Below are 207644 nucleotides of genomic sequence, written 5' to 3'. Positions count from 1 at the left end.
GAGCGGCACCTGAACCGGGCCTACCTGGAGACCTGGCGCTACATACAGGTGCGCATCGGCTACTGGAAAGAGAAGATATACCAGGCACGCAGCCGCCGGGAAATCATCGACGGGGCCTTCGGCCGCTGGCGCAGTGCCGGAAGACTGGATTATTAACGAAAAAAGGGAAAGGACATGAACATGAAACGGACAATTTTACTCATGGCGATAGCGGTCACGGCCGTCCATACGGCACAAGCCCAGTATGCGACCTACAACCACGACTCGCCGAAACAGAACCAGATTACGGTGATGGAGACCGGCACCGGGGCATTCACCCCGGAAATCTACTACACGCTGCTGCACAACAAGTACAAGAAGACGGCGGCGGCGAAGAACAAGCTGTCGTTCCGGACGCTGGCCGGGGTGAACCTCTACAACCAGACCGACGAGGCGGAAGCCATCGACTCGGCACTGGTCAAACGGGCCGCTGTCGAGGCATTGAACGTGGCCGACAGGCAGGTGGATCTGGCCTGGCTCGCCGAGGGCGACAAGGTGGACGGGCAGATGGAACGCTTCCGGCGCAACATCGACCGCATCCTCCAGTGCGGCGGCACGCCGGACGAACGGGAACGCTGGGAGGAATACTACCAGGTGTACCGCTGCGCCGTCAGCGCCACCCGGGACGCCTACATGCCCAACGCCCAGCGGAAAAAGGAATACCTGCGCATCAGCGAGGATGTGGCCCGGCAGAACGAGACGCTTGTCCTCTTTCTCGCCCGGAAGCAGAACGCCGCCCTGACTGCGGCCCTGCTGGACGCGGAGGGGGCACAGCCCGTTGACAAAGGAAGCATCCTGCGCGGCGCTATGGAGCGGTGGAACGAATCCCGGTATGCCGTGCGGGGGTCGCAGACGGACGGCGGCAGCGGCGGAGACGACGGAGACGGAGAAGAAACAGTAGAGAGAAACTAAAAAGGAAACGGCATGGCAGACGGAAACATACTGTCGAATTTCGGCATAGACCTACTGGAAGAGGAAATAGACGACGTCATCTTCCAGACCAACGAGTTCCTGACCGACGCCACCTTCACGGGGGCGCAGGGGCCGTTCTGGTGGTTAGCGCATTTCTGCACTTTTCTTCGTTTACAACTTTCTATAAACCAGCTACTTACAAAATCTTGCTCCGTGAGACAAATCCCAGACGGGACAAAAACGGGACAAAACCACAGGAAAATAAAATCAAGAACGCTTCAAGCCCTACATCCCTTGTCGTGGACTTCTTTTTTCTGTGCAAAGGTACGATTTTGTCCCGTGAAAAACAAACAAAATCCAACAAATATATTATCAATCAACCATTTATACCGTATGGGCATTTTCAGGAAGATACTGCAAGTGCTTCATGCACAGACTTGTGTTGCTTATTCCAAAAGCCTGTTAAAATCCGTTTTATGCCATTTGTACACTACGGTATTGCCGCCGATGCGCATTGTCTTGGAACAGTGTACAACCCATCTGCCATTATCTGCAATGCGGAATGTGTGTTCCATCAGCAAATTGGTAAAAAATTCCACATGGCACAATGACCGGACAAAGCGACATATTCAGCGTTGTACAATGTAGCAAAACTGTTGATTTTCAATATGATAAATGAGTATAAATCAAATGCTTGACTTACACTTTTACAAATCAAACCATATACATTTGCAGCCAAATTCGATTAACAAACCAATAATATACAACATCATTATGACTGAAAACAGAACATCAAAATTGAATCTCGAACAGGAGCGCAAGATTGCGGAGCTTCAGGAACGGGTGAACAGACTGGAAAACCTTTGCTATGCGGCCAAGGAAGTGTTGAACTTGGAGGAAGCGGCGAACTTTCTCGGTGTAGCCAAAAGTACCCTGTACAAGATGACGCACTTGAACCAGTTGCCGTACTTCAAGCCTGCCGGGAAACTCATCTTCTTTGAGAAGCAAAAACTGATTGATTGGGTACGTGGCGCAAAATCGAAGTCCGTTGACGAAATCAAGGAGGAAGCTGCCGCCAAGATTCAGGAAATGAACGAAAGACAATAACCTTTTTTATTCACATCAAAAACAAATTGTATTATGGAACAGATTAAGAACATGGAACAGGCCGGAGCAGCTTCAACTGTTCCAACCGAAAAGAAGAACGAGAGCCGCAAACGCGAGGTAAGCGGCAAGGATGTACAGGCTATCCGCACATTCTTGGAGAGTGTGGGCATCTACGAAGCGGACGCACTGCGTGTGAGCATAGCCATCGCTGACGGCAAGGCTACGGCAGAGGGCATTTCAGCGGATGACCGCCTTGCGCTCAACCGTTATCTCAACAGCGGCACGGACAACGAGCGGCTGACAGCGGACAATGCGCAGGAACATCGGTTGAACCGTGTATTCAAGTTATTGGAGCGTGTAACGGAGTTTTGCGACAAGCGGCAGTTGGTGACGGTCAACAAGGCGTTACTTTCCATTGCGGTGAACGCCACGGACATCAGCCGTGCCGTATTGAGCCTTGACAAGCGTCTTGCACCCGGACAACCGTTTTCGGGCAGCACTAATGGCAACGGTGCAAACAAGTGACCGAATGCAAAAGGTGGAAAGGTGTATGCTTCGTGGTAACACAGCCTGTTTTTCTTCCCTTTTTTCGGGATGATACGTATTGGCTGACTGGAGCAAGTAGTGGCGAGCCTATCACTTTTCATGCGCCGTCCAAAACAGTGAAGCCGTACAGGGTACAACAAAAAAGCAAGTCGGCATTTCCACACCGACAACTGCACGGCTTCATTCCATTCAAACAAAAGTAATATCACATTTATAAAGTCAAAGATTTTATGGACAAGGAAACATACAGTTTCATGTACCCGACAAGGATTGCATCATTCTCTTTCCGGTTTTCCGACCATGCAATGCAATGGCTGTGCGGAACAACGACCGATGACAAAGGCAGGGAAACAGGCAACTTCACATTGTTTGGCGACCTGTTGGCAAGGATGGCATTAACAGACGGCGCAGCAAATGGCTTCCACAGACCGCTCATGCTTTCCGCAGGTCAGGCGCAGTATTCCGAGGAACAGCTTTCTTCGCAATGGAACATGGGCAGGAAGCGCATACGCAACCTGCTTGCCATGCTTACGGAGATGGGGCTTATCGACACTTGCCGTTCAAGAGTTGCATCCGTGATGACCTTTCCGTGCCTAATCGGGTGGAAAACAGCGGACGGAGGTATTACATCAAACCCTTTTACCCACGAACAGAGGGAAGAATAAGAGCCGTCAGAAGCCGAGCCGACAACGGAACAGTGCAAAAATACGCTTTCCGTTGTTCCATTCTCCGGCACTCCACTGGCACCATTCTGTTTTGGCTGTGGCAAACGGACTGGCGTATTGGCATGGAGCGGTAGCGTTCAGTTGCGAGGTATGCCGGGGTATTACATCCTTCGGACAGTAACACCCCGACGCCCTCGCAACAGTCCGGCAGACTGTTGTCCTTGCCGCTCGCAGGCTCGCACCATCCCTCTTTTAGAAACCGTTTCACGACCATTTTATTCTATTGGTATATGACACAAGAAAAAGATACTTCCAATCAGGAACATGGGCAAAAGAAGCCTGTTATAAGGCGTGACAAGGTGGTTGTCACCAAGGTCACGGAACAGGAGCTTTCACAAATCAAAGACACCGCCGACCTGTGCGGCATGACACGCAGCGATTTCATACGTGCAAGAGCACTCGGCTACAAGCCACGGCAAAGGCTTTCCAACAGGGAACTGGACGGTTTGCGGCAGCTTGCTGCTTGCCGCACGGACATGGTGAATTTCGCCAACGCCCTGCACGGATTGAGCGACAACGAAAAGGTAAAGCTATTCCGTCATCAGCCGACCATGCTTGAATGGTACGAGAAAGTGGCTCATGTCACGAACCATGTCGCCGACTTCTTGCAGTCCGCACAGACGGCGAATAGCTATCCGGCAGAAACAACAAACCAAGAAGCTAAGGAGGACGGCGCATGATAGCAAATGCAAAGGCGGTAGCACATGGCATAAGGGCGATGCTCTATGTGTCAGGCGAATCGAGGAACAAGAAACATCCCGAAAAGATAACACGCATCTGCGACAACTTCATGCCGCAAGGCATGGATGCAACAGGCATTTTTACGGAAATGAAGTTTGCCACCATGAACCACCCCAACATTAAGAACAATGTCATCCGCATGGAGATAAGTCCGGCGACGGAACATACCGAAAATTTCACGGTGGACGACTGGCGGCAACTGTGGAATGACTTTGCGGCTGCTTTCGATAGCCAAGAGATACGTGACAAGGACGGCTATGTCGTTTCCGCACGAACAAACATATCGCACAGCAAGTCCTCCGTATGGTTGCACGAGGAATCCAAGAGCGGCATACCGCACCTCCATGCCATCGTCTGCCGTGTGGACGAGGACGGGAACATCAACAACGACCACGCCATCCACCTGCGGGCACAACGGGCGGCTGAAAAGGTCGCACGACAAAGGGGCTGGACTACAGCCATGCGCATACACGAGAGGAACATCCCACAGGTCAGTGCCGACTGCATGGAAGCCCTACGTGAGCTTGATAAATGGTCATGGGTCGGCTACAAGGAACGGCTTGCCGCAAAAGGTTACGAACTGCACCTACGCAAGGACAAGAAAGACGTGATACGCGGCTATGTGCTTATCAGGGGCAACACAAGGTTCAAGGCATCGGAACTCGGAAAGGGGCGCAACTTGACGGCATCACGCATCAGGCAGACATGGGAGAAACTGCATCTTGAACAGGATAAACAAAAGGCCAAACAAGCAGGTGCAACATCCAAACCGACCGCCATACCTACGCCGAAGCCATCTGTTTCCAATGTTGCAATGCAAAAGCAACAGCCCCTTATACGGCAGAGCAACCTTGTTTACGAGGACTACACGGAGTATAAATCAAACCGCTTGCCCACGGAATTTGAGCATGACGGAAAGACCTACAAACGCTATCTGCCCGACAAGGTGATTGACTTCTTCAATGATGAGTTCGACTACCGGGAACTTGCCAACTGGCAGGACTTGCAGAACCTGGCGATGGCCTATTTTACACTGCTCACTTCTCCTTACGGGGAGGTTTCAAGTGGCGGTGGAGGCGGCTCGCAGTCCGACCTCAAATGGGGGCGCGACCCGGAGGAAGACGAGGTTGAATTTGCCCGCCTTTGTGCGCGTGAGGCTTCGCACAGGCTCGGCATACAGAAGAAGTCAGGAATAAAACGTAAATGATAACGAACTAAAAAAATCAACGGATATGAAACAACCCGATACTGCCGCACTGCGTGAGCGGCTTGCCAATTATACGCCCGAAGAAGAATTGAAACAGAATATGCAGGAGCTTGATGGACTGCTTCAGGAAGTCAACTGCCAAATGGTTGAACTTCGCAATCTACTGAAAGAGATCCATGCCCTGAAAGAAGAACTGCACGGCATACACGGCTGTTTGAAGCATACCGTCCAACGGGAACGGATTGCTTTCAAGGCATTGGAAGCAGCCAAGGAGAGCGCAGACAACATAGTGGACGGCATCAGCAATGCCATTGTCAAGGCAGAGCGGAATACCATTATCCATGCTAAGGTTGATGACAGTGAACTGGCAAAGGTAAACCAATGTTCAGCCCAACACATCAAGGCCGAGAAAAAACTTTTGGAAGAACATAGTAAAGAGTTAGCCAAACACCTTCAAAAGAATGAAGGCATTTGGCTGTCGAGCGGATGGCTAAGGTTTACGATAGTAATACTGACGATTTGTTGCATTGCCGTAGTCCTATGGGCGTGCCTTAAGAATTGAAAGAAATATTATTGTTGCGTTATTACCACGTGGCACTATTTGCTTACATCCATTTGTGACATAATATATTCACTGTTCATCAAATACTCAAAGAAATATACTATTTCACAACAAATAGAAGTATTATGCTTATAATAATTCCAATCATAATTGTAATGCAAAAATATCTATTGCTTTTAGCTTCTTTATAAACTGTTTGTTGTAGTCTTTCGGATTCCTTTTTTAGAAAGTCTATAGACGTTTGAATATTATTGTAATATAATTTAACAGAATCTTGAATATTACCACATAAAACATTGAGTTTTGTAATGTCATTTACAATAGTATTGCAGCTTATAGATAAGGATTCCAATATACCCCCTTGCTGTTCCAATATGGTTTCCTGTTTTGAAAAAGAAGCGACTATACCCTTTAATGTTCCATTTGCTGTTTGCAATTGGCCTGACAGTGAACTTTGAATCCGATTGATGTTATCGTTTTGCACGGTTTGTGATGATGAAAAGTCCTTTTGCAGTACCGTTATCAATGAAACCAGTTTTTTAGTTTCTGTTGAAATCAGTTCCACTCGGCTTGTAAGTTGACCTGCATTCTCTATTATATGATTAAACTTCTCTATCTGTTTACCCATGAAGTCAATATTAGCAGTGGTATCTTCTGCAAACTTATGCGAAACCGCTGTAAGTCCATCCTTTGTTTTGCTTAAGATTGTGTCACAGGACTTTTTTAAATTTGAAATGACAGATGAAGATTGTTGTTCTATTGTCACTTCATTATTTTGCAGCAAACTTATAAGTTTAGATAATACATTCTCTATCTCCATAAGATGTTTCGTATAAGAATGTATTTCTGTTTGTGTCTGTGCATAGGCAGAAACCGTATCACTAACCTGTTGGCGAGCTGATGAAATTTCAGCCAAGGTTTCTTTCAGTTGCTCTATTGTTTTAAACAGTTCATTATTTTCCATCGTAAAACATTAATTTGCTATATATTGATTTTTAAAATTGTTCAACCAATCTAATTGATATTCTATCTCACTAATTTGTTGCCACTCTTCCAATTCGGGTATTTTCTCCTCCGTAATGGCATTTTTGTCTTTGAGCGTTTTTATGAATAAAGCCATATTTTTATAGAACTCGTCATAGTTTGTGGCTCTTGACTTGAACTCTTTATATCCATTTACAAAACTATCTCTAAGTTCACGATATAAATTTCTATTATCTTGCATATTAAGATATAACAGACAAAATACATTTAGAAAATCCAATGCAGGGTTGCTATCTGTCAAGGCACGGCGTATAAGGCGGACTGCACCTTGTAAATGTCTAATGTTATCCTTTGGAGAGCCTGACGAACCGACAATTTTATCATCGACTACATTCATATATTTGAATAACAAATCATACGAAGAAAGCTTACCGTATTCCGAATCCTTAGTCAAACTGTATGGTTCACCTAATTCTGTAACATAATCCTCACGGGCAAACTTTGAGTTAAAATAGAAATAGATGAAATCCTTTAAGTCCTCATTAGTTGCTATCCAATCCGTTCCAGAGGATATTGCCTGTTCGCAAAATGTTTCCATGTCACGTATGGCTCTTTCACGTTTTGTAGCAATCTTGTTATAAACGAATTCCGTTATATAGCCAAGACACTTTTGCATCGCATTTTGTCCTTTATATGTAAAAGCCTTTCTCATTTCTATATCAGACCTTTCATCCGTATAATACCGCATCAAAAAGAGTTTTAAATGGCGGAAATATTCTTCATCACTTTTTCGTTGCGTAACTATACGAAATTGTTGATTCTGATAATCGCGGGTATAATCATCTATTATACCAACACAGCACATACGATAAATAGCTTTCTCTATGGTTGCAACAAATTCAACTTCGCCCTGTTTTATGTCCCTTGAATCTTTGAAAACAAGTACAGGGTAGTTCCTTTTTGATAACCATATATTGATTTTTGAAACAGACTCTTGGTTGACTTCAGGTGAATATGAAATGTATGAAACGAGTCTGTCCCCAATCTTCGTGGACAATAATTCTTCCATAAACCCTGACACTTGCTTGTGTCGTATATCAGAGGTTTCTGAACATTCTTCGTCTGTTACATCCATTACCGTTTGAGTCAAAAGATAGTACATTATCATTTTCTCAAAATCTTCACCGATAAAGTTATTGTCGAAAAAGAACTTATGTACGCCGTAATCCACTGGGATATTTTCCATAAGACGAGTGCGTGGATTCTGCTCCATAAATTGTTTTGGGCAATATAATATAGTTGCAAGAGCCATCTTTCTGTCTCGACCAGCACGACCAGCTTCTTGTACAAATGCCTCTAATGAACCTGAAAAACTAACATTATATGTAAAACGGACATTCGGCTTATCTATTCCCATACCAAATGCTTTGGTTGCAACCATAATTGAAGTTTCACCGGAAAGGAATCTTTCTTGTTCTGTAAGGACATCACCTCCAATGTATCTACTTACATACTTATTACCAAAACTTGAACTAAGTGAAGAAGCTATACCTACATTACTTAGCGTGTCATTTACGCCAATACTTCCACGGCGATGTGGACAAAATACAATAGCTGCCGCCGTATTCGGCTTTTCTTCATACCAGTTTTCATTTACCGTTACGTGCAAATCGGCTTGTTCAATTTCGCGTAACATTTTTTCGTCTGTAATAGCTTCTCTTGCAATAAATCGTTCCTTTATTCGTAAGATATTGTCGGGTTCATACAATTCATTTAAGTATTCAACACCTTTTGCCATTATGTCTGAGAGCTTATCGTTTTTGGTTCTGTAAACATCCCATTTACTATAGCAAGATGCACCGTCAATATTTATTACGTGATATTGTAATTCTAGACGGTTTGTATTTTCATATCGTACAATAGCATCGCTATCTATTGGGAACGCCCCATTCCCTGAAAGTTCCCGTTCAACATCGGCTAAAACATCAAACGAAGCTGTTGCAGTAAGACCGAACAAGGACAAATTTTGTAATCCTTCCTTTCTCTGTTTTGGCAAAACATAGTTATATAAATTCCTTCCTAAATGTAGATACGTGAATCTAAAATCATGTCCCCATTCTGATACACAATGCACTTCATCTATCACTCCATATGCGAAATAGACGTGAAGGTCTTGCATATTACGCAAACGATTCCTAAATCCTCTAATACATAATCGTTCAGGAGATAAAAAAAGGAATTGCACCATTGACCGCTCCATCATTTCTTCACGCTTTCCCTTATTTGCCACAGTTGAGTTTATGAAAGTGCAACTATCTATGCCATTATGGATTAAACCATCATATTGGTCTTTCATCAAAGAAATAAGTGGGTCAATAACAATGGTTATACCTGGTTGCAACATTGCAGCAAGCTGATAGGTAAGAGACTTACCACTACCTGTTGGAAGAAGCCCTATAACGGGTAAATTGCTCAAAGCTCTTGTCAATATGGGCAACTGTCCATTGCGGAATTTTTCTTTACGAAAGAGAAGATTCAGAAAGAAGGTCAGCTTCTCTACTTGGCTTGAATTTTCCTCGTAAATTCCCTGCGCATTTTTAACGGTAAACGGTTTGTAGCTTATTCTATCTGTAGTGTAAACATATCTTTCAGCTTTCAGATTATCCTCTGCAGACGAGGATACAGCGAAATAACAATCATTCTTAACTTTATATGAACAGAAGTCATATTCACCTTTCAAAGGAACAGATGAATAATGTATAACCAAGTCATATTCTACATTCTTTATCTCATCTGTTGCATATTCAACATGGTTCTCTGCCAAGTGCAATGGAGAATTATTATATTCCTTATTTGATATAATCGTTAAATTGATTTTGGGTAATCTCATTGCTTCATATTCAACACTCATACTGGTTAGAGTATTAAACATTTGTCTAAAATCCTCAAAAGCCAAAGCGCCACAAGGAACATCCATTTCCTCAACAAGTACATTCCATTCCGGCAAATCCAGACTAAGTTTTCCTGATATAAGTACTTCAACAAGGAGCTTCTGAATACGCGCTATGGCCAAAGGAGAGTAAGCCATCTCGTTTTGTGGTATAAACTCTTCAAATTTAAGCTCCTCCCTTTTTTCTAAGGCATAAATAAGATTGTCTATTGCGCACTGGCATTTGTGATAGCAACTACCATATTCTACATTAAAGTCGATGACTCCGTTATCTGACGTTTCCACCATTAAGTCATTGGCAGCACAAAATTGTCGTTCCACAAAAGGTGACGGATGTGTTGGTAAACCTCTTGTAATCATATTGTTCAAAACAGCAAGTATCGGATGTGGGTCATCACTGATGCTTGCCCCTAAGTCAAATGGAGCATATACTTCAAAATATGTGAGTTTCTGTGGAAATTTAACTAAATCACGTACAGCTGAGAGTTCATATGCAACCCTGAATTGGACGGCTGGATAGAATTTGTACTTTATAATCTGTTGGACTGTGTTAGGCTTTAATTTGATGACTCCTATATTGTAAGTATAGCCAACTTGCAACTTATCAGATTGTAGCTCATGCTTTTCAAATGCAAGCGGACGTTGAAAATAACTAAAAAAAGAGTTTATACGAACATTGCCACTGTAATAAAATGGACTGACGCAAACCAATGTGTTAAAGCATGAACTATTTGCATATAGAATATTGGTTAGATGCTTCAAGTTAATTCCGCTTATGTCAAGTATATTGGAGAATATCTGAAAAACGGATAGACTACTTGTAAAATTCAATTCATCTGCAGTTACTTCATCGATTTTCTTATTAAGAGTCCTAATCTTAATGTGGCTGTCGGTTAGCCTAATCAAAAATTCTGCACGTTGCAGGGCTATTTTAGATGGCTCTATCAGGATGACTTCTTTTATTGTGCAATGTAAATTCTTCTGTCTTATATAGTTAAGCATAAACAATGTACCAATGCCTTGTCCGCAGGCCCAATCTATAACATTGATTAAGCGAGGCATAGGTTCTTGCAATAGTGCAAAAGCTTTTAACAGCTTGCCCTTGTGCCAATCGATATAAGAAGCAAGGTAAGCATCCAACTGCAGTTCTTGGGAATATATCGTATTATCCGCATCAGAACCACCTTTTGACGTTAACAGCCAAGGTTTATTCCGATATTGAAATGGCAATGCTTGCCGTGCTGCGTCCCTAATGGCTTCCAATGACAAATCATTACAGCGTTTGACTATTTCCCTAAAATCAGACATCTTATTTTCCAGTTATAGTTTCAGCAAACGGGTGCTCTTTATGAGCTTGTAAATTCTTAAAAGCCAGTTCTTTGCTTGCATTGGCATAACAATATTCACAGCCATGAACGCAAGTGTTATATTCGCCAATGTCTTTACTTTTTATACAACCACAGAACATTCGTTGCCCCTTGTCTCGGTTATCACCGTGAACTGCATACTTCCCATTCGGTAGCATTATAGCACCTTCAGGTAAAGGTTCTAATTCTCCAAAAAGATTATTTTGTGGCAACGGATGTTGTGTCACGTTGAGATAATCCATCAGGATTTTGTCATCGTATGCCAAACGGATTATAAGTTCATCATCAACACAGCGGTTCTTTTTTACTCCAAAATCGGATAAGTTAATTTTTTCTCCGCAAGTTGCCAATTCATAATTCCACTTTTTATTAAGCTCTGATAATCTTTCTGCAAACTCAAACATTTGTTGTTCATTCCAATCAATGTAATGGATATCCGCTTTTTGTAAGTTTGACTGAACCTTTCGATAAGAAAGGATGTCGGCAAAGCTAAATACTAATTTTTCCGTGTAACCTAAAAGTTGGTTTCCAATATTTTCTATTTTTGACAGCAAAACATCGATACTTATCTTATCTGTAAGAACAAGTGGGTCGAAACGCCATATTACATGTCCATATCCCAGCTTTTCTACAAGCAATTTAAACGTATTTATGCGTTCAGAAACGGACGGAACATTTTTTTCAAATTTCTCTTTCTCATAATCGTTTAGAGAATACTGAATATAGCAACCTATCTTATGTTTTTCAAGAATCGGAAGGTATTCAAGTAATGGCTTTGGATTTTTTGACCAAAACACAATGAACCGGGTATTCTTGTATGATACATAACTCTTCACTCCGTTAAAAGGATTTGTCCATGCCGAATACCCGGCTTTATCAAGACGGTAGAAAAACCAATCTGCATAGAACGCAGGAATATCTGTACTGCGACTTGCAGATACAAGAATGGGAACTTGCATATCTACGAGTTCCCCATTCTCACGTGGAAATTTCTGTTTATTCCAAGTAGCCATATTTAGAAGTCAAAATCCAGTGCTTTAATTTTCTTATCTAGATATTCAAATATTTGAGCATGGTATTCTTTGCCCAATTTTATAATTTGTTCTGATGGAGTAGAACTGTAACGTGTGTATATTTCATTAAAGATATTACCTAATGCTGGGTCTAAATTGGCAATACGAGGTTCAACTAGCATGTCAGCCATTTGCATACCTTGTAAATGATGGTCATACGCCATTAGCATTGACTGCTCGATTGGATTATACAGACTATTAATAAGTTGTTTGTTCTCTGAATGGGCAAATAAATGGTAAAAAACTTTATTATATTCCCATGTCACAGAAAATCGATATGCATATAGATATGGATTGTCATTTCCACCAGCAATGGCCTTACTCAAAAAATAGTAACTTAAACCAACTGCTTTTTTGATTGAATCATTATCAGAAAAGTAGTCTCCTTCCATCAGCTTGCCTAATGCCAAAGCTACGGATTGAATATCTGACACCTTTCTAAGTTGTATAGGCTCTCTTATTATAGAATCGTAAACTTTCATTCCATACTGATGAGCTCTAGAAGTATTACCTATATTGGCAGCATTTTGTGCCTGTTGAGCGAACTGCTCACATTCACTTATACTGCTATTTATGTTCGCCGTCATCAGAGGGGTTTTATCTACATATCTGTATTCAATAAAAGTATTTCTATCATACATGTGTAAGACACACTTTGACACTTTGCCGTGCTCATAATAAACGATAAAGCCATACACACTATAATCCACTTCTTGCCAACCAAAAGGAGAAACCGCTTCAATAGGAAACCCACGTAGCTCAACTGAGTTTTCCGTTTTACGAACGACCTTCATGGGTTTGTCAGACATATTTGGTTTGCCCAAATCATCGTTGAAAACTTTAACGATGTAACCAATTCCAGGTTCTAGTTTGTAACCCTTACAGCCATCAATATTCTTCTCAACGCATACAGTTCTAAAACACTCTTGTAATCCCATTTTAGGCAATCCATTCTCATACCGTTGATGGCAATTTGATTTGAAGACAAAAGGCTCAATCGTATTATCAGACTTTTGCGCATTCTGTTCTTTAACTCTGTCATCATCAGATTTCGTATTTGTTTTTAAATCCGATTGCTGAGTATTCCTGCCAAATAGAAAATCAAGTAATCCCATATTGCAAAAATTTACACCGTAAGCTCCTTTATGACATATTGTATTTTTAATTGACTACCATACAAAAAGCACGTGGAGCTGTATCTTGTCGCTCGCTTCACTGTGTAAAGGCTCTCGCATTGCCCGATTAGTCGAAACGAGCAACGCGAAAACCCCACGTGGATGCATTTATATAATATCCTTTTGAAAGGACAAAATATAACACACCTAAGGGGCATTCATCGTTGCTTTGTTTTTGACTAATCGTTTGAACGTGCGAGATTCTTACACAGTCAAAGCCAAAGCGTTAGATAAACGCCTTTTATGTATGTAGATTCCTAATACGTGAACTGATTGACAATCACATAAAGGAACAATGCAAAGTTAATGTTTTTTATGTGAATCTGCTAATGAAAGCCATAAAAAGCAGTTTGTTCCTCAGATTTTTAACATAATGATATTAAGTTGCAAAGCGAATAAGATGATTATTCAAGAATTTGAATTACTTTTGTACACTAAAACGGCAGTGCCATGTGATTTTATAAAAATAGCGCAAATGGGAAAGAAATCTATGATAGTGAACAGCCATGACATGACTTGGGATACAGAATATACCTTGTGGGTTGAAGATTTGAAGCAATCTTACCGTACCGCACAAGCTAATGCCATATTGAAGACCAACTTTGAGAAATTGAAATGGTATTGGAATACAGGCGGAGAACTTGTAACGCGCAAGGCTGAAGAACGCTGGGGAGCTGGTGTTGTGGAACAGGTCAGTCTTGATTTGCAGGCAGAATTTCCAAACAGCAAAGGGCTTAGTGCTGATAACTTATGGGCAATGAAACGATGGTATTCTTTCTATGCAAACAAAATCCGCGATGAAAAACTTGTACGCAGCGTACAAGAATTGTATAATGCTGGAATACAAACGGAAAAAGTCGATATTGCACCTTTCCCTGATATATTTGGACTCGTTCCGTGGGGACACCATTTAGACATTATCAGACTGACAGACACACTGCCTGAAGCAATCTTCTATATCAAGCAAACTATTCAGGAAGGATGGAAACGCCCAGTGCTGCAACGTTACTTGAAAGCACGACTATATGACAAACAAGGCGGTGCGATAAGCAACTTCAAAGAGCAATTACCTGCAAAACAGGCAGAACTTGTACAGGAAATAACGAAGGAAAATTATGACTTTGGCTTCGTGGAACTTCCGGTAGATTATACCGAACTGAATCTTGAGTTGGCTTTGGAAAAGCACATATCTCGTTTTTTAATGGAACTTGGCAACGGGTTTGCTTTTATTGGCAGACAAAAGGAAATTATAGTGGACGGAGTAAGCAGAAGAATAGATATGCTGTTCTATCATGTACGTTTGCATTGTTATATTGTCGTTGAACTGAAAGCTGTCCGATTTGAACCTGAATTTGCAGGGAAGCTAAATTTCTATGTTAATGCGGTAAACGATATTTTGCGTGGCGAGGGTGACAATCCAACGATTGGGCTTTTAATATGTAGTGACATGAAACAGACGGAAGTGCGTTACAGTTTCAAAGGGCTGTCAACGCCCATAGGTGTTGCAACTTATGACAATGTACAGATAGCGAACATTGAGCGTGAACTGCCAAGTGTTGAACAGCTACAACAGAAAATAAAACAGTTGGAAATGCAGTTGAATGAACGAAAAACGAATGATTGGCAAAAACAAGAATAATAAGGGAAAGATATAACCTTAATATCACAAGAGGGGGTCGATGATTTGGCGACCCCCTTGTTATTTGTAAATTCATTCATTAAATTAAAACACCCCATCCGTCAGGCTCATTGCCTCCATTTTCTTCTCCATGTTCACCTTTGCGTAAACCTGTGTGGACGCAATGCTGCCATGCCCCAAAATCTTGCAGACCGAATAGAGTTCCGCACCTGCCGTTATCGCCAATGTTGCCGCCGAATGTCGGCTGCTATGATAGGTGAAGTCCTTTTCTATCCCTGCCTTGTTTTTTATGCGGCACACGTACTTTGCCACATTGTCGGGCTTCTTCACTAACGGGAAAATAATGCCATCCTTACCGTTCTCAGGTCTTGGTGGAAGCAGCGAGATGGCTAAAGCGTTAAGCGGCACGGCGACAGGCCGCTTGGTCTTGTGTTGGATAAGGGAAACCGTCAGCACGCCGTTCACGTCCTTTATGTTGCTCCACCGTAAACGTTGCATATCACCGAGCCGAAGCCCCGTCATGCAGGAAAAGCCGAAAGCCCTCTGCACGACTTCTTCCATAAAGGTTTGCGGTTCTACCGAGAGAAAACGTTTCAGTTCGTCAGCCGTCAGGTATTCACGGTGCTTGTCCGGCGCATGGAAGCGTTCTTCTTTGGATAGGTCTTGAATAGGATTATACGCAATTAGACCGTCACGCACCGCCTTGTTGAAAATGGCCTTTATTGTTTCCTCGAACAGCACGAGGGTATAAGCGGCCAGCCTGCCGCCATTCGTCTTTATCTGTTTTCGGTTGCGGTAATTGCGCATATACCCGAACAAGCCGCTTACCAAATCCCTATCCACGTCTTTTAGCAAGACATCCGTTTTCTTTGCACGTTTCAAATAGGCTTCAATCCGTCTGCGCACGACATCCTTGTGTTGTATCATCTTTTTGCAGTTTCCATCTGTCATGGCACAACGCACATAGTCATCGCACCACCCAAGCCAAGTCATAGTCTTGGTCTGTTCGTTTTCTCCCCTCTTCTCCTTCTTCTCGAAAGACGGAGGTGTAAGGATGCGCTGTGCCTGTATCTCCTGTGCCTTTCGTAAGGTCTGTTCGTTGAGTTTTCTCGCATTGGGAGCGTCATCGGGGATAAGATACAGGTGCAGGTTCTCCCTCTTGCGAAAGCCGGTTTCGTAATACTCCAAGTAAAGGCTACGGTTTCCGGCTGTCAACATTCTTGCTTTGATTTCTACTTTCATAAAATTCTTCCTTTCTATTTTTAAGTTATACAAACATATTGTTCACGAGGTTCATCGTCTCGATTTTCTTCTTATCCACTATCTTGGCATAGACTTCCGTCATCCTTATGCTCCGGTGTCCGAGAATCTTGCTCACCGTATAGAGGTCTGCGCCGAGGGTCAGCAACAGGGTTGCCGCCGTATGCCGTGAGCAATGGTAGGTGATGTGCTTCCGTATTCCGGCCTCCTGCATCCATTCGCCCAACACCACTTCAACCGTGGTAGAGGTGATACGGAGTTGGTGGAACACTCTTTCGTCCCCTTTCGACTTTCTTGGCATCCATTTCAAGGCCTCGTTGGAAAGCGGTATCGTCACCATGTTCTTGGTCTTTACCTGCTCATGCTCGATGTAGAGCGTCTTACCGTCAGCCGCCTTGTGTATCTCGTTCCACTTCAATGCCATCATGTCGCTGTACCGCAAGCCTGTAAAACAAGAAAATAGGAAAGCCTTTTTTACAATCTCATAACGGCACGGCGTGGCAATCAGCGTCCGCAATTCCTCAATGGTCAGAAACTCGCGCATGGCGCTTTTCTTTTGCGGCTTCTCTTTCGCGTCCAACAACTTGAACGGGTTGTTGTCAATCAGCCCCTCACGGACAGCCATGTTCAAGGCGGCAGCTAAACGGTTCATGAAGATTCGGCAGGTGGTGCTGCCCAATGTCTTTTTTCCGTTATTGAACGTACAGGTTTTCAGAAAGGCAATGAAGCCCTTACAGAAATCCTTGTCCACCTCTTTCAGGGCAAGGTTGGGCTTCCCTATATATAATAGGTATTGTTCCACCCTTGCCTGTGCGTTCCGCTTCGACCTCATGCTCGCCGGAGTAAGTCCGTTTTCCTCCGCCGCGTACTTCTCTACCCATGCGGAAAGCGTCATCCGCCCCTTTTTCACGTTCTCCCAGTTTACAAGTCCGTGCTGCTGGATGTCGAGAATGCGCTCAGCCTTGATTTGCTCGGCAAGCTTGAGCGTATTCCGGTTCTGTAACTTGGCGGCAGCGTTCACTTCCGGCACGAGATAGAGCTTCAGCCCCTCCTTTTTCCTTGCGCCCATGTAATACATGTCGAGATACAGACTTACATTGCCGTCGTTGAGCCTCTTCTCGCGTATGCGGACAGGCTCCTTCATTTTGATTTCTTTCTTCTTTCGTCCCATTTTCTTTTCTGTGTTATCCGATTCTTGGATTTGTTACTATATTGTTTATCAGTCACTTACACACTTCGCAAAGATAAATCCAAAAGGGACAAAAACGAGACAAAAAGCGCACGAAAATATCTCAATTTAGGCAAATATAACGGTCTAATCAAAAATCGGACTTTATTCATAACTAACTATAAATCAGTGGCATTTGACTGTTTTCGTTATATTTGGTTTCCTATGTTTTTACCCATTTGCAATAATTGGTGGTTACTGGTGGATACTGCAGATGTGCATGGCGCTCGCCGCCCTGTTCGCCATCATCATGACGGCGGGCATGACCTACAAGATGATGGTCAAGCACGAGCCGCTGGACGTGATGAAGCTGTTCAGGCCGCTGGCCGTGTCGCTTGTGCTGTGCTGGTGGTACCCTCCGGCAGACACGGGCATGGCAGGCAGCGGCAGCAACTGGTGCTTCCTGGACTTCCTGTCCTACATCCCCAACTGCATCGGCTCGTACACCCACGACCTCTACCAAGCGGAAGCCGCGCAGATCAGCGACAAGTTCGAGGAAGCGCAGGAACTCATCTTCGTGCGCGACACGATGTACACCAGCCTGCAGGCGCAGGCTGACGTGGCCCATACCGGCACGTCCGACCCGAACCTGATAGAAGCCACGATGGAACAGACCGGCGTGGACGAAGTGACCGGCATGGAGAAGGACGCGGCCAAGCTGTGGTTCACCTCGCTGACCTCCGGCATCGTCGTGGGCATCGACAAAATCATCATGCTCATCGCCCTCGTGGTATTCCGTATCGGGTGGTGGGCTACGATATACTGCCAGCAGATCCTGCTGGGGATGCTGACGATATTCGGGCCGATACAGTGGGCCTTCTCGCTGCTTCCCAAATGGGAAGGCGCGTGGGCGAAGTGGCTCACGAGGTATCTGACGGTACATTTCTACGGGGCGATGCTCTACTTCGTGGGCTTCTATGTGCTGCTCCTGTTCGACATCGTGCTGTGCATCCAGGTGGAGAACCTGACGGCGATAACCGCCAGCGAGCAGACGATGGCCGCCTATCTGCAGAACTCGTTCTTCTCCGCCGGCTACCTGATGGCGGCGAGCATCGTGGCGTTAAAGTGCCTGAACCTCGTTCCCGACCTTGCGGCATGGATGATACCGGAAGGCGACACCGCCTTCTCGACCCGAAACTTCGGCGAGGGCGTGGCACAACAGGCGAAGATGACGGCCACGGGCGCCATCGGAACCATGACACGATAAGGAAAGACTGACACATAAAAAACAATCATCAATCATAAAACAAAAGGATATGAAAACCAAGAAAAGAATCGAGAAATGGCTGGCGGACGAGCGTTTCCGCCGGTATGCCGAGAGACGGATGCAGGAAGAGATTACGGAAGTGCCGGAGAACCACACGCTTGACCGGAGGTATGAGGAGCTCGACGAGGGATTTGAATGGGACGACCGTTACATCTCGCCCCTTGTGGAATACCTCGCCTACCGCCTGCATCTGGCAAGGCTATGCAGGAACCCTCACAAGCGCAGACGCGGCATCTGGTGGGTGTTCGTGCAGGTGTTCATGCAGGGGCATTACACCCATGTCTTCTCCGAGCACTTCGACCCGCTGCTGGACGAACTGCAGGACTGCATCATCCCCATGCTGCATGAGGAATATGTACGCAAGTCGGACACGGAAAAAGGGGACGGGCAATGGTCATAAAGAATCTGGAGAACAAGATCAGGCTGACGGGCATCGTGTGCACCGCCTTCCTCGCGGGGTGCATCATCATCAGCGTGTCGAGCATCTGGACGGCCCGGACGATGGTCGCGGACGCGCACAGGAAGGTCTATGTGCTGGACGGCAACGTGCCGATACTGGTCCGCCAGACCACGATGGAGGAAACGCTCGACGTGGAGGCCAAATCCCATGTCGAAATGTTCCACCATTATCTTTATATTAGTTTTCCATCAGAATGGATAAGAATTGAAAAGAACTTATTATAGCTATATATCAATACTTTATGTGATTTATCCAAAAAGACAATGAGTTCTTATTTACACTAAATCAGGTTAATTTTGTTACTTTGTTTGCGACTATTTTGTTACTTTGAAAAATAGTTTGTAGTTTTGTATCTGTAAAATGACCGTATAGTAACAAAATAGAGTTTTATGACTACGCAGAAATCACATATCACGCTTAAATACAAGGATATAGATAACGGAAAGAAGTCTGCCTACCTTGACTATTACAAGGACGGCAAGCGCATCCGCGAAGCCCTCCATCTCTATTTGTTACCCGAAACTTCCAAGAGGAATATCGCTACGAACAAGCGGACGATGAAAGAAGCCGAAGCTGCCCGTGCCGAAAAAGAAAACGAATTGCTTGCCGTGCGTTTCGGTATAGAAACCAAAGAGCCGTCAGCCATGCGCATAGGCGAGGCCATTGACGAATATGAGAAAATCACCCTTGATAAAGGTGACACTTCTTCAGCCTGTAATATAAGAAGTATGAAAAAGGCTGTAGATGCTTACCGGGGATTGGAAACGAAAGTAGTTGATGTTGACGAAAGCTATTGTGACGGCTTTGTTGATTTCCTGCATAAGTCCTATGCTGCACAATTCGGAAAAATCAGCATGACATCAGCAAGGACATACATCTATCTTTTCAGCAGCACTCTCAATAAGGCTGTAGCCGATGGCGTGATAGGCGTAAACCCTCTCCGTTTCGTAAACATCCACGGTCGTATAACCAGGGAACGCCCATTGAAAAAGTTTCTGACCGTTGATGAAATACGCTCTTTGATGAATACCCCATGCCCTGTAATGGCAAGACCGCAAGTCAAACAGGCGTTTATGTTGAGCATCTTCACATACTTGTCTTTTGCCGATGTCCTCGCCCTCAAATGGAAAGATATAAAAACGGATAATGGAAGAACTACCATCGAAGTACATTCAAGAAAGTCTTCCATACCGCTTACTTCCGTATCAATGCGCTGGCTACCCGAAACTACGAACCATCGCGGACTTGTATTCAAAGGCCTGCCGAAAGATACTGAAATCAGAAACATACTGTTGCAATGGGGAAAGAACGCCGGAATAGTACAGCCGTTGAATTTCAGGCTTGCGCAAAACACCTTTATATATCTGTTGCTCATCACTGGCACCGACATCGGAACTGTCAGTTGTATGCTCGGCCTTACGCCCAAGACGATGAAAGGATATATGAAAATGGTTGCCGCGAGTCATATTGAGGATAAGAAAGAAACAGTGGAAATCGAATAATCAACAAAAATATAACACCATGCCCAGACCGAAGAAAGTTATCAAGGCGAAAGAGCCTGTCCGCATCCGCTTCAAGGAATTGCAGAACGGAAACAAGTCCATCTATCTGGATATTTACCGCAACGGGAAACGGACGTATGAGTTCCTTAAACTTTATATCGTGCCGGAGATTGACCCGGCAAGCCGCGCCATGAACCAACACAACATGGCTTTGGCGAACAAGATTAAGGCAGACCGTATCATAGAACTAACCAACAACGAAAAGGGAGTTTCAAACGCCACATTGCGTGGCCGTATCAAGTTGTCGGAATTGCTCGACCTCTATACAAGATGGCTGGAGGACAACGGCAAAAAATCTTCCATCCGTGGTGTCAATTCCATTCGGAAAGCGACATTCCAGTTCCGTGGCGATATTCCCATCAGGATGCTTGACAAGAATTATTGCATGGCTTTTATGAATTTCCTGCGGAACGATTACAAGGCACGGACGAACCGTCCGATTTCCATGACCACAGCCACCGGGTATGTCACTGTGCTTAGTGCCATGCTGAATTGGGCAGTGCGGAATGATTATCTTTCCGAAAATCCGTTCACGCATATTGCAGCCGCAGACCGCATCCACCGTCCCGAAAGCAAACGCGAGTTCCTGCAAATTGACGAGCTGAAAAAGCTGATTGCAACGGAATGTCCTACCCGTCCTGCCGTGAAGCAGGCTTTTCTATTCTCCTGTTATTGCGCCTTGCGCATCAGCGATGTTGTCAGTCTGACCTGGGGCGACATCCACAAGGACGGCGACCAGTGGAGGGTGTTCACCGTAATGGAAAAGACCAACGACCCTATATATCTTCCATTATCCAAGCAAGCAATGAAGTGGTTGCCGGAACGAGGCGATGCAAAGGACGAGGACAAGGTTTTCGACCTACCGTCCGAAAGCCGCATCTGTATCATCCTCGACAAATGGGCGAAGGCGGCCGGCATAAACAAGCACGTGACCTACCATGTCAGCAGACACACTTTCGCGACCATGATGCTGACTTTGGATGTTGATATTTATACCACGAGCAAGCTGCTCGGACATAAGAACATTTCCACCACGCAGATTTACGCGAAGATTATAGACCAGAAGAAAGACGAGGCAGTCAACCGCGTCAATGACATTTTCAAAGACTAAACCCTGTTGTATGCGATGAAACGATTGTCCGATAACTTTCTTACGATGCTATTGCCGCTTACGGTGGTAGCCGCAACCGCATTCGGGTTGGTAGCCGCCGTTGCTTTCCGTATGGAAGCAACCACGGCTGCATTTGTATTTACCGCCTTGTCAATAGTCGGCTGGATTGGGCTGGTTGTGGAATTTTTCCTTTTGTACGACATCATCATAGACAAGTGGCTTTCAAAAGACCGCTCTGTTTTAACGGCCTCTTGGTTTGTAGTTTCGTTGTTGCTCGCCTTTATCCTCACGTCTGACAAGCATTTGGACTGGAGTACGTTCATTGTCATGGCATCACTCTTTGCCGTGCTTTTCCTGTTGCCTTGCATCATCGGTATGGCTTATGGGGAACGGATAAAGTCGTGGTTTTGCCAACGGTGGAACAGGCTTGTTCCCGGCAAGCGACAGGCTGTTGACAAGCAAGTTGAGAAGCAAATCGAGGCTATGCTTTCAACACCTACGCCGCCAGTTGCGATGAAGCAGGAGGATGAAATCCGGCACTACGACAATCTTATTTCACAGGTTCAGCCGGAACAGATAAAGAAGCTGCCCGAAGCGTTGCAGACCAACGATGCGCTGTTCTTGCTCGTGCTGTTCCGGGAGGACGGTTATTTGGATGCGGACTTCCAGCCGCTGATGAAAAAGGAAGATGACGAAATCAACCGGACGCTCTATGCCTATATCGCCAATGCCCTATGCGCTGCCCTCAAAATCAGGAAAGGCAAATGGGTAATCTTTGAAAAGTTCTGGCCGCTCAACAATGGCGCACAGTTGGTGAGCAACCTCAAAGCCGCATCCAAAGACAACCCGTCCGAACACCAGAGACATATTGCCAAGCTGTTGCGCAAGGCCACGCGACTGCGTCCGAGACTTGACACATACGACCTTGAAGAGTTCAAGAAACTCTGACCAAACACTTTTATAAGCCACTTTTCTTGTTCCCGTCATTGCAAACCGATGGCGGGATTTTTATGTCCGTCCGTGAACGTCCGTATTTCTTTCCGCACTGATAGATTGCCATGTATGGATGATATGGGATTATGGAGTGTTTAGAGTTCCTTTATACATCGTTTTAGCCTTATTTATACTCGCATTTATAATCCGCAAAATGCCATTATAGTGTCATTTACATTGATTGCTATTGGAATTTGCCGCCATACCTTTGCATTGTCGCCACGACAAGGGCGCAGTCGATTATCCATTAAAAATATACGCACATGACAGAGCAACGAAAACTTTTAAGCACAAAGGAAGCGGCCGAGTATTGCGGCTTCAAGCTGTCCTACTTCCGCAAGCTAATGATGCGCCGGGTTATCCCGATGTACAAGCCGTGCGGCAAGTTGTGTTTTTTCAAGAAAGAAGACTTGGACGCTTTTCTCACGGGAGTACGCATCTCATCACAAGAGGAAATCAACGAGGAAGCCGACCGCTATCTTGCAGGACGGAAGTAAACAACATTTTTAATTCACATCAAAAACAAATTGTATTATGGAACAACAGAACAGGGACATGGAACAGGCTGGCACAGTTACAGCTGTTCCGACCGTAAAGAAGAACGAGAGCCGTAAGCGTGAAGTAAGCGGCAAGGACGTACAGGCCATCCGCACATTCTTGGAGAGTGTGGGTATCTACGAAGCGGACGCACTGCGCGTGAGCATAGCCATCGCTGACAGCAAGGCGACAGCAGAAGGCATTTCAGCGGACGACCGCCTTGCGCTCAACCGGTATCTCAACAGCGGAAAGGACAACGAGCGTATGACGGCGGACAATGCGCAGGAACATCGGCTGAACCGTGCGTTTCAATTATTGGAGCGAGTGGCGGAGTTTTGCGACAAGCGGCAGTTGGTAACGATAAACAGGTCGTTGCTATCCATCGCCGTGAACGCGGCGGACATCAGCCGTGCCGTTTCCTCACTTGACAAGCGGCCTGTACCCGGACAATCATTTTCGGGCAGCACTAACGGTAACGGAGCAAACAAGTGACCGTATGCAAAAGGCGGAAAGATATAAGTCCGATGCGTGGTCTGTCTTTTTTCTTCCCTTATTTCGGGTTGATACACATCGACAGACTGAAACAAATTGTCGGCAAATATATTCACCTTTCATGCGTCATTCAAAACAGAGAAACCGTGCAGGGCACAACAAAAAACAAGTCGGCGTTTCCATACCGATACCTGCACGGCTTCATTTCATTCAGGGAAATTTAGTATCACATTTATAAAGTCAAAGATTTTATGGACAAGGAAACATACAGTTTCATGTACCCGACAGAGATTGCATCATTCTTTTTCAGCTTTTCCGACAGTGCGATGCAATGGCTGTGCGGAACAACGACCGATGACAATGGCAGGGAAATAGGCAACTTCGCATTGTTCGGCGACCTGTTGGCGAGGATGGCTTTAACGGACGGTGTTGCCAATGGCTTCCACAGACCGCTCATGCTTTCCGCAGGTCAGGCGCAGTATTCCGAGGAACAGCTTTCATCGCAATGGAACATGGGCAGGAAACGCATACGCAACCTGCTTGCCACGCTTACGGGCATGGGGCTTATCGACACCTGCCGTTCAAGGGTAGCGTCCGTGATGAGCTTTCCGTGCCTACTGCAATGGGAAATAGCGGAGAATGGCCGCATAGCCGCCCCATTCATCCACGAACAGAGGGAAGAATAAGAGCCGTCAGAAGCCGAGCCGACAACGGTATAGTGCAAACAAACGCTTTCTGTTGTTCCATTCTCCGGCACTCCTACTGGCACCAGTCTGTACTGGCTGTGGCAAGCGGAGGGTTGGATTGGCATGGAGCGGTAGCGTTCAGTTGCGAGATATGCCGAGGTATTACCGCCTTCGGACAGTAATACCCCGACGCCCTCGCAACAGTCCGGAAGACCGTTGTCCTTGCCGCTCGCAGGCTCGCACCATCCCTTTTGTAGAAACCGTATTATTCCATTTTAAGAACTTTCGTTTATGACACATGAAGAAGATACTTCCAAGCAGCAATCTGGGCGGGAGAAGCCTGTTATAAGGCGTGACAAGGTGGTGGTCACCAAAGTCACCGCCCAAGAACTTTCTATGATAAAAAGTAGTGCGGAACAATGCGGCATGACACGCAGCGACTTCATCCGTGCGAGGGCACTCGGCTACAAGCCAAGACAGCGGCTTTCTGATACGGAACTTGACGGATTACGCCAGCTTGCGGCTTGCAGGACGGACATGGTGAACTTCGCCAATGCCCTGCACGGATTAAGCGATAACGAGAAGGTAAAGCTATTCCGTCATCAGCCGACCATGCTCGAATGGTACGAGAAAGTGGCTTATGTCACAAACCATGTCGCCGACTTCTTGCAGTCCGCACAGACGGCGAACAGCTATCCGGCAGGGACAACAAACCAAGAAACAAAGGAGGACGGCGCATGATAGCCAAGGCAAAGGCCGTAGCACACGGCATAAGGGCGATGCTATATGTGTCGGGGGAATCGAGGAACAAGAAGCATCCCGAAAGGATTACCCGTATCTGTGACAACTTCATGCCGCAGGGCATAGATGCAACAGGCATTTTTACGGAAATGAAGTTTGCCACAATGAACCACCCGAACATCAAGAACAATGTCATCCGCATGGAGATAAGCCCGGCGATGGAACATTCCGAAAATTTCACTTTGGACGATTGGCGGAAACTGTGGCAGGACTTCGCAGCCGCTTTCGACATTCAAGAAATCCGCGACAAGGACGGCAAGGTGGTTTCTGCGCAGACGAACATATCGGGCAGCAAGTCCTCCGTATGGCTGCATGAGGAATCCGACAGCGGCATACCACACCTACATGCCATCGTCAGCCGTGTGGACGAGGACGGGAACATCAACAACGACCATGCCATACACCTCCGCGCACAACGGGCGGCTGAAATGATTGCCCGGCAAAGGGGATGGACTACGGCACAGCACATACACGAAACAAATATCCCGAAAGTCAGTGCCGACTGCATGGATGTGTTGCGCGAGCTTGACAAGTGGTCATGGGACGGCTACCAAGAAAGGCTTGCCGCCAAAGGCTATGACTTATATTTGCGCAAGGATAAGAAAGATGTCATTCGTGGTTATGTGCTTCTCAAAGGCAATACAAAATTCAAGGCATCGGAACTTGGTAAGGGGCGCAATCTGACCGCATCACGTATCAAACAGACATGGGAGAAACTGCATCAAGACAAGGCGCAACAAGTCCGCACTGCTACCAAGCAGTCTGTTTTACCGACGCCGTCCGTTCCCAATGGTACGCAGCAAAAGTCACAGTCTGTTATACGGCAGAGCAATCCGATATTCGAGGACTATACCACTTATAAGCTGAACAGCCAGCCCACAGTGTTTGAGCATGACGGAAAGACCTACAAACGTTATCTCCCGGACAAGGTGCTTGACTATTTCAATGACGAGTTCGACTACCGGGAACTGGCCAACTGGCAGGACTTGCAGAACTTGGCGATGGCTTACTTCACTTTGATAGCATCACCCTACGAGGTGACATCAGGCGGTGGTGGAGGCGGCTCGCAGTCTGACCTTAAATGGGGACGTGACCTGGACGAAGACGAGATTGAATTTGCTCGCCGTTGTGCGCGTGAGGCTTCGCACAGGCTCGGCATACAAAGGAAATCAGGAATTAAACGCAAATGACAAACCTAAAAACAACAATGCAATGAAACAACCTGATACGGCAGCTCTCCGTGAGCGGCTTGCCAATTATAAACCCGAAGACGAGTTGGAGCAGGACAACCGGGAACTTGACGGACTGCTTCAGAAAGTCAACTGCCAGCTAATCGAACTCCGAAATTTACTTGATGGAATCAATGCGCTAAAGGAAGAATTGCACGGCATACACGGCAACTTGAAACATACCGTCCAACGGGAACGGACGGCTTTCAAGGCTTTGGAAGCGGCCAAGGACAGTGCCGACAACATCGTGGACGGCATCAGTAACGCCATTGTCAAGGCAGAATGGAACACCGTTATCCATGCTAAGGTTGATGAAAGTGAACTTGCTAAGGTGAGCCAATGTTCAGCCAATCATATCAAGGCAGAAAAGAAGTTATTGGAAGAACACAGAAAAGAGTTAGCCAAACACCTCCAACGCAACGAAGGCATTTGGCTATCTTCCTGCTGGTTCACTATTATTTTAATCGTACAAAGCTTTAATTATTTGATGATGTTCTTATGGTTTATCTTGAATTAATGATAACATCAGATTATTATCTAATTTGAGCTTAACAAAGTCATCATATTTGTATATACATTTTCGAGACAAGCTCTTTTTAAGAGCCCTTGTTTTTCATAGATAGATATATTGGGACAAATCGTTGCAAAAAGGCAGTCATTACATGCTGAATATTTATCGCGGGTCATCATCCAAGAATTTTGTGACTTTTGCAGCCATTTATTTAGTATTGGATAAATCGATTCTTGTGTTATATCGCCTATAAACTCATCTGCGACATACAATAATCCATTCTTTTTTATAATAACACTACCCCAAAAATTACTGTTTATTTTCCCCTTTATTAAAGAATCTTCGATAGATGTAGAACAACTCAGAATATCATTAAAATTAAGTTGCATTTGTTCTATCAAATCAGATTGCAATTTAATATCATATATAAGTGGTACATATTGTATCTGAAGATTAAGAGTATCTAAAGACTTGAAATCATCAAGAGAAAGCAAAGGCATTATGAATGCTATATTATTAAATGTCGCATCACTTGTTTCTAACAACCTGTCAAGTTCTGTAATATTGCTAACGATAAGTTCAATTTTTAGATTTGAGTATTCGCACAAAAGTTTTTTTACTTTTTCATATTCACAAATTGCAGTTCGTATCACCACCCGGTTATGATACATTTGTCCTATTTTATAAAGTGTATCTAATAACAATTCATCTATATCGCCACATAATATTATTATCTCAATAGGAGAATTACTTAGTACAGTAAAAACTTCTCTCCACAATTGCTTATCCATTTTATATGAATTTACTCCCTGTTTTGGATATTCTAATTGATCATAAAGATTATTTTGAGGCAAATACAAATGTATGTTGTTAAAATGAATTGATAGGAACTTGATAAACGATGGAACATACCATCCTGTATTATATCCTAAAGCTTTCTTTTCTTTACTCATTGAAGAAACAAAAGAAATCTTTGGATTTGGATTATAAGGAGGAAATTCAGATACTATTATATAGCCTAATTCCTTAGATATTGCATCAACATAAAATTTATTCTTTTCGTCAAATATACAATAAGAATAGCTATCCTTATTTTTGACAAAACTTTCAACGATTGTTGATGACGCACTATACACATATTGCTTTGTTTGTGGGTTTATGATTAAAACACTATCCCCATTCGTTTTAACGCAACAATGTGGAAAGACACAAAAGTATTTCATTTTATTACGACATTTTCTTCTAACAAATTGACAATATCCGGATGTTTCTCAATATAAGAATATATTTGTGAAAGCATTTTTCTAAATTGTTCTTTAGATTTTTTATTATCACAATTAAAGTCGGTTGATTGGAAAGCGCATTTTATACAACATTGTTGCAAATAACAAGTGGAACAAATTCGTTCATATTTATCAAGCATAGAGTTAAACCGTTCAACTATATCAGAAGCGTTTATAATCATTTTTCCAGATGAATCTACATATCCCCATGGTATATCACGATTTATCTTTTCACAAGGAAACAAATTTCCATCGAATGTGACAAATATGCGTTTAGAAAAAGGTACGCATGTTCCTGTTGGGTAATTCAAAATGGATATATCATTATTAGATAATTCTCCCTCATTATGATAAGTATGTCTTGAAAGTTTCATACAAAATTCAAATATACGCTTATGTATTGGACTTTCCAATATCAAATCCTTATGCATAGATAATTCATATGGTATTTCAATTTCTTTATACATGGATTTGATTTTATTAAATTCCTTAGCGCTTAAATCTGGTTTGTGCAGTTGACTAAATTGTGGAAATTTACCAAATTCCGTCATAAAGAAATTAAGAATATCCACAGCCTCGCTTTTGTCCGTATAAACGGCATTAAAGCGAATTTTAGAGAATAAGGCTGGGTAATACTTTTGAACAAATTTAAGATTCTTATATACTATATCAAAAGAATTTTTTCCTGAAACTGTTTTTCTATAAGAATCATGTTTCTTATTACCATCCAAACTAACCAATATTCGGAATTTATGCTTAGATAAGAAATCTGCATATTTATCTATCAATACTGCGTTAGTAGTCATTGTGAATACAATTTCTTTCCCTTCAAAATTAAGCAGTTCTGCATATTCCACTATTTCTTTGATAATTGGAAAATTCATCAAAGGCTCACCACCGTAGAAACTTATTGCAAATGGTTCAGAGCATAACCCAGTCTGTATTTTTGATTTAAAAATTCTGGCTAAATAGTCCAATACGACTTTCGCAGTTGAAAACTCCAACCTCCCATTTTGCCTTTTTTGAAAAATTGTATATCCATCGCTATAACAACAATATTCGCACTGAAGGTTGCAGGCAGTTGTCATTTCAAAAACAACTTGTGATACATCCCTTATAGAAGTTTCTATATTTTTTTCAGAGATTCTTCCCGAATAATCACTATTAAAGTTATCAAGGTATCCTCCTTTTTTTAGTATTGACAGAAAATTATTATTGTTGAGATTACCAGATAACAAATCTTCGTGAACGTACAGCGGTATTGGTATTACGACCTTACGTGCAGGACTATACAAATAAGAGTTTCCTAATTCTGTTTTAAACGTAATAGTTTCCATCATGATTTTTATAATAAGTTGGGAGATGTCATATGAAAATACGGCATCTCCCAAATGCTAAAGAACAGATTAGTCTATATTCCAACTGGCAGAAACCTCTATGTCATCCATACGAATTTCGCCTTCTTTAATGAAGCATTCACATGGACATCCACAGTTAGACACATGATAAGGCTTGCCATCTTTTGAAACAATCCTCATCTTCTTTTTTAACTCTTTGTTCTGCTCTTCAAGCACGGAAAGTTTTAAGACTCCCATAAGATTGTAAATTTAGCCCCTTTTTACTTTTCCTATTGATTGCAGGGGCGTTGCAATTCAATATTTTTATGTACTGAAAATAGATACTCATCCATTTTCTTATATATATTATCATTTGAATAAAGCAAATTAGTAAATGTTTTGGGAAGAGAAGCATATCCAATGGCACACCCCCAAAGCATAAAACCGTATTGTTTGTAATTGATGCCCCTATTTTGCATAAATCTCTCCATTTGATCAAATCCAAAAGGCTTTACAAAAAATGCCATTATTGAAGAAAACACAGGTAGGTTACATGGTATTTCAAATCCTGAAACTTTATTGTTTTTATATTTCCAATACGTTTGCAATGTACTTATCATAAGTTGTCCTTCCTTTGTAGTTGCAGCAGGGAATGATTTAAAATCCGTAGCCGCTGCAACAATCAAATTCAATATATATGCCTCTGATATATTAGAATTTCCCAATAGGAATATTTCTCTTAAAGTAACATTTAAGAAATCAAGTTCTGCCTGCGAACAGTTTGGAATAGTCACATTTAGAAATGGAATCTCAGACATACTCAAAACTGAATAATCTATTTCTGATGTGGGCTCAATGTTAGATTTAATATTGCGCAAGACATCATTGATGATGTCACTTATTCGCACAAACAACGCGCTAATAGCTGCGTCGTATGTCGTAGGAACATTTGTCAAGTTAGATAATTGCTGCCTTATGTCAGCAATACGATTCTTTAGACTACGATATTCTTCATGACTTTCTTCAAATCTTTTTATTTCAAATTGGAGAAACTTTTTCCGATTATATTTTTCTGTTCCTTTTTCATAGTATTTACGAGATTTACCACACAATTTTCCTCTTTCTTTTTCTTCAGCTTTAATAAGCCCAAGTTCTTCGTTTAATTTAGCAAGTTCTGTTTCCGATTCAATGCTAAAAAGTTTGTTTTCAAGATCTTCTTTTTCACGTAACAAGGAGTTTTCACGTTCCTTTTTATCAAGACTGTAAAAGCTTGATATTTCTGCTTCTCGTTTTGATGCAAGTTTTACAATTTCACAAAACTGCTGTTCGATAATATCAAAAAGATTAGTTTGTTTCTTTATCGTTCTTAAATATAAATCCTTGCATTCCCTAATTAAATGGATGAAATTGCTCGTATTTGATACGGAACATTCATTTACCATAATTGATGTATTAAGTCCTGCAAAATCATTCTTTAAATCCGTAGTTTTGATGGTTAAAATTTGCATATCCCCCTTTACCGAAGAAGATGCTCCACGAACATAAGAGACTATTGCTCCTTTGATTTTATTATATATATTGTCCTGCTCTATAAATTCATCTTGTTGGAATGAAAAAGGATTATCCCCATTTCTTTTCGACTGCTCTTTGGTGTCCACTTGTTTTACAAATTCAACAAAGAAGTCTGAAGAATATTTCTCAATACATTTTACTTCAGACAATATTTGTGATTCAGCTATAAGTGAATCTCGTAAATCTTCAGATGAAAATCTGAACATAACACTCCCTTTTTTATAAAAGATTGTTTTGCTGTAAATAAACAAAGTTTTACTTTTTCGTATGGGAAATATACAGGAAGTATCTAACAGATTTTCATCTATCTTGATTACATAATCACCTCCTTGATCTTTTGTTGATAAAATCAAATAATTAGTTTTTTCATTAGCCTTATCTAAGTACCGACTCAAATTATTACCAAAATTACGTTTTTGATAAAATGCGAATGGTGACAGACTTTCAGTTACGAATGATTCTAAAAGGTTCCACGATGTTACATTTATATAGTACTGCATAATAACTATTGTATTTCGTTTTCTACGACAAAATCAGGAGAAACATTGTTTAGATATGAGATGCGCTTACCCGCATAGGATATATATAAACTACGCGAGGATCTTGTACAAGCAACATAAAAAGAATTGCGTGTGCATCCATTGGCTTCATTTGCAAATGGTACAAACACATTGTCAAACTCAGAACCTTTCGCCGCATAATATGTTAAGATGCATGGTAAGTCATTGTTTGAAAAATCCAATGTATTTATTGTACGAAATGGCACAACTTTTCCAGTTCTGTAATGTACTTGCGTTTTTATACCACGGTCATTTAAATATTTGTTAACTTCACGAACATCTTCTTCATTTGGGAGAAGTATTGCTACATCGTCTAAATCTTCCATTTTTATTCGATTTACAATACCTTCAAGTTCTTTTTCCTTCGATGAATATTTTGTTATTGTAGGTTTGGGATAATTAGGATAATCACTGTTTCCTCCGTCTTTTAGATTATTTGTTAGTAAATCTATTTTGATATCTTGAAGTTGTTGAGCTACCTTAGCTATAGACTTAGGTAAACGATAATTATATTCTAAAGTAAACCTTTTATAATTTAATACACTTGCAATTTCATCTATTGAACTTCCTTTATAATTCATCTGTTGTACAGAATCACCAAACAACGAAAGACTTTTCCCTTTATGAGGGATAATTTTGCTATTGTAATCTAAAATATTGAAGTCTTGTGCCTCATCTATGATTAAATAATCAATCACATCTTCCGACTGTTTATACATTGTTCCACTGGGTATCAATTCAAACTTTTCTATATTTGTTACATCAAAGCCTGATGTATATGTTGTTTCTTCGAACCAACTAACACGTCTACCAAAAGCATTATAAAATCTATAATCGACCCAATCCGCAAAATCAATCCCATATGAAGTCGGTGATTTTTCAGAGCGAACAAATTTCCTAATATCCAAATCATTTACTAAGTATAAAATATTTCTATTCCCTCTTTCCCAGTAAACATCGCCGGTCAAATCAAAGCCCCTATTAGTCCAAGCCCATTCATAAGCTATACGTTCTTTATCTAATCCAAGAGCTTGCATGCCATAAGCTATCATACGTTTTAGAGCAACAGTAAAGATCACTATTGCATAGCTACCTTTCCCTTTTGCTTGCAAAGCACGATGTATTGCCAAATTTGTTTTTCCACTTCCAGCCGCACCTTGTACAATTATATCATCATTGATACTTTGGACTATGATCTTTCTTTGGGAATCGTCCAAATTAGAAATGAACCATTTTTCAAGTCGCATAATTCTCTGTTTTCAAAAAACAGCGACTCCCAACTGTTCTGATGTTTTAATTTTTTCGCTCCATATACACACAAAACGTGGAGCCAGTCCTGTTGCTCGTTCCACAATGTAAAGGCTCTCGCATTGCCCTGTTCGTCGAAACGAGCAACGTCGAAAGCCCCACGCCGATGCTTATAATATAATTCTCCCTTTCCGCACTTTAACAGAAAGCGCAGTTAGGGCATATATAAACATCCCCAGGGGCGTTCACGTTGCTTTGTTTTTGACGAACAGTTTGAACGTGCGAGATTCTTACATTGTCAAAACCAAAGCGTTCAGTAAACGCCTGTATGTGTATGGTGTCCCACCCATCCGCACCATTATAAAATGGTGCTGGCGTGAGGGACAATTGCAAAGTTAGTAATTTTACTCTGAATAAAGCATTTATATTCTACTTTTTTGAGGAAATGAGCTGTCATAAGTATAAACTTATCGATATTTTTAGAATTTGCCACAACATCCATACCTCTGAATTAGCAAAGCAACCACATTTTCTCTCACTCTTCTACCTAATAAAAGAAGCAAAATTCTTTTGAGTTCTTATAAATCACCTCCAATGTGTCTTATTTGTTACTCTTATATTTTGCAATTTACATAACTAACTGTATTACAATTATTTGTACTGCTTTATAAAGAAAGTCCACCATTACTTCTTCACGCTGGCGCCGGACGACAAATACATCCGCTACACGATGGAGAAGGCCATGTACTTAGTGGACGAGACCGGACTTGCGCAGTACAATACGCTGAAGGAAAAAGGTTTCTACTCGAATATCATGGGCACGAGTGCGGTGTTCAGCATCTTCTGCGACAGCATCCGCTTCGACCGTGAGAAAATGGAGTTCACCTACTACGGACGGCAGCGCATCGAGCGCCGGAGCAACATCCTGATGCGCGAGCTGGTCACTGCCGGACAGCTCAAGCGCGTGCCGCGCACGGAGAACAACCCCCACGGGCTGCTCATCGTGAACTGGCGCACGCTGCTGAACAGGGACATCGAGCAGAAGACAAAGAACAGCTATTAAAGGAGGCACGACCATGAACATCAAAGGATTCAGACGCATGCTGCTCGGCGAGAAGATGCCGGACAAGCATGACCCGCAATACAAGGAACGCTACGAACGGGAGGTGGATGCCGGGCGGAGGTTCGCCAAGGCGACGCGGATAGACAAGGCCGCCGCCAAGGTGCAGGGCTTCGCCAACGTGCACCGCACCCTCTTTCTGGTCATCGTCTTTGCCTTCCTCGCCACAGGTCTGGCATGGAACATCTACCGGCTGACCGCCGTGTACCACCGCCAGCCCGCGAAGCGGACAGCCACCGAGATGCAGGACAGCATCCTGCGGGAAAGGCACCGGCCGTCCGGACCGTATGTACAACCACCTAAAGAACAATGACGATGAGCATACTGGAGAAAATCAATTTCAGGCAGCCGAAGTACATGCTTCCGGCCATCCTCTACCTGCCGCTGCTCGGCACGTCGTACTTCGTCTTCGACCTGTTCCGCACCGGAAAGGCCGAGGTGCAGGACACCGCGCTGCAGACCACCGAGTTCCTGAACCCGGAACTGCCGGAGGCCACCATCAGGGACGAGGGCATAGGCAGCAAATACGAGAACATGACGAAATCATGGGGCCGGATACAGGACTACACGGCCGTGGACAACATTGAAAGGGACGAACCCGATGAAAACAAGGAAGAATATGAATCGAAATACACCGAAGACGACATCGCCCTGCTCGGAGAACTCGAACAGGAAAAGAGTATGGCGGAGGAAGCAGCCGACGCCAAGACACGGGAGGAAGAAGCCCTCGCGGAACTGGAGAAAGCCCTTGCCGAAGCAAGGCTGCGCGGGCGGCAGGAAGTGACCCCGCCTGCGGAAACGGACACGGCCCAAGCCGCGCCGCCACCGGCGGAACCGCAGGCAGAGGGCATCATAGACGAGGACAGCCGGGCCGTGAAAGCCCCCGGCGAGGACGACAGGGCCAGCGAGGTAGTGAAGAAAGCCAAGGCATCCTCGGACTACTTCCACACGCTCGACCGGAGCAGCCAAGAGCCCAGGCTCATCCAGGCCATCATCGACGAGGACATCAAGGCCGTGGACGGCTCGCGTGTGCGTCTGCGCCTGCTGGACGATGTGGAGATAGACGGAAGCACCGTCCGGAAAGGCACCTACCTGTACGCCACGGTCAGCGGCTTCTCGTCCGGGCGTGTGAAAGGCAGCATCAGCAGCATCCTCGTGGATGACGAGCTGGTCAAGGTCAGCCTCTCGCTGTACGACACCGACGGCCTGGAAGGGCTGTATGTGCCGGAGAGCAGCTTCCGCGAGACGGGCAAGGACGTGGCCAGCAGCGCGATGTCGGGCAACCTGAGCATGAACACCGGCGGCTACGGCAACAGCCTCGCCCAATGGGGCATGCAGGCCGTGCAGAACGCCTACCAGAAGACGAGCAACGCCATCAGCAAGGCCATCAGGAAAAACAAGGTGAAGCTGAAATACGGCACCTTCGTGTATTTGGTGAACGGAAACCGGAAACAATGACAGCCATTATACAGCATCATGGAAAGAGACCTATCGAAACTCCACAAAGGGACGGACGGCTTTTATTACGATGACTATGTGCAGCCGGACAAGCCGGAGGTCTTCATCGGGAGGCTCGTCAGCACCGGGTGGTGGAACAAAAGGAAGCGCAACGCCCTGATCTGCAACTTTGAGACGGAAGACGGCCGGAAGATCGCCCTGTTCGCCTTTCAAAAGGAGACAGGCCTTTACGGGCCGAGGTGCGGCAACGTGAATTTCAAGCAGGCGGAAACGGACACGCTTTGGAAATGCGAGATAAAGATGACCCGGACAGGACACTGTACCTGGGCAAGTGCGGAACCCATAGAAAAAGAAGCAAAATGATAGAGACGAACCACATCTACAACATGGACTGCCTGGAGGGGATGAAGCGGATGGCGGACCGCAGCGTCGATGCCGTGATAGCGGATTTGCCCTACGGCGTGCTGAACCGCCAGAACAGCGCGGCCCGGTGGGACCAGAAAATCCCGCTCGCCCCCTTGTGGGAGCAGTACCTGAGAATCACCAAGCCGGACAGCCCCATCATCCTGTTCGCGCAGGGGATGTTCACGGCGGAGCTGGTGCTGTCGCAGCCGAAGCTCTGGCGGTACAACCTCGTCTGGCACAAGGACAGGGTGAGCGGCCACCTGAACGCCAACCGGATGCCCCTGCGCCAGCACGAGGACATCCTGGTGTTCTACCGTAAACTGCCGGTGTACCACCCCCAGATGACGCCGTGCCCGCCGGAGAAGCGGAACCACGGCCGCCGCAAGACGGAAGGCTTCACCAACCGGTGCTACGGCGGCATGGAGCTCACGCCGGTGCGCATCGCCGACGACAAATACCCGACCTCGGTGGTGTCCGTGCCCAAGGAACACCGCACGGGAGCCTTCTACCATCCCACGCAGAAGCCCGTGGCCCTGATAGAGTACCTGATACGGACCTACACGGACGAGGGCGACCTCGTGCTGGACAACTGCATCGGCTCCGGGACGACCGCCATCGCCGCCCTGCGGACGGGGCGGCAGTATGTCGGCTTCGAGATAGACAGGGAGTATTGCGACATCACGGAGCGGCGGATACGGGAAGAAATCGAACAGAGGGAAAGAATGAACAACGAGAAAAACCAATAAAAAGGCAAAGACATGAACAGACATCTGACGGGCCTGTTCCTCCTTGCGGCCGGACTGTGCGCCGCATACGAGGCGAAAGCCCAGAAAACCTACGAGGAAATGGAACTGCTCACCGTGAACGAGCAGGTGACGACCGTCATCACGGCATCGGAACCGGTGCGTCTGGTGGACATCTCCACAGACAAGGTGGCTGGCGACCAGCCGCTTGACAACATCATCCGCCTGAAGCCCAAGGAGGCCGGGCATGAGGACGGCGAGGTGCTCGCCATCGTGACCATCGTGACGGAACGTTACCGCACGCAGTACGCGCTGCTCTACACCACCCGGATGAAAGAGGCCGTGACCGACAAGGAGATACTGCCTGCGGAGCGGGAGGGCTACCACAACCCCGCCGTCTCCATGTCCACGGCGGAGATGACCGGACTGGCCAGACGCATATGGAACTCCCCGGCCAAGATACGGAACGTGGCGAGCAAGGCGCACCGCATGACCATGCGGCTGAACAACATCTATGCGGCCGGCGACTACTTCTTCATTGACTTCTCCATCGAGAACCGCACCAACATCCGTTTCGACATCGACGAGATACGGGTGAAGCTCGCCGACAAGAAAGTGTCGAAAGCGACCAACTCGCAGGTCATCGAACTGCAACCGGCGATGGTGCTGGAACCGGCCCAATCGTTCAAGCGGGGCTACCGCAACGTGATTGTCGTGCGGAAGATGACCTTCCCCAACGACAAGGTGCTGACCGTCGAGATGACCGAGAAGCAGATCAGCGGGCGCAACATCAGCCTGCACATCGACTACGAGGACGTGCTTGCCGCCGATTCGTTTGACAATTCACTTTTGGAGGAGGAATGAGCATGAAAAAGACAATAATCCTTGCGATAACATGCCTCTGCATGGCGGCGGGCGCACAGGCACAGCGGAACACCGGGCGGCTCTCGCTCGGGGCCGGGCTGCTGTACCGGAACGGCATGGACCTGACCCTTGCCTACGAGCACGAGATGAACTACCACAACGCCTGGGAGTTCTTTGCCAACGGCTACCTGCAGTGGAAAGACTGTGAGACATGCGGGCATGTCTGCCCGGACTCGTTCTGGCGGAACTACCGCACCTACGGCTTCGGCGCGGCCTACAAGCCCTGCGTGGTGCGCGGCAGGAACCACTACGGCAACCTGCGCATCGGGGCATCGGCCGGCAGCGACACGAGAAAATTCCTCGGCGGCATCCACCTCGGCTACGAACACAACTATGTGCTGCGGTCGGGCTGGGTGTTCTTCTGGCAGGCGAAGGGCGACATCATGATAAAGGGGGCCGACCTGCTGCGGGCGGGTGTCGTGCTCGGCGTGAAGCTGCCGACAAGATAGACAGTAAAAAATGAGGGAAAATAAAAAATACGGACAGATGAGAACAGACAAGATACATCTAATCATTGCGGTGGCGGCAGGCATGGCACTGGCCGCCTGCGACGCGCACATCGAGACCCCGGACAAGACGGTACGTCCCGGGCATGTCCTCTGCGACGACGGCGAGGCCCGGACCTATGAAAAGTACAAGGCATCCGGCAGGCAGGCCGTGGCCGTCGTATTCGACACCGGGCGGCACGGAGAGACGGAAGGGAACGGCTACGCCGTCTATCTGTGGGACATCGTTCCCACGGCTTTTGCGGACAGCCTCGGCGTGGAACAGGGAACCTCCGCCGACACGGAGGCCTACGACGGGAACATGAACACCTTCGCCCTGTACGACACACGGGAAACGTCTGCGCCGATGGCGGAAGCGGTCATTGACCGATGGCCTTACGGACAGAGCGCGTTCATCCCCTCGGTGGCGGAGATGCGGCTGCTGTACGCGGCACGGGAGGTCGTGAATCCCGTCATCGAGCAATGCGGCGGCGATCCTCTGCCGAATCCGGATACCGAAGACTGCTGGTACTGGACCTCGACAGAAGTGGAAGGACAGCAGACCGCCAAGGCATGGCTCTACTCGCTGGGCAGCGGAGCCATGCAGGAGACACCGAAAACACAGGCGCACCGGGTGCGCCCCATCATCACATTAAACAAATGACATTATGGAAACATTGGATATTACCATGCTTATCGGACTGGTGCTGATGGTATCGGCGCTGGTCATCCTGTACAGATGCGTGCGTCGCAAATCACGCCGCCAGCGAATGAACGGGCTTGCGGACACGCTCCTTTCAACCAACGACAGCCTTGAGCTTCAGGTCAGCAAACTCGAAAACCTGTTAGGCACGTTGTCCGACGACAACGAAAGATGCTCCGCCCTGCAATACCGTGCGGGGCAACTGCAGGATACCGTCGATTCGCTGGAATACAGACGGGACGAGCTTGAGCGGGAGAACCTGTCCCTGGAGAGGACCCACGACGAACTGATGCGGAGCAACGCCGCCCTCGTGGAGAAAGCTGACGGCCTGCGGGACGCCATCGAAAAAAACGGACAGGCCGTCGTCGGGCTGGAGCAGCGCATCGACACCCTGAGAAGAATCAGGGAAGGGCTGGAAGCCGCCGTGGAGAACCTGCCGGCGGAAGAGGTGCCTTACCTCTCGCAGCCGCTGTTCAGCCTGGGCATCCAGCCGTCGGCGCAGAACCACCTTACCGCATACGGGTTAAGGTATGTGGGCGACCTGGTGCCTCATGACGAAGAGTACCTCATGGAGATCTGGGGTGTCGGCCCAGCGACCGTGGAGCGGATCAAGAGCAAACTGGGCGAGAACGGCGCAAGTCTCGGCATGGACGTCATCCGGATAGACAATCGCTGGTATCGCAGAAAAACGGACTAAAAGACAGACAGGCTTATGGAAGAAAGCAAGGAGTTACAGGGATTTTACAGGATATTCCGCGCGGTGGTCTATGTATCGGTGCTGCTGGAGTTTTTCGAGTACGCCTTTGACCCCGCCTTTTTCGGGGACTGGGGCGGCATCCTCGCCGACATTCACGGACGCATCAAGCGTTGGTCGATATACAGCGACGGGAACCTTGTGTACAGCAAGCTGGCGACCATCCTGCTGATCTGCATCACCTGCCTGGGCACGAGGAACAAGAAACATCTGGAGTTCAACGCCAGGCGGCAGGTCATCCTGCCCCTGACGGCGGGCCTTGCGCTGCTTGTCCTCTCCGTATGGCTGTTCAACCGTCCGATGGGAATGCAGCTGTACACGCTGCCCGTGCACATCATCCTCTACATGGCCGCCTCCCTCGCCGGCGTGATACTCGTGCATGTCGCCCTGGACAACATCTCGAAATTCCTGAAGGAAGGTCTGCTGAAAGACCGCTTCAACCTTGAGAACGAGAGTTTCGAGCAATGTACGGAACTGGTGGAAAATAAATATAGCGTGAACATCCCCATGCGCTACTATTACAAGGGCAAGTTCCGCAAGGGCTGGGTGAACATCAGCAACCCTTTCAGGGGAACGTGGGTGGTCGGCACTCCGGGAAGCGGAAAGACCTTCTCCATCATCGAGCCGTTCATCCGCCAGCACTCCGCAAAGGGCTTCGCGCTGGTCGTTTACGACTACAAATTCCCCACACTGGCCACCAAGCTGTATTACCATTACAGGAAGAACCAGAAGCTGGGAAAGCTGCCGCAGGGGTGCAAGTTCAACATCATCAATTTTGTCAATGTGGAGTACAGCCGGAGGGTGAACCCCATCCAGTCGAAGTACATCAACAACCTCGCTGCGGCCAGCGAGACGGCGGAGACCCTGCTGGAATCGCTGCAAAAGGGCAAGAAAGAGGGAGGCGGCGGCAGCGACCAGTTCTTCCAGACCTCGGCGGTGAACTTCCTCGCCGCCTGCATCTACTTCTTCGTGAACTACGAGAAAGAGCCCTACGACAAGGACGGCAACCGGCTGTACGCCGAAAAGCGTCAGGACCCGGAAACGAAGTTCTGGAAGCCGACGGGCGTGGTGCGTGACCGCAAGGGCGGGGACATCGTGGAGCCCGCCTACTGGCTGGGCAAATACTCGGACATGCCCCATATCCTGTCGTTCCTGAACGAGAGCTACCAGACCATCTTCGAGGTATTAGAGACCGACAACGAGGTGGCTCCGCTGCTCGGCCCGTTCCAGACCGCGTTCAAGAACAAGGCGATGGAGCAGCTGGAAGGCATGATAGGCACGCTGCGTGTCTATACCTCGCGTCTGGCGACCAAGGAATCTTACTGGATATTCCACAAGGACGGAGACGACTTCGACCTGAAGGTCAGCGACCCGAAGAATCCGAGCTACCTGCTCATCGCCAACGACCCGGAGATGGAAAGCATCATCGGCGCCCTGAACGCCCTTATCCTGAACCGCCTTGTGACCCGTGTGAACACCGGTCAGGGCAAGAACATCCCCGTGAGCATCATCGTGGACGAGCTGCCGACCCTGTACTTCCACAAGATAGACCGCCTGATAGGAACGGCGCGAAGCAACAAGGTGAGCGTGGCGTTGGGCTTCCAGGAGCTGCCGCAGCTGGAAGCCGACTACGGCAAGGTCGGCATGGAGAAAATCATCACCACCGTAGGCAACGTGGTGAGCGGCTCCGCCCGCTCGAAAGAGACCCTGGAATGGCTGAGCAACGACATCTTCGGCAAGGTGGTGCAGATAAAGAAAGGCGTGACCATCGACAGGGACAAGACCAGCATCAACCTGAACGAGAACATGGACAGCCTGGTGCCCGCCTCGAAAATCTCCGACATGGCGACCGGCTGGATCTGCGGCCAGACGGCGAGGGACTTCACCAAGACCCGGACCGGCGCGGGCGGCTCGATGAACATCCAGGAAGCGGAAGAGTTCAAGACCACGAAATTCTTCTGCAAGACCGACTTCGACATGAGGGAGATAAAGAATGAGGAAGCCGGGTATGTGCCGCTGCCGAAGTTCTACACCTTCCCGTCGAGGGAGGAACGGGAGCGCATCCTGTACAAGAACTTCGTGCAGGTAGGCCAGGACGTAAAGGAGATGATAAAGGACGTATTGAACAAACGGGGGGCGAAATGAGACATGCAAGAATGACAACGGCCGTCCTGCTGCTCCTGTGCGCAGCGGCGGCCCTGTACGGGCAGGGAAAGCACGGAGGAGGAACACCGTCCGCCGGCCTGTCCCTGTACCGGCTTCCTCCGCTGGAGAGGGCCATCCTATGCACGAAATACCATGAAGGCTGGCATGGAGAGAAAAAGCACTGGCCCTATGTGGGCTGGGGGCACCGTGTGCTCCCCGGCGAGCGGTTTACCAACGGCATCACCCGGGCGCAGGGCGACTCCATCCTGCGTGCGGACCTGATGAAGCTGTGCCGCCTGTTCCGCCGGTTCGGGCGTGATTCGACGCTGCTTTCGTGCCTTGCCTACCAGGTGGGCCCGTACCGGCTTTTAGGCAGCAAGTCCATACCCAAAAGCAGGCTCATACAAAAGCTGGAGGCCGGCGACCGGGACATCTATGAGGAATACATTTCCTTCCGGTGCTACAAAGGCAGGGTAATTCCGAGCATTGAGAAAAGAAGGAAGGTGGAATACATGCTGCTCTTTGAGGAATAAGCGCGTCGCTGAAACCTTTCTCCGGCAAGGGCACCGGGAGTCATATCCGCCAAAGTGCCTTTATTTCTTTTTCAAGTCAAAATACAGCAGGCGGGTTTTCAGATGCCCGTCTTGCGGAATATCATAGTATTGCTTTTCTATCTCCTCTGTCTTGTACAGGAGGACAAAGCCATTTTTCTCATAACAGCGAAGCACCTTGTCCCCGTTGCAGGCGTCCACCACGATGAAGCGGCATTGTGAAAGAGATGATAAAGGGCGTGCAGAACGAGCGCGGGACGAAATAAAAACAGATACAGTGGTATTATATTGCCATTTATTTGTATATTTGCAGGTGAATAGCAATATATGACTATATGGACAATCTTTCATACACCACCAACCAGGACATCATCGCCCTCCTTTGCCAGCGGCTGAAGGAGTACCGTCTTGCCGCCCGTATCAGCCAAAGGGAGATGGCGGAGAAGTCCGGGGTAAGCCTGACCACCATCAGCCATCTCGAACAGGGGATGAGCCGGAACATCACGCTCAACAACTTCATCTCGCTCCTGCGCGTGCTGGGGCTGGAACAGCGTTTGTCCGACCTGTTGCCCGAACTGCCCGTGCCTCCGATGGCACTGAAACAGATGAACAAGTACATACCCAAACGAGTAAGGAGGAGCAGCCATGATACGGAATCTTGACGTTTTCCTTTGGGGCCGGAAAGTGGGTTCGCTGGTGGCCTACAAGGAGAGGTACACGGAAAAACACTGTTTCTATTTTGACCGTGACTTTCTCGGCAGCGGATATGACATCGCCCCCCTGCGGGCCTCCATCCACAGCGTTTCCGTGAGGAACGGTCTGCCCGTGTACGGTGAGGACGGCAAACTCTTCGGCGGGCTTCCGTCGTTCATCGCGGATTCACTGCCGGACCACTGGGGTAACAAGGTGTTCAACGAATGGGCGAAGACGCGCGGTATCAGCGCAAGGAACCTGTCCGTCCTCGACCGTCTGGCCTATATCGGCAGAAGGGGCATGGGTGCGCTGGAGTTCCTTCCTCCGGCAGCCGAGGATATGGAGGAGCCCTTCAAAGTGGAGATAGCCGACCTTTACAGGCTGGCGCAGTCCGCATTGGACGAGGCAAGGAACTTCAGGGCCGAGATACAGCCCGACTTCCTGATAGAGAGCCTGTTCAAAGTGGGCACATCCGCCGGAGGACGCAGGCCCAAGGCCATCATCAACCTGAACCCGGAGACAGGCGAATGCTATTCCGGCCAGGTCGCCGCGCCCGCACCCGGATATGTCCCCATGATTATCAAGTTCGACGAACATTCGGATATTCCCACCACACGCATCGAGTACAGCTATTACCTCATGGCGAAAGATGCCGGACTGAACATGATGCCGTCGCGCCTCATGGAAGGAGGGCAGGCCGCCCATTTCCTGACGGAGCGGTTCGACCGCAGGGAAGGGAAAAAGGTGCATGTGCAGACCCTGGCCGCCATGAACCCTGACGCGGACAGTTACGAAAGCCTGTTCGACACGGCGTGTCGGATCGGCATCCTGCCGGCTGAGCTCAAGCAGCTGTTTCTCCTGACTGTGATGAACGTAATAGGAGGAAACGTGGACGACCATAACAAGAACTTCAGTTTCCTGATGGAAGACGACGGCGTGTGGCATACCGCCCCGGCCTACGATTTCACCTTCTCTGTGGATCCGTCCGCTCCGGGCTATGTAAACCGGCACAGCATGACCGTATGCAACAGGAACTGCGACATCGGGCGCGGCGACCTGCTCGAACTGGCCAAACGCTACAACATCAAGGGGGCCGATGCCCTCATAGAAAAAGCCGTCGGCGTTGTCTCCCGCTATGAAGACTATGCACGGCAGGCAGGGATAGACGGATACTGGCTGCAGAAAATAAAAGAGGAAACAGCCTACCGGATAGAAAACATGCGTGAAACGACACGGAACTGAGACACGGACAAATAGCGATGTCATGCGCATCATGTCAAACATTAACGGTTAAATAAAATGGAAAAGGAATTTGTAATAGGAGCCTGGATTTATGGATTAGCCATTATTTCCAACGCAAACTTTATAAGAATAAAGAAACTGCATAAAATAAGGGCCAAAAAGATGCTGACTTACTTTGCAAAGCATAACGAAACGGGAATGGATTTTATACGTCAAGGGGCCATAATTCCTATTGGGAATATCAATAATTACAACTATACCATATTTTGTGGAAACAAGGGCGACAACAGATATTCGGATAACTGGAATGCAGTCAAGCGACTCGGAAGTTTCAATCTGTCCATAGACGAGGATAATTGTTTCTGGGTTATGCAGATAAATGAATTGGAGGATTGGAGCGACGACAAACTTATCGACCATGACTTTCTTACTAAGGAAGTTTACGTCAGTAACAAATTGACAGAAGTCTATAGGGCTGTAAAAGTACCTTTTAGTAAAGGCATGTATTCCATAACCATATATGGCTTAAAAAGGAAAAATCCGAGTCCGGGCAATATTGGAGAAAAAAACAATTATGGTTTTTATTTTGAATTAGAGCCTACGGATACTTTAAGCTCGATGGAAGACCCGACAGAAACAGATTTTAAGTGTTATGATTGAATATAAATGAAGCATAACTGGCGGCTGAACATTCCTATGGAGGTCGGTTGGCCGTTGAACATTATCAATAAATTAGTCTACAACATATAGTCAGGTTTTAATGAATTGCAATATGGGAGCCTTTTTAAGTATAACTTATGAATCAAGATATGCAGGTGATTTTGAGAATAATGTAAAACAAAATAAAGTCTTGGATTATATAATTGACAATCTTAATGATATGATATGGCAAGAGGAAATATATGCTAAATTACGCAAGGTAGAAAAGCAACCTGATGCATTATTCATAATTTTAAGATTGTTTTCTTATAATGATATTGAGAAAGGCAACTTAAAGTCATACACAAGATATAAAAGATCAGAAGAAAAACTTGTTATTGACCAAATGTTTACCATAGAAGAATACATAGATTTTCCAGAAGATGAAATGAGACAAAAATTATGTGACGATATATTTGATTATATCAGCATGGTGTTGGAAAAATACAAAGATCGTTTCCATGATTTTGATGCAATGGCTTTTATTCCATTGCTCAAAGAACGAATATCGCAGATTAAAAATAAGGTATTTGAAGATAATTTTTACGAAACAGATTCTTTTGTGATGCTGAAGCAAGCCGAGGAAATAAAGAAACAAGCTATACGGTAAAAGTACATTGACAACAAGCGGCTGATCATTCCAATGGAGGTCGGTTGGCTGCCATACATTAGCTGTAATTAATATGACAGAAATTTATAACATAAATGATCTTGATGAACTATCCATTTTTTTAAGAGGGATGGATAAGGAGCAAGCACGAATTTGGCTTTTGAACCAATTTGATAATCTCTATCATTATAGGAATATAAAAGAATGGAATGAGCTTGTTAGGATTTGTGAAGCTCTAAGGATTATCGGATGGGGAGACAGAGAGCCGTTGGAAGCTAAAGTTGAACGCTGGATAAACGGTAGTTTCTATACTTCGTTAATGAACAAGTATTTTGAAGTAAAATCAGAACAAGGTTGGAGAAAACTGAAAGATTCATATGTTCTGGAAAATGGTGATGATATGACTTACTATAGTGGTTATAAATTTCAATCACAGCGTAACCTATTGCCTAAATCTCCATTCAGGTGGATTAAATCAGCTAATTATCAGAAGTCAGTACAACCTTTATATGATAGTCTTGATTCCTTAAAAGAAATGATGATACATGAACTTCAACCTGAGAAATATGGAGAAAAGTTTTCTTACATAGGCATCTATATGTCATTCAGTAACCATGATGATGAATATGTAACCGTAAGGTCTGAATACTTCCATTCAGAAGATGATGTTCCCAAAGGATTTGAAGGTAAATACTATATCCGCCCCCAATATAAATTTGGACGCATAGTAAATAAGAACGGAACATATCACATAAAGGTTGAACGGTATTTCAGCCGTAAATTTGGAGAATTGCCATTGTGTGAACAAAAGAAAATTGTCTCCACTGATTTTTTATATTATATGCAATATGTTTCTGATAAACTTCGAAAAAAGAAAATTGAATATAATTCTAATTTATTGAAAAGTGATTTAGAAAGAATTTTAACTAAATGGATGAATAGCTGACAGGAAAGAAAAGGTTTTTGATGCCTTGTTTTTCATCAAATTCGAATTGCCTAATCCAATAATCAAGACATACGGGAATACGCTGACAGTGTTCCCAATAATGAAGACGAGGAAGATTTGAAAGAATCGTCATTAGCTCTTTTGGACTGGTATAACAAAAAGGATATTCAGAAGAAATGGCATTACATCTATGTAGGCACAGTATTAGCAACTAATATATGGCTTAACCTCCCCTGAAAGGGCGGTTAGGCAACAAACATAATCAGTACAGAGATGAATGAATTTATAAATAAAATAGAGGATATATTAACGCAGCTTTCTGAGCTTGAAGGAAAGTACGACTTTTCTTTGGCGGATAAATATCAGGGAGATGTTTTTCCTGCCCAAATGACGTTGGCTGTGAAGATGGAAAACCTGGTGCATCAAATAACACATGAGATGTGTTCAACAATCGCTTTCCTAAAAGAAGATATTATAGAGTTGCACCGATATATTGAGTTTAGGAAGAAATATGCAATACTATCTGAATGTGAACTGCTGTTCCTGATTGATGATATTGGTGGAAATATGAATATCAAAAAACGTATTAATGATAAAGCTATTGCGTCGAATTGGCTGGATATGAGGAAAACAATATTGAAAGACTGGAAAAGCGATTTTGGCAATGTGTCATTTGAAAAAATAAATTCTAAACTTAATGTATCCTCAATCGTCTCCAATGGGGATTGACTGCCAAACATACCTCGCCTGTAAAAGAAGCGGATAAAAGTATGGTTAAGCGGCATTCTCATGTCTGTTCGGGTCAGCGGATCGTCAGAGTGGGATTAAGACAAGTACCAGCTTATTCACATTGCAATACAGCGACAGTGCAAAGAATGCAACAGCCGACATGATATACAGCAGCGAGAGTATGCCCCAGAGCATCTTACGGGGTTCTGCTTCGACTTCTTTCCTTATGCGCTCGAACGCACCGCCTTTGCACAGGGTACGGTTGTGGACTCTCTCAATGATTACAGCTCCGCCAAGAAAGAGAACCGTATGCAGAATTTCGTGTCCGGGAAGCAAATGATAGCCGGTAAAGGAATCGGCAAAAGTTATCACTCCCCAATAAAACAGGCAGTCAAGCAATGCCACGAACAACATGGCCGCATAATCGTCCGCACCATCCTTTCCGATTACCCTGCGGCGTTTTTTGAAGAACTGTATATAGGTATATTTCCAGACATTCATATCATCCGGCATTGAAGGTTATTGTAAAGAGTCCATCCACATCTGCCGGGATGTCGGCCATACAAAAAGACAGCAAATCCCCTATATCAACCAAGACCGGCAGCATCTTTTTGCCCCACAAATACACCGACAGGAGGAAGAATGCGAAAGCCGACAGGATATACAGCAGCGAGAGTATGCCCCAGAGCATCTTCCGGGGTTCCGCTTCTACCTCCTTCCATATACGATTGAAAGCACCGCCCTTGCACATGGAACGGTTACGGATGCCCCCGATAATGAACGCCCCGCCGAGAAAAAGAATTACTTCCAGTAGTTTGTGTTCGGGAAGCAAATGATAGCCGGTAAAGGCATCGGCAAGAACTACGATTCCCAAATAAAACAGACAGTCAAGCAACACTACAAACAGCATGGCTGCAAAATCGTCCGCACCGCATTCCCCGATTACCCTGCGGCGAATCTTGAAGAACTGTATATAGGTATATTTCCAGACGTTCATATCAATTCACCAACAATACCGACTTTAAAAATGCCGTCCAGGTCAGAATGAAATAGCAAAATGCCCATAAACTTCCCCAACTTCGTCGTCTCCTGGATTTTGCCGCATACTCCTGAATCATATTTGAGAACTTTTCCTTGGCGAAATATCTCTTATATACAAAAGCAATGAATGGAGCCATTATGATGATTATACAAATCCAGGAAGTCAGCTCGTATCTTGTCGTTACCGGTATATATGCGAGCACATCAATGGACGTGTAATAATTGAGAAAATTCAGCAAAGTAAGTACATTCGCAAACAGGCATACTGAAACAACCATCACTGAATCCATCTTCCCGTTATTATCTTTTCTTTTTTGAGCGCGTCTCAGTTTGTAGAAAAAACGATATGTCCAATATACTATTTCTTTCAACATAAGCTCTAAGTTTTAGTGTCTTTCTGTTTGTTCCTTATACTTCGGAGAATCGACGGTTAAAGACTCCAATATCTTCCTTACCTTTTGCACTGCCTCTTTTCCGTCATGGAACAGGCTGCACCACACGATGACCAGTTTCCTTTCCTCTGTGAACACAAGGCATTGTTCCGGAGATTCCGGCGCCCATTTCAAGGCGTAGTATTCTTTCTTCCCAATGGCATTCAAGCAGCGATTGAAATCCGGGTTATCGGACGACAGGATGTCCACCGTTATCGGGGTATTTCCTCCCTGCAGGGAATCCGTTCCGGGCACTTCGAGGTAATGGCGGACATCGCAGTATCCGGCTCGGTCGGCCATGCGCTCCGCTTCTCCGCATCCGTTCAGGGAGGATGCCAGCTCTGCCAGGACAGGCCGTATCATGTTTTCGTGGACGTCTGCGCATTGCTCTTTGTCCGCACCGTCTGTCACCATGATGGAATCACCCGTATAAGCGTACCGTATGCTCCACAGCAGCCGGTAATCCGGCAGCCTGTTTCCGTTCCGGTCGATATAATACCATCCGTCGCTTTCCCAATAATGGTACTCTCCGCCGGAACCGGGCACCTCTTTCCGTTGGCCGGAGTCCGTCACCTTTGCCCTGCCTCCCTCAAAGGGATAGCCGAAAGCAAAACGGGGGCGGATGACCGCCTTTCCCTCTTTGTCGGCATAGCCGATGCGTCCTTTCCTGTCCACGATACGGTACAGCCCCTCACTGGGATAATCGTCGCCGTTGTCGTATTGGAAGGCCGTGTAATGCCGTGCGCAGCCGCACAGAATCATGGCGACACACAGGAATATTATGTTTCCCTTTGTTTTCAGCCCGTATTTCCGTTGTCCCTTCTCCATATACGTCAGTATAAGTTATCGGTCAGTTGTCATGCTCCAACCGGATGTACCAGTCTCCCTTAATCTGTTTGTACAGCGTGGTGTCGTTGTATGTCCTGCGGTATATCCCGTTCAAATCCCCGTGTTCCGTAACTTGATACGCGGGGTTGTTTTTCAGCCCCGGATCATACACGAAGTCCTTGCTTGTTCCGCCTATCGAGTAACCGTGCGAGAAGTACGGTATGGTGAAACTTGTGTATGTCGTGTCGTATCCGTTCCAGCCGGATTCTTTCATTGCTTCCTTCCCGAAGTAGAACACCCGCTCACAAGAGATTGCCTCCAGCAGTGAGTCCAGTGTATGCCGGTCTTCCATAGAGATGCCTCTTAGACAGGCGGTGTCCTGCATGTCGTATGGCGGATAGTAATCCCCATAGGGACAGCGGGCGATGACCTCCCGGATTCCGTCGAACGCCGTTTCGTGTGCGAGGAAGTGCCGTGTCATCTCTGCATCGGACGGCGGCATGGGAGGATTACCGCACCCTGCCATAAGTAGTACCGCCGACAACATAAAAACCGATATGTTTTTTCGTATTCTACTTTTCATCTGCATACAAAATTATAAAAACGCTTCTCATTCCTGCCGTAAAAGCCGAAAAAACTGTAATTTTACCGTCGGTGTACTATTAATGAGCATCCACTTCCACAACTATCGTGATATGACTGTCCGCTAACAACATGGCAAGCTATGTTGAGACTAATTAATTTTCAACCCTTAACTTTTCAGGAGCTTTTATTGGTATAATTAGCTTAAATCCTTTTGTTGAAGAAGCAATAACCTCCTCACAAACATAATCAATTCTACTAAAAGGATTACTGTTATTTAGATAAATGCCCCATAGTAATTTATGTTTTGCGATGTCTACAACATAAATTATTCCATCCGAGCCGTAGCTACCTTCTCCACATGCTATACAATATCCATTACAGTTTTTTGTACATATAATATCAAAATTAGAGATGTCATCTATCTCATTAAATGAAAAAAAGCTATTGATACTGCTTTCGCACAAAATACGTAGCTCAAACTTTTCTCCCACATAGTAAGAATCAATTACTAATATTTTCCCATCATCGTAAAATATTGCATTAATCAATGGGATTTGATATGTCGAAATAAAATCATTCAATGTCTTCATTGTAGTTAAATATTTTTATTTGCAAGCTAATGTAGGCTTACTCTTAAATCCTGTAGGAGAAACTACACCGCCAGCTTCTATGTTCCTTTTATCATTAAAGCGTTCTATAAACTTTTCTTTCCAAGTTTTTCCTTTTTCGGACTTAGGGAAAGGATCTGATGGATTGACTTTTATTATATCTAATCCGAATACATCCAGCCAAGTATTTACGTCTGGAACGTATCCATGCAGTGTAGGATTATTCCCTTCCTGTCCAATAGGGTCAGAAGAAATGTACATACCCATCTGCGATGAGTAGTACCTGAATTGGGTGTAGCACAGTTCTTTTTCAATATCTTCATACTGTCTCTGATGGCGGAACAGTACAAACGTGCGGTCTCCGTGGCATTTCTTCGCCTCTCCGTACCCCGCCGCGAGCAGCAGCGCCGACAGCACAAAAACCGATATGTATTTTTGTATTCTACGTTTCATCTGCATACAAAATTATAAAAACGCTTTTCATTCCTGCCGTTAAAGCCGGAAAAACTGTACAAATACAGCCGTTTTTTACCATCACTTTGCGGATATGCCGTGTCTGTCCGGCTCTGCATGGCCTGTGGTGGGTGAAACCTTTTGCAGCGGCCACCGGCCGTCGTGCCGTCGTCCGGACATGCGCTACTGTCACGCTGAAAAAAAGGACATTCCGTCCGTAGGGAAGGACTGTCTCTCAAAAAATATTTGAAACCACAAAATAAAATCGGGGTTTTTATCGTTATTAAGAAATTAAATCCATACTTTTGTATGGGATTGACTATAATAAAATGGACTATGATGGCACCAAATGGAATTGCAGGCAGTTATTTCTTATAGACGATACGGCCTGCGCTGCCATTCCTAAACGGAATGACGGAAAGGGTTTCATGCGTCCCTACATCCTGTCCCAGTCCGGTTATCCCCGACCACCGATTACCCATCATCAAAGAAACAACATTCCTCCTTGTCCGTGTGAGCAAAGCGGAAAGAAAGCCATGTCCGGCGGTATTCATTCAACGGGTTTCCCGTGTCCGAATGCCGCCGGATTTTGTTTGTACCCTGACAGAAAGGGAAGCGTGACGGAAGTAGCCGGGTATTGTCCAACGAAAAAAACAGGAAGGATATGAAAACAAAAATCATACTGGCAGGCATCCTTTTCCTGCTGAGCGGCAGCAGCTTCGCACAGCGGATTGTAGAGTACGGCGACTTGCGTACCCTTACGGATGCGGAACATGGAACGGTCGTCCATTACCTGAAAGACGGCAAGCGTCCGCTATCGGGCGAATACCGCATCCTGCGGGGACAGGACGAGGAAAGCGTACACTTCTCCAAGGGGGTCAAGCAGGGCGAGTACAGGCGTTACCGTGACGGCGTGCTGCGGGAAAAGGGCGCGTATGCCGACGGCAAGCGGCACGGCCTGTTTGTCACCTACTACCAGGACGGGAAGACCCCGCAGCGCGAGGCTCCCATGTGGCACGGGAAAATAGAGGGTACGGTACGGACTTGGTTCGCCGACGGCAAGCCCGACATGATACAGGAATACAGGGAAGGCAAGAAAAACGGCAAGGAACAGCGCTTCGCCCCCAAAACCGGCCGACTGATTTATGAAGCCGGCTATACCGATGATAAAAAAGAGGGAAAGCAATGGGAGCTTAACGAGGACACCTCCAGAGGATGGCTCAGCGAAACCGTCAGCCACTATAAGAACGGCGAGCTTGACGGTCCCTATGAATACACGGCCCACAAGCACGGCAAGCTGTATCTCCATGAGTCGGGCGCATATAAGGCGGGCTACAAGCACGGCGTGTGGAAAAAGACCGACGATGACGGCATCGTCACACAAGGTGAATACACGGACGGACGCGAGACGGGACATTGGGTGCGCTACGATAGCACGAACGGTGAAATCCTGAACGAGTGGGACAAATAGAACGGAAACATGGAAATATATCAAGCTAAACCGAGAATCAGACTCTTGCCAGCCGTCAGATACGGCAGGGAGTTCATCGAAGTCACCTTCGACCACGACGGCCTGCGCCTGCCTTTGTCGAAAGAGGAGGGCGTGCAGCTTGTCGGCGGCAAGGCTTATCTGCCCAAAGAGAGCTTCGTGCTTGCGGAGTTCTTCGACCGCTATGTGAAGATGGCGTTCATCGACTATTCCGCTATAAAGGATTGCACGGACCGGAAAGAAAAGGAGGACAATCGGCCGCCTCTGCCGGCCGGCTATCAGGAGAAGCTCCAGCAGGTGCGATACAGCAAGCATACGGTGAGGGTATATACCAGTTACTTCCGGGATTTCCAGGAACATTTCAGGGACCGGGATGTAAAGACTATCACGTCCGATGAGATAAACGGCTACCTGCTGCATCTTATCCACGAGAAGGACATATCCTCCTGCCAGCAGAACCAGCGCATCAACGCCATCAAGTTCTACTACGAGAAAGTGCTCGGTCAGGAGCGTCGGTGCTACAAGGTGAACCGTGCCAAGCGAGAGAAGACCCTGCCCGATGTGCTGAGCAAAGAAGAAATCAAGCGGATACTGGACGTGGCGGCGAAAGACCTGCGCTTCTTCTGCATCTTCTCCATCCTCTACTCCGCCGGGCTGCGCATCAGCGAACTGCTGGAACTGAAGCCGGGAGACATCAACGAGTCCCGGAATCTGATACGGGTACGGCAGGGAAAGGGCAAGAAAGACCGCTACACGCTGCTGTCGAGGCCGCTGATGAAGAAGCTGGTGGAATACAACCGGCTGTACAAGCCGAAGGTGTGGCTTTTTGAACACAGGCCGGGCGAACCCTTTACGGAAAGCATCGTGTCGAAACGGCTGAAGGCTGCCGCACGGGAGGCGGGCATCACGAAACGGATTTATCCGCACCTGCTGCGCCACACCTTTGCCACGCATCTGCTGGAACAGGGGACGGACATCAAAATCGTAAAGGAACTGATGGGTCATAAGAACATCAAGACGACGGAAGTGTATGTCCACATCGCCGACACCTATAAGAGCAGAATCAAAAGCCCGTTGGACGACCTGTTGATGGAGGAAGACGAGGTTTGATACTTAAAGAAAATAACAGCGGATTTCGCTGATAGTATAATGTTAGCAGTTTAGAATTAAATATTATGGATAAAGAGCAATTCAAATCAATAGTTCATCCAATAATGAAAGCGAATAGCTTTCGTAGGAAAGGAAATTCGTGGTATAAGACTACTGCCGAATGTATAGTCGTATTCAATCTCCAACACTCTTTGTATGGAAAGATGTTTTATATAAACTTGGCGGCTTTATTACGTAAGGGAGATGATTTATTATTTCCTAAAGAATATCAATGTGATATTAGAATGCGCTTCCCAATAATGGAAATTGAAGGATATTCCACACAAATGATATTAGATTTAGAATCGACTATTGATGAACAGTTGCGTTCACGGTTAATTGAAAATATCATAAATATTTCAATACCCATTTTGCAAAAATTAGAATCAATAGATGGAATAATTGAGCTATATGGAGAAAAACCGGAACTTAATAATACTTATCCCTTTAGTTCAATTCTGTATAGAAAAGAAATGAATAATAAGTTAAAGACTATTTAGAAAATAAACTGCTAACAACAGCAAACCGACTAAAAGCGGAACGCTGCCAAACATTAGCCACTCAAAAAAAAGAATAAGTATGTATTCAGCAGAATGGAATCAAGTCGTAAAGGATTATGAGGCATATAAAGAAAGCCTTTCAGTATTTAGAAAACATAATAACAAGACAAAAGACCTTTCAAAAGCTTTGCATAGTGGTAACATTAATTGCTATTATGCTTTAGAAGTTCTGAGGTATATGCCGAATGAAACATGTATTTTACTTTTAGAAGATTTGTTTTACGTCTTAATAAATAGTAATGATAGCTACTCATTTTATGCTAAATCTATAATTCTTAGGCTTATTGATGAAAAACTGGTGGAAACAATTGCAGATTTAGCCAATAAATATTCACAAAATACGACAGATAGTGAAGATATAAAGAATATTGCCCAGCTATTATTTGAGTGCAAAAATAAAAACAGATTATATAAAGAAACTTATGTTATTTTTTCAAAAAAACATCTTCCTTTTTTGATGACAGAAGATTTCTTTGATGATGAAGAATATAAGTATTTATAAATACATAACTTAGTGGCTAACAAGTGGCTTAACCTCCCCTGAAAAGGTCGGTTAGCCGCCAAACATTAGTCGCAATTAATTAAAAACAAAAGAATATGAGCAAGAAGAATATTACTTATTTCGGTGAAGTAGATAATGAAGTAGATAATAAGGAAGAGGACTATTTTGAAGGTCATGTAATGATTTGTAACAAGGATGTCGAATTGTATTTGGACTTCTGTGCTTATGAAGGCAATCCCAATGATTGGTCGGCAGAGCTGGAAGGCTATCTTTCCAACCTTTTTAAATACAAGACAGAAATAGATAAATCCATATTAAAGGATTATGAAGATGGTGGCACAACGAATGAATATGTCCGTTGGCATCTTGATGAATGGGAAGCTATTGATGACTTGTTACCAAATGCCGATTCGACAAAAACAAAGGAAGAACAGTTTCTATCCTTGCTGATTCAGAGAGTAGAAACTATTACTTTTTATCCCGGTGATAATCACTATGCTGTTTGGGATTACATGATTGATAGTGAAAATTCAGATGAAATAGTCGTAGTACATACTGACAATAAAGGAAAAATATTAGATATTACTTGGGAAAGTTAAATATGCGACTAACAAGCACCTGTGCCACCTAACGGCGGCAAGCTGCAACCCATTATGCGCCCAAGATATAATATTAAAAATAATAAGAACATGAAAGAAGAAAATTATCCAATTGGAGCTTTTGTAGCCTTTGTGCTATTATCACAAGATGAATGGGATGTTAAAAAACTCATCAACGACTGTAAGGCAGATTGGGACATAGAAATTCCATATGACGACAATGAAGAAGCATTGGTAGCTGTTATGGGTGATATTACACTTGCGGTAGCCATTATGCATGGACCTGTTCCTAATCAGGAGGCAGAACATTATGCAAGAGCAAATTACCTGTGGAAAGATGCAGTGAAAGTGACTAAAGGCCACAAGGCACATCTTATGGTTTCTGTATTAGGAAAAGATGCCAATCTATTGGAACGAGGGAAACTATTTACAAAAGTCGTTTCTTCATGCCTTAAACAAGAAAGAGCTATTGCTGTCTATACCGATGGAGCCGTGTTCCATCCCCAGTTTTATTGTGATATTGCATCTGTCATGCAGCAAGATGATGAAGCGTTGCCTATATTGGATTGGGTGTGGTTTGGCATATATCGCACCGAAGAATGTGCAGGTATATATACCTACGGAATGAGAAAATTTGGTAAAGAAGAAATGGAGGTCTATGCTGCCAATGCCGACCTGAATGATGTCCGCGATTTTCTGCTTGATATAGTTACATATGTTTTAGACTGCGATGTAACTTTGAATGATGGCGAAACCATCGGGTTTTCAGAAGAACAAAAGCTCAGGATTACCCTTAGTGATGCGGTTGCATTGGATGGCAAGAGCTTGAAAATTGAATATCCACAAGATGAAGGCGCATAACAAACGGCTAAATCGCCCTTGAAATGGCGATTATCCGTCAAACATTAGCTACCTATAAATAAAATAAATATGAAAGAGTTAGATAAGAGAATTTGTTCAGCATGTGGACAAGAATATAAATTGACTGATAAACAAAAAAATGAAGTTATAGCTGCTGCAAAGCGACACACGCCTAATTTCATTTTGAACTGCCCGTTATGCCATAGTCTTGATTTTGTTCATCCAGCAGAAATGTTAGGCATCGAAGAGCCACATCAAGAAATAGAACAAACGGACAGTCGCCTTTTTTGTTGCCCCGTAGAAGGCTGTATAGGTTTCGTAGAAGAAGATGAAGATGTGAAAGGACTTTATGGGTGTAGTGAATGTGGAACAGAATGGAAAAGTATAAATGCCATTTATAGGGATATAGAGAAGATAATATCGAAATATCCTTACAGAGAAGAGGTATATAAAAAGTCTGGTAATGCTTTTAAGTCTGTTCCATTTGATAAAATCCCTAAAGGTTATTATTCAAAAGTACAGAAAGAAGATGAATAGGTAGCTAACATACACCTTAATCGCCCATAAAGGTTGATTAGCTGCCAAACATTATTCACTCTAAAAGCAAAAAATATGGATAAGCAGGAACTATATATATGGTTTTATACACCAGCAAGAATTGAAGAGTTTAAGTTGCTTCCTTTATATGAGGATTATTGGCTTTCAGATAAGTACTGTCCTAAAAAACAAGTACCTATTTTAGGGGATTGGGTAATGTATTATCCTCCTAAAGATGGATTTCCATCATATGATGAACGATTTAAAATGCCTGAAATCTTGTATTTGCATATCAAATCAAAAGTGCAGCCATCGTTTGATTGGTTTCCACAAAATTATAACTTAAAAATAGTGTCTGAAAGTTTTTTAAACTTTATGATTAGCAATCAACTTTATGACCGATTTGAAGCAACTGAATTAAGAGTATTCGGGACAGATGGGAAAGAATTTATTGAAAAAAAATATTTTGTAATAAGGATTTGTGAGTTTGATGATAATAAATTCGATTTTCATATAGAAAATAAAAAAAGAGCAATAGGATGTAATAAGTACAACAATTTTCTTTATCCTGATATGCAATTAAAGAATTATAATGGCAAACAAAATATATTTTTTCTTGACGAATTTTGTTATCAAAATAGTATAATATTAACAGCAGATGGGAAAGACTATGTGATGCAAAATTTCAATCTTCCTGAATTATATAAATTAGAGGATTACAGATTTGTTTGGAACAATCGATACAATATAGAACAACTACCGGATATGGTAAAATGAGTGAATAACAAGCGGCTTAACCTCCCCTAAAAGGGTCGGTTAGCCACCGAGCATTAGCAACCGAGAAATAAAAATGAAAAAGGAACTTATAGAACGATTGAGAGAATTTCTAACGGCACATGATATGATTGGGACACCAGCATCTGATGACCAGATATTATGCGCGGAACAAGAATTAGGTGTAAAATTTAGTTCTGACTATATAGACTTTATCAAGAGTTTCGGAACAGCCTACGCAGGAATGATGATTAATGCTTTAGACGGCAATGAAAATGTGGTCGATGAAACTAAATCATTAAGAGAAGTTCATCCTGAAGTTACAGACACTTATGTGATTTCAGATGATGGTTCCGGCAATCCCATAATGATAAATTCTAAAGGGGAGATTGAAATATACTATCATGATAGTGACGCCGAAAGAGAAATCATCGCTTTATCGTTAGAACAATATATAGAAGATAATTTTCATGAATGGTAAAAGCGGTTGCTAACAAGCAGATGAAACTTTTAAGGTAAGGTGGTTTATCCGCCGAACATTACCTGCTAATAATTAAAATAAGGATGAAAGATATTATTGAATTGTTACAAAAAGAACGAATAAAAACTGTTGATGCTTTGAAACATGGCAATCAACAGGAACTTCCCTATCTTCAGCAAATAGATAAGGCTTTAGGTTGGTTGAAACTGATTGAAGAAAAAGGGCTGGAAAACGTAGGATACTATAACATACACAGTCTGCCGAATTTACCACCAGAAAGTGCTGGAATTTATAATTATTATCACTTGATGATGGATTATGAAGACCCAAGCGTTGAAAATTGGAGGGAATATAAACCGGACGGTCAGCCGTTACTATTAACGTTTGACGATATTGTAATAACTCGGAAAAGCAGGTAACACGCACCTCAATCGTCACAAATGGCGATTAGTAGCTAAACATTATTGACAAAAAGAAATTCAAATGAAGAAAATAATAGAAATAGAAGGACTTGAGGTTCAAACTATAGCCGACTGTTACAGGATATTCAGAGACATACTCAAATTTCCTGATTACTTTTCAAACAATCTAAATTCATTTGAGGAATGTATCAGTGATTTGTCTTGGTTTACCGAGATGCCTGATTTTGAATTAGTGATTTATCATTCTAATTGCTTTATGCAAAAAGAACCTTTGGAAAGAAAGGAGGTTTTGGATATTTTGCAAAAGGTAGATTTGAATTATTATGACAGGAATGCTAAACAAAAGTTTGTCGTGATATTAAAATAACAATTTATCAATGTCGATAACATGCACCTCAATCGCCTCTAATGGCGATTAGCTGCCAAACATTAGTTTGATTTTTAATATGAAAGCAGAAGAATTACGAATAGCAATAAGAAATGTATTAGAACAAGGGTTTATTTCAACTTTATCCAAATATGGATACAGATGGAACAAATCTAAGATGTGTTTTCATCGTAAAGTAGGAGATTTCAAGCAAACGATTCTTATCAATTCCTCCGTTAATCCTCGATTCACTAATGGCATAGGCTATATAAGTATTCATTTATTCTATAATTCGCCAAAAATTGAAAAGATGGCTTCTGTTCTGATAGATGCCAAAACAGATTTTGAGAAGGTTGGAATTGTTCTCAATATTAATTCAGGTTTTATTTCTGGAAAAGGGGCTGTATCGTTTGACTTGTTATCATTAGATGATCTTTTAAATGTATTTAATCTTGACAATATGCCATTCAAGGAAATATTAAGTTTCCTTAATGAAAGAACAACAATCCAGGATATACTTATGGATTTTGAGAATAATAAAGATTATATTTGGTGGAATTCTAAAGATCATTCTATCCTTATGATAATTACGATGTATTATATCACTGGTAATGAGAAAAAAGCTAAAGAACTTGCTATATCTTATTATCAAAATGATAAATGTGGAAGATGGTATAAGAATGTATTACGATATTTCGAAGAATCAAATAAATTTTCAAACTAACAAACAGCAAACCGACTGAAGCTGAACGCTGTCAAACATTAGTAGTGCAATAGTGAGAAGATGGAATTATTAAATGAAAAGATAAGAAATGACGGATTTTATTCAGTTGGATTTAATCCTGTAGTTAAACAATACATAATGATAGTCACTATCTGTCATTGGTTTTGGTTTGAACGATATTATCTTATCAGTAAAGAAGAATATGAATGGTTTGATAGTGCGATTCAAAAACTGGATGATTTAGCCAATGAATGCTATAGACAAGGAATTGAACATCCTCGATTCTATTGCTCTGAATTAAAATGCGAGAACACACTAAAACAAGAGATGAATCTAAGAAGCGCGACTAACAAACAGCAAACCGACTGAGTAAGCGGAACGCTGCCAAACATTATAATTAGAAAAAATGAAGAAAAAAAGAAATATAGTAATTGTAGATTACCAGCACGAAGGTTTTCCTGCTGGTAAAGATGTGTTTTATTTATGTTTAAATTGTAGGTCGATTATACAATCAGTTCCTGACACATATTCTACTTGTAAATGTGGAAATGTCTTCGTGGATGTAGATTCGAGTAGAGGTGGGGCAAATGATGTTTCTAACCTATTAATATTAAAGATAGAATGAATGTTGGTAACATGCACCTCATTCGCCAGAAATGGTGATTAGCTGCCAAACATTATCTGCTATATAGTCTAAAAAAGAATGTATTAGAATGAAAATCGTACTGACAATATTGATGAGTATGTTTCTTTTTTCTGTCCCTTTTATATCTTCGCATATTGAGACAAATAACAATCTGCATTTAAGTATCGTTTGTGGCTCAAACAAGAATGGTTATATTGATATTGACAGAGGCAATCAAAAGGTAAAATATTATTTCCCTTATAGATTTGGCAAGGGCGGTAAGGGAATGACCGACTTAAGTAATGTTGTGTTTAGTTACAGGAAAGAAACTTTAATGATGGTTTATAAAACAACCTCAGAAACTATTTTCAAGATTAAATGTAATAGAGGTGAATTTGAGGTAATTAATTCATTTTTGAGAACTATAAATAAGCAGATAATAGACAGCAAACCGACTGAATAAGCGGAACGCTGCCGAACATAACCCTTTAAAATTATACGAATATGGCACTTTTCAAGAATGCAGCTACCGAATGGGAGAAAACCATGACGGAGAAAGACCTTGACCAGATGGAGGCCCAGGGTCTTGACGTGAGTAAATACCGCGAGAAACTTGCGGCCCGACGCGCAAGGGAGGCCGAAGAAGCCAAGCGCGACAGGGAACTGTACAAGAATCCGACACAGCTTGACAGGCTGAAACCATACATGCCGACACCGCGCAGTACGGAAACCGAGCTCTTCAAGAAACTGGCAGGCAAGGCCCCGTGGCTGGGCAAAGGCAAATGGCTGAGAAAGTTCACGGAAGGACAGATTGTATATGCCGGAATCATCAGCGCACCGGCAGAGGCATGGAAAGGCGTGAAGCATGAAAACGATTCTTTCTATGCCGTAGGCATCTACGCTTTGGACAAGGCGCACATGTACGATACGGAATGGCTGCAAAGAGTGATGAAAAACCTGCGCAACATGTGCGAAGGACGGCAGCCTGTGGCACCGGGATGCGAAGGCGTGGTGGATTTAGCGAAGTATGAGGACTGCTGGTCCACCGTAACCCTGAACGGAGAACCGGTGGAGGGTGCGGACGTTCAAGTACAGAAACTCGTACTGGACTATAAACGCCTGCCTAAAGGCTATCTGCCATCCGACGGCATTGTGCCTCATTTTTATTGGGAAGGAACCATCCGACTGATACCGGCTGAATTGTATAACTAAAACCGTCTGATGTATGATTATAGCCGTTATATCCGTCATCGTGGTTCTGTTCATCATCATCTTATGGGCAGTATTCACCAACAACAGCCTTATTGCGAAGAAGAACCGTGTCAAGCAATGCAAGAGCGGCATCTGCGTGGCCCTGAAGCAAAGGAACGACCTGATTCCCAATCTTGTCGCCTCCGTCAAGGCATATATGGGGCATGAGAACGAGATACTTACCCGCATCGCTGAATTGCGTTCCAAGGTTTCCAACGCGTCCGAATCGGAACAGATCAAGGGAGGAACGGAGATTTCTTCCCTGCTGGGGAAGCTGAACGTGGCGGTGGAGAACTACCCGGAGCTGAAAGCCAACGAACAGTTCCACCACCTCCAGTGCCAGATTGCGGAAATGGAGAACGAGATCCAGGCCATCCGCCGCACCTACAATGCGGCCGTGACCGACTACAACAACGCCATCGAAATGTTTCCGTCCTCGATAATCGCATCGTGGCGCAGGCATGAGCAACAGGAACTTGTCGAGTTTCCGGAAACCGAGATGGCTGCGGTGAATGTAAAGGAACTGTTTAAATAGCGGAAAGTATGGAACAGAACCCCATAGACTTCAAGGCCCTGTCGCGGCATTTGCGGAAAGGGCTGTCCCGTGTCCGCCGGTTGCGGCGGGTGGTGCGGTGTCTGACCGTCATTGTCTATACCGCCACCCTGTGCTGGTTTGCCTTCTGTCTTTTCGGGAGCCTGCTGTTCAACTACGAGACGGCAGACTACGAAACCTCAATGAACAACTGGAAGTACATCATGTTCGGCTTCATCGCGTTCTACATCTTCCATTACGCTTTTATGAAAAGCTTCAACGCCCTGAACCGCCAGGAAAACGGACTGATGGCCGGCATCCTTGCCGCCCTGTTCCCCTCGGCCCGGTACGCGCCGACCGCGAGGCTGGACCTGAAAGCCTTGGAAAACAGCCGGCTGTTCGCCACTCCGGGTTCGGACGTTCCGATCAGCTCGACCTGCTACGGCTATGTGGAAGTCCCGTCGGGCGACCGTTGCATTACCGTGGCCGATGTGGGCATCACGTCCTCGAACAAGAAGGACTTCTCCTTCTTCAACTTCCTTGAGGTGCCGTACCAGTATTTCATCCGCCCCATCTTCGGCAGCCGGATCGAGAGCACCATGCACAGCTTCCGGGGCATGTTCGGGTGCTGTGCGCTCCGCCGCACCTTCCGGGGGTATGTGATGCTGCTGCCCGACCATCTGGAGGGCAAAGTCGGGTATCTCGCCCAGACGGTGCAGGGCTTCAAGGACAAATACAGCGCGAAGTTCGTGCATCTGGAAGACCCGGAATTTGAAAGGCTGTTCGTGGTCTATGCGGATGACGAGGTGGAAGCCCGCATGATACTCACCCCGGCGATGATGAGGAAACTGACGGAACTGCGGAAGTCGTTCGACCGCGACCTGATGCTCTCGTTCAACGGCAACATGCTCTATTACGCCTCGGAAACGCCGGACGGATTCCTGCGTCCCGGACGGAAGTCACTGGACGACGAGCGCCTGCTGGAGCAGCTGTATAAAGAGATAGATTTTTGTCGTACAGTAGAAGAAGAAATAAACGACAATCACATTGGCAACAAATAAAAGGAATTCTGACAGTATCGCTGGCAAACGGTTCCACCATCAGGTTCGACCTGGACTTCTTTGACGGACTGCCCCAACTCAAAGAGTCTGTCGCCCTGTTGAAGAAACAAACAGATGGCAGGATATGGAACGGCTTGACAGGATGATGGGATTATCCGAACAAATATCAATTACTTAAAATAGGGATTATGAAGAAAATGAAAAATGAAGCTCTCAAACGAAGGGAGAAAACACTAAAAGTGGTCAATGCCCTTGGTATCGACCACTGCGAGGGATTGCCCTTGATTGGTGAGGAGCGGCTATGCAAGACACAAGAGCAGGTATGCAAGCGTTTTCTCGCCAGCTTTTTCAGCGCCATGCTTGCCTGTGACTACAACAGCGACCGGGAATTTTTTGAAAACGAAGGAAGGAAAATGATCTGTTCCTTTCTTGAACAGTTCGATGTCAAGAACGAACTGTATCCTGACGAATTGAAAATCATAACGGGCGATTGCGACGAACGGTTGAGTGTCAATGTGAGCTGGAATGCAGAATCCTGTTATGCCCTGATGTGGGCACTCGGTCTTATTTCTTCCGAAGAGATGGAGAAGCCGAGCAACGGATGCGACACACGCATAATGGTCAAGTTCACCAAACAGTACGGGACCTTTGATGAAATCATGTCGGCCTGTAAGATGCGCTCTGAGACGGAAGTTCTGGACATGTTCGACCTATACTACAATTATCACTGGGCTTGTGTCGATCACCGTATTAATCCCGAAACCGAATGTGGGGAACTGGACGAGGAAGTTGTCATGGAACGCAGAAAGGCACTGGAATGGCTTGTCTCCGAAGAAGAGGACTGGAACGAAATCTCACTTGACACCTGACGGACGGATGAAACCATCAGGTTGGAGTCCACCTTTCTGGGGCAATCATTAGGCAATTCGGAAGGACTGGCACATGACATGCACATCATCCTCTCAAGGCCGATTATCCACCAAACATGCCCTAAAATATCAGAGATATGGGACTTTGATTCAACATTCGCACTGAATTGAGGAAAAATGCCGTTACGCAGCCATCTTTTAACCTTCATTTCTGCTGCCGAGCGGAAAAATTCTATACCTTTGTATTGGGACAGTTATATCATAATGGACTATGACGGCACAAAATGGAACAGCAGGCAGTTATTTCTTATAGATAGCACAGCCTGTGCTGCCATTCCTGAAGGGGATGACGGAAAGGGGTTCATGCGTTCCTACATCCTGTTCCAGTCCGGTTATCCCCGACCTCCGATTGCTCATTATCAAAGACACAGCATCCCTCCTTGTTCACTTGGACAAAGCGGAAAGAAAGCCATGTCCGGCGGTATTCACTCAACGGGTTTCCCGTGTCCGAATGCCGCCGTTTTTTGTACCTTCTATCAAAGGCACATCATTCATTCCGATAATTGTATCATCTTAAAATACTGGTTACTATGACAAAGACGATTATTCTGCTCATTATCGCATTCGTAGCATTGATGGTGTTCAACTTTCTGGTGAAAGCGTTGTGGCGCGTCAGGAAAGACGGCTGGGGCGCATTCTGGGGCAAGCTGAAAAGTGCCGGTCAAGGGCCGCGCGTGGATGCGGACGCGCATTATACAGAGGAGGAACTGAGAAAGTTCAGCCTTGGCAACCTCTATGTGTACCAGCAGCAAGGAACGCTCAACACGACCTTTGCCACAGGCGTATTGAACAATGTGCGTGAGACCATCCTGTACAGCTATTTCAGCATCAAGGACCATACGAGTGCAGTGGAAACCCTGCAATGGCTGGCGTCCGCTCCCTCTCAAACGGCTTTCCACTATGTTTATGAAGCTTTCCTGCAAGGCAAGGAAGGAAAGAAATGGCTACGGGCACATGAGGAACTGAAAGACCATTCGGATTTTGTGGCCGACTGCGTGGAAAAGCTGGAGAACCTGCAAAACAATTTCGAATACCTCGTTTCCGAGGGCATCGTCGCCTCACAGGAGGACATGGGCCGTATCGGTGTACTGGCGTGGGACGCCGGCCGTCTGAACTTCATTGCCCGCCTTTGCCATGAACAAGGCTTTATCGACAAGGACCTGTGCCTGCAGTGCGTGGATGTGGCGTATGAAATGACAAAGGATGCCTATACAGGCTGGAAAGACTACGCGTACAGCTATGTGCTGGGACGTACCCTTTCTATGGGCAGCGCGAACATGTCGGGTCTGGCGAAAGAACTGCTTGAAAAGCCTGAAAGCCCGTGGAGCTATGTGAAATGGTAGCCTCCTTTTCTTGAACCATAAAACAGAATGTGTATGAAAACCATTTCTATCCTGATACTGTTCCTGGCCGCCGGTCTTCATGCAGGGGCGCAGCTTAACATCGTCCCCAAGAACGACGAGCTAAAGGAATACACCGTGCAGAACGCGCAGCCCTACGACAGCCTGACGAACGTGGACGAGCGAAGTTTTGCCGCCCTGCCCGGACAGACCCTCTACATGCACGGGGCAAGGAATGACAGCCAGGGCTATTACGACACTTTCTTCACGGGCAACTTCCTTGCCGGGAGCGAGAGACAGATATACAAGGATGACGGACGGGGCAATACCCCTGCCGAAGCGGTGGTGGGAAAGTATTACGAGGTGTTGAAGGTCTGGACAAGGAGGGATTATCTCACAGCCGGCTGTTGCCTGCTGCTGCGTGAAAAGGAAAGCGGCGACGAGGTATATTTCAACCCCTATTTGCAGCCCCGGAGCATGACCTGCCTGGGTTACTACGAAAAGCTGAAACGCTATATCGGGCAAGTGTTCTTCTCGCTTGCCAAGCGCGTTGAGACCGAGGACGGGCAAATCATCACGCCCCCCGAAGGGGCAGAATACCGCTGCGTGGATGTCGGCCTGAAGATGAACAGCGACGGCGCATTCCTTCTCATGGAGGGCAAGGACGGGGTTCGCGTGGAAGCCTTTTCCATAGGTGGCGACGAGGTATATGAGTTTGTGAGTGCCGCCCGTATCGCCTCACTGACGGAACGTTACGGCGAGAAATACGGTAGGCAGGTGGCATTCCGCAAGGTGGACACGGGCATGACACGCGAGATGGTCATTGCCGCATGGGGCGAACCCTACCACAAGTCAGAAAATAAGATGGAAGGCAAAACGCTCGAAAGCTGGTTCTTTTCCGATGACCGCTATGTGGGATTGCTTGACGGCAAGGTGTATGACGTGCGAATTTATTAGGACATGGAAATATACCAGGCAAAAACCGGATGGAATTTTGAAGGCGGGTTAGCTGCCGAACATTATAAACTTAAATAGCAAAGATTATGGACAATAAAGATATTTTGAATCAATTTGGAGAAATGCTAATGAGTGATGTTAGAACTCAAACAATAAAGCAGTTAGATAAGATTTTCTCTGGGGAGCTTAAATCAGAAAAGGCTCAAAAGTTACATGCAAAATTAAGTCATTTCTCTCCACAAGATATGGAAGTAATAAGAGAAATAACTACTGAAGCCATTGATAGATCACTATTCAAAGTGATGTTTATGTTTGAGTCTTCTGGGGATTTCATCATAGGTGCAGTAAATGAAGATGAAATAGTTGATTTGAACGATATAAGTGATGGTTTAGGTGGAGAGTATTTTGAATGGGTCGAAAAATATAGTAAGCCAAATGGCAATGATGATGAATGAAGTTTATAACAAGCGGCTGAACATCCCTGAAAAGGTCGGTTAGCCACCGAACATTGATTAGGACAAAAAATGATAATAGGAAATCCATATAAAATTGTTTTTTGATTGACATCATTCCAACATAAACTTGAAAATCATGATTGAAAAATTGAATAAAAACAGAATAACAACCGATTGGCTAAATTTATTTCCCAATTTCGTCAAGTATAAGCCAATGCACTTAATACGCAGAAATGGTGCTTTTCTATGTGGTATATACTTGCAGACACATTCAGGAAATTGGGATTATGAGATGATTTTTCATATTCATAATTTAATGGTTGATTTTCCTGTTATTTCATTAGGTTCAAATACATTTCTGTTGAATCACAAAGGGGCAAGAGATGGTGTAACTTCTTTGCAGCATAAAGAAGGTTTTAGGAATTATGCGGAGCGATTGAAGCAGCAGATTCCTTTACTCCAAAAAGATGTTATCAGTTGCAATGAACTTGTTGCTTATATAAAAAGAACAGTTGATAACTCAATCGGTTATCCTGCAGAGTCATTGCGTGATATTGTACTTGCTCTATTCAAGTGTGGAAAGGACACAGAAGCAGAACAAGAAATTGCAAATGCAAAAAGAATCATATCTCAGTGGGATGATGCTGCCACACAACGTTTTGGTGGTGTGATTGGTTGGGAAAAACAAGTTAGGGAATTAATGAACATGGATGTGTTAAATGCTACATTAGAAAATCAATTACAGAAATTCAAATTGGATAAATTAACTGATTTTCAACTTGTATCTTGAATTTGTTGGTTCCTATTATCAAAGAATAATCAATAACAAACAGCAAACCGTCTGAATAAGCGGAACGCTATAAAACATTATGTGTAACTAAAAAGCAATGTAAATATGAAAACAGAAAAAATAAGTGATGTCCTGCAAGGAATGGATGTCAATACAGAGGATGCGATTGTAGCTTTATCAGATAAGGTTTGGGAGATAGGCGAATTGAGTGAAATTAAAAAACAAGTGTCTGACACTGTATTTACATTTCACATAGTAGCCAATGTTATAGGTATCTGTAAAGGTGATGGGTGGCAAGCAATCATAGAAGAAAATACAAAATTGCTACCTTACATATCTCATGCAATGTATGAAATTGGACTGGACAAAATTGGCGAAGCGACAGAGAATATCGAACAAATTTTCCCTCTCAATATAGATGTCTTTGCTCTTGACGAAGACCGACTATGTGAAGTTGTAAATTTCGTGCGTGGAAGCAGAGAAGGTAAGTATTTTACCATAACAATGGAAGAACTAAAAGGTTACACTTCAGAAGAAAGGAAACAAATAACAGCAAAATATTCAGAAGTATGTGAAAAATTAGAAGATGCTACTGAAAATATGTGGGGGTATAATAGTCCTGACAATGCTGGCTGGGGAGTAGTAAGTCGATATTTGGAAAAGCACATGCAGGACAACTTTTGGAAGTAAATGCCCATAACACGCACCTTCAAACGGAGATTAGATGTCAAACATTAGTCACTAAATAAAAAAATAATATGAATAGTGATTTATTATTTTACTTATTCAATGATTTTATTGGCGGGGCTGATGATGATAATCTGTCAATGAAGTATCTGAATTTGGATTTGAATGATAGTTGTTCATTACGAAAATTTATTTGTGATGAAATTAAACCATTTTTTGAGGCGCATTTCTCTTTAGCTCAAAAAGAAGAACTGTATGCGTTTTTGTTAAAATTAGAAAGTGGTGAAATTAAATTGGACGTAAATGAATTTGAAAACCAATTATTTCCATTTAACACACCAAATAATCTACATGGTTTTTATAAAATCATTAGGAATGTTTTGTATGAATAAAATTAGATAACTAACACACGGCTAAATCGTCCTTGAAATGGCGATTATCTGCCGAACATTAGTCACCTCAAATTAAAAGGAAATGAACAAATTAAAAATAATAGGTAATCCTACAATTTTTGGAGATTTGGATTTCTTGGAAAATTTCAGATTCCCCAATAAGCGCAAATTTCCGATCTCATATAAGAAATTTGTTAAAGAATATGGATATGGGAGAGCATTAGGAGGATGGTTTATCTATATTCCAATGGGGAATTATGGTGATTCTTGGTTAGAACAAAATCCACTCTTCAAAGAAAGATTTGAATATGTTTTGGATTGGGATGAAGAAATTGTGGATATGATACTTGAACCTGATGGCTCTCGAGAATTAATGCAAAAATGTGAACCTTTTGCCAAAAGTGAGGATGGTTCATATCTGTTTTGGGATATTGAAAGCCAGCCTATTGAAGAAGAATTTGATATATATCTGACTGATTTTTCAGGTTTAGGAGTTCGTAAGGTTGCTACATCCATAGATGAATTATTTGACAAGATGACTGATAAAAATCTATTCAAAGAGGTGGAACCCTTATATCGCCAAGAGCCATATCCTGCAATTTTTGAATGTATAGAGGAACTTTATTATGAAAAATAGGTGACTAACAAGCGGCAGAGCATTCCTGTAAAGGCCCGTTAGTCGCCCAACATTAGCTGTAGAGGAAGAACACATGAAAAGATGGAGTAAACTGCAAAAGGAACTATATCTGATAATTGATCCTAAGATTGATTTCCAGATACATTGTGCTGTATATCCTATGAGGAGCGACAGGGCAACAAGTTTCTGCCCTCGATATTGGATAACCATAGGGAAAGAAATCATATTTGATTATCCAAAAGACTTTGTTGATAAGGATGGTCATGTATCGCATCATCATGCACATATACCTCAAATAGCAGATTACCCATATTATTGTGATATATCTTTTATTTCAAACTTGATAAGGGAATACATAGATACCCCAGTTTCAGATATATTAACTCGCAGATTTGAAGACGATTATTGGGGATTGACAGATATATTTCGGGCGGCAGACAAACGCATAGGGCAACGGAGACTGGAAATATTGCGAGACAGTATTAAAAACCAAGCCGCTCAAAAAATATTAGAATTAAGAGTAAACAAACAGAAAACCAGCTGAATAAAGCGGCAAGCTGCCGAACACATCAGTTACGAACGAAAAATTAGAGTCATGGAAAAGGAAATTGTAAATCGGATTAAACAATTAGGCGATAATGTTGTCAATGTAAAAGGAGCGTCTTCACAAGAAGACTTGCGTACCATGTACTGACAAATTTCAAATAAGTTATAACAAGCGGCCGAACATCCCCATAAAGGATTGCCAGCCACCAAAATAAGTCATTAATAGCATAACTAACAATATAACGAATATGGGACTTGGATTCAACATTCGCACAAGGATCAGGAATATCGGAGCATTCAAGCGCACCGTGGAAAAACTGGCCGCTGAATCCGGCTATCATGCAGAGCATGACGAATCAGCAACGAGGGTAAGTTTTTGCAAACTGGGCGACCTGTTCCTGAACTATCAACATGAGGGAAAAGAAAATACGGAAGACACTGTTTCCGTAACCGGAGAATGCCAGACCAACCTGCTTGGTCCCGGCTTCCACAAGGCAGCCATAGCGTTCATTGACCGGCTTCAACAGGCTGCAGACACCCGCTTCGAGGTGGAAGATGAAACGGAGTATTACACGGAAAGGGACTTTGAGGCCATGAAAAAGAACCATTTCCACAAGTGGCTGGCCAAACTGTTTGAAGTCATCCATGAGCAGGAAACAAAAGGCGACAAGTCATTATGCATGTGCTGGGACCTCTATAATAGCTATTATCCTGCATCGGAGGATGGTGTCGTCATCTCTCCATTCGGCTCTTTCCGTCTTGACGATGTAATCAGCCGTATAGAGAAAGAAGGTATCGAACCTTTTGCCAATGAGCTTTTCATCTGGAACAATCCGGAGCAGGACGCACATTTCCACCGGGGACTGGCACTCAACGCGCTATGGGAGGACTGCTATTTCATGCCCTCGGAGAGAAGCGAAGAAGACGCCCGGATAAACGGATACATCATCAGCGAACTGGAAACGGCGGCCTCGCTCGACCCGTCTCTCCCTTTCCCAAAAAAGGAATACGAGGAACTGTGCCGACTTCATGGATGCACGCCCATTCCAACGGAGGGAATGCCGGCCTACGAAACCGAGTTTGCCATCGGCTACAGGCGCGGGACTGTCAAATACAAGGTCGGAAGCATCAGTTTCAGTCTGCCGGGCAGCTATCTCAGAGATACGGACGAAGGCACCCTTGTCTATTATGACGGGCTCGAAGAAAACTGGCACACGGTCAGATGCACGGGATATTCGGCGAAGAAAGAACCTAAGTTTCTCGACATGGACGAGGAAATAATTGAAGAAGGGACATTTGACGGCGGGAAATACCGTCTCTATGACATGGGTGAAGACCGGGATTCGGAAGAGGAAGAACCTTATTATGGCTACAGCTGCCACGCGCTTTGCCAGGACCAGTACACCCTCTTCACATTCTGCGCTCCCCGGGCGGAGGAAGTGAAAAGACTGGCGCAGGAAGTCATTTCAAGCCTGGCTGCGGAACAGCCTGTTGAACCTGAAAGAAAGAAAATCATCTATAACAACGAGACCATGAACGACGAACTGACCAAACAAATTGCTGAATGGCATGAAGCCGACAAGCATCAGGAAATTATCGACGCGCTGGAACAGATTCCGGCAGCCGAAAGGGATTATGAGACAACAGGTATTCTTGCAAGGGCATACAACAACATCGGGAAATATGCCAAGGCCGCAGAACTGCTTGAGTCCGTCAGGGAGGAAGGTGAAGAGGACGAGCGGTGGAATTTCAGAATGGGATATGCCCAGTATGGTCTGGACAATTACCGGGACGCACTGCGCTACTTCACCAAAGCCAGGGAGCTTGACCCGGAGGATGAAGACACGCAGACTCTCATCCGCCAGTGCAATATCTCCATGCCATTGTCCCGACGGGTGGAAGAGTTCTGGGACTGGTTCGTAGAAAACGAAGAAAAACTGTCGGACATGATGCACCCGAAATCCAAGGAGGAAGCGGACGCCTTCACGAAGTTTGTCAACGAGGGCACCGGCCTTCTATCGGAAAACACACATTTCAATGTAGGGGGCGACCATGAGTTCACGTTCTCGGTGGAAGGATGGCCGGACCTCTTCATCCTCTATCCCTACATCATATCCCGTATGCCCGAAAGTCTGAAAGGAAAATGGAAGTTCTTCCCGTTCAACCAAGGCATGAAAGGGTCGTCGCTCGCCTTCAGGATGTATGATACCGATATTAATATGGCCAAGATAAAAGTAAACGCATCCTATCTGGAAGAAAGCAACGATTTCAATATCCGGTATTACGACGAGAACCTGTGCGCTTTGCCCGAAGAAAAGAGTAACGGCATCTTCCATATCATTCTGGAACTGACGCTGGGCGAAGGCGTTTCATTCAAATATATCCGTGAGATAGAAAGGGTATCAGGCTCCGAAGACGGCATGATTACACTGTCCGAGTTGAGACGGCACATAGAGGAAACCCTGAAATCCCATAACCAGGAGTTCTTCGAGAACCCGAAGGACATTTATACCGGCTATCAGCTGACCCCGAAGGACAGCGACGAACTGCGCTCCGACGTGATTGTCGGTTCTACCTGCCTGTACTCCCTCGTGGCCGACTACTATAACGATTCGACCGATGTATTTGACCATGCCAACAGTTTCGGTGCGCAGGCCATGTTCCTGGTCTTCCCCAACGGCACTGACGGTGACGATCATCAGATTCTGGATTTCCGCCATGACCTTGAAGACAGGATAACGGAGGAGCTGCTTGAACCGGAACACCTCGGCCTGATAACAGGCGGCGCGACGGGAACGACTTACAGCTATATCGACCTGCTTGTCTATGACCTTCCTGCCTTCATCCGGAAGATAAGACCTCTTCTGGAGGAATATCCCGCATACTGCTTCTACATTTCAGACTTCATCCGCAACGGGAATGTCCACCGCCTGACAGAAGCGGACAGCGGTTCCATACCGTACACCAAGGAAAATGCGGAGGCTTTCTTCAAGCAGATAGAGGACTGGAACGACAACGACAAATACACGAAGTGCATAAAGGCCCTCGAAACGATACCGGCCGATGAAAGGGACTATGAATCGACCATGCTCCTTGTAAGAGCCTACGAGAACTATGCCGTCCTTGGCAACAACAACGAGGAGCCCGAAACGGAAGAATGCGACAGGGCACTGAACAAGGCCTTGGAACTGCTGGAGTCGGTCCGCGAAGCCGGAGAAAGCAAGGCCGGATGGAACATGCGCATGGCCTACGCCTACCAGTATCTTACAGGCCAGAAAGAGAAGGCTGTCGCCTATGCGGAAAAATGGGCGGAGCTTGATCCGGAAGACGAAGATGCCAAGCTCGTGATAGAGGAATGCCGCCAAACAGAAAAAGCAGAGGAACCGGCAGAGGAACCGGCAGAAAAACAGGACAAGGAACCGGGCACGTTTGTGGGATTTGCCCTGCTGTCTGACCAAAGCTGGAACAAGGAAAAGTACATCAAAGACCTGGAAGAGCAATGGAAAATAGAAGCTGACGAGGGTGACGGCGAGAACATCAATGCCGATTCTCTGGTGTTCAATGTAGGAGACATGATGGCGGCCGTAAGCCTGATGCCAGGTCCCGTACCGAACGGCGAGGCCGAAGAATGCGCGAAGAACAACTACATGTGGCCGGAGGCCGAGAAGGTGGCCAAGGCTCACAAGGCAAACATCATGGTTGCCGTACTCGGCAAGGAAGAATCGCTTCTTGAAAGAGGCAAGTTGTATGTGAAACTGATGTCGGTCTGCTGCCTGCAAAAGAACGTAACCGGCATCTATACCAGCGGCGTGGTGTTCCAGCCCCGTTTCTATGAAGGCTTTTCCGGAATGTTGAAAGAGGGTTCGCTGCCTATATACAACTGGATATGGTTCGGGCTTTACCGCACGGAAAAGGGAGTCAGCGGCTATACCTATGGCATGGAATGTTTCGGCAAGGACGAAATGGAAGTGCTCGACGTGAATGCCGAACCGTCAGAGGTGAGGGACTTCCTGGCAAGCATGGCAGGATATGTCCTGGAATACGATGCGGTGCTCAAGGACGGTGAGACCATCGGTTTCTCGCTGACAGACAAGCATCAGATCACACGCGGCAAGGGAGTGGCCCTGCCAGACATGACGACCCTGAAAATCTCATACGACAGCGAAGACGGTTCAGAGGGCTTCTCCGGAGTTTCGGACGACAGCGATCAGGTGATGGACGACGCTGAATACCACCTGAAGAAATTCGAGGAGAAGGATTTGGCAGCAGAGCCTATCACAGCCTATAACCATCTGGCGATATATCTCCGCTGGTGCATGGAAAACGACCTTATGAGCGAGGACTTTCTGGAACGGTTCGGAGATGTGGTGTCCAACGTCAAAAATGATTCCACGGACGAAGACCTGAGACTGTTCATCCGGGACAAACTGGACGGCCGGCTCACCAGAAGCCTGTTCAACAAAACGGGACGGGCGTTTGCCGACTACTACTATGGGGCTTATTACGGGGCCAACGAGAATCCATTTTATCCTGGTGATATTGATATTCATGCTTTGGGTTACTTCGGTCCTGACAGGTACTATTCCAATGAGTTCAAGGATGAAGCGTACCTGTATATCCCGTATGACGAGGACTATTACCAGGCGATGTCGCAGGTCATCGGCAGACGCTTCACCAACTGGCAAGGGCAGCACATAGATAAAGATACCGCCGAACCGTCCGACCTTGCCCGTGCGCTTATGGACTATCTGGATTGTGAATGCACCTACTTCCCGTCCATGAGTGACGATGACCCCATCATGTCGGCCTATACTTACGCCAAACACCTCGGCGTGCAGGAAGGATTCATACCCGTTCTGGTCAAGGTGGATGAAGGCTTGTGGGAGAACCTTATCGGAAATTCGGACCCGGACAGCGAAAGCGCAGATGATTACGTCTTCAACCGTAAGAAGGTCAGGGAATACCGCAACAGGATGCTTGAAAGCGGCGTAGCGGACGGAAAAGACTTCCTTGACCATCTGACCGGAGAGAATTACGACATCGGGGAAGAAATGGAAGACGGATATGACAACTGCCGTTTCGCAAGTTACTGGGATACCGACGCCGAGGTGACATATCCCCTGATTCTCGCCAAGATTCCTGTCAGGGAGCCTTGGAAAATCTTTGCGTACCTGCCTTTCGGAAGCTGGAACGACTGTCCGGGAACTCCCGAACTGATGGCCGTCTCGAAATACTGGTACGAGGAATACGGTGCCGTCCCGAGTGCCTTTACCAACGACGAGCTGGAGTATGAACTCCCTGCTCCCGTACCGGAGGACAGGGCAATGGAAACCGCGATACAGCAATATGTTTTCTGTCCGGACATGGATCAGGTCTGCGACGGCGTAGGCAGTCTTGCCGACACGTTGCGCCAATCCAAAATATGGTATTTCTGGTGGGATTAACCGATATGTTTCACAGTCAAAAAAACATTTCAATATGAGCAAAGTATTCAAACAGGACCGAAAGAGCAAGGAGCAGCAGCCCGGAGGCCCTTTCCTTATCACCATGCTGTTCAAGGAGCCGGTGGAATTGCCGGACAAAGAGAAGGTGGCTGAAGTCTGCCGGAAGCATCTCGGCCATGTAGAATGTCATGGAAAAGATGACCAGTCTTTGCACATCTTCGCCCTGGATCATATTGTGGAATTTGAGGACGGGAAAGCTCCCGTACAATTCCTGCTGACCTCATGTATGGACTTTGACGGAAAGACGGTGGATGATTTCACCCGAAGCCAGATGTGGGACTGCCAGGAAAGCAGAGACCGGATTCTTGAGGAATGCCGGTACAGTATGCTCGCGACTGACTTCCTTGCCCGCGGCCTGTCTCCGCTGGAACGTGCCGATATGGAAATGGACTACCTTGAAGCACTCGCCGAGCTGTTACCGTCGTGTGAGGCGTTTTTCTTCAACGGCAGCGGAAAACTGTTTGAGGCGGAGGAAATTCGCGGCAATCAGATAGAAGGGCCAGACCGCTTCATCCGTTATGCCGTCAATGTCCGTTTCTTTACGATCCAAGATTCCGAAGACATGCTGGTTGATACGCTTGGAATGAACACCCTGTTCCTTCCTGACCTGCAGTACCACTTCCACGGCCTTGATCCGAACTGGGTGGTGAACCATGCCTATAACGTGGCTTCCTATCTGCTTACGAGCGGAAATGAAATAGAATCCGGGGAGACCGTTGACGGAATCAAGAATGGGGAGATGGACCAGAGCGTCCAGTGGAAATGCCAATACGAAGACGCGTTGATCCAGCCGAACCGTCCTGTTCTTGACATCAACACGGGAAAATACGCATCCGGAAATCGGAAATAACAGGAACCGACAGTTTGGTGAGACGATGAAGACATGATTTTGCCTGACATCCATCTGATGAAACAAGAAACTCAACATGCAGGTAGCGTTTCGAAAGAGGCGCTATCTGTAACTTATAACAATAAAAGTAAGAACAATGATAAAGTATATTGAGAAAGGCGACATATTCCGCATTGAGGGCGTGAGCAACTATGCGCACGGGTGTAACTGCGCCGGTGCGATGGGTAAAGGCATTGCATTGCAGTTCAGAGAAAGATACCCGGCCATGTATCTTGAATATAAGCAGCTGTGCAAGGAGCATAAGTTTTGCCCCGGCGATGTCTTTGATTATGATTATGGCCACGGGCATATCTATAATCTCGGCACTCAGGCAACATGGCGGACACGAGCCAAAATAGAATATATCGAGAAGGCATTGAAGCAGATGCTTGAACTTGCCGAACATGATAATGTGACGGCCATAGCTCTACCGGCCATCGGTGCCGGGTTAGGCGGTTTGAGATGGGATGATGTCAAAGCTATTTTGGATAAGGTTTCAAACGATTATCCCAAGATTGACTTGTATGTAGTTGAGACTTATCAAAGTGAATAGAGGCAGATAACAAACGCATTAATCTCCCTTGAAAGGTCGGTTGGCCAGTAAACATTATCAAATTGAGAAATGAAAAAATATTATTCATATAGGGTTAATAAATATATATCACCGTTACCTGGTAACAACGAATGGATTAGTTTTTATGATATTGGTTCTTTGGTGACGGAAGAGGATTATTTATACACCGAAAATGAATTTATCAAGTTGTTCAAGGATGTTTCTGCGTTATTTGATATTCGGGATTACAAAATAACTGATTTGGAAAACTATAAGAAATTGGATTATCATAATGGCGATAAGATTCAATGTATATATATAGAACCTTTGCTTCGTGATATATTGCGTGAGAGATTATGGTGCAAACTACGTTCAAATAAATTGGAATTTCATTTTGGATATGATTACTATATGTATATCGTTTCTTATGATTTTCCAATCTCAATGAGCGACATAAATACGCATCTTATAATTGAAGAATTTGATTCACCCTATATGAACTGACAAACATTTGATAACAAACAGCAGACCGACTGAATAAGCGGAACGCTGCCGGACATTGGCTATACAATAGAAAAAGACATGAATGCTTTAGATAATATATTAGAGAAAATACCCTACTTGTCAGCAGATGACATAATTCAAACATTAGGGGAAGAAATGTATAAAGGAAAAGATAAGGATTTTCCAGAACTCGACAAGTTGGGTAATTATCCTAACTTCATTCAAGATGCAATCTATATAATAGAGTTTGATACAGAACTTGCAATGAATGGGATAGGTGGAGTCCTTGATAATAGAACTGCCTGCCTTATCCCTAAAATAATTAAAGCATTCCAAAATATAGGATCGAATCAGGAAGCGGACATATTATCCCAAATATATGTAATTAACCAAACATCTCCTTGGAGTAATGAAATAGAGACTTTGGGAAAGTCGTTTTACTTATATACAGATTTTGATATTTGGTCTTTACTTGAAACATACGTTGAACAAGAAAAAAATAAATATATCGCTAACACGCACCTCAATCGGCCATAAAGGTCGGTTAGCTGCCAAACATTATTAACAATTCATTAAAGAAGTATGGAAGCGATTAAAAAATTAAATTGTCATTCAGCTGCTGAGAGCGAAAAAAACAACTGTCATTTTTGGACGGATGGTAAATTCGTGTATTATGAACGAAATAATGTGCCCTTAAAGAATGCACATCCAGAACAGATGCGTTGTTGGAAAAATTTCGCTTATGATGACAAGCGAGTATTTCTTCAAAATATGCTGATGCGTGGTGTGTCTCCCGCCGGGTTTATGATATTAAACGATGCTTTTGTCAAAACAGACAGTCATGTAATCACGGAAAGTGGGCGCGTGAGAATCAATAGCGATTCAATAATACAGACTTTGGATGACGGGGCTTGGTATGGAGATTTTGACTTGTTTCCACGGGGGTATATTAGAATTGATAATTCTATATGGTATCATGCACATTATAAGGGTTTGATAAAATTGACAAGCGTGAACATAAATCATTTTATTTCTTTACAAGATGGAGTTTTAGGAATTGATGACAAGAGAGTTTATGCCTTTGGTAAAATTGTAGCTGGAGCATCAGCAAAAGACTTTAGGAAGATTGTTGATAGCATATATTGTGGCTATTATATAAGCAATGGCAAGCTGTTTCATGAGCGTACAATGATACGGGAGGCTTCTATTGATATGATTCATATACCCGACGTAGTACTCAAAGCCCGAAAGGGAATCCGTCATTTGGTATGCGATAACAGATATTATTCAGGAGAAATTGAAGTTTCGTATGAGGTATTTGAAAAATGGTTGGATGATTATAAATAAATCGCTAACAAACGGCACTATCGCTTAAAGCTGAAGGCTGCCGGATATTATAAACTCAAGACAAATGAATAAATCGTTTCTGCAAGACATATTAAAGAGAATAAACGAGCACAATGAAGGTTCAATAACCGAGGATTTGTGTTTTCATTTTTCACAGACGCCCGACAATGAGCAATGTGGAGAAACAGTCAGTATCATGGGGTATAAAAATCCATTTACTCGTAAAAATGTATATGGATTAAGAACAAAAAATTATCCTTTGACGGATATAGCTTATGCTTTGGAAAATGAGGAATCAGATGTGTATAAGGCTATGAAGCAAGCACTGCCACGATTGACACAGAAAGAATGGTATGCCTTTACTCGCCTAATTACTCTAATATGATGTGATTTAGAAAAAGAAACTGATTAAATCGAGATTATAACAAGCGGCAGAGCATCCCCTAAGAGGTCGGTTATTCGGTTATCCGTAAACATTTGCCACCAGAAAAAAGAATTGTAACATTGCATCAAGATAAAAAGAATAATTTATGAATAGTAGTTACGATAACTCTTTGACTAAATACGCTGATGGTATGGCAATCAGTTATAAGCTGATTTCAGACCTGTCTTATTGTATGGAAAATATAAATACGCATTTCTCATTTGTAGGAGGGCGCATTAATTTTAGTCTGTTAAATGACACCAAATTTGTAGATTCGGATCATGAGAATATTTCTTTTGATGCTACCAATTTTATCAAAAGCTTATTAGATAATAGGATATGTCGTAACGATGATGTTGTGATTTATATGGGCGATAGTTTAACGAATAATGGTTACGAGTTTTGTTTGAATGATTTGTTAAAGATTATTCCATTTATAGTAAGAGAAATCCCCCAGCATCATTATGTATTGTTTAAGGATTTCAAGAAGATTATATATATATCATTTGAGAACGAAATCAAATTTGGTGTAATAAATTAGGTGGTTATCAAGCGGTTGTGCTTCCCCTGAAAAGGTCGGACGGCTGCTAAACATTATCATCAATGAATTATGAATAAAAGAATAGACAGTTGGTTTGAGTATTGGCAAAAGTATAATAGCCTATGTGATATTATAAGGTCTGAAAACAATCAGTTGGCGGAGCAACTTGTAGATGCAAAATTATATGTTAATGGCCTGACTGATGGTTGGCATGACTTCCTAAATGTGGTTAAGGAGTTAATATTCAAGAATGCAGAGACTTTAAGTTTAGATTGTAAAGTGCAAGCAGATATTCTCATTACTCAATTAGAAAAAGCTCCCATGTTACAAACAGGATATGGTGGTATGACTGTCAATGAACGTCTTGTCATTGCTAACAAAATGGATGAATTTGATAACGCAATAGACAACAAAGACACTTTGAGAATCATAGAAATTCTAAAAAGTGTGGAATTGACAGATGACAACATCAATGCTATTCTTAAAAGTTTCAAAATGCCGGCTATTAAATAAGGGAAAATATGATGCTAACAAACGACAGTACCGACTGAATGAGCGGAACGCTGCCGGACAATAGCAACTTTAAAAGTCAATAAATATGGAACGAATAAGCATAACATCAGATTCTCCCGGATATGTTAAGGTTTCTGAAATAGGAAGAGACTTAATTGCCTTTTCGGAAATTCTTGAAAAAAAGTATAATCAAATAGATTTTGAATTAGCTTTTTGTTTCAGAGCATTGTACACTACACGGGGAATAAATTCAAAGGTGCGGTTTTACAAAGATGAGAACTGGTTAGGAATGGATTTAATAATGCCATTGGCTGAATTTAATCCATATAAGTATAATGTATCTATGCAACGAAGAATAATGGGGAAATACTTCTTTCCATTCTTTTCTAAAAATATCCATAAGTACATATATAAACTTCCTATACTTAAATCAATAGAAAAAGATTTGGTGGAAGATATGCGGTTGTTCCTTATTGAAAACTTATGGTTGCCGGATGAAAACGGGCAATTTAAGTTGTCTGTAATTGAAACAGTATCATTTGAACGTGCAATGAGTTTATTCGGTAATCCGAAAGAAAAAAGTTCACAGACAATGCTCAAGGAATAAAAAATCAAGATTTGACTTGGATAATAGACGAAGAAGAAAATGAATTGTTTGCAACTTATTCGTTGAATGATAAAAAATGGCAATTACAAAAATATGAAGTGAGAATTAAATAACTTGCTTACTTCAAGATAAATATAACAAATCGTTCAATCGTCACTAAGAAGGTCGGTTAGCAGCCGAGTATTATTTCTTCGAGAACTGGATATGAAAGATAGAACAAACGACATAGAGGATTATTTCTGCAGGCAATTTATCAGGCGTGCATATCAGGAGCGCCTTTATTTTGAGTTGTCATCAAATAACAAAAGAGTGAAAGCTATTAGTCGATTTTGTAATAATCTAATGGATATTATAAATACTGATAGAGTTGTTGAGCACTGTGATTCAACCGATGTTACCTATCTGACAGATAGACTTCAGGAGAGGTCATCACATAAGAAAGGATATTGTATCGGCTTTTTTAATTTGGATCAAAAGTGGGCGGATATATCTGATGCTATAAGCACAGGGATATGCTCAGGTTTGGGCTTTGCCGTAGTACTACCAGATGGAATCGCCTATATGTGTGAAGAAGCTGAGTTCAAGATGAAAAGGAAGTCAGTAATATTACACTCTACAGCCAGTTTTGAAGAATAACAAGATTAAAAAGTTCGGTTATACCAAATACAAAAATTGTCTATGCGTAGGATTGAAAATGAGGAGTTTAACAGTATTAGAAATACATTGTTAGCATTATACAAGGACAAGAAATGTCCAGTCAACAAATACTTTTATTATTGCAGAAGTGCTACACCTTCTAAGGAATATATGGCATCAAAACTGTTTGATGATTTTCCTTTAGGACTAAACGAAAAGATTTTGTTATGGTCTTATGGGGACAAATATATACTGGAGACAGAAGTCTGTTATTTTATTGAATTTATGAAGTTGCTAAAAATATGGGAAATTGATGCTATCAATATGAACGTACTGTTGGGTTTTCCAAAGAGTTATGAATGGCTCATAGTTTTTGGTGATGATGAACTGGAATACAAGATATTAGAGTTCCGTCCATTAAAACAGGAGAATAGTATTGGTTAAAATGCTTTTATTAAGCTTAGAGGATATAGAGAACTTAATATCTTTGGAGATATGTAGCTAACAAACAGCATTTTTGCTTAAAGTGGAACGCTGCCGAACATTTCAAACAAGAAAATAACGATGAGTGCTTTAGATGATTTATTATTTCAAGATTTAGCTTATGAACTTGATGACTACATTTCATCAAGTCCTAATCCAAAAGAGGAATATAAGAATAACGTAATTCCTTTTTTCATCACGGGCTTCAAGTATTTCAATGACATATTGAATACTCAGGAGAAAACGATTTTGTCTAACATTGAAGCGGTATGGAATACTCCCGGTTCTATAGATATTCATAGTTTAGAAGAAATAAGGGAAGAAGTGTATCGTTATAAAAATTCGCTTCCAATGGATAATATTAAACATCAATATTTTGCATTATGCTTAAAATTTCTTACTTATGATTTTATTAGTGAAGGCAAACTTGAGGTTTCGTTAATTTGGTTATATATTAGTGGACTTTTAGGTGCTTCTATATCACGCAGTTGGTTATATAACAACTTAATCGAGAGGTATTCCCAGCACTTATCAGATAAGTTCAAGGAAATCCATGATTAGATAACAAACAACGAAATGGGTGAATAATAATAGAATAATGTTATGTTACATGATAGTAATATAAAAAACTATTCAGAAATTGCCAAAGTAATTAATAGTTCAAGACGTAATAAATAGTCAACACATGGAAACATATATTTTTGAAAAAGAAATCTTTGAAAGGAGTTATACATTCATTCAAGTAGATGATGGACAAAGTTTTGATATAGAATACATTAGGGATAATAAAATTGATGGATTTGTAGTAACAGCAAATGATATAAAAACAAAGATTAAAGACATAAAAAGAATTGCTACATGCAAATTTCTAAGAGCTTTAAATTTGAATACTTTATTATATGAAAATATCTCTGAGTTATCTAACTTAAATAATTTAGAGTATATCAGTTTATATGGGAAAGTAGATTATAAAATACCATTTTCCTCATTAAATAATTTGTGGTGCATATATCTTAATTATGATAAGAAAACATGTGAATCCATTTTTGATTGTACCAATATAGAAAATCTATTTTTTGATAATTATCTATGTAAATCATCTTTTGAATTTAATTCGCTAACAAAACTTAGAAGAATTGGATTAATGAAAACAAACTTAACAGAGTTTGATGTCATTCATAATATGCCTTATATAGAACATATTGGTATAGGTTATGATTCAAATCTTACTAATCTTGACTGGTTGTATGGAAACGAATCTCTTACTTCTATTTCTTTGAAAAATTGCAAGAATATTAATAATTGGGAAATAATTGGAAGTGTAAATAATGTAAAACAAATAACTATTGATAACTGTGGTGTATTACCTTCTTTGGGCTTTCTTAATAAATTAACTAATTTACAAGAGATTAGAATCCTTGGCTCAACATACATAAAAGACAATAAAATAAGGGAATTACTTGAAATGCCACAATTAGAATATATATCTATTCCTGTGAAAAAGGAATATGATTTAACTCTATTAGACCTTAATAACTTTAATCTTCAGAAAACAAATGGCAGATGCTGTACAGATGATAAACAAGACTGAAAATAATTGTATGCGCTTGTTACAGGAGATTAAAAGCGAGTTTATAACACACTGATAAATCATTTGCTGTCAAACATTAGTCAATAATTTAATTACAAAATAATGGAAACTGCTTTACTTAAAGAGAAAATAAAGGACTCCATAATAAAAATGCACAATTATTTGAGGGCGCAAGATTATTATGAAGATATAAGTTCCTATGCGTTATATACAGATGACAGCTATATGTCAATTACTATGATTTTTAATACAAATTCTTATCTTGATAAGAAAAGGGATGATAAGTATTACTTGACATACAAGTTTAGCCCAGCAGAATGGTATAGTGAGAACATAAAAAATGATTATTCGATATATAGAAATATATTTTTCAATGAAATATCGTTTATATTGAAGAGATGTGCTTTGTCAGGCAAAGATTATGAAGAGATTTTGGTAAACAACTGCATAGAGGTTTTAAAAGATTTTAGAAATAGTGGTGTAATACCTAATGATAAACTCTTGTTGTTTATGGTTAGTGATTATTATGATGCAGATACAATAATAAAATGGAACTCAAAATTCAATAATCCTAATATTATCAGTGAGATTAAAGAGTGGCTTTCTGATTAATGTCTTATCTAAAAAGGAAGGCGACTGACAAACATCATCATTATAAAATGAAGAAAAGAAGAGGGCTGAAAAGATATTATAGGAGGTTACGCCAATGTATCGAATTGGATAATTGGCGTGACATATTGTTGGATAAATCAAGATGGAGTTATTTTGACCACTTACACTTCGACCGGAACGGTTATGGAAATGTATGTTGGAAGGAGCGTAAAGAACATTTGGATGTATTATTCGGGCACTTTTTAATGATTGAACAATTTGTTGAGAATATGGATCGTCCTTTCCAGATATTTGCCATACTTGTTTTGGAAGATAGCAGGTATGACGCTCTTTTTCTTCATACCCCCAATTACCATACTCCTGAAGAATATCCGTATATAATTCCAGCTGGATATAAAAAGGAATATCCATTGCGAAACCCTTCGTTAAGGAACTATTTGGTGATGTTGGCCAAGCAAGGATATACGGTATTCAGTTCTGAAGAGAAGAAAGCTTGTATAGTGTTCAAGGAACATGTAGGAGATTCTTTATATGAGAACCATGATAACAAGCGTCTGAATCTCCCTTGTACGAGTGATTAGCTGTCAAACATTACAATAAGTGAATAAAATGGCACAAGACATATACAATAGCATTCGAGAAATATTACTGTGTGATGAAGATATTGAATTTTGTTGCAATCTTTTGTTGAAGATAACCTTTGATTGCGATGAATGGAAATGGATTCAAGATGTTTGCATTGATATTATCAACAGCAATAGAGAAAGGAACATCTGTGGATTAGCGGTTACATGTATCGGGCATCTGGCTCGAATACACGGAAAAATAGAAAAAGAGAGAATCTTTGAATTGTTTACTCAACAAAAAGATAATCCTTATATCCGTGACAGAATTGAAGATGCCATTGATGATATAAATATGTTTGTGCATGAATAATAGGTTACACACATCTTAGTCGATTCAAATGGCGGTTAGCTGCCAAACATTATTGATTATAACAAAGAAACAACAATAAGCAAGATTGAAAATCATGGTTGAAAAATTGAATAAAAATGGAATAACAACTGACTGGCTAAAATTATTTCCTGATTTTGTCAAGTATAAAACAATGCACATCATAAAACGTAATGGCTGTTTTTTGTTGGGGCTACATTTTGCCAGTTTATCAAGCCAACGCTATCGAGTATGCTTTCATTTGTATAACTTAATGGTTGATTTAAATATTCCAACCATACCTTTAATTTCAGCTACCCATTTAAAGAATAAAAAGGGAGTCATAAACAGCTTTTCTATGCAAGAGCATGATAACGATTTAGATATAATTGTAAACGAACTATATAATCAGGTTCCTATTTTAACAATAAAGCGACTGAAATATAGCGACTTGATTACATATATGAAGGGTGCCCAAAATATTTTCTACGACAAGACTACATTAACAGATATTGTGTTATTAAATTATTATTGTGGTAATGATGAGCAGGCAGAAAACGAAATTGAAAAAGGGAAGAGAATTATATCGGATTGGCCAGAAAGAGTTATCAACAATTATGGAGGTGCCAAAGGATGGGAAAGCGAAGTCAGGGAATTAATGAATATGGATGTGTTAAATGCTACAATAGAAAATCAATTACAGAAATTCAAATTGGATAAATTAATTGATTATCAAATTGTTTCTTGATTAGCTTCTATACAAATAAAAAACTATTACCTTTGTAGGCAGACATAAAAAACGGATTCATCACCAGCAACTGAAAGCTGGCAGAGGAACGCCCCGGGACTGCATCGCAAAAGTACATACAATATGGAACATGAAAAAGATTTCCTGGAATCTGTACCAGACAGGATCAGGCATTATTTTGGGAACAATCCGGATGTAGCTTACCTTGCTGTCATAGGAGTAATAGCCCTGTTCTTAATAGGGGTGATAATGAATTGGCAGTGGGTGTGCCGTCCAAGGACATGGCTGGGCAATTATTTCGTGGAGCTTTTTGGCCCTGCCACCTTTCGTTTCTGGTATGCTGTATTTTTAATATTGGCAATCATTGTACTGCTGTTTTTTTACTTTAAAGTGTATAAATAGGACATAATTTCATTCTTGGCTGCCCAAAAACAGGTGAAAAACTAAAGGCGACTCGGCTGACAAACATTATCTTTGTGGAATGAAACATTTAGTGTACATCATGGCCCTACTGACATTGTTCGGGTGCAATTCTTTCTCCGAGTATGCTCCTGAAAAGTACTTTGCGGAGGGAGACGAACTGATGTTTGCCAATGCCATCTATCATGGCAACTCTAAAAAGATAAAACGTCTTCTTTCTGACAATGCGATTGATGTAAACGCACCCGGGAAGTATGGCTTTACCTACCTCATGTATGCCATATATATACAGCAATATGGTGCGGCAAGGCTCTTGCTGGAAAACGGTGCAGACCCAAATCTTTTGTCTTATGTGAATCATCCTATGAAGGGAAATAATCCCGATTATATTAAACGGGAAGGGGGCACATTTAGGTTAATGCCACTTTCTTTTGTTTGTGGTCATCCTGATTGGGACATAAAATACATAAAGTTGTTAATAGAATACGGTGCTGATGTAAACGCGACTATCCCATTTTCACCGATTCACGAACTCATTGTTGGTGGAGCAAGCGACATGAAGCGAATTAAGTATCTGATGGAACATGGTCTGGACTTGAATGTCCCCGATAATTCAGGAGATACACCTGTCATTACAGCCGCTATTGTCAGAGAGCTTGACTTGGTAGAGTATTTTTTGGATAATGGAGCAAGCCCCAGGCAGATAAATAAAGATGGAGTTAGTTTGGGGTATGAATTGCAGCAGCAAATTGAACGTAATTTGGGTACTCCAGAATATATAGCTCATGCCCGAGCAATCATAGAACGATTGAAGGGAATGGGAGTCAAATTTCCGGTAACAAAAAAACAAAGAATTGATGAAGACAGTACATCCATTTCAAATAATACCAACGTTAGTCAAAGCGAAACAAATTAAGTATAGATGAAAATGGAAAAATATTTTTTATTAAAAAGTTTCAATTCTGATATTACAGATGAAGATTTAATTATAGAATTGGAAGATGATTATGGCTGGCTGATAAATTCTGGCTGTAACTTAGATAACATGCAGTTTATAGCAAAGGCATACGGTGATGATAACTTGGTTCTGCAACAAAGTCTATTATGTATAAATTTTAATATTTATATCTTGAGTCCAGAATTTCGGGATTTTGTTGAGCAGATAATCACAGTTGATCATCAATGGCTGGATGTAGATATTTTTAATTCTTCGGATAAGTTAATCACATGTGAGTATAAAATACTCAATATCATCAATCCTACAAAATGCATTAACTTAGAAGAATCGAGCTATAAGATTTTAGAAGAAACAAAAGAATATCTTTTTTATCAGCTTGTCGTAGAAAAAGAAAAATTGGATGTAGAATTTGGTTGCCTTGATCTGTCTAAAGAATTATTTGTATCAGAAAGAATCAAACACCTAATTGACGGAAATAAATTTGTAAGCGTGGCGTTTAAAGAAATTTGAGTTATAGATTTTAAACAACGATATGAGCATGGACGAACTGATAAATAAATTTTCTGAAAAGATAGCTGAGAATCCCCGTTACGGCTACCTGATAGCCGGCGGCATCCTGCTGCTGTGGCTTATCGGGGTGATATGCGGATGGAAGTGGACTTACCAGGGGGGCACACGGGGCTGGAACTTGGTGCGTGAAATCTTCGGCGAGAGGGCGGTGCGTTTCTGGCATGGTGTATTGCTGTTCCTCCTTCTGGTATTATGGATTATGGGGTTCTTCTCCATGAAGTGAGTAGCCTGAAAAACGGAGAGCTTTATGAGGAAACAGGAATATAAAGAGCAAGAGCAGCCACGGCACTACTATTTCTTCGACTATCTGTTCTGGTTGGGAGAAATGGCACAGCAGCATTACAAAGGCGAACCGAATCGACCCGACGGGGATAGTATGCTGATGCTTTGCATCATGGTTGTTGTCCTTGGGCCGATGCTGACCATCGTTTTCTGTTTCGACCCTCCTGTACGCGATTTCCTTACAATCGCCATGATTGTCTGTAGCGCGGTAATAGTCTATCTGCCCGGCAGGATATATCCGTCCTCCCGGCGGAAGGCGGTCATGCAGCACTATGCAGGACGCAAGTTCAGCCCTGCCCGGTGTTACTTTTTCCTGTTCTCTCTTGCCTTTTTGCTTATCGCCAATATACCCTTATGGGGAACAGTGCTAAAATGGATAAACAAAACAGTCGAATGACATATAGTCGAAACGTGTTTTGCTGTTTTTTCTACATGTTAGTGATGCTGCATATCCAACCTAAAACGCAACACCGCCCGCACGGTGATGCAGGCGGTGTCCGATGCGGCCTTTTTGTCCGGTTACTCGAACCAGTCCGGGTTGCTTTCCTTCAGGACTTCAACCAGCTCCTTGTCCGGCAGCTTCAAGTTGCCCCGGTCGGTAAAGTAGAACACCTCGTCATAGAGGTATTCCGCCTCTTCACCGGCAAAGCCTTCGTTGGCATCTTCAAAACTGCCCGGCTGCAATGCGTCAAGCAGTTCGGTGGAGCCAATCAGCAATTCTTCCCCGTCGATTGATTCAACGATGCGGCAGATGTATTTTTTGCCGTCAAACTGGATTTCCTTTGTCTTCATATTGCCCTCCTTATTTTAATGGTATGTTACGTCCGTGTTCGTTGAGATATTCCATGATGCACTTCGCCTCCTCGTGTGACGCCCTGTTGCGGTCATCATAACGGCGGCTGTCGTCCGCCATGACCTTGATGCACTCCCGGATAAGCCGGTAAAGGCTCTGCTGAAGCGTGGGGTGCATGTCAGGAATTGCCGCAGCAAATCGTTTCGGATTGAAACCAAAGTCGTTTACCGCCATTTCCCACTCCTTTGCGAGCCTGTACTCTTTAGATTCCTTAATGTTGTCCATAATCTGAATTTTTAATGATTAATAATTTTTTTCTTCCCTCTGTTCGGCATCCTGCAACCGGAGCCGCTTCGGGTTTTTCGGTGCAGGGAGAGGCCGCCGGAGAAGCCATTCCCGATGTTTTTTCCTGCCAATTACTCTTGCCCCGGCAAGGAAGAATTTGCAGGAAATCCACTTCAAAACGGAGGGAACAGGCGCGGCAGCCTACATTCGCACCGTAGAAAACCCGTGCGGTGACGGCATGGAGGCTGAAACATGGGAATCCAAAACGGTATAAAGGGAATGAGCCTTGGGATACAAGGCTTTGAAAAAGGGATGGCAGACGGTTATAAACGGATGGCGGCGTTATGCCGCCGTTCCCTGCTATAAAAGGCATTGCCGGCACACGCCAGTATGCAGGACGGATTGCTCCGCCCTGCTTCTGAACTGAATTATGAAAGTCAAGCCGCTACATCTTCAGCTTGTGGCGTTTCATCGGGTTGCGGTTCTTCCTGCTGCTCCGTTTCCTGCTTCGCCTTATCCTGCACGGCAAGGACAGCTTTCTTTTCCTCGATGCGCTGGTGGCGTTTCTCGTACACTTCATCATAGCCCTTTCGGATTTCGGCAAGCGTTTCGGGCATGTGCTTTTCCGCAAATTGGAGCAAGAGGGTGGCTACTGCATTGCCTCCGAATGCTTCTTGGAACTTCGCAATCAGAAAATCCCTGCGGATGACGGCTTTCGCCTTGCCGTTAAGATTTTCAATGATATTGAACTTATCCTCGTCAGAAAGGTAATACACATTTTCGCTGTCGATGCCCACCGCTGCGTAATGCTCCTTGCGAAGCGATGAAAGGAGGAAGAAATAAATCATCTTGTCCTCGTCCGCACCAAACTTGGTTTCGGTGGCATCCACCTCCAAAATCCGCTTCTTGGTGTCTGCAACGGTCTTTTCAAGGGCGATTTCCTTGTTCCGCTTGTCCTGCTTCTCCAACTTTTCAAGCGGTGAAAGTGGCTTCTCGTCTGCCGATGCACCATTTCCAGCCGTATTCATTGCAGAAGTTTCCATGTAACCGAGAGAAATGTCATCACGCCCGACAATGACATAGAGCGATATATCCCCCTCTGTGCTTCCTCGCAGTATGTCCTCGCATTCAGCCTTGTAGTCCTCCTGCTCCTGCTCGTAATCCTTTCGGGCTTCCTCATATTCCGCCGTGGTTTCGTAATCGACCGCTTCGGGTTCTTCGGGCATTTCGGGATAATCCGTATAATATGGTAGCGTTTCCAACTCATAGCCGAGTTCAACAAGACGCTTTGCAGCCATATCGTTGGAATTGTAGGTACTACGGGCTAACATGGCAGTGGGATGTTCGCCCAACATCTGCACGGCTCGTTCCACAAGGTAGGCCGTGTTCATATCCTCAAGGCACTTCCTGTTGGCGCACTTTCCACAACCGCCCTCACAGAACAGCGTCATGTTGTTGGTGTTGTGCGGACAAGACATGCAGAGGGTCTTGTCAAAGGAATAGTATTCAAGGTCGGTCGTAAAATTCCTTTCGATAAGTCTCGCCACATCTGCGGCTTTCATGCCACGCCAACTGTTATACACGATACCCTCTTTCAGATGCCTGTCGTACACCTCGCTCTGTATCTCCTTACCGTAGCGGCAGATTTCGCTTGCCACGCTGATAGTGATTTCGTCCGTTTCCAAAAGGGCTGCGATTTCGGGTATCAGGTTCGTAAACTTGAGCCGTGTGCGGATATAGTCTTCCGACTTGCCGAACTGGACTGCCAGTGAATGTACATCGTGTCGTCCGCTCTCCATCAGTTTCTGATAGGCGTTGGCTTCCTCAATGGGTGTCACATCCTTGCGCTGCAGGTTCTCCGTGACCGCCATTTCTTCGGCTATCTCGTCCGACACTTCGTAAATGACTGCAGGAATAGTTTCCAACCCTGCCATGAGCGATGCACGGTATCTGCGCTCTCCAAAGATAATCTCGAAGCGGTTTTCCGCAATGGGGCGCACACCTATGGGCTGTAGGACACCCTGCTGCCGTATGCTGTCGGCAAGTTCGGCAAGGCTCGCCTCGTCAAAGGTCTTGCGTGGGTTGTAATTACTCGGCTGAATGTCCGCCAATGCTACTGATACGATGTTCTTTTCTACTGACTTCATGTCTGTTGCTTTCATAATTCTAAAAATTTAATTTGTTAATAACTCGTTTTTTTATTTTCCCTCTTGTCGGTCCTTTTCTGCCGAACCGCCTTTGGGGTTTTATGGATGCAGGTTCCGGCTGTCGGTACAGCTTCATACGGCGGTTTTTCCTGCCAATTACTCTTTCTCCGAAAGGAAGAATTTGCAGGAAATACACTTCAAACCGACGGATCAAGCGCGACTGCCGACCTTTGCATCTGATAAAACCAATGGCCGGTGACAGCAGGAATGACCAGGAGAGGATAAAGGCCCGGCCGTATAGAAAAGGGAAGACGGGCTTGCCGGTCATAGAAACGGTGTGGATGAACGCTATAAATGGGTATAAAAGAATGTGATATTTGACAAATACAAAAGGTGAATTTCCCACAAATCGTATAAAAGGATTGGCGGAACAGGCAGCATATCGGGCAACTCCGATATGCCACCTGAAGAAAATCACAGCGGCGACAGTTCCGCCGGGAACACTTCCGCCTCCGAATAGTCCGAGGCTATCAAAATGATACTGTCCTCTTCGATTACCTCCGGGACATCCACCACCTGATACACACCGTCCGACAAACCGCCGTCCGGGTCATGCCAGAAAACCTTGCTTCCAGCCTTTATAAAATCGTAATTACACATATCTCTAACATTATTCTTATTTCTGTCCGGAGTGTAAACCGAAACCGGCATACACCATACCGGCAGTGATTCTGACTGCCGGATACGGCATATACCATAGTCCATACCGCCACCGGTATGCCCTTGTCAGAACGGCAGATCGTCCTTGTCGTCCTGCGGCATATCGGCAGGGGGTACGGGTGTGCTGTCCGTTGTGGTCGCCATGTTGTCCGGGCTGCCAGTCGAGCTGTCCTTCTTGCCTGTATTGATGAATGCGATGCTCTCCGCCGTAATGGAAAGCTGAATCTGGCTCTCCCCGTTTTTGTCCGTCCACAGGGAAGATGACAGCGTGCCTTCAACAAGTACCAGCCGTCCTTTTGTGAGGTATTCAGCCAACCGGATGTGGTTCTCCTTGTTGCTTCTTACCTTTACCCATGTGGTGACGTTCTGTCCCTTTGCATAATCGTCAACGGCTATGTTCATAGCCATGAATGAGCCGTGTGCTCCTGCAATCACCTGGCAGTCTTTGCCGATGCGTCCGATAGTGTGTACATGTAACATAATAAAAAATGTTTTGTGGCAAGGTGGTTGGTCCTGCCGTTACCTTTTTTTATTTTCCCTCTTTTCGGTTCCTTTCTGTCTGAACCGCTGTCGGGATTTTATGCTGCAACCAAAGGCTGTCGGCAAAGCCGCACACGTCGTTTTTTCTTGCCAATTACTCTTGGCAGCCCCGGCTGTCAAGGAAGAATTTGCAAGAAATGCACTTCAAAACGTAAGGGACAGGCGCGACGGCCTATATTTGCAGCGGTAAAATCAGACCGGTGACTGCCAGAAAGCATCCGGAGAAAGCATAAAGTCGCACCGATTATAACTGTACGGACGGCCTGCCGGATATAAAAGCAGAGGGAAAGGATGATATAAGGGGAGCAACGGCTCGGGCGGGTAGAGAACAGCGGTCTGCCGGGCAAACAGAAAGGGGACTCTTTCCGCCTTGAGATCTGCCGGAATATATGGAGGCCGGCGCAAAGCGGGATGTGTCACCGTTTGTCCATGACACTGCCGGCCCGGAAAGGAAAGATACGGATTAAAGGCGGAATGTGCCAGAGCAAGATCCGGCAGGAAGTCTTGCATAGCGGAATACCGTGTTGTTTCGACATCCGTCGAAGCTCCGGCATGGAGCGGCAAGAATCGGACTGGCGGTGCTCCGGCACAGCCTCCGTACCTTGGATTGAAGAGCGGACAGCGGCACAGACCTCCTACCTTGCTTCATGGGCGGGAAAAGCCGGATAGAAAAGGGATGAAATGCCGGGACGGTATGCCATAAAAAGGGAATTGCCGGCAATGAAGGCAGCCCAATATGACTGCCTTCCCCTGCCTGTCAGCCGACGAAGTTGAAATGCCTGTCGCAAAATTCTTTCTGCCGCATGAAACGCTCGCTCCGGTAGAAGTCCACTTCGGGATACATGCAATGGCCGGAGGCGGCATATCTGCCGGTCGGTACACCCAACTCATAAAGCACGAGCCAGTCCAGCACCGCTTCTCCGTTGTTGTTCGTGTCGATGAACTGGCAGCCGGCATTACGCTCCACACCCGGAAGATTGACGGTTATGACTGCCTCCGGCTCGAAACCGTTGCTGTCTTCTTTATATTCAAGCAATTCCAGACAGATTGGGCTGCCCAGTCCGTGCTGGTAGTAGGTAACAAACGGGAAGACCCATTTTTCATCCTTACGCAGAAGTTTTAACGTCAAACCGTCAACGACCACTTTTTTCTCACTGATTTTCTTTTCCATACTTCAAATTTTTTATTTCGTTTTTTTTCTTTTCCCTGCGTTCGGTCCTTTCAGACCTTCGCCGGAATTATTTTTCCGCATCTGAAAGTGATGACGGCAAGCGTACAAATCTGGCGACAGAAATACGCTTCTCCACGAGAAGGAAGATTTCCGTCGGACACCGCAGGCTTGCAGGATTTGTAGGGAGCAGCCGTAATCCGTTACTTTCGCGGAACAATAAGCCGGGAAGGTAGGACTGGCTGCGAAGACAAAGATAAGGAAAGATATAAAAGGATGGACAGGCAGGTATAAAGGGGAACGGTAAAAAAGGGAAAGAGGATAAAAAAGGGAGGATGCCGGCCTATAAAGGCAGGGCGGCCGCACAGGGCGTACCATACAGAAAAACCTGCCCGGCCATACGACCGGACAGGGAGTAAAGGTTAAAATATGAATTACGGTCAGGCGGCTTTGTCGATGTCCTCCTGTGCCGGATGCGGTTTCTGTTCCGCTTCCTTGAGGGCCTCGTCTATCCGCCGCTGCAAGTCCCTGCATTCCTGCCGGAGCCTTGCCAGTTCGTCCGCCTTGCTCCACCTGCGGCTGACGATTTCCTGCAAGGTGGGAAGTTCGCTTTGCAGTTTCGCGATTTTCTTGCGCTGATTGTCGATGATGCCCGGCAGTTTTTCCAGTGCATTCTTCGGGTATTGCGCCGACTCGACAAATCCCAGCGGCAACGCTCCCGACATGCCGCAACGGTATTTCAATCCGCTTCTGCCCTCGACATAGAACGTGTTGCGGTCGAATGTCCCGGAAAAGTCATATTCGCTGCGCACCAGCAGGTTCAGCCCCATATAGCTGCCTATGGTGGCGTATGCTTCGCTGCGGTATGTTTTCGCTATGCGGTGCAGTTCACGCCCGGTCTCTTCCGCCGTGGCTTGCGGCAGGTTCAGCAGCAGGGTTGTCCGCTCTCCTGCGTATGCCTCGATGTATTCCCTGTCGGACTTGACCTGTCCGATGAACCGTTCCGCCTTTTCGATGTCCTGCCTGTTGGCTGACATCTTGTGCTCGGCACGGATGCGCCCTTTCTTGAAAATGGCCTGTTCCTTTTCCAACTGCATAATCCTGTTGTCAAGTTTCGCCTTGTTCAAGAGGTCGGTATTCCCGGAGAGAATGGCTACGAACTCGGCGAAGTTCATGCCGTTGTCCTCGTCCATGCTGTCCTCGTCGATACGGCGCACGGCTATCGTGCCGTTGTTAATCTGGTTGATGAACATCTGTTTGTTACGCAAAAGGTTGAACTTGTAGGCATCCAACGTCTTCTCCGTGCCATAGATGACTATATCCACCACATTGCCGCCCCAGAGCTTGACGGTATTGCCCTTGCGCACCGCACGACCGTTGCGCTGCTCCATGTCCGCAGGCCTCCAAGGTATCTCGAGATGATGCACCGCCACCGCCCGCTGCTGGGCGTTCACCCCTGTACCGAGCATGGTAGTCGAGCCGAACAGCACACGCACCCTGCCGCTGTTCATGTCGGCAAAGAGCTTCTTTCTCGCCCTCTCCGTGGTGGCACACTGGATAAACTGGATTTCATCAGCCGGGATGCCGAGCCGCACCAGCTTGTCCTTGATGTCGGTGTAGATATTCCACACGTTAGGCTTGTAGGTGGAAAGGTCGCTGAATATGAACTGCGTACCCCGGTTGGCATTGGAGCGCACATAATAGTCATAGACCGTCCTTGCGCAGATTGAAGCCTTGTTTCCTGCGTCGTCGCTGAACCTGTCACCCAAAAGGCGCATGTCAAGCGACATCTTCCGTGCCACGTTGGTAGCGATGAGCATCTTCGCCTTGTCGAGATTGTCCGGTTCGGGAATATCGAGGCCGAGGTCTTCCCACTCTCCGCTGCGCGCAAAGGAAACCAACCGTCCAATCATTTCCTCCTGTTCGATGGTCGGGGCATGGGAAAGGAAACGCACGTTTTTCTCCGGCACATCGAGGTTTATCATGTCGGCGGTACGGTAATCGGTAATCTCACGCAGGAACATCGCCAGTTCCGGCACCTTGATATAAGAACGGAAACGCTCTTTCCGCCGGATTGAGCCTGTCACGTTCAGTTCGTAGTCGGCAGACTTCTTCGTGAATATCGCCGCCCACGCATCAAAGCAGCTGATGGACTGCCTGCGGAGTTCCCTCGGGCGCAGGTATTTGAACATCACATACAGTTCGGTAAGCGCATTGACAACCACCGTGCCGGAAAGTAGTGTCGCCCCCAAATCCCGGCCTGTGCGGTGCTGTATGTCACGGATGGCAAACAGCATGTTCATCGCCCTTTGCGAGCCTTTGGTGTTGCCGATGCCCGCCACCCTTGTATGGCGTGTCTGGAACATCAGGTTTTTTATAACCTGACATTCGTCCACAAAAATGTGGTCTATGCCCATCGAATGAAAGTCCACTGTATCGTCTTTCCGAGCCTTGATTTTCTCCTGCAATTCGGCGAGTTTCGCTTTCAGGTTCTCCTGTCGCTTCTCCAGCCCTTTCTGCATCTGTCTGCTGCGGTAGCGCATGGTGGAGTTCTCCAGCACCTCGAGGCAACGCTCCACATCGGCCAGTTCCTCCGTGAAAATCTCCATCATGGTTATTTCCGACTGCGGTATCTTCGCGAACTGGTCGTGTGTCAGGATGATGCAGTCCCAGTTGTTGTTCTGTATCTTGGCAAACACCTCTTTCCGGTTGGCAGGCGTGAAGTCCTCCTTGCCCGGATAGAGCAGTTTGGCAGACGGATAAGCCTTGCGGAACGTGTCGGCAATCTCGTGCACGTTGGCTTTCAGGCCGACAATCAGAGGTTTCTGTACCAATCCCAAGCGTTTCATCTCATAAGCCGCCACGCACATTATCATCGTCTTACCAGTACCCACCTCGTGCCAACAGATACCTCCGCCGTTCTGCTTAAGCATCCAGACGGCATCTTTCTGCGAGGGATAAAGCTCCTTGTAGGGGAAGTGCTCGAATGACAGCCCCGGAAAGGTCTGCGCCGAACCGTCATAGTGCGGCCTCACAAAACAGTTGAACCGCTCGTTATAGACCCTAACCAGTTCATCCCTGACCTCCAGCGGCTGGCTGTCGAGCCATGCGTTGAACCGCTCCCTAATCTCCTGTATCTTGGTGGATGCCTCCTGTATGGCTTCCTCGTCCGGCACACGCACCCTGTCGCCGTTGCGTTCAATCTCCTTTGTTATTTCCGGCACTGTATCATGCAGGGCATGGACGAACAGGTCTTCGCCGTTGCAGTTGCGCACCGTGTAGGTGTTGTAAGCCGCCGGAGAATAGCCGTTCAGCCGCACAAGATAGGTGTCATTCACATCAAAGTACATCACCTCGGTTTCCACACCGAACAGCTCCGCCGCAAAATCGGCGTATATCTTCGTGTCAATCCACCGTTCGCCCATGTTGATGTCGAGTTCCTCGTAAGGTATCGGTTCGGGGGTTACGCTCTCCAGTGCCCTTGCAGAGATTTCCGTCCAATCCCTTTCCCTGCCGGACAGGTCGTCAAGGCATGACATGAGTTCCTTATGCTTGGCAATGACATTGCCTGCGAGAAACTTGCCTTTATGTTCCCATTCTCCGGCTATGGGGTTGTAGAAAACCTCGCCTTTGAGGGCTTCCGTGACCTCTTCCACTTCCGTGCCTGTGGACTGCACGATGTAGTCCATCTTCACCTTGCCGTAGAAATTGAGGCTGCTTGCCAACGCCTCGAGCGGCGCCAGCGTTACATTGGTGTCTATCTTCTTGAATGCCACCGGCTCACGCATGATGTCGGACTTGAAGATGTTGTCGCCGACCTGCATTTCAATGGTATAGACCTCCATTCCCAAACTGTCCTGAATGACAAACTCCCTGTTGTCGTTCTCGTGGAAGCACCCCCACTTGGCGACAAATGCGTCATACAGGGCGTTCAGCCGTTCACGCAAGGCTGTCTGTTCCTTTTCTTCCTCCCGCTCTTTCGTTGAGAGTTCAAAATACGCCTCCCGGAGCGGCAGGTAATCGGACGCCCTCTCCAGATTGACCTTTCCCTCGTCCAGCGGCACGAAATCCACCGCCGTTCCCTCGTAGAAGCTCGACTTGCGGAAGCGGAGCGTGCCAACCTGTCCCTCGAAGAGCACCATCGCACCCTCCTTTATCCATTCGGGCATATCCCCGGTGTATGCCCTCCGGCCTTTCTCCGGCATGACGGCAGCCGTTCCCCCGAAGAGTGACATCTGCACAGGCGCATCGTCCTGTCCGATGAAAAGGCTCTTGTGGAAATACCGGGCGAGGTCATACTGCAGCAGGGCGGACAGGTATCGGGACATGGAGCATTCGTCCCCAGACCACCTGTATTTACGGACATACTTACCGTGTTGGTTCCTGACAATGCCGCTGTCGGTCGCCAGTACGGTCTTCGGCAGGGAAAACAGTTTGTTGGCGTATTCCGTCATCGTTCCGTCCGCATTTGCCTTTTCCCTTGTGACTTGCAGGAAAGCTTTCTCCCGGAGCGAGAGGGATGCCTTGTTCGTATGCTTCTGGAATATGAGCAGGTCGCTGCCCACCTCGATGCCGCTCGTCTGCATGAAAAGCGTATCGGGAAGCCTTACCGCACTGATAAGGTCGGCATGGCTCACGAGGTACTCACGCACGAACTTGTTGCCCGGCGTGTCGGCTACGCCCCTTGAAGTGACAAAGGCAAGCAAACCGCCCTCTGACAGCAACTCCATAACCTTGAAAAAAAAGTAATTGTGAATGGTCTTGGCTGCCTGTTCGTAGATGCCGCCCATTTTCCAAAATTCCGCATCGAACACACGGAAATTGCCGAACGGAATGTTGGATGCAATGACATCGAATTTCCGATGCTCCAGCTCCTGCCTGTCTATCGTTTCAAACCCACCTGTCACGGTGGTTGCATCATCATGCAAAAGAGAAAGTACAAGTCCGGTAATAATGTCGTTTTCAATGGCATAGCTGCATGTGCCGTCCATAGCGACAGGCAGGAAACCGCCGATGCCTGCACTCGGTTCGAGGAAGCTGCGCATCTGCAGTCCGTTCTCCCTGAATGTGGCGTGTATCTGACTTGCCACGGTATCAATGATGAATTTCGGCGTATAGAACGCTGTCAGCACGGAAGACTTAATGCTGTCCAGAAAGAGATTGTAATCCGCTTTGCTTCCTTGAACAAAGGCATTCAAAGCCTCCTGCAGACGGTTCATCTGCTCCGCCAGTTCCTCGGGTATGGGAACTTGCGTCCCGATGGCCAGCACTTCCTTGACGCCTCCGAAACCCGAATACTGCGCCAACACCTGTTTTTCCTCCTGTGTGGCTTTCCTGTGCTCTCCGTAAACAGTCACCGCTGTTTCTATGGCAGCCACATTTGCCGCCAGTGATTTCAATTTGTTGTAACTCATAGCTTAACCTTTAAATTAATTTTCTTCCCTTTGTTCGGTCCGTTTGCGACCGCAGGGATTATTTTTCTGCTTTGAAAGGTGGCGGTAGCCATACGCCAAGGGCGGTAAGGAAAAATACGCTCGACAGCCGGAGAGGAAGATTTTTCCGAGACCCTACGGGCAGAATGCCGGCATTGGCAGGAATGGAAAGCGCCGGTTACCTTTGCTGAAAAATCCAATCCCCCGAGGTCGCACGGCTGAACAGGCGGAAACGCCGTGGAATAGAAAGGGAGGATGCCGGGCAGGTAGAAAAGGGAATGGAAAGGTATAAAGGTAATTGCCGTCGGCAGACCGGAAACATAAAAAGCCGTATCGGGTCATTTGCCCGACACGGCTCTGCCTTGTTCCGAAACGGATTAATCAATATCGTAGCCAATCACATATTCATCGTTGATAAGCAGGTAATAGTAACCGTTTCCACAATCTCTGTATTCCTTGCTGAATCCGGCAATCATGTCGCCGTTGTCACGCGGCTCGCACCAGAGCGTACCATCATATCCGCAAAAGTCAAAACGACTGGTAGAGTAACTCTTTCCATCTTTCAGTGCTTTTCTGAAAAGCTCCATGCGCACGCTGCCGCAATACTTCTCAATCCTTGCCAGGCTGATACACATTCCGTCAATACTTGTTCCTGTTGTTATGTTGTTTTCGTAGAGGGATTTCTCCGGGTCGGCTGCGGCAATATCCCGAAGCCAAGCGTTAGTATGCGTGGCAAGAGCGGCGAGTCTTTTGTATTTCAAGACCAGTTTTCTCTCCCTGTCCGTTTCAACATTGGCGGACGGATAATATATTTTCTCAATGGACTTCCAGTCTGAAAAGACATAGCCCATTTTGCGCTTTCCCGGTGCGACAATTCCGATGATGTTTTCGTCACGGTTGATGAACAGCCGTCTGCGTTTCCCGTTAATTCTCACATACAGTGATGGGGGATTTTCCGCGTTGCGGAGATATGCTTCCGCCGGATGAATGTTAGTCGGTTCCATATTTTTCAATTTAGAGTGTTTATACTTCAGTTCAAAGTTTGGGTATGTCGCCGCATTTCAGCAGCCGGCCGTCCCTATAAAGCTCGATACGTCCGGGTCTGAAGCCCATTTCGGGGGCAACATTTCGGATATAGTCCCGATATTCCTTGCCTGAAAAGTTCTTTCCGCAAAGGTTGTTGAAAATCATTGGGATTGCGTGTTCGCTGGTGCTTGACAGTATTGTGCTACCGTCTTGTCTGATTTCTTCCGTCATAACTTCAATTTTTTAATTGTTCGACATTGTTTGCTGTTTTTATTTTCCCTCCGTTCGCCCTATGTACGAACTCCAGGATTATTTTTCTGCATTGAAAAGGCGGCAAGGAACAACCATACAAGGCTGGACGGGAAAATACGCTCGACGGCGGAGAGGAAGATTTTTCCGGCTCACCCCTGCGGCGGCCTGCCGGCATTGTCTGGATTGTGACGGCCAAGTATTTTCGCAGCAAAATAAGTGCTGGAGGTCGCAGGGCCGGATGGTAGTGGAACACAGGGTAAAAGAGGCCGAGAAGCAACATACAGGGGATGTGCGATAATAAAAAAGGGAAAGAATATCTGATGGAAATTTTGTCGGACAGGTGGAATCTGTTACCTTTGTTAAACGGTTAAAGGTCAACGCTGAACGCTATCGAACAGCATTGGTCGCTTAAAAAATAAAAAGTAAATATGGAAGTGTTTACGGAGATAATGAAATACATTCAGACTTTTGGAAAGTACGGATGTAAGGAATACGAAAACGGGACAAAATTATATGGTCATGCGCCTTTTATTGCTCCCATAGCGTATAATTTTCGTGTCTTTTCGGTATTAAGTAAACAGGAAATTATAGAGTTGGAACAGGATATGCACCGGGAAATTCCTATTGCATATCGTTCATTTCTCATGCGAAATGCGAACGGACTAAATCTTTTTAATACTACTCTATGCTTTTATGGACTGAGAAAATCATATTGCAGGAGTTTAGAAGCTATTCCTGAACCGTTCTCTTTATCCGAGCTTAATAGGTTTGAGAGGCCTAAAAATGCAGAGGAATCCTATTTTTTCATAGGAGGATATGATTATGATTTATCCAAACTCTATATAAATACAGACGATGGAACAGTTCATTTTTGTAAACGCCGGGATGCGACCTCTTTATTAGGTTGGAGTTCTTTTGAAGAAATGATTTTATCTGAGACAAGAAGGCTTTCAACCCTTTATAATGATAGAGGGGAAGGACTTGTACCGCATGAGAAAACACTGCCAATATAAAGATAAGGTGGCTAACAAACAAATAAATTGCCTCGGAAATCAATTATTTGCCCAACGTTATTGACGATGATGAAAGAACAAAAAAATATTTTCGGGAATAAATCCAAGTTCGCAATAGAAGCTATCCTATGGCAAATAGATGAGGAGCCAATATTCATCAATTATTGTCTATGGATAAGGAATAATATGGTTGGCGACATCGGGCAATGTGCCTTATTGTCAGCAGAAATGGAGCCTATATTAAAAGTAGTTCAACTGAAAGGACAACGACAAATGCCATTCGAGAATTTAACAGCACCCGTATTAACGGATAAACTGATTGAAAATATTTGGGGCTATGCTTCTGATTACAGCCATAATGTACCTTTAAGCAATATCGACATACTTTCCTATCATGGAGAGTGCTTTCAGGGATATTATGTATTCCTTATTGAGCAACAGGGTTACGAATGGCTGCTGACAAAAGACAATGTAGACAATAAATATTATGATATGAAGATACCTTCAGGTATAATATATTCAACATTTAAAAAATTTTCAAAGTGGATTGAGGATTCGACGATGTTAGTTTTGCGAACAAATAATGCGTCAATAACAAACGGATAAATCACCCTTAAAGGTTGATAGTTCGCTGAACATTATCGGTAAAGTACAGAAGAATGGAAATAAAAGATATAACAACAAGCATAGGCTTTATTGGTGGACGAGATGCCATAATAATTGAGTATATCAATATTATAAATCCTCAAACTATTGAAGTGTATGTAAATGTCTCCCATAATAGCCTATGCAATTTTGTAGATAACACTGTGAGTGATTTTAATCTGAGATTTGTATTCAATGGAGTAATGAAATTCCAGTTGTACGATTACGAAATGTTTGAAAGCAATATAAAGGGTAAAGGGCAGACCGTGTCATCTATACGAGAGATTGTCAATCCTACCTTTTCTAAGAAGGGACTACATCATATATTGATAATTGCATACGATAATGTGATGGAATTTTTATGTACTGAATTTCATGATGAATTGATTACCGCTAATAAACAGCAAACCGACTGAAGCTGAACGCTGCCAGACATTACAGATAAGAATGAACACGAAAGAATTTATTATTAGACGATTGGAGCAAATGACAGAGCTGTCGGAAAGCAGGAATGAGTATTATAAGAGACTAATACATTCCTTCCAGAGTGATGCTGATCAGCATGTTTATGATAAGATATATTCTAATCTTAGCGGATTGTTAGCGCATGGAGATTTAAATAATAAAGAATATGACTTACTGAAAGAGGTTATACTTGAATTAGAAAAAAGGATATAAGAATTAAAAGTATGGAGATATATGATATAAATACAATTTACAGTCAGTATAAGGAATTTATCAATTCTAACTGTACAGATTTGAAAGATGAAGTAGAGGTGATAGTTAGACGGAGAGGGCTATCTTCTATAATGAATGATTCCAAGTGGCTAAAATTACAAACCGCTATTCTTTCTATTCCGAAATTTGAACCCATATATGGTGTTCAACTTTTGACTGATGAGATTGAACATTCTTCTGTATTTGAAGTACCGACGCTTCCGATTTATGGAGGTTGGGAACTTATATATGAAGATTGGGAATACGCCCCGCCACCATTCTTTAATATTGAATGGATGGCAATACAGCCTTTGGATAAAATGTACAAAGGAAGATTAGTAAATCCTGAAATCATAGATAAATCAAATATATTGGTAGAAATTCTTCATAAGTATCATATACCATTTGAGAAGGAAGATGAACATACGTTTGTAATCTACGGGTATAAATGATGAATAAACCGATAATAAACAGCAGACCGACTGAATAAGTGGAGCAACGTCGTACATTAATAACTACATAAATGATGAATAAAATAATTATCAATCTCAATAAGGTATGGGGGAAAAGTAGCTTTTTCAACTTGTTAAAAGATGAATTGGCGTTTCCTGATTATTTTGGGAACAACTGGGATGCAGCGGATGAATGTATTAGAGATTTATGCTGGCTGGATAATGATACTACCATTTGTTTTCGTAATGCTGAGAAACTCAGAGGCCGGAATAACCTGCTATATGACGAAATTATATTATTCATTAAAGAGAACCAAGAATATTGGGAAACGGGAACAGCAAATAAAAAAATAAGAATAGTAGTAGAATAGTTGTTGATACGCACCTCAATCGCCCATAAGGGCGATTAGCTGTCAGACATTAATTTGATAAAAATGGAAACATTAAAAAATAAAGAATATGAATGAAGAAGAATAGATACATAACAAGCGGCTGAACCTCTCATAAGGGGTAAGTTGGCCAGCAAACATCATTCACTTTAAGAGTAAAGATTATGGATAAGCAGGAACTATATATATGGTTTTATACACCAGCAAGAATTGAAGAGTTTAAGTTGCTTCCTTTATATGAGGATTATTGGCTTTCGGATAAGTACTGTCCTAAAAAACAAGTATCTATTTTAGGGGATTGGGTAATGTATTATCCTCCTAAAGATGGATTTCCAACATATGATACACGATTTAAAATGCCTGAAATTTTGTATCTGCATATCAAATCAAAAGTGCAGCCATCATTTGATTGGTTTCCCCAAAATTATAACTTAAAAATCGTATCTGAAAGTTTTTTAAACTTTATGATTAGCAATCAACTTTATGGCCGATTTGAGGCAACTGAATTGAAAGTATTTGGAAAAGATGGGAAAGAATTTATTGATAAAAAATTTTTCGTAATAAGGATTTGCGAGTTTGATGATAATAAATTCGATTTCCATATAGAAAATAAAAAAAGAGCAATAGGATGTAATAAATATAACTATTTCCTTTATCCTGATATGCAATTAAAGAATTGCAATGACAAGCAAAATATTTTTTTTCTTGACGAATTTTGTTATCAAGATAGTATAATATTAACTACAGATGGGAAAGATTATGTGATGCAAAATTTTAATCGTCCTGAATTATATAACTTAGAAGATTATAGATTTGTTTGGAACAATCAATACAATATTGAACAACTACCGGATATGGTAAAATGAGTGAATAACAAGCGGCTGAACCTCCCATAAGGGATATTTAGTCAGAAAACATACAATATAGAAATAACGGATTTATGTACAAAATAGGTTATATGGGAACTTTTGAGGTAGTCCCCAAGGTTGTAGAAAATATCATAAATAGTGATATTGACAATTTAGAAAAAGAATATAAGAACGGTTGGGATATAGACCAAAAAATAGTCTTGAGCGAATATACAGATATTACTCCCATAGAGATAGCAATCCAGTGTAACAATGAACAGGCAATAAGGTGGCTTTTAGAAAAGGGAGCAAATGTGAGAGCAAAAGAGGGAGATTGGGGAACACCGATTTCGGCTGCAGCCCGTTTTTGTACAACTGAAATATGTGAGCTATTTATACGACACGGAGCCTTGGAAAAACTGACCAAAAGACAATGTAAAAGAATATATGATGATATTTTCTTTGGAAAGAATTTCAAGAACATTGATGTGTTTGAAAAACATGGCATAACAGTAAAAAAATATGGAAGTAATTGCCTGAGATCTGCAATTTATGAAAAAGACAAGAAATTAGCCCAGATGTTTTTGGATTATGGGGCAGATTTGAATTACCATGAATATGATATGATGTTTACCCAACAGGAAACTCCTGTTATGGTAGCGGCACAACGCAATTCTATTGACTTGGTAAAATGGCTTGTGGAGAAAGGTGCTGATTTGACTATTAAAAGCAAGTACGGTGAGAGACCATATACAATCGCATTACTAAACAAGAATCAAGAAATGATTGAATATATCAAGAATCTGGAACCTGAGAATTTTCATAATGAAGAAGCCTTGAAAGCGATAGTAAAGTGTTACAGGCTGCCTAAAGAAATGGTAGATTTCTTCAAAAATGAGAATCTCAGGATCGAATTTTCTGGGGAAATTGATAGCAAGTACATTGAATTTTATAAATTAGAGGATGCAGTAGAATTGACTTGGAAAAGGAAGAAATATCTTTCATTGGTAAAGTATTCGGATAATTACTGGGTACAGCTTTTATGGCATTCGAAAGACAAAAAGCTCTATGCCTTTGATGGAGAACATGAAGAGATTTTTGAGGTTGGTGATTGGAATTACTTCATCAATAATTGTGAGACAATTGTTGGAAAATTCATAAATGGAGAGCTTTAGGAAAAATGGAATGAGTATTATAAGAGACTAATACATTCCTTTCAGAGTGATGCTGATCAGCATGTTTCTGATAAGATATATTCTAATCTTTGCGGATTGTTAGCGCATGGAGATTTAAATAATAAAGAATATGACTTACTGAAAGAGGTTATATTTGAATTAGAAAAAGGATATAAGAATTAAAAGAATGTATCGCTAACATGCACTTCAAACGCTCCAAATAGCAATTTGTTGTCAGACATTGATTAATACATAAAAGAATGATAATAGGAGATCCATATAAATTCGCTTTCTGGATTGACATTGTTCCTGAATGGAATGATGATGATTCTACATGGATTAACGGGATATTTTGTTTGTGTATAAATGGTAAAATATACCCATGTGTTGCAACATCAACATTAAATAGCGAGATACCCATACTGTTAGATGGATGGTATCGCTACTCGATGCCTTGTGAGAATGAAGTCTTGTTTCAAGCATCCAAGATGGATGCCGTGAAAAACTTGTTGGAAATAACTTTCCCGGCTAATGGCAGTGAAGATTATAGATATAAACTCTCCACGCCGACAATAGAAGATAATGATGTTTATTCATTTGTTTTGGATCATAATGACGAGGTGAGGATACTTGTTGTAACAGCATCGTATGATAACAATTCTCTTGAAATTGATGAAACTAAAATAGATGAAATAACAATAAGAAAATCAGAGATGCGTTCTATGATTAGCGAATTGGATTCCTTTTACCAAAGAATGATCAGTAACAAACAGCAGTGCGACTGAATAAATGAAACGCTGTCAAACATTGGCATAAAATTATGTTTGAAGATTATTTAGAAAACAGCAAAACATATCTTGCATTAGAGCAATATTGGATTCAGTTATTTTGTTCTATATGCGATGAACATAAGAACAGCTTGGATAACTGGATTATTCCTTTTTATAATACATGTTTTTCCAATCAGGAGAAAGACATGGATGGAAATTCCATATTCTCGGCTAAGTCTAAACAGACAGGAAGAATTGTCAGAATCATTCAAACAAATTGTGATGAAGAGGTATTGGAAGTCTGGGAAGACACCTTTGATGGGAATGAAGAGTTAGTGATTTATCTAACATGGAGCACTAAAAATGTAGATAAGGCAAGATCTTTTATTGACGACTGGCTCAAAAAGGAAATATCGTGCTAATGGAATCTGCATCACCCAATGATGGAAAGTCACAAAACATTAGTTGCAATTAAAATGAAGAAGTAAATGAATGTAATATCTGAAAAAGAATATTCGTTCTCAAATGATTTTTTTTGGAACGTGATACTACATCATCATATAAACGCATTTGACAAAGAAAATGATGAGAATTTTGATTGGATGTGGGATGAAAAATATTCACCAGCATCATTAGATAAGAAGAGATTTACAGAATATTGGAGCAATCTATCTCAATGGGATTTAAAAACACCAGAAAATGAGGGAGAGATTGAAAATCCGAAGTCGCTGGTTCTTCCTATCGGCAGTGATATTGCATTGACAATAGAATTTCATCCTTGTTGTACTTACTATTTTTTGAATGACTTTATGATCGGTGAGGTTAGTGGCAACTTTCATTTGAAATATCTCACATATCCGGAGCTGTTGCGTATGGCAAAGTTAAAATATGGAGATGTGCTATTTCATCTTCTGTTGCCTCTGTCGGCAATCAGGGAGCAGGAAAAAGAAGAGGCACTCAATGAGATAGTCCGAAGGTTGCAACAAATCCCACTATTTCGGGAACATTCAGAGTACATAGGCAAATGCATCTTGTATGGATTGTTAATACCTGATTCCGATGTGTTAGATATTCCAGAAATAGGAACTGTCTGTATAAGTAACCATTCTTATAGAAACGCTCTAAGGTATGAAGATGATAAAGAAGATATTAAAGGATTGAACGTCCTTTTGTCAAAATTGTAAATATGCGACTAACAAACGGATTAATCTTCCTTGAAAGGTTGATTATCCACCAAGCATTGGTGTTCCGGGCTATGGGGATGCCCGGCGATTGGAAGAACGAAAGATACCGGTAGGCATAGCGACATGCCTGTTCTGGCTGGCCGGGTACTGTCGGGATTGTGACGGCCAAGTATTTTCGCAGCAAAATAATTCCCTGGAGGTCGCAGGGCCGGATGGCGGTGGAACACAAGGTAAAAGAGGCCGAGAAGCAACATACAGGGGATGTGCGATAATAAAAAAGGGGAAAGAATATCTGATGGAAATTTTGTCGGACAGGTGGAATCTGTTACCTTTGTTAAATCGGTAAAAGTCAACGCGGAACGCTGACAAACAGCATTAGTCGCTTAAAAAAAGGAAAAGAATATGAGTGCGTTTACAGAAATAAAGAAATACATTCAGACTTTTGAAAAGTATGGATGCAAAGATTATGGAAACGGGACAAAGGAATATGGTCATGCTCCTTTCATTGCTCCTGAAGCATATAATTTTTGCGTTTTTGCTACGCTGAATGAAGATGACATTATAAAGTTAGAACGAGATTTGAAAAGAGAGATCCCAGCTCAATTCCGCTCGTTTCTAATGACTGATACAAATGGATTACATCTTTTCTTTCATTTCAGTTTGTATGGAATGAGAAAATCATATAATCGAAATCCGAATGCAATTCCAGAGCCTTATGGCTTAATTGAGCCAAACGTTTATGAAAGGCCTAAAAACGCAAAAGACACTTATTTTTTTATCGGAGGATATAGATATGATGGCTCAAGGCTCTATATAGATTCTGAAAATGGAAGGGTTCATTTCTGTAAAAGTAGAGATGCTACCTCTCTCTTGTCATGGGATTCTTTTGAAGATATGCTCATATCAGAATCCCAAAGACTATTTACGCTTTATGATGATAGAGGTAGAATGCTTGTATCACGAGAAAAAACACTGCCAATATAAAAATAAGGTGACTAACAAACAGCAGACCGGCTGAATAACGCGGAATGCTGCCAGATATTAGCATCAATAATTAAATATTAAAGACGAAAAGAAATGAATATTTCCAATATAATCATTCCAGGAAAATCTATTGGCGGAATATCCATTGGTGAGAATGTATTTGATGTACAAAAGAGAATACATTCTCACTATGATGTAAAATTGTCAGATGGGAACTCCATGTCAATTAATGGTAATATGATTACTTTATATTATGGAAAGAATGGTATTATATCTGAAATATCTTGTAGCAGTAAGTTCAATGGAGTTTATGATAACAAGCTATGGGCAGGAATGACTGTTGAAGATGTAATAAGAAACACTTCATCTCAAGTAGCCTGGTCTGGATTTGTACAAGTGGATAACATTAATGGTATTGGCCTTCCCTTACCTAATGAATATGATGATTTTGAAAAAATAACAGATTTCTTAGATTTGGATTTTGTTTTTGAGGAACTGTGGGTTTATCAATTCTAAATCTTTGAAATGACTGAAAATTATGTGCTGCTTATGAATCCATTCTCTTGTATTGAATAAAATTGGAAATGATGCAAACAAGCGGAAGAATCGCCCTGAAAAGGTTGATTATCCACCGAATATTGAGTAACTCAAAAATAGAATTATGGGATTAAATAAGATTACAGGAATACTGCCACACGAAAACACATGTGCAGATTTGGTTCCCATGGCATATTTTTATGATGTCTTGAAAAATATACAAAAAGTTGAGGAGGATATAATTAATATGACATACGAAGATGGCCGCCAACCATTGTTGGTTCATCTTGATATGCTATTAACAATAGCAAGAAAATATCCAAACACGGCTGCTATGTGTATATACGAATTGAAACGTAAACATCTTAAAGACACATTTGAAGCATGGTGGGAACGTAATCAAAAAAAAATTCCCAAAAAATATCGTACAGGCATACGACAAAATGCCGATGAGTTGTTTGATGAACTATTTGCAATAAAAAGTTGGGCTAAATCGGAATAACAATATGGATAGATTAGACGAAAAAATAGCACCATTCTTTTGGGTTGATCATGAATCGACAGCTTCAGTATGCCTGAATGTTGGAGAATACAAAGCAGAAATTTTCCAAGCAAGAGAAGACGAGGGCTTTGAGGGGAACGGCTATGACTGGGAGTCCTTAGCTCGTGTCTTTGTGGAAGAACAAGTACCGGAGTTGTCCGAAAAGATAAGTTTTGACCCGGAAGGAAGCATGTTCTGTGCCTATTCAAAAGATAAAGATGCCTTAAAAGAATTTATATTAAAGTTCAAGGACGCCTGTGAGAATGAAACATTGATTATGGATTTATTCTCTCGTGCAGAACTGGATTAAGAAACGATGCTAACAGACACCTGTACCTCCTAACGGCTACAAACTGCCCAACATTGGTGTTCCGGGCTATGGGGATGCCCGGCGATTGGAAGAACGAAAGATACCGGTAGGCATAGCGACATGCCTGTTCTGGCTGGCCGGGTACTGGCGGGATTGTGACGGCCAAGTATTTTCGCTGCAAAATAAGTGCTGGAGGTCGCAGGGACGGATGGCGGTGGAACACAGGGTAAAAGAGTCCCGGAAGCGACATACAGGGAGATGTATGATAAAAAAAGGAGAAAGAATATCTGATGGAAATTTTGCCGGACAGGTGGAATCTGTTACCTTTGTTAAATCGGTAAAAGTCAACGCGGAACGCTGCCGAATATTATATATCCACAAACTAATTAGGTTGTTGAATATCATTAAGTAGGAAAACAACAAAAAATGGGTAATCTGTAAGTGGAAAAATGAAAGCTATTTAAGATTTAGAAGTCCTACACATTAGGCCTTTGAACTGTACAATTCATTTTTATAAGTAAAATATGAATGCGAAGAAGATAAAACTATATTGTATAAAAGAAGATTATGTTCTCTTAGACAAATATTTTAAGGAAAAACAGATATCTGTATCAGCAATGCCATTGGCAGGATTTGATTTGAGGCCCATACAAATTAGTGATTTCGGTGAAAATGATTGGAATAGAGTGATTGTGTACAAAGACAAGCATACGGTAGAAATTGAAGAAATAGAGTCTGCTGTGTCTTTTGAAAAGATATTTACACCTAATTTTATGATTAGTGATATATTGACTTTTGATAGAGCATATATTGACGTGGCAAATAAAAAAATGATAGGAGGAAGTATATCTGGAATTACTAAATATTTGGCAGATGGAGTATTAGTTTCTAAAAGCAATGAATTTTTAAAATGGCAAAATACTTTTTATCTTTGGATAAAGAGAAATTTTGTAGCTGTAAAAATAGACAAGACTCATAATGTTTATGTATCTGAAAGAGTACGGCAGATGATAGATGATGGATTTATTTTGGAGTAATTGGTATTATAGAGAATAATCAGTGTGATAACATACGCCTAAACCTCGCTGAAAGGTCGGTTAGTAACCAAACATTATAAGCAGAAAATAATGAAACCAAATATAATAACAGGTATTTCTGAAAATGCATCATATAATTGCCATAACAATATAGACTTGGCAGTTCTGACGGCAATCTTTCAAAGAACGGATAGTCGAAATGACCGGTTCAGATTGTCTGATAAGCAATTCAGAAATCTATTTCAAATATGCCCCAGCTTCTATTTGTTTGAATATGGGGAGAAGGTGAATACACTAATTAGTAGGTGTTACGAAGATTCAGAGTCTATGTATTGGGATTATCTGGCGATTTGGGGATTTGCACAATGCTTACAGACTTTGATATTTGACCGTGTTCATTCAAATTCATCTGATAATGAATTTACAAAGCTTTATTCGTATCTGAATATTATTAACGTGAATCGGTCTAACTTGAAAGACAAGGCGCATTATAGAAATAAACTTTTCCAATCGTTTCTTTTCTCTTCACCATATTCTTGGGAGTTTAGTCGGCACATAAAACTATCAAAAAATTGTATCACATACAATGGGGATAATATTGAGGATATTCTATTTAAATTCTTTAATGTAGAGAAAGAAGAAAACGAAACGGACAAGAGTGCTATGATTGACAACATAAATAGCATACTGAAAACGGCATATTCATATATGGTAGGCAAGAAATTATTTATGCCTTATCATCCTCAAAAGGATATCTATTCGTATTATTATTTTCATCCTGCCGACTTCATCGAATTGTATCAGAATAACAGGGCTCTATTCTATGCGTATTTGGATAATAGTGTGGAAGGTAAAGTTACTTTTATGAAAAAGGCATTTGTTTATAATTATAGCTTATTTATAATATCAAGTCCTGATATAGTCATGTCAGAACTTGATAGTTATTGTAAGCATAAAGATAAGATTCTTGATGTCTTATTTTTATCAAATTCAACATTGCCTAATTCGGTTATTAAGAAAATCAAATTTGGCCCATATAGAAAAACAAATGAATAAGAAACAGCTTATAACAAGCGGTTTAACTTCCCCTGAAAAGGTTGGTTAGCCACCAAACATTATCCATATTATGAAATTGAAAGAGCTGGACAAATATTATACTTTCCATTTGACATCACATATTGATGTTTGCAAATTAGATAAAGACCCTTCTCTGTCTGTGTGCAGATGCACTGTATTTCCTAAATTCTTTATGACGTATGAAGAATTAGTAGAGAACGTGTTCGGTGTAGATAATGCGACAAGAAAACGCTTTAGAGGTCAATTTAAGTCTTTCTTGAAGGATTTGCAATGTTCCCACTCGATATATGCAAACGACAAAAGGACGGACACAATTACCGAGGTTTCAGAAATCACAACTAAATTGGTTATAGACCTGACAGAGAAATGCGCAGTCAATTTGTTTATACCTGATTTAAGGGTTATAATGATCGGGCACGATGATTTTGGATTTATCTTCGTGACAGACATTAAAAACCCAGATGTGAGTTATATTTCAGACAAGTTAGAACAATACGTTCTTTATTTTGTGAAACCAGAAAAATTATAATGGAACCGAGACTGGTGTTTCTGATACTGATCGGCATAGCAATAGGCTTGTCCTGTCTGGCCGGTTACTGGCGGAAGAAAGCCGGGGAAGCCGCTTTTGCCGCCGCTCTGCTCGCCGACAAAGCCGAGGAGCGTGACCGCCACTGCCGTCTGGCTGTGCTGGCCGGGCACAGGGACGCCTGCCGTATGTTCTGCTTCGCCCATCCCGACTTTTACGAGGACAGGCATCCGCTCAAGCCTTTCCGTTTCCGGGGCATCAGCGTGACATTCTACGGCCATTATTATCCGTCGCGGTACAAAAGGCTGCTCAGCGAGGAACAGCGCGTGTTCTGCCGCTCCCTCTATGCCTTCAAGGAGGGAGAGAATAACGGCATCGACTTCTTCAAGGCTTGCCTGGCCGCCCTGCCGGTGGACACCGCTTCCTGTCATGTCATGTTCATGCCGTGCAGCAACTGGATAAAGTACGGCCGGCGGTTCAAGCGGCTTGACTGGTACATCACGACCCACCGGAAGGAACTCACCTCGGGGCTGCAGGATGTCGATGTGCACAGTGAACGCGAGAGCCTGCACGAGTGCAAGGGCAGCGAGCGCATCCTTGAAAGGAACTACAGCATCACAGGAGACATCAGGGGAAAAAGAATCATCATCGTGGACGACGTGTTCACGAGCGGCCAGAGCCTTACCGACTACAAGGAAGAGATAGAACGGTGCGGCGGCGAGGTGGTGGCCGCCATCTTCTATGGAAAGACCGTCACGGTTCCGCCGCTGTTCCTGATAAAAGCCCATGTGTGGGGCGGACATATTGTCCACGCCATCACGCACGAGGCATAAGTCCTACGGCATTCCCGCCAACGCCGCCACGCATTTCTCCTTCGTGGCCTTGATGTAATCGAAAATCTCCGCCGGATCCACGGTTTTTCCGTTGCGCCTGCAGGTGATGTGCAGGTGCTCTCCGGTGCTGCGTCCCGTGGAGCCGGTGATGCCGACCGCATCCCCCGGACGGACGGCCTTTCCCTTGCCGACCAGAATCCGTGAAAGGTGGCAGTAGCTGACGGTGAACTCGCCGTGCCGCAGCACCACATATTTCCCCGAAGCCCTGTCCTGTCCGACCTTGAGCACCGTGCCCTCCATCATGGCCAAGGCTTCGTCGCCCCGCGCGTGCAGGTCTATGCCGTTGTGGAACCTCCTCTTTCCGGTAATCGGGTCCGTCCTGTACCCGTATGGCGAGTTGACTTTCATCCTACGGAGCGGGTAGCACACGCTCAGGTAGCGCCGCACCCATTTCTCCCTTGCCGCATCGGGTGAAGCCGGTGCGTTTTCTTCCGTGGTTTCTCCATCTTTCCAGACAGGCATTCCGGGGCGTTCTCCCATGCCAAGGTTGGTTATCTGCACGGCTTCCGGCACGGCGGCCGGGATGCCGGATGCGACAGTCATAAACTGTGCGAAAAGCGGTGCCGAGACAAGGACGGCACCTGTGGCAATCATTATCATTTTTTTCATGCGGCAAAGATAGCAAGCCCCGCCACCCCCTGAGAAAAATCGGACATCGTTTCTTGTCATAATATGATTATTTAACTGTTCAGAATATGATTTTTGCGGTAAAATCATATTCTAATCATAAAAAATACTATATTCTAAATCTTTATATTACTACATACTTGCCTGACACGATAAAATCAACCTATCTTTGCAGAGTATGATTTATAGTTTGATTTTAGAATATGAAACAAGTACGATTTGATTTGACCGAACTTCCGTTCGGAACGCTTGCCCGGTTCGGGCTCACGCAGGAAATGATAGAGGATCTTCCCATGTTCGTCCTGGAAGACATCTGTCAGGGCAGGCATTCGCCCGTGCTTCCTGTCCGTGTGACCGGCGAGAACGGCGAGACCTTTGAAAGCCGCACACGCATCGCCTTCATCCGCAGGGACGACGGCCGGGCGGACGTGGTGTTCTATCCGGTACTGAAAACCTCCCCGCTGGAGAAATACGGCGAGGCGCAGCAGAAACAGCTGCTTGAGGGCAAGGCCGTCATCGTGGACGTGGAGACATCCGACGGACGCCGCAGTAAGGCATTCGTGCAGATAGACCCGGAGACGAACCAGGTGCTTTCCGTGCCCACACCCATCATCGGGCGCAACCTTCAGGTGGCCGCAGAGGAGCTTCGCCTCGGCACGGCGGAGGTCAACAGCCTGCAGCACGGGGAGCCGCTGACCATCGTCGTGGATGACGAGCCTGTCACCGTGGGCATCGACCTCAATGCACGGACAGGCATCCGCTTCTGCCACGGCGACGGGGAGAGATGGCGCGAGCAGTCCAGGCGCGAATGGGACAAATACACTTTCGGCTGCTACGGCTGCTGGGTCATGGACGATGACGGCAACCTCAATTATGTCTCCGAGGACGACTATACCGAGGAGCTGTGGAACGAGCAGAAGAAAAGCGCCGAGCGCAACCGTGCCGCTGCGCTTCATAAATAACCCTCAGAACCGGAACGGCAATGGAACGGAATACCTATTATCCGGAGGAAATCCTCATAGAGAAAATGGAGAGCGGCGAGTACGGCTGGCTCGATTATGTCAACCATCACTCTGCGGAATGGCAGGAGGAATACCTCCGCTATTGCAGGGAGAACGGCCTTCTGGTCGGAGACGCGTCCGCAGAGTCGTTCGTCCATTTCAAGGACCGGGAGCTGGAGGCGGCCCTCGAATCCGGAGACGCATAAACCAATCACAGACAATCCAAACTTTCAGACAATGGCGATACGAAAGAACACCAACCCACGGGCGATGGACCTGCAGCCGGAGATGCGCGACATCCTGATGCGCAACGGCATGCAGGCCCATATCGTGCCTGACGGCGCAGGCTACAGCCTGGTCGTGCAGGGGCATGACTCACCCCTGCTTGCCTATCCCATCACGGAGCGGCAGATGCTGGCGCTGACCGACTGGGGAACGAACACGGCCAACAAGAAGGCCTACAACGTGTTTACCAGCATTGTCGGCAAGGACTTCTTCCTGCCCAAAGATTTCGTCCACGCGCGGAACGCCAACGGCCGTGTCGCTATGGGGCTTCACGGATACCGCATCGGCATCGGCGAATACGGGCGCACCGGCCGGATGGGGCTGCCGCCCCCGTTTCTCGGGTGGACACCCCGCCAGCAGTGGGGCTTCCACCTGCGCAGGGTCGGCGGCCAGCTGTTCTATCCCGGTCCCGTCGTCGCCGAACGCTGGGACGGACGGATGAAGCCGGGCGAACTCCAGTCCGGCGGCTACGGATTCTATTATAAAGGCGGTCAAAGGGAGATTGCGGCGCAACCTGCGGATGTCCTGCAGAACCTGCAGAGCGTCATCACCCCGCTTGTCGCCCGTGAGCGGAGCAGCGAGCCGGCCAAGCCCTACAAGGAACTGGTCAGCTCCCCCGTGTACTTCTCCAACGAGAAGTGGCAGGAATGCCTGTCCTCGCACGGCCTTATCGTGGACGCGGAGCAGCGGACGCTGACCGTGCAGTCGGAGTCCGTGGCGGCCGATTTCGTCTATGACCTGACGGCGGAAGAGACGGCGGCGCTGACCTCCAACTCCATCGAGGAACACCCGGTAGAGGAACGCATCGGGCTTATCAACAACATCATCGCAGCGGACTACCGGGACAAGGTGACGATGGAAGCCCTGGACAGCGACCGGCGCATCGGCATCGGCCTGCACCCGGAGGTGGAGGAAGACCTTGCCCGGCAGCAGCAACAGGAGCAGCAGCTCTTTGAGGGTCAGCAGCAAGGCAACCCTATAGGACAGATGGCCGAAGGCGCCGTCATCGACGGCAGGGACCTCTATTATCTCAGCGAGAACCGGGGCTGGTACCGGGAAGAACGGCACGGACGCGAGGTGGAAGTAAGCGAAATCGCCGTCCATCCGGCAGAGACCGAGGGCAAGTACAGGATGACCGCCGTCATCGACGGGCAGACCGTCAGCCACGAGATCAGCCAGAAGGACTATGACAAGTTCCTCGCCATTGATGACTTCCACCGCATGAAGCTCTTCTCGAAGATATTCAGCGAGGTGGACATGAAGATGCGTCCCGAAGCCCGGAAGAGTCTCGGCGTGAAGATATTCGCCGCCCTGACAGCCGGAGCCGTCGTCACGGCCGGCGTCGTGCACGGGATGAACCACTGCCACCATGCGCCGGAGTTCTACGGCGAACGGTTCGGCGGTCCTCCCAGACCTTATTTCAAGCCCGGAGTGGACACGCCGCGTGATGTGGCGATACGCAACTTCGAGGCCGAGATGAACCGGGAGATAAGCGACATGCGTATGGGGAGGTAGGCCTATGAACGAAAACGAACTGACATACGATGACTTTCTGCAACGCCTGACCATACAGGACGTGCTCATCGACGCGGGCTACCGGCTGAACAGGCGGGACGGCCTGCGTTATCTGTCATACGTCCGGACAGACAGCGACGGCCGGCGTGTGCGCGGCGACAAGTTCCTCGTCACGCCCAAAGGCCAGTGCTGCTTCCAGCCGCCCCTCCTGAGACTGTACAACATCATCTCCTTCATCAAGGAACATCCGCAGTTCTTTGCGGAATACCGGGCGGGCATGTCCGGCGACCGGCTGGTGAACCTCGTGTGCAACCGGCTGCTGAACCATCCCATCCCTGACAGGGAGACACGCATCATACAACCCAGGCGGGACACCAGGCCCTTCAACATAGAGGACTATGACATCCACCGGTTCGACCCGCAGGACAGGGAGACACAGAAGAAATTCTACTTTTTCTTCAAGCACCGGGGCATCGACCTGTACACCCAATATGCCTTTCACCGGGATTTCTGTCTGGCGACCCGGCACCGGCCGGACGGCCTGAGCTACACCAACCTTGCCTTTCCGCTCCGCCTGCCCAGGGACACGGACAAGATTGTCGGATTCGAGGAACGCGGCCGTGCCCGGATGGACGGGAGCGGCAGCTACAAGGGCAAGGCCGAGGGAAGCAATTCGAGTGCGGGGCTGTGGATCGGCAGTCCTGCCGGGACAGCCCTGAGAGATGCCACCCATGTATTCTGGTTCGAAAGCGGCTATGACGCCATGTCCTACTACCAGCTGCACCAGAAGGACAACAGGGACTTGTGGAAGGCCGTATTCGTCTCCACCGGCGGGACACCGACCGTGGAGCAGATGCGAGGCGTAATCGCCTGTTCCCGTTCCGCCCGGCAGCATATCTGTTTCGACACCGATACGGCGGGCCGGGAGTTCACCGACAATCTCAAAAAAGAGATCCACCGGACGGTCAAGTCCGGCATAGAGCCCACGCCGGAGCGGAAAGCCTACCTCGGTTCCATACCCGCCGGAGGCGGCATTGACAGCGGCGATACCGACCTGCTGCCTGACGCCTTGCGGTCCAGTTATGGCAAGTACGAGGCCGCATGGGAGGAAGTCATGTCCATGCGGTCGAGCGGGCTGTGCCATCCCGATGACATACGGGAACAGGAAAAACTGATGAACAGCCATTACAGGGATTTCCGGAATGGGCTGCGGGATTTTCTCGGTCTGGACGAAAAGGATGACACCCGGTTCGTGCGGGAAGAGCCGAAAGCCCCCTGCAAGGACTGGAACGACGAGCTGCTGGCAGTCATAAGAAAGGAAGCGGCCGCCCGCGAGAACCGACCCAGAGAAGAAGAAACCGAACAGGAACGAAGAACAGGCTACCACCGATGAGAACGGCATCAGACATATCGCAACCGGAAAGTCTCGTGCTGAGACCGCACAGGATGCAGTTCGTCCTCGACGAGCTGCCGGCCCTTGCCGTGTGCTGTGCCGGAGGCATCTACGGAGGCTTGGAGGACATGCCCTTTCCCATTGCGGGCGTAGCCGTCTTCCTCTGCCTGTCGCTTGTCCTACTGTACCGCTTCCTCTGCCTGTGCAGGATACGCTACCGCATCGGCAGCGAGCAGCTTGTCTGCGAACGAGGGCTGCTTGTCCGCAAGGTGGACTACATGGAGCTCTACCGTGTCGTGGACTTCCAGGAGCACCAGAGCCTGATGCAGCAGCTCTGCGGACTGAAGACGGTGCGCATCTTCTCGACGGACCGTAACACGCCCCGGCTCGACCTTACAGGCATGAGGCGGAAAGACGACATCGTGCCGCTCATCCGGAGCCGGGTGGAATACAACAAACGAAAAAAGGGAATATATGAAATCACGAACCATTAGCATCAGCCTTGCCGCCGTGCTCACATTCCTGCTGCCGCAGCTTGCGCAGGCGCAGATAGCGGCCTCCAACCCGCTGGAATGGGTGGCCCTTGCCGAAGGGAACGAGCTTATAAACGGCCAGATTGACAAACAGATAAAGGGACAGACCCAGACGGCTGCGCTGCAGAACAGCATCGCTGCGGAGTTCAACCGGATACACCAGTGGGAGAAGGAATACAACAGCTACCTCAAGACGGCCAGCGGCTACGCCTCCTCGCTGAAAGCCTGCACGCACCTGTACAACGACGGCGTGAGGATATTCCTCACCCTCGGCAAATTAGGCAAGGCCGTCAAGGACAACCCGCAGGGCATCATCGCCGGCATGAGCATGAACAACCTCTATATCGAGACGGCGACGGAGCTGGTCTCCGTATTCTCGCTGCTGAACGACGCCGTGGCGAAAGGCGGCACGGAAAACATGCTGACAGGAGCCGAGCGCAGCAAGACCCTGTGGGCGCTGAATGACAAGCTGTCGGCCTTCAGCCGGAAACTGCACCTGCTCTACCTGAGCATACGGTACTATACGCTGAACGATGTGTGGAACAACGTGACGGCCGGGATGCTGGACCGCGACAACGGGGAGATGGCACGGCTGGCCATGAACCGCTGGCGGCGTGCGGCCGCACTCGTGCATTGATGAAAGGAGGAACGATGGACAGGCTGACGATTCTAATGACATGTATCCTGCTGCTGTGCGCCGGCACCCTGAAAGTCCGGGCGCAGAACGACCCCGTGCTGGCAGGGATGATCCTGCTCTACACCGACAAGGCGCAGAAGGAGTTGAAAAGCCAGGAGAAGGTGATGCTGCTGCAGACCACCGGCCACATCTGGACAAAGGAAGAGATAGAGGGCACCACCGACCTTCAGCGGGAGTTCAACGACTATCTGGACTCGTTCCGCTCGATTGTCTGCTATGCCGCCCAGACCTACGGCTTCTACCATGAGATAAGCCGGCTGACGGACAACCTGGGCGACTTCTCGCAGCAGCTTGCAAGGCATCCGGCCAACGCCCTTGCCGTCGCCCTCTCGACGCGCAGGAACAAGATATACCGGGAGCTGATACTCGGCAGCGTGGAAATCGTGAACGACATCCGTACCGCCTGCCTGTCGGACAACAAGATGACGGAGAAAGAGCGGATGGAGGTCGTGTTCGGCATCCGTCCGAAACTCCAGCTGATGAACAGGAAACTGCAACGCCTGACCATAGCGGTGAAATACACCACGATGGGCGACATCTGGATAGAGATTGACGGCGGCTCGGTCCCCGTAGCGGACAAGCGCGACATCGTGGAAGCCGCCCAACGCAGATGGAGGCAGAACGGAAGGAAAGTAAGACCTTAAATATATAGAACAGATATGGGATTCTGGGACGCATTATTGAAAGCAGGCGGCAAGGCCGCCAAGAACACGGGCAAGGCCGCCGCAGCCACCGGAAGGAGCGCGGGCCAGGCCGTGCTGCATCCCTCGCAGACCCTGCGCGGAGCGGGTCAGGCGATGAAGACCGCCGCCATAGGCAGTGCGGCCGGTTATGTGGCATGGGAGAAGCTGACCACGGACAAGAGCGTGGCGAGGATCGTGGGCGATACCGTCATCGGCGAGTCGGCCACGGATGCCCTTGCCGGCACGACGGAGGACATCCGTGAACTGAAAGGCAAGGCCGGGGAAGCGGCCGACGCCGTGAGCGGCGCTGCAGCAAGCATCGGCTCCAGCCTGAACGGAGTGTCGAACTTCATAGGCCAGGCCACCGGAGGCGGACTCGGGGACCTGATCGGCGGATTCTTCAGCAACCTCGGACGCGGCAACGTGTCCGGACTGAGCATAGCGGGGCTTGTCGCCGCCGCCTTCCTGGTCTTCGGGCGTACCGGCTGGCTCGGCAAGATAGCCGGGCTGTTCCTGGGCATGATGCTCATCGGCAACAACGCCGGGCTTGTCCGCACGGAAGTGCCGGAGACCGGACAGAGAAATTCCGCGCAGGACCTTTCCCCGGAGAGACAGGCCCAGGGCGGAGGCATGAGAAGATAGGACATCAAACACAGAAGAAAATGAAATATACAGAAGAAATGATACTGCACTCCGAGAGCGGCTACTGTATGCCTTTCGCGGAACCTGACGGCAGGGACGTGAGCCTGTCGCTCGGCTACGGCGAGCAGACCCACCCGGAGAGCGGCGAGAAGTTTTTCCACCACGGCATCGACTTCGGCGTGCGGCGTTACCTGCTGTCCGCCGTGGCCAGCGGTGTCGTGTCGGGCGTATGCAACGACCCCACGCACGGCATCTGCCAGACCATCCGCTACGGACAATATGAAGTGACCTACGGACACCTGTCCACTGTCTTCGCCCAGTTCGGCAGGCCGGTGAAGGCCGGTCAGACCGTGGCGATGAGCGGCGACCTGCTGCATGTAGGGGTCCGGTTCAAGGGCGAGGAAATGGACCCGCTTGAGTTCCTCGCCATGCTGTACGGCAACATCAAGGCGATGCAGGAGGCGGGCGGCGACAGAGCCGGCGGCTTCTACGATGCCGCTCCGCAGACCGACTACGAGCAGGACAGGGAGGAGATAGAACGGCTGATGTTCCGTTTCCTGCCGCTCTACATGGATGACCTGCGGCTGGGAAGATACACGGTTCCCGAACATACGGAGCAGTCGCTGCGCAACATCTTCACCACAGGCGCGATGAAGGAGTATTTCTACGAGCGTATGCCGAGCATGGCGAACCCCCTCGGACTGGGACAGAAGGCGCTGCCTCTGGTGTGCAAGGTTCAGAACCTGCTGATAGCGGACTTCCTGAACTACCTTGCCCTGCGCCACGAGGTGTACCTCTCGACAACGGGCGGAGACTTAAAAAAAAACTTCGTGCCGAAGCAGTAGCCTCCGGCGGCATCATCGACCCGCTGGCGGAACTGGACATCGACATCCAGAGCTTCGACATACCGAGGGCGGTCACCGTCTATCCCGACCGTGCCGGCATCCGGTGGTGGACCAAAGCCTGGTTCAACAACCGGGAGGAAGGCGAAGCCTCCGTGGAGATCGGGCGGACACAGGCCGTGGACTTCATCCAGGACCGCATCGAAAAGGACGCATGGCTCGAAGCGTTCTTCCCCAAACAGATGGAGGTGTACCGCAACGCCATCGAACAGACAAAGGAACAGTTACTGAAACAGGTGAACTTGATATGACAACATAATGGAAGGAATAAAGCATAGCAGACAGTTTGCGGAGACGGAATCCCTCATGGACAACTATTTCGTCTGCCACATTGCCCCTGTCATGAAACAGACGCAGGCGTACCTGAACGAGAAACAGGGCGAGGAGATGATGGAATACTCCACCTCCCTCGGCGGCGTGCTCAGCATGATGGCGACGGCGGGCCAGCCGCTGGGCGACCCCTACCAGACCCTCAAGGTCACGGGGGAATGGAACTCGAAAACCACCGAGGACTACATCGCGATGTGCCGGGAGAGAATCGTCTCGTCCGAAGAGATGCAGCAGGATCTTGCCTGCATCGCCGGACAGTGGCGTCGTGCCGCCGTGCAGGAAATCGGCAGGGAGCGTTATGACGAGCTCTCGGAGAAACTGGGGTGCGACCTTGCCTATGCCTATGTGGACTACCGCATGGAGCAGCTGATGATAGACAGGCTGGTCAGGGAACGGATGCCCAAATCGTCCGCAGAATACATCATCCGCAAGGCGGCGGAGTCGAGCCTGCTGGGTCTGCCGCAGGTGCTGGGCCGTTCGCCGCTTGCCGAGGAGATAGAAGCCCGCGGCGAGGCCGCCTACCGTCCGGGCAAGGCGGAGAAAGGCGCTGCCTGGGCATTGGGAGCTACTGCGGATACCGTCATGCTGGGCGGCGCAGGGTCGTGGGCGACATTCGCCAAGTTCATCGGGGCGGACGCCGCCGTCTCCACCGTCGTCGGGTATCTCGAAAAGGACAAGCCGGAAGGCCCCACAGTGGAAGCGTGCATCAGCAAGGGCGTGTTCGGCATCGACGGCAATGTCTTCGACACTTTCCGGAAGGAAGCCGCCGCCATCCCTCCCAAAGAAAACGGCGCCCTTGCCGAAGCGAATAATGTACTGCACAAGAAAATACCCGTGTGCGAGTTCGATTTCACGGAATGGATGCAGGTGGGAAACACGCAATGGTGGCCCGATTTCGGGGCGTCCGTCCATGACCGGGAAGAAAAATACAAGGACGTGCCGCTGATTGTGGCCCCCGGCCAGGAAGAAGCCTACCTGCGGGAGCTGGAAAGGCAGAAAGCGGAGGAAAAAGACGGGCAGGCTGCAGTGCAGGAGGAACAGAGGGAAGAAAACAGGACGGAGCCACAGGTCCAAAGTCGCGGCGGAGAAGAAACTGCGACTGTCGGACAGGAGAATCCATCTGCATCAGCCGGCCAAAGCAACGAGAACGGCTGGGACGGGCTGCTGCGGTCGGTGGGACTGGACGGGCTGGGCGACATCACCGGCAACCTCGGCTACATCATGGCGATGCTTCCGGACATCCTGCTGGGTGCCTTCACGGGAAAGACCCAATCCCTGCGCCTGAAGGACAACCTGCTGCCGATGGCGAGCATCGTGGCGGGCCTGTTTGTCCGGAATCCGCTGCTTAAGATGCTCCTTATCGGCCTGGGCGGGGCGAACCTGCTGAACAAGGCCGGGCATGAGGCACTGGAACGCAAGCGGTCGGAAGGACTGACCGCCGGAAACCGGGAACCGGAGTACAAGCGTTATCCCGACGAACCGCTCAATCCCCGCATCGTGAACCCGACGCTGCAAGGCTGCACGCTGGTGGCCACGATAGACCGTGTGCCGTGCACCGTCCAGCTCAGTCCGGTGGTGGCCGACGCCTACAGGAAAGGCGCCCTGCCGCTGAACACGCTGGCCAACGCCGTGCTTGCCCAGAGCGACCGGCTGAACCAGATGGCTTCACAGAACTACGACAACAGCCGTCCGGAAACCGTCGTGCGCACACGGGGCATCCAATAACCGACAAAAAAAAAGCATACGGATATGAAAGAGAAATCACCCATAGAGAAAAATGCCGAGAAGAAGCAGACAGACCTGCTCTCCGAAGCCCTGAACGGAGCCTCGAACGCGAACGGGTACTGGCTGAACGCCTCCGGCAAAGGCTATCCCAAGTTCTATCCGCGCGGCGTGGCCGTCAGTCCGTTCAACGCCCTTTTCATGGGCCTGCATTCCGACAGGAACGGATGCAACTCGAACCTTTTCGTCCTCTACAACGACGCCAAGGCGATGGGCATGTCCGTCCGGGAACATGAGCGCGGTGTGCCTTTCCTTTTCTACAACTGGAACAGGTACATCAACAGGAACAATCCGGAGGAGATCATCAGCCGCACGGCCTATCTCGAACTGGACGAAAAAGAACGGAAACAGTACAAGGGCGTGCATAACCGGGAGGTACGCACCCTCTTCAACATAGACCAGACCACCCTGCCGGATGCGGACAGGGAATCCTATGCAGCCGCACTGAGGCAGTACGGCGGCACGGCGGGAAGAGGCTATACGGAAGCGGACAACCGCAAGCTGCATATCCGGTTCAATGATTTCCTGCTGAAAATGAAGGAGAACCTCGTACCTGTGCGCTACGACGGCAGCGGAATGCCCCATTACGAGACGGACAGGGATGCCGTCTATATGCCCCGCCAGCGGGATTTCGAGCATTACCACGACTACCTGCAGGAGACCCTGCGGCAGATAGTCAGTGCCACCGGGCACCAGCAGCGCCTGGCGCGGGAAGGCATGGTGATGAAAAACGGCATTCCACCCTCGGATGACGCGCTGAAACAGGAACGGCTGGTCGTGGAAGTGGCTTCGGGCATCAAGATGCTGGAACTCGGGCTGCCTGCCAGACTGTCGGAAGAAAGCCTGAAGACGGTGGAATACTGGGACCGCGAGTTTCGTGAGAACCCGCTGATGATGGCGGCGCTCGAAAGCGACGTGAACAACGCCCTTGAGGTGATCCGCAAGGCGGAACGCGGCGAGAAGATTGAATACGCCACCATCCGCAACCGGAAACAGACCTCCGACATGAGGGCGGAGCTTCCGAAACACCATGCCATTGCGGACGAGATAGCCCGTCATCCGGACAAGGACAAAAAGACCATTGTCGTGGTCAGGGACAGGGCCGCGAAAACGGCGGACGTGATCCTGCCGGCCGGCGCATCGCTGGAAGTGGACAACGAGGTGCCCGGAATGAACAAGAACCGCATCGAGAGAGCCCTGCGCAAAGAGGGATTCGGGCAGATAAAGTTCTTCAACCCGGACGGGGCGTTGGGCTTCAGACCCGACGACAGCTATTTTTCCGGCAAGGAGGTTTCCCTGGCCCGGCTGAAGAACTGGGAGATGCAGGAACTCTCCACGCTGGATGTGGCTCCTGCGGTGAAGCGGGCCAGTGAGGTCAGCTTCGACCAGGTACAGATGATACAGGACGACAAGAACCGCTGGGCACTCTACATCAAGCCGGAGAACGGGAGCGGCTACAGCGTTTATCCGGACAAAGAGGACGTGAACCGGTTCTTCTCCACGCTCAAGCAGGCGATGGACAACATCGGCAAAGTGCGCATGGAACTGGCGCACAAGTATCACGCCCTTGCGGAGACGAAACCCGACCTGAAGGTTGACCTGTTCAGTTGCGGAGTGAAGGACATCGACCTGAACCGCATCCAGCGGGTCAGCGTGTTCAAGACGAAGAAAGACGGCATCCTGTGCGCGGCGACCATCGACGGGCGCAAGCCGGAGCCGAGAGCCGTCACGCAGCAGCAGTGGCAGCGGATGTGGCTTGCCGAGGACAAGGACGGGTACAAACGGAACCTGGCCGCCTCGCTCTTTTCCGATGTGATGCGGCAAGGACAGAGGGAGGGCAATGCCGTGGAAACGGCGGCATCGGCCGACAGGGAGCCTGAACAGAGGGAACAGGTACAAAGGAATATTGTTGACACATTATCGGAAGAATTTCTTTCGTATTGTAAGGACATCAAATCAAAACAGTCTGAAACCATTGTCCTACTCAAGCATGAAGGACAATATTATGCTTATATGGACGATGCTGAAACCATTGCGCTTGAACTTAATATGAAGGTGCAGAAAGAAGACCGTCCGCCTTTTAATCCGCATAAGGTAATATCCGCTTTCGGACCGTACAGCGGAGAATCCGAACGCTGTATTTCGGAACTGGGAAAATCAAGGTTTCATATTACTGTCTTAGATACGGCCCAGAAACTCCAATCCAATATATCCGCAGACTCACGAACCGAAGATTGTGACAACGGACATCAAATAACATTCAGAAGATAGAGACATGAGCAAGAACCAAGAATACGCAGAGAAGTATGCCGAATATGCGATGGAACAGATGCGGCGGTACGGCATTCCCGCCTCCGTGACACTGGCGCAGGGCATACTTGAGAGCAGCAACGGCCAGAGCCAGCTGGCACGGAACGAGAACAACCACTTCGGCATCAAGGCCACGCCGTCATGGATTGACGAAGGCGGACGGTACGCCCTGTATTCGGACGACAGGCCAAACGAGAAGTTCTGCAGCTATGACTCCGTGGGCGACTCCTACGAGCACCACTCCCGTTTCCTGAAAGAAAACAGCCGCTATGCCGCCTGCTTCAATCTCTCGCCGGACGACTACAAGGGATGGACGGAAGGCATCGCCCGTGCCGGGTATGCCACGGGAAGCGGCTATGCCGCCAACCTGCAGAAAATCATCGAGCAGAACGGCCTTGACAGATACGACCGTCAGGTCATGCAGGAAATGGCGGCACAGGGACGGCATTTCGGCGTGGAGGAAAACCCTTTGGGAGAATCTGAAAGCGCGGCCTATTCCTTTCCGGTCGAAAGGAAGGATTTCCTTTTTGTCACCACCCCGTTCGGCGTGGACGGCCGCACGGCCAACGGCGGCGGGAAAGTCCACAAGGGACTGGACATCCGGTGTGACGGGGATGCCGTCCTCGCCACGGAAAACGGAGGCAAGGTCGTCTCCGTGAAAGGAAGCGGTGGCGGGCAGTCCGTGACCGTGGAATACAGCCGGAAGGACGGTAGCAAGGTGCAGTGTACCTATATGCACCTCGGCGAAGTCTCCGTCAAGGCCGGGGATACTGTCAAGTCCGGGCAGCAGCTCGGAAAGACGGGCGGCGAACATCTGCATTTCGGGGTAAAAAACATCTATGCGGACGGCACGCAGCGGGACATCGACCCGGCGGCGTATCTGGCGGAGATCGCCCAGAAAGGCGGCATCCGGCAGCAGGTGCTGCACAACGGCAACGACCTGCTCGCCAGATACAGGAGTGCGGAAAGCGCCAGGGACGGGAAACCGCTCACCACCGAAGGATGGATGAAAAAGCTGCTCTCCTCGGAGGACAGCGGCGTGGGCCTGTCCGGATGCAGCGATCCTGTCGTGGAGATGGCCATGACCGCCTTCACCTCCCTGATGCTGCTGGCCGTGCAGATTGACAATAAGGAGGAGGAAAGGCAGAAGGCGGAAGTGTCCGCCGCGATGGACAGCGGGAGAATCGACCTCAAGTCCCTGTTGCCGGGCATGAAAAGCTGCACCCTGACCGTCAACGAAAACGGCAAGGCCGTGCTTCATGCCGACAACGGAAACATGCAGATGTCGAGGGAGCTTTCCTCCGCCGAACTCAGCCGCCTGTCGGCCACGCTGAACAACAGTTCTCTCTCCGAAGAGACCAGGCGGATGCGCGTGAGCGGACTGCTCAACACGGTCATCCTCTCCGAGACGGCTTCCCGCAACTTCGAGATGGGAATGGAACAGCTGCAGGGACAGACAGAAGGACTGAAAAGATAGCAATGAAAATATGAAAAGCGTGATGATGCAATTATGTTTTTATGTACTCGGATTGTCCTCGTGCGTGCTGCATACCGTCATGTACCTTATGCTGTTCGGCCGGGTGGCGGCGCTTGTCATCATCGGGATACAGGTGCTGCTTGCCGCATGGATAATCTACATCCGTATCAGGGCACCCGATTAGCAAAGGGAATTTCCGGTTCAACTTCAACAAGGCCGTTTCCGCTTTCCGGTGGAAATGTCACACATCAAAAATAGACAAGCGATGATAAAATGCAATGTCACAATATGCGGCACAATCAGCCGCGACGCCTACGTCCGCACAGGCAAGGACGGCAAGGAGTTCGTAAGTTTTCCTCTCCAGGTCTCCATCCCCGGAAAGAACGGGAATGACGGGAACATGGAAGTCAGCGTCAGCAAAGACGGCGGACAGGACACCGTACATGAATACCGGTACGGCTCCCGTGCCAAGGTCACGGGCACCCTTTTGCTGAAACGCAGGGGCGAGAAGCTCTATTTCAACCTGTCGGCAGATTCCGTGGATCTTTCCGATGCCGGGAACACGGATTCCGTCAAAGGGCAGATGGTCTTCCGTGGGAAGACCGGCAAGCACATAGAGGAACGCAAGGACAAGACCGGCAAGCCGTACCTGATGTTTTCCGCATTCAGTACGGAAAAGGTCAATGACGGGTTCGAGTACCAATGGGTGCGCTTCTTCTGTTTCGGCAAGGAAAGGGAGGAATGGCTGCAGCCGGGTGTCAAGGTGGACGCGAAGGGAGAAATGTCCCTCTCCCTATACGACGGCAAGCCGGACATCTCCTGCCGTGTGGAAGAACTCAACCAGTATGTGCCGGAGGCCGGCAACGATAACGATAACAGATGACGGATATGGCCGGTTACAGACGACAGAACGCGGACGGGCCGAACAGCGAGGAAAAGGCTCTCGACCTGTTCGCCGAGATGATGATTGAAAAGATAGAAAGCATCAATAAGGACTGGCGCAAGCCCTGGTTCACGGAAGGCGCATTGCAGTGGCCGCGCAACCTGTCCGGACGCGAATACAACGGCATGAACGCCTTCATGTTGATGCTGCACTGCGAGAAAGAGGGGTACAAGATACCCCGCTTCTGTACCTTCGACTGCGTGCAGCGGATGAACAAGCCGGGCAAGGACGGACAGGAACTGCCGAGGGTCTCCGTGCTGCGCGGCGAGAAATCCTTCCCGGTGATGCTTACCACTTTCACCTGCATACACAAGGAGACGAAGGAGAAAATCAAGTATGACGACTACAAGAATCTCTCCGAAGATGAGAAGAAGGAGTACAATGTCTATCCGAGGATGCAGGTTTTCAGGGTGTTCAACGTGCAGCAGACCAACCTGCGGGAAGCGCGTCCGGAATTGTGGGAAAAGCTGGAAAAGGAAAACGGCCGTCCTGAAGTCAAGGCAGGCGAACAGTTCGACTTCGAGCCGGTGGACCGGATGATAAGCGAGAACCTGTGGATCTGTCCCATACGGCCCATGCATCAGGATAGTGCGTACTATTCCATTACGAAGAATGAAATCGTAGTGCCGGAAAAGAGGCAGTTCAAGGACGGGGAAGCGTTCTACGGCACCCTGTTCCACGAGATGACCCATTCCACCGGTGCGAAAGGCGTGCTCGACCGCCTCGAACCGACAGCCTTCGGTTCAAAGGAATATGCCAGGGAGGAACTGGTGGCCGAACTCGGCAGCGCACTGGTCTCACAGCGTTACGGCATGACCAAACACATCAAGGAAGACAGCTGCGCCTACCTCAAGTCCTGGCTCGACTCATTGAAAGAGTCCCCGCAGTTCATCAAGACGACCCTGATGGATGTAAAAAAGGCATCCTCTATAATCACGCAGAAGGTGGACAGGATTGCAAGGGGACTGGACGAAGACAATACGGAACGGAAAGGAAACGAGGTCTCTCCGCAGGAAAAGACATTCTATGCGTCCGTTGCCTACCTCCAGTCCACAGACGACACAAGCCGGCTGGACGAACTGAGGGACAAAGGGGACTATGAGGGGCTGCTGGCCTGCGCCAAGGAATATTATGACGGGAACGGTATGGATGAACAATACACCTACCAGACCCCCTTGCAGCACAGGGGCGATAACCTGCTTGTCGAGGACAAGGACTTTGCCGTCGTGTATAACGGGAGTGTGGGCGGCACCTATGAGGTGATGCTGAAATACTCGGAACAGGAGGTACGCGACCACATCAACCGCTACGGCATTGACCGTGCGAGCGTGGATGTGAAAGAGCTTGCCAAGGATATGGTCGTTGAACAGTTTGCCAAACTGACGCATCAGAGAATGCCGGTATTCGAAATGCCGAGCGGGGATATTCTGTATGCAACGTACAACAGGGAGAAGGATGCGCTCGATGTGGGAGGTGTATGCAATGCGGGTCTTGCCGTGCGGCACAGCTTTCCATACAACCACAACTCGACGTTTGATGGCAACCTGATGGCCGTAAACGAGAAACTGAACGAACTCGACGAATACAGGGAGGAGCTACAAGAGGCGGAATATGGCGGCGGAATGCGGCGATAGGCAAAAAAAGGAACACGGGGCCGGCGTGAATGCCAGCCCCGTGTCTTTGTCAGCTTTGCTGAAAATACTCCTGCCAATTCTCTTCATCAACGGTCAGTCTGTCCATTTCCCAATCATATTCCACTTCAGGCATATTGGAATAAGGGAAATACACGGTATAGCCTATCTGACCGTAAGAGCTGTGCAAGGGTATAACACAAATCTCGTGGCCATAATATGGCTGTGGCGTACAGTATTTACGCCAGTTGAAACGGCCTGCCGCAATATTGCAGCAAAGTAACTTCAGAGCCATTATACCTTTCCATGCTTGAAAGTCTTTCTTGCAATTTCTTTCCATAATAATCTAATGAGCCAAGTTATAATAAATTTCGGGTTCGCCTGATACATTGTAAATCCAACTGCCGCACCGAATCAGCAGTGCATTCTTTCCGTAGTACAGGCTTTTCATGCCGGCAATGCTCCCGGACTTGTGGAAATTAGGGAAACGGCAGATGCCGATTCTCGCGCCATCCCGCCTGTAAAGTGTCTTTGTTCTCATGTCAATGCTGTTTTTAATGAGTTATAAAAATCCGTGAAATTTTTTTTCGCCTCTTCCATCTCATCCACAATGTCCTTGATATGGTAAGGTGCGCCACATTTTCCGTGCCCGTCATAGCCAATCCACCGGTAGGCTTCATAGTCGGGGTCAAAGTCCTCGCAATTCCGCTCCACCTCCCTAAGAAACCCGTCAAATTTGTTTCCTGTCAGTTCGACACAAAATCCGTAATCCAGTCCGTGCTTTGTGTAATAGCAGAAATCGAATACTACAGTGTCTTCTTCCTCGTCTGTACTTACTATCCAGCCGAAATCGAAGGCGATGCTTTTGATTAGTTCTACTGTTGTCATTGTCCTGTTTTTTATTTTCCCTTTGTTCCGGGCCTTCCGACCCGCCGCAGGGATTGTTTTTATGTGCGGTTTCCACGGCGAAGGCAAGGATGGCAGGCAAGGAATCAGCGGTGAAATTTTATGAAATGCCGCCATCTGTGATTGCGGAAAGTTTCCGTCAAATTTTATCCTGATAGCCAGGGCGGTCCTTGACCGGGCCGTCCGTTCGCCGTACCTTTGCCGCATAAAAACATCCTGTGGGGGTGCTGGCGGCACATGGAAATGAGCGTTTATCCATTATAAAAGGAGGGAGCCCATGACCTATGGGCATGTTATAACAGGCTCGGCCAGTCCCGTTGTGAGGCAGCCACCACCGGCCGGGACACCGCCTCTGCCGATGATGGCTGTCTTGTCATTCAAATCATATCTTGTTTACAGTATTCTCCAGATATTCAATCCGCCTATATACGGCGGATGCTTCAGGATAGCATTCCGTCAATTCCGCCCATTCGAGGGTCTTGTGCAGTTGGTCAAAAGCCTGCCTCAATTCTGCAAGTCCGTCCCGAAGTTTCCGTTTCAAGTCAATTCTTTCCTGTTCGTTCATAATCCTTTAATTTAGAGTCAGAAATGATAATCAATGACGCCTCCAATGTAGAGCAGCGTGCCGGGTTCATACCCACATATCTCACGCATGAACTCGTAAGACTGTTCGGCATAGGATTGCATACCATCCGCATCTGTGTAAAACCAGTAAGCTGTTTCAAGCGGGTTTTTCAAGTATTTTTCAAGCTGATAGACCGAGCCGATATAATCCAGCATCGTGTCAGGGGTAACGGCTTCCATCTTGCTGCGCAAACCTGCCACAAAATCCTCCTTCCACTTTTCCGCCCCGCCGGTGTAGCGGATTGTATCTTCATCGACAAGCTCGAACATCCCTGTGGGCAGGATATGGTTTACCAATATGTCAATGTGGTACTTGCGCTCCTCCTCGCCGATTTCGCAGCAATAGTCAAAATAACTGTTGTCGCCCTGCATAAGCGTGTCCTCGTTCAGATAGCATTCCTTGTCCACCTTTGTCGTTGTAATTTGAAAAATTTTGCTGTGCATAATCTTGAAATTTAATTTGTTGAACATTCTTTTTTCTTCCCTTTTCTCGAAAGCCTTCTTCGGCTTCCTTGTCGGGAAAGATTTTACATGCAGGAAAGACAGCGTGTAAAGAACAGGAAAGGCAAGGAAACCGTCAGGGATTTAACGGAATACCCAACCCTGCGGGGAACTGAAAGTTCATCTTCGATTTGGGAAGGCTGCCGCTCAATCCGTGAACCGGTTAGCGCAGCGGTACTTGACGGCTGGACGGACGCTGTACCTTTGCATGGGAAAATCACTCCGGCGGGGAATGCCGAAACGGAGGAACGGTCGATGGCCCATGATAAAAGCGGACAGAAGTCATGGAATAAAAAGGCAGGACGGCAGGAACATACAAAAGGTTGCAGTGCCTTCCAGGGCATCCGGCTAAAACAGGGAGCAGGGACCGGAAAAAGGATTGTGATGACATGAAAAATCCCCCGAACTGACTTGCAGCCCGGGAGATATGCCCCTTTACCCGAGTCAACCTATCACTTCAAACTCATGCAGGTAGCAGAAAGCATCTTCGCACTTCTCACTCCATTCTGCGTCAAGAGCTTCGACATCCTTTGCCGACCTTATCGGTTTCCCGGTCTCTTTCTCAATCCACTTGAACGCATCTTCCTGATTCTCGAAGTATTCGCTGATGTACTCTTCTTCGGGCGTACAGGCATCAAAAAAATACCTGTCGGGGAAATAGACGCCCGAACTGTCGTTCGTTTCATAAATTCCTATGCCCGGCTCTTCCGCCTGAAAGTAATAGTAAAGTGACGGATATTTTTCCCTCACAAGGTCAAACACCTCATTGCAGGGAGACCACGCCGTCTCGGTGTATAACCTTATCACTTCGCCGTCCATTTCGAGGCAGCTCCACTCACCACGACAACTTACATCGTTCCAATCCTTGCCCAAGGCATCCACAAGGCATCCCAGCCATGTAGTCCCGAAGCCGTTTTCCACTGAAGGGTTTTCCATGTCTTCCAGTCTTTTCATTAACTCATAGAGGCTCTTGATTTCTTTTGCGTCGCCCTCTATCACATACGCACTTGAACACCAATTAGGCATAACTCTTAAATTTAATCCGTTAAACTTTTTCTTTATCTTTCCCTTTTCTCGGAGCCTTACGGCTTCCGGTCGGGAATGATTTTCGTGCGTGAAAAGACTGCGGGTCAGGGGCAATAAGGCAAGTGGACGGCAAAGTAGCTGATGAAATACCCAAATCTGTGATTTGCGGAAAGCTGTCATCCGGTACGCAGGCCTGTCAGCATGGCGGTACTTGACATTCCCCCTCCGCAGTACCTTTGCACGGAAAAACAGGGCTGACAGGCAGCCGGAGTATGAGAATATGGCTATAATCAGATAAAATAGGATAAAATCTTACCAGAGTATTTTGCCAGTTCAAATTATATCGGTAATTTTGCAAAAAATACCGAGTAAACAGAGAGCAATGAAAGAAGATAAAGTTGTGCATATTATCAAAAAACGCATTGATGAAGCTGATAATGGAACGCTGTTTTTCAGCAACAGTTTTCCTGAATTTGATGATGAATATGTGGGACACATATTATCAAACCTTGTTGCGGACAATATTCTTCACCGGCTTTGTCGGGGAGTTTATCTAAAAGCCGAAGAGACACGGTTCGGACTTGTGTATCCTCCTGTCGATCATATAGCAAAAGCCATTGCAGAAAGGGATAATGCGCAGATTTTACCGACAGGAGCAACTGCTCTCAATGTCCTCGGACTTTCAACACAAGTTCCGATGAACTCGGTATTCCTTACTTCCGGTTCGGCAAGAGCAATTAAACTTGGGGAACGGACAATCAGATTCAAACGTGCCGTACCGAAGAATTTTGCAATTAAAGGTACAAAACGCAGTCTTATCGTACAGGCTCTAAAAGCCATTGGAGAAAATAATGTTACTGAAGATGAGTATAATAGAATTTGTGCCTTGATAAAGAAATATCCCGAACATGAAACGCTGGCAGATGATTTACGCTTAATGCCGAATTGGATAAGAAAAATTTTCGTAAAGACATTAAATTATCAAAGCAATGAATACTCTTTGGCAAAATCTTAACATATCGGAAAAGATAGCAGCGGTACAGGCTGTGGCAGCAGATAAAAACATTGAAGAACGTGCTGTAGAGAAAGATTGGTGGGTAACAGCTGTAATGAAAGCCATTTTTAATACAGAGTGTGCGGAATATCTTCTGTTTAAGGGAGGGACATCACTTAGCAAAGGATGGAACTTGATCAGCCGCTTCAGTGAAGACCTTGACTTGTCAATCAACCGTACTTTTTATATTGACAAACTCGGTCTTAATTGCGCAAAGGCAGAAAACAACACCCAACTGAAAAATCTTAGAAAAGCATCGCGTGATTATATACATGAGACTCTGTCGCAAGAACTCGCCAAAGAACTTGAGAGACTTGGTATTGCAGGGTTCCAAATACAAAATCTAACAGAGAAAGAGACTCTTGATGGAATTGAAAAGATTTCTCATGACAGCGACCCGACTGTCATTTTTGTCAATTATGACAGCATATTCCCTATGTATGATGGAGATATAGAACCGCGTGTAAAAATAGAGATAAGTTGTCTATCCATGACTGAACCGTTTGAGGTGAAAGCCATTTCCTCATTATTACATGACAAGTTTGCCGATATAGACGGCAGCATTTGTTCTGAAATCAAGACAGTGACTCCATCAAGGACTTTTCTTGAAAAAATTTTTCTTCTCAACGAGGAATTTCAGAAAGACAAACCTCGCTCAAGAAGAATGAGCCGGCATTTGTACGACATTGATAAAATAATGGATTCAGGACATGGGAATATAGCATTGTCAGACTTAAGCCTTTACCGCAGGATTGTCGAGCATAGGAGAAAATTTTATCATCTCGGCTATGTGAACTACGATCTTGATTATCCGGAGCATTTGTCTTTTATTCCCCAAGGAGAGATGTTGCAGGCATATCAACGTGATTATGAGGATAATATGATTGACGGCTATATATACGGAAAGGCGGATTCATTTGAAGATTTGTTGAATCGTCTTCAAAAACTTCAGGATAGGCTACGCCAAATTAAAATATGAGCAGCAAGAAAATACTCGGTAATTTTGCAAAAATTACCGAGTGCTTTCTTATCGTATTTGTCACATTATGCTGTGTTGTTATATGCCAGTTTCTATAATGGGTATAGCTTCATCATTATGCTGTTTTATTGTTTAATGAAAAGCACAACTTTCGTATGCCTGTTAGCTTCATCAGGTACATAATCAGAAATGCCTCCCTCATAGAGTTTTTCAATGCACTCTGTCGAAATACCCCGTTTGACGAGTTCATCTGCAATATAATCGGCTCTGGCTGTGCTCAGCGTGTTGTTGATGGAAGCTGTGCCTGTCGCACTGTCCGCCGCTCCAGTGACTTTCACGGACAGTCCGTATTTCATGGCCACATGAGCGATCGCATCAAGATTGACCTTTTGCAGAGAGTCCGTAAGGCGGGCTGAATTAAGGTCGAAGAAGAAATAGACCGGAGAACCTATACATTCGTCTCCATGCTGCATGAGGGCGAAATAACCGGCCGCAGAAACAGTGTCCGGGCGGTTGATTGCCGCGTTCCATTTTCCGGGCAGGCTGTCCGTTCCCGCTTTGCTGATGCTGTCCGTATTCATGCCTTGAATACTATCTGTACCCGTTTCTGTTGCAAGAGACGAATTGCCGTCCCAATGACGGTTCTTCAACCGGGCTCGGAGGGAGTTCAGTCCGCTGTAATTGTTTATGGGAAACCTCCTGTCATCGGCTTCCATGTCTTCAAACAGGTGTCCGTAAGTATCAAGCAGTCCTTCGATTTCGAGAACCTTCTTCAGCTCGTCCAAAGTCCTTCTTTCCTTGTCCAGCTTTCCGGCATATCGCCTGTTCCGTTCAGCCAAGGCGTTCGCATAGCCGGTCAGCCACTCGTTGCGCCGTTCATACGGGCGATGGTCAACAGCACGTTTCCAGCCGACCTTGCCGATGCTGAAAGAGAATCCCGCCGTCAGCGAGAGCATGTGGTCTCCGAGACGGTTCGCTTTTCCGTATCCGTCGAAGTCCTGGAATGTGGTCGTCCCGGAAAGTTCCATCAGGACGCTTACTCTCCTGGATATGTGGTACTGGCCCTGTATGCCGTATGATATGGCAAGAGGGTTGTGTCCGTTGTCCGCATTGTGCAGCAGTCCGAGACCCGCATACGGGGAAAGCCTCCAGCGAACCTCGTCCTGTTTTGCATACCTGTTTCCGAGCAGATTCCACATCAGATCCGCATGGACATAATGATATTCCTGTGTGGACAGTTGACTGTCCTTGAAATGCAGCCCGCTGTAATTGACACGGACGCCGACCGACGGTGTGAACCATTTGCCCACACCTATAGTGTACGAAGGCTTGAGTCTTCCGAAAAGGTCTTCACAGCCGAGCGGCGTGCCGAGAAACGCCGATGTCCCTCCGGACAGGCTGACAAACCAGTTGCCGCTTTTGCGTGTCGGGACTACCACTCCGTCAAGATAAGAGGGCTGCATCGGGCGTAGCATTTCAATGCCGTTACTGAAACTTTCATACCGGACAGTATCGCTGTCCGACGGTGCAGCATTCGCATGGTTGTGCAGCGAACAAAGTGCCGCAAAGAACAAAATGATATGTTTCGTCATAATCTGATACTTTATTGGTTGATTCTTTTGATTTATGGGTCAGGGATGCCGGTCAACGCTTGGGCTTCCTGCCGGTTGCAGGTTTCATCATGCGACTTGCCATCCTCATGCAGCGGAGAGCCCATGCACGGTTGTCCTCGTCTTCGTCCCGTCCCCATTTGAGGTCGCTCTTGCTTCCGCCTCCGCCATGTGTTTCGGCAAAGGTGGTGGCATCATCAACCATGCCCAGGAACAGCAGGGTGGCGCAGTGCATGACCTCTTTCCCTTGTTCCGCTATGGACTGTACAAGAGTGCCGTCAAACATCTGCCGTTCCGGGCCGGTCATCCGTGCCGAAAGGTCACGGAACTCATTCACCATATTCTCCAGCATCGCGTCCTTGAGCAGACTGTCCACTTTGGAATGGACATCACGGGAGTATTTGTAGGCTTCTTCCTTGAGATGTTCCGTCCTCTCCTGAATGGCATCCATGTTCTCTTTGAGGTCGGACAGCTGCCGGTCAGCCAGCTTCAGCTTATTCTGTTTGTCTGCCAGTTTAAGCTGGATATAGGCAAGCTCCTTTTTCAGCTTGTCCGTCTCGGCGGATATGGCATCGGCATCGCCCTTGTGCTCTTTCAGTTCGTCTTCAAGAACAGCGAGTCTTGCTTCCTTCTCCGCCTGCTTCTTCTGGAGATTTTCCACCATAGAGGTCAATCCCTTGACCCTGCGTTCTGCCAGCCTGATGTCCGACCGGAGGTCCGAAAGGACTTCCTTATGGCGGGCAATTTGCTCCTCGATGGTCGTACATTCCTCCGACAGCATACGGCGGTATTCCTCGGTCGTTCTGTGACGAGCGCCGGACTCTGAGACGCTGCTACCTCTGGAAAGTCCCCACTTCCTGTTCACCTCGGCAAAGTCGCTGTGCAGCTGCTTCATTCTCGCGCTGTACTCGTATTTGTCCTTTCCGGCAAATATCTCCTTGTATGCAAACTTGCCGTCCTTTATTGGCAGTAGCGTACAATGTACATGGGGATTTTGTTCATCGAGGTGCACAACGAACGCCGTGATGTTCTGCTCGCCATACTTTTCACTGATGAATCTATAGGCATCCTTTGCCCACTGCTCAATTTCCGGCTTTCTGACGATCCGGCTGTTGTCCGCTCCTTGCTCGAAATCCACATCCTGCTTTCCAAAGGCAAGCTGCCGCATCAGCTCGCGGGAGCCGCCGAGGATAATGTTAACTACCGTCCTGTACTTGGGCTCCACCAGTCCTTCGTTCGGGTCCTTAATACCCCGCTGACGGAGACTTTCAGCCATCCTGTCCGGAATGCTCCGGCTTTTGTCCACAGGACGCACCTTGCCGTTTACTATCTCAAAGTTCAGATGTTCCCTTGTCGGGTCGTAGTTGCCTTTCTTCATGGCATATTCCGCCGCCTTCTCACTGCGGTTACGCAGATGTTCGTTGCTTTGGGCGGTGGTGATGCCTTTGGAGACCTGAACGTCGAGAACCTGTTTTGCATTTGCCATACTGTTTCTTCTGTTGCATTGGATAATCTTTCATGTCCCAGCTTGCTGCCTGCCTGGACATCTCTCCCAATGGCTCCTGTCATTGGGGTATTAGGCTCCCCATCCATTTGTTTGGTGGCAGACGGGCAAGCCCGGATGCCTGCTATAAATGGCAGGACGGCTTCGTCGGTTAAAGGACGGATTATCCGTGGTTATACAATGGGGTTCGGCAGTCCGCACCTGCGGATTTCTCCAGGGCTTTCGCCGCAGCCGACAGGAACGGGTCGTGAAGGTCGTCAAGGAGCAGCTGACGGTCGTCGTCGTGGTCGATGTCCTTTTCTTTCCCTGAGTTCAGAATTTGCTCTGCAAGGGTCTTTGACAGGTCAATGAATGACGGCCAGCTTGCTCCCAGATCGAGGCAGAAGTATTGTATGAGCTTCATGCTTTCTTCCGGCTTCGACCGGCCAAGCACTTTCCGCAGGGCGGCAAGGACGATGCACTCCACGGCGGCGATGTGGATTTCCAGCACCCGCGCGTCCATCCTCTCCGGCAACTTCTGCAAGGTGACACGGCACTCGTCTTCCGGCAGTTCATCCTTGAGTCCGGCATCGGTGATGGCCTTGTGTACAACCTGCCCGCAGGCAATACCGGCGTCATCGGAAGTGATGCTGCCGTTTACCCATCCGGACAGGATTCCGTTCAACTGTCGGACAATGCCTGCGGTTCTCTGTACAATATCAGGTACGGCATGGCTGCCATCATGCAGGTGCATGGTGATGACCATGCTTTTCGGCAGTTTCGTCCTTTCCAGCTGTCCGAATGATTCCAGCGTATCCAGAAAGGAACGGACAGTTGCCCTGTGCCACCGCCATTCGGTTGCGAGGTCTGAAACGGTCACATGGCACTGCCTCGGCCGGAGCTCGAAATCCTGATTTCTTAAAAAAGGGGAAACAAAGCCTGCCAGCGACTTGTCCAACAGGTCGCAATAGGCTTCCGTCCTTGTCTTGCGTTCACCGACCTTTTCCTTGAGAAAGTCGAACAGGCCGATACTCGCTGATATGGTTGCGGTCATTTCTTCTTTATTCTTCATCTTCATTCTGTTTTTTGTGATTGACTATTGTGCGGATAAGATAAGGCCGCTTCTGTCCGCATTATCATGGCAGCCTCGCGTGATGATTGCAATGGTAGATGTCTGACATCTCATCCGGATGTTCCGACAGGTAAAGTCTCCTGTCCCGGTCCTCCCATTCGGCCAGGACTCTGCCGGAGGGATAGAACAGGGCAGCCAGAAGGATATATGAGACGGTGACGGACAGGGTGAACAACTGCGGCACGGCACATACTGCCAGTGCGAAACCGCCGCAGGCGACAAATGCCTTCGGACGGTCGAGCAGCTTGCGGAGCCATCTGTCCGTTCTCCTGGCGGAGAACATGGCGGCACATACGATGGCAGACAATACCGTGCCGAACTGTCCGGGATGTTCGGTCGTATAGACATAGTGGAAAAGGAGCAGCAGGACCACAAGCACCTGCGTGTAGAGCTTGCGGGCCCGGGCATTGCCTGTCATGGCGCGGTAGAATGCTGCCATGAAGGGACGGCGGCTCCTGTACAACGCCATCGGCAGAAAGACAGGCAGCGCAAGGAATACGAACTGTAATAAAAGACAAATCATAAGCGGTATGGTTTTGAAGTCATGTGTATGGGCTGTTCGAGCAGTTCCAACCGGACAATGCCGTGCGTGGCCAACAGTATGATGGCTTCCGCATCCTTGGCAGTAAGGTACATGGCAGCTTTCTTGATCCGCTGGCGGAACTGCCTGTCCTGCTTGCGCAGTGTGGCCAACGCCCTGTCCAGATCATGTTCGGGAATGTGCCATACGGTGCCCTCGGCGCACTCTCCGTGCGGCCTGAATGCCCGCAGCACCAGCGTGCGGGAAACGAGGTAGTCCGTCCTGTCGCTCCTTGCGATGACGTGTTCCCTGAAGAGGCTGTCATCGGCCACTTCAATCCATGTCCTGTGTGCATTGATCCAGTAAACCATCTGTCGGTACAGTGTGTTTCGCATAAGCCTGAATTACATAAAATCCATCAGCACTTCTTCCTTGCTCCTGCTGTACTTCAACGCCCCGCTTCTGGAGTGCAGTTCGAGATCGAGGCAAAGGTCTCCGTACATCAGGTCCATCGAATCGTAGATGGTGGCGAATACGCAACTGACCATGCCGTCGGCATCGGTCTTGGCGTTCATCTTGAACATCTGCCCGAATGCGGGATTGGAGTAGGCGCATGTGCTGTGCCCGTACTGCTCCGTCGGCATCGGGATATGGTGGTACAGTGTAATCAGTTCCATGTCGTCCTCGAACATGTCCATTACCTCTTCCAGCTCGTAGGTGTCGTGCAGAGGAAATGTGAGCAGTACATAGTCGCCATAGAACTGCGGCTCCTCCATTGTCGTCACATCAAGGAGTTGCGGCAGCTGCAACGGGACGAAAGAAAGGAAATCGTTCAGGAAATGTCGTAGCATAGTCATGTCTGTTTTGTATTTCGTTTATAATGTCCGGATATATATCCCCATCAGCGTGCCGGGCAGTTCCGCCAGCCCGTCATTGTCGGACTGCAGGATTTCTCCCAGTCCGGCAAAGGCCCCAGGCATCTGTTGTGAAATGCCGCGCAGTTCCTCCTTTTCCCGGGCGGAGAGCAGAACCGTGCAGATGCCGTCCATCGAGATGTAGGGCTGCAGTATCATGCACGCATATCCGAACGCCTGCGCCCTGGATTTCACCTTGCCCTCGCGGATGTCATCGAGGCAGGCGACCGCATTCTGTATAATCCGGCGGTTGGTGCGCATGGCCATGTATATCATCGCATCCCGGTAGGAAATCTCCTTGTTCTCCGCAGCGAGGAAAACCAGCGAGCAGCACCGTTCCGTGTCTTTTGTCAGGTCCGACATATCCTCTCCGGCCAGACCGTCAAGGTGCGCAAGAAAGGTGCGGAACATAACATCCTCGTCCCTGATGAATGTTTTCAGGCCGGTAAGACTATGTATTCCGCCCCGCAATGTCCCGGCAAGCAACCGGCGGTACGCCGAACGAATGCCGTCGCCGTCAACGGCAAGGGGCGGGATACTGTCAAGAGAACCGAAGAACGGCCTTATACTGTCTGCCGCGTCCGTCAGTTCCTTGTCGCCGCAATAGGGAGAAGTCCTTTCCATGAGCGTGAACACGTCCTGATAGGAACGGGTTCCTGACCGGGACAGACGGACGAACTCCGTGCGGAGAGAATCGTGAATCTCGCCGCATTTGCCGTATAGGTCGGAATGTGGATTGCCGGAAGTGTCCTGCGCCGCATAGAAAAAGACGGAATCCTTGAGGGACTGCCAGCGGTTGACATGTCCGGCCAGTTCTTCCGTCGAAAGGGTGTCCATGCCTCTGATTTCACTCAGGAACCTGCCGTATGTTCCGGCTGGGTCATCTTTCATTGGCGGCTCCGCACTGCCACTCCCGCCGCTGCAAGAAACGGACAGGGATATGGCTACTGAAGCGGCAACCAATCCGGCCAGAAGCGACCTTGATTTTGAATATGATTTTGTTAATTCCATATTGTATTTTCATATTAAAACGACACAAAACTATATAATATTTGCCATAAAACGCCATGTAAAACGATAATTTGACAATTATTTTTCTTTATATTCAACAGTATGATTTACAATGAAAACAAGTGAAAGAAAAAGTAGGGTCCGGATATGATTTTTTGAATAAATACGGCAGAGTATGATTTCAAACAAATAAAAATATTACCTTTGTATCAGTTATCATTTTAAGTGCAAGAAAATGGCAAAAGTAGGATACATATTCAAGGCTAATCACTATGACTCATACGAGGCCGATAAGGAATGGATGCTGAATTTCGGCTGTGTACAGGTGATAGAGGAAGAGACTGATCATGAACTGATGCGTCCGCAATGGAAACAGCTCATGAATGCCCTTGACCGGGGCGACGAGCTTGTGGTATCGAAGTTCAGCAACGCGGTTCGCGGGGTGCGTGAGCTTGCCGTCTGCATAGAGATGTGCAGGATCAAGGTCGTGCGCCTGATTTCCATCCATGACAGGATTGACAGCCGTAACGAGCTGTTCAAGGAGACTACGGCGGCAGAGGTTCTCGAAATGGTCGGAGCCCTCCCGGAAGAAATAGCCGCACTGCGGAAGTCTTCCAGCCATATCATGATGTTCCAGAAGAATATCAAGTCGCCGGCCAAGACGGAGAAAACTTTATCCAGGACTGAACGGGAAAGGACCATCGTGGACATGTATAACAACGGCTATTCCATCGACGACATTGCCAGCGTAAGCGGATTCAGCAGCAGGAGCTCGATATTCCGCATACTGAACAAATACAATGTCGATTTGAACAGGGGCCGGACCAAAGGGCCGAGACGAAAAAAGGGAACAGAGGAAACGGAATGAAATTAAAGTCGGACTTTCAAACACACTTGAACTTGTACCATGAATAAAGAAATAGCTACAGAACGGCTTGTGTTGCGTCCTTGGCAAGAATCTGATGCAGAATCCTTATATAAATATGCTCAAGATCCTGCAATCGGGCCTATTGCAGGTTGGCCACCTCACACGTCCGTAGAAGACAGCCTGAACATCATCCGTACTGTCTTTGCCGCTCCGGAAACTTATGCTGTTGTCTTGAAAGAAACCGGTGAACCGGTTGGGAGCATAGGTATCATGCTCGGGGATGGTCTGCACAGTGCCGAAATGCGGGCAAACGAGGCTGAAATAGGCTATTGGATAGGCAAGCCTTATTGGGGACAGGGTTTGATACCCGAAGCCGTGCGTTGCCTGCTGAAGAGATGTTTTGAGGATTTGGGAATGACTGCCGTCTGGTGCGGCTATTATGACGGCAACACGAAGTCGCGCCGAGTGATGGAGAAATGCGGTTTCCGCTTTCATCATACAGAAGAAGGCAATACCTCTCCGTTGGGCGATGTCCGCACCGAGCATTTCATGTGGATGACGAAGGAGGAATGGTTGAAGATTTCAAAAGAAGAAAATTTATGCAAATAACATTTCAGGAGATAAAAGAAGAGGATTTCGGTGCTTTCCGCCAAGATGTCAAGGATATATTTTCCATTGCCGTAATAAGGGAATTCGGTAATCCAGAACGAGGTGAAGTGATTCCAGATGAAGACATAGACGAAGCTTTATTTCATCCTCAGGCAGAAGTTTACTATATTCTCGCGGACGGAGAAAAAATAGGTGGTGTAACATTACGGAATGACAAAGAATCTCATCGCAATTCTGTTGATTTATTTTATATCTATCCTGACTGTCATGGACGTGGGCTTGGGACACAGGTGTGGCAAGCCATTGAGCAACTATATCCTAATACAGCAGTGTGGGAACTTGTAACTCCTTATTTCGAGAAACGGAATATCCATTTCTATTTGAATAAATGTGGCTTCCGTATCGTGGAGTTCTTCTGCAAATATCACAAGGACTCTTCCAGACACAGTGGTGGGCTTGATTATCAGGACGAATATTTCCGTTTTGAAAAGCAAATGAACATCTGACATGAGAAACATACAGAAAATCTATGGAAAAACCTCCGAATTTCGGCAGATTAACGCAATGTAATCTGTAAATTAGGTGGTTAGGAGAAAATCGCGGAAGTTGGGCAGAGGGCTGAAAAGCGTTTCAAAGCGGATTGGAGAAAGAGAACGGTTTCCTAATCGTTACCCGTCAGAAGTGCAGATTTAACAGTCGCCGCTTCGTTTGCGCCGTTCTGCGTAGGTTTGCTTGTCAAGGTTTAACTCGTTGATTTATAGTTTTGCAACCAAAAAAGAACGAGTATGACAAGGAGCACATTTCGCGTGCTGTTCTATGCGAACGGCAGCAAGGAAAAGAACGGAATTGTCCCCATCATGGGACGGGTTACAATCAACGGAACGGTGGCGCAGTTCAGTTGCAAGCGGAGCATCGCAAAGGAGCTTTGGGACGCAAAGGGCAACCGTGCCAAAGGCAAGAGCGTGGAAGCGAGGGAAACCAACCTTGCGCTTGACAACATCAAGGCGCAAATCATCAAGCACTACCAGCGCATATCCGACCGTGAGGCGTTTGTCACGGCAGAGATGGTACGCAATGCCTATCAGGGCATTGGCGGCGAGTATGAGACGCTGCTCAAAGCCTTCGACCGTGAAAACGAGGTGTTCAAGAAGCGTGTCGGCAAGGACAGGAAACTGGCAACCTACCGCTCACGAGTTGTGGCGAGAAACTACGTAGCGGTATTCATCAAGTCGTTCTACAAGCGCAACGACATGTCTATGCTGGAACTTACGCCCGACTTCATCAAGGAGTTTGCGGTCTATCTTTCCACGGAGGCGGGATTGCGCAACGGCACGATATGGGAGAAGTGCATGTGGCTGAAAGGTGTGGTGATGCGTGCACACTTCAACGGGCTGATACCGAGAAATCCGTTTGCGCAGTTTCATATCAGCCCGAATGTCAAGGAGCGTGAATTTCTGACGGAGGACGAGTTGAAGGCGGTGATGACGCACGAGTTCACAGACCCGAAGCTGGCATATATCCGTGACCTCTTCGTGTTTGCGAGCTTCACCGCCCTTTCTTTCGTGGACATCAAGGAACTGACCAACGACCGCATCGTGGAAGTGAACGGCGAAAAGTGGATTATCTCCAAGCGGCACAAGACGGGCGTACCGTTCCAAGTGAAGCTGCTGGACATCCCCTTGCAGATAATAGAGCGTTACCGTCCGTTCCAAGAAAACAACCTCGTGTTCCCCAATCTGAACTATTGGTCCATCTGCAAACCGTTGAAGAAGATGATACGGGAATGCGGTGTGAATAAGGACATCAGCTTCCATTGCTCAAGACATGGATTCGCAACCCTGGCCCTCTGCAAAGGTATGCCGATAGAGAGCGTAAGCCGCATTTTAGGGCATACGAACATCGAAACGACCCAAATCTATGCGAAGATAACCGTGGAGAAGCTGGATAATGACCTCACTATGCTGGGTGACAAGTTGAGCAAGTCATTCGGCAACATCAAAGTGGCAGGGATATGAAACGGACAACAATCACAATGGACGGGTGCGGCAGGGTTGCCGTGCCGTCCGATGCCGCCAACGTGTGGATGAGCGAAATGGAATTGGTAAGTCTGTTCGGTGTAATCGCCCAGACACTCCGTGCCGCCATCCGAGCCGTGTACAGGAGCAGAGTGTTGCAACCTTACGAAGCGGAGAGGCACACCAAACTGCCCAGCGGTTATTATGCGGTAACGTATGCCATGCCGATGGTCGTGGCACTTGCCTTCCGTATCAATACACCTAATGCCGCAAGGGTATGCAATGCCCTATTGGAAAGGCTGTGCTTGCGAAAAGAAAGGCAAGTTTTGTTGGTTTCTATGGGGAGTAATCCCTTATGCAGATGTTAAATTGTACTCGTTGGTGACTTTTACAGCCTGTTTATTAGCTGTTTAACCTGATGTAATGGCATCAATAAACCTATAAACCAGCATATCCATTTACCTGCGATATCCCATTTACCCGAAGAAGTGCGATTTTGCTTCTTCGGGCTTTTTCTTTTCGCCTTTGGATGGTTGAAGTTGCCCGTTCCGCCGCATTTTCTTGTCTGTCAGTTTCTTTTGCGCCGTTCTGCATCGTTTTACGTATCAAGGTTTTAACCATCCTGCCGTAGCTTTGCATCCATGTCTAATCCGCTTGCCGACAATACGTTGGCGGCACAAAAATTATATTAGAAACATGGAGAAAAAAGAAGAATTCATCCGAGTAGGCACCACGCTCTACAAGATTGTGGACCAGCCCCGTATTGACGGCGGCTATGTGAGGAAACGCATCGCATGGAACTCCGAGACCCTGCGGCAGGACTACGGCAAGGACTACATGGCGGGCATCCCCAAGTATGACGGCTTCTGCACCGTACCCGACCATGTGGGCTACAAGCCCGTAGTCGGCAAGTTCCTCAACCTCTACGAACCGATAAGCCACCGATCGCAGGAGGGGGATTTCCCCTGCATCCGCTCGTTGGTGGAACACATCTTCGGAGAACAGTACGGGTTGGGCATGGACTACCTACAACTGCTGTATCTTTACCCCATTCAGAAACTACCCATCCTCCTGCTCGTGTCCGAAGAGAGGAACACGGGCAAGAGCACGTTCCTGAACTTCCTGAAAGCCATTTTCCAGAACAACGTGACGTTCAACACCAACGAGGACTTCCGCAGCCAGTTCAACTCCGACTGGGCTGGCAAGCTGCTCATCATGGTGGACGAGGTGTTATTAAACCGCCGTGAGGACAGCGAGCGGCTGAAGAACCTCAGCACCACACTTTCCTACAAGGTGGAGGCGAAAGGCAAAGACCGTGACGAGATAGGCTTCTTCGCCAAGTTCGTGCTTTGTTCCAACAACGAGCACCTGCCCGTCATCATTGACGCAGGGGAGACACGCTATTGGGTGCGGAAGATTGTGCCGTTACAAAGTGACGATACCGACTTCCTGCAAAAGCTGAAAGCGGAGATACCCGCTTTCCTGCATTTCCTTGCCAACCGTAAGTTATCCACCGAAAAGGAAAGCCGCATGTGGTTCAACCCGAAGCTGCTGGAAACGGAAGCCCTGCGGAAGATAATCCGAAGCAACCGCAACCGGCTGGAGATAGAGATGGCGGAACTGCTGCTCGACATCATGGCGAAGATGGAAGTGGAAACGGTTTCCTTTTGTCTGAACGACATCATCCCGTTGCTTGTCTGCTCGCAAGTCAAGGTGGAGAAGTCGCAGGTTCGGAAAGTGGTGCAGGAGTGCTGGAAGCTGACACCTGCGCCCAACGGTCTTACCTATACCGCCTACCAATACGGCGGCACAGACCGTTACCAAACCCGAAGATGCGTGGGCAGGTACTATACCGTCACGAAAGAACTGCTGGAAAGGCTTTGATATTCTGTTGAATTGTTGAATAAGGATAGAAAAGTATTGGTATATAATAACATACAACCTCAACAAACCGCCAACAACACACAACGGCTGATGAAAAGAAGAAGCATCGGCACACCGTTTCGGATTTGCTTTTTCTTTTCACATCCGTTTGTTGGGCGATACACTTTTGTTGAGAGATTGTTTAGAACTTATCTTGTTGCATATCAATATATTATCTATAAACATCAACAATTCAACGCTTTTTCACCCCTCAACAAGTCCGCCGGGGAAGCGACAGGGGGTGAACGCCGCCATCAGCAGGCTGGTCGGACGGACTTCCGTCCTGCCGACCGACAAGGGAAAGCCGATACTGCTGGCGAAAAGAAAAAGACGACCAATAGCCGCCGACATCACCGCAGGCTTTTGGGGAACAAAAAGCCATAGCTCATTAGGGCGTTTTCTTCACGCACCGCTGACGCTCCTGCTAAAAACACCCCAATGAGCCAGCGGGGTTACACCCCTCTGGACACCCCCGTTTGTTCCGTGCGGCTATAACCGCAGGCAGGCGGACATCAACAAACAAGTTTGTACAACCTAAAAAAACAAGAAAAGAACATGGGATATACCAGCATCCAAATCAACAAGGCGAAAGGGTCGGCTGACACGGGTGCATCCGATCACATAGAACGCAAGACCATGCCCAAGAACGCAGACCCCACACGCACCCACCTCAACCGTGAGCTGGTGGAGTTTCCCGACGGTGTGGCAGACCGCACCGAGGCGATAAGCCACCGCATCCGCACGGCAGGCATCAAGCGGAAGATAACGCCCGACCAAGTACGGGCAATCCGCATTGTGCTTTCGGGCACGCATGAGGACATGGTGAGGGTGCAGGACGAGGGCAGACTGGACGAATGGTGTGATGACAACCTACAATGGCTGCACCGCACGTTCGGAAAGGAGAATACCGTTTCGGCAGTGCTGCACATGGACGAACACACGCCGCACATCCATGCCACGGTCGTGCCGATAGTGACGGGCGAGCGCAGGAAAGCCAAGAAGAAGCAAGCGGACGGCAGACGCACCTACCGCAAGAAAGCCAACGCCGTTCGCTTGTGCGCCGACGACCTCTTGACCCGTGAAAGGCTTGTCGCCTACCACGACAGCTACGCCGCAGCAATGGCGAAGTACGGCTTGAAGCGTGGCATACGGGGTTCGGAGGCACGGCACACCACCACCGCCCAATACTACCGTGACCTGAAACGGCAGACTGGAGAGCTTGAAGCCAATGTGCAACAACTACAAACCGAACAGCGGCAGGCTGAACAACAACTTGACGAAGTGCGGAAAGAAATCAAGTCGGAGAAGCTGGAAGCCGCCAAGACCGAGGCGAAAGCGGCACTCGTGGCAAAGGTCGGTTCTCTTTTGGGCAGCGGCAAGTTGAAAGAGCTTGAAGCCGACAACCGCACCCTGCAAAATGAGGTCGCAGCCCGTGACGAAAGCATCGAACTGTTGCAACGGCAAATGCAGCGGCAGCAAGAGGAACACCAACGGCAACTGATGGAACTGCAAGCCAAGCACCGCAGGGAGATGTCGGACAAGGAAGCGGAACACCAAAAGGGAGTGTCATTCCTGAAATCCATTATCAAAAAAGCAAAGAAATGGTTTCCGCTGTTCCAAGAGTTGGTGTACATGGAGAGCTTCTGCCTTAAAATCGGTTTCAATGAGCGGCAGACCGCCACGCTCATCAGCGGCAAGCCGCTGTTCTACGAGGGCGAACTCTATTCGGAGGAACACAAGCGGAAGTTCAAGACCGAAAGGGCGGGATTCCAAGTGGTGAAAGACCCGAAAGACAGGTCCAAACTTGCGCTTGCCATCAATGGGCAACTGATTGGCGAGTGGTTCAAGGAGCAATTCGACAAACTGTTTTCGTCCATTAGGAGGACGGTTGCACCGCACAGAACAGACAAAGGATTGGGATTGTAAGCAATGCCAACGGGAGGGTAGCAAGTTTGTGTTTTGGGCAGACCAAAACCAGCTTGCTGAATCCCGTTGGTCAAACGATAATGATATCTTAATTCTTTCCTCTATACTCATTTGGCGTAATTCCCGTTGCTTTCTTGAATACCCGCGTGAAATGCTGTGGATATTGAAAACCAAGACCGTAGGCTATTTGGCTGATGGAACGTGTCGGGAGCAACAGTTGCTCTTTGGCAAGGGAGATGATTTTGTTCTGGATGCACTCCAAGGCGGTCTTGCCCGTCTCTTTCTTAATCAGGTCGCCGAAGTAGTTGGGTGAAAGGCATAGTTCGCCAGCGCAGTATTTCACGGTGGGCAATCCTTTCTGCAAGGCATTGTCACCCGTGAAATAGTTGTCAAGCAATGCCTCAAAGCGGGTCAGGATGTCGCGGTTGGCATCCTGCCTAGTGATGAACTGGCGTTCATAGAAACGGAGGCAATAGTTGAGCAGCAACTCGATATTGTTAGCTATCAGGCGTTTGCTCAAACGGTCGATGGAGTGTTGCAGTTCTTCCTGTATCTTCGTCAGGCAATCAATGAACGTGACGCGCTCCCGTTCCGAAAGGTGCAACGCCTCGTTGACTTCGTAAGAAAAGAACGTGTATTCCTTGATGTTGCGTCCGAGGTTCGTGCCACGGATGAGGTCGGGATGGAAACACAGCGCATAGCCTTGGGGCTGGAACTCCTCGCCCGTGTCCTCAATGCCGATGACTTGCCCCGGAGCCAGACAAACCACCGAGCCTTTTTGGTAATCGTACCGCTGACGGCCATAAATCAGGTCGCAATTCTTCTCATCTTTCAGAAACACCACGTAGAAGCTGAATGTATGCCGCATGTGCCGCATCGGCTTCGCTTTTGAGAGGTCAATCACGCTCACCTGCGGATGCAGGGTTTCCACACCGAGCATATCGTCATAGTCCATCACCGTTTCTATATTCAATAAGGTCTTTTCCATATCGTCATCATTTGAGGGTTGCCGAGACAAAGGTAATGAACTTCATCGGCTTTGCCATACGCAACGATGTAAAATCTGTGTTTTGGTGAAGTATATCCGTGTTTTATATCATCCTTTACAAAGTGCTGATTATAACTAAAATAAAAATCAGTGGATATGTGAAGACCGTCCGTGTTTTGTATAATGGTGAATCGGGAGATACCGTCTAACTTTGCAGCGTGAACAATAAACAGATAATATAATGAAACAAGAATTAGAAGACCGCATGGCGTTGAAGGATTTAGTAGACCGCTATGCAACCGAATCGGACAAGAACAACCAAGATTATTATCGTGAAATCTTCCGCCCGGATGTAAAACTGAAAGTGTATTTCGGTGAGAAACTGGGTATGGACATTAACAATGTGGAAGATATGATTGCGCAGTACAAGGCATTCGGGGCGGCAAAGGCTTCGTTCCACCAGAATGGGCAGCAAGTGGTGGACTTCGTGGACGAAAACCATGCCAACGGAATCTGCTATGCGATAGCCACACTGGTTACGGAAGAGAACGGGAAAGACAAACTGACATTACACGCCGTCCGTTACTATGACAAATATGTGAAAATGGACGGGCGTTGGTGGATTGCAGAACGTGAACAGCATTTTGTCTATTCTTCCGTTCCGCCGTTGGCTTAATGCATTCCTCCTGTTCATTCCCTTTTCAATGGCAATGGATAATATGGAAACCGACAAGGCTGAAATAAGCCGATGCTATCGGGAACTGTACCGTTGTATGATAGACAAGGACACCACTGGGCTTGGGCGTTTACTTGACAATGGTTTTGTACTTGTACACATGACTGGCATGAGACAATCCAAACAGGAATTTCAACGCTACATAGCCAATGGAACATTGAATTATTATTCGTGCAACGACACACGGCTGGACATCAAGGTCAATGGCAGGCAAGCCAACTGCACAGGCAAAAGCGAAGTCAATGCGGCTGTGTTTGGAGGGAAACGACATACATGGAATCTGCAACTTGACATTGATTTTAGAAAGGAGGACTGGCGTTGGCTGATGACCAAAGCCACAGCCTCTGTTTATTAAAATAGTAATATCAGAACAATGAATGAGGTGAAGAAAGATATAATAAGCATGATGCGGAACGGAGAACCCGTCAGCATGAATGACCCGGAATATGCAGCGGCTGCAACTTTAATCGCTGACACATGGAAAAAATGTGAAGAAATAAACTGCATCCCGCGTACTTGTTGGGAACTGCATGATGTGATAATAGAAAAGTTGGGAATACAATTACCTGAAACGTCCAACATTGTACAGCCGTTTCATATCGACATGGCAAGCGGATTGGAAGTTGGCGAGAATGTCTTTATCAACTACAATTGCAGCATGATGTCGTGTGGCGGCATTACCATTGAGGACGGCGTACAGATTGGCCCCAATGTAATGCTTGTAACAACCAATCATGACTTTGCAAAGCGTGAATGGGTACTTCATAAGCCAATTGTCATCAAGAAAGGAGCATGGATTGGCGGACGTTCTCTTATTTTGCCGGGTGTAACTGTTGGCGAAAATGCAGTGGTGGCTGGCGGTGCGGTTGTCACCAAAGATGTTGAACCGAATACCATCGTAGGAGGTAATCCTGCGAAAGTGATAAAACGACTTGATATAAAATAAAATTCGAGAAGATATGAAAACGATTATCCTATCTACATTCGCCCTGTTGCTCGCCGCATCGGGAGCAATGGCGCAACAGAATGACGGGCTTCCGGGAGTGCCGCAAACGGAAAGCTATGTCGTGACACCGGTCGATACGGCAAGCGGCGTGACCGTCCGCAAGGTTTCATTCCTGCGAAGTAATAACATCGTGTTAGTCGGCAACCTTTTCCTGCCGAAAGATTTTGACGGGGCGAAACGCTATCCTGCCATCCTCAGCATCCACCCTGCCGGAAGCGTCAAGGAACAGTCGGCCGGGCTGTACGCCTACCGCTTGGCGGAAAAAGGCTTTGTCACCCTTGCTTTCGATGCGACCTATGCCGGGGAAAGCGGCGGCACGCCCCATTGGTCGGAGGCTCCCTACGAACGGGTGGAGGACATCCGCTATGCCGTGGATTATCTGGTTACGCTTCCCTTCGTGGACGAGCGGCGCATCGGTGCGCTGGGCCTGTGTGCAGGAGGCGGATATGTCATTGCCACTGCTCCGACCGAACGGCGCATCCGTGCCGTTGCCGGAGTGAGTGCCGCCGACATCGGTGCTGCCAACCGGGAAAGCTGGCTGCGCGGACGGAGTGTGGAGGAACAAATCAGATTGCTGGAAGACGTATCCGAACAGCGTACCCGAGAAGCCCGCGGCGCGGAACTGATGAAAGTGTACATGTGTCCCGAACCGGACGAAAACACCGCACCATCCTTCCGTGAGGGATATGAATACTACCGCACCGCCCGTGCGTGGCATCCCCGTGCCGACAACTTCTACCTGCGCCGCAGCCAAGCCACGAAGATGGCATTCTCCGCCATCGAGAACATCTACCTGCTGACACAGCCCGTGTTGCTTGTGGTAGGCGAGAAAGCCGATTCCGAATGGCAGACGGAACGCTTCTACCATGCCTTGCCGGGCAAGGACAAGGAGGTATTCACCATGCCGGGCTATTCGCACATCGACCTTTATGACAAACCCGGAGCCGTCAATCCTGCGGTAGAGAAACTGACGGAGTTCTTCAAACGGACATTAAAATGACATCCTTATGAAACAGAAAATAGCAACCCTGCTCACGATGTTGCTTGCCATGTTGCCAATTACATCGTGCGCACAAACTAATCAAAGAAAGGAACAACGTATGGAAAACAAGAAAACACTCGTGGCCTTCTTCTCACGTGCCGGAGAGAACTACGCCGTTGGGCACATCGAGAAAGGCAATACCCACATCATCGCCGAAATGATTGCCGCAGAAACGGGCGGCGAACTTTTCCACATCCGGCCCGTCACCCCTTATCCCGATGACTACACGGAATGCACGGAGGTCGCCAAGCGGGAATTGAACGCCCATGCCCGTCCCGCCATTCAAGGCGACGCCGCAGTGGAGGATTACGACATCATCTTCATCGGTTATCCCAACTGGTGGGGCGACATGCCGATGCCCATATATACGTTCATCGAAAAGCATAATTGGCAGGGCAAGACTGTTATTCCGTTCTGCACCCACGAGGGCAGCGGATTGTCCGCCACGGAAAGCAAGTTGAAGTCCGCCTGCAAAGGCTCTACGGTACTGAAAGGGCTGGCCGTGCGCGGAGCTACGGCACAGAACAAGCAGGAACAGGCACGGCAAAGCGTGAAGAATTGGCTGAGCAAATTGGATGATTAAACCATGCGAAGATGAAAGACGTAATGATACTCACCGGCGCCGGACAAATCGGAATGGCGATTGCCCGGCGCATGGGATATGGAATGAAGATTGTCATCGGTGATAAACGGTTGGAAAATGCGGAGGCGGTTGCCGATACGATGAACAAGGCCGGGTTCGATGTTGTCCCAATGGAAATGGATTTGTCCAATCGGAGTTCTATCTGCAGTCTGATAGATACGGCACGGCAATACGGAGAGATTGCAATGCTCGTCAATGCCGCCGGAGTTTCGCCCTCGCAGGCTTCCATCGAAACCATACTGAAAGTAGACTTATACGGTACAGCTGTCCTGTTGGAAGAAGTGGGAAAAGTCATCAAGCCGGGCGGTGTGGGCGTGACGATTGCCAGCCAGTCGGGACATCGCCTGCCTGCGCTTACTCCGGACGAAGACAAGCAGCTTGCCTGCACACCTACCGAGGAACTGCTGCAATTGGACTTCCTCCAACCGTCCAACATCCGTGATACACTTCACGCTTACCAATTGGCGAAGCGTTGCAATGTAAAGCGGGTAATGGCAGAGGCTGTCAAATGGGGCAAGCGCGGCGCACGTATCAATTCCATTTCACCCGGAATCATTGTTACTCCGCTCGCTATTGACGAGTTCAACGGGCCACGTGGAAGATTTTATAAGGACATGTTCACCAAATGCCCGGCAGGTCGTCCCGGTACGGCAGATGAGGTGGCGAATGTTGCCGAACTGCTAATGAGCAATCGGGGAGCATTTATCACAGGTACGGATTTTCTGGTGGATGGCGGAGCTACGGCGGATTATTTCTATGGAGATTGATGTAATAGGATTGATGTAATAAGAATGATGCTGGCTAAAATTTATATTGGATTTTTATCAGCATCATTCTTATATTGTTAGAGAAAGCATTATCTTTGCATCCATAAGAGTTGCCTAAACAAGCAAAGCGATGCAGACCACGGCAATTAGAACGGTTGCCAACTCATTACCCCAAAACGAGGTAATTCTTCTAACTCTCTTGATTTCAAAGAGGTATATTCCCTATACAGATTTACAGAAATCCCTCATAATTTGGCTTTGCTTCCTTCCCGTAGCCATTCTCAATGGAGGTCTGCGGGAATACATATTGGTTAAGGTTATCGGAGAAGAATGGGCTTTGCCTGTCAGTGGGATGATATTAAGCGTGTGTATTTTCCTGATAACTTGGATGTTATTGCCTCGAATGATAAAAGCCATTACCTCCAAAGAAAGTTGGTTGATAGGGATAAACTGGATGTTGTTGACAATCGCTTTTGAGTTTTCCGTGGGACTGGCAGGCGGCAATACCGTCGTGAAACTCCTCGCCACTTACAATCCGTTGGACGGTAATCTGTGGTTACTGGTTCTGGCGGCTACGTTGTTGTCTCCAATTATAGTAAAACACATGCATAACACTATCCAATAATATGGAATTGTCTGATTGGTTCAAAGGCTTTGAGAAAGGCATTGTCAAACTGACGGAAGCACAGAGGGAAACATTCTTCCATGAGTGCGGCAAGAACTGCGTTCAATGTGGTACGCTTCAAATTTATAAAGACTTGTATGAACAGACCAATGGAGACCTTGATCTGTTTTTCGCCAAAGCTAATGAATTGCCCGGAGTAAGGTGCGAAACGATAAAGAAAGATTCTGTTTATAATCTGTATTTCCTGGAATGTACCTGCGGGCTTCATAAACAAGGCTATGTTTCTATCCCTCTGCTCTGTGAATGCTCCAGACAAAGTATTCTTTACGTCCTGCAGTCGTTATGGAAAGACAGGACATTCCAAGTAACCATTTGTGAATCCATTCTACGAGGAAGCCTGCATTGCAGGATGCGGATTGAAGCGAGCAACACTGATTTTGCTGAATTTGAAACGAAAATATAGAATGGAATGACTTTAATATTGATATATTTGCTTCCTATCCTGTTTATGCTCCATGAGTTTGAGGAAATGGTTATGCTGCCTGCATGGATTGAAAAGAATGAAAAAGAATTATCCCGGAGGCTTCCCGCATTACGATCAAAATTGTTTTTTCTACAAAGTCCTGCATTCGGCATTGCCGTGTGTGAGGAGTTTGTTATTGTAAGTACTTGTACTATGGCTACAATCATTACAGGAAACATGTTGTTCTGGTATATTTGTTTACTGGCTTTCAGCTTGCATTTCGTTGCCCACATTATACAATTCTTTATCATTCGCAAATATATTCCTGCCATTGTCAGCACCGTGTTATGTCTGCCTTATTGCGTCATGGCAATAAGTGCAGGTCATGAGCAATATTCCAATGTGGAAAACGTTTTGTTAGGTGTTTTAAGCCTGATTATTTGTATAGCCAATCTTTGCCTGATGCAAATCGTAACACCCAGAATTTATAAGTGGATTGAAAACAAGATGTGAATATCCGGAATGTGCATATCCCCCAAAAAGCGAAGTCAATTTGAGGGAAATGTTGGAAATCCTACAAAAAGAAACTGGAAACTTGGAGGTATAATCAAGAACAAATGCTACCTTTGCAAAGGTAACAGAAAAAATAGAATTGTTCAACCCGTATGAAATGGCAAGTGTGCATATAGCTGCGCTTAACGAATAGCATTTTAGTCAAGCTATTCAGCAACGGACAGGCTTATGACAGGTTTGTCCTTTCTTGTTTTGCCATTATTCCAAATTTATAATCATGCGATGTGTCATGCCGCCTTATGCAGCAGGACTTGTCGCATCCTATCAAGTTGAACAATGAACTATACATATAAGAATATCTGGCTCATCAACTTTCCCGTAATGATGAGCATCCTTATCGAACAACTTATCAATATCACCGATGCCATTTTCTTGGGGCATGTGGGAGAAATAGAATTGGGCGCATCCGCCCTTGCCGGGATTTGGTATCTAGCTATCTATATGCTCGGCTTCGGTTTCAGTCTGGGCTTGCAGGTCGTTATCGCACGGCGCAACGGCGAACAACACTATTCCGAAACAGGGAAGACGTTCTTTCAAGGATTGTTTTTCCTGTCGGGACTTGCTGTCCTTTTGTGTCTGTTCTCCAAACTGTTTTCCCCGATGATTCTAAGTAGGCTGATAACTTCTGTGGAAGTCTATCATGCCGTGATTGATTATTTGGACGGACGAATCTGGGGACTGCTTTTCTCCTTTCCGTTCCTTGCCTTACGCTCGTTCCTGGTCGGCATTACCCGTACAAAAGCCTTGAATATGGCGGCTCTGACAGCTGTGTTGGTGAACATTCCGGGTAACTGGCTGTTCATATTTCATTGGGACATGGGGATAGCGGGCGTAGCCATCGCGTCGTCTTTTGCCGAAGCGTGTTCATTGGCGGTGCTGACAATTCATGTCTTACGGAAAATGGACAGACGGCTTTATGGTTTGTATTGGAACTTAGATAAAGGTTTGTTACATCATGTTTGCCGTGTGTCTGTATGGAGCATGTTCCATTCATTCATCGGAGTAGCCTCGTGGCTTGCCTTCTTCGTGGCTGTCGAGCATTTGGGAGAAATGGAACTGGCGGCTACCAATGTCATACGCAGTGTCTCGACGGTGTTCTTTGTTATCGTCAATTCACTGGCGGCCACTACCGGTTCGTTGATAAGCAATGTGTTGGGAGCCGGACAAAAGGAACAGGTCATCCAGCTATGCAACCGGGTTGTCCGTTTGGGATATGCCATCGGCTTTCCGTTGGTCATTCTTGCTGTGATTTTCTATCGTCCGATTATTGGTATTTATACGGAAAGCCCGGTTCTGATGCAGATAGCCCGTCTGCCGTTTGTGGTCATGCTGCTGAACTACGTCTTTGCCTTGCCCGGCTATGTCTATATGAATGCCGTTACAGGTACGGGGGCAACACGCATGACATTCATTTTCCAGTTGATAACCATCGTGGCCTATCAGATTTATTTGTGGGGCATCAGCGGTTTCAGTACGTCATTGTCCGTTTATTGGACGGCAGAATATCTGTATGTGATATTACTTGGCTTGTTGTCTGTCATTTATCTGAAATATAAACGCTATTAAACGCTATTAAAACTGAATATTATGATGAAAAAGATATATCCGCGCACAGGCGACACGCAGACCGTGTACCTGAACGCGGTCGTGAAAGGCCCGTCTATCGAAGTGGGCGACTATACCATCTACAATGATTTTGTGTCCGACCCGTTGCTTTTCGAGCGGAACAATGTGCTATATCATTATCCCATCAATCACGAACGGCTGATAATCGGCAAGTTCTGCTCTATTGCCTGCGGTGCGAAGTTTCTGTTCAACTGTGCCAACCATACCTTAAAATCTCTATCCACTTACACCTTCCCGCTCTTTTATGAGGATTGGGACTTGGAAAAATCAGATGTCACAACGGCTTGGGACAACAAAGGCGACATCGTGATAGGCAACGATGTGTGGATAGGTTACGAAGCGGTGATTATGGCCGGCGTTCACATCGGCAACGGGGCAATCATAGCCGCCCGTGCCGTTGTTACGAAGGACGTGTCACCTTATACGATAGTCGGCGGTGTTCCTGCCCGGCCGATAAGGAAGCGTTTCGATGAAGAAGTGATACAGGAACTTGAAACGCTGCAATGGTGGAACTGGTCTGTCGAGAAGATACGGCGATGCTTGGCTTATATCGGGAATGGTGATGTGAACGGATTGCTTCAAATGCAAGGTGGTAAGTAGGAGCTGAATTACTACAACCTTGTTGAAAAGCCTTCAGACGGAAATGACTTTTATCGTGTGATTATATAATTATATAGTTATATAATCGTATATAAAATGAATTCAATCACCTTATATTCATTCTTGTACAATTTCACTATATGACATTCTTCATATTTGATATACAAATAGATACGAAATAGATGTAACTATATAATTATATAAATATATAAAATCATAAATATATAATTATTAACTGTCCTTCCTTTGTTGTGAGCCGATAATTTTGTATCTTTGTAGGAGAATTATATAGCATAAATTCGCACGGACATGAAAAACAAGATTGTCATATTCAGCAACATCAAAGGAGGCGTTGGCAAGACGACCCTCTGTGCCTTGTTCGCAAATCATCTTATAGAGCATGGCTTCCCCTCATTTGTGATAGATGCGGACCTTCAGGCATCGCTGTTCCGTCACCGCCAACGTGAAAAGGACGCCGCACCGGACGCGCAGATTCCGTGGAACGTGGATATGCTTGACACGTCCGACCATAAGCGGCTCGTGCAGGTAATGGGCAAACTGAAAGAAGTGCCGGGCATCGTACTGATAGACTGTCCGGGAAACCTGAACGACCGCAACCTGGCATACATCTACCAATCGGCGGACACGGCAATAATACCCATATCATTTGACGCGGACACTGTGGACGCCACAGGCATATTCGTCAAGGCTTTGAAGTCTGTGTCATCAGCCGGCCTGATTTTCATCCCCAACCGAATCAACGCGGCTGAGAGGAAAGCGGAAGAGATACGGCAACGGGAACAGACAATCGGGTATCTCGGGCTGGTCGGCACCGTTACACCGATGGTGAAGCAGAGCGTAGCCATAAAGAGATATTCCACGCTGTACCCGTTGGAGAAAAATCAGTCGGAACTGCTTGAACCGGCTTTCAATAAAATCATAGAGGAACTTGATCTTAAAAAATAAAGGCTATGGCAAAGAACAGCAGACCGGAAATAGACAACCCGCTTGCGAACATGGGACTGGACGACATCGTGCGGGGTATAACGACACCAGGCAAGGATAAAGAACCCGTCGTGGATGCGAACGGCGGCCCTGCCGCAGAAAAGGAGACAAAACGCCGCAAGAGAGGCAAGAAAGCCTTTGAGGAAAACCTCGCAAAATATACCGGCATAAGCGAGCAGGGATTTGCCATTTGGCTTCCCAAAGAGGTAAAGAAACGGCTTGAACTAATCCGCCTCAATGCGCACCGTAATATCCCTTTGAGGTCGCTTGCAGCCGCAATAATAATGACTTACATTGAAGAAAATGAGGAGAACCTCAATGAGTTATAGAATTGATATTATTATAATATATAATTATATAAAATCATAATTATATAAGTGCATAATTATATGGTTATATAAAAAGAAAAGAGTATGGAAATTCTGGTGATTATAGCCGTGTTCTGGGTAGTAGGCAAAATCCTTAAAGGGCTGTGGGGAGGATTCAGGAAGTCTGATTACCGGAGAGACCGATAGCCCGTTGGCAAGACAGACATGCAGGACACATGCAGGACATACATAGCTATTGACCTTAAGTCGTTCTACGCCTCGGTCGAATGCGTGGAACGTGGGCTTGACCCGCTCACGACCAATCTCGTCGTGGCCGACAGGAGCCGGACGGAAAAGACCATCTGCCTTGCCGTCAGTCCTTCGCTGAAAGCATACGGTATTCCAGGCCGTGCCCGGCTGTTCGAGGTCGAGCAGAAACTAAGGGAAGTCAATGCCGGGCGCAGAAGGAACTCAAGCGGATACAGGCTGACAGGAAAATCTGCGTCGGACATTGATCTGAAAGCTCATCCGGACTGGGAGGTGGACTATATCGCCGCTACGCCCCGCATGGCTTATTACATTGAGCACAGCACGCGCATCTACAAGATATATCTCAACTATATTGCCCCGGAGGACATCCATGTATATTCAATAGACGAAGTGTTCATGGACGTAACGGATTATCTGTCCACCTACGGAGTCATGGCACACGAATTGGCAAGAAGGATGATCGGCGATGTACTGCGGCAGACTGGCATCACAGCGACAGCGGGGATTGGCACCAATCTGTACCTCTGTAAAGTAGCAATGGACATCGAGGCCAAGCATATCCCGGCGGACAAGGACGGTGTGCGCATAGCGGAACTGGATGAGATGACATACCGCAGGAAGCTGTGGACGCACCGACCGCTGACGGATTTCTGGCGTGTGGGAAAAGGCATAGCCAGCAAACTGGAGCAATACGGCATCTACACGATGGGAGACATCGCAAGGCAGTCCGTCAGGAACGAGGAGCTGCTGTACCAGTTGTTCGGCGTCAATGCGGAACTGCTGATAGACCATGCCTGGGGATGGGAGCCTTGCACGATGGAATTTATAAAAGCCTATAAACCGGCAACGAACTCGTTCAGCAGCGGGCAGGTGCTCCAGGAGCCATACACGGTACGGAAAGCCCGCGTGGTAGTCCGGGAAATGGCGGAAAGCGCCGCTCTCGACCTGCTTGACAAAAGGATGGTTACAGACCAGCTCGTGCTGACCATCGGTTATGATACAGCCAGTCTGTCCAATGGGGATGTACAAACAACCTATAAAGGTGAGATAACGACCGACTATTACGGGCGGAAAATTCCGAAGCACGCACACGGCACTGCCAATCTGGAAAGCCCGACATCATCCGCACGGCTCATATCCGAGGCTGTCATGGAACTTTTCGACCGGATTGTCAATCCCGACCTGCTGGTGAGACGCATCAACCTGACCACGAACCATGTCGTCGATGAAGAAACGGCAGCCAAGAATCCGGCTCCGGTGCAGTATGACCTGTTCACAGACTATGAAGCGCTGGAAAGGAAACAGAGGGAAGAAAAGGAAAGGCTTGCCAAGGAGCGCCAAATACAGACGGCCATTCTAAACATCAAGAAACAGTTCGGCAAGAACGCCATTCTGAAAGGACTGAATTATGAAGAGGGCGCCACCGCCAAGGAACGCAATGAACAGATAGGAGGACACAAGGCATGAAGCATCCATACGACGACATTATTGACCTGCCGCACCACGTTTCCAAAAGCCATCCGCAGATGTCCATGTACAACCGTGCCGCCCAGTTTGCCCCCTTTGCCGCCCTGACCGGGCACAATGCAGCCATCACAGAGGCCGCAAGGCTGACGGAGACGGAACAGGAACTGTCCGAAAGTGATGCTGAAGTGCTGAACAGGAAGCTGGCGTTTATCCTGCAACATATAAAGGATTACATCCTTGTAGAGATTGTATATTTTGAGCCGGACGGTAAAAAGGCTGGCGGCTCATACCGGACAAAGGCCGGTTTTATAAAAGAGTCCAACCCTCTGGCCGGAACGCTTGAAATGGATGATGGTTCACTGATACCCATCCGCCATATCAGGGATATAAAAGGAGACTGTTTTGAAGAATAAGCTTTTTAGGGAAGCCTTGTTGTACAGCAAATGCCGCAACCGTCATCGGGACGGCTGCAGCATCTTTCACATCAGGCGGCAGGCTCAAGCATTCTCATTTGATAGTCGAGAATTTCATCCATTGTCAGCCATTGCGGTTTCTCGTCCTCCTTGAAACTGTCGTACAACAGTAGCATGTACTCGATTTGTCGCTGTTCATCGCCAGCCCACAGGCGTTTTGGATTCCTGTTGCCATAGTTCAGATAGTACTCGCAATCTGACTGCATTCGGGACAAAAGCATATAGCGGAATTTCTTGTCATACTGTAGAACTTCTTCTTTCGTCATATCTTTTCTATTTTGAAGTCCATTTAATCCGTTACTTCAAGGAAATAACTCAACTCGTCATCTTTCAGATTTTCGACCGCGTATAGGTCTGCCTGCTTCCATAGGTCATTGTAAAGTGCTGCGACTTCGGGACGGCTCTTGTGATGCTGCCAAATCTTGTGATTGAGGACTAAAACAAGCTCCGTCAGATATTCGTAATCCTCTTTCCACTCCCTGAAAGCTCGGTTGAAAGTATCTTGAATCGCTGCCAATCCAAAAGCATCTGCTATCGTGAAATCTTCCCAAAATGTTGTCTGTACCTCGTAACCGTTCTCGCTCATAAATTCTTTGAATGCCATAATGTTTCAATTTTAAGTTTGATTTTTTATTTTCCCTCTGATACAATCCTGTACCGGAAGGCTGTTTATTTTTCTGCCCGAAGATTGGCGGCCAGTCCAAGAACAAGGATGCTGCGAAAAATACGCTCGCCAGCGAAGCCGGTGAGGAAGATTTTCCGCGAGCAAGCAAGGAGGTCCTTGAGCGGACTGACAGGCGGCAATCGAAATTTGCAGAAACAATAAACGGCTTACGGTCCGGATTATAGAGGTGTGGAGAGAATAATAGAAAAAGGGAAAGAAGTATTTATAAAAGATTAGTCCGGACGAGTTAGAACAGGTTGCCCGGTTTGTAAAAGCGGCTTTCTGCAGAATGAATGAAAGATGCCGCAACACATCCCATAGACGGTTGCGACATCCAATGCCTTTCGTCATTCTCACGCGGGCTTTTTACGTCTTCTGGTCTTCCAGCCGTAAACATCGGCGACATACGGATAAAGTGAACGTGTTCTCCGGCGAAAACCTTCCTCGTCAATTTCCCCACTGTAGATTTTGGCGGCAATGCGGTCTGCATCGTCCCTGTCTTTGGCGATACGGTACAAAACATGGTTCGTCCCGTCATGGTGAATCATGCGTCCCCGAATGTTGTAGCCATCACCGTACCACTCGGCTTCATCGCATTGGGATTGCAATATGTCGGCGATGTTGCTGCCAAGTATTTGATAGCCCTGCCTCCGACCATACCACAGTCCCAAATCGGCAAAGGCCATAATAACGCCGTCAATGTGATTGTTCAAGTTCTGTCGTTCGTCATCCAAATAGCTGTACACCTCGTCCGCCCATTCTTCATCACTGACGATGTAAGTGTCGTCATCCTGCATCTCCCGTTGAAATTCCTGGTAGCTTTCTCTTGCATCATCGTCCAGCCTGTCCTCACTTGACCAAATAATCTGTTTCATGTCCTTTAATTTTATAAGTAAATATTCTTTCTATGTGGCTCAATTTTAACGAAATCCCTATAGGCATATTCGCACTCTTTCCGACAAAGCAGACCGTTGGGTAGAATGCTGTTAGCATATACACAGACATGCACCGCTATCCAGTTATCTGTGTCAAGCAGTTGGCAAAACTCTTTCCAAAATTTAAATTGCACTTTCGCCATCTCAACCAGTGTCTCTTTTCCAAGATTGCCGACCCCATTTTCTTCCAACTGATACAGAACTTCTGCATTTTCATTGTCGATGATTGCTTTTACCCATCCTTTAAGGCTATAAACTGTTTCCATTTGATATGATTTTAATTGTTTATTTTTCCCTTTCTTCGGAGGTTTCACCTCGTCCGACGGGATTTGATTTTATGTGCAGGACACAAGCCGGAAAGGAGGGAACAAGGCAAGGAGGAAGCGGACAGTCCATGACGATTGCATTTGTGTTCAAGAAGTATTGACGAGCCTGCGAGTTGATGGTTGTTAACCACAAATGTAGCCGCGCCTTGACGGTTCCCGCCCGGCTTAACTTTGCACAGGAAAATCAATGGACGGCGGGACCGGCATGGATAAAGTATAAAGGGAACAGCTCGCAGAGGACTGCAATGAGCATAAAAAAGCGACCCGAAGGCCGCTTTTGACCGGATGGCAGGAGGTTATTTCTTGCCCCGTTTCGGCTTTGCTGCCGGCTCCGCAGGAGCTTCCTCCTTTTCCGCTGCCGGGTAGAACTTGACGGCTACCATCGTGATGCTGTTATGCTCGATGCCGTCTTTGTCTGTCCATCTTTCGGGTTTGAAATAGCCCTCCACGGTAAGCAGGGTGCCTTTGGCCAGGTAGTCGAAAGACCCTTTGTTCTCGTTTTTGCGCCACGCTTCAAAATTCAGGAAAGCGGATATCCGGCTGGTCTGATCACCGGACTTCTCCTGACGGCCTACGGCCAGGGAGAAAAGTGCTACACTTGCGCTGGTGAAACTGCGGATTTCAGCGTCCTTTGTTACGAAACCTGTCACTGTGAATGTGTTCTCAATCTTTTTCATGACTAAATGCTTTTAGAAGTTAAACAAATCAATTTTACGATGCCCAAAAAAGTAGGTGCCGCAAAGGGATGCACCAAGGACTGCCAGTAAATACTCTTTATTTTTGGTCCCCCAAAACCGCAGGCCCGATAAAGGAAGATTTGTACAGCTGTGCATTGGTCAAGGCTTGTCAAGCCGCTCCCGACCGCACACTATCTTTGCGGCGGAAAATGATTGTGACTTCGGCCAAAAGCAGTAGTGAAAAAGTAGAACACGAAGCGACGGGCTTCGGAAGGACGTGTCCGCAAGGCGCAAGCAGGCATACGTTCCCCACAGTGCCGGCATGAAGTCGGCAGGCCAGCCACACCCGCTTGACATTGAAGCGGCAAAAAGGAGCCAATGGCGGGCCAAAAAGCCCTGCGTGGAGGGTCATGACCGGAAGTTAGACAGCCGGTTTCGAGCAAAGCATCCGGCAGGCGTCTGTCCCGGCTGCAATGGGAAGCAGGAGGCAGGCAGGAAAGCGGGCAGAAATACCCCCTGCGGGCAAAAGCATGAGGGTCGCTCCGCAGCGAATGGAATGTGCTATAAAAGGGTGTGGTGCAGCCAAAAGAAAATAAAAAAGGAATCCCTGCCCCCGGAAAATAGCCATGATAAAAAGTATCGAAGGTACATATTCTCAATACGCCGTATTGAGAATATGACCTTGAATAATCCAGAAAATGCAATCCATCCTTACCTATACATATACAGCAAGGTCAGAAATGGGCAATCATGATGCGATGCTCGAAGACCTTGTTTTTATCGCTCGGTTTCCTCTGGCATATCCAAAGATGATGTGCCCCAAAGCCGTATGTGAAATACTCGTCAAACCTGGTCTTTTTCTTTAGACGTTCCATACTTGTGCGAAGTTCAGCTTCATTACACGAAAAGAGAATCGTGTTCATAATTATAAAATACAAGTTTATCACTTCGTCGCAGTAGGGGCAGAAGATATGTTCTATCGTTATATTCATGGCTATTTATTTTGATTAAGACTTTTCAGGAGCATTGTTTATAATAGCTTTTCCTTTAGAATTAAATACCTCGATTGTCGGACGGCCGCTGTTTTCGTCCGGTAACATACTTTCCGATGTGTAGGGTAGCGCACACCATTCATCATTGCACAAACGGCTGTCAATGATATTAGAAACATCCTCACACTTCCATGAACGGACAATGGCTTCCGCATCTTTGTAGCTTTCCGCTTCCACCGTGAAATAATCACGTTCCCAGCTTGTAACCTTACGGTCTTGATAAAATTGATATTTTCCCATTATTCCTGTCTTATTTTAATTCTACAATAGTTTCAATTCTGCCGTAAAGAGCTGAGCGCAAAGCTGTTTTATCGACGGCATAACACTCGAAAATATGGCCGTATTGTTTGACGAAATATCGTTTGAGCACATCAGAGAAGTCAAAATAATAACCCCTTAATGCGATACCTCTATTGAAATAGGTTCCATTTCTCACTTCTCGTGTAATCCAATTCTTATCTTCACGGCTCAACTTGCCGCCATTATTGAGGCTCTCACGAAGTTTGTACGCACGACTGTTCTGCAATGTCTCCAGTGCAGGCACTTCCCACTGGACAAATTTTTTTGCTATCGGTGTCATAAGTATATTTTTAGGTTATTCATAAATGATTACTTCATCCCGGTACTCGGATATTTCTTTGCCGCTGGTCAGGGAGACAATGATTCTATCACCATAATCGCCGACAACAGTTCCCTCCGTATAACCCTTGTACGGGTTAAGCAAGGTACAGCTCTTACCTATGATGTCGGACTGTTCTTCATTATTCTCGTACATAAGCCTGTCTTTACTTGATTTTCCACTCACCGTTTGAAAACGTCCTAAAACTCACATACTCATTTGAGAGTTCATAAGAATGTATGCTAATGTAAATTTGCTTTGGAGCTTCCAATAAAGAAATAAGTTCATTCATCTCTTTTTCCGGGCACTCCCATTTGGAGTAAAACTCACTCTCGACACATTGTCCGTGTCTCGCAATGTAGTAATCACAGAAATTCTCTTTTATGAACTGTTCAATCGTAATAAGGTCTTTTTCGTTCTCCGTCTGTGCGAAGAAATTGTTTGTTGCGTAATTTGCCATAATCTCAATATTTTAAGTTTTTTTTTCTTCCCTCTGGTAGCATCCGCTACTTTCGGGCTTGATAAAATTTTGGCGCAACAAAAGGTGTCATGGAACATTCCGGCAAGGTTTCGCAGCAAAATACAACCTCAGTGAAACCGAGGTGGAGATTTTGGTAAGAATCGGCAGACTTGACCTTGTGAACAATGTGGCATGACATATACCTTCGCGACATAATTCTTATCAGGAAGGCCGAAAGTCGGTGTGCGGAGTATCGGAAATGCTTCCCGTATAAAAGAGGGGTGCAGCGAAAAAATAAAAAGGGATAAGAGAGTTCTTCGGTGGTTTGATTGAGGCATCGAAATCCAGTTTAGTTTGGTTTATTAGCTCTATATATAGGCTAAATTAAACTAAACTGTATTTAGGCAGGAAAATATGACTGCCTATTGATGGAAAGTTGTATCTTTGCATTATCCTGTCGCCATTGAACCATATAATGTGTTTTTTTCTTTTGGCTGCAAAAATAGATATTGGGAAAGTCAGACGATTTTGCAAGGGGATGTTTGAGTCGGAAGTCTGCTTGTCAAGACACTCAAATGTTACCAAGTGCAAAGAATGAAATCAAATGAAAAGAAAAAAACACAGAATTATCAAAAAAGACAGTTTTGTTTCTAATTTGTTTCTTAAAAGCAACATGAATTTTATATAATATTGATTTTTAATGTGTTACAACGGATATATAGAAATTTACCAGATTTCTCAGACATATTTTGCTGCTTTTTCTTTTTCTTCTTAACTTTGGGCTGGATAAGCGGGAGATATTTCTCCGGTGCCCCGTGGGGTCCGGCAAAGAGATGAGAACGGGAGGCTGTGTGACACAGGGGCAGGACAGCTTAGTTGTAGGGGGCGGTTTGCAGGAGGTATTTTCCGGGCTGTATGAGGCCTGCTTCCAAGCGATAAGCAGCCTGCTTCTGAGGGATAAGCACCAGACTGGATGTATATAAGAAGCAAGCATCTGAATGCCAGACGAATAGATACTTGTACCGCCTCTTTGCACGGAGAATGGTTTAACCGCCTGAGCGAAAGATAGATAGACAGAGTTTTATTGTTTATTTTTATAATAAGAGATAAATATTATGTTTTCAAAAGACACTTACGTGCAGCGCCGCGATGTGCTGAAAAAAGCCGTGGGCAGCGGCGTGTTGCTGTTTCTGGGCAACGATGAACAGGGTTTGAATTACGAGGACAACACGTTCCGTTACCGTCAGGACTCCTCGTTCCTTTACTATTTCGGGCTTTCCTTTGCCGGACTGAACGCCGTTATCGACATTGATGAGAACCGGGAAATCATCTTCGGCGATGAGCTTTCCATTGACTACATTGTCTGGATGGGTACCCAGCCCACTCTGCGTGAGAAGGCTTCTGCCGTGGGCATTACGGAGACACTGCCTTCTGTCCAACTGGCGGACTACCTGCACCGTGCCGTGCAGCAGGGGCGTACCATACACTACCTGCCGCCCTACCGCGCCGAACACAAATTGAAACTGATGGACTGGCTGGGTGTGCCTCCTTCGCATCAGGAAGGCTCCGTGCCCTTCATCCGCGCCATCGTGGCACAGCGTAACGTGAAGACCGCAGAGGAGATTGCCGAGATAGAACGCGCCTGCGACATCACTGCCGACATGCACATCGCCGCTACGCGCTGCATCCGGCCGGGGATGTACGAGTATGAGGTGGTGGCCGAAATGAACCACGTGGCCGAAAGCCATAACTGCGAATTGTCTTTCGCCACCATTGCCTCCATCAACGGACAGACCCTGCACAATCATTACCACGGCAACCGCATCGAAGAGGGACAGCTCTTCCTTATCGACGCCGGTGCCGAATTGCCGTCGGGCTATTGCGGAGACATGTCGTCTACCATCCCCGTTTCGAAAACGTTCACCCCGCGCCAGCGTGCGGTCTACGAAATCCAGAACGCCATGCACTTGGAGAGCGTCAAGGCTCTGCGACCCGGCATTCCCTATATGGATGTCTATGACCTTTCGGCCCGCGTCATGGTGGAGGGACTGAAGGAACTGGGCCTGATGAAGGGCAATGCCGAAGATGCCGTGCGCGAAGGCGCCCACGCGCTGTTCTATCCCCACGGACTGGGTCATATGATGGGACTGGATGTGCACGACATGGAGAACCTGGGCGAAATCTGGGTGGGCTACGACGGCCAGCCCAAGAGCACGCAGTTCGGCCGCAAGAGCCAGCGGCTGGCCATCCCCCTGCAACCGGGCTTTGTGCACACCGTGGAGCCGGGCATCTACTTCATCCCCGAACTCATCGACCTGTGGCGCGGTCAGGGCAAGTTTACGGACTTCATCAATTACGATAAGGTGGAGGAATACCGTCACTTCGGCGGCATCCGCAACGAAGAAGACTACCTCATCACCGAGACCGGTGCCCGCCGCCTGGGCAAGAAGATTCCGTTGACGCCGGACGAAGTGGAAGCGATGCGGTAGAGATGCTACCATACCATCAATGAAAATAACCATCGGGTGGAGTTGGGACGCCATCAGGTGACGTCTCAACATTTTCCCCATAAACAATAAGTCTTTTATGAGAAAGAGAAAGTGGTTAGGTATCATGGCGCTGTTGGTTCTTGCGGGTTGCCGGCAGGCGGGAGCGCCAGAGGCATTGCCCGTCATTGACTTGAGCAAAGACTATCCTGAGAAAGAATTTGTGGCGCAGGACCTCTTCGATGTGGAGTATGTGCCACTGGAGACGAACGATGAGTTTTTGGTAGGTGGATTCGTGTTAGCCGTGAGCGGGCATTACATCGTGACCGTCGACCCGATGCACGAAGTGGGAAGTATAATCTTGTTTGACCGGAGAACGGGTAAAGGATTGCTGAAGATGAATCAGTTGGGGAAAGGACCGGAAGATTACTCCTGTGCTGATGACGTTATCCCGGACGATGCCAACGACGAACTGTTTGTGATAGACAGTGCCGGACGGAAGATACAGGTGTATAGCATGCGTGACGGCAGTTTCAGGCGTAGCCTTCCTTATGCGGCTGAGGCCGACTATGGCTTCGTGGACAATTATGACGAGCAGCATCTGATGGTCTATGACAAGTCCATTTACCTGAAAGACGGCGAACCGCGCGACAAACCTTATTATCACTTCCTTATTTCGAAAACAGACGGTAAGGTCGTTCGCCCCCTGCCTGTATCTTTCGATGAAATACATGCACCGGTTTCGCTGCGACGGGAGAACGGAAGGATGGTGTCGATGTTGGTTTCCCATTTGCCGGCTATTGTACCCAACCGGGGAAACTGGCTGCTGGTGGAAACCTCGTCGGACACTGTCTATAATTACCTGACAGATGGGCAACGCATGGAGCCTTTTTTGTTGAGGAAGACCACCGAAGACTTCGACCGGATGTTGGGGATAGGGGTGATGGCCGACCGTTATTGGTTTATGGAGCGGGTTATCACGAAAGAAATGGAACAGGGAAGCACGGCGGTTAGTATCTCAGACATTTTCCAGGTATCCAACCTGGTGTATGACCGTCGGGAAGGGCGGTGCTATACTTCGCTTGTGCGTAATGCCGACTTTGTCCGCGGAGAAGATGATCTTGTGGATTTGTGTGCTTTCCCTGTAAACAGTGGCGACGTGGCGGCCTTTCTTCCCATGATGGCTCACCGACTGGTCGCTGCCTATGAAGACGGTAAGCTGAACGACGGTCCGCTGAAAGATCTCGCCTCCCGTTTGGATGCGGAGGACAACCCGGTGCTGATGCTGATGAAGTATAAGAAGTAGGGGGCAGTAACAACATTCAGGCGCGGACGGCGCGCATTCTGCGGATTTTGTTTTTCTGTAAAATGCGGTGCCGTCCGCGCCTGGTTATATAGGAAAAAACTGCCTTTATCGGGCAATCTCTTCTTTCAGGGTCTTCTGCAACAGGTCATGGTCGCGCAGGTCGTTGCGCAGCTCGTACGTTCCGTCTTTCTTCACCAGCACATACGACGGGATGCCGTCTATCTGGAATTTGTCGCAGAGATACCTCCATTGCTGCTCGTTCAGGCGGAAGTGTTTGCCCTGAATGCCGGGAATCATGGTCTTGTATTGCACAAGGGGCGATGTCTCGTTGGCTATGTAGAGCCATACCAAGTTTTCACTCTTCAGTTCCGTTGCCTTCAGCGGTTCGTTGGCCTTGATGGAAGCGCGGCAGGGACCGCACCAAGTGTTCCAGAAGTCAACGAACACCACCTTGCCCTTGTAGGGAGCAATGAGTGTGTCAAACAGTTTCTCCACCGGTACATCGGGGGTCTGCTCGATGATGGCCTTGTCTTTCACGGCTTCCAGTTTGGCGACGGTCTCTGCCTGCATTTGCCGGAGGGCGTCGGCATAGAATGGGTCGTCGTTTGTTCCGAATATATTCAGGTCGTCGTCGGTCAGTGTGCCATTTTGCACTTTAGGGGCGAGGCGGGCATATTTGCGTAGCGAAGGAATCAATCCGGTCTGGATGCCGGTGGCTTTCAGCCAGGCATCGTCGGCATACATGACAGCGCGCAGGTAATCGTCGGCATAATCGCTCATCAACAGCATGGGGTCGTTAATATCAAACAGTTTGCACACCTCGGCTTTCTCTTCAGGAGTCATCCTGTCGATGCCTTTCACCGGGTTCTCCCAGTCATTGTTCAGAGCCCGGTAGTTGTGTTCGCGGAAGAAATCGCCCCGCAGCATGGCAGTGACGGCTTCTTCTTTGAGCGACAGCAGCATCGATTCTTTCATGAGCGGCGGCACAGTGTCGGCGGCTATGCTGTCCGACAAGGCTTTGTATTTGTCTGCCACGTGTGCTACATAGTCCTTGGCACTCATCTTATAGTCTGCAAACTCGCCGTTATAGAGGTTCATGGTGCGTAGGGGGACATGGGAGCCGCTGAGTGCAAAGTACAGGTTGTTGAGGTTGGCATACGTGCCGGTGGCGTAGCAGAAACGTGAGAGAGGCGCTGCTCCTTCTGTGCGTCGGCTTACGATGCGTTGTCCGCTATGTCGCATGTCGATATAGATGGAGAGCTGTTCGCCGGGGGCAATCCTTGCCGTGCAGCCCCAGTGTGCCGGTGTGGAAATCAGAGCCTGTGCAGGTCCATATTGTTTAAAGCGGAAGGTTGCGATACCTGTTTCCGGGTCGATGTTGGCGGTGTGCTCTTCCTGATTGCCGCTCAGGGTGTTGAGGTAGAGTGCTATTTCCTTGCCCAGTTCCGGCCGGTAATGAAGCAGGTGTACTTCTACGGTTGTTTCCCCACTTTTGAAGATGGGGGCGGGCATGGCAGCATTGCCATCCACCTGCATGGCTTCGGCCGGGATGTCTTCCGGAGCGTCGTATGTTTTCTTTCCGGTCAGGTCGATACCGAACAGCTTGAAGCAGTCATCGCAGTCGGATTCAATGAAGTCGAACGACCGGGTACGTAGCGGCAGCGGTTGGAAAGTCAGTTGGAAAGAAGCTTCGCCGGATTCCGGCATCCAGAAGAGCGAGTCGGGTGTGATGCCGGTAGCTTTGGTCAGGGCATACTTTTTTCCTCCGGCATTAAGATAAGTGTCTGAGGAGATTCTTATCCAATAGTGTGGCGTAAAGTAGGCATCGACCTGCAGGATCGTTGCCGTGTCCGTCAGTTCCACCCGAGTAATGTCGAGGGTCATGGTGTTGGATGTTTCAATCAGCGGGTTCTCTACCACGCGGGGACCGCTTTGGCAGGCGCCCAGCATCAGGGCCGGGAGAGCCCATGTGGAAAGCAAAGTTCTGATTTTCATGTTCCTGAGTTTTTTTAAATGATATGATTAGAGATTACTTATGCATGCAGTTCCAGCACGAAGCGTGCCCCCTTGGTATAGTCTGTGTCCAGCGACAGGCTACCGTTCATCTTCGTGGCTTCCAGCGCGCAGATGGGCAACCCCAGTCCGTCGCCCTGCGTCAGGTCTTTCACTTCGCTGAAAGGTTTGAAGAGATTCTCGCGGGCAGTCTCCGAAATGCCGTTTCCCGTATCGGTCACCACGAACTGATGGGTGTGCGCGCCACGTTTCTTGAAGTCCAGCCAGATTTTGCCTTCGGCAGGCGTATGTCCGGCAGCGTTTTGCAGGAGGTGGAGCAGGATTTTGGCAGTATGTTCCTTGTTGAGGCGCACCATCAGTTTGGGGGCGTTGACGGTCAGTGTCACATTCGGTTTCACCTCTTCGCGAATCCGGTCCATCAGACCTTCACAGAACGTCGACACGTTGGTTTCTTCCATTTCGTATGGAGAGTCCAGCGAGTCTTCCAGGGCCGAAAGTTCTTCAATGTGGGCGGTAAAGTCTTTCAGTGCCTGCACACCCGGCTGGCGGGCATCCAGCGTGTCCAGCGTGGGTTGCATCTGGGTGGAGATATTGCGGATGAACTTCGTCTTCTGCGCGTTGTGTTCGTTGACGGTTTCTATGATTTTCTTCTGTTTGCGTGTCAGCAGGATGAATCGCATCAGCACGATGCCTCCCAGTACCAGCGCGGCAGCCAGGATGACAGCCAGTATGCACAATCCGATGATGGTATATTGGCGTGTGGCCAGTGAGTGGTCCTTTTCCTCGATGGTTTGCAGGCTGCCATCGTATTGCGCTTTGAGTTCGTTGTACTTGTCTTGTGCCATGAGGGCGGCAGTCGAGTCGTTCCATGCCATGTATCGTTCGTAGGCACGTGCCAGCATGGCAGTGTTGCCTGCCCGCCTGCCCATGTCAATCATTTCTTTGTAGCATGCTTCGGCCTTGTCGTAATCCTTTTGTTGGGAGTAGAGAGCCACCAGTTTGTTGAATGCTTTGTCGCCCTGCGTGTTTTGTCCGAAGGTATAATAATAGTTGGCTTGCGTGTAGAGCAGGTTGGTGTTGAGAGAGTCTACTTGTGCGGCCTGTGCCCATCCCTCCAATTTGTCCAGTTGTTCTTTGGCGCGGGCTGTGTTGCGCAGTTTGATGTACATGCGCAGACGTTCGCGCGTCACGGGGTAGCGCAGGGCGGGCATGGACTGGCCGGTCTTCTGTTCGCCGGCGATGAGGGCCTGTTCTATGTTGAAAAGCAGCTGGAAAGCTTCTTTGTAATAGTTCTCGCGGTGGTAAAGGGCGGCGGCTTCTACCCCGCAGCGCACGGCTTTCTCGTACAGGTTGTCTCCTGCATAGGCATTGTAAGCCTGAAGATACATATATCGCGCTCGGATATAGTCTTGTTGTGTCAGACTTTCATGGGCTTGTTTCATGAGTTCATCGCCTTTCCCTTGGGCTGTAACAGACGGGCAGCAATAGCATAAAGCTATAAAAATTAGGTAATTGATAACTTTTCTCATAAGGTTTTTCGTTTTGTTTGCCCGTAAAGTTACGATATTCTTTCATAGTTTGTGCGCTTGCTTGTTTTTTTCTTTCAGAAAAATAATTTGTAGAGAACCCTGCCCGACAGTCTGGAGGTGCAGACGGCGCCGGGGGAAGGCCGTGGAGGCATGTGGCCAGTCTGATAGGGAACGCCGGTTTAGACTTTTCTTTCAAGGAATAGATTGGATTTTATCTTCCTGATAGTCAGCGCACTGCTTCGTATATATAACAAGCGTGCTGCTTATATCCTGGGAGTTCGGTGCTTATCGCTTAGAAGCAGGCTGCTTATAGCCCGGCTGTTTTTCAGGAAGAGAGGCCGGAACGTCCCTTACGCCCTTTGTGCCGGATAAAATATTTTGAGGAAACGAAAACAGACGAGCCTCAAACGGTCGGGCTTGGCCTGTGGGAGGGCGGTTGGCGTAACGGACGTTCCGGTCTGGTGACATCTTCACCGTTGTTCGTTGCGGTATTTCAGCGGGGGTATCCCCTTGTTGCGCTTGAAGAATTTGCTCATCACAGCCTGGTCGGAGAAGTGCAGGCGGTCGGCAATTTCCTGTATGGACAGATGGGTGCCCCGCAGCAGATGGCAGATTTCTTTCAGCAGGAATTTGCTGATAAGCTGGTAGGCGTTGTCTCCGGAAACTTCTTTGACAATGCGGCGCAGGTACTGCGGAGAAATGTGGAGGCATTTGGCGTAATAACTGACAGTGTGGTTGTGGCAGATGTCAGTTTCCAGCAGGTTGATGAAGTCGGCAAACTGCTTTTTTTGTTTGTTCGAACATTCAGGCATGTTTCTTGCCTCTTCTTTGTCCAGCAGGTTAGCCATTTCCAGGAAGAATATCTGTGTCTTGTGCCTGATGATGTCTTGGGTGAATCGGCTGACTCGTTGCGTGATGGTCTGGTGCAGGTCTTCCATTCCCCGTATGACTATGGCATAGTCTTGCGGCTTGAGTTGCTTGACCGGATAGTTGAACGTGTGCAGCATATAGGCAGGCGAGAAAGGCGGCTTCTGGGTGAATAGGTTCTGCATGAAGTCGTCGGTCTGCAACAGTAAGAATGCACGGGCATCAGAGGAGATGTGGCTCAGCCTGAACGTCTGTTTGATGATGTCGGCAAAGTCTCCGCGCTGCAAGTCGTATTTCTTATTGCCAATGAAGGCCTGTATGTTCCCATCTACGACAAATAGCTGGGCATTTCGGTAGTCCGTTGAGATGTCCATACTATTATATATGTAACTCGTTCCGATTTCGCGGAATTGAATTCCCGGATTGTTGTTTTTCATGTCCGGAGCCATGTCAGCTGTGATGTCTTGCATTTCTGTTCTCATAGTTAATGTAAGTTATGCGTTATGGACGCAAATGTAGATTTTTTGTAAGTATATCAAATGCAAAATAGATAAACGGCTTGTTTTAATCGACAAAACTCTGTTTACGGAATACTTCTTCGGCAAGTCTTCCCTGTTTTCTTTTACTATGTTTATAACTATTTGAATAATAGTAGTTTATTTCTAAATAAACAAGACTTGTTTCCGAATGAATAAAAAAACTTCGGCTGTTTCTCAATAGGAAAAAAGCAGGTCGTTTATGGCAATTAGGTTTATTAAGATGTCTTTAATTTTGCATCCGTTCAGATGTTTCTGTTTCCTTATTGTAGGCTTTAATAGCTGTAGTGAGGGCAGCATCTGGAGTTGTTTTTTTGTTTCACTTTAAAATCATGATAGGATGAGAAAGCAGATGAAACCAATTTGGATGTTGTTGCTTTGCGCGACATTGGGTGCAGGCACAGTCCGTGCATTTCCTGTTGCAGACACATCGGCCGATGCGCATGGCGTGCAGCAGACCGGCAAGTGTAGTGGTGTTGTGAAAGATGCTTCGGGAGAAACGATTATCGGGGCATCTGTCCGGGTAAAGGACACGAATAATGGTGTCATTACCGATTTGGACGGAAAGTTCGAACTGAATAATGTGCCGTTGGGTGCCGTCCTGGAAGTGACGTATGTAGGTTATCAGCCTTTTTCGGTGGAATGGAAGGGCGAGCCGCTCACTATCACGCTGAAAGAAGATTCGGAGTTGTTGGATGAAGTGGTGGTGGTAGGTTATGGTGTCCAGAAGAAGGTTAATGTCACCGGGTCGGTTTCGATGGTCGAGTCGGATGTCTTCGAGTCGCGTCCGGTGCAAAATGTTTCACAGGCTCTGCAGGGCCAAATTCCCGGCCTGAATCTGAGTGTGGGCAATTATGGAGGTGCCTTGGATGCCTCCATGAGTATCAACATCCGTGGCACGGGCACGATTGGCGAGGGGTCCAGTGCCTCACCCTTAGTCTTGATAGACGGCATTGAGGGGGATTTGGATGCGTTGAATCCCAACGATATTGAGAGTGTATCTGTGCTGAAAGACGCTTCGTCGGCATCTATCTATGGTGCGCGCGCTGCTTTCGGCGTGATTCTGATTACTACGAAAAGTGGGGCAAGCGGCAAACCGCGGGTCAACTATTCGGGCAACGTGCGTATCAGCCAGGGCATAAATATGCCCAAGATGGCTAACTCGTATGACTTTGCCACCATGTTCAACCTCGCCAATACCAACGACGGCGGCAGTGTTATCTTCGACGATACCTATATGCAGAACATCCTGGATTATATGAACGGCAATCTGGAGCAGTCGACCATTGCCAGCGGAAGTTCGTGGGCTAAGTGGAACGAGGGCGCCTACGACAACATTGACTGGATTCAGGAGTTTTACGGCGGCAATGCGGTGTCGCAGGAGCACAACCTCAGTGTGAGCGGCGGCAGTGACAAGATACAGTATCTGTTCAGCGGCAGCTTCCTCGACCAGGACGGTCTGATACAGCATGGCAGCGAAGACTTCTACCGCTACACGCTGAACGGAAAGATTACGGCGCAACTGGCCGACTGGGTACGGTTCACCTATTCGACCAAGTGGACGCGGGAGGATTATGAGCGTCCTACTTACCTGACCAGTCTTTTCTATCACAACGTATCGCGCAAGTGGCCCATCCAGCCGGCTTACGACCCCAACGGCTACGCCATGAACGAGAGCGAAATACAGCAGATGGAAGAAGGCGGACAACGCCGCAGCAATACGGATACCTATACCAACCAACTGGCTGTCGTGTTCGAGCCTATCAAAGACTGGCACATCAACTTGGAAGGAAGTCTACGCACTTATACCAATTATGTGCATTCCGAAGTGTTGCCCGTGTATTATCATGATGTGGATGGCAACGAAGTGGAAATGGCCTGGGATATGGGCGGTTCGAGTTATCCTGCCGGTACCAGCCGGGTGACGGAGTATTCTTATCACGAGAACTACTATACGGTCAATCTCTATACGGACTACTCGAAGACATTTGACAGCGGCCATTATTTTAAGGTGCTCGCCGGTTTCAATGCCGAGAAATATGCTACACGCGACATCACTGCCCAGCGTGACGACCTGATTACCCCCAACGTGCCTACCTTGGACACGGGACTTTCTGACGATTATGTGAGTGGCGGTTATGACCACATGGCCGTGGCAGGCTTCTTCGGTCGTATCAACTATGCCTACAAAGACCGTTACATGCTTGAGGTGAACGGGCGTTACGACGGTTCGTCCCGTTTCGTCGGCGACAAACGCTGGGGCTTCTTCCCCTCGTTCTCTGCTGGCTGGAACATTGCCCGTGAAGAATTCTTCCAGGACCTGGCAGAGAAGACCACCATCACTACCCTGAAGCTGAGAGGCTCGTGGGGTGAACTTGGTAATACGAACACGGATAACTGGTATCCCTTCTACCAAAGCATGCCTTTGGGATACAACGGGTCCTGGTTTGTCAACGGTTCTTCTCCTAACTACGCCACCACGCCCGGCATCACCAGTTCTTCGTTGACGTGGGAAACCGTGCGCTCATGGGATGTAGGCTTTGATTTTGCCTTGCTGGACAATCGCCTGACCGGTACTTTCGATTACTTTGTGCGCAGGACGCTTGATATGGTAGGCCCGGCTCCCGAATTGTCTTCCATCCTGGGAGCAGATGTGCCCGATGCCAACAACTGCGACTTGAAGTCCTACGGCTTCGAACTGGAGTTGGGCTGGCGTGACAAAGTGGGTGACTTCTCCTATGGGGTGAGCTTCAATCTCTCTGATGCGCAACAGGTGGTAACGGAATATCCCAACGATACCAAGTCGTTGAGCAGTTCTTATTATCCGGGCATGAAACTGGGTGAAATCTGGGGATATACTACCGTCGGGATAGCCCAAAGCCAGGAAGAGATGGATGCGCATTTGGCACAAGTTGACCAAAGTTCGCTGGGTTCCAACTGGTCGGCAGGAGATATTATGTATGCCGACCTCGATGGAGACGGACGCATCAGCACCGGTTCGTACACGGCCGATGATGCCGGCGATATCAGTGTCATTGGCAATTCTACACCGCGCTTCCGCTACGGACTCACATTGGATGGCGCCTGGAAAGGCTTTGACCTCCGGCTTTTCTTCCAGGGAGTAGCCAAGCGCGACCTGGCACTGGGCGGCATGTATTTCTGGGGTACGAACAGCGGCGGCATGTGGCAATCCAATGTGTTTGAAGAACACCTGGATTATTGGACGGAAGACAATACTGACGCATACTATGCACGTCCGTCGTTCAGCGGCCGCAACCAATACACACAGACCCGCTACCTGCAGAATGGAGCTTACTGCCGTTTGAAGAACCTGACCTTCGGTTACACGTTCCCGAAAGTCTGGACCAACAAGATTGGCATCGACAACCTCCGTGTGTATTTCTCGGGTGACAACCTGCTGACATTTACCAAACTGGTGAAAACATACGACCCCGAAGGAACCGGGTCTGCCTATGGATCATCCGGACAACTTTATCCGTTGCAAAGAACTTTCTCTCTTGGAGTAAATATTAATTTCTAAAACTGGAATGACATGAGAACTCATATAACTAAAAAGATAATGGCAACCGCGCTGTGGGCAGCATCTGCGCTGACGTTTACTGCCTGCAATGATTTTCTGGATTTGGAGCCGCTGGACCAGGTAACTCCTGAGAGTTACTTCCAAAACGCCGACCAGTTGGCGGCATATTCCATCGCTTATTATACGGATTTGTTTACTACGCCTTCGGGCTGGAGTCAGGGTGGTATCCTGAACGGAGATGCCAACACGGACAACATGGTGAACGGCGATGGAGATACCGACCTTTATACGACAAACTTGTGGCAGACTTCGCATAGCGGAGACCTGGGATTCAGTCTTATCCGCTATTGCAATTACTTTTTTGAAACCGTACTGCCCCGCTATGACGAAGGATTCTACGGTGAAGGCAATGCTGAAGTCGACCACTACATTGGAGAAATGTATTTCATCCGCGCCTGGGTGTATTTCTCGCGCCTGAAGACTTATGGCGATTATCCCATTGTGACGGAAGTCTTGGAGGACAATTCAGAAGACCTTATCGCACACGGCACCCGCATGCCCCGCAACGAGGTGGCCAACTTTATACTTTCCGATTTGGACAAGGCCATCGGCTTGCTGCAGGATAAGGGCTTCGAGGCCAACAACCGTATTAACAAACAGGTGGCCCAACTGGTGAAATCGCGTGTGGCTCTCTACGAAGCTTCGTATGAAAGATACCATCAGGGCACCGGACGCGTGCCGGGTGACGAAGACTGGCCGGGCTATCGGGTGCATCCGAATTATAGCTTCGATGTAGAAGCGCACGTCGACAGTCTGCTTGAAGTGTCGATGGAGGCAGCCAAGGAAGTGGCCGACAACACAACGCTGACAGAGAATACCATGGTGCTGGACCAGCATCCCGAAACCTATACCACCGGTTGGAACCCTTACTTTGAGATGTATGCCAGCGATGACCTCTCTGGCATCGACGAAGTGCTGATGTGGCGCGACTATGGCACTATCAGCACGACCAACGCTACGCATGGTGTGTGCGCTTACATCGTGACCGGCGGTTGGAACGGCTTGCTGAAAGGCTATGTGGAGAGTTTCCTTATGGCCAACGGGTTGCCTATCTACGCCAACGGGTCGGGCTATCAGGGGGATGAAACCTTGGATGACGTAAAGGCCGACCGCGACGGACGTCTGCAACTCTTCCTCTTTAGTGAGAGCAATTATCTGCCGTTCAACGACCAATTCTCGGATACAGTGTTCAATTTCTCGCCGGTGCTGGCTCCGGCACGTACCGGTGAGATGGGCGACCAGACCGGATACCGCTTGCGTAAGGGAGAAAGTTTCGATGTGGAGAACAACACTTATGGTAAGGCTGAGGGCACGACGGGGCAGATTGTCTTCCGGGGTGTGGAGGCTTATCTGAATTACATAGAAGCGCAGTATATGCTGGACGGTAGTATCAATTCCACTTCCGCTTCTTATTGGAGGGCTATCCGTGAACGGGCAGCGGTCGACCCGGACTATACGGCTACCATAGCTGCTACGGACATGAGCATAGAGGCCGAAGGCGACTGGGGGGCTTATTCGGGCGGAGAGCTTGTGGATGCTACGCTGTACAACATCCGCCGCGAACGCCGCTGTGAGTTCATTGGCGAAGGCATGCGCTGGAACGACCTGGTGCGCTGGCGCTCCATGGACCAGTTGAAGACGCAGAACTACATTCCCGAAGGCTGTAACTTCTGGACCAGCATGTACCAGACAGCTACCACTAACGAGAACCATGCGGCTTCTTCATTCGTGGAAGGTCCTACGGCGAGCGACGCCAACATTTCTTCCAGCGAAGAGAGTGTCTACATCCGTCCGTACCGCATCAGCAGCTCGAATACGCTGTATGACGGTTACACGTGGATGAATGCACACTACAATTCGCCTCTTCCCATTCGTGAGATAGAGCTTTTGTCGCCCGACGAGAGTGTGGATACTTCGGTTCTGTATCAGACGTGGGGATGGCCTACAGAGGCTAACTTGCCTGCCGAAGAATAAACAGTTTTCACAGGTATTATTGTTTAGGGTAATGGTAAGATGACAGAGTGTGATTTAAACTTTGGCTGCTTATCGCCTGGCAACTTCCTGCGGAGAGCTTGCCGGAATAGCCGGTATGTGCGGTTGTGGCATGGCGGTGCGGAAAGTTTAAATCACCTCATCTTCCGGAATACATAAGAAATAAGATATTCGATATTTTGTTTATTTAAAATTCTTGGTAAGGAGGTGAATGAGTCGGGAGACTGGTTGCCTTCGCTATTTTTTACTCTTTTAGCATAATTAAAATGAATAAAGCCGGGGCGGATCGTGAGGTTCGTCCCGGCTGCTTGTTAGGAATGTGGATGCAGGCCGTGGGGAATCTGGTGAAAAGGTTCGGAATGTCGGGGGAGAGAAAAGGGGCGGTTGCCATACCTCTTTATTCATCGCAGATTCCGATTCGCTTCAGACACTCCTCTGGGAAGTATTTTTTCTCTCGGATGATTTGAAACAGTCTTTCTTTGTCAAACGGCCGGATTTCTGTTAGGGCATCGTCCGACTTGTTGTTTCTGAAGATAAGCCATTGCGGGTTGTCGGAGAGTTTTTCAATCCCGATGAAGAGATTGTTTTCCACCACGTTTCTCTTCGGAAGACTGTCGCTGGGAAGATAGTCGGCCATGAAGGGATAGGCCGTTCGGTAGGGTTCGTCTGTATAATGGACCTCGTTCAGGCGGTGTTCAAAAAGTCCTCCGGGGGCAATCAGGGCCTTATTCCAGTTTTGAAGCCGGTTGTCGGCATGTATGGCAAACTGCCCGTTTATGAACAGGTTGTTCCGGTAGCAATTGTCGGACCCTCCTCCGATCAGTGCTGCATATTTCCCTGCGTGGTAGAAGATGTTGCCTTCCACCAGCATGCCGCATGCACCGTCGTCGTGATAGACGGCGCAGGTGGTGTATTTCCCGGGAATACATGCAAATAAGTTGTTCCGCAGGACAGTCCCGCACTCAGAGGGGTTGCGTCCGTAATAGACGGCTCCCTGGTCTTCTATTTCCAGGCACACGTCGTGGATGTAGTTGTTTTCAATCAGGTGGTTGTTTCCGTGGAGCAGGATGGCCATGCTGGGTGTGTTGTATATCTCGCAATTGCGTATGCAGTTTCCCGCGCCGGTGATGTGGATGGCCGGGCGGTATGAACGCTCTATGCGGTTGTTGTCGTGGAAAAGGCATCCGCTTACCTCGTTCTCTCCGGGCTGCAGGCTCATCCGGTCTCCTCCTCCCAGCGAGACACCTCCTGCTCCCAGGTTATAGAATGTGCAATGCGATATCCGGTTCCGGCTTCCTCCTTTCCGGTTGAATGTCTGGTTGGCATACAGGTGTTGTTGCAGGCTGCCTATCTTGCCCCGTACAGGCTTTCCTGTGCCTTCGTGCAGGTATTCCTCGAACGGCTCTATTCCCAGACCCACGGAGATGGCCCAGTTTCCTGCGTTCCGGAACGTGCAGTGCTCGATACATACATTTTCCGTTTCCACAAGCGAGAGCATCAGTCCGCGGCTGCATTCGAAGGTGATATGCTTGATGGTGACATCATGCGCTTTCCACAAGTCCAGGAAGGGCTCTTCGAGCATCGAGAAGCACAATGACTTTATTTCCTGTGCGGGAGGAATGAAATACAGCGTTCCCTCTTCCCGGTCCAGATAGTATTCGCCGGCCTCGTCTGTCTCTTCCTTGATGTTGAAGGCATACCATTTGTTCCAATCGTTACCTGAGCGGAACCCGTAGAGCGTGGCTCCGTCGGTGTGGATGGTCTTTTCCTTTTTGTCCAGTTTGGCCACCCGTAGCCAGTCGTCCGCGTAGCCATAGTTGAAATAACCTCCTATCCAGATATTGTCTGTAAAGTGCCATGACGAGATGCGCAGCGAGTCATATTCCATGATGGCTCCCCGGTTGTCCATCTCTCCGTTCCGCGGCACGGAGCCGGGATCTATGACTTTTCCCATGCGAATCATCCCCCCGTTGGGCCATCTGGAAAGTCGCATGGGGAGTCCGTTGACAAACAGTTCTCCCCACGAGGGTTGCGACGGACGCGAAAAGCCCGCACTATGGATTTCTCCCCAGTCGGTGATTCCTGCCTCTTTCAGGTTGACTGACGCGACCTCACAGTTTCCTATGGTCTGTTTTTTCACCAGCCGTGGCGGGATGGGAACCCCTCCCGAGAAGACGACCTCTTCTCCCGGATAGGCCGAGATGGTCAGGCCGGAAAGTGACTCGCCGATGGAGATGCCCTGTTGGAAATAGTAGGTCCCCTGGCGTATGATGATGCGGGTGTGCTGCTTGTCGCCTTGGAGTGCAACGGCTCTGATTGCCGCTTCGAAAGTTTTGAAAGGATGTTTCCGGCTTCCGTCCTCCCGCGCTGAAGTGGAAGATGCGTCAACGAAGCAGGTGGTCTCCTTGCCGTATGAATAGCAGCAGCAAAGCAGGCACAGGCATATCCAGAATGTTGTCTTTTTCATTTCAGTATGTATTGGTTGTTCATGATGGTGCAAATCTAACTGTTTGGAATGAACCAAAGCCTGAGGTTATGGCCCTCCGGAACATCCAAAATCAGCAGGTCCGTTGGATGCATGTTGTATCTTAAAAGTATCAAACGAGAAAGTTATGACACCGCATCCAACCGATCTGACAGAAAACAGGGGGCAAGTTATAAAAAAGATAATGAATCTGCAAGAAAGAAATCAGGAAGAATTAGTTTATATCAAACACAGAGACACAAAGTTCTGTAATTATCTGTCGGAAAAAATGCCGGGAGTGCACAGAGTTCGCGGCTTCGCCGCATACGAGAGAAGGAAAATTAACTCTGTGAGCTATGGGCAAGAAAACAAAAACTCTGTGTCTCCGTGCCTCTGTGTTTCCTATCATTTAATTTTGCACATTTACTTATATAGGAAGAAAAGTAGAAGCTGTCTATGGATATAAGTAAGTGTGCAGGATTTTCCCGGATATTTCATGCCCTGCTTACAGTTTGTCGCTCTCTTTTGAAAAAGAGGTGAAAATCGCATTTTTTATAAATGCTTTCAGCGTATCTTTCACCGTATTCTATTCATATACAGATGAGTGATAATTTTTCAAGAACGATTTTTTGTAAATGGAAAACGGATATATTCCCGGCTTATTTCGCAGGAAAAAACGTACGAACAAATTCCTCCGGAAATCCTTCAAACCTTCACCCGTATTTTAATTCATTTATTGAAAGGTAAATATGGTGAAAGATACTTCCTTCACGCATCATTCACGGATTTGCGTTGTGGTTTCCTAATTTAGGTTGACTCGTTTATTGGGGAAAAACTGCTTATACTTTGAAAGCAAACTTCTTATATCCCGGAAGGAAGCTTCCAAGCGCCTGAAAGCTGACCGGTTTATCAGGACAACACAAGAAAATCACAAGCGGAAGGCTGTGAAAGATGCGTGAGAGCACGATGTTTCACATCAATATGCTGACAACTACTGAATTAGATGGCGGTGAAAGCGTGAAGGGAAGGAACGGAAAAACTTATATAGAGGGGTGTGAAACATCGGATGCAAAGGCATAACCACAGCATCATACACTGCAAACGGGCATCTGAAGCACCGGCAAAAAATGAAAGTGTCACTGTTTTGTCAACCCGTCATGGCTGCGTAGCGTAAACCTTAGAGTTATGCGGCTAAACCTGCATTTTAGCGGCGTAAAGTGCCATTTCAGCGGCGTAAAGTGGCACTTTAGACTGATTGAGTGAACGGACTGCTCCTGACGGGCGACACCTTCGCATGTCCTACCATGCTGACCGGTGGATGCTTGTCTTCCTGCCCACATACTGGCTGTGGCCGTTGGCATTCTTTATTTTCAGTATCTTGGGCATAGACCGATTAAGGATTTGCTTGCATACCATACTTCCTTTCAAATAATTCCGTATTCTTCTCTCCCCATGCAATCATGGCGTCAATAATGGGAATCAGCGTCATGCCCAGCGGTGTGATGGCATATTCCGAGCGCGGAGGCAATTCGGGGAAAATAGTTTTCGCCACCAGCCCGTCCTCCACCAATTCCTTCAGTTGCATATCAAGCACACGAGGCGTGGCTTCGGGGAATATCTTGTGCAGTTCGCTCGGGCGCAGGGCACGGTGGCGCAGTTCGTCCAGGATGCACGATTTCCATTTCGAATCAATCAGGCTCATGGTCAGCCGCAGGGGGCAATCCAAATCGACGGGTATCTTTCTTTCGTACATGGTTCTGTCGTTCTTGAATGTTATGCCGCAAAGGTAAGGATAATCTTCCACCGGCAGAATATACCGAATAATTTTTCAGTACCCGAATAATTTTTCGGTACTTGTAAGGATATGTGGCATCCCCTATCTTTGCAACCGTTAATGATAAACCAATTAAACTACAAGACATCATGAGAGCAAGTATCGAAGAGTACAAGGCAGTGGAAGCCGCTGCCTTGAAGTTTGTGAAATGCGTGGCAGAAGGCAACAGCAAGTACGCCCGCGAGTTGTTTATTGACGAAGCCGTCCTGTTCGGTTACTTGGACGGGAAGCTGGAGCACGGCAGCATCGAGCAGTTCTACCGCAATGTGGACACCGTAGGCGCAGGCGATGACTTCAAGGCACGCATCGACGTGGTGGACGTGGAGGAAACCCTCGCCGTGGTGCGCGTGCTGGAGGAGAAATGGGGAGGTCGCATCGACTTCACCGACTACCTGCTGCTGATGAAAATGGACGGCGAGTGGCGGTGCGTGGCGAAGGCATATAATCAGAATTCGGATACCATTCAGAAGTAAAAGGACGGATGCTATTCTCTTTTATGATAAGCAATCTCCCTGCCGCTGGCGTGCGGTGGGGGATTTTTTTAGAAATCTTCTCGCTCATATTCAGCAAAACTAATCTTCCGGTAACTACCTTACTTTTTAGTTACCTCTTGTCCATAAATTTAATCTACTCTATATTTGCATTCAATATCAACTAATTAAAATTCAAATCAAATGGAACAGAACAAAAAAGTAATGGAACGCTTCGTGGAGTTTATCAACACAGGCAATATGGAAATCGGACGGGAAATCATCGCTCCTAATGTAATTTTTTACGCTCCCACATCGCCCGAACCGATGACGGGGCTGGAGGGATATGCCGCCGTGCTGAATATGATGCGTGGTGCAATGCCTGATGTACATTGGACGGTGGAGGAAACAATTGCGGAAGGCGACAAGGTGATGATTCGATTCACCATGAGCGGCACGCAGACACACCCCCTTATGGGAATCCCCGCCACCGGAAAATCCATCCGCGTCACGGCGATGAACATTTATGAACTACGCGATGGCAAAATTATTCGCGAACACGGATTGCCCGACCTGTTTTCGCTCTTGGGCTAGCTCGGCGTATTGCCCCTGCCCAAAATGTAAGTCAAAGTACGTTTCGTCGCTTTCGATATGGCGGCCTGTCTGGCTAAATCATTCTGTCACCGCAATCCCCATCTTCTGCATCAGGAAGCAGGCATTCATGTTTTGCGCCACGCCCGGCCGCAGGCGGTAGCTGAAGGTCAGCGTGTCGCCCGTGATGTCTGCCTCGAAGCGGTAGTTGCGGATGCGGTCGGGGAAGGCGTCTGCCAAGGTACCGAGGGCGAGGTCATGCGTGGCAATGATGCCGTTGGCCTGTAGCGACATGAACTGACGGATGAGGGCGAGCGAGCCTTTCTGTTTGTCGGTAGAGTTGGTGCCTTTCAGAATCTCGTCGAGGATGATGAAGAGGCGTTCGCCCTCCTGAAGCTTGTCGATGATGAGTTTCAGGCGCTTCAGCTCGGCGAAGAAGTAAGATTCGTTGTCGCTCAGCGAGTCGCTGGTGCGCAGGCTGGTAAGGAGCCGCACGGGTGTCAGGGTCATGTCGGTGGCACAGACGGGGGCACCGAGGCAGGCCAGCAGGAAGTTGATGCCCACCGTGCGCAGGTAGGTGCTCTTGCCGGCCATATTGGCTCCGGTGATGATGATGAACTCCGGGCGTTGTTCCATGCGGAAGTCGTTGCGCACACAGCGGTCGCGGCGCATCAGCGGGTGTCCCAAGGCCGTGGCGCGGAAGGTGAACGATTGCTCCGTGGCATCTGTCAGCGTGGGGTAGGTGTAGTCCGGGTGGTTGTAGGCAAAGGTGGCGAGAGACATCAGGGCATCTGTCCGTCCGATGGCATCTAACCAGCCGGGCAGCGAGGCGGCATGCTGTTCTTTCCAACGCTCAATGCGCATCATCTGCCACAACTCCCAAAAGAAAGTGCCGTTCAGTACGGTGTACATCAGGTAGTTGTTTCGTTGGTCCAGTTCGTTCATCAGTCTGTTCAGTCGCAGGATGGCGTTCGAGGCGCGGCCGCTCTCTTCCTTGATGTCATGCAGCAGGGCGGCTTGCAGCGGCTGTCGGTCCATCAGTTGGAGCAGCCGGGCGTAGGTGCCCAATATCTGGAGCTTTTTGCCGTAGACGTTTTGCACGCGTGTTACCTGTCCCGTGAAGACGAAGCTCAACAGGGCGAAACACATCCACAGCAGCCCCCAGGCAGTGCCAGACAATATGCCGGTCGCCACCAGTATGAGGCAGAGCAGGTTGGTGCCTCCCACCACGTAGGGCATCAGCCGGAGCAGCGGGCGTGGACGGAACACGGATGGCGAGGCTGCCCATTCGAGCAGTTCGCCTTCGTCGGCACTCTTTCCTTTGTGCAGCAGGCCCAGGATGCGGAACTGCTGCCGGAAGTCGATCATCGCACAGAGTTCGCGCACGGCTTCCTGGCGTTTTTCTATCGCAGCTTTATCCTCCAGGTGTTGTCCCAGCCAGGCGGCGAGGCGTGTCTTGCCGGGTTGTGTGCAGGTGCGGTTGAGGTATTGGAAGAGTGAGTGCGGGCCGTAGACATCGAGGTCGAAGGCATAGAGATGTGCCGGGTCGTTGTATTCGTTTCCGTCGGCGAAGGCCGAAGTGTCGTAGTCTAAGGCAGCCAGTTCTTGGTGGTTCACTTCGGCTTCTTTCTCTGCGTAATCTTTGCGTTGAAACAGGCGGTTGTGGTATTTCACCAAGGCGAGAAAGGGCAGCATCGTGACGGCCAGTGCGCCGCCCCATGCCATCCAACCGTCGTGGCGCAGGCAGATGGCGGTAGCAATGCCACCCACAAACAGCACCACGCGTAGCAGGCTGATGCGGTAAATCTGTCGCTGCACTTGTTTCAGGTTCGCTTCGGCCTGTTCTGCCCGTCGACGGTAATCGGTCGCTATGGATTCTATGGTTTGCATTGTCTTTTCAGATTGTTTGGGGTGCAAAGATAAGATTTTTTCTAATACCTTAAAGAGGATGTATCATAATGACAAACAGCTATCATTAGCTTCGCTCAAAACCTCTTTTGACTATTTCATTAAGGTATAGTCTATCATGTTGAGCGGAGCGAAGCGAAGTCGAAACATCTCACTTAACCAATCTTGAGATTCCTCGGCTACGGAATGACAGAATGATAGGTAATCTCTATTTTGATACACTCTCTTTAAGGTATAAGGAGCAAGCGTGCAAAGGGGATGACTGTGCGGGTCAGGAGTTGCGGTGTGTCCGGATGAAGTTTTCCAGTTCGGCTGCTCCTTTGGGGGTAGAGATGCCGCGCAGGAAGGTGAACATGATGGACTCATATACTTCCAGAAAAGGATAGGTCTTGCAGATGTCGCTCTCCATGAGGATATCCAATTGCGCCTGCACCAGCTGGTTGACGATAGCGAAGTTGATGTCTTCGCGGAAGTAGCCCTGTTTCACGCCTTCTTTAAAGAACCGGATGGCTTCTTCCGTCGTGCGGTTGTTGCCTTTCTTCAGAAATTCGCAGGCGCGCGGATATTTCTGGATGTCTTCAAAGAACTTCTTGTTGGTGGCATGAAAGTGTTCGATGCTGCGCTGGTAGCGTTTCAGCAGCACTTCCATGACGTTGTCCGTAGACGAGAGATGCTCGCGTATGTAGGCTTCTTCCTGCGCCACACCGTGCCGGATGCACTCCAGCAGCAGGGTCTCTTTGTCGGAAAAGACTTCGTAGAGCGTTCGTTTGGAGATGCCGAATGCAGCGGCTATCTCGTCCATGGTTACGCTGCGTATGCCTTGTCTGGTGAAAAGTTCACTGGCCAATGTGATGATTCTTTCTTTCAGCTCTTGACGGCCTGCTGTATGTCTGGCATGTTCGTTCATAACGCATTTATTCTTTTGAAGTTGGAATGCTTGGCAATTCGGGTTTGTTTAAAATCGAAACAAAGATAAAAAAAGAAAACCCAACAGCCAAGTTGAGTTTCCTTTTTTTATTCATGACAGCCATATTTCTTTTGCAAAGTGTGTCGGAGGGAGTTAAGAGCCTATTTGAATTTTCCTCTTTTAAGATTATATTCAGCTTTCTTTGAGCCTCTTTCCGGTCTTTTTTCCCGGTATACTTCGTCACGTAGTCCGCTACGTTCCTCCGTACACCGGAAAAATATCCTCGGAAACAGCACTCAAAATAAAGCTGAGCAAAATTCAAACGGGCTCTAAAAGTCGAATTTCGTGCGGTTTAGGAAGGCTACGGTCTTGTGTATTTCCTTATACATCACGATATCGTCCTGCACGAAGGGCACCTCCTTGCGGTACTCCTTGAGGAAGCGTTCCAGCAGGGGCGATGTCTTGAGCGGGCGGTGGAATTCGATGCCTTGGGCGGCGTTCATCAGTTCGATGGCAAGGATGTGGTCCAGGTTGTCCATGATGCGGAACAGCTTGGTGGCGGCGTTGGCACCCATGCTGACGTGGTCTTCCTGTCCGTTGCTGGACACGATGGAGTCGGAGGATGCGGCGTAGCAGTACATCTTGTTCTGGCTCACCATCGACGCAGCGGCGTATTGTGGAATCATGAAGCCGGAGTTCAGTCCGGGGTTGGCCACCAGGAATTCGGGCAGACCGCGTAGCCCCATGATGAGTTGTGCCACGCGCCGTTCGGAGATGTTGCCCAGTTCGGCTAAGGCGATGCCTAAGTAGTCGTAGACCAGTGCCAAGGGTTGTCCGTGGAAGTTTCCGCCGGAGATGATGAGGTCTTCGTCGGGGAAGATGGTAGGATTGTCTGTCACCGAGTTGATTTCCGTCAGCAGCACCGAGGCCGTGTGGCGGATGGCATCTTTGGTGGCACCGTGCACCTGCGGCACGCAGCGGAAGGAGTAGGGGTCTTGCACGTGTTGCTTGGGCCGGGCAATGAGTTCGCTGCCTTCCAGCAGGCGGCGGAAGTTCTCGCCTGTCTCAATCTGCCCCTGGTGCGGACGGATGCGCTGGATGCAGTCCATGAACGGGTCGATGCGTCCGTCGAAGGCTTCGAGCGACAGGGCGGCGATGAGGTCGGCGCGGCGTGAGAGGCGTTGGGCCTTGAGGATGGCAAAGACACCGTTGGCCGACATGAATTGCGTACCGTTCAGCAGGGCCAGCCCCTCCTTGCTCATCAGTCGGACGGGTTCCCAGCCAAACTCGTCGAGCACGCTGATAGCCTCGCGTTTTTTCCCTTTATAGTAAACGTCGCCCACGCCGATGAGCGGTAGGAAGAGGTTGGCCAGCGGGGCCAGGTCGCCCGATGCGCCCAGCGAACCGCGGTCGTAGACGATGGGCAGGACGTCGTTGTTGAAGAAGTCCAGGATGCGCTGCACGGTGATGACCTGCACACCGCTGTGCCCCAGCGACAAGGCATGGGCCTTGAGCAACATCATCAGTTTGACGATGACGGGGCGTATCTCTTCGCCTACGCTGCACGCGTGGCTCTTGATGAGGTTTTCTTGCAGCGTGCCCAGTTCGTCGGCAGATATACTTTTGTTGCACAACGAGCCGAATCCCGTGGTGATGCCATAGAGCGGCTCGTCAGATTGGGCAATCTTCTGGTCCAGGTAGTCGCGGCACCGCTGTATGCGTACTTTTGCTTCAGGAGCCAGCTCCAGCTTCAGGTTCTCGGTCAGGATGCGTTCGATGAGCTCGAAAGACAGGTTGCCTGAACCGATGTAATATACATTATTCATATTATCCATGAAGAATTGAGGTTCTGAGAATGAAGAATCAGGCATTGAGCAAGGCCTTGATTTTAGCCAATAGCTCCTGTTCTTGGTTGCAGGCCTGTTGTTCCAGCCCGTCTGCTTCAGCTTGCAAGCGTGCCACCAATTCCGCATCTTTCAGTGAGGTCAGGTTGATGCGCACATTCAGTACAGCGGCCAGTACGGCGTTGCGGGCAGACATCATGGCTACGCAAGCGTCGGTCACGGCATTCTGGTTGCCTTTCAGAGCCACTTCGGCTATGCGGGGCATCAGGGTGCAGGCACGTCGGGCCACCTCCAGAGGCACCTGAGCGGCGTATTTCGTAGCTTCTTGGATGGCAGTGCTGCGGGCGACTTTTTCTTCATCGGTGTCTTTCGGCATCTTGAAGCAGGCAAACACGCGGTCGTAGGCATCGGAGTCGCGGTCGATGTCGGCGGTGAAAGCAGTCATCAACTCTTCGGCTTCTTGGGCGATGGCCTGCATGTCTTCTTGCACTTCGGCGTATTTCTTTTTGCCAATCGTCAGGTTAGCAACCATGGCGGCTAAAGCTGAGGCCAAGGCGCCGTTCAGGGCGGCGATGCTCCCTCCACCGGGAACGGGGTCGCTGCCTGCCACTTTGTTCAGGAAATCTTTTACGGTTAGTTCGGTAAGCATAATGTTTGGTGTTAAATGATAATTATTTAGCTATGAGCTACGAGCTACAAGTATAGTGACTTTAGTTCTTAGTGTGTGGCTACTCGTAACTCGTAACCCGTAGCTTGTAGCTCGTAGCTTGTAGCTCGTAGCCTATAGCTGCGGGCCAGGGCCGCTAATTCGGATGTATGATTCCTCCCTTGATCGTGGCCTGTACGCAGTTCATACCTATATAATAGGTGAGGAAGTGGTAGTTGTTTGTATTCAACACCACCAAGTCACCTTGTTTACCCGGTTCGATGCTGCCAATGCGGTCGGCACGTCCCAAGGCGGCGGCTCCGTTCAGCGTCAGCGCCGTGATGGCCTCTTCGATACTGAGATGCATGTAGATGCAGGCCAGGGCGAAGGTAAGCGGGATGGAACCGGAGAAGCAACTGCCGGGATTGAGGTCGGTGGCTAAGGCTACGGCACATCCGGCATCTATCATCTGTCGGGCAGGGGCATAGGGTTCGTGCAAGGCAAAGGCTGTAAGAGGCAGGAGGGTGGCTACCACGTCGGACTCGGCCATGCGGCGTATGCCTTCGTCGGAGGCATGCAGCAGGTGGTCGGCAGAGACGGCACCCAGTTCGGCTGCCAGTTCCGCTCCGCCAAAGGACACTATCTCGTCGGCATGCAGCTTCAGGCGGAAACCCATGTCGCGGGCGGCGGTGAGCAGGCGGCGCGACTGTTCGATGGAGAAGACACCTTCTTCGCAGAACACGTCACAAAACTCAGCGAGGTGCTGGGCGCGGACAGCAGGCATGACTTCGCGGATGAGGAAGTCTACGTAGTCGTCCGTACGTCCCCGATACTCCTCGGGCACTGCGTGCGCACCGAGGAAGGTGGGAATGATGTCTACCCGTTTACGTTCGTCGTTGTCTAAGCAACGTATCACCTTAAGTTGCAGTAGCTCCGTCTCTTTGTCCAGCCCATAGCCACTCTTGGCCTCTACGGTGGTGACCCCCATCTGCGACATCTGTTTCAGTAAGTCTTCGGCCCGGTTGCGCAGGCGGATGTGACTGCTGGTGCGGGTCGCTTTTACTGTGCTGACGATGCCTCCACCGCTCTGCATGATGCTCATGTAGCTTTCGCCCCGCAGACGTCGGCCGAATTCTTCGGCTCGTTCGCCGTCGAACACCAGATGCGTGTGTGAGTCTACGAAACCGGGCAACACACAGCGGCCGCGGGCGTTATAGTGCCAGTAGTGCTGGTAGTAACCGTCGCGTTTTTCGCCACGGTTAGGGCCGACATAGGTAATGAGACCATCGGTCACTTCGATGGTGGCATCGTCCAACACCAGCAGTTTGCCCATTTCCTTACCACGACGGGCTGTGAAGCCAGTGGGGGTGACAAGGCGGGCGTTGAAGATAATCAGGTTCTCAGTCATCTTTTAAATGAAGAATGAAGGATTAAGAATGAATAATAGGTTGAAGAATGAAGAGTGATAAATGAAGAATGGGTACGCGCTGTTTTTGCTCGGCAGATTCTTCGGTCATCATTCTTCATTTTCCAACAACCTTGCCTCCAGTACCTGCTGCATGGAGAAGTTTTCCAGTCCTAAGTAATAAGAAGCTGTGTCGATGAGTGCCTCCATGGGTACAAGTCCGATAATTTCGCTACCTACGATGCTGACACCGTAGCGGCGGGCTTCGATACGCACCAGTTCGAAGGCGCGGTAGAGGGCCGTGCGGGTGTAGTCCGTCATGTTGATGGACACCTGTGTGATGCCACGGTCTTTCAGTTCGACACCCATTGCCTTGCAGTAGCGCAGACCACCGCCAATGAAACGGATTTTCTTGGCGATGCCGTGGGCTATCTCCAAGCTGGGAGTGGAAAGGTTGATGTTGTAAGCCACGAGCGGCATACGCGCGCCGATAGCTACGGTGCCGGCGGTGGGATGTCGCTCGGCGGGTCCGAAGTCGGGCTTCCATTCGGGCTGGTGTATCTTTTCGGCCATACCTTCGAACTCGCCCTTGCGGATGGCAGCCAGGTTTTCGCGGTGGGGAGCCGTTGCCGATTTCTCATACAGGAAGACGGGCACGCCGTAGCGGTCGGCCACGGCTTGGCCTACTTCTTTAGATAAGGCGATGGCATCATCCATTGTCACGCCGCGGATGGGAATGAAGGGAACTACATCGGCAGCACCCATACGCGGATGTTGACCCGTGTGTTGGTTGAGGTCTATTACGCTGACAGCTACACCGATGGCTTCGAGCACGACATCGCGCAACGGTTCGGGTTCGCCCACTACGGTTACCACGAGGCGGTTGTGGTCTTCATCGTTGTTGTAGTCCAGCAGTTTTACGCCTTTCTTTCCACGGAAAGGAGCCACGATTTGGTCTATTTTCTGCAAGTCGCGTCCCTCGCTGAAGTTGGGGACACATTCCATGATTCGGTTCATATAGAATAGGTTTTAAGGGTTTGACATAGAAGCCCCACCAACCTCCTCCGTGGGGAGGCTTCTGATACAATGGGAGATCTTCACATGCTGTATCTTAAGCTCCCTCACGGGGGGAGTTGAGGGGGCTTATACATTTCTCAATCAATGCATCGTCGGCCACGTAGGGCATGGTGATGCAATAGCCATCGGCATGCGTATGGTTAAATTCGTCGGCTGTCTCCATGGCATGCGGGTTGCGTGCCCACGAACGTCGTGCCACACCGCCCATCACGTCCCACAGCATGGCCGAGCGGAGTATGCGGTCCACCCGTTCCGAGCCGTCGCACACCATGCCAAAGCCACCGTTGATAGCCTTGCCGATACCCACGCCGCCGCCGTTGTGCAGGGCGACGAGGCTCATGCCACGGGCACAATTGCCGGCGAAGCACTGCACGGCCATATCGGCCATGATGTTGCTTCCGTCCTTGATATTGGCCGTTTCGCGGAAGGGAGAGTCGGTGCCGCTCACGTCGTGGTGGTCGCGTCCCAGCATGATAGGTCCTACCTCGCCGCGGCGTACCATGTCGTTGAACTTCAGCGCGATGCGCAGCCGTCCTTCGGCATCCTGGTAGAGAATGCGTGCCTGTGTGCCGACTACGAGGTTGTTTTGCTCCGCGTCGCGAATCCAGTTGTAATTGTCGCGGTCCTGTGCCCGTCGGGCAGGGTCGATGCAACTCATGGCGGCGTGGTCGGTCTTCACCAAGTCTTCGTGCCGTCCGCTGAGGCATACCCAACGGAAAGGCCCGTAGCCATAGTCGAAAAGTTCGGGGCCCATGATGTCCTCTACGTAGCTGGGGAAGATGAAGCCCTGCTTGTCATCACCGTTGCGGGCGATGTCCGGATTGCCGGCATCGTAGACGGCCTTCATGAAGGAATTGCCGTAGTCGAAGAAATACGTACCGCGTTCTACCAACGTGCGGATGGCATGGAAATGGCGGCGCAATGTTTCGTCCACCCGTGTGCGGAAGCCTTCATGGTCTGTGTGCAGCATGGCGGTACGCTCGTCGAAGGTCAGTCCTGCGGGACAATAGCCTCCATCGTACACGGCGTGGCACGATGTCTGGTCGGACAGCAAGTCGATGAATATGTTTTCTTTTACTGCATATTCCAGCAAGTCCACGATATTGCCATGATAGGCGATAGACATAGGTTTTCCCTGGCACTTGGCTTCTTGTGCCCGGTCGAAAGCTTCGGTCATACTGTCCGTCACACTGCCTACCCAACCCTGTCGGAGACGTGTCTCGATGCGAGAACTGTCTACCTCGGCGATGATAGCTGCCGCACCTGCCATTTCCGCCGCTTTGGGTTGTGCACCGCTCATGCCTCCCAGTCCGGAGGAAACGAACAGCCGCCCGCTCAGGTTCCCGTCCTGCGGGATGCCCAGCTTCAGGCGTCCGGCATTAAGCAGCGTATTGAATGTACCATGGACGATGCCTTGCGGGCCGATATACATCCAGCCTCCGGCAGTCATCTGCCCATAGTTGGCCACACCCAGCTGCATGGCTGTGTGCCAGTCTTCCTGGTTGTCATAGAGTCCTACCATCAGGGCATTGGTGATGATGACGCGCGGTGCGTCGGGGTTTGAACGGAACAGGCCCAACGGGTGTCCACTCTCCACGACCAGTGTCTGGTCCTGCGTCAGTTCTTCGAGGTACATCTTGATGAGGCGGTACTGCATCCAGTTCTGGCAGACCTGGCCCGTTTCGCCGTAAGTCACCAGCTCGTAGGGATAGAGTGCGACATCGAAGGCGAGGTTATTGTCTATCATCACCTGGAAAGCCTTGCCTTCGATGCACTTGCCTTTATACTGGTTGATGGGTTTGGCCTTGAGGTCTCCTTCGGGGCGGTAGCGGTATCCGTAGATGCGGCCCCGGGTGCGTAGCTCTTCAAGGAATTCGGGTGCCAGTTGTTCGTGCAGTTCTTTGGGAATGTAGCGCAGGGCGTTCTTCAGAGCCGTGGCGGTCTGCGCGGGGGTGAGGGTATAGCCACGGTCGGGTGCCCGCCGGATACCTTCGATGAAGGCCGGGTAGGGGGGCAGTTGGTTGCTGAGGGTTATCTTCATGGTTCGGGTTTCATTTTGTCACGGAGACATTGGTTAATGAGCCGCAAGTTATGAATTAATCCCGATATTTGCAAATATGTATTGGGATTTCTTGGCAAAAAGATATCTTCTACCTTTTTATTTATCTTTTGTCGAGTCCGGGTCTACCTGCCCTCCGGGTGTCAGTGGAGTACTTTTGATGGTGACGTTGGGGTCTTGCGTCCAAAACATGAAGATATAGTTCAGTTTTTTACCAACGGCAGACGGTGTGAACCGGACGTTCTTTTTTAGCTCTACTTCTATTTCCCGGTATACAGAGACTGGAACTTGGGTATATATCTCTGCCAATTTTCCCGTAGTGAAATTGAAAACTACATCTGCAATTTTTCCCGTAGCAGATTCAATATATAACACTATTGTTAGTTCTCTCCCGTTGATTCGGGCCTTAATTTCCGGGGGAAAAGCTTTGTTGACGATGGCGAAACATTGTGGTTTTGTATATGGTTCCCTGGCAAGCGGCGGTTTTCCCGGAGTGAATTCATACCTTTTTCCTGTGGTCATGTCAATTTGCTCTGTTTTGTAATACGTACACTCGGCGTTGTAGAGACTGACCATAGATGCCTTGTTCACATCGCACTGGTAAGTGTAGCCGTTCTCGTGGAATGTCTTGGTCTCGGGATAATAGTTGGTTTGTGCTGTCAAGTGGATGCAGTTGCAGCACAGCGACAGAAAAAGAAAAGTAAAAATGGTTTTCATCAATGTTTCTGTTTTCAAAAATCTTTTTGGCTTTGGTTGTATTATTCTCTCCTCCTTCTATCGGTACACCGCTATCTGCCCCCTTCAACTACAATATCGCTGTCCCATGTATCCCGCCACACTTTGATTTCCTTACAGAAGGTTCCTCTACTTTTCCTCCTCTTTCTTAGCATCGCGTAATCTTTGTAGATACCTGCCCGTAACCTCTGCCGCTTCGCTTGTTTCTTTCTCAAACTCCTTCTGCCACTCCGGATATTCTGTCAGCAGTTGCAGCATGCGCTCTTTGTCTACAAAAGACGAACGTCCCGTCTCCAAGTCCAGTTCGTAGTAGACGCGCTGGTCTATCAAGCCCGAAGCCTGGATGGCATCGCCCACTTCGCCGCGCAGTTTCTGTGCATCTGCCGGTGTCAGTGTTTCGGTGGCTGCCTGTCCTACGGGTTGTGCCGTGTAGAATATGTGTCTCTCAATTTCCAGGGCAGGGGCATACCAGCCGCCCAGCCGGTAGCGTTTGTAGCGCATCTTGCGGCAGTTGACGTAGAGGGCCGTATCAATGCGTACGGCATAGCACCGTTTGCGCAAGTAGCGGCAGAGGCCGTGGTTATCGTGTGCTTCTATGCGGTAGTCGCCGCCTCCCATCAGGTAGAGCTGGTTCTTGGTGCGGCGTTCCACGCGCAGGGTGCTGACGGTGTCGCCACGTTCTTCGCGCAGTTCATCGATGTTGGCGTAGATGATTTGCTGGGCGGTGGCGGGCAGGCCGAATACGAAGACGAAGAGGCAGAAAAAGTATTTCATAGGTTATGGTATTTTCCGCAGGTTATTCTGTTGCAAAGTAAATCATTATTTTGCAGTCATGCCAGTGGAAAGGGCACATTTTTTTTCAGTCAGGGCAGGATTGTGCCCGTATGCAACAGCGTTCCGGCCTTATAGGCTAAGTAGCGTACTGCTTATCGCTTTGCAGCGCGGTGCCTATTGCTTTGCAGCGCGGTGCTTATCGCTTTGCAGCAGAAGGGAATGTCTTTCTTCTTTTCCAGCTCCTTTCTTCCCAGCTCTTTCTGCAAGTTTCTTCCTCCTGTCTGCATACTAATTCCGTCTATAGTTATATCTTTGCGGTCTGATAGAAATAAGCGTTAGGAATGAATATATGAAAAAGAACGTTTTGCGAAATACCGCCCTGCTGGCCTGCCTGGTGCTGGCTGCCCTGCTGCTGATGCACCTTCTGCCCGCGCTGGAGGTGGGCGGACATCGGATGAGGCGCGTGGACTTGCTGTCGGATGTGCGCCGCCTTGCCCCACCCGTAGACGACCCCGACTCGTTGTTGCCCCCGCCACCCAAGGTGAAGCCTGCCTTTGTGGACTCCTGTCCGCCGGGCATGACCTGCATTGAAGACTATGGCGACAGCACGCACCGGGGTATGGAAGCCTTCTACCGTGCCCTGGACGAGGCAGGCAGCCGGCCCGTGCGCATTGCCTACTTCGGCGATTCGTTTATCGAAGGAGATATTTTCACGGCCGACCTGCGCCACTTGTTGCAGGAGCGTTACGGTGGCTGCGGCGTGGGCTATGTAGACATTACCTCGCAGACCTACGGTTTCCGTCCTACCGTGCGCCATGCTTTCGACGGCTGGCAGAGCCATGCCTGGACAGACAGTCTGGGCTTTGACGCCAAGCTTCAGGGCATGGCGGGGCGTTACTTCCTGCCCCGACCGGGTGCTTACGTCGAACTGCGCGGACAGAAAGACTACGCTGCCCATTTGGATACCTGTCGGGAGGCAACCCTCTTCTTCCTCAGTTCCCAAACGGTGGAGCTGGCTGTAAGCCGGAACCGGGGAGCGGCACAGACACAGACCTTCGCCCCTTCGGCACACGTGCAGACGGCTCGCGTGGAGGGACGCATCGGGCAAGTGCGCTGGACGGTGCAGCAGGCCGATTCTGCCGTATTCTACGGACTCAGCATGGACGGCGACCAGGGTATCGTGCTGGACAACCTCTCTCTGCGCGGCTCAACGGGACTCTCCATCCGCAGCATTCCTCAAGAACGTCTGAGCGACTTCAACCGCCTGCGGCCCTACGACCTTATCGTGCTGCAATATGGCCTGAACATCGCTACCGAGCGCGGCAAAAACTACGACCGCTACGCCGCCGGCATGAATACCACAATCGGACATCTGAAAGCAGCTTTTCCCCAAGCCTCTATCCTGCTGGTGGGGGTGGGTGACCGCGACTACAAGGATGAAGACGGTAACCTGCGCACCATGCCGGGCATACGCAACTTAGTGCGCTACCAACAGAATCTGGCGGCCGACAATGGCATCGCCTTCTGGAATCTCTTTGAAGCGATGGGGGGCAACCTGAGCATGGCCGGACTGGTAGAGGCGCAGCCCCCTATGGCCAACAAAGATTATACACACATCAACTTTCGCGGAGGCGAGCACTTAGCCGGGTTGCTCTACGAAGCATTGGTGCATGGCAAGAAGGAATACGACAGGAGGCGTGCTTATGAAGCAGAGTAAGTGCAGGTGCCGTATGAGAGCACTGCTGGTTTGCCTGGTTCTTTCTGTTTGCGGAAAGCTGTGGGCGCAGGACGCTCTGCCTCCCCTCCCGGCCGTTCCGGCAGTCATGGCGGTGTGCGATACGCTGCCCCTTTATTCGGCACGGACAGACACGGTGGCTGTGCCTCCGCTGGCGTTCCCCTCCGCTTTCCTTCAAACGACAGATAACTATCTGACGGACAGTGTCGGTCTGCTCAATCCATTTTGGGAGAAATTGCGTCTGCTGCATGCCGGTGCTTCGGACGATACAATCTGCATTGTCCATATCGGCGACAGCCATGTGCGCGGACATATCTTTCCGCAAACCACGGGGACGCTGTTGCAGCAGGTGTTCGGTGCTCTTACTTATATCGATATGGGCATCAACGGTGCCACCTGCCGCAGCTTTACCCGCCCTGAACGTGTGGAAGCAGTGGCGGCCTTGCATCCCGACCTGCTGATTTTGTCTTTCGGCACCAACGAAGCACACAACCGCCGTTACCTTTCCAGTCTGCACTATAGACAAATGGCGCAGCTGGTACGGCTGTTGCAGCAGGCTTTGCCTCATGTGCCGATGTTGCTGACCACCCCGCCTGGTGCCTATGAGCGGGTTCGTCGCCGAGTCTACCGCATCAATCCGCGTACCCAGGTTGCCGTGCAGACCATGCGCCGCTTTGCCGACGACAACGGTCTGGCTCTATGGAACCTGTACGAAATAGGAGGCGGCGCGAGACGTGCCTGCCGCAACTGGTGGGAAGCCGGTCTGATGCGTCCCGACCATATTCATTTCTTGCCCGAAGGCTACGACCTGCAAGGGCGATTGTTGTTTCATGCTCTTTTAAAAGCCTATAATGATTATGTGGAATCTGAATGAACTCCTTGCCGGACTCGATATTGACCTGGCCCGCCTGCGTGATGTCTTCCTATACGACCCGCACGCTCCCCTCATCTTCAGCAGCGGACTTTTTGTCTGGTTGTTTGCCGCCTTTGCGGTAGTCTATCTGCTGTTGCAGCGGCGTATGACGGCCCGCCTGCTTTTCGTTACAGCTTTCTCTTATTACTTCTATTATAAGAGCAGCGGCATGTATTTCTTCCTGCTGGCCGTGGTTACGGTGAGCGATTTCTGCATTGCCCGGCTGATGGAACGCGCATCGGTACAGTGGCAGCGTAAGGCCTGGGTGGTGCTGAGTCTGACGGTCAATCTGGGGCTGTTGGCCTACTTCAAGTACACCAACTTTCTGGGTGAGGTCTGGGCTTCGCTGACGGGCGGGACATTTACGGCATTGGATATCTTTCTGCCTGTGGGTATCTCGTTCTTCACCTTTCAGTCGCTCAGCTATACCATCGACGTTTACCGGAAAGAAATCAGACCTCTTACCAATCTGCTGGACTACGCTTTTTATGTATCCTTCTTTCCGCAGTTGGTGGCGGGGCCTATTGTGCGTGCCCGCGACTTCCTGCCTCAGATACGCCGCCCGCTCAATGTTTCGCCCGAGATGTTCGGTCGGGGCGTTTTCCTCATTTTTAGCGGTTTGTTCAAGAAGGCAGTTATCTCGGACTACATCAGTGTGAACTTTGTAGAACGTATCTTCGATAATCCTACGCTCTATTCGGGCGTGGAGAATTTACTGGGAGTCTATGGTTATGCCTTGCAGATATATTGCGACTTCTCGGGTTATAGCGACATGGCTATCGGTTTGGCACTGCTACTGGGTTTTCATTTCAATATCAACTTCCGTTCGCCCTACAAGTCGGCTTCGGTTACGGAATTCTGGCGTAGATGGCACATCTCACTCTCGTCGTGGCTGCGCGATTATCTCTATATATCGCTGGGGGGTAACCGCAAGGGTAAATTGAGGCAGTATGTCAACCTTATCATCACTATGTTTTTGGGTGGTCTGTGGCATGGAGCCTCGTGGAATTTCGTCTTGTGGGGCATGCTGCACGGTGTGGCTCTGGCTTTGCATAAAGCCTGGATGCAGTTTATGGGTCGTCCTAAGGGTTGGCAAAGCCGGGGAATCCGTCGGGTATTGGGCGTGGTTGTAACGTTTCATTTCGTGTGTTTCTGCTGGATATTCTTCCGCCATGCCTCCTTTACTGATGCCATGTCTATGATTCAGCAGATAGGTACGGCCTTCCATCCCGAACTTTTGCCGCAGCTTCTGGCTGGTTATCCGGCTGTATTCGCATTGATGGCTTTAGGCTTTGTGTTGCATTTCCTGCCCGACAGTTGGGAAGAAGCAGGGGTAAAAACAGTAACGCGCCTCCCCCTGTTGGGAAAGGCGCTGTTGCTGATTGCTTTGATTTATGTGGTTATTCAGATGAAGAGTGCAGACATCCAGCCATTCATCTACTTCCAATTCTGAGGTGAGGACGGCTATTGCCAGCCTCTACGCCGGCGATGCTGTTGTCTTTTGCCTCCCGTTTTTTCCTGCTTCAGATTGTCCACATAGTGCGCGATGCGGTGCAATTCGTGTGGGATGTTGATGCCTTGCGGGCAGTGCGGGCTGCATTGATTACATCCGATGCAATGGTCGGCCTGTCTCAATTTAGGCACGCTGCGGTCGTAGCCTATGAGGTAAGCACGGCGGGCACGCTGGTAGTCTTCGTCTTGCGGGTCGGCGATGATGTTTCCCTCGTTGAGGCACTTATTATAGTGCAGCAGCAATGCAGGAATATCAATTCCATAAGGGCAGGGCATACAGTATTTGCAGTCGTTGCAGGGGATAGTGTCAAACTGCATCATCTGGGTGGCGGTCTGTTGCAGGAAGTCGAACTCATCGTCGGTCAGCGCTTTCAGGGGCGAGTAGGTAGAGAGGTTGTCTTGCAGGTGCTCCATGCGTGTCATACCGCTTAGTACGGTCAGCACGTCGGGAAAACTTCCTGCAAAGCGGAAAGCCCATGAGGCTATGCTGCGTTCTGGTTCGCGTTGTTTCAGTCTTGCCACAATGCGGTCGGGCACATTGCTTAACCGTCCCCCCAACAGCGGCTCCATGATGACGGCGGGTATGTGTCGTTTAGCAAGTTCGTTGTACAGATATTCGGCATTTGTGTTTGTCGGGTTGATTTGCTTGGCATACTTCCAGTCCAGGTAGTTCAGTTGTATCTGTACGAAGTCCCATTGGTAGCGGTCGTGTTCGGCAAGCAGATGGTCGAACACGCGGATGTCGCCGTGGTAAGAGAAGCCGAGGTTGCGGATACGTCCGGCACGTCGTTCTTCCATCAAGTAGTCCAATACACCATTGTCTATATAGCGTGCTTCAAATTCCTTCATGCCATCTCTCCCCATGCCTATGCCATGCAGAAGCAGGTAGTCTATGTAGTCAGTCTGCAGTTGTTTCAGCGAGTTCTGGTACATGGCGATAGAGGCTTCGCGGCTCCATGTAGATGGCGCGAAGTTACTCAGTTTGGTGGCAATGAAGTATTTGTCTCTGGGATGTCGGCTTAGTGCGATACCTGTGGCGCGTTCCGAGCCTCCGCGGCAATAAGCGGGGGAGGTATCGAAGTAGTTCACACCATGTTCCAGTGCATAGTCTACCAGTTGGTTCACGGTTTCCTGGTCAATTTCTTCGTTACCTTCGCGGGCGCTTCTTCCACCTACCGACGGCAGTCTCATCATGCCGAAACCCAATAGCGATACCCGGTCGCCCGTTTTCGGGTTTGTCCGGTAAGTCATTTCTCCGGTGATGGCCGTATCTGCCTTGTTCTTGCCGGCAGGGTTGGAGGCGTTGTGGCAGGCATATAATCCAGCTGAAGCCAGTCCGGCAGCTCCGGCTGTTTTCAGAAAGTCGCGGCGGCTGATTGCCTTGTTTTGCTTTTTGTCCATTGTCTTGAGCGTTATGTTTGGTATCCGGGTTTATACAATGTGTTGCACTTCGTGTCCTTCTACATAGATGGCGCTGAAGGGGCGGGCAGGGCACAGGTTCTCGCAGGCTCCACAGCCGATGCACCTCTCCACGTTGATGGCGGGAATTTTCGGCGAGTCCGGATCGGACGGGTCGGAGGGAATCATCTGTATGGCTCCCGACGGACAGTGGCGGGCACAGTTGCCGCAGTCTACGCCGTCGGTCAGGGGCACACAGTTTTCTTTTACCCATACGGCATGTCCTACCTGTGTAGATACCTTTTCTGCCAAGTCAGTCAGGTGTATGGCGCCCGTGGGACATACTTCGGAGCAGCGTTTGCATTCGGGGCGGCAGTAACCGCGTTCGTAAGACATTTCGGGCTGCATCAGTTTCATCAGATTGGTGGACGGGCGCAGCACGCCGTTGGGGCAGGCCGACACGCAGAGTTGGCACCCCGTGCAATGTTGGGCAAAATGGCGGGCGCTTTGTGCTCCTGGGGGCAGGATGGGAGTCTGGCGGTCGGGAATCTTTTTATCTTCTATGGCGGCCAGTCCTCCGTCTACCTTCTTTTCTTGTGCCTTGACCAATGCAGTGGCAGCTACCAATGCAGTGGCAGTCAGGAAGCTACGTCGTGAGTTCCCGCCTTCGTTGCTGGGTTGCTCGGGGCTGGGAGCCACAGCCGGCTTGTGCTTGCCATAAGCATAACGATAGCTGATGGCTCCGTGTTTGCATGTGTCTATGCAGTCCATGCAGGCCACGCAGCGGCTATAGTCTATCTGATGCGCTTTAGAGTTGATGCAGGCAGCCTTGCAATGGCGTGAGCAGAGGGTGCACGAGTTGCATTTGGCTGTATCAATTGTGATGCGGAACAAGGCAAACCGGGAGAGGAACCCCAATACCGTGCCCACCGGACAGATGGTGTTGCAGTAGGTGCGTCCGTTGCGCCAGGCAAGCACGATAAGTATCATCACCGTTGCCAGGGCAATGAAGAATGTGGGCAAGCTTTTCAGCCATACGTCTGTGGAGTAAAAGGCGTAGCTGTCGGCGCGTTCGGCGAAGTAAGCCAACAGGTTGTTGCCCCAACGGTACACCGGTGCGAACAGGTTGGCGGCAATACGGCCGTAGGAACTGTATGGGGCCAGCAGGGCTACCAGCGAACCGATGCCTGCCAGCAGGGCGACAACAAACACGCCCAACACCCCGTAGCGGAGCCATGACAAGGCAGGCGAATAAGAAAAACGGTATTTTTTCTTCTTGCGCCGTCCGTTTATCCATGAGACTATGTCCTGAAACACACCCAGCGGGCAGATGACCGAACAATACACACGACCCAATACTAAGGTCAGTATTACCAACAGGACAATGATGCCTGCATTCAGTGCCAGAACGGCAGGCAGAAATTGAATCTTGGCCATCCAGCCGAACCACAGATGCGCGCTTCCCGTGAAGTCGAGAAACAGCAGTGTGATGTAGGTAAAAAATAAAATGGCCAGCGTTAGTCTTAATTTGCGTAACATAATAGTTAGTGTTTAAGCTGTATATGAATCCTATCGGTTGCAAAGGTAAGAAAACTTTAGCAATGTGTCATCTATACAAACTACAGAATATCTAACCTATTTTACAGAAATACACCAGACAAGGAGCGAAAAAGAAATGGACGTGGAGCGTGAACAAATCTCTTATATATAAGAAGCAAATGCCAAAGCGCTAGGAAGTGGGGTGCTCATATATAAGAAGCGGAGTCCTAATATATAAGAATCGGACTGCTTTTTGGGTCTTATAAGGCGTATATATGAATTATCTTTTTTATCTTTGCGTCCCAACAAACCTATTTTATCCGGCAGCAACCGTTTTCGGGCTGCCTTATTAGATGTACGGTAATGGAACAACGTATTGGTAGTAATCCTCGCATTGAGGTGGTAGATGCTTTGCGCGGGTTGGCTGTTATGGCCATCATTCTGGTGCATAACCTGGAACATTTTATTTTCCCGGTCTATCCGGCTCATTCTCCTGGCTGGCTGAACGTGTTGGATCAGGGAGTGTTCAATGGGGTCTTCAGCCTGTTTGCCGGGAAGGCGTATGCCATATTTGCCTTGTTGTTTGGTTTCACATTCTATATTCAGACCAATAACCAGAAGAGGCAGGGCAAGGACTTTGGTTATCGCTTCTTGTGGAGGCTGGTCTTGTTAGCAGGATTTGCCACGCTGAATGCGGCCTTTTTCCCAGCCGGCGATGTACTGCTGCTCTTTGTGGTGGTGGGGCTGGTGCTGTTCCTGACCCGTAACTGGAGCGATAAAGCTTTGTTGGTGACTGCCGTGTTCTTCCTCTTGCAGCCGGTGGAGTGGTATCATTATGTGGCCAGCCTGGTCAATCCGGCCCATCAGTTGCCCGATTTGAAAGTGGGCGAGATGTATGCCGAGGTGGCCGAATCTACCAAGTCGGGCGACTTCTGGACATTTCTGGGGTGTAATGTCACGCTGGGGCAGAAAGCCAGTCTGTTGTGGGCAGTCAATGCCGGGCGTTTCGTGCAGACGGCCGGTCTGTTCCTCTTGGGCTTTTATATAGGTCGAAGGCGCTTTTTCATTCCTTCTGAGAGCAATTACCGCTTTTGGGGCAAGGTGCTGATTGTGGCTGCCATTTCATTTGCTCCGTTATATACGCTGAAAGAATTGGTGGTGAAGAATGACGCTTTGGTGCAGCAGACGGTGGGGACGGCCTTTGACATGTGGCAGAAGCTGGCGTTCACCTTTGTGCTGGTTGCCTCGTTCGTGCTTCTTTATTCCGGCAAAAACTTCAGCAGACGGGTGAATAACCTGCGTTTTTACGGCAAGATGAGTCTGACCAACTATGTGACGCAGTCTATTATAGGTGCTATCATTTATTTCCCGTTTGGGTTGTATCTGGCTCCTTATTGCGGATATACGGTGAGCTTGTGCATCGGCATCTGTACTTTCTTGCTTCAGGTGCGGTTCAGCAAATGGTGGTTGGCGCGTCATAAGCAAGGACCGCTGGAGTATGTCTGGCACCGGTGGACTTGGTGGGGGACGGATAAAACGAAAAAGAACTAACTGCAGGAAGAAAGGTGGGGCGATGGATAATGAAAAAGTCTTTTCGATGAAATTCTCCCAAGTGTATCCTCTGCTGGTCAATAAGGCGGAAAGGAAAAAACGGACGAAAGCCGAAGTGGATCAAATCATTTGTTGGCTTACGGGATATGACGGGGAGTCTCTGGCGCGGTTGTTGCGGGATGAGGTGGATTGCCGGACTTTCTTCGGGCAGGCTCCTTGTATCGACCGGCAGGTGGAGAGCATCAAAGGCAGCGTCTGTGGTGTGCGCGTGGAAACCATAGAAGACCCTTTGATGCGTAGAATCAGGTGTCTGGATAAGCTGATTGACGATTTGGCCAAAGGCAAGGCTATGGAGAAGATTATTCCGCGCAGTGTATGAGAAACTATTTTTAATCCCTATGTTTGCAATAGGCTGTTTCTTGTAAGCATATTGCAAATATAGATTCTTAGTATTGTTTGTGTTTGTTCGAGATGCTGAGTCGCTGAATGGTAGAGTCTTGTTGTTGGTCCCATCAGTCTGTGGATAGGAGCAACTGGAGAATGGGAAAAAATGCTTCCTTCCCTATTTTCCTCTATGCGCCACAACAGGTGCCTCTTTTATCTTCACTGTCAACGGAAAAGACTCTATGGTTCGGCGGCTTGGCATTTTAGATGCAAGCAATGCATAATTTATTTCACGCAAAGCAAAATTCCGTTTGAATAGGTGCAAGACTTGAATAATAATGAGGGGCGTTGTGCCCCTTTTTATTTCTTTTTTGCTTGGGTGGTAGTCTGCATTTCCCTGTTTTTCGAATTTTTTCCTTTCCTTTCTTCTGTCTTTCTCCCTTATATATTATATAATAATGTGTCCATCTTTCCCCCTTCCCGTTTCCCCGCCAGTTTCCTTGTTCTTATAACTAACTTGTTATCAGCGCATTTATAAAATATTTTTATAATTCCCGGAAAAAACCTTTGTGTATATTTGGTGTTTGTGGGAATAAGGTGTACTTTTGCACCCGCTTTCGGCAAGGGAGCGTCGCTGTTTGAAAGGTCAGTTTCAGTATTCCGTTTTCCGCGGTTGTTTTTTCAGAAAAAAAAACTTCCGGAAAATTTGGAAGATATGCGAAAAAGTCCTTAACTTTGCAGCCGCTTTCGCTTCCTGACGGATGCGTAAAAGAGAGATCCTTGAAAGGTTTACATAAACAGAACAAGTAGTACAAGAGCGGAACCTCTTTT

221 protein-coding genes and 5 pseudogenes are annotated in these 207644 nt (G+C 47.4%); 158 read left to right on the top strand and 68 right to left on the bottom strand.

Features of this window, described 5'->3' with window-relative positions; all coding sequences use genetic code 11:
• Window positions 1–180 precede the first annotated feature (180 nt).
• The 7 genes from B5F34_RS03600 to B5F34_RS03565 all read left to right on the top strand — a co-directional run bounded on the left by B5F34_RS03600 (window position 181) and on the right by B5F34_RS03565 (window position 5839).
• A complete protein-coding gene (locus tag B5F34_RS03600) occupies window positions 181–951 on the top strand; it encodes a DUF5045 domain-containing protein (protein WP_087335174.1) in 771 nt (256 codons plus the stop codon).
• Between the two features lie 774 nt (window positions 952–1725).
• Window positions 1726–2058: a helix-turn-helix domain-containing protein gene (locus B5F34_RS03590; protein ID WP_087335172.1), complete on the top strand. Its 333-nt coding sequence runs from the start codon at window positions 1726–1728 to the stop codon at window positions 2056–2058.
• A gap of 33 nt (window positions 2059–2091) precedes the next feature.
• On the top strand, window positions 2092–2583 hold the full coding sequence (locus B5F34_RS03585) for a hypothetical protein (RefSeq protein ID WP_087335129.1): 492 nt from the start codon (window positions 2092–2094) through the stop codon (window positions 2581–2583).
• A 251-nt stretch (window positions 2584–2834) separates the two neighbouring features.
• Window positions 2835–3269, top strand: a complete 435-nt coding sequence (locus tag B5F34_RS03580; protein WP_087335126.1) for a hypothetical protein — start codon at window positions 2835–2837, stop codon at window positions 3267–3269.
• A gap of 290 nt (window positions 3270–3559) precedes the next feature.
• Window positions 3560–4009, top strand: a complete 450-nt coding sequence (locus B5F34_RS03575) for a hypothetical protein (protein WP_204245576.1) — start codon at window positions 3560–3562, stop codon at window positions 4007–4009.
• Window positions 4006–5277 (top strand): relaxase, encoded by a 1272-nt coding sequence (locus B5F34_RS03570; RefSeq protein ID WP_087335123.1) that lies wholly within the window; start codon window positions 4006–4008, stop codon window positions 5275–5277. The genes B5F34_RS03575 and B5F34_RS03570 overlap by 4 nt, the downstream gene beginning before the upstream one ends.
• Before the next feature lie 25 nt (window positions 5278–5302).
• Window positions 5303–5839 (top strand): hypothetical protein, encoded by a 537-nt coding sequence (locus B5F34_RS03565; RefSeq protein WP_087335121.1) that lies wholly within the window; start codon window positions 5303–5305, stop codon window positions 5837–5839.
• 100 nt (window positions 5840–5939) lie between these two features.
• Here the strand turns inward: B5F34_RS03565 and B5F34_RS03560 are convergent, their stop codons facing one another.
• Genes B5F34_RS03560 through B5F34_RS03545 form a run of 4 tightly spaced genes read right to left on the bottom strand, consistent with a single transcriptional unit; the run spans window position 5940 to window position 13328 of the window.
• Window positions 5940–6803 carry a hypothetical protein gene (locus B5F34_RS03560; RefSeq protein WP_087335118.1) on the bottom strand — a complete coding sequence of 288 codons (864 nt, stop codon included), beginning with the start codon at window positions 6801–6803 and terminating at the stop codon, window positions 5940–5942.
• Between the two features lie 9 nt (window positions 6804–6812).
• Complete coding sequence (locus B5F34_RS03555) at window positions 6813–11081, bottom strand: DEAD/DEAH box helicase (RefSeq protein ID WP_087335116.1); 4269 nt, start codon at window positions 11079–11081, stop codon at window positions 6813–6815.
• A 1-nt stretch (window position 11082) separates the two neighbouring features.
• Entirely contained in the window at window positions 11083–12153 is a 1071-nt protein-coding gene (locus B5F34_RS03550; protein ID WP_087335115.1) for a DUF1848 domain-containing protein, read from the bottom strand.
• Window positions 12154–12155: 2 nt separating this feature from the next.
• A complete protein-coding gene (locus B5F34_RS03545) occupies window positions 12156–13328 on the bottom strand; it encodes a hypothetical protein (RefSeq protein WP_239448779.1) in 1173 nt (390 codons plus the stop codon).
• A 460-nt stretch (window positions 13329–13788) separates the two neighbouring features.
• Between B5F34_RS03545 and B5F34_RS03540 the strand changes: the two genes are divergently transcribed.
• The gene (locus B5F34_RS03540) at window positions 13789–15027 is read left to right on the top strand and encodes a PDDEXK nuclease domain-containing protein (protein WP_204245575.1); all 1239 of its coding nucleotides are present in this window, start codon (window positions 13789–13791) and stop codon (window positions 15025–15027) included.
• Window positions 15028–15111: 84 nt separating this feature from the next.
• Here B5F34_RS03540 and B5F34_RS03535 read toward each other — a convergent pair whose 3' ends face one another.
• Both B5F34_RS03535 and B5F34_RS03530 read right to left on the bottom strand, forming a co-directional pair.
• Window positions 15112–16269 carry a site-specific integrase gene (locus B5F34_RS03535; RefSeq protein ID WP_087335113.1) on the bottom strand — a complete coding sequence of 386 codons (1158 nt, stop codon included), beginning with the start codon at window positions 16267–16269 and terminating at the stop codon, window positions 15112–15114.
• Window positions 16270–16294: 25 nt separating this feature from the next.
• Complete coding sequence (locus B5F34_RS03530) at window positions 16295–17458, bottom strand: site-specific integrase (protein WP_087335111.1); 1164 nt, start codon at window positions 17456–17458, stop codon at window positions 16295–16297.
• Window positions 17459–17711: 253 nt separating this feature from the next.
• On the opposite strand from B5F34_RS03530, the pseudogene B5F34_RS03525 reads away from it, so the two are divergent.
• The 12 genes and pseudogenes from B5F34_RS03525 to B5F34_RS03465 all read left to right on the top strand — a co-directional run.
• Window positions 17712–18722: pseudogene (locus tag B5F34_RS03525) on the top strand (hypothetical protein); the annotation flags it as partial.
• A gap of 49 nt (window positions 18723–18771) precedes the next feature.
• Window positions 18772–19182, top strand: a complete 411-nt coding sequence (locus B5F34_RS03520; RefSeq protein ID WP_087335108.1) for a hypothetical protein — start codon at window positions 18772–18774, stop codon at window positions 19180–19182.
• A pseudogene (locus B5F34_RS03515) lies at window positions 19173–19412 on the top strand (conjugative transposon protein TraK); the annotation flags it as partial. The gene B5F34_RS03520 and the pseudogene B5F34_RS03515, both read left to right, overlap by 10 nt.
• Before the next feature lie 219 nt (window positions 19413–19631).
• Entirely contained in the window at window positions 19632–20744 is a 1113-nt protein-coding gene (locus B5F34_RS03510) for a site-specific integrase (protein ID WP_087335103.1), read from the top strand.
• Between the two features lie 19 nt (window positions 20745–20763).
• Window positions 20764–21915, top strand: a complete 1152-nt coding sequence (locus B5F34_RS03505; protein WP_087335101.1) for a site-specific integrase — start codon at window positions 20764–20766, stop codon at window positions 21913–21915.
• Window positions 21916–21930: 15 nt separating this feature from the next.
• Window positions 21931–22863 carry a hypothetical protein gene (locus B5F34_RS03500; RefSeq protein WP_140392945.1) on the top strand — a complete coding sequence of 311 codons (933 nt, stop codon included), beginning with the start codon at window positions 21931–21933 and terminating at the stop codon, window positions 22861–22863.
• A gap of 308 nt (window positions 22864–23171) precedes the next feature.
• On the top strand, window positions 23172–23405 hold the full coding sequence (locus B5F34_RS03495; protein WP_087335097.1) for an excisionase family DNA-binding protein: 234 nt from the start codon (window positions 23172–23174) through the stop codon (window positions 23403–23405).
• 37 nt (window positions 23406–23442) lie between these two features.
• A complete protein-coding gene (locus B5F34_RS03490; protein WP_087335094.1) occupies window positions 23443–23937 on the top strand; it encodes a hypothetical protein in 495 nt (164 codons plus the stop codon).
• A gap of 251 nt (window positions 23938–24188) precedes the next feature.
• Window positions 24189–24623 (top strand): hypothetical protein, encoded by a 435-nt coding sequence (locus B5F34_RS03480; RefSeq protein ID WP_087335089.1) that lies wholly within the window; start codon window positions 24189–24191, stop codon window positions 24621–24623.
• Between the two features lie 291 nt (window positions 24624–24914).
• A complete protein-coding gene (locus B5F34_RS03475; RefSeq protein WP_204245574.1) occupies window positions 24915–25364 on the top strand; it encodes a hypothetical protein in 450 nt (149 codons plus the stop codon).
• Window positions 25361–26614: a relaxase gene (locus B5F34_RS03470; RefSeq protein ID WP_087335087.1), complete on the top strand. Its 1254-nt coding sequence runs from the start codon at window positions 25361–25363 to the stop codon at window positions 26612–26614. Before B5F34_RS03475 ends, B5F34_RS03470 begins: the two co-directional genes overlap by 4 nt.
• A 22-nt stretch (window positions 26615–26636) precedes the next feature.
• Window positions 26637–27170 carry a hypothetical protein gene (locus tag B5F34_RS03465; protein ID WP_087335085.1) on the top strand — a complete coding sequence of 178 codons (534 nt, stop codon included), beginning with the start codon at window positions 26637–26639 and terminating at the stop codon, window positions 27168–27170.
• A 20-nt stretch (window positions 27171–27190) separates the two neighbouring features.
• On the opposite strand, the gene B5F34_RS03460 is transcribed toward B5F34_RS03465, so the two are convergent.
• From B5F34_RS03460 to B5F34_RS03440, 5 genes are all read right to left on the bottom strand, one after another.
• Window positions 27191–28387 (bottom strand): hypothetical protein, encoded by a 1197-nt coding sequence (locus B5F34_RS03460; RefSeq protein WP_087335083.1) that lies wholly within the window; start codon window positions 28385–28387, stop codon window positions 27191–27193.
• On the bottom strand, window positions 28384–29787 hold the full coding sequence (locus B5F34_RS03455) for a radical SAM peptide maturase (RefSeq protein ID WP_087335081.1): 1404 nt from the start codon (window positions 29785–29787) through the stop codon (window positions 28384–28386). Before B5F34_RS03455 ends, B5F34_RS03460 begins: the two co-directional genes overlap by 4 nt.
• Before the next feature lie 66 nt (window positions 29788–29853).
• Window positions 29854–30042 (bottom strand): hypothetical protein, encoded by a 189-nt coding sequence (locus B5F34_RS03450; protein ID WP_087335079.1) that lies wholly within the window; start codon window positions 30040–30042, stop codon window positions 29854–29856.
• Between the two features lie 32 nt (window positions 30043–30074).
• A complete protein-coding gene (locus tag B5F34_RS03445) occupies window positions 30075–31856 on the bottom strand; it encodes a hypothetical protein (RefSeq protein WP_087335076.1) in 1782 nt (593 codons plus the stop codon).
• Window positions 31857–31861: 5 nt separating this feature from the next.
• Window positions 31862–33163 carry an ATP-binding domain-containing protein gene (locus tag B5F34_RS03440; RefSeq protein WP_204245573.1) on the bottom strand — a complete coding sequence of 434 codons (1302 nt, stop codon included), beginning with the start codon at window positions 33161–33163 and terminating at the stop codon, window positions 31862–31864.
• A 680-nt stretch (window positions 33164–33843) separates the two neighbouring features.
• On the opposite strand from B5F34_RS03440, the pseudogene traK reads away from it, so the two are divergent.
• The 17 genes and pseudogenes from traK to B5F34_RS03350 all read left to right on the top strand — a co-directional run.
• Window positions 33844–34227 (top strand): annotated as a pseudogene (gene traK / locus B5F34_RS03435) (conjugative transposon protein TraK); the annotation flags it as partial.
• 13 nt (window positions 34228–34240) lie between these two features.
• The gene (locus B5F34_RS03430) at window positions 34241–34597 is read left to right on the top strand and encodes a hypothetical protein (RefSeq protein WP_087335074.1); all 357 of its coding nucleotides are present in this window, start codon (window positions 34241–34243) and stop codon (window positions 34595–34597) included.
• Window positions 34598–34599: 2 nt separating this feature from the next.
• Entirely contained in the window at window positions 34600–35742 is a 1143-nt protein-coding gene (gene traM / locus B5F34_RS03425; RefSeq protein WP_087335072.1) for a conjugative transposon protein TraM, read from the top strand.
• 18 nt (window positions 35743–35760) lie between these two features.
• The gene (locus B5F34_RS03420) at window positions 35761–36105 is read left to right on the top strand and encodes a hypothetical protein (protein ID WP_087335070.1); all 345 of its coding nucleotides are present in this window, start codon (window positions 35761–35763) and stop codon (window positions 36103–36105) included.
• Window positions 36102–36893: a site-specific DNA-methyltransferase gene (locus B5F34_RS03415; protein WP_087335069.1), complete on the top strand. Its 792-nt coding sequence runs from the start codon at window positions 36102–36104 to the stop codon at window positions 36891–36893. The genes B5F34_RS03420 and B5F34_RS03415 overlap by 4 nt, the downstream gene beginning before the upstream one ends.
• Before the next feature lie 12 nt (window positions 36894–36905).
• On the top strand, window positions 36906–37754 hold the full coding sequence (gene traN / locus B5F34_RS03410) for a conjugative transposon protein TraN (RefSeq protein ID WP_087335067.1): 849 nt from the start codon (window positions 36906–36908) through the stop codon (window positions 37752–37754).
• Entirely contained in the window at window positions 37751–38263 is a 513-nt protein-coding gene (locus tag B5F34_RS03405) for a hypothetical protein (RefSeq protein ID WP_087335065.1), read from the top strand. The genes traN and B5F34_RS03405 overlap by 4 nt, the downstream gene beginning before the upstream one ends.
• A 37-nt stretch (window positions 38264–38300) precedes the next feature.
• Window positions 38301–38963: a DUF1566 domain-containing protein gene (locus B5F34_RS03400; protein WP_087335168.1), complete on the top strand. Its 663-nt coding sequence runs from the start codon at window positions 38301–38303 to the stop codon at window positions 38961–38963.
• A gap of 4 nt (window positions 38964–38967) precedes the next feature.
• Window positions 38968–39699 (top strand): hypothetical protein, encoded by a 732-nt coding sequence (locus tag B5F34_RS03395; protein ID WP_087335062.1) that lies wholly within the window; start codon window positions 38968–38970, stop codon window positions 39697–39699.
• Between the two features lie 15 nt (window positions 39700–39714).
• Complete coding sequence (locus tag B5F34_RS03390; protein ID WP_087335059.1) at window positions 39715–41901, top strand: type IV secretory system conjugative DNA transfer family protein; 2187 nt, start codon at window positions 39715–39717, stop codon at window positions 41899–41901.
• A complete protein-coding gene (locus B5F34_RS03385; protein ID WP_087335058.1) occupies window positions 41898–42434 on the top strand; it encodes a glycoside hydrolase in 537 nt (178 codons plus the stop codon). Before B5F34_RS03390 ends, B5F34_RS03385 begins: the two co-directional genes overlap by 4 nt.
• A 353-nt stretch (window positions 42435–42787) precedes the next feature.
• Window positions 42788–43114 carry a helix-turn-helix transcriptional regulator gene (locus tag B5F34_RS03375; protein ID WP_087335056.1) on the top strand — a complete coding sequence of 109 codons (327 nt, stop codon included), beginning with the start codon at window positions 42788–42790 and terminating at the stop codon, window positions 43112–43114.
• Entirely contained in the window at window positions 43098–44387 is a 1290-nt protein-coding gene (locus B5F34_RS03370; RefSeq protein WP_087335054.1) for a type II toxin-antitoxin system HipA family toxin, read from the top strand. Before B5F34_RS03375 ends, B5F34_RS03370 begins: the two co-directional genes overlap by 17 nt.
• Before the next feature lie 57 nt (window positions 44388–44444).
• A complete protein-coding gene (locus B5F34_RS03365; protein ID WP_087335051.1) occupies window positions 44445–45047 on the top strand; it encodes a hypothetical protein in 603 nt (200 codons plus the stop codon).
• A 112-nt stretch (window positions 45048–45159) separates the two neighbouring features.
• Complete coding sequence (locus B5F34_RS03360) at window positions 45160–45696, top strand: hypothetical protein (RefSeq protein ID WP_204245572.1); 537 nt, start codon at window positions 45160–45162, stop codon at window positions 45694–45696.
• A gap of 73 nt (window positions 45697–45769) precedes the next feature.
• A complete protein-coding gene (locus tag B5F34_RS03355) occupies window positions 45770–46642 on the top strand; it encodes a hypothetical protein (RefSeq protein ID WP_140392944.1) in 873 nt (290 codons plus the stop codon).
• A 273-nt stretch (window positions 46643–46915) separates the two neighbouring features.
• Complete coding sequence (locus B5F34_RS03350; protein WP_087335046.1) at window positions 46916–47371, top strand: hypothetical protein; 456 nt, start codon at window positions 46916–46918, stop codon at window positions 47369–47371.
• Window positions 47372–47455: 84 nt separating this feature from the next.
• On the opposite strand, the gene B5F34_RS03345 is transcribed toward B5F34_RS03350, so the two are convergent.
• From B5F34_RS03345 to B5F34_RS03315, 6 genes are all read right to left on the bottom strand, one after another.
• On the bottom strand, window positions 47456–47884 hold the full coding sequence (locus B5F34_RS03345; RefSeq protein WP_087335043.1) for a hypothetical protein: 429 nt from the start codon (window positions 47882–47884) through the stop codon (window positions 47456–47458).
• Window positions 47874–48368 carry a hypothetical protein gene (locus B5F34_RS03340; RefSeq protein WP_087335041.1) on the bottom strand — a complete coding sequence of 165 codons (495 nt, stop codon included), beginning with the start codon at window positions 48366–48368 and terminating at the stop codon, window positions 47874–47876. The genes B5F34_RS03345 and B5F34_RS03340 overlap by 11 nt, the downstream gene beginning before the upstream one ends.
• 430 nt (window positions 48369–48798) lie before the next feature.
• Window positions 48799–49671, bottom strand: coding sequence for a hypothetical protein (locus tag B5F34_RS17830; RefSeq protein WP_239448778.1), 873 nt, complete (start codon window positions 49669–49671; stop codon window positions 48799–48801).
• A 22-nt stretch (window positions 49672–49693) separates the two neighbouring features.
• Window positions 49694–50254, bottom strand: a complete 561-nt coding sequence (locus B5F34_RS03325; RefSeq protein WP_140392943.1) for a DUF4948 family protein — start codon at window positions 50252–50254, stop codon at window positions 49694–49696.
• A gap of 154 nt (window positions 50255–50408) precedes the next feature.
• Complete coding sequence (locus B5F34_RS03320; protein ID WP_087335038.1) at window positions 50409–50846, bottom strand: hypothetical protein; 438 nt, start codon at window positions 50844–50846, stop codon at window positions 50409–50411.
• Window positions 50847–50861: 15 nt separating this feature from the next.
• Window positions 50862–51317 (bottom strand): RHS repeat-associated core domain-containing protein, encoded by a 456-nt coding sequence (locus B5F34_RS03315; protein WP_239448777.1) that lies wholly within the window; start codon window positions 51315–51317, stop codon window positions 50862–50864.
• A 664-nt stretch (window positions 51318–51981) separates the two neighbouring features.
• On the opposite strand from B5F34_RS03315, the gene B5F34_RS03310 reads away from it, so the two are divergent.
• The 49 genes and pseudogenes from B5F34_RS03310 (at window position 51982) to B5F34_RS03060 (ending at window position 88496) form a co-directional block, all read left to right on the top strand.
• A complete protein-coding gene (locus B5F34_RS03310; protein ID WP_087335034.1) occupies window positions 51982–52788 on the top strand; it encodes a hypothetical protein in 807 nt (268 codons plus the stop codon).
• A gap of 9 nt (window positions 52789–52797) precedes the next feature.
• On the top strand, window positions 52798–53916 hold the full coding sequence (locus B5F34_RS03305; RefSeq protein WP_087335032.1) for a tyrosine-type recombinase/integrase: 1119 nt from the start codon (window positions 52798–52800) through the stop codon (window positions 53914–53916).
• 65 nt (window positions 53917–53981) lie between these two features.
• Window positions 53982–54455, top strand: a complete 474-nt coding sequence (locus tag B5F34_RS03300) for a DUF4304 domain-containing protein (RefSeq protein ID WP_087335030.1) — start codon at window positions 53982–53984, stop codon at window positions 54453–54455.
• A gap of 79 nt (window positions 54456–54534) precedes the next feature.
• A complete protein-coding gene (locus B5F34_RS03295; protein WP_087335028.1) occupies window positions 54535–55017 on the top strand; it encodes a hypothetical protein in 483 nt (160 codons plus the stop codon).
• A 95-nt stretch (window positions 55018–55112) separates the two neighbouring features.
• Window positions 55113–55616, top strand: a complete 504-nt coding sequence (locus B5F34_RS03290; protein ID WP_072545524.1) for a DUF2004 domain-containing protein — start codon at window positions 55113–55115, stop codon at window positions 55614–55616.
• Window positions 55617–55706: 90 nt separating this feature from the next.
• Window positions 55707–56477 carry a DUF4261 domain-containing protein gene (locus B5F34_RS03285; RefSeq protein WP_087335026.1) on the top strand — a complete coding sequence of 257 codons (771 nt, stop codon included), beginning with the start codon at window positions 55707–55709 and terminating at the stop codon, window positions 56475–56477.
• Window positions 56478–56546: 69 nt separating this feature from the next.
• Window positions 56547–57014, top strand: coding sequence for a hypothetical protein (locus tag B5F34_RS03280; protein WP_087335025.1), 468 nt, complete (start codon window positions 56547–56549; stop codon window positions 57012–57014).
• Window positions 57015–57089: 75 nt separating this feature from the next.
• The gene (locus B5F34_RS03275) at window positions 57090–57791 is read left to right on the top strand and encodes an Imm43 family immunity protein (RefSeq protein WP_087335023.1); all 702 of its coding nucleotides are present in this window, start codon (window positions 57090–57092) and stop codon (window positions 57789–57791) included.
• Window positions 57792–57864: 73 nt separating this feature from the next.
• Window positions 57865–58269, top strand: a complete 405-nt coding sequence (locus B5F34_RS03270) for an SMI1/KNR4 family protein (protein ID WP_087335021.1) — start codon at window positions 57865–57867, stop codon at window positions 58267–58269.
• Between the two features lie 83 nt (window positions 58270–58352).
• Window positions 58353–58688 (top strand): hypothetical protein, encoded by a 336-nt coding sequence (locus B5F34_RS03265; protein ID WP_087335019.1) that lies wholly within the window; start codon window positions 58353–58355, stop codon window positions 58686–58688.
• Window positions 58689–58752: 64 nt separating this feature from the next.
• Window positions 58753–59058: a barstar family protein gene (locus tag B5F34_RS03260; protein WP_087335016.1), complete on the top strand. Its 306-nt coding sequence runs from the start codon at window positions 58753–58755 to the stop codon at window positions 59056–59058.
• Between the two features lie 79 nt (window positions 59059–59137).
• Window positions 59138–59782, top strand: a complete 645-nt coding sequence (locus tag B5F34_RS03255) for a hypothetical protein (protein ID WP_087335014.1) — start codon at window positions 59138–59140, stop codon at window positions 59780–59782.
• 60 nt (window positions 59783–59842) lie between these two features.
• Window positions 59843–60151 (top strand): hypothetical protein, encoded by a 309-nt coding sequence (locus B5F34_RS03250; RefSeq protein WP_087335012.1) that lies wholly within the window; start codon window positions 59843–59845, stop codon window positions 60149–60151.
• 344 nt (window positions 60152–60495) lie between these two features.
• A complete protein-coding gene (locus B5F34_RS03245) occupies window positions 60496–60870 on the top strand; it encodes a hypothetical protein (protein ID WP_087335010.1) in 375 nt (124 codons plus the stop codon).
• Window positions 60871–60911: 41 nt separating this feature from the next.
• Entirely contained in the window at window positions 60912–61619 is a 708-nt protein-coding gene (locus B5F34_RS03240) for a hypothetical protein (protein ID WP_087335009.1), read from the top strand.
• A gap of 13 nt (window positions 61620–61632) precedes the next feature.
• Window positions 61633–62193, top strand: coding sequence for a LemA family protein (locus B5F34_RS03235; protein ID WP_087335006.1), 561 nt, complete (start codon window positions 61633–61635; stop codon window positions 62191–62193).
• An 8-nt stretch (window positions 62194–62201) separates the two neighbouring features.
• Window positions 62202–63251 (top strand): DUF3137 domain-containing protein, encoded by a 1050-nt coding sequence (locus B5F34_RS03230; RefSeq protein ID WP_087335004.1) that lies wholly within the window; start codon window positions 62202–62204, stop codon window positions 63249–63251.
• A gap of 188 nt (window positions 63252–63439) precedes the next feature.
• A complete protein-coding gene (locus B5F34_RS03220) occupies window positions 63440–64120 on the top strand; it encodes a DUF4272 domain-containing protein (RefSeq protein WP_087334998.1) in 681 nt (226 codons plus the stop codon).
• A 590-nt stretch (window positions 64121–64710) separates the two neighbouring features.
• Window positions 64711–65523 (top strand): DUF1266 domain-containing protein, encoded by an 813-nt coding sequence (locus tag B5F34_RS03210; RefSeq protein ID WP_239448776.1) that lies wholly within the window; start codon window positions 64711–64713, stop codon window positions 65521–65523.
• Between the two features lie 33 nt (window positions 65524–65556).
• Window positions 65557–66477 (top strand): hypothetical protein, encoded by a 921-nt coding sequence (locus B5F34_RS03205; protein ID WP_087334994.1) that lies wholly within the window; start codon window positions 65557–65559, stop codon window positions 66475–66477.
• A gap of 86 nt (window positions 66478–66563) precedes the next feature.
• Complete coding sequence (locus tag B5F34_RS03200; protein WP_087334992.1) at window positions 66564–66932, top strand: hypothetical protein; 369 nt, start codon at window positions 66564–66566, stop codon at window positions 66930–66932.
• Between the two features lie 136 nt (window positions 66933–67068).
• Window positions 67069–67722, top strand: a complete 654-nt coding sequence (locus B5F34_RS03195) for a hypothetical protein (protein WP_087334989.1) — start codon at window positions 67069–67071, stop codon at window positions 67720–67722.
• Window positions 67723–67827: 105 nt separating this feature from the next.
• Window positions 67828–68412, top strand: coding sequence for a hypothetical protein (locus B5F34_RS03190; RefSeq protein WP_087334986.1), 585 nt, complete (start codon window positions 67828–67830; stop codon window positions 68410–68412).
• Window positions 68413–68480: 68 nt separating this feature from the next.
• On the top strand, window positions 68481–68801 hold the full coding sequence (locus B5F34_RS03185; RefSeq protein ID WP_087334984.1) for a hypothetical protein: 321 nt from the start codon (window positions 68481–68483) through the stop codon (window positions 68799–68801).
• A gap of 82 nt (window positions 68802–68883) precedes the next feature.
• A complete protein-coding gene (locus B5F34_RS03180; RefSeq protein WP_087334982.1) occupies window positions 68884–69438 on the top strand; it encodes an SMI1/KNR4 family protein in 555 nt (184 codons plus the stop codon).
• A gap of 73 nt (window positions 69439–69511) precedes the next feature.
• Window positions 69512–69982 (top strand): hypothetical protein, encoded by a 471-nt coding sequence (locus tag B5F34_RS03175; protein WP_087334980.1) that lies wholly within the window; start codon window positions 69512–69514, stop codon window positions 69980–69982.
• Between the two features lie 250 nt (window positions 69983–70232).
• Window positions 70233–75428 (top strand): DUF4253 domain-containing protein, encoded by a 5196-nt coding sequence (locus B5F34_RS03170; RefSeq protein ID WP_087334978.1) that lies wholly within the window; start codon window positions 70233–70235, stop codon window positions 75426–75428.
• Between the two features lie 34 nt (window positions 75429–75462).
• Entirely contained in the window at window positions 75463–76338 is an 876-nt protein-coding gene (locus B5F34_RS03165) for a DUF4261 domain-containing protein (RefSeq protein ID WP_087334976.1), read from the top strand.
• Between the two features lie 136 nt (window positions 76339–76474).
• A complete protein-coding gene (locus tag B5F34_RS03160; RefSeq protein WP_087334974.1) occupies window positions 76475–76930 on the top strand; it encodes a macro domain-containing protein in 456 nt (151 codons plus the stop codon).
• Between the two features lie 69 nt (window positions 76931–76999).
• Window positions 77000–77434: a hypothetical protein gene (locus tag B5F34_RS03155; RefSeq protein ID WP_087334972.1), complete on the top strand. Its 435-nt coding sequence runs from the start codon at window positions 77000–77002 to the stop codon at window positions 77432–77434.
• Between the two features lie 78 nt (window positions 77435–77512).
• Window positions 77513–77971 (top strand): hypothetical protein, encoded by a 459-nt coding sequence (locus B5F34_RS03150; RefSeq protein WP_087334970.1) that lies wholly within the window; start codon window positions 77513–77515, stop codon window positions 77969–77971.
• A 45-nt stretch (window positions 77972–78016) separates the two neighbouring features.
• Window positions 78017–78781, top strand: coding sequence for a DKNYY domain-containing protein (locus B5F34_RS03145; RefSeq protein WP_087334968.1), 765 nt, complete (start codon window positions 78017–78019; stop codon window positions 78779–78781).
• A 64-nt stretch (window positions 78782–78845) separates the two neighbouring features.
• Window positions 78846–79166, top strand: a complete 321-nt coding sequence (locus B5F34_RS17695; RefSeq protein WP_087334965.1) for a hypothetical protein — start codon at window positions 78846–78848, stop codon at window positions 79164–79166.
• A gap of 145 nt (window positions 79167–79311) precedes the next feature.
• Complete coding sequence (locus B5F34_RS03135) at window positions 79312–79746, top strand: hypothetical protein (RefSeq protein ID WP_087334961.1); 435 nt, start codon at window positions 79312–79314, stop codon at window positions 79744–79746.
• Between the two features lie 69 nt (window positions 79747–79815).
• Window positions 79816–80259, top strand: a complete 444-nt coding sequence (locus B5F34_RS17690; RefSeq protein ID WP_204245571.1) for a hypothetical protein — start codon at window positions 79816–79818, stop codon at window positions 80257–80259.
• An 85-nt stretch (window positions 80260–80344) separates the two neighbouring features.
• A pseudogene (locus B5F34_RS03125) lies at window positions 80345–80979 on the top strand (hypothetical protein).
• Window positions 80980–81070: 91 nt separating this feature from the next.
• A complete protein-coding gene (locus tag B5F34_RS03120; protein WP_087334959.1) occupies window positions 81071–81502 on the top strand; it encodes a hypothetical protein in 432 nt (143 codons plus the stop codon).
• 42 nt (window positions 81503–81544) lie between these two features.
• Window positions 81545–81946 carry a hypothetical protein gene (locus B5F34_RS03115; RefSeq protein WP_087334957.1) on the top strand — a complete coding sequence of 134 codons (402 nt, stop codon included), beginning with the start codon at window positions 81545–81547 and terminating at the stop codon, window positions 81944–81946.
• Between the two features lie 120 nt (window positions 81947–82066).
• Complete coding sequence (locus B5F34_RS03110) at window positions 82067–82546, top strand: hypothetical protein (RefSeq protein WP_087334955.1); 480 nt, start codon at window positions 82067–82069, stop codon at window positions 82544–82546.
• A 124-nt stretch (window positions 82547–82670) separates the two neighbouring features.
• Window positions 82671–83576: a hypothetical protein gene (locus B5F34_RS03105; RefSeq protein WP_087334953.1), complete on the top strand. Its 906-nt coding sequence runs from the start codon at window positions 82671–82673 to the stop codon at window positions 83574–83576.
• 102 nt (window positions 83577–83678) lie between these two features.
• Entirely contained in the window at window positions 83679–84188 is a 510-nt protein-coding gene (locus B5F34_RS03100; protein WP_087334951.1) for a DUF4303 domain-containing protein, read from the top strand.
• 47 nt (window positions 84189–84235) lie between these two features.
• On the top strand, window positions 84236–84769 hold the full coding sequence (locus B5F34_RS03095) for a hypothetical protein (protein ID WP_140392941.1): 534 nt from the start codon (window positions 84236–84238) through the stop codon (window positions 84767–84769).
• A gap of 28 nt (window positions 84770–84797) precedes the next feature.
• Window positions 84798–85124, top strand: coding sequence for a hypothetical protein (locus B5F34_RS03090; RefSeq protein ID WP_087334946.1), 327 nt, complete (start codon window positions 84798–84800; stop codon window positions 85122–85124).
• A gap of 94 nt (window positions 85125–85218) precedes the next feature.
• Complete coding sequence (locus B5F34_RS03085; RefSeq protein ID WP_087334944.1) at window positions 85219–85869, top strand: hypothetical protein; 651 nt, start codon at window positions 85219–85221, stop codon at window positions 85867–85869.
• 123 nt (window positions 85870–85992) lie between these two features.
• Window positions 85993–86271: an immunity 17 family protein gene (locus tag B5F34_RS03080; RefSeq protein WP_087334942.1), complete on the top strand. Its 279-nt coding sequence runs from the start codon at window positions 85993–85995 to the stop codon at window positions 86269–86271.
• Between the two features lie 79 nt (window positions 86272–86350).
• Window positions 86351–87205, top strand: coding sequence for an ankyrin repeat domain-containing protein (locus B5F34_RS03075; RefSeq protein ID WP_087334940.1), 855 nt, complete (start codon window positions 86351–86353; stop codon window positions 87203–87205).
• A gap of 6 nt (window positions 87206–87211) precedes the next feature.
• A complete protein-coding gene (locus B5F34_RS03070) occupies window positions 87212–87757 on the top strand; it encodes a hypothetical protein (protein ID WP_087334939.1) in 546 nt (181 codons plus the stop codon).
• 28 nt (window positions 87758–87785) lie between these two features.
• Window positions 87786–88040 (top strand): immunity 17 family protein, encoded by a 255-nt coding sequence (locus B5F34_RS03065; RefSeq protein ID WP_204245570.1) that lies wholly within the window; start codon window positions 87786–87788, stop codon window positions 88038–88040.
• A gap of 24 nt (window positions 88041–88064) precedes the next feature.
• Window positions 88065–88496, top strand: a complete 432-nt coding sequence (locus B5F34_RS03060; RefSeq protein ID WP_087334934.1) for a hypothetical protein — start codon at window positions 88065–88067, stop codon at window positions 88494–88496.
• 122 nt (window positions 88497–88618) lie between these two features.
• On the opposite strand, the gene B5F34_RS03055 is transcribed toward B5F34_RS03060, so the two are convergent.
• From B5F34_RS03055 to B5F34_RS03005, 9 genes and pseudogenes are all read right to left on the bottom strand, one after another.
• A complete protein-coding gene (locus tag B5F34_RS03055) occupies window positions 88619–88891 on the bottom strand; it encodes a hypothetical protein (protein ID WP_087334932.1) in 273 nt (90 codons plus the stop codon).
• A gap of 10 nt (window positions 88892–88901) precedes the next feature.
• Window positions 88902–89177, bottom strand: coding sequence for a hypothetical protein (locus tag B5F34_RS03050; protein WP_087334930.1), 276 nt, complete (start codon window positions 89175–89177; stop codon window positions 88902–88904).
• 437 nt (window positions 89178–89614) lie between these two features.
• The gene (locus B5F34_RS03045) at window positions 89615–91339 is read right to left on the bottom strand and encodes a ParB/RepB/Spo0J family partition protein (protein WP_087334928.1); all 1725 of its coding nucleotides are present in this window, start codon (window positions 91337–91339) and stop codon (window positions 89615–89617) included.
• 462 nt (window positions 91340–91801) lie between these two features.
• A pseudogene (locus B5F34_RS03040) lies at window positions 91802–91984 on the bottom strand (hypothetical protein); the annotation flags it as partial.
• A 126-nt stretch (window positions 91985–92110) separates the two neighbouring features.
• Window positions 92111–92524, bottom strand: a complete 414-nt coding sequence (locus B5F34_RS03035) for a single-stranded DNA-binding protein (RefSeq protein ID WP_087334923.1) — start codon at window positions 92522–92524, stop codon at window positions 92111–92113.
• A gap of 817 nt (window positions 92525–93341) precedes the next feature.
• Window positions 93342–93755, bottom strand: a complete 414-nt coding sequence (locus tag B5F34_RS03025; RefSeq protein WP_087334919.1) for a DUF4313 domain-containing protein — start codon at window positions 93753–93755, stop codon at window positions 93342–93344.
• Window positions 93756–94192: 437 nt separating this feature from the next.
• Window positions 94193–99166: an N-6 DNA methylase gene (locus B5F34_RS03015; protein WP_087334917.1), complete on the bottom strand. Its 4974-nt coding sequence runs from the start codon at window positions 99164–99166 to the stop codon at window positions 94193–94195.
• A 395-nt stretch (window positions 99167–99561) separates the two neighbouring features.
• Window positions 99562–100188 (bottom strand): hypothetical protein, encoded by a 627-nt coding sequence (locus tag B5F34_RS03010; RefSeq protein ID WP_087334915.1) that lies wholly within the window; start codon window positions 100186–100188, stop codon window positions 99562–99564.
• A gap of 31 nt (window positions 100189–100219) precedes the next feature.
• Window positions 100220–100441: a hypothetical protein gene (locus B5F34_RS03005; protein ID WP_087334913.1), complete on the bottom strand. Its 222-nt coding sequence runs from the start codon at window positions 100439–100441 to the stop codon at window positions 100220–100222.
• A gap of 449 nt (window positions 100442–100890) precedes the next feature.
• Between B5F34_RS03005 and B5F34_RS03000 the strand changes: the two genes are divergently transcribed.
• The 19 genes from B5F34_RS03000 to B5F34_RS02905 all read left to right on the top strand — a co-directional run bounded on the left by B5F34_RS03000 (window position 100891) and on the right by B5F34_RS02905 (window position 113500).
• Window positions 100891–101475: an SMI1/KNR4 family protein gene (locus tag B5F34_RS03000; RefSeq protein WP_087334910.1), complete on the top strand. Its 585-nt coding sequence runs from the start codon at window positions 100891–100893 to the stop codon at window positions 101473–101475.
• 66 nt (window positions 101476–101541) lie between these two features.
• A complete protein-coding gene (locus tag B5F34_RS02995; RefSeq protein WP_087334908.1) occupies window positions 101542–102081 on the top strand; it encodes an Imm42 family immunity protein in 540 nt (179 codons plus the stop codon).
• Window positions 102082–102134: 53 nt separating this feature from the next.
• Window positions 102135–102536, top strand: coding sequence for a hypothetical protein (locus B5F34_RS02990; protein ID WP_087334906.1), 402 nt, complete (start codon window positions 102135–102137; stop codon window positions 102534–102536).
• Window positions 102537–102567: 31 nt separating this feature from the next.
• Complete coding sequence (locus tag B5F34_RS02985; RefSeq protein ID WP_140392939.1) at window positions 102568–102798, top strand: hypothetical protein; 231 nt, start codon at window positions 102568–102570, stop codon at window positions 102796–102798.
• An 11-nt stretch (window positions 102799–102809) separates the two neighbouring features.
• The gene (locus B5F34_RS02980) at window positions 102810–103289 is read left to right on the top strand and encodes a DUF6678 family protein (protein ID WP_087334902.1); all 480 of its coding nucleotides are present in this window, start codon (window positions 102810–102812) and stop codon (window positions 103287–103289) included.
• A gap of 71 nt (window positions 103290–103360) precedes the next feature.
• Window positions 103361–103660, top strand: coding sequence for a barstar family protein (locus tag B5F34_RS02975; RefSeq protein ID WP_087334900.1), 300 nt, complete (start codon window positions 103361–103363; stop codon window positions 103658–103660).
• A 182-nt stretch (window positions 103661–103842) separates the two neighbouring features.
• A complete protein-coding gene (locus B5F34_RS02970; RefSeq protein ID WP_087334898.1) occupies window positions 103843–104544 on the top strand; it encodes an Imm43 family immunity protein in 702 nt (233 codons plus the stop codon).
• A 74-nt stretch (window positions 104545–104618) separates the two neighbouring features.
• Window positions 104619–105701, top strand: coding sequence for an ankyrin repeat domain-containing protein (locus B5F34_RS02965; protein WP_087334896.1), 1083 nt, complete (start codon window positions 104619–104621; stop codon window positions 105699–105701).
• 260 nt (window positions 105702–105961) lie between these two features.
• Window positions 105962–106486: an immunity 42 family protein gene (locus B5F34_RS02960; protein WP_087334894.1), complete on the top strand. Its 525-nt coding sequence runs from the start codon at window positions 105962–105964 to the stop codon at window positions 106484–106486.
• A gap of 35 nt (window positions 106487–106521) precedes the next feature.
• Window positions 106522–106893, top strand: coding sequence for a hypothetical protein (locus B5F34_RS02955; RefSeq protein WP_087334892.1), 372 nt, complete (start codon window positions 106522–106524; stop codon window positions 106891–106893).
• Between the two features lie 66 nt (window positions 106894–106959).
• Window positions 106960–107655: an Imm19 family immunity protein gene (locus B5F34_RS02950; protein ID WP_087334891.1), complete on the top strand. Its 696-nt coding sequence runs from the start codon at window positions 106960–106962 to the stop codon at window positions 107653–107655.
• 402 nt (window positions 107656–108057) lie between these two features.
• The gene (locus B5F34_RS02945; protein ID WP_087334890.1) at window positions 108058–108639 is read left to right on the top strand and encodes an SMI1/KNR4 family protein; all 582 of its coding nucleotides are present in this window, start codon (window positions 108058–108060) and stop codon (window positions 108637–108639) included.
• Between the two features lie 93 nt (window positions 108640–108732).
• A complete protein-coding gene (locus B5F34_RS02940; protein WP_087334889.1) occupies window positions 108733–109155 on the top strand; it encodes a hypothetical protein in 423 nt (140 codons plus the stop codon).
• 145 nt (window positions 109156–109300) lie between these two features.
• On the top strand, window positions 109301–109678 hold the full coding sequence (locus tag B5F34_RS02935; protein ID WP_087334887.1) for a hypothetical protein: 378 nt from the start codon (window positions 109301–109303) through the stop codon (window positions 109676–109678).
• Window positions 109679–109682: 4 nt separating this feature from the next.
• Window positions 109683–110027: an immunity 51 family protein gene (locus tag B5F34_RS02930; protein WP_087334886.1), complete on the top strand. Its 345-nt coding sequence runs from the start codon at window positions 109683–109685 to the stop codon at window positions 110025–110027.
• Between the two features lie 524 nt (window positions 110028–110551).
• Entirely contained in the window at window positions 110552–111064 is a 513-nt protein-coding gene (locus B5F34_RS02920) for a hypothetical protein (protein ID WP_087334883.1), read from the top strand.
• 327 nt (window positions 111065–111391) lie between these two features.
• Window positions 111392–112120, top strand: coding sequence for a hypothetical protein (locus B5F34_RS02915; protein ID WP_140392938.1), 729 nt, complete (start codon window positions 111392–111394; stop codon window positions 112118–112120).
• Window positions 112121–112190: 70 nt separating this feature from the next.
• Entirely contained in the window at window positions 112191–112670 is a 480-nt protein-coding gene (locus B5F34_RS02910) for a hypothetical protein (RefSeq protein ID WP_087334879.1), read from the top strand.
• Window positions 112670–113500 (top strand): phosphoribosyltransferase family protein, encoded by an 831-nt coding sequence (locus B5F34_RS02905; protein WP_087334877.1) that lies wholly within the window; start codon window positions 112670–112672, stop codon window positions 113498–113500. Before B5F34_RS02910 ends, B5F34_RS02905 begins: the two co-directional genes overlap by 1 nt.
• A 3-nt stretch (window positions 113501–113503) precedes the next feature.
• Here the strand turns inward: B5F34_RS02905 and B5F34_RS02900 are convergent, their stop codons facing one another.
• Window positions 113504–114169 carry a M23 family metallopeptidase gene (locus B5F34_RS02900; protein WP_087335159.1) on the bottom strand — a complete coding sequence of 222 codons (666 nt, stop codon included), beginning with the start codon at window positions 114167–114169 and terminating at the stop codon, window positions 113504–113506.
• Between the two features lie 221 nt (window positions 114170–114390).
• Here B5F34_RS02900 and B5F34_RS02895 point away from each other — a divergent pair, with 221 nt between their 5' ends.
• The 16 genes from B5F34_RS02895 to B5F34_RS02820 all read left to right on the top strand — a co-directional run bounded on the left by B5F34_RS02895 (window position 114391) and on the right by B5F34_RS02820 (window position 130314).
• A complete protein-coding gene (locus B5F34_RS02895) occupies window positions 114391–115149 on the top strand; it encodes a DUF4099 domain-containing protein (protein WP_087334875.1) in 759 nt (252 codons plus the stop codon).
• A gap of 20 nt (window positions 115150–115169) precedes the next feature.
• Window positions 115170–115394: a hypothetical protein gene (locus B5F34_RS02890; RefSeq protein WP_087334873.1), complete on the top strand. Its 225-nt coding sequence runs from the start codon at window positions 115170–115172 to the stop codon at window positions 115392–115394.
• A 31-nt stretch (window positions 115395–115425) separates the two neighbouring features.
• Window positions 115426–116988, top strand: coding sequence for a hypothetical protein (locus tag B5F34_RS02885; protein ID WP_087334871.1), 1563 nt, complete (start codon window positions 115426–115428; stop codon window positions 116986–116988).
• A gap of 4 nt (window positions 116989–116992) precedes the next feature.
• Window positions 116993–118381, top strand: a complete 1389-nt coding sequence (locus tag B5F34_RS02880; protein WP_087334869.1) for a toprim domain-containing protein — start codon at window positions 116993–116995, stop codon at window positions 118379–118381.
• On the top strand, window positions 118378–118875 hold the full coding sequence (locus tag B5F34_RS02875; protein WP_087334867.1) for a PH domain-containing protein: 498 nt from the start codon (window positions 118378–118380) through the stop codon (window positions 118873–118875). The genes B5F34_RS02880 and B5F34_RS02875 overlap by 4 nt, the downstream gene beginning before the upstream one ends.
• Complete coding sequence (locus tag B5F34_RS02870) at window positions 118856–119551, top strand: hypothetical protein (RefSeq protein WP_087334865.1); 696 nt, start codon at window positions 118856–118858, stop codon at window positions 119549–119551. Before B5F34_RS02875 ends, B5F34_RS02870 begins: the two co-directional genes overlap by 20 nt.
• 14 nt (window positions 119552–119565) lie before the next feature.
• Window positions 119566–120255 (top strand): hypothetical protein, encoded by a 690-nt coding sequence (locus B5F34_RS02865; RefSeq protein WP_087335157.1) that lies wholly within the window; start codon window positions 119566–119568, stop codon window positions 120253–120255.
• Between the two features lie 15 nt (window positions 120256–120270).
• Window positions 120271–120936, top strand: a complete 666-nt coding sequence (locus B5F34_RS02860) for a hypothetical protein (RefSeq protein ID WP_087334863.1) — start codon at window positions 120271–120273, stop codon at window positions 120934–120936.
• Between the two features lie 20 nt (window positions 120937–120956).
• The gene (locus tag B5F34_RS02855; protein WP_087334860.1) at window positions 120957–121781 is read left to right on the top strand and encodes a M23 family metallopeptidase; all 825 of its coding nucleotides are present in this window, start codon (window positions 120957–120959) and stop codon (window positions 121779–121781) included.
• 23 nt (window positions 121782–121804) lie between these two features.
• Entirely contained in the window at window positions 121805–122089 is a 285-nt protein-coding gene (locus B5F34_RS02850) for a hypothetical protein (protein ID WP_087335155.1), read from the top strand.
• Window positions 122090–122096: 7 nt separating this feature from the next.
• Window positions 122097–123893, top strand: coding sequence for a hypothetical protein (locus B5F34_RS02845; RefSeq protein ID WP_087334858.1), 1797 nt, complete (start codon window positions 122097–122099; stop codon window positions 123891–123893).
• Between the two features lie 24 nt (window positions 123894–123917).
• Window positions 123918–126221: an ArdC-like ssDNA-binding domain-containing protein gene (locus B5F34_RS02840; RefSeq protein ID WP_087334856.1), complete on the top strand. Its 2304-nt coding sequence runs from the start codon at window positions 123918–123920 to the stop codon at window positions 126219–126221.
• Window positions 126222–126225: 4 nt separating this feature from the next.
• Entirely contained in the window at window positions 126226–127737 is a 1512-nt protein-coding gene (locus B5F34_RS02835) for a glucosaminidase domain-containing protein (RefSeq protein ID WP_087334854.1), read from the top strand.
• A 22-nt stretch (window positions 127738–127759) separates the two neighbouring features.
• On the top strand, window positions 127760–127921 hold the full coding sequence (locus tag B5F34_RS17520; RefSeq protein ID WP_162609275.1) for a hypothetical protein: 162 nt from the start codon (window positions 127760–127762) through the stop codon (window positions 127919–127921).
• 81 nt (window positions 127922–128002) lie between these two features.
• Window positions 128003–128620, top strand: coding sequence for a hypothetical protein (locus tag B5F34_RS02825; RefSeq protein WP_087334852.1), 618 nt, complete (start codon window positions 128003–128005; stop codon window positions 128618–128620).
• Window positions 128621–128625: 5 nt separating this feature from the next.
• On the top strand, window positions 128626–130314 hold the full coding sequence (locus B5F34_RS02820; RefSeq protein ID WP_087335150.1) for a zincin-like metallopeptidase domain-containing protein: 1689 nt from the start codon (window positions 128626–128628) through the stop codon (window positions 130312–130314).
• A gap of 49 nt (window positions 130315–130363) precedes the next feature.
• Here B5F34_RS02820 and B5F34_RS02815 read toward each other — a convergent pair whose 3' ends face one another.
• From B5F34_RS02815 to B5F34_RS02795, 5 genes are all read right to left on the bottom strand, one after another.
• The gene (locus B5F34_RS02815) at window positions 130364–130651 is read right to left on the bottom strand and encodes a hypothetical protein (protein WP_087334849.1); all 288 of its coding nucleotides are present in this window, start codon (window positions 130649–130651) and stop codon (window positions 130364–130366) included.
• Window positions 130652–130657: 6 nt separating this feature from the next.
• Complete coding sequence (locus B5F34_RS02810; RefSeq protein WP_087334847.1) at window positions 130658–130852, bottom strand: hypothetical protein; 195 nt, start codon at window positions 130850–130852, stop codon at window positions 130658–130660.
• Window positions 130849–131199 (bottom strand): hypothetical protein, encoded by a 351-nt coding sequence (locus B5F34_RS02805; RefSeq protein ID WP_087334845.1) that lies wholly within the window; start codon window positions 131197–131199, stop codon window positions 130849–130851. Before B5F34_RS02805 ends, B5F34_RS02810 begins: the two co-directional genes overlap by 4 nt.
• Before the next feature lie 400 nt (window positions 131200–131599).
• On the bottom strand, window positions 131600–131782 hold the full coding sequence (locus tag B5F34_RS02800) for a hypothetical protein (protein WP_087334844.1): 183 nt from the start codon (window positions 131780–131782) through the stop codon (window positions 131600–131602).
• Window positions 131783–131799: 17 nt separating this feature from the next.
• Complete coding sequence (locus tag B5F34_RS02795) at window positions 131800–132285, bottom strand: hypothetical protein (RefSeq protein WP_087335147.1); 486 nt, start codon at window positions 132283–132285, stop codon at window positions 131800–131802.
• A gap of 87 nt (window positions 132286–132372) precedes the next feature.
• On the opposite strand from B5F34_RS02795, the gene B5F34_RS17515 reads away from it, so the two are divergent.
• The gene (locus tag B5F34_RS17515; RefSeq protein WP_087334842.1) at window positions 132373–132735 is read left to right on the top strand and encodes a hypothetical protein; all 363 of its coding nucleotides are present in this window, start codon (window positions 132373–132375) and stop codon (window positions 132733–132735) included.
• Window positions 132736–132786: 51 nt separating this feature from the next.
• Here the strand turns inward: B5F34_RS17515 and B5F34_RS02785 are convergent, their stop codons facing one another.
• Window positions 132787–133368 carry a hypothetical protein gene (locus tag B5F34_RS02785; RefSeq protein ID WP_087334839.1) on the bottom strand — a complete coding sequence of 194 codons (582 nt, stop codon included), beginning with the start codon at window positions 133366–133368 and terminating at the stop codon, window positions 132787–132789.
• A 382-nt stretch (window positions 133369–133750) separates the two neighbouring features.
• On the opposite strand from B5F34_RS02785, the gene B5F34_RS02780 reads away from it, so the two are divergent.
• Together B5F34_RS02780 and B5F34_RS02775 are read left to right on the top strand one after the other, a co-directional pair.
• Window positions 133751–134383, top strand: coding sequence for a DUF6088 family protein (locus B5F34_RS02780; protein WP_087334838.1), 633 nt, complete (start codon window positions 133751–133753; stop codon window positions 134381–134383).
• Complete coding sequence (locus B5F34_RS02775; RefSeq protein WP_087334836.1) at window positions 134358–135401, top strand: nucleotidyl transferase AbiEii/AbiGii toxin family protein; 1044 nt, start codon at window positions 134358–134360, stop codon at window positions 135399–135401. The genes B5F34_RS02780 and B5F34_RS02775 overlap by 26 nt, the downstream gene beginning before the upstream one ends.
• A gap of 125 nt (window positions 135402–135526) precedes the next feature.
• On the opposite strand, the gene B5F34_RS02770 is transcribed toward B5F34_RS02775, so the two are convergent.
• The 7 genes from B5F34_RS02770 to B5F34_RS02740 all read right to left on the bottom strand — a co-directional run bounded on the left by B5F34_RS02770 (window position 135527) and on the right by B5F34_RS02740 (window position 142071).
• Window positions 135527–136993 carry an OmpA family protein gene (locus B5F34_RS02770; RefSeq protein WP_087334835.1) on the bottom strand — a complete coding sequence of 489 codons (1467 nt, stop codon included), beginning with the start codon at window positions 136991–136993 and terminating at the stop codon, window positions 135527–135529.
• A gap of 52 nt (window positions 136994–137045) precedes the next feature.
• Window positions 137046–138497 carry a MobV family relaxase gene (gene mobV / locus B5F34_RS02765; RefSeq protein WP_087334833.1) on the bottom strand — a complete coding sequence of 484 codons (1452 nt, stop codon included), beginning with the start codon at window positions 138495–138497 and terminating at the stop codon, window positions 137046–137048.
• 181 nt (window positions 138498–138678) lie between these two features.
• The gene (locus B5F34_RS02760) at window positions 138679–139566 is read right to left on the bottom strand and encodes a hypothetical protein (RefSeq protein WP_087335145.1); all 888 of its coding nucleotides are present in this window, start codon (window positions 139564–139566) and stop codon (window positions 138679–138681) included.
• Window positions 139567–139630: 64 nt separating this feature from the next.
• Window positions 139631–140149: a hypothetical protein gene (locus B5F34_RS02755; RefSeq protein ID WP_204245569.1), complete on the bottom strand. Its 519-nt coding sequence runs from the start codon at window positions 140147–140149 to the stop codon at window positions 139631–139633.
• Window positions 140146–140541: a hypothetical protein gene (locus B5F34_RS02750; protein WP_087334832.1), complete on the bottom strand. Its 396-nt coding sequence runs from the start codon at window positions 140539–140541 to the stop codon at window positions 140146–140148. The genes B5F34_RS02755 and B5F34_RS02750 overlap by 4 nt, the downstream gene beginning before the upstream one ends.
• Before the next feature lie 9 nt (window positions 140542–140550).
• The gene (locus B5F34_RS02745; protein ID WP_087334830.1) at window positions 140551–141003 is read right to left on the bottom strand and encodes a hypothetical protein; all 453 of its coding nucleotides are present in this window, start codon (window positions 141001–141003) and stop codon (window positions 140551–140553) included.
• A gap of 18 nt (window positions 141004–141021) precedes the next feature.
• The gene (locus B5F34_RS02740) at window positions 141022–142071 is read right to left on the bottom strand and encodes a hypothetical protein (RefSeq protein WP_239448774.1); all 1050 of its coding nucleotides are present in this window, start codon (window positions 142069–142071) and stop codon (window positions 141022–141024) included.
• Between the two features lie 235 nt (window positions 142072–142306).
• Here B5F34_RS02740 and B5F34_RS02735 point away from each other — a divergent pair, with 235 nt between their 5' ends.
• From B5F34_RS02735 to mobV (B5F34_RS02695), 8 genes are all read left to right on the top strand, one after another.
• Window positions 142307–142939 carry a recombinase family protein gene (locus tag B5F34_RS02735; protein ID WP_087334828.1) on the top strand — a complete coding sequence of 211 codons (633 nt, stop codon included), beginning with the start codon at window positions 142307–142309 and terminating at the stop codon, window positions 142937–142939.
• A 39-nt stretch (window positions 142940–142978) separates the two neighbouring features.
• Complete coding sequence (locus B5F34_RS02730; RefSeq protein ID WP_087334826.1) at window positions 142979–143548, top strand: GNAT family N-acetyltransferase; 570 nt, start codon at window positions 142979–142981, stop codon at window positions 143546–143548.
• Window positions 143539–144054, top strand: coding sequence for a GNAT family N-acetyltransferase (locus B5F34_RS02725; protein ID WP_087334824.1), 516 nt, complete (start codon window positions 143539–143541; stop codon window positions 144052–144054). Before B5F34_RS02730 ends, B5F34_RS02725 begins: the two co-directional genes overlap by 10 nt.
• A 279-nt stretch (window positions 144055–144333) precedes the next feature.
• Window positions 144334–145563, top strand: a complete 1230-nt coding sequence (locus B5F34_RS02720) for a site-specific integrase (protein ID WP_087334822.1) — start codon at window positions 144334–144336, stop codon at window positions 145561–145563.
• A complete protein-coding gene (locus tag B5F34_RS02715) occupies window positions 145560–145931 on the top strand; it encodes a hypothetical protein (RefSeq protein WP_087334820.1) in 372 nt (123 codons plus the stop codon). The genes B5F34_RS02720 and B5F34_RS02715 overlap by 4 nt, the downstream gene beginning before the upstream one ends.
• A gap of 328 nt (window positions 145932–146259) precedes the next feature.
• Window positions 146260–147447 carry a primase-helicase family protein gene (locus B5F34_RS02705; RefSeq protein WP_087334817.1) on the top strand — a complete coding sequence of 396 codons (1188 nt, stop codon included), beginning with the start codon at window positions 146260–146262 and terminating at the stop codon, window positions 147445–147447.
• A 90-nt stretch (window positions 147448–147537) separates the two neighbouring features.
• On the top strand, window positions 147538–147870 hold the full coding sequence (locus B5F34_RS17270) for a hypothetical protein (protein WP_239448772.1): 333 nt from the start codon (window positions 147538–147540) through the stop codon (window positions 147868–147870).
• Between the two features lie 171 nt (window positions 147871–148041).
• Window positions 148042–149412, top strand: coding sequence for a MobV family relaxase (mobV, locus tag B5F34_RS02695; protein WP_087334813.1), 1371 nt, complete (start codon window positions 148042–148044; stop codon window positions 149410–149412).
• Window positions 149413–149500: 88 nt separating this feature from the next.
• Here the strand turns inward: mobV (B5F34_RS02695) and B5F34_RS02690 are convergent, their stop codons facing one another.
• A complete protein-coding gene (locus tag B5F34_RS02690; RefSeq protein WP_087334810.1) occupies window positions 149501–150400 on the bottom strand; it encodes a helix-turn-helix domain-containing protein in 900 nt (299 codons plus the stop codon).
• Window positions 150401–150641: 241 nt separating this feature from the next.
• On the opposite strand from B5F34_RS02690, the gene B5F34_RS02685 reads away from it, so the two are divergent.
• The 15 genes from B5F34_RS02685 (at window position 150642) to B5F34_RS02615 (ending at window position 161944) form a co-directional block, all read left to right on the top strand.
• Window positions 150642–151076, top strand: coding sequence for a nuclear transport factor 2 family protein (locus B5F34_RS02685; RefSeq protein ID WP_087334808.1), 435 nt, complete (start codon window positions 150642–150644; stop codon window positions 151074–151076).
• Between the two features lie 34 nt (window positions 151077–151110).
• Window positions 151111–151491, top strand: coding sequence for a nuclear transport factor 2 family protein (locus tag B5F34_RS02680; RefSeq protein ID WP_162609276.1), 381 nt, complete (start codon window positions 151111–151113; stop codon window positions 151489–151491).
• 18 nt (window positions 151492–151509) lie between these two features.
• A complete protein-coding gene (locus B5F34_RS02675) occupies window positions 151510–152082 on the top strand; it encodes a DapH/DapD/GlmU-related protein (protein WP_087334803.1) in 573 nt (190 codons plus the stop codon).
• 13 nt (window positions 152083–152095) lie between these two features.
• Window positions 152096–153142, top strand: a complete 1047-nt coding sequence (locus B5F34_RS02670; RefSeq protein ID WP_087334801.1) for an alpha/beta hydrolase — start codon at window positions 152096–152098, stop codon at window positions 153140–153142.
• Window positions 153143–153149: 7 nt separating this feature from the next.
• A complete protein-coding gene (locus B5F34_RS02665) occupies window positions 153150–153767 on the top strand; it encodes a flavodoxin (RefSeq protein ID WP_239448770.1) in 618 nt (205 codons plus the stop codon).
• 11 nt (window positions 153768–153778) lie between these two features.
• On the top strand, window positions 153779–154594 hold the full coding sequence (locus B5F34_RS02660; protein ID WP_087334799.1) for an SDR family oxidoreductase: 816 nt from the start codon (window positions 153779–153781) through the stop codon (window positions 154592–154594).
• A 130-nt stretch (window positions 154595–154724) separates the two neighbouring features.
• Window positions 154725–155219 carry a hypothetical protein gene (locus B5F34_RS02655; RefSeq protein ID WP_239448767.1) on the top strand — a complete coding sequence of 165 codons (495 nt, stop codon included), beginning with the start codon at window positions 154725–154727 and terminating at the stop codon, window positions 155217–155219.
• A 1-nt stretch (window position 155220) separates the two neighbouring features.
• The gene (locus B5F34_RS02650) at window positions 155221–155682 is read left to right on the top strand and encodes a hypothetical protein (RefSeq protein WP_087334798.1); all 462 of its coding nucleotides are present in this window, start codon (window positions 155221–155223) and stop codon (window positions 155680–155682) included.
• Between the two features lie 6 nt (window positions 155683–155688).
• The gene (locus B5F34_RS02645; RefSeq protein WP_087334795.1) at window positions 155689–156195 is read left to right on the top strand and encodes an HXXEE domain-containing protein; all 507 of its coding nucleotides are present in this window, start codon (window positions 155689–155691) and stop codon (window positions 156193–156195) included.
• A 336-nt stretch (window positions 156196–156531) separates the two neighbouring features.
• Entirely contained in the window at window positions 156532–157821 is a 1290-nt protein-coding gene (locus B5F34_RS02640; protein WP_087334793.1) for an MATE family efflux transporter, read from the top strand.
• Window positions 157822–157842: 21 nt separating this feature from the next.
• Complete coding sequence (locus B5F34_RS02635) at window positions 157843–158481, top strand: CatB-related O-acetyltransferase (RefSeq protein WP_087334790.1); 639 nt, start codon at window positions 157843–157845, stop codon at window positions 158479–158481.
• A 309-nt stretch (window positions 158482–158790) separates the two neighbouring features.
• Window positions 158791–159447, top strand: a complete 657-nt coding sequence (locus B5F34_RS02630; protein ID WP_087334788.1) for a ParA family protein — start codon at window positions 158791–158793, stop codon at window positions 159445–159447.
• A 5-nt stretch (window positions 159448–159452) separates the two neighbouring features.
• Window positions 159453–159815, top strand: a complete 363-nt coding sequence (locus B5F34_RS02625; protein ID WP_087334786.1) for a hypothetical protein — start codon at window positions 159453–159455, stop codon at window positions 159813–159815.
• 204 nt (window positions 159816–160019) lie between these two features.
• The gene (locus B5F34_RS02620; protein WP_087334784.1) at window positions 160020–161531 is read left to right on the top strand and encodes a DNA methylase; all 1512 of its coding nucleotides are present in this window, start codon (window positions 160020–160022) and stop codon (window positions 161529–161531) included.
• Entirely contained in the window at window positions 161528–161944 is a 417-nt protein-coding gene (locus B5F34_RS02615) for a hypothetical protein (protein WP_087334782.1), read from the top strand. The genes B5F34_RS02620 and B5F34_RS02615 overlap by 4 nt, the downstream gene beginning before the upstream one ends.
• 71 nt (window positions 161945–162015) lie before the next feature.
• On the opposite strand, the gene B5F34_RS02610 is transcribed toward B5F34_RS02615, so the two are convergent.
• The 10 genes from B5F34_RS02610 to B5F34_RS02560 all read right to left on the bottom strand — a co-directional run bounded on the left by B5F34_RS02610 (window position 162016) and on the right by B5F34_RS02560 (window position 166737).
• Window positions 162016–162270 (bottom strand): LPD11 domain-containing protein, encoded by a 255-nt coding sequence (locus tag B5F34_RS02610; RefSeq protein WP_087334781.1) that lies wholly within the window; start codon window positions 162268–162270, stop codon window positions 162016–162018.
• A 23-nt stretch (window positions 162271–162293) separates the two neighbouring features.
• Entirely contained in the window at window positions 162294–162608 is a 315-nt protein-coding gene (locus tag B5F34_RS02605; RefSeq protein ID WP_087334779.1) for a hypothetical protein, read from the bottom strand.
• 413 nt (window positions 162609–163021) lie between these two features.
• Window positions 163022–163543, bottom strand: a complete 522-nt coding sequence (locus B5F34_RS02600) for a hypothetical protein (RefSeq protein WP_087334777.1) — start codon at window positions 163541–163543, stop codon at window positions 163022–163024.
• An 11-nt stretch (window positions 163544–163554) separates the two neighbouring features.
• Window positions 163555–163869 carry a hypothetical protein gene (locus B5F34_RS02595; protein WP_087334775.1) on the bottom strand — a complete coding sequence of 105 codons (315 nt, stop codon included), beginning with the start codon at window positions 163867–163869 and terminating at the stop codon, window positions 163555–163557.
• Between the two features lie 356 nt (window positions 163870–164225).
• On the bottom strand, window positions 164226–164606 hold the full coding sequence (locus B5F34_RS02590) for a single-stranded DNA-binding protein (protein ID WP_087334773.1): 381 nt from the start codon (window positions 164604–164606) through the stop codon (window positions 164226–164228).
• Between the two features lie 734 nt (window positions 164607–165340).
• Entirely contained in the window at window positions 165341–165598 is a 258-nt protein-coding gene (locus B5F34_RS02580) for a hypothetical protein (RefSeq protein ID WP_087334768.1), read from the bottom strand.
• A 15-nt stretch (window positions 165599–165613) separates the two neighbouring features.
• On the bottom strand, window positions 165614–165898 hold the full coding sequence (locus tag B5F34_RS02575; protein ID WP_087334765.1) for a hypothetical protein: 285 nt from the start codon (window positions 165896–165898) through the stop codon (window positions 165614–165616).
• Between the two features lie 10 nt (window positions 165899–165908).
• Complete coding sequence (locus B5F34_RS02570; protein ID WP_087334762.1) at window positions 165909–166238, bottom strand: molybdenum ABC transporter ATP-binding protein; 330 nt, start codon at window positions 166236–166238, stop codon at window positions 165909–165911.
• 15 nt (window positions 166239–166253) lie between these two features.
• A complete protein-coding gene (locus B5F34_RS02565; protein ID WP_087334759.1) occupies window positions 166254–166433 on the bottom strand; it encodes a ribonuclease P in 180 nt (59 codons plus the stop codon).
• Window positions 166434–166443: 10 nt separating this feature from the next.
• Window positions 166444–166737, bottom strand: coding sequence for a hypothetical protein (locus B5F34_RS02560; RefSeq protein WP_087334757.1), 294 nt, complete (start codon window positions 166735–166737; stop codon window positions 166444–166446).
• A 1115-nt stretch (window positions 166738–167852) separates the two neighbouring features.
• Here B5F34_RS02560 and B5F34_RS02550 point away from each other — a divergent pair.
• The gene (locus tag B5F34_RS02550) at window positions 167853–169226 is read left to right on the top strand and encodes an aminopeptidase P family protein (protein ID WP_087334753.1); all 1374 of its coding nucleotides are present in this window, start codon (window positions 167853–167855) and stop codon (window positions 169224–169226) included.
• A 97-nt stretch (window positions 169227–169323) separates the two neighbouring features.
• Window positions 169324–170529 carry a 6-bladed beta-propeller gene (locus tag B5F34_RS02545; protein ID WP_087334751.1) on the top strand — a complete coding sequence of 402 codons (1206 nt, stop codon included), beginning with the start codon at window positions 169324–169326 and terminating at the stop codon, window positions 170527–170529.
• A gap of 105 nt (window positions 170530–170634) precedes the next feature.
• On the opposite strand, the gene B5F34_RS02540 is transcribed toward B5F34_RS02545, so the two are convergent.
• The 3 genes from B5F34_RS02540 to B5F34_RS02530 form a co-directional block, all read right to left on the bottom strand.
• Window positions 170635–172524, bottom strand: coding sequence for a thioredoxin (locus B5F34_RS02540; RefSeq protein WP_087334749.1), 1890 nt, complete (start codon window positions 172522–172524; stop codon window positions 170635–170637).
• Window positions 172525–172562: 38 nt separating this feature from the next.
• Complete coding sequence (locus tag B5F34_RS02535) at window positions 172563–174071, bottom strand: ATP-binding protein (protein WP_087334747.1); 1509 nt, start codon at window positions 174069–174071, stop codon at window positions 172563–172565.
• Between the two features lie 470 nt (window positions 174072–174541).
• A complete protein-coding gene (locus tag B5F34_RS02530) occupies window positions 174542–175420 on the bottom strand; it encodes a helix-turn-helix domain-containing protein (RefSeq protein WP_087334745.1) in 879 nt (292 codons plus the stop codon).
• Between the two features lie 394 nt (window positions 175421–175814).
• On the opposite strand from B5F34_RS02530, the gene B5F34_RS02525 reads away from it, so the two are divergent.
• Window positions 175815–179015, top strand: coding sequence for a TonB-dependent receptor (locus tag B5F34_RS02525; protein ID WP_087334743.1), 3201 nt, complete (start codon window positions 175815–175817; stop codon window positions 179013–179015).
• A 39-nt stretch (window positions 179016–179054) separates the two neighbouring features.
• Window positions 179055–181049, top strand: a complete 1995-nt coding sequence (locus tag B5F34_RS02520) for a RagB/SusD family nutrient uptake outer membrane protein (RefSeq protein WP_239448765.1) — start codon at window positions 179055–179057, stop codon at window positions 181047–181049.
• Window positions 181050–181464: 415 nt separating this feature from the next.
• Here the strand turns inward: B5F34_RS02520 and B5F34_RS02515 are convergent, their stop codons facing one another.
• Both B5F34_RS02515 and B5F34_RS02510 read right to left on the bottom strand, forming a co-directional pair.
• Window positions 181465–183534, bottom strand: coding sequence for a right-handed parallel beta-helix repeat-containing protein (locus tag B5F34_RS02515; RefSeq protein ID WP_087334739.1), 2070 nt, complete (start codon window positions 183532–183534; stop codon window positions 181465–181467).
• Between the two features lie 1390 nt (window positions 183535–184924).
• Entirely contained in the window at window positions 184925–185284 is a 360-nt protein-coding gene (locus tag B5F34_RS02510) for a helix-turn-helix domain-containing protein (RefSeq protein WP_087335136.1), read from the bottom strand.
• A 170-nt stretch (window positions 185285–185454) separates the two neighbouring features.
• Between B5F34_RS02510 and B5F34_RS02505 the strand changes: the two genes are divergently transcribed.
• On the top strand, window positions 185455–185838 hold the full coding sequence (locus tag B5F34_RS02505; RefSeq protein ID WP_087334737.1) for a nuclear transport factor 2 family protein: 384 nt from the start codon (window positions 185455–185457) through the stop codon (window positions 185836–185838).
• Window positions 185839–186039: 201 nt separating this feature from the next.
• Window positions 186040–186429: an ester cyclase gene (locus tag B5F34_RS02500; protein ID WP_204245568.1), complete on the top strand. Its 390-nt coding sequence runs from the start codon at window positions 186040–186042 to the stop codon at window positions 186427–186429.
• A gap of 78 nt (window positions 186430–186507) precedes the next feature.
• On the opposite strand, the gene B5F34_RS02495 is transcribed toward B5F34_RS02500, so the two are convergent.
• The 9 genes from B5F34_RS02495 to B5F34_RS02450 all read right to left on the bottom strand — a co-directional run bounded on the left by B5F34_RS02495 (window position 186508) and on the right by B5F34_RS02450 (window position 197781).
• The gene (locus tag B5F34_RS02495) at window positions 186508–188316 is read right to left on the bottom strand and encodes a MutS family DNA mismatch repair protein (protein WP_087334735.1); all 1809 of its coding nucleotides are present in this window, start codon (window positions 188314–188316) and stop codon (window positions 186508–186510) included.
• A 289-nt stretch (window positions 188317–188605) separates the two neighbouring features.
• Window positions 188606–189241, bottom strand: a complete 636-nt coding sequence (locus B5F34_RS02490; RefSeq protein WP_087334733.1) for a TetR/AcrR family transcriptional regulator — start codon at window positions 189239–189241, stop codon at window positions 188606–188608.
• Window positions 189242–189570: 329 nt separating this feature from the next.
• Window positions 189571–191067, bottom strand: coding sequence for a histidine ammonia-lyase (hutH, locus tag B5F34_RS02480; RefSeq protein WP_087335133.1), 1497 nt, complete (start codon window positions 191065–191067; stop codon window positions 189571–189573).
• Window positions 191068–191104: 37 nt separating this feature from the next.
• Window positions 191105–191734, bottom strand: a complete 630-nt coding sequence (locus tag B5F34_RS02475; RefSeq protein WP_087334729.1) for a cyclodeaminase/cyclohydrolase family protein — start codon at window positions 191732–191734, stop codon at window positions 191105–191107.
• A 154-nt stretch (window positions 191735–191888) separates the two neighbouring features.
• Window positions 191889–193139: an imidazolonepropionase gene (gene hutI, locus B5F34_RS02470; protein ID WP_087334727.1), complete on the bottom strand. Its 1251-nt coding sequence runs from the start codon at window positions 193137–193139 to the stop codon at window positions 191889–191891.
• 108 nt (window positions 193140–193247) lie between these two features.
• Window positions 193248–194153 carry a glutamate formimidoyltransferase gene (gene ftcD / locus B5F34_RS02465; protein WP_087334724.1) on the bottom strand — a complete coding sequence of 302 codons (906 nt, stop codon included), beginning with the start codon at window positions 194151–194153 and terminating at the stop codon, window positions 193248–193250.
• Between the two features lie 94 nt (window positions 194154–194247).
• On the bottom strand, window positions 194248–196254 hold the full coding sequence (locus tag B5F34_RS02460; protein WP_087334722.1) for a urocanate hydratase: 2007 nt from the start codon (window positions 196252–196254) through the stop codon (window positions 194248–194250).
• A 117-nt stretch (window positions 196255–196371) separates the two neighbouring features.
• The gene (locus tag B5F34_RS02455) at window positions 196372–196935 is read right to left on the bottom strand and encodes a DUF5043 domain-containing protein (RefSeq protein ID WP_204245567.1); all 564 of its coding nucleotides are present in this window, start codon (window positions 196933–196935) and stop codon (window positions 196372–196374) included.
• 201 nt (window positions 196936–197136) lie between these two features.
• On the bottom strand, window positions 197137–197781 hold the full coding sequence (locus tag B5F34_RS02450) for a DUF6563 family protein (protein WP_087334718.1): 645 nt from the start codon (window positions 197779–197781) through the stop codon (window positions 197137–197139).
• Between the two features lie 349 nt (window positions 197782–198130).
• Between B5F34_RS02450 and B5F34_RS02445 the strand changes: the two genes are divergently transcribed.
• From B5F34_RS02445 to B5F34_RS02435, 3 genes are read left to right on the top strand one after another with little or no spacing between them, the layout of a single operon-like run.
• Complete coding sequence (locus B5F34_RS02445) at window positions 198131–199498, top strand: SGNH/GDSL hydrolase family protein (protein ID WP_087334715.1); 1368 nt, start codon at window positions 198131–198133, stop codon at window positions 199496–199498.
• A gap of 13 nt (window positions 199499–199511) precedes the next feature.
• On the top strand, window positions 199512–200390 hold the full coding sequence (locus B5F34_RS02440) for an SGNH/GDSL hydrolase family protein (RefSeq protein ID WP_239448763.1): 879 nt from the start codon (window positions 199512–199514) through the stop codon (window positions 200388–200390).
• Entirely contained in the window at window positions 200374–201882 is a 1509-nt protein-coding gene (locus B5F34_RS02435) for an MBOAT family protein (RefSeq protein WP_087334710.1), read from the top strand. Before B5F34_RS02440 ends, B5F34_RS02435 begins: the two co-directional genes overlap by 17 nt.
• An 11-nt stretch (window positions 201883–201893) precedes the next feature.
• On the opposite strand, the gene B5F34_RS02430 is transcribed toward B5F34_RS02435, so the two are convergent.
• On the bottom strand, window positions 201894–203342 hold the full coding sequence (locus B5F34_RS02430) for an aldo/keto reductase (protein WP_087334708.1): 1449 nt from the start codon (window positions 203340–203342) through the stop codon (window positions 201894–201896).
• A gap of 30 nt (window positions 203343–203372) precedes the next feature.
• Window positions 203373–204878, bottom strand: coding sequence for a 4Fe-4S binding protein (locus B5F34_RS02425; protein WP_087334706.1), 1506 nt, complete (start codon window positions 204876–204878; stop codon window positions 203373–203375).
• A 363-nt stretch (window positions 204879–205241) separates the two neighbouring features.
• Between B5F34_RS02425 and B5F34_RS02420 the strand changes: the two genes are divergently transcribed.
• A complete protein-coding gene (locus B5F34_RS02420) occupies window positions 205242–206429 on the top strand; it encodes a DUF418 domain-containing protein (RefSeq protein WP_087334704.1) in 1188 nt (395 codons plus the stop codon).
• A 46-nt stretch (window positions 206430–206475) separates the two neighbouring features.
• The gene (locus B5F34_RS02415) at window positions 206476–206808 is read left to right on the top strand and encodes a DUF2200 domain-containing protein (protein WP_239448761.1); all 333 of its coding nucleotides are present in this window, start codon (window positions 206476–206478) and stop codon (window positions 206806–206808) included.
• Between the two features lie 550 nt (window positions 206809–207358).
• On the opposite strand, the gene B5F34_RS17685 is transcribed toward B5F34_RS02415, so the two are convergent.
• Window positions 207359–207644, bottom strand: a 286-nt coding sequence (locus B5F34_RS17685; RefSeq protein WP_204245566.1) for a hypothetical protein, incomplete at its 5' end; no start/stop codon positions are given.

The sequence above is a fragment of the Mediterranea sp. An20 genome, from assembly GCF_002160055.1.
GTDB classification, from domain to species: domain Bacteria; phylum Bacteroidota; class Bacteroidia; order Bacteroidales; family Bacteroidaceae; genus Bacteroides; species Bacteroides avicola.
Note: the sequence above shows the minus strand (reverse complement) of the source record. Positions and strands in the feature narration are given on the sequence as shown.

What these genes read in the sequence shown, in the direction of transcription:
- B5F34_RS03205 (WP_087334994.1), top strand. Translation starts at nt 65,557, where the DNA reads ATGAAAACCATTTCTATCCTGATACTGTTCCTGGCCGCCGGTCTTCAT.
- B5F34_RS03355 (WP_140392944.1), top strand. Translation starts at nt 45,770, where the DNA reads ATGACAGAAATTTATAACATAAATGATCTTGATGAACTATCCATTTTT.
- B5F34_RS03245 (WP_087335010.1), top strand. Translation starts at nt 60,496, where the DNA reads ATGAAAATCGTACTGACAATATTGATGAGTATGTTTCTTTTTTCTGTC.
- B5F34_RS03145 (WP_087334968.1), top strand. Translation starts at nt 78,017, where the DNA reads ATGGAAGCGATTAAAAAATTAAATTGTCATTCAGCTGCTGAGAGCGAA.
- B5F34_RS02415 (WP_239448761.1), top strand. Translation starts at nt 206,476, where the DNA reads ATGAAATTCTCCCAAGTGTATCCTCTGCTGGTCAATAAGGCGGAAAGG.
- B5F34_RS03170 (WP_087334978.1), top strand. Translation starts at nt 70,233, where the DNA reads ATGGGACTTGGATTCAACATTCGCACAAGGATCAGGAATATCGGAGCA.
- B5F34_RS02860 (WP_087334863.1), top strand. Translation starts at nt 120,271, where the DNA reads ATGGGATTCTGGGACGCATTATTGAAAGCAGGCGGCAAGGCCGCCAAG.
- B5F34_RS02950 (WP_087334891.1), top strand. Translation starts at nt 106,960, where the DNA reads ATGAATGTAATATCTGAAAAAGAATATTCGTTCTCAAATGATTTTTTT.
- B5F34_RS02520 (WP_239448765.1), top strand. Translation starts at nt 179,055, where the DNA reads ATGGCAACCGCGCTGTGGGCAGCATCTGCGCTGACGTTTACTGCCTGC.
- B5F34_RS03100 (WP_087334951.1), top strand. Translation starts at nt 83,679, where the DNA reads ATGGAAACTGCTTTACTTAAAGAGAAAATAAAGGACTCCATAATAAAA.
- B5F34_RS03115 (WP_087334957.1), top strand. Translation starts at nt 81,545, where the DNA reads ATGCGTAGGATTGAAAATGAGGAGTTTAACAGTATTAGAAATACATTG.
- B5F34_RS03135 (WP_087334961.1), top strand. Translation starts at nt 79,312, where the DNA reads ATGAATAGTAGTTACGATAACTCTTTGACTAAATACGCTGATGGTATG.
- B5F34_RS03085 (WP_087334944.1), top strand. Translation starts at nt 85,219, where the DNA reads ATGGTTGAAAAATTGAATAAAAATGGAATAACAACTGACTGGCTAAAA.
- B5F34_RS02955 (WP_087334892.1), top strand. Translation starts at nt 106,522, where the DNA reads ATGTTTGAAGATTATTTAGAAAACAGCAAAACATATCTTGCATTAGAG.
- B5F34_RS02760 (WP_087335145.1), bottom strand. Translation starts at nt 139,566, where the DNA reads ATGAAGAATAAAGAAGAAATGACCGCAACCATATCAGCGAGTATCGGC.
- B5F34_RS02500 (WP_204245568.1), top strand. Translation starts at nt 186,040, where the DNA reads ATGGAACAGAACAAAAAAGTAATGGAACGCTTCGTGGAGTTTATCAAC.
- B5F34_RS02595 (WP_087334775.1), bottom strand. Translation starts at nt 163,869, where the DNA reads ATGGAAACAGTTTATAGCCTTAAAGGATGGGTAAAAGCAATCATCGAC.
- traM (WP_087335072.1), top strand. Translation starts at nt 34,600, where the DNA reads ATGAGCATACTGGAGAAAATCAATTTCAGGCAGCCGAAGTACATGCTT.
- B5F34_RS03505 (WP_087335101.1), top strand. Translation starts at nt 20,764, where the DNA reads ATGCCCAGACCGAAGAAAGTTATCAAGGCGAAAGAGCCTGTCCGCATC.
- B5F34_RS03350 (WP_087335046.1), top strand. Translation starts at nt 46,916, where the DNA reads ATGAATGAATTTATAAATAAAATAGAGGATATATTAACGCAGCTTTCT.
- B5F34_RS03315 (WP_239448777.1), bottom strand. Translation starts at nt 51,317, where the DNA reads ATGAAACGTAGAATACAAAAATACATATCGGTTTTTGTGCTGTCGGCG.
- B5F34_RS03535 (WP_087335113.1), bottom strand. Translation starts at nt 16,269, where the DNA reads ATGAAAGTAGAAATCAAAGCAAGAATGTTGACAGCCGGAAACCGTAGC.
- B5F34_RS03150 (WP_087334970.1), top strand. Translation starts at nt 77,513, where the DNA reads ATGAATGCTTTAGATAATATATTAGAGAAAATACCCTACTTGTCAGCA.
- B5F34_RS02965 (WP_087334896.1), top strand. Translation starts at nt 104,619, where the DNA reads ATGTACAAAATAGGTTATATGGGAACTTTTGAGGTAGTCCCCAAGGTT.
- B5F34_RS03565 (WP_087335121.1), top strand. Translation starts at nt 5,303, where the DNA reads ATGAAACAACCCGATACTGCCGCACTGCGTGAGCGGCTTGCCAATTAT.
- B5F34_RS02540 (WP_087334749.1), bottom strand. Translation starts at nt 172,524, where the DNA reads ATGAAAATCAGAACTTTGCTTTCCACATGGGCTCTCCCGGCCCTGATG.
- B5F34_RS02435 (WP_087334710.1), top strand. Translation starts at nt 200,374, where the DNA reads ATGTGGAATCTGAATGAACTCCTTGCCGGACTCGATATTGACCTGGCC.
- B5F34_RS02995 (WP_087334908.1), top strand. Translation starts at nt 101,542, where the DNA reads ATGATGAAAGAACAAAAAAATATTTTCGGGAATAAATCCAAGTTCGCA.
- B5F34_RS17830 (WP_239448778.1), bottom strand. Translation starts at nt 49,671, where the DNA reads ATGGAGAAGGGACAACGGAAATACGGGCTGAAAACAAAGGGAAACATA.
- B5F34_RS03520 (WP_087335108.1), top strand. Translation starts at nt 18,772, where the DNA reads ATGAAAACCAAGAAAAGAATCGAGAAATGGCTGGCGGACGAGCGTTTC.
- B5F34_RS02930 (WP_087334886.1), top strand. Translation starts at nt 109,683, where the DNA reads ATGGATAGATTAGACGAAAAAATAGCACCATTCTTTTGGGTTGATCAT.
- B5F34_RS03305 (WP_087335032.1), top strand. Translation starts at nt 52,798, where the DNA reads ATGGAAATATATCAAGCTAAACCGAGAATCAGACTCTTGCCAGCCGTC.
- B5F34_RS02970 (WP_087334898.1), top strand. Translation starts at nt 103,843, where the DNA reads ATGGATAAGCAGGAACTATATATATGGTTTTATACACCAGCAAGAATT.
- B5F34_RS03580 (WP_087335126.1), top strand. Translation starts at nt 2,835, where the DNA reads ATGGACAAGGAAACATACAGTTTCATGTACCCGACAAGGATTGCATCA.
- B5F34_RS02915 (WP_140392938.1), top strand. Translation starts at nt 111,392, where the DNA reads ATGTATTGGGATTATCTGGCGATTTGGGGATTTGCACAATGCTTACAG.
- B5F34_RS03065 (WP_204245570.1), top strand. Translation starts at nt 87,786, where the DNA reads ATGGACGAACTGATAAATAAATTTTCTGAAAAGATAGCTGAGAATCCC.
- B5F34_RS03045 (WP_087334928.1), bottom strand. Translation starts at nt 91,339, where the DNA reads ATGAAAGCAACAGACATGAAGTCAGTAGAAAAGAACATCGTATCAGTA.
- B5F34_RS02780 (WP_087334838.1), top strand. Translation starts at nt 133,751, where the DNA reads ATGAAAGAAGATAAAGTTGTGCATATTATCAAAAAACGCATTGATGAA.
- B5F34_RS03405 (WP_087335065.1), top strand. Translation starts at nt 37,751, where the DNA reads ATGAGCATGAAAAAGACAATAATCCTTGCGATAACATGCCTCTGCATG.
- B5F34_RS03240 (WP_087335009.1), top strand. Translation starts at nt 60,912, where the DNA reads ATGGCACTTTTCAAGAATGCAGCTACCGAATGGGAGAAAACCATGACG.
- B5F34_RS02600 (WP_087334777.1), bottom strand. Translation starts at nt 163,543, where the DNA reads ATGAAACAGATTATTTGGTCAAGTGAGGACAGGCTGGACGATGATGCA.
- B5F34_RS02630 (WP_087334788.1), top strand. Translation starts at nt 158,791, where the DNA reads ATGAAAAACAAGATTGTCATATTCAGCAACATCAAAGGAGGCGTTGGC.
- B5F34_RS02570 (WP_087334762.1), bottom strand. Translation starts at nt 166,238, where the DNA reads ATGACACCGATAGCAAAAAAATTTGTCCAGTGGGAAGTGCCTGCACTG.
- B5F34_RS02795 (WP_087335147.1), bottom strand. Translation starts at nt 132,285, where the DNA reads ATGCACAGCAAAATTTTTCAAATTACAACGACAAAGGTGGACAAGGAA.
- B5F34_RS03290 (WP_072545524.1), top strand. Translation starts at nt 55,113, where the DNA reads ATGAGCAAGAAGAATATTACTTATTTCGGTGAAGTAGATAATGAAGTA.
- B5F34_RS03545 (WP_239448779.1), bottom strand. Translation starts at nt 13,328, where the DNA reads ATGGGATTACTTGATTTTCTATTTGGCAGGAATACTCAGCAATCGGAT.
- B5F34_RS02425 (WP_087334706.1), bottom strand. Translation starts at nt 204,878, where the DNA reads ATGTTACGCAAATTAAGACTAACGCTGGCCATTTTATTTTTTACCTAC.
- B5F34_RS02885 (WP_087334871.1), top strand. Translation starts at nt 115,426, where the DNA reads ATGGCGATACGAAAGAACACCAACCCACGGGCGATGGACCTGCAGCCG.
- B5F34_RS02490 (WP_087334733.1), bottom strand. Translation starts at nt 189,241, where the DNA reads ATGAACGAACATGCCAGACATACAGCAGGCCGTCAAGAGCTGAAAGAA.
- B5F34_RS03080 (WP_087334942.1), top strand. Translation starts at nt 85,993, where the DNA reads ATGGAACATGAAAAAGATTTCCTGGAATCTGTACCAGACAGGATCAGG.
- B5F34_RS03265 (WP_087335019.1), top strand. Translation starts at nt 58,353, where the DNA reads ATGAAAGATATTATTGAATTGTTACAAAAAGAACGAATAAAAACTGTT.
- B5F34_RS02835 (WP_087334854.1), top strand. Translation starts at nt 126,226, where the DNA reads ATGAGCAAGAACCAAGAATACGCAGAGAAGTATGCCGAATATGCGATG.
- B5F34_RS02495 (WP_087334735.1), bottom strand. Translation starts at nt 188,316, where the DNA reads ATGCAAACCATAGAATCCATAGCGACCGATTACCGTCGACGGGCAGAA.
- B5F34_RS02770 (WP_087334835.1), bottom strand. Translation starts at nt 136,993, where the DNA reads ATGACGAAACATATCATTTTGTTCTTTGCGGCACTTTGTTCGCTGCAC.
- B5F34_RS03375 (WP_087335056.1), top strand. Translation starts at nt 42,788, where the DNA reads ATGGACAATCTTTCATACACCACCAACCAGGACATCATCGCCCTCCTT.
- B5F34_RS03430 (WP_087335074.1), top strand. Translation starts at nt 34,241, where the DNA reads ATGAACATCAAAGGATTCAGACGCATGCTGCTCGGCGAGAAGATGCCG.
- B5F34_RS02615 (WP_087334782.1), top strand. Translation starts at nt 161,528, where the DNA reads ATGAAGCATCCATACGACGACATTATTGACCTGCCGCACCACGTTTCC.
- B5F34_RS03455 (WP_087335081.1), bottom strand. Translation starts at nt 29,787, where the DNA reads ATGATGGAAACTATTACGTTTAAAACAGAATTAGGAAACTCTTATTTG.
- B5F34_RS03155 (WP_087334972.1), top strand. Translation starts at nt 77,000, where the DNA reads ATGAAAAAATATTATTCATATAGGGTTAATAAATATATATCACCGTTA.
- B5F34_RS03560 (WP_087335118.1), bottom strand. Translation starts at nt 6,803, where the DNA reads ATGGAAAATAATGAACTGTTTAAAACAATAGAGCAACTGAAAGAAACC.
- B5F34_RS02900 (WP_087335159.1), bottom strand. Translation starts at nt 114,169, where the DNA reads ATGAAAAAAATGATAATGATTGCCACAGGTGCCGTCCTTGTCTCGGCA.
- B5F34_RS03210 (WP_239448776.1), top strand. Translation starts at nt 64,711, where the DNA reads ATGACAAAGACGATTATTCTGCTCATTATCGCATTCGTAGCATTGATG.
- B5F34_RS02645 (WP_087334795.1), top strand. Translation starts at nt 155,689, where the DNA reads ATGACTTTAATATTGATATATTTGCTTCCTATCCTGTTTATGCTCCAT.
- B5F34_RS17520 (WP_162609275.1), top strand. Translation starts at nt 127,760, where the DNA reads ATGATGCAATTATGTTTTTATGTACTCGGATTGTCCTCGTGCGTGCTG.
- B5F34_RS03195 (WP_087334989.1), top strand. Translation starts at nt 67,069, where the DNA reads ATGATTGAAAAATTGAATAAAAACAGAATAACAACCGATTGGCTAAAT.
- B5F34_RS02610 (WP_087334781.1), bottom strand. Translation starts at nt 162,270, where the DNA reads ATGACGAAAGAAGAAGTTCTACAGTATGACAAGAAATTCCGCTATATG.
- B5F34_RS03070 (WP_087334939.1), top strand. Translation starts at nt 87,212, where the DNA reads ATGAAAATGGAAAAATATTTTTTATTAAAAAGTTTCAATTCTGATATT.
- B5F34_RS02875 (WP_087334867.1), top strand. Translation starts at nt 118,378, where the DNA reads ATGAGAACGGCATCAGACATATCGCAACCGGAAAGTCTCGTGCTGAGA.
- B5F34_RS03095 (WP_140392941.1), top strand. Translation starts at nt 84,236, where the DNA reads ATGAAGAAAAGAAGAGGGCTGAAAAGATATTATAGGAGGTTACGCCAA.
- B5F34_RS02815 (WP_087334849.1), bottom strand. Translation starts at nt 130,651, where the DNA reads ATGGAAAGAAATTGCAAGAAAGACTTTCAAGCATGGAAAGGTATAATG.
- B5F34_RS02705 (WP_087334817.1), top strand. Translation starts at nt 146,260, where the DNA reads ATGGAGAAAAAAGAAGAATTCATCCGAGTAGGCACCACGCTCTACAAG.
- B5F34_RS02735 (WP_087334828.1), top strand. Translation starts at nt 142,307, where the DNA reads ATGGCAAAAGTAGGATACATATTCAAGGCTAATCACTATGACTCATAC.
- B5F34_RS02825 (WP_087334852.1), top strand. Translation starts at nt 128,003, where the DNA reads ATGATAAAATGCAATGTCACAATATGCGGCACAATCAGCCGCGACGCC.
- B5F34_RS03445 (WP_087335076.1), bottom strand. Translation starts at nt 31,856, where the DNA reads ATGCAGTACTATATAAATGTAACATCGTGGAACCTTTTAGAATCATTC.
- B5F34_RS17270 (WP_239448772.1), top strand. Translation starts at nt 147,538, where the DNA reads ATGAAAAGAAGAAGCATCGGCACACCGTTTCGGATTTGCTTTTTCTTT.
- hutH (WP_087335133.1), bottom strand. Translation starts at nt 191,067, where the DNA reads ATGAATAATGTATATTACATCGGTTCAGGCAACCTGTCTTTCGAGCTC.
- B5F34_RS02740 (WP_239448774.1), bottom strand. Translation starts at nt 142,071, where the DNA reads ATGGAATTAACAAAATCATATTCAAAATCAAGGTCGCTTCTGGCCGGA.
- B5F34_RS02440 (WP_239448763.1), top strand. Translation starts at nt 199,512, where the DNA reads ATGAGAGCACTGCTGGTTTGCCTGGTTCTTTCTGTTTGCGGAAAGCTG.
- B5F34_RS02775 (WP_087334836.1), top strand. Translation starts at nt 134,358, where the DNA reads ATGAATACTCTTTGGCAAAATCTTAACATATCGGAAAAGATAGCAGCG.
- B5F34_RS03015 (WP_087334917.1), bottom strand. Translation starts at nt 99,166, where the DNA reads ATGAGTTACAACAAATTGAAATCACTGGCGGCAAATGTGGCTGCCATA.
- B5F34_RS03175 (WP_087334980.1), top strand. Translation starts at nt 69,512, where the DNA reads ATGAAAAGATGGAGTAAACTGCAAAAGGAACTATATCTGATAATTGAT.
- B5F34_RS03185 (WP_087334984.1), top strand. Translation starts at nt 68,481, where the DNA reads ATGAATAGTGATTTATTATTTTACTTATTCAATGATTTTATTGGCGGG.
- B5F34_RS03285 (WP_087335026.1), top strand. Translation starts at nt 55,707, where the DNA reads ATGAAAGAAGAAAATTATCCAATTGGAGCTTTTGTAGCCTTTGTGCTA.
- B5F34_RS02545 (WP_087334751.1), top strand. Translation starts at nt 169,324, where the DNA reads ATGAGAAAGAGAAAGTGGTTAGGTATCATGGCGCTGTTGGTTCTTGCG.
- B5F34_RS02460 (WP_087334722.1), bottom strand. Translation starts at nt 196,254, where the DNA reads ATGAAGATAACCCTCAGCAACCAACTGCCCCCCTACCCGGCCTTCATC.
- B5F34_RS03010 (WP_087334915.1), bottom strand. Translation starts at nt 100,188, where the DNA reads ATGGAACCGACTAACATTCATCCGGCGGAAGCATATCTCCGCAACGCG.
- B5F34_RS03500 (WP_140392945.1), top strand. Translation starts at nt 21,931, where the DNA reads ATGAAACGATTGTCCGATAACTTTCTTACGATGCTATTGCCGCTTACG.
- B5F34_RS03035 (WP_087334923.1), bottom strand. Translation starts at nt 92,524, where the DNA reads ATGTTACATGTACACACTATCGGACGCATCGGCAAAGACTGCCAGGTG.
- B5F34_RS02530 (WP_087334745.1), bottom strand. Translation starts at nt 175,420, where the DNA reads ATGAGAACAGAAATGCAAGACATCACAGCTGACATGGCTCCGGACATG.
- B5F34_RS03220 (WP_087334998.1), top strand. Translation starts at nt 63,440, where the DNA reads ATGAAGAAAATGAAAAATGAAGCTCTCAAACGAAGGGAGAAAACACTA.
- B5F34_RS03200 (WP_087334992.1), top strand. Translation starts at nt 66,564, where the DNA reads ATGGACAATAAAGATATTTTGAATCAATTTGGAGAAATGCTAATGAGT.
- B5F34_RS02805 (WP_087334845.1), bottom strand. Translation starts at nt 131,199, where the DNA reads ATGACAACAGTAGAACTAATCAAAAGCATCGCCTTCGATTTCGGCTGG.
- B5F34_RS02565 (WP_087334759.1), bottom strand. Translation starts at nt 166,433, where the DNA reads ATGTACGAGAATAATGAAGAACAGTCCGACATCATAGGTAAGAGCTGT.
- B5F34_RS02820 (WP_087335150.1), top strand. Translation starts at nt 128,626, where the DNA reads ATGGCCGGTTACAGACGACAGAACGCGGACGGGCCGAACAGCGAGGAA.
- B5F34_RS02550 (WP_087334753.1), top strand. Translation starts at nt 167,853, where the DNA reads ATGTTTTCAAAAGACACTTACGTGCAGCGCCGCGATGTGCTGAAAAAA.
- B5F34_RS02980 (WP_087334902.1), top strand. Translation starts at nt 102,810, where the DNA reads ATGGAGATATATGATATAAATACAATTTACAGTCAGTATAAGGAATTT.
- B5F34_RS03255 (WP_087335014.1), top strand. Translation starts at nt 59,138, where the DNA reads ATGAAAGCAGAAGAATTACGAATAGCAATAAGAAATGTATTAGAACAA.
- B5F34_RS03480 (WP_087335089.1), top strand. Translation starts at nt 24,189, where the DNA reads ATGGACAAGGAAACATACAGTTTCATGTACCCGACAGAGATTGCATCA.
- B5F34_RS02690 (WP_087334810.1), bottom strand. Translation starts at nt 150,400, where the DNA reads ATGGAAAAGACCTTATTGAATATAGAAACGGTGATGGACTATGACGAT.
- B5F34_RS02895 (WP_087334875.1), top strand. Translation starts at nt 114,391, where the DNA reads ATGAAACAAGTACGATTTGATTTGACCGAACTTCCGTTCGGAACGCTT.
- B5F34_RS03510 (WP_087335103.1), top strand. Translation starts at nt 19,632, where the DNA reads ATGACTACGCAGAAATCACATATCACGCTTAAATACAAGGATATAGAT.
- B5F34_RS02755 (WP_204245569.1), bottom strand. Translation starts at nt 140,149, where the DNA reads ATGATTTGTCTTTTATTACAGTTCGTATTCCTTGCGCTGCCTGTCTTT.
- B5F34_RS02430 (WP_087334708.1), bottom strand. Translation starts at nt 203,342, where the DNA reads ATGGACAAAAAGCAAAACAAGGCAATCAGCCGCCGCGACTTTCTGAAA.
- B5F34_RS02865 (WP_087335157.1), top strand. Translation starts at nt 119,566, where the DNA reads ATGGACAGGCTGACGATTCTAATGACATGTATCCTGCTGCTGTGCGCC.
- B5F34_RS03550 (WP_087335115.1), bottom strand. Translation starts at nt 12,153, where the DNA reads ATGGCTACTTGGAATAAACAGAAATTTCCACGTGAGAATGGGGAACTC.
- B5F34_RS02945 (WP_087334890.1), top strand. Translation starts at nt 108,058, where the DNA reads ATGAGTGCGTTTACAGAAATAAAGAAATACATTCAGACTTTTGAAAAG.
- B5F34_RS02605 (WP_087334779.1), bottom strand. Translation starts at nt 162,608, where the DNA reads ATGGCATTCAAAGAATTTATGAGCGAGAACGGTTACGAGGTACAGACA.
- B5F34_RS03490 (WP_087335094.1), top strand. Translation starts at nt 23,443, where the DNA reads ATGGAACAACAGAACAGGGACATGGAACAGGCTGGCACAGTTACAGCT.
- B5F34_RS03530 (WP_087335111.1), bottom strand. Translation starts at nt 17,458, where the DNA reads ATGGGACGAAAGAAGAAAGAAATCAAAATGAAGGAGCCTGTCCGCATA.
- mobV (WP_087334813.1), top strand. Translation starts at nt 148,042, where the DNA reads ATGGGATATACCAGCATCCAAATCAACAAGGCGAAAGGGTCGGCTGAC.
- B5F34_RS03340 (WP_087335041.1), bottom strand. Translation starts at nt 48,368, where the DNA reads ATGAACGTCTGGAAATATACCTATATACAGTTCTTCAAGATTCGCCGC.
- B5F34_RS03180 (WP_087334982.1), top strand. Translation starts at nt 68,884, where the DNA reads ATGAACAAATTAAAAATAATAGGTAATCCTACAATTTTTGGAGATTTG.
- B5F34_RS02845 (WP_087334858.1), top strand. Translation starts at nt 122,097, where the DNA reads ATGGAAGGAATAAAGCATAGCAGACAGTTTGCGGAGACGGAATCCCTC.
- B5F34_RS03475 (WP_204245574.1), top strand. Translation starts at nt 24,915, where the DNA reads ATGACACATGAAGAAGATACTTCCAAGCAGCAATCTGGGCGGGAGAAG.
- B5F34_RS03570 (WP_087335123.1), top strand. Translation starts at nt 4,006, where the DNA reads ATGATAGCAAATGCAAAGGCGGTAGCACATGGCATAAGGGCGATGCTC.
- B5F34_RS03105 (WP_087334953.1), top strand. Translation starts at nt 82,671, where the DNA reads ATGGAAACATATATTTTTGAAAAAGAAATCTTTGAAAGGAGTTATACA.
- B5F34_RS03190 (WP_087334986.1), top strand. Translation starts at nt 67,828, where the DNA reads ATGAAAACAGAAAAAATAAGTGATGTCCTGCAAGGAATGGATGTCAAT.
- B5F34_RS03110 (WP_087334955.1), top strand. Translation starts at nt 82,067, where the DNA reads ATGAGTGCTTTAGATGATTTATTATTTCAAGATTTAGCTTATGAACTT.
- B5F34_RS03275 (WP_087335023.1), top strand. Translation starts at nt 57,090, where the DNA reads ATGGATAAGCAGGAACTATATATATGGTTTTATACACCAGCAAGAATT.
- B5F34_RS03250 (WP_087335012.1), top strand. Translation starts at nt 59,843, where the DNA reads ATGGAATTATTAAATGAAAAGATAAGAAATGACGGATTTTATTCAGTT.
- B5F34_RS02475 (WP_087334729.1), bottom strand. Translation starts at nt 191,734, where the DNA reads ATGCTTACCGAACTAACCGTAAAAGATTTCCTGAACAAAGTGGCAGGC.
- B5F34_RS02725 (WP_087334824.1), top strand. Translation starts at nt 143,539, where the DNA reads ATGCAAATAACATTTCAGGAGATAAAAGAAGAGGATTTCGGTGCTTTC.
- B5F34_RS02650 (WP_087334798.1), top strand. Translation starts at nt 155,221, where the DNA reads ATGGAATTGTCTGATTGGTTCAAAGGCTTTGAGAAAGGCATTGTCAAA.
- B5F34_RS02590 (WP_087334773.1), bottom strand. Translation starts at nt 164,606, where the DNA reads ATGAAAAAGATTGAGAACACATTCACAGTGACAGGTTTCGTAACAAAG.
- B5F34_RS03270 (WP_087335021.1), top strand. Translation starts at nt 57,865, where the DNA reads ATGAAAAAGGAACTTATAGAACGATTGAGAGAATTTCTAACGGCACAT.
- B5F34_RS03005 (WP_087334913.1), bottom strand. Translation starts at nt 100,441, where the DNA reads ATGACGGAAGAAATCAGACAAGACGGTAGCACAATACTGTCAAGCACC.
- B5F34_RS03495 (WP_087335097.1), top strand. Translation starts at nt 23,172, where the DNA reads ATGACAGAGCAACGAAAACTTTTAAGCACAAAGGAAGCGGCCGAGTAT.
- B5F34_RS03050 (WP_087334930.1), bottom strand. Translation starts at nt 89,177, where the DNA reads ATGGACAACATTAAGGAATCTAAAGAGTACAGGCTCGCAAAGGAGTGG.
- B5F34_RS03300 (WP_087335030.1), top strand. Translation starts at nt 53,982, where the DNA reads ATGGATAAAGAGCAATTCAAATCAATAGTTCATCCAATAATGAAAGCG.
- B5F34_RS02575 (WP_087334765.1), bottom strand. Translation starts at nt 165,898, where the DNA reads ATGGGAAAATATCAATTTTATCAAGACCGTAAGGTTACAAGCTGGGAA.
- B5F34_RS02840 (WP_087334856.1), top strand. Translation starts at nt 123,918, where the DNA reads ATGAAAGAGAAATCACCCATAGAGAAAAATGCCGAGAAGAAGCAGACA.
- B5F34_RS17690 (WP_204245571.1), top strand. Translation starts at nt 79,816, where the DNA reads ATGAATAAAAGAATAGACAGTTGGTTTGAGTATTGGCAAAAGTATAAT.
- B5F34_RS03310 (WP_087335034.1), top strand. Translation starts at nt 51,982, where the DNA reads ATGAAAACAAAAATCATACTGGCAGGCATCCTTTTCCTGCTGAGCGGC.
- B5F34_RS03440 (WP_204245573.1), bottom strand. Translation starts at nt 33,163, where the DNA reads ATGCGACTTGAAAAATGGTTCATTTCTAATTTGGACGATTCCCAAAGA.
- B5F34_RS02450 (WP_087334718.1), bottom strand. Translation starts at nt 197,781, where the DNA reads ATGAAATACTTTTTCTGCCTCTTCGTCTTCGTATTCGGCCTGCCCGCC.
- B5F34_RS03395 (WP_087335062.1), top strand. Translation starts at nt 38,968, where the DNA reads ATGGAAACATTGGATATTACCATGCTTATCGGACTGGTGCTGATGGTA.
- B5F34_RS02910 (WP_087334879.1), top strand. Translation starts at nt 112,191, where the DNA reads ATGAAATTGAAAGAGCTGGACAAATATTATACTTTCCATTTGACATCA.
- B5F34_RS02640 (WP_087334793.1), top strand. Translation starts at nt 156,532, where the DNA reads ATGAACTATACATATAAGAATATCTGGCTCATCAACTTTCCCGTAATG.
- B5F34_RS03575 (WP_204245576.1), top strand. Translation starts at nt 3,560, where the DNA reads ATGACACAAGAAAAAGATACTTCCAATCAGGAACATGGGCAAAAGAAG.
- B5F34_RS03325 (WP_140392943.1), bottom strand. Translation starts at nt 50,254, where the DNA reads ATGAAAAGTAGAATACGAAAAAACATATCGGTTTTTATGTTGTCGGCG.
- B5F34_RS02445 (WP_087334715.1), top strand. Translation starts at nt 198,131, where the DNA reads ATGAAAAAGAACGTTTTGCGAAATACCGCCCTGCTGGCCTGCCTGGTG.
- B5F34_RS02870 (WP_087334865.1), top strand. Translation starts at nt 118,856, where the DNA reads ATGAAATCACGAACCATTAGCATCAGCCTTGCCGCCGTGCTCACATTC.
- B5F34_RS03585 (WP_087335129.1), top strand. Translation starts at nt 2,092, where the DNA reads ATGGAACAGATTAAGAACATGGAACAGGCCGGAGCAGCTTCAACTGTT.
- B5F34_RS02745 (WP_087334830.1), bottom strand. Translation starts at nt 141,003, where the DNA reads ATGACTATGCTACGACATTTCCTGAACGATTTCCTTTCTTTCGTCCCG.
- B5F34_RS03465 (WP_087335085.1), top strand. Translation starts at nt 26,637, where the DNA reads ATGAAACAACCTGATACGGCAGCTCTCCGTGAGCGGCTTGCCAATTAT.
- B5F34_RS02935 (WP_087334887.1), top strand. Translation starts at nt 109,301, where the DNA reads ATGGGATTAAATAAGATTACAGGAATACTGCCACACGAAAACACATGT.
- B5F34_RS03600 (WP_087335174.1), top strand. Translation starts at nt 181, where the DNA reads ATGAAACGGACAATTTTACTCATGGCGATAGCGGTCACGGCCGTCCAT.
- B5F34_RS02890 (WP_087334873.1), top strand. Translation starts at nt 115,170, where the DNA reads ATGGAACGGAATACCTATTATCCGGAGGAAATCCTCATAGAGAAAATG.
- B5F34_RS03400 (WP_087335168.1), top strand. Translation starts at nt 38,301, where the DNA reads ATGAGAACAGACAAGATACATCTAATCATTGCGGTGGCGGCAGGCATG.
- B5F34_RS02800 (WP_087334844.1), bottom strand. Translation starts at nt 131,782, where the DNA reads ATGAACGAACAGGAAAGAATTGACTTGAAACGGAAACTTCGGGACGGA.
- B5F34_RS02905 (WP_087334877.1), top strand. Translation starts at nt 112,670, where the DNA reads ATGGAACCGAGACTGGTGTTTCTGATACTGATCGGCATAGCAATAGGC.
- B5F34_RS02810 (WP_087334847.1), bottom strand. Translation starts at nt 130,852, where the DNA reads ATGAGAACAAAGACACTTTACAGGCGGGATGGCGCGAGAATCGGCATC.
- B5F34_RS03365 (WP_087335051.1), top strand. Translation starts at nt 44,445, where the DNA reads ATGGAAAAGGAATTTGTAATAGGAGCCTGGATTTATGGATTAGCCATT.
- B5F34_RS02855 (WP_087334860.1), top strand. Translation starts at nt 120,957, where the DNA reads ATGAAATATACAGAAGAAATGATACTGCACTCCGAGAGCGGCTACTGT.
- B5F34_RS02655 (WP_239448767.1), top strand. Translation starts at nt 154,725, where the DNA reads ATGCAGACCACGGCAATTAGAACGGTTGCCAACTCATTACCCCAAAAC.
- B5F34_RS02990 (WP_087334906.1), top strand. Translation starts at nt 102,135, where the DNA reads ATGGAAATAAAAGATATAACAACAAGCATAGGCTTTATTGGTGGACGA.
- traN (WP_087335067.1), top strand. Translation starts at nt 36,906, where the DNA reads ATGAACAGACATCTGACGGGCCTGTTCCTCCTTGCGGCCGGACTGTGC.
- B5F34_RS02685 (WP_087334808.1), top strand. Translation starts at nt 150,642, where the DNA reads ATGAAACAAGAATTAGAAGACCGCATGGCGTTGAAGGATTTAGTAGAC.
- B5F34_RS02960 (WP_087334894.1), top strand. Translation starts at nt 105,962, where the DNA reads ATGATAATAGGAGATCCATATAAATTCGCTTTCTGGATTGACATTGTT.
- B5F34_RS02635 (WP_087334790.1), top strand. Translation starts at nt 157,843, where the DNA reads ATGATGAAAAAGATATATCCGCGCACAGGCGACACGCAGACCGTGTAC.
- B5F34_RS02785 (WP_087334839.1), bottom strand. Translation starts at nt 133,368, where the DNA reads ATGCCTAATTGGTGTTCAAGTGCGTATGTGATAGAGGGCGACGCAAAA.
- B5F34_RS03075 (WP_087334940.1), top strand. Translation starts at nt 86,351, where the DNA reads ATGAAACATTTAGTGTACATCATGGCCCTACTGACATTGTTCGGGTGC.
- B5F34_RS02580 (WP_087334768.1), bottom strand. Translation starts at nt 165,598, where the DNA reads ATGAATATAACGATAGAACATATCTTCTGCCCCTACTGCGACGAAGTG.
- B5F34_RS02660 (WP_087334799.1), top strand. Translation starts at nt 153,779, where the DNA reads ATGAAAGACGTAATGATACTCACCGGCGCCGGACAAATCGGAATGGCG.
- B5F34_RS02535 (WP_087334747.1), bottom strand. Translation starts at nt 174,071, where the DNA reads ATGAGAAAAGTTATCAATTACCTAATTTTTATAGCTTTATGCTATTGC.
- B5F34_RS03090 (WP_087334946.1), top strand. Translation starts at nt 84,798, where the DNA reads ATGGCACAAGACATATACAATAGCATTCGAGAAATATTACTGTGTGAT.
- B5F34_RS02420 (WP_087334704.1), top strand. Translation starts at nt 205,242, where the DNA reads ATGGAACAACGTATTGGTAGTAATCCTCGCATTGAGGTGGTAGATGCT.
- B5F34_RS03055 (WP_087334932.1), bottom strand. Translation starts at nt 88,891, where the DNA reads ATGAAGACAAAGGAAATCCAGTTTGACGGCAAAAAATACATCTGCCGC.
- B5F34_RS02985 (WP_140392939.1), top strand. Translation starts at nt 102,568, where the DNA reads ATGAACACGAAAGAATTTATTATTAGACGATTGGAGCAAATGACAGAG.
- B5F34_RS03320 (WP_087335038.1), bottom strand. Translation starts at nt 50,846, where the DNA reads ATGAAGACATTGAATGATTTTATTTCGACATATCAAATCCCATTGATT.
- B5F34_RS03470 (WP_087335087.1), top strand. Translation starts at nt 25,361, where the DNA reads ATGATAGCCAAGGCAAAGGCCGTAGCACACGGCATAAGGGCGATGCTA.
- B5F34_RS03415 (WP_087335069.1), top strand. Translation starts at nt 36,102, where the DNA reads ATGATAGAGACGAACCACATCTACAACATGGACTGCCTGGAGGGGATG.
- B5F34_RS03120 (WP_087334959.1), top strand. Translation starts at nt 81,071, where the DNA reads ATGAAAGATAGAACAAACGACATAGAGGATTATTTCTGCAGGCAATTT.
- hutI (WP_087334727.1), bottom strand. Translation starts at nt 193,139, where the DNA reads ATGACTGAGAACCTGATTATCTTCAACGCCCGCCTTGTCACCCCCACT.
- B5F34_RS02750 (WP_087334832.1), bottom strand. Translation starts at nt 140,541, where the DNA reads ATGCGAAACACACTGTACCGACAGATGGTTTACTGGATCAATGCACAC.
- B5F34_RS17515 (WP_087334842.1), top strand. Translation starts at nt 132,373, where the DNA reads ATGCAGGAAAGACAGCGTGTAAAGAACAGGAAAGGCAAGGAAACCGTC.
- B5F34_RS02525 (WP_087334743.1), top strand. Translation starts at nt 175,815, where the DNA reads ATGAGAAAGCAGATGAAACCAATTTGGATGTTGTTGCTTTGCGCGACA.
- B5F34_RS17695 (WP_087334965.1), top strand. Translation starts at nt 78,846, where the DNA reads ATGAATAAATCGTTTCTGCAAGACATATTAAAGAGAATAAACGAGCAC.
- B5F34_RS03590 (WP_087335172.1), top strand. Translation starts at nt 1,726, where the DNA reads ATGACTGAAAACAGAACATCAAAATTGAATCTCGAACAGGAGCGCAAG.
- B5F34_RS02920 (WP_087334883.1), top strand. Translation starts at nt 110,552, where the DNA reads ATGAATGCGAAGAAGATAAAACTATATTGTATAAAAGAAGATTATGTT.
- B5F34_RS03160 (WP_087334974.1), top strand. Translation starts at nt 76,475, where the DNA reads ATGATAAAGTATATTGAGAAAGGCGACATATTCCGCATTGAGGGCGTG.
- B5F34_RS02665 (WP_239448770.1), top strand. Translation starts at nt 153,150, where the DNA reads ATGAAACAGAAAATAGCAACCCTGCTCACGATGTTGCTTGCCATGTTG.
- B5F34_RS03235 (WP_087335006.1), top strand. Translation starts at nt 61,633, where the DNA reads ATGATTATAGCCGTTATATCCGTCATCGTGGTTCTGTTCATCATCATC.
- B5F34_RS03000 (WP_087334910.1), top strand. Translation starts at nt 100,891, where the DNA reads ATGGAAGTGTTTACGGAGATAATGAAATACATTCAGACTTTTGGAAAG.
- B5F34_RS03060 (WP_087334934.1), top strand. Translation starts at nt 88,065, where the DNA reads ATGAGGAAACAGGAATATAAAGAGCAAGAGCAGCCACGGCACTACTAT.
- B5F34_RS03540 (WP_204245575.1), top strand. Translation starts at nt 13,789, where the DNA reads ATGATTATTCAAGAATTTGAATTACTTTTGTACACTAAAACGGCAGTG.
- mobV (WP_087334833.1), bottom strand. Translation starts at nt 138,497, where the DNA reads ATGGCAAATGCAAAACAGGTTCTCGACGTTCAGGTCTCCAAAGGCATC.
- B5F34_RS02510 (WP_087335136.1), bottom strand. Translation starts at nt 185,284, where the DNA reads ATGTACGAAAGAAAGATACCCGTCGATTTGGATTGCCCCCTGCGGCTG.
- B5F34_RS02625 (WP_087334786.1), top strand. Translation starts at nt 159,453, where the DNA reads ATGGCAAAGAACAGCAGACCGGAAATAGACAACCCGCTTGCGAACATG.
- B5F34_RS02620 (WP_087334784.1), top strand. Translation starts at nt 160,020, where the DNA reads ATGCAGGACACATGCAGGACATACATAGCTATTGACCTTAAGTCGTTC.
- B5F34_RS02730 (WP_087334826.1), top strand. Translation starts at nt 142,979, where the DNA reads ATGAATAAAGAAATAGCTACAGAACGGCTTGTGTTGCGTCCTTGGCAA.
- B5F34_RS03360 (WP_204245572.1), top strand. Translation starts at nt 45,160, where the DNA reads ATGGGAGCCTTTTTAAGTATAACTTATGAATCAAGATATGCAGGTGAT.
- B5F34_RS03555 (WP_087335116.1), bottom strand. Translation starts at nt 11,081, where the DNA reads ATGTCTGATTTTAGGGAAATAGTCAAACGCTGTAATGATTTGTCATTG.
- B5F34_RS03370 (WP_087335054.1), top strand. Translation starts at nt 43,098, where the DNA reads ATGATACGGAATCTTGACGTTTTCCTTTGGGGCCGGAAAGTGGGTTCG.
- B5F34_RS02680 (WP_162609276.1), top strand. Translation starts at nt 151,111, where the DNA reads ATGGATAATATGGAAACCGACAAGGCTGAAATAAGCCGATGCTATCGG.
- B5F34_RS03230 (WP_087335004.1), top strand. Translation starts at nt 62,202, where the DNA reads ATGGAACAGAACCCCATAGACTTCAAGGCCCTGTCGCGGCATTTGCGG.
- ftcD (WP_087334724.1), bottom strand. Translation starts at nt 194,153, where the DNA reads ATGAACCGAATCATGGAATGTGTCCCCAACTTCAGCGAGGGACGCGAC.
- B5F34_RS03345 (WP_087335043.1), bottom strand. Translation starts at nt 47,884, where the DNA reads ATGCCGGATGATATGAATGTCTGGAAATATACCTATATACAGTTCTTC.
- B5F34_RS02720 (WP_087334822.1), top strand. Translation starts at nt 144,334, where the DNA reads ATGACAAGGAGCACATTTCGCGTGCTGTTCTATGCGAACGGCAGCAAG.
- B5F34_RS02975 (WP_087334900.1), top strand. Translation starts at nt 103,361, where the DNA reads ATGATGAATAAAATAATTATCAATCTCAATAAGGTATGGGGGAAAAGT.
- B5F34_RS03025 (WP_087334919.1), bottom strand. Translation starts at nt 93,755, where the DNA reads ATGGAAAAGAAAATCAGTGAGAAAAAAGTGGTCGTTGACGGTTTGACG.
- B5F34_RS03450 (WP_087335079.1), bottom strand. Translation starts at nt 30,042, where the DNA reads ATGGGAGTCTTAAAACTTTCCGTGCTTGAAGAGCAGAACAAAGAGTTA.
- B5F34_RS02670 (WP_087334801.1), top strand. Translation starts at nt 152,096, where the DNA reads ATGAAAACGATTATCCTATCTACATTCGCCCTGTTGCTCGCCGCATCG.
- B5F34_RS03295 (WP_087335028.1), top strand. Translation starts at nt 54,535, where the DNA reads ATGTATTCAGCAGAATGGAATCAAGTCGTAAAGGATTATGAGGCATAT.
- B5F34_RS02505 (WP_087334737.1), top strand. Translation starts at nt 185,455, where the DNA reads ATGAGAGCAAGTATCGAAGAGTACAAGGCAGTGGAAGCCGCTGCCTTG.
- B5F34_RS03420 (WP_087335070.1), top strand. Translation starts at nt 35,761, where the DNA reads ATGGAAAGAGACCTATCGAAACTCCACAAAGGGACGGACGGCTTTTAT.
- B5F34_RS03280 (WP_087335025.1), top strand. Translation starts at nt 56,547, where the DNA reads ATGAAAGAGTTAGATAAGAGAATTTGTTCAGCATGTGGACAAGAATAT.
- B5F34_RS02715 (WP_087334820.1), top strand. Translation starts at nt 145,560, where the DNA reads ATGAAACGGACAACAATCACAATGGACGGGTGCGGCAGGGTTGCCGTG.
- B5F34_RS03390 (WP_087335059.1), top strand. Translation starts at nt 39,715, where the DNA reads ATGGAAGAAAGCAAGGAGTTACAGGGATTTTACAGGATATTCCGCGCG.
- B5F34_RS02880 (WP_087334869.1), top strand. Translation starts at nt 116,993, where the DNA reads ATGAACGAAAACGAACTGACATACGATGACTTTCTGCAACGCCTGACC.
- B5F34_RS03460 (WP_087335083.1), bottom strand. Translation starts at nt 28,387, where the DNA reads ATGAAATACTTTTGTGTCTTTCCACATTGTTGCGTTAAAACGAATGGG.
- B5F34_RS02515 (WP_087334739.1), bottom strand. Translation starts at nt 183,534, where the DNA reads ATGAAAAAGACAACATTCTGGATATGCCTGTGCCTGCTTTGCTGCTGC.
- B5F34_RS02940 (WP_087334889.1), top strand. Translation starts at nt 108,733, where the DNA reads ATGAATATTTCCAATATAATCATTCCAGGAAAATCTATTGGCGGAATA.
- B5F34_RS03165 (WP_087334976.1), top strand. Translation starts at nt 75,463, where the DNA reads ATGAGCAAAGTATTCAAACAGGACCGAAAGAGCAAGGAGCAGCAGCCC.
- B5F34_RS02560 (WP_087334757.1), bottom strand. Translation starts at nt 166,737, where the DNA reads ATGGCAAATTACGCAACAAACAATTTCTTCGCACAGACGGAGAACGAA.
- B5F34_RS03260 (WP_087335016.1), top strand. Translation starts at nt 58,753, where the DNA reads ATGAAGAAAATAATAGAAATAGAAGGACTTGAGGTTCAAACTATAGCC.
- B5F34_RS03385 (WP_087335058.1), top strand. Translation starts at nt 41,898, where the DNA reads ATGAGACATGCAAGAATGACAACGGCCGTCCTGCTGCTCCTGTGCGCA.
- B5F34_RS02675 (WP_087334803.1), top strand. Translation starts at nt 151,510, where the DNA reads ATGAATGAGGTGAAGAAAGATATAATAAGCATGATGCGGAACGGAGAA.